Genomic DNA, 230,686 nt, shown 5'->3' on the forward strand with positions numbered 1-230,686 from the left:
TACAAGTTCGAGTAGTTTCGTTCACGGCAATCACTTCCCCGTAGAAATTTATTGTTCCAGATTGCCGGAGACGCTCGTTAAATAATTGTCTTAGGTTATCAATTTCTTTACTCATCTTTTAAACTTTTATCCCGATTTCGACAACTCGACGTGCCCCGTTCGTGCCGAAAGTTGTCTCAACGCTTTCTATATAATAACGCCCGTCTCGTTCCTTGTATTGCTCGTCGTTTATTTCCGCTATCATGGTAGGTGCTGCATACGGGAACAGAAACGTTTGTATTTTCCCCGTGTAACCATCATAACTATGCCTTTTCAATTCTGCTTTAGCTAAAGCCGCTAATTCGTTTTGATCTTTAACATCATAGAAATATAGTTTCTTTTCAGTTCCCTCCTCGTTTCCGGCGGTTGCCTCTACTTTTGTCCCATCCCGGTATATACAAGTAGCCTTAATCTTTAATTTGACGTCTTCGGCTTTTTGAAACTTTAAATCGTCATCCTTAATGACGTTTTCCCGAAGTTTGTATTTTACAGTTTCTCCTTGTACTTTAAAAGGTTCAGAGGCGTATATCTTCCCGGATAAATCGAAGAATATAGATAATCCATAGGCAGTTTTTAACTTGCCTAAGACCCAAGAAACGGGTTTGTTCGGAACCTGAAAACTATCTAGGGTTAAAGTTACGACATGCCCGATTTCTAGCCCGCAAGTTTGTAGAACTTTGGCAAGGGTTGTTTTGCCCGAGAATGTAACACTCTTTTTCCGACACAAGTAAAAAGAGTCCTCGCAGATGATTTCAAGTGGTGTTTTTAAATTTAATTGTTTTACATATCCTTTAAATTCAACGTTATAATTATTATTATACCCGAGTTTAATTAATACGATGTCTCCCGTTTTTATTACCTTTGCCGTTTCTATGGCGGCAACCGGTTTTCCTTGTTGCTTTAACACGGCCGTAACCGGTACTTTAATCGTGGCAGTTGCCCCGAGTTCATGTATCGATCGTTTTATTCGGACGTTGTTTACACCCCCGAAAATCTTTCCTCCTATCTCTATTTTGCTGCAAAACGTGTACATGATCGTTTTATTGTAATGTTAGTTCAAAAGCCCTATCCGTGACTAGTTCAATTTTTACCGCTTGCCCGTCTTCGACACCGGGAGTTGAAGGAAAACTAAAATCTGTTATGACAACCTTGTCCTCGAGATCAAGTAATAAATCGGTAAAAGCGGAGATTAGCTCTATCGTTTCGTTAATATTTATTATATCTCTTAACCGTGTTATTTTTTCTTCCGGGTATTTTCCGTTTTCTCCTTGTATGAAAGCCGCTATTGATATTTTATAGTCTCCCATGCTGATAAGTTCTTTAACAGAACCTTTTCGCCCGGTTAGTGGGGTTTCAATAATATTCTTTTTTCCGGTCACGGATATAACGGCATAGTCCAATTCAAACATGTTATTTTCAGATTGAATAGACGGGTGTTTAAGTGACACGGGCATAAAATACCACCTCCCGAGCGAGTCTTTGGCGTATAAACGAGTACCTTTAACGTATTCTTCACGGGTCGAGGCTTCCGGGCTAAGTTCATATTCTTCTCTTTTTCCAGTTCTGGAAAGAGAGGGGAGGAAAGAACCGGGAAAAGGGAGTCCCCTGTGCCCGATTATACTTGTTAGTAGGTCTGGAATATTGTACTTGTGTCTCATACCTCGTAATTGTCAAAAATGCTTGTTAGAGTTTGTTGTATTTTTTCCTCGATCTCGTTTATACCTTGTTGATCGGTATTTTGAATGTTAATAACGACCTGATCGCAGTATTTATCAAAATAAATGTTCCGGGAATTTCTTGTCTCGTGGAATTTCTCTTCACGTGAAAAAGAACCCGAGATAGACGGGAATTCCGGTGCTAATTTTGAGTTTTCTGTTTTCGTGAAAGTTCCACATAATAAGGCGATACTGGCCACGGAAACAGCGATCTTCGTTATCCCTGATAATGTTGAAGCCATGGCGTTTGAAATACTAGAGACATTTAAATTAATTGATTTCAATAAATTTTCTTTTTCCTCGTAATTCGTGTTGTCAACAAGTGTTTTCCCGGTAGCGGCTTTTGATAATTCAGTCGCTTTATTCATTTTGTTGTCTGTTTTGATACCCTGCAATTTCACGGGGGATAGGCGTTCCGTGATAGCGGCGTATGACGTTGAGCCTTTATAATCCGTGTTAATTTTGTTCAAGTCGATAGTTTTTCCTTTTCCTGTTTTCCCGTTTAATTTCCCGATCAAGTTGTCAAAATTTATAGCGGGTTGTTTACCCGGTATAGAGGGAGAAAAAGTTCCTTCTTTTCCCGGTTTCGTGTCTTTATCTTGCTTTTGCAGGGATAACTCCCATGTTAGAGAATTTTTTGTTTTCTCTGTTAATTCTTTTACCCGTTTTGCCCCGTCAATGATCGCCTGTTTTCGGTTTTCCATGTCCCCGTTAATTTTTTGGATCATCTTTTGATTCTCGTTTGAATTGCCTAAACCGACGGCTTCTTTAAACTTGTACCAGCCTAGTTTGATCGTGTCTAAACCGAGCATGAAACCGTTCGCGAGGGTGTTCCATTGAAATTTGAAAGTTTCAACGAAAAGTTCCCAAATGTTTTTCATGAAATTGACGATAACATCCCATTGTTTGCCCCAACCTTGCACCTTGGAGCAGCAGGCCACGATAGCGGCAATAAGGCCGATCACGAGGGCAACTATCCACGCGAGGGGACAAGCGTAAAGGGCGGCATTCAACGCCCATTGCATTGTTGTCCATCCCCCGGTAGCCACCGCCACGATCCCGTCCCACAAAACTTTTGCTTTCGTTATTAAGATGGCCCGAGCAGTCCATAGCTCGTAAGCGGCAAGAGCTATTGTTAAAGCCCCTAGAGCTGACGTTAATCCCCACGCTAGCGGGTTGCCTTCTTGCAAGTAACCTATCCACCCGGAAAAAAACGAGATTATCCCGTTTATGATAGCACCTATTCTATTTAATATAGTTCCAAGCAAATCAATACCGACGCAAATTACCGGGAGGACAATTTCCCCAACCTGTAAACCGATAGCTTTAAACTGGTTCCATAATTCCGTGGCTTTTTGTACCGGGTTTTTGGAAAATTCCAAAGCCGCTACCGTTTCCCCGGTAGCGTTCGCCGTGGCGTCCATCGCCGTGGATAGTTTTTCGATATCGGCTCCCATGATGGCAAATGCAGATTTCGCTTCTTTATCCACGATCCCAATTTTTTCGAGAAAAGTGGTTTTTTGCTCGTCATTCATCCCGGCCATTACCCCGCCGAGGTCTCTAAAAATAGAGACGATTCCTCGCATTTTGCCTTGTGCATCGAATATTTTTACTCCCGCTTTTGCTAAGTTTTTAGTTATGTCCGTTTTACTCATGGAGGCGAACATGTTAGACATTAACACGGATGCTCTAGCTGCGTCCTGACCTTTTCCCGTCATGTAGGCAAAAATCCCGGCAACATTTTTGTAATTAACCCCGAGGGCATCGGCCCCGGCGATAAGTCCCGGCATGTATTGCGCGAAGTCTTTAAATTCTCCCGCCCCGACACGTTTAGCGGCAAAGAACGTGTCTAAAATTTCCTGAGCCGTGGCGTTTTTTGTCCCGACGATTGAGAGGGTTTGTGCTAGAGCTCCCGTTACCGTGTCCAAGTCAACAAACCCGGCCTTGCTTCCTTTTAGTGAAGCGTTTAGGATTTGCAGGGAAGATTCGACTTCGCCTGTTTGAGAAATAATCTTCTCGAAACCGTTTGGTACAACCGTTATATCCGCTTTGTTCTCCTTGGCGATTTGTTTTAGTTTACTTTTTAAACCGTTTAAACCTTTCTCGTCAAGCTGGGCGGTTATATTTACTTTAGCCATGCCTTCCGAGAAATTCATTGCCTCTTTTCCCGTGAAAGTGAAAGCGGCAGCCCCTAACACGGGAGCGATAATACCTTTAAGCATTCCCCCGACATCGTTTAAATACTTTTTCAGTTTGCCACTTTTCCCGGCATTATCTAACCGGGAAACCTGTTTTTCTAACCCGCTTATTTCCCTGTTATATTGTTTTATTAGTTTTAGATTAGAAGGGTCAATAAGTTCTTTTTCTTGCTTTAAAAGGTCTATCTTTTGTTTAAGGTTAAAGATATTATTTCCAAGATCGGAGGTAGTCTCGTTTAAGGTTTTCGCCTTGTTTGCGAGGGAGTTTAGGCGAGTGATCGTAACCTCGGAGGTTCCGGCAACACGTTTCATCGTGCCGGAAACTTTATCTTGTAAACTGATGATATACTCGTAAGTTGCTGCCATTTTACCCGCCTAAAATTTTGGAAAGTTTTTCAAAATACCTGTTTTCTATCCAGATTGACATGTAGACATATTCGCTCCATTCCTCGTCGGATAGCTCGTCCGGGTTTAGATGAAGATGAGCCCGGATCAGGGCGTTCGCTTCTATTAGCCAACTGTTTTTTCCTAACCCGGCCTCGCTTATAGCTTTTTTAGGGTGGCCTCCTTTATCTCTATAATTTCTGAGAGAACACCAGAAACACCCAAAAATAAAGCATCATCTGTTTTTATTTCCTCGTCGCCGGTAATCCAACAGTTGGTTAAAATTATCTCGTTATATTTTAACGGGTCTTTTTGTCCGACCGTGGCGGCTGCCGATAACACTTTTCGAGTTGGTTTTTTCAAGTAGCAAATTTTATCTTCAATCTTTACCTCGAAAATTTCACCGTGTTTCGCTTTTAATTCTTCAACTTGTTTTCGTGTTAGTTTTTCCATTGTTTAATTCGTTTTTAAAGAGTAATTAAATGGTATTTAAACGGTAGCGGTGACATCGTAATCGATGTCAAGTGCCAGAAACGGTAGCGCGTGTTCTGATTGCGTGTCGCCTTCTTTCATGCCTGCGGGTAGCTCGGAAATAGACACGCAAACAATTTTGTCCGTTGTTATGGCCACGCCATCCATGTAGGAAACAAGAATATCGAAGTCAACATCTAAAATGTCCTTGTATCCTTTTTGCCGGGCAGCCTGATTTAAAGCGATAATTTCACTTTGCATCAAGGTTATTGTTCCCTCGATCTCCCGTTTCCCGTGTTGAATACTTTTTGCGTGACGGCCAGACCCGAATTTAGCTTCTTTCGCTTTTTTTGTTTTGTACTCGATTCCCGTTATTCCAGTAACAGGACGCCCGAATAACGTTACGATAATGTCTCCCCAAGCGTATTCTTTGTTATTAATTCTAACCATGATGTTATTGTTTTATAGCGGGATTGTTAAACCCGAGTGTAACATTAATCTCACGTAAAATGCCGTTTGGCACTATTTTGCACGCTACATTCATGCGAGACGTGGAAAGAATATTCTGATCCGGATCGATGTATGATTCGAAGTCGCTTATTTCTCCCTGCATTTTTGTCGCTATGGCATTGTTTATATTTCCCTCGAAATAGGTACACAAGTACCCCGGTAATTGCCCGGCTTCATCTACTAGTACATTATCCTGTATCTCGTCAATATACGCCGAGTAAGCTAACAAGATTGCTTTATCAATTACGCGCCCCAAATTCAGGTTACTGTAATCATCCGAGAGGGGAGCGGCCATGCAATCGTCATTCAGGTAATATCCATTTTTCCCGGTAAACGTGCGATAAATTATATAACCGGCATCATTTAACGCCTCGAGTGTTCCGGCACATTCTTCCGGGGATTTCCCGTTTGTCAAATAGCCATTAACGGCAATCGCCCCGCTTTTTACTCGGGCAATCGAGTAATTAACAGGAATTGAAGCGGCACGTCCTAAAACTTGTCCTATTGCCGCACTTTCAACCGTGTCAGCCGCCATAACAAAGGCGACACGGTTATAACTTCCCTCGCGTGGTTTGAATAGATTCTCCGTGCTACCCGTCCAAGCGAGAGCCGGGAGTAATACCCGGAACGGGTTTACTTGTTTCGTGTAACTCTCGGCTAATTCCTGTACTGCCGCTGCCGCTGTTACAACATCTTTATCAATTCCGGTTGTTTCCGTGTCAGATACATACTCGGCAGGTGGAATTTTATTTATTCCAACTAGCCGGATTCGTCCCTTGGCATGGTCTATTAATTTTCTTAATGGACTATCCGCTTCACTGCTACATACCTGTGTTAAGGTTGTTGCCTCGGCGACGATAAGCAAGTATAATTCCGCCCCGTCACCCGCTTTAGAGTAAAAAGCCGTTATGTCCTTGTAAACAAGTGGGTTATTTTCCTCGGTTATGCCACGTGTCACGAGGTCTCGAGTGGATGAAAGTTGATAAACTTTGTTTAACTCGGTTTTATCTGGAACTGCTTTACCTGTTAAGATAAGTCCGGCGACCCCGTCGGTAGTTGTTGCACCACGGCCGAGATTACCGTTTTCCAGCATTATATTCACGTCTGATAATCCCATTTTACTTCACTTTAATGGTTTGTAGATTTTCCTCTTTATCGAGGCTTCTTTGATGTAACTCCGCTAGATTCTTGTCTTTTGACAAGAATACCTGCATATCGGATGTAACGTGAAATACTTTCTCTCTCGGGTAAGCTTTTGCGTATTTTTCTACGAGAATCGAGATTCTCGTTTTTGTTTTCCCGGTTTTATTCTTGTCCGTTTGCTCTTTGTTTACCGGAGTGGTAATTTCTCCCGGTTCTATTGTTTCATTCTCTTTCATGTACACGTGTTGTTTTGATTATTCGTATGATGTATGTTAGAATTATTCCCACGACAATAAAAAACAAGTCATTTTTTAAGCGTTGGAAAACGGGTGTTTTTTCTATAATTTGTTTCTCGCTAGCGGTAGAACGGAGCCGGGCAATTTCCCGGTTTTTGCTTTCAACGAGTAATTCTAGGCTGTCACAAGTTGACGTGATATAGACAATGCTGTCCCGGTACTCGATTTTAACGGCTGCTTGTTTATCTTTTTTTTGAAACACCGCCCCGGGTGGTAGTTTCATCACGTCTTTGATAGCGAGGCGGAGGTCTACTTGTGCCGGGGGAACTATCACGGGTTCCCGGGTTATCTCCGTTTTCTCGATCACGCTGTCCGTTAACACTTGCTTGTATTCCTTTAGAACCTTTTTGGCCCCGCAACTCTGCATCAACAGGACAAATAGCGTAATAACGACAAATATTACGCCTCTCGACGGCACGGCGAACAAGCCCGAGTTCCCTGTATAAATTTTTAATGTCATCGCTCTGGTTTTTTAAAGTCGTGGATAGATTCTCGTAAGCCTCGTTTATCGCTTTATCCGATTGAATTTTGCGTTGTCGCTTGTTTACAATCCACGTTATAGCCCCGGCAAGCCCGGAAGGCAGGGCCCATTGTAGAATATCTATCCACATACTTTTTAATTTGTAATTTCTATTTTCCCGAGTAAATTGCCCCGGTGTATTTTCCCCGAATCGGTAAAGCGGTAAATCGCTGTTGATAGCCGATAACGTCACCTCTTTGATCCGGGTCTTTATATTTCACGAAAACATCCATGTTTCCCGAGGCTCGGCAAACTTCCGTGTCACAGTAGCACAGCGATGCTTGCGTGTCATTCTCGCCCTTGGCCGCTCCTAACGCTTTTTTCTGCCCGGTAGTGGTGTCAAAAAACGGCAAACCGCTATACGAGAATAGCGAGAAACTAAACAGTTTACGGGAAGATAAGACTTCCTTGTAAAGTTTCATGTCCTCGGCCATAAGGTCGGCGAGGTGCACGGGGTTTAATACTGCCACGAGCGAGTTCATGTCGACATCTAACGCCCTGAATTTTGCTTCCATTTGCAGGAAGTCTTCAAAACTTACTTTTTTTACCCCGGAGGCGTTAACGGCCCCGTTGCTAGCGATAACGGGAGTAAATTCCCCTTCTTTTGTCGGACACCAGTTATGGGCGGCAAAAGCGGACGTTTTCTTGATGAGTGCATTCCGGTGTGAGCGCACGACACTTTCCATCTTGGAATAGGAACTTTCTTTTTCCTCGATATTCCGCACGATCGTGTTTTTCGTGTCGAACGTGTGCAATAATAATTCCTTCGGGATATCTTCACGTTGTTCCGAGGGAACCGGGAAAACATCGTTGTCGATCAATACCTCGGGATCGACCCCGGCCTCGGCGAGATTCAGTTTATTTGCGTCTACAAATTCGCTCATGTCAACGGATCGGGATAAAAACGATGTGTCCGGGACAAGTCCTTCTTTAATCATTGTGAGCCAGAGCTCTCTTTCAATAGCCATATTTTAGAGTGTTAAAGGTTTATGATTTCTTTTTGATTTGCTCGTACAAATCCGGGGCATCAATTTGCAATTGTTTAAGCCCGGCCATGTCTTTTTTCATCCATTCCAAAAGCGTCCAGTTCTTACGTTCCTCCGGGATCGTTTCTTGCCCCGGGATCGGCTTGACCATCACGGATAAACTTTGTTTTGCCGGTATAGCGTCGATCGTCGCTTTTGTCGTTTCAAAATCAACGAGGGCGAGTTTAACAAAGACATCTTTTTTGTCGGCTGTTATCCGGCCTTCTTTGATCGCGAGGTTTACCATTTCGTTTACTTGTTTTTCTTTTTCGGCTTGCCTCTCGTTTTCTATTATTTGAAGGCTTGCCGTGGTCGTGTCTAGTTTCGCTTTTAAATTAATGATAGCGGCACTAATGGCGACATCGTCCGTGTTTCCCGTGATACCGAGTGCAACGAGAGCCTCGGGTGTTAATTTTGTTTCGTTCATCTTTTCATTTTTAATTATGGAATTTGTTGGTTTAGCGGAAAGAGATAGTTTTATAATGTTTTCGACGTGGCATCTCACGTTATTGTCATTTACAATACAATGATTAGTATCATAAATTTTTAATGTAATAGCACCGGCGTTGGAGGGTACACTGACCGTTGAAGACTCGAATAGCTCCCAATCGGTCACGTAAATATCTTGCTCTCCCGTGGCCGGGTTTTCTCTCCATTCTGCCGCCAGTATAACTATACCGGGAGAGGCTCCACGTAAGTAACCCCGGTCAACTTTACCTTTTATTTTTAACGCTTCCGGGTCACCCTCGTCAAATTCTGGATCGGCAAGAAGTTTAGAACCTTCTACTCGTAAATTAAGCCACTTCCCGGTTAATTGCGCTAAATCGTGATTGTTAAGCATAACCGGGTTTTCGTTAAAACGTTCGAATCTTCCGCCGGCATTTTGCAAGTAAAATCCGTGAGAGTTCTTTTTCGTTTCGTCATTGAATACAAATGTTGCCATTCTTTCCCTTGTTTTTCAGTGCAAAAATGTGGTATTGTGTATTGTTTATCAAAAAGAGTTTCAAGGTATTACACTATTTTTTAACAGGTCATGATGATAGGTTTATTTTGCAAAAAAAAAAGATGGTAAAAGCACCGAAACATAAACTTTACAGCGTGGCTGAAACCCTGTTCATAGAACAGGGGATGACTTGTACCGCTATCGCGGAAAAAATAGGGGTAACGGAGACGACCTTATCGAAATGGCGTAACCTGATGGAGTGGGATATGAAGCGAGATAAAATTTTATCCACTCCCGTTAAAATCCGTGAACTCCTTTTGGAAGAGATGAAATCGGTTGCGGGTGGAGAAAAAGCGAAAATTGACGCTGATGCTCTTTCAAAGATTAACAAGGCTTTAGCCTACTTGGAAGGAAAAGTTTCACTTTCCGTTGTTATTTCCGTGTTTATCGAGTTTGATAACTGGATGGCCGATGTAGATCCGGCCGAGGCCGTGAAATTAACTGCTTATCATAAACAGTTTATAAACTACCGCGCCGAGCGGGATTCATTAAAATAACCGTGCAATGGCAACGATAGATCAGAAATTTCAAAAACAATTAGCCCGGTACGAGGAGCATTGCCGACGGATTAGCAAGGCGACATTTATAAATATAAATGAAAGTGCCGCCGACAGGGTGAGACGTGTTAAAGAGTTAGAGAAAGATTATATTTCTTGGTTTGAATATTACTTTCCTAATTACGCCCGGGTCAAGTGTGCTTGGTTTCATCGACAATTTGCTGATGATATTATAAATAACACGGAGATATACGAGCAGTTAGAAATTTATCGTTCCGGGGCGAAATCGGTTCACGCTGACATGGGAATACCGCTTTATCTCATGTTTACCGGTAGAATTAAATTCATGCTCCTGATCGGTGAAACCGAACGTAAAGCGCAAAAATTATTATCGGCTTGTCAGGCTCAATTACAGTTTAACAAGCGATTGATAAATGATTATGGTTGCAAATTCAAGCTTGGGGACTGGTCTTCTGGGGAGTTCCTTACAACTGATGGAGTGCGTTTCATGGCCTTGGGATTCGGGCAAAACCCCCGGGGTGTTCGGGAGGAAGATCAACGCCCCGATTATATTGTTGTTGATGACGTCGATAACAAACGACACGTTAATAATGACCGTTTGATGAGGGAAGGCGTGGAGTGGATATTCGAGGATTTAATGGGGTGTTTCGATGAAACGGATGGTTCCGTTAAACGTTTCGTTTTCGCTAATAACAATTTTCACAAGAATAGTATCACGAATCGTCTCAAAAGGCAGTTTAAAGTACAAATAAACAAGGCTAGGGAGAACGGGCAAAAACCGAAATTTAAAATACTGAGCGTCTCGGCAGTTAAAGACCTGAATACCTTTGAACCGAACTGGCCGGAGAAGACTTCGGCGGAATACTGGCGTAACAAGTTCGGGAATACCCCTTATCGTTCTTTCATGCGGGAATACATGCACAAGCATATAGAGGACGGTTCTGTTTTCCGGATGGAGGATATGCAATGGAAAAAGATGCTGCCGTTAAGAGATTATGACGCTCTTGTTTTTTATGGTGACCTTTCTTATAAAGCGGCAGCGTGTCACAAGGGAATGATTTTAATAGGTAAGAAAGGACGTGAGTTTCATGTTATACACGTGTTCCTCCGGCAATCCTCCCGGATCGTTTTGGCTCGATGGCTTTATGACTTGTATGAAAGCACGGAACTAAAGGACTGTAAAAAAGTTCGGTACTGGATCGAGGGTTTGTTTTCCATGGACGAGTTCGTGAACGATTTTGACGCCGAGGGCGACGAGAGGGGGTATTATATCCCGGTTAAAGCGGATAAACGCCCGAAAGATAACAAGTACGATCGTATCGAGGCCTCTCAATCTTTTTTCGAACGCCGGAATGTTTATTTCAATATAGACGAGAAAGAATCTGCCGATCAGGTTGAACTAGTAGACCAATACTTAGCTTTTGAAAAAGGAGGTGATGCCCCGGTAGATGGGCCGGATGCCGCCGAGGGTGCGTTTAGCAAGTTAAATGTAGTAACACGGAAACAGAAAGGGAAGTATCGTTCCGGGCATCGTGAAAGTCGCAAGTACTAATTTTAAAATCATTAATATGAGAAACATAAAATACATCGTTATTCATTGTTCAGCGACGGCCCAAACGGCTAACGTTGAAAGTATAAAACGTTACTGGAAAGAAAAATTGAACTGGAAAAGCCCGGGATATCATTACCTGATAAAACCGGACGGGGATATTGTTTGCTTGCTAGACGAGGATAAACCGAGCAACGGGGTAAAAGGTTATAATTCTGTTTCTATAAACGTGTGTTATATTGGTGGTATTGATCAGAGGGAGAAGCCGGTTGATAACCGCACGGGAGAACAGAAAGCCTCTCTTGTATTCTTGCTGGAACAATTAAAGGATAGATATCCACGGGCGACAATCAGGGGCCATCGTGATTTTTCGCCTGATCTTAATGGAAACGGGATAATAGAGCCGGACGAATGGATAAAATTTTGTCCTTGTTTTGACGCCGAGAAAGAATATAAAAACCTGTGATATGTTTATTGAACCCGAGGAATTGAAAACGGCTATCCAAGAATATACACTGGGCCTGATAACGACAGATGATGTTGTTATTCGTTCTGCCATATTAATGTCGATACAGGAAGCGACGAGCTACCTGAACGGGCGTTATGATTGCGTGGCAATTTTTAACGCTACCGGGGAGGATCGTAACGCTTTGGTACTGGAACATTGTAAAAGTATGGCCGTGTGGTATATCATACGGTTATCAAATGCGGACGTACTTTTTGACAAGGCTAAAATTTACTATGATAACGCTATTGACTGGTTTAAACAAGTGGCTGGCGTGGGAACTTCCGGGAAAAGTATAGCGGCAGATTTACCGGTTAAAAGAAAAGATGGCGAGGTCGTGTTAAAGATGCGTTTTGGTAGTAATAGAAAATTCAAACATAGTTTTGAAGATTAAGACCCGTTTAAAACCCGTTTAAACTTCGATATAATGAAAAATAAAAAGTTCAATGATAAAATACCCGTTCTGGGTAAAAATAAGGCTAATTTGGCCTCAAATAGCAAGAATGAAAAAATTCAGGGTAAAAGGGATGGATACGTGCGAAAAATCGTGCCTAAAACAATTTCCCGTGCTCGTGCCGATATTAGCACGTGGAAAACTGCCCTTCGGTCGGCTGATAACGTGGAGAACCCCAAGCGGGCAAAGCTATACAACCTCTATAATGATATTTTACTGGATGCACACCTGACCTCTCAAATAGAATTGAGGATGCAGCACACGTTAGGCGTTCCTTTCGTGTTGAAAAGGGAGGACGGGAAAGAGGCGGAAGAGGAAACAAGACGTTTAAGGTCTGCCCGGTGGGTAACGGAATTAAGCAGGCAAATTTTACAATCAATTTATTGGGGACATTCTCTTGTTGAAATAGAGACGAAGGAAGATAATATTCAGGTTATAGGGTTTCCTGCAAATAACGTGATCCCGGAAAAAGGGATATTATTGTTATCGGAAGATTCAGACCGGGGTATAGAATACAGGAACGTCCGGGAATACGGGACTTGGATTTTGGAATTTGGTAACGATCACGATTACGGGTTATTGAATAAAGCGATCCCGCACGTGTTGTTTAAGCGTTTCGCCCAAAGTTGCTGGAGCGAGTTATGCGAGATATACGGTATTCCTCCCCGGTATATTAAAACAGACACGCAGGACTCGGAGATGCTAGACCGGGCGGAAACGATGCTGCGTGACATGGGATCGGCCGCTTGGTTTATCATAGACAGTACCGAGGAATTTCAATTCGCGAAGGGTGCAGACACGAACGGGGACGTTTATAATAATCTTATATCACTTTGTAACTCGGAAATATCACTTTTGATAACCGGGGCCGTGATCGGACAGGACACGGTGAACGGAAACAGGTCTAAGGAGGAGTCCAGCATGAAATTACTGGATAAACTTGTACAATCCGATAAAAGTATGCTAGAAAGCTACTGGAACGGGGTTGTTATCCCTGCCTTGGTACGAATCGGGATATTACCTGCCGGGCTAAATTTCTGTTTACAACAAGAGGAAGATTTAGAAAAATTGTGGGGGATGACAAGGGATGTTTTGCCGTATAATGATGTTAATCCCGCTTGGATAAAGGAAAAATTCGGGATAGATGTAACCGGTAAAAGAGAATTGCCCGGGAGCACGGGATTAAGTATCGACACGTCCGGTTTTTTCGATTAAGCCCCGGGAGTGTGGCCGGGGCGATTGTTAACCTTTACGCTTTAGCGGGATGTAGTCTATTCACTGATGAAAAAGATAATAAAATAGATTCTTTGATAGAACCTTATTTGGAAGGTATCTACTCGGGAGAATGGAACGAGGATGAGGTACTCGAGAAGGTCTATTTTCATAACGCTAAAGTGTTACTAAACGGGTACGAGAAGGGGTACGGGAAAAAATTCTTTTCCCCGGATTGGACACTAAAGGATAATAACCTGCTTGTAAGAGTTCAAAACAATATATTCGCTTTTTCAGGGGCAAAGTCCTACGCCGAGATGAAGGAACTCCGGGATGCCGTTCACGAGAACGGGAACCGCCTTTCTTTCACGGATTACAAGCGTCGGGCCCGCAAAATTAACGTGGCGTATAATGAAAACTATTTAGAGGCGGAGCGTCAGGTTGTTATAGCTTCCGGCATGCAAGGAAGTAGATGGTTAGAGATAGAGGAAACGGCGAACGAGTACCCGTATTTAGAATATGTAACGGCGAACGATGAACACGTGCGAGAAGAACACCGCCGTCTCCACGGGATCATATTACCGGTAAATGATCCGTTTTGGAATAGTTATTACCCCCCGAATGGTTGGCGTTGCCGTTGTTCAACCCGGAAACGGTCAGAAAGGGAATACGAGCGGAAGAAACAGCGATACGAGAGCCAGAACTGGGAAGCGTTACCAAATTCTTCACAAGCCCAAAAAATCGCCGGGAAAGTTGTTGCTAAACCGTTCAGGCACAACGTTGGGACGACGGAAATATTTGATCGAGACGGACATCCTTACTTCAAGGCGAACCCGAGTGCGAAGGAAATGCAACTCTCTGCGGTTAAACATTACGGGATGAAGCCAGTAAAACAGATTTACATGGATAACCGGAATCTCTCGGTTTACAAGGGGGAAATAAAGAACGAGATTGATTTTATAGACTACTGGAAGGTTCTCGAGTCACATCACGGTAAACCCGGCGAGGGATTCAGGTTGATAGATCAGAAAAATAAAATTTCCGCTTCGTTTGATAACGATTTAAAAGCTAAAATTTTAGATCGTGAAAGGTATTCTTATTTCGATGAAATGATAGAAGTTTTTACCTCACCAGACGAGGTATGGGGAACTTATAATAGTAGCGAGCGATACGGGACAGAGTTTTTTAATGTCTACGTGAAATATTACGAGGATAGACCGATCGTTTTGCTCGTTGATTTAAACGGGCGTGTGGATAGTTTTTACAAGTTAAAGACGGTGGAACAAGTTGAGCAGTTTCGTGCCGGGTTATTAAAACAAAGAAGGTAATAAAACCTCGTGTTGCACCCCCGGCTTTTCAGGCCCCCGCGGTTTCCGGTTTTATTACCTTCTTTTATATCACAATATTACAATAAATAAATTGAAAAACAATGCGAGATATTCAAAAATTTGCATCGGACATGAAAGCTAAAGCGGTAAAATTTAACAGGTTGCCTAGAAAAATCTCGGTTTATATTGCCGGGGCCGCCGAGAAAATGAAGGATGCTAATTTCTCGGCGGGGGGATTTATAACGAATGGTGTAGCCCGGCCAAGATGGAAAAAACGTCGAGTGGAAACCCGGAGATCACGGGGTAAACGGGTTCTTTTCGACACGGGAACGTTACAGAATAGCGTTAAGTCAAAAGCCCTTGCGGATAGAGTCTCTGTCGGGGTCGATTTGACAAAGGTTCCTTACGCTAAAGCGCATAACGAGGGAGGTCGGATTATTCAACACGTGAGACCATTCACGAGGAAAAGGAAACAAGCAACTAACATTAAGACACGTCGAAGAGTCCTAACCGGGGGGCAGCAGGTGAGAGGATTTGTTCGACGAATTAATATGCCTAAACGACAATTTTTAGGTTATTCACCTGACATTATAAAAATAGCGGATAAGGATATTCAAAGAGAGATAAACAAGATTTTAAACACCATTTAAACACGCTTTAAAAACTTATTAAACATGAAAAGTATATTTATAAACATTCTGGAATTATTGAAAACAATACCGGGAATAAGATATACCGGGGAGGATTGGGGACAACTTAATTTTGAACAACCCCCGGTTGATTTCCCTTGTGTTTTGGTAGATTTAGGAGACGCCGAGTTTTCACAAGCGGGTAAACACACGCAGCAAGTTGTCGCGACACTTAACGTGACGATCGCGGATATTCGTTATAACGGGCTATCAACCAAATTACCCGAGAGACAACGGGATCGAGAGTTTGAAATATTCTCGTTAATCAAGAACGTGAACAAGAAACTACACGGGCACGGTGGTGAAACATATTCCCGGTTGTGTCGAGTGAGTTTGAAAAAGTTGGAAAGAGACGATGCTATCAGAGAATTTGTAATGACCTATAAGTTTGCTTACACTGATAACACGGCAGCACAGGATTATCATAAAGTAATGCCCCAAGTACAAATTATTCCTACACATGAGGAATAATTTGTTCCTCAGGAAAAGTGAAAATTTTATCTTCAATTTTTTCTTTATTTGAGTTAGGCTTTTTGATTTTTTTTCTATGAATATTAACTTTATATTCTTGATTAAAAGTCAGATTTTCCATATTATCAATAAGATTTGCTTCAAATGAACCTGTATAAGTAAATCCGTTACTGTCTTTAAATTTGAAAGTTCCAGTTTCACAATTTAATGCAAAAAACCTTCCTAAAATAAGGAAATCTTCTTCACTTGTTGTTGATAACTCTTTAATAACATCTAATGTAAAACGTGCTTGTTGAGGAATGATATTTTTTAATACTTTTTCTTTTTGAAAAGGACTATAGAAACTAACTTCAAATTTAGCATCTTCTTTATATACTGTATCTAAAAAGTCGATATACGCATTCGTGACAAAAGAGCTACTATTATCAATAATATCTTTTAAAATTTCTTGATCATTACTTATATCTAATAGTTTAATGAATTTTTTATTAATTTCGGTTTCATCGGGGGTATTAAATAGATTCCATGTACAAGAAAGTGGACGAAGGTAAATACTGAAAGAAGCTGCTTCTAATATTACGATTTCTGTCCCAATTTTTGTTGTGATTATGTTATTGAATTTTCTTTTTTTGCCACGGTTTTTGCCAAAGAAAGTATCTAATGCAATTTCTCTTCTTAAAGCGTCCGTATGATTTAGAATATCTGTAAAATATTTAGTTTCAACACTTCCATATTTTACTCTTTCTCCTGTATTTAAATGAATATTGATTAGGTCACAATTTTTTTCTTGTCCATAGTGACTTAGTCTTTCTAATGTTTCATTTTTTATTGAATCTAATGAAAATGTATTTATGATAATATTAAGGTCAACGCCATTTTGTGAATTAAAATAAGTATTTTGTTTAGGTAATTTATTGAAAGGTAATTTGTTGACGATCTGTATGTTGTGTATATTATCAAATGTCCCTTCGAAAGAAAAACAAAAATTTCTACTAATAAAGTCAAGGTGTGATAATTGACCTTTTATAAATTGGTTTAAATTTACTTTAGATGTGCGGAATAGGATAAACTGATCAATACCTTCTTCAGTAATGTCAATCCATTCTTGAATCCAAGGATTTCCTGCTTCGTCTTGGAGTACACAAGTTGAAGGGAACTCTTGGAACATTAATATGCCAACAAATTTTAAATTTTCGGCAAAATTAAATTGTTTATCCATTATATATAACTTTTTTTATCTGAAAATCAGATGTTAAGTTTGCTTTTTTATATTCCATGAGATTAAAATGTCCGTTTATTGCTGGTTTATCGCATATACCATGTATTGGATGTAAATTTCCTTCCGCAATACATGAACCTAGAACTTTATATAACATAGGTTTATTATTAATACATTCATTTAATCTCCTTATTGCATTTTCTTCAGTGTTAAACATTGAGATACCCCAATCTGTAGCTTGTTGTACCTTGTAGTCTTTCTTTAAAAGAGGGCGTGGTAGAAAATTACGTTGATCGGTTATATTTTGATGAACCCACCTGTATGCTATTTTTTCTTGTTCTTTGAATGCATCAAAGTTATAATTTAATTTTTTGATTTCCTCTTCATACTTTAGTTTTGATACAATATCTTTATTATTTTCTTTCATGTTCTAAATACGTTAAAAGCAGATGCAAGTAATATAATAAATGTAATTTAACAAAATTTATTGTGAATCTTATTTTAAATTGTAAGTAATTTAGATTATATCTAATTTACATGAAAATATTAAAAATTATTCTTACGAACTTAAATTCTTTATTTTGAAAATTATATACATACTTAAAACAATGAATACTTTTCGTTTTGTAGTTATGGAATTGAATGTATGAAAAATGTAATTGTACTCAGCTTGTCTCATTTGTATTCTGAATTTTGAGATATGAGGTAAAAAAATTAGTTTTCCTAAGAGTAAGATATTGTGTTGGATCAATAATTATTGTTTGCAACAGAAATATTCTTTATTGCCTACTTTTCTGTCTGTGCATATTCTCTTCCTATGTGAATATATATGTACAAAATGGTGGTAGTATTGCAATATGAATAAATAAAGATTACCCAAAAAAATATTTCTAATGATTTTTTTTATTTTTACCATAAAAGTGATATATTTGTTTAATTTTAAAACTAATCTATTATGGGTAATCCTCTAAAATTATATATAATAGGAAATGGATTTGATCTTCATCACGAGATGCCGAGTCGATTTACACAATTTTATGAATGGTTGGGAAGTAAAGATTTTATTTTTGCCGAAGAATTAGATACAAAATATAGTGTTAGAGATAAAGAATGGTGGAAAGATTTTGAAAATAACCTGTCTCAATTAAGTGTTAGTACTGTTTTAAGCAGTCATAGTAATCTTTTTTCAACAAAGGAATATAATGATTTTACTTATAGGCATTTATATAGAATAGAAGATACGATTAAGGATGACTTAGAGAATGATTATGTTAAACTTAGAGGTTATTTTCGAGAATGGATAGTGTCTTTACCGGCAGGGAAGATGAGTTGTAAAATTGATATAGATGAGTCTGATGCGGTTTTCTTGACGTTTAACTATACAGATACATTGCAAAAATTATATAAAATTCCTGATGAGAAAATTCTTCATGTTCATGGTAAGATTCAGGGCGAAGATACAGAACTTATTTTTGGTCATGGAGATAATTATGATAATATTGTATCGAATTCTTCAGACGAAGATGATGATTTTCCAACTATTGAGGCGATTGAAGTTATTTGTCAACATATATATGATCTGCGTAAACCTGTTGAAGAAATAATAAATATAAATAAAGAATTCTTCTTGGATCTTATAAAGATAAATACAATTTATGTCTATGGTTTTTCATTCTCAAATATTGATAAACCATATATAAGAGAGATTGTGAATCATATTGATATATTGAATGTTGACTGGGTTATAAGTTATCATAGTGATATTGATAAGGAAAAAGCACAAGAAATGTTAGAATCATTAAAAATTCCATCTTCAAAATATAAATTTATAGTACTGAAAGAAATGCAACATAAATGGATGAAGGAACTTCCTTTTAAGGATTAATGGGATCGGTAAAATGAATTTTTAATTGTGTATCTTGTTTTGGCTGTGGTTCTTGTACTTTCATGTATTTCAAGTACGTTCGGTAACAGATTCCGAACCGGGGATATATATACTTTTTCCATACCATTTTATAGCACTTGGCGTGGTTTTCTGGTTCGTAATATTGGGCTGTAATTTCTTTTATAAGACGAGCCCTCAAATAATATCCTTTCTTGTTATAAGCCATGTGTAGATTATTTCATTCGGTTTTCTAGCATTAATTCCATAGCCTTTATTAAGGCTCCTAATTCGCTATTAGTGTATTGTAGAATAGGTTTCTTGTATTTACCACGTTGTTTGATAAAACGCCCGAGGCGGGCATTATCGGCAACAACACGCCCGAGACGTGGATGCACACGTACCCATCCAATTTGATAACAAAGAGAAAGAATATACCTGTGGCGATTGTTATTAAAATCAACACGCCCGTAATTCTCGTCCGTGCCGAGATCACTTATAATAATTGCGACCTCGTTCTCCGTTAGGTCAGAGAGTGAGGAAAGACGACGTTGAATGAGGTTCTCGCAAATCTCGTGGCGGATTTCCATTAATCCACGTTTAGATAACGTGGAAAATAATGTTTTGTGCGCTGTTGTCGTGTGGTTCATTTTATTTAGTGTTTAAAGTTTTGTTCCCGGGGGCGGAGTCGAACCGCCCCGGTGACCATCCGGGATTTTTATGCTTCTGTCATTCCGAGTGGGATGCTTTTCCACATCCCGTTTTCATCCTTTATTTCGGCCCGGACGAATGTTTTACTTTGGACTGGTTTGTACGCGGCCTCTATGATCCGAACCCCCTCGATGAAACGGGCATTGCCGGATTTGTCCGCCATCTGTCTCAGTTGCATAACACGCGAGGGTTTTAACGTGCCCTTTTGGTCTTTAGCTAAAAGACGCATTACTGTATCAACAAGAATCCGGCTGTTCTCGTCTCTGGCAAGGCTGGAAATGTATTCTTTCACGATACTGATCCCGGCGTCTACCGTGTCATCGTAATTGTCAATAGTGTTATTTCCTAATGTTATCCGGCGATCACCCGTTACATTCATGAAAGCGTGACTATTTTGACTGTCTTTTACCTTGTAGAGCTCCCGTTTCATGCTTAAAGCAATTGAAAATTCATCGTACACGTGTTTTTTTGCCTCTCCTAGTTGCATACTTAGGTGATCCAGAAGAGGAAACAATTCATCTACTTTATTGCTGACAAGCTCCTTGTATGCTTGTCTGTCATTTTCTTTTTGTCTCTCTATGGCTTTTTCTACCTCGAGGGCTTCTTTCGCTAACTGTGCCCTTTCTTCCGGCGTTAATTCATTTAAATTCATAGCTCGTTGTTTTTATATGGATAAATATCTACTGTTAAAACTTTCTTTACCATCCCCGACCCGTTACACACCTTGCAAGGTTCGGTTTCATACTCGTTGTCTCGATTTTTACCGGTGTAAACCTCTTTTTTGCCCGTGCCGCCACAATTCCGGCAGATGTCAATTTTCACGCTTCTCCACACGGAAGTGGCACTCTCTTTTCTTAAAATTTCATAACTCATAATTTTGCATTTAATTGATTAATAACCCGTATTTATTAAAAAACTTTTCGGCCCATTTGCCACTCATGCCCCAAATAAACACCCCGTTAATTTTCATGAAAGTGTTTTGTTTTACCCGGTCATACTCCATGTAAACTTCCTCGATCCCGTTTACTCCTATTTGAAACCGGGTTACGCTTATAATATCTTTTGTTATAACCTTTTTCATATCGTTTCTGTTAATAGTTTCATTGCGAAGCGGGAGGGAAACGAGGTATTATCAAGTTTCTCTAACGTGTAGTCTTTGTACAATTCAACGACTTGTTTCGTGTTCCATACAGAAGGATGTTTTTCGAGGGTAGAAGTAAAATCTATGTTTCTAATATTTATTTGTTGACGTACCCAATTCCAATACTTTTTATTAGATTTTAAAACATTAGCCTTATTTTCCGGGTAACGGTTTTCTGCCGCTTTGCAGCCGATCTCCAGTATAATCATGTTATACTCGTAATCGCTTAGTCCTAGAATCTTTTTTATTTCCATGATGATAATTTAAACAACGTTCAAATGGCGGTTAAACGCTCGTATTCTCGCTTGTATAATTCTAAGTCAATTTCACGTCCTTCTATCTCTGCCGAACGTTGTAGACTAACGAGGGTATCGTTTAAATCCCTGTAATTTGTAACCGTTTTGCAAATGCGATTAATAACGTATTGATTTATTACCCCGACTTCTTTGCACATGTTAGAAATCTCGTTACTGTCAATATCCCCTAAAAACGTGGTTTTATTCCCGGCTAAAAATCGGGAGTAAATTTGAGGGGCGATCCCTTTTTCCGTGTCACTCATGTTTTTAATCCGTCTGTACCAGTTTGGGGTTCCCAGAACCATGAAAGCGCACATTCCCTTTAAGTTATCATACAAGGCTTTAACTCGGCCCCAAGCGGCAAGTTTCAGGTTCTCTGCCTCGTCAAAAATTAAAATTGGTTTCGTGTCATACTCGTACATCATTTTCAACTTCGTTTCAATAGCCCGACGAATACGACTTTGTGACATATCGTCTGAAACGGAAACCCCGATCTCGACAGCGATAAATCGGATGAAGTCTCGCAGGTTAAAGTCATTAGCACAAGTTATTATATAAGTACTGGCCGGGTATTTATCTCGCATTTTCTGAATAGCGTACGTTTTACCGCTTCCAGTTGCCCCGATAACGGATTTTACAGTAGCTCCTGTTTTGGCCTCTATAAAATCATTCTCGATATCCAAGTATTGTTCCGTTTCAAATGTTTTCCAGTACTTGTTATCCAACTCGTAACCTACAAATTTCGCTATTCGGTTGAAATACACGTCTTTTATTATTGTATTGTTAAAGACGTATTTCCCGTTTGCCATCCCGGATATCATAGCGTCTATATAGGCGATGTTTACCTTGGCATCCTTCGCTAATTTGTTTCGGCTATAAGTTTTACTATCTCCTGTCGTGTCCATGTGAGCGACGTAGTCAAGCATTCTGCTCACGATAACACCTTTTTGTTCGTCTGTTAATTTCATGATTGTATGTATTTAATTTATAATTCTTTATTCAATTTATCCCGGCGAGATTTTAGATACTCTTTTCGTGATTGTTTGGGGTATGTCTGGGTAGCTGATTCTTCCCGTTTCACTGAACTTTCGTTATACATATCGGCCTCGGCGGCGGCGAGCACGTCTTTGTTAAAGAACTTGTGACCAAGTTTCATGATTTCCTCGGATTCCATTAACGAGGCGGCTATCTCGTGTCTTTCTTTTGCCCGTTTTTGTTGTTCCTTTTTGATATTTAACCGCTTGTTGATCTCTTTCTTTTCGTCTTCCTTGTAATCCTGAACAGCGTACGCTATTCGATCTTTTTCAATAGCCCATGCCACGAAGCGGCGGGATTTGTCGGCCTCTTCCTTGTAGAGAGCGACACGGGAGCGATTAAGCGGGTCGAAGCGGATATAAAACTTTTGCCTGATATACTTGCAGGCAAATTCTTTATCAGGAGTATATCTTTCCGGGATCACGTCGTTTTTAAAATCAAACTCGTATCCTTCTGCAACCTCGTATACTCTTTTTATCTTGTTCTCTACCCATGATATTCCCTCTTTAGCGTAAACGCACTTTTTCTCGTTCCATTCCCAAAACATGTTTATCCAATCCAAGGCAACGACCTGTTGAGTGTTTGGATTTTGACTGTCAAAATATTTTTGTTTTGGTGTTTTTCCGTCCTTCCCCGGGGTGTTGTTTGCGACATGGAAGAACCATTCCTGTAATTCAATGGTCTCTTTCTTGTTTTTTAAAAACTTGGTTTTATCGAGATACGCGATGTAATCCTCGTTGATTTGATTGTTTATGTTTTTCGATTTTATATTCATCCCGGTAAAGCCGTCAGCGTATCTCATGTGCTGATCCTGCAAGTTCTTGAAACAACGCTCTATTATTTTACTCTGCCCGTTGTTCGGCATGGCCGGGAAATGTAAAGTTGTCAATCGTTTGAAATAGTTGTTCGACCCGTCGTTATCATACTGCATTTGGAATGGCAAACAGTACCCGGAACGAACTACCGCCATGCGGAAGGCACGTTGCACGCTTCCCATGTTGTCGGATTCTTCCGATATGTCCCACCCGAGCCAGTAGCCGGAATGAGCATCCACGATGGCGTAAACGTTTAGTTTTGCAGACTTGCCGCCCGGGGTTATGTAGAAAAGATTCACTTTCGTGCCGTCACCGCACCATACAGCATCCCGCGTGCTTGGTTTAAACCGTAATATCGTGTAACTAAACAGGTTTTTCCATGCCTGAACCCCGTGGCGAGCTAAATACCAAACTTGCATAACTTCCGGGATATTTAGATTGTATTTCACGCATGATTCTGAAATTATAGCGGGTTTCCCTTCTTTTAGCGTCCAGCCGTTTTGCAACACGATATCATTGTATAGTTTCGCTACCCGGGTGTAGTCTGGTTTATGAGGATCACTATACAAATCAATAAGAATTTGCAAGCGTTCATCATCAACTTTCCGGGAAGAAGTATTTCCGAATTTGCCGGAAACAAGTGCCAGAATGCCGTTTTCCTCGTATTCTTGTAGTCGTCTCTGGCAGGCGTTGTAGTTCTTTGGTAACTTGGCCCCGTTTGGAAACTCTATGGTCGGGCTATTGGCTATCGCTATGCTGATAGAGCGAAACTCCTTTATACTTTTTACGTTAAGCTGCTTTAGTATTTTGTTATTGTACCTGTAAACATCTTTACGCATTAACCGGAACCAGCGAGATTGATATAACAATAAACAGATGTAATCATCGTTTAGCTTTGTTCGTTTTTCTGGGCTTATTTCACCACTCATGACGTCTACTTTTTCCCGGGTAATGACGAAATTTGTTAATTCTTCTTTTTCATCTTGGCTAACCGGTGGGAGTAGGTCTCTAATCGTGTTGAATTTTAGCCATTCTTCAATATCTAACCCGTTACAAAGTTCTTTTTTGATTAATTCCTTGTATTTGTCTTTTAGACTATCGTAGTGGATATATACTGTATTACCCATTTTATGGTGGGGCCAGCAGTTTACTAGGCCCTGGCGGTGACGTAATAAACCATCTAAAATAGTTCTTTTAGATACATTACACCTTTCCAGTTCCGGAACAGTAACACAGATAATATTTTCACTTATACAAGGCATAATCTTTTATTTTTTAGTTCCTGCCGGGGAATCGAACCCCGGGAAAACCGTTCAGGAAAAATGATTACATTTGTGTATCCAATAACTAAAATGTAAACATCATGAGTGAATTTTGGGACAAAGTGCGGGATGCGCATGATATTGAATGTCCGGTTTGTGGAAAAAGACCATCATTCCGGATCACGGGACAATCTTCTTATGAAACGTTTTATCCTTGTGGACATGAAGAACTTGAAAGGCTTCTTGAAGAACGAGAGAATACTATTCTCGTGGATCAGCCGTCCGTTAGAATCAAACCGTTTGCAGGATGTGGTAAGCCAACCCTTACAATAAAGAAGGGTAAAGACTGATTCGTCAGGTAGGGTTTGTCCATAATTTATCAAATCCTGCTTGCTGAAATTTTTTAATTGGACGTCTATAAATTGTCGTCCAATTTTTTTATATGCGTGTTTTGTGTTGAATGTCATATTTCTGTTACTTAAGCGTTAATGAAATTCTCTCGTATTTTAATTAATTCTTCTGCGGCTTCTTTCACAACTTGTTTTAGGGTACGTCTTCCTTTCAGTTGCGCTCTGATTGTATTTTCCGTGTAACGACCTTTTAACTTTGTGGCTATTAGTTCATAGTCTTTGGGTCTTAATTTTTCGCGTATTTCTTGTAATTCCATTTTTATTTGTAGATTTGTTTCATTAATTCGATACAAATGTATTACAGTGTTCTGTAATTTCAAAATATTAATACAATATTCTGTAAAATATTTTTTTATGAACGATGTTACTGTTAGATTTATAGAGGTTTATAACTATCTGTTGTCGACTAAAGTTATTGCTGGTCCAAAGGATTTTGCAGAACAAATTGAGGTGAGTACTTCTATGATTACTGAAATTATAAAGGGGCGAAGTAATGTTGGTGTAAAGGCAATACAGAATACTGTAAATATATTTGGTGTTTCTCCCTTTTATTTGTTTTCTGGCAGGGGTGAAATGATATGTAAAGAAAATGCGTATCTGAATGCGTATCCAGATGCGTATCTAACGGAAAAGAAGTCCGATCAGGTAGTAAAAAAAAATGCATACCCAAATGCATACCCGGATGCATACCTATTGGAAAAAAAATCCAATCCATCTTCTGAAAAAAATATTACCGAAAGTATTACTAAGGGTATTACCGAGGGTGAGACGTTGTTGGGAAAAAGTATTAGTGAAAGTATTAGTTTGCCTGTAAAAGATGGTCAGGTAAATGGTCAGGTTGAAGAAAAATTATCACATGGAGACGAGAAGGATGAAACTTTGATAACGAGGAGGAATGAGAGAAAAAATGCGTGTCCGGTAGGGTGTAGTTCTAGTATAATTCAAATTCCGATAGTTGATATTGCTGTTGCGGCAGGGACGGGATATTATAATCTGGATAATATAGAGGTGATTGATACTATTTCGTTGCCTGAATCAATGATTAAAACCGGAGTTCAATATCTTTGTGTAAGAGTGAAAGGGGAAAGTATGGCTCCGACATTATTAGATAGTTCGTTTCTTGTTATTCGATTATTAACCCGTGCAGAATGGGAATATTTGCCTGATGAGCAGATATATGTAGTCTCTGATGTGGAAGGAAAATCATATGTAAAGCGTGTGAAAAACCGATTAAAAAAAGGATTTATAGTTTGTATGTCAGATAATCCGGATAAAGCCTATTATCCAAATTTTAATTTACGAAACGATGAGATAAATACGATTTGGCATGCAGAATGGTATATTTCGGCCAAGATGCCAAATATACATCAATCCTATTATAATAAGGTGTCGGAACTCGAAGATGATATTGCGGATATAAAGAATGAATTAGGAATGATTCGTCGTCAGCTTGGAGCGGGTAATTGATTGTTTTTTCGGTGGAGAAAAATTATCACCTAAATTATCACCTAAATGGTGACATTGGTATTGCTTATTAGAAAAGCAAGAAATAAAATCATTGTGTTTAAAGTCTGTTTAATCACTATTTATAAGGTATTTAATTGCTGTTTAAATTATAGGTTTTTATAGTCAGGTTTAAATTATTATTCCTGTAATTTTAATCAAAATCATAGTAAATTACACTTTTCGATTTGTCGGCTACTTTTCATAAAAACGCTGAAACCTTTAGTTGTAGCGGGCTTTGGCGTGATTTTCTTCAAAAACCCATTTATACACTTTTCGATTTGCCCCTTATATATATAAATGCGTTGATTACAAGTAGATTTTAGCTGTTTGAATAAAAATATTGAAAAAAGTGGTTCAAAGTGGTTTAAAGTGGGGAATATTTTCATAACTTTACATCATAAATTAGAAAAACTATATGTTGTCATTTATAGGGGATTATACATGCAAACCGGATAACAAGGGACGGGTCGTTGTACCGTCGGCGTTTCGCAAAGGGGCGGCTGCCGCGGGGGAGAGTTTTTTTGTTCTGCGTCGTAATATTTTCGAAAAATGTATTGATCTTTATCCGAAGGGGGAATGGTTGAATTTGATTGATGATTTACGAAATCGGATTAGTTCGTTTGATCAAGAGGAGTCTCGTTTTAAGAGGGAATTTTTCCGGGGAGTTTTGGAGGTCGAGCTGGATGGAAACGGTCGAATTTTAATTCCCAGGAAGATGTTGGATAGTATTGAGGTAGTGGGGGATATCGTGATGGTAGGACAGGATTCAAAAATAGAGATATGGGATAAAATAAACTACGAAGAAAGTGCTATGGATACGGAGGATTTTGTAAATTTGACGACCCGGGTTTTTGGAAAGCAGGAAAAATAAACGTGCCGCATGGCTTGCGATTTCCGGGTTCGGAAGTGATTGTGAATCATAAATTAGAAGTTATGGAATATCATGTACCTGTATTATTGGACGAGTCGGTGGCGGGATTGGATATTGATCCTGACGGCGTTTATTTGGATTTGACTTTTGGAGGAGGAGGTCATTCGAGAGAGATTCTGAAACGTCTATCCGAGGGGTGTTTGATAGGATTTGATCAGGATTCTGATGCATTGGAAAATGTGCCGAAGGATGATCGGTTTATTTTCGTAAATCATAACTTCCGTTATTTACGCAACTTCTTGCGTTATTGCGGTTTTGAACACGCTGACGGCATACTGGCGGATTTGGGTGTTTCTTCGCATGAATTTGACGAAGCGGAGCGGGGGTTTTCTTTTCGTTTTGATGCGACGTTGGATATGCGTATGAATAGAAGAAACCGATTGAAAGCTGCCGACGTGTTGAATACTTATACCGAAGAGTCTTTGATACACCTCTTCCGGGATTACGGTGAAGTGGAGAACGCCCGGCGTTTGGTAAGTTTGATCGTAAAAGGGCGTGAAGAAAAGGAAATCGCTCGTTCGGATGAATTTTTGCAGGTTATAGCTCCATGCGTTCCTAAATTGAAAGAGAAAAAGTATTTGGCTCAGGTTTTCCAGGCTTTGCGTATCGAGGTCAATGGAGAATTGGAAGCTTTGGAAGATATGTTGCAACAGGCCGAGATGGCGTTGCGTCCCGGGGGACGTTTGGTAATTATTACTTATCATTCGCTGGAAGATCGTATCGTGAAGAATTTTTTGAAGTCCGGAAATTTTGAGGGAAAAGTCGAAAAGGATTTTTATGGTCGGGTTAAAAAGAGTTTTGAGTTGGTGAATCGAAAAGTGATCGTGCCGACGGAGGAAGAAGTCGATCGCAACCCGAGAGCCCGGAGTGCCAAGTTAAGGATTGCAGAGAAGTTGTAGTATGAGGTGGTTTAAGAAAAAAAAATATAAAGATTTTGTTTCTCCTTCGGAAGAGAAGAAAGAGGTATTGGGAGAGTCCATGAAAGAACTTTTGGATGGGCGTATTTTGGCAGATACAGTGTTGCGGAAAAATATTCTATTCATTCTTTTTTTGACGGTTTTGGGGATATTGTATATTGCGAACGGGTATAACACGGAAAAATTGTATATGAAGAAGGTGAAGTTGGAAAAGGAGCTGAGTGAATTACGATTCGAGTCGATAACAACAGCATCGGAATTGATGAAAATCAGTACGCAATCGGAGGTGATAAAACAGATTCGTAAAGAGGGATTGAATTTGGTGGAGAGTAAGGAACCGCCGACAAAGATATACGAAAATTAACGGGTGTCGATAGGGATATGTCAATAAAGCATGAGTTAGCCGGACGTTTGGGGTTTGTGTACATCTGCGTGATGGGGATAGCCGCATTGATTGTGGTAAAGGCTTTGCATGTCCAGATTTGGGAGGGAGAGAAATGGCGGAGTAAATCCCGAGATGTTTCCGTGAAAGACTTTGTTGTCGCTCCCAACCGGGGAGATATTTGTGCGGCGGACGGAAGAGTATTGGCCAGTTCGATTCCCTATTATTCACTGCGTTTCGATTGTAAGGCTGTTCCGGATGATATTTTTAAAAAGAAGATAGACAGTTTAGCCTTAAAGTTATCCCGTTTTTTTAAGGATGCGCCTGCCGTGGAATACAGAAGTAAGTTGTGGAAGGGGAAATACGGTGCTAAACCGAATCAATATCTGTTGATCAATCGGCGAAAGGTCTCTTATAATGAGTTGAAAGAGTTGAAGACGTTTCCTATTTTTCGGGAAAAAGGGAGTAGAAGCGGACTGATTCCGGAGCGGGAAAACGTGCGTTTGCAACCTCATGGAAATTTGGCTGTTCGAACCATTGGTTATTTAAATGAGGGTAACGACGGGACGTTTGAAGGACGCGTCGGCCTGGAGGAGGCTTACGAGAATGAATTGAAGGGAGAATTGGGACGTAGTATACGGCAAATGATGTCCGGACGATGGGTTTCGGTAACCGTTGAAGATCCCGTGGATGGAAATGATGTGATTACTACAATAGATGTTGATTTTCAAGATATTGTGCAGAATGCGTTGGATCGGCAGATGGAGCTTTACGATGCGGATGCCGGGACTGCTATCCTGATGGAAGTAAAAACGGGAGATATTAAGGCTATTGCCAATCTGACCAAAACATCTAAAGGGTATAGGGAAATGTTGAATAATGCAATCGGGGATGCCGCAGAACCGGGTTCCGTGTTTAAGGCGGCGGTTATGATGGCCATATTGGAGGATGGGTATGTACACCCGGAGGATACAATTGATTTGGGTGACGGATGTTATACTTATTATGGAAAAACATTGCGGGAGTCGAATGGTAAGTCGGTTGGCAAGATAACCGTGAAGCAGATATTTGAACGTTCCTCTAACGGAATTTCGAGGTTGGTATATGAAAATTACAAGAATCAACCCGAAAAATTTATTAACCGTCTTTACGCGATGCAATTGAATAAAAAGGTGGGGATTGAATTATTGGGAGAGGGAGAACCTTATATTAAATATCCGACGGATAAGGATTGGAGCGGTATCTCTTTGCCGTGGATGAGTATCGGTTATGAAGTGAAACTGACCCCTTTACAGGTGTTGGCATTTTATAATGCCATCGCGAATGATGGAAAAAGAATGAAGCCCCGATTGGTCAAGGAGATACGTAACCGGGGAGATGTTGTTAAACGGTTTGCTACGGAAGTGATGGATCGACATATTTGCAGCGATAAAACTTTGTCTGCCTTACGGGATATGATGGAGGGGGTCGTGGAAAATGGAACGGCGAAAAACTTGAGTCGCGCTCCGTATAAAATTGCGGGAAAAACCGGGACGGCAAGGGTTGCCGATCGTTCCAAAGGATATGGAGTAAGAAAATACCGGGCCAGCTTTGTCGGATACTTCCCGGCGGATGATCCTCTTTATTCTTGTATCGTGGTGGTGGAAAATCCATCGTTATCCAAAGGATATTACGGGAATGTCGTTTCCGGAAATGTGTTTCGCGAAATCGCAGATAAGGTATACGCTAAGGCTTCTTTGGAGTTTGAGGAGTCGGAAGATGTTCCGGAGGAGTTTGTACTGCCCATCAGTAAAAACGGATTGAAATCGGATTTTTTGAGTATATACGATGAGTTCGGATTTCACGTGGACGACGAACCTGCCGAAGAGTCGAGATGGGTCATGACGACCCGGAATGATGAGGGTTTTGTACTGAAACCCAGAAGTATTTCCGAAACTTTGGTACCTAACGTGAAAGGTATGGGGTTAAGGGATGCTTTATATATTTTGGAGAATAGCGGTTTGAAAGTGGGGGTAAGCGGTTCGGGAACCGTAAACAAACAATCGTTACAACCGGGTAACCGGGTGCAACGGGGTAGTTATGTCAATATAGAACTAAAATAAAAGAGATGAAATTAGGAGATCTATTGGATGGAGTAGCCTGTTTGTCCGTGGAAGGGGATTTGAACGTAGATGTTCATGCTATTCATTTCGACTCCAGAAAGGTGGATAGGAATGATCTTTTTGTGGCTCAGCGAGGAGTGAATGTCGACGGGCATGTGTTTATCGATAAAGCTGTTGCCGCTGGTGCCGGAGTTATTGTTTGCGAGCAATTACCGGAGAGTTTGTCAAGTCATGTAACTTATGTAGTAACGGAGGATTCTTCTGATGCTTTAGGACGGATGGCTGCTAATTATTACGGTAATCCTTCGGAAAAGATGAAGCTGGTAGGAGTGACCGGTACCAACGGAAAAACGACAACGGCTACCTTGTTGTATGAATTGATTCGTCTTTTAGGAGGGAAGGCCGGGCTTTTGTCTACCGTCTGTAATTATATCGGAGATGAAAAGGTAGCGGCTACGCACACAACGCCCGATGCTTTGGAAATTAACGCGTTGATGCGGAAGATGGTGGATGCCGGGTGTGAGTATTGTTTTATGGAAGTGAGTTCGCATGCTATTGATCAGAAACGAATCAGCGGTTTGGATTTTGACGGGGCAATCTTTTCGAATATAACGCACGATCATTTGGACTACCATAAAACGTTCAAAGCGTATATAGAAGCTAAAAAGGCCTTTTTCGACGGATTGTCTTCACGGGCTTTCGCTTTGACTAATTTGGACGATAAGAACGGGACGGTCATGTTGCAGAATACCGTTGCCCGGAAATATACCTATTCGTGTAGAAGAATGGCTGATTTTAATGCAAAGGTCATCGAACGGCATTTGGACGGGACGTTGCTAACATTGAACGGCCGGGAGGTATGGACTAAATTTACGGGGGATTTTAACGCGTATAATTTGTTGGCAGTCTATTCTTCTGCTTGTCTCTTGGGATTGGAAAATGAGGAGATTTTGCAGGCCATGAGTTTGTTGGTTCCGGTATCGGGGCGTTTTGAGACCGTGTTGTCTTCGACGGGGATCATGGCGATAGTGGATTACGCTCATACGCCGGATGCGTTAGAGAATGTGTTGTCAACGATACAGGATCTGAAGGGGAAAAATAATCAGGTTATTACCGTTGTCGGGGCAGGGGGGGACCGGGATCGTACCAAACGGCCGGAAATGGCTGAGGTCGCTTGCCGGTTGAGCGATAAAGTGATATTGACTTCGGATAACCCGCGGAGCGAGGAGCCTTCGGCTATTATTGAAGAGATGCGTGCCGGAATACCCCGGCATGAAGAGGTAAAGGTCTTGGCTATTTCGGATCGGAAAGAAGCTATCCGTACGGCTTTGATGTTGGCCCGAAAAGGAGATCTGGTGCTGGTAGCCGGAAAGGGACACGAGAATTATCAGGAGATAAAAGGGGTGAAATACCACTTTGACGATAAAGAAATTATTCAAGAAATATTTAATCGATAACCATGTTTTATCACATTTTTGATTATTTGGAGCAGTTAAATTTTCCGGGAGCGGGCATGTTTCATTACATTACTTTTCGTTCTGCCTGTGCGATTATCTTATCGTTGCTTATAGCCACGGTAGTCGGAAAACGTATTATACGTATGTTGCAGCGTCAACAAGTCGGAGAAGAGATCCGGGATTTGGGATTAGAGGGACAGATGCAGAAAAAAGGCACTCCGACGATGGGAGGAGTTATTATTCTGCTGGCTATTTTGCTTCCGGTTATTCTTTTTGCCCGCTTGGATAATGTTTATATTCAATTGATGATTATTTCAACGATCTGGTTGGGGTTAATCGGTTTCTTGGATGATTATATCAAAGTTTTCCGGAAACATAAGGAGGGGCTGAAAGGACGTTTTAAGGTAATTGGCCAGGTAGGATTAGGATTAATCGTGGGATTAACTCTTTATCTGAATGACGGTGTCGTGATTCGTGAAAAGGTCTCTTTTTCGGAAGTCGGCGAGTTGGTAAGTACGGTAGACGAAGGTTTTTCTACCAAAGATTCGGTTAAAGCATTGGCAAAAGATGTTAAATCGACTAAAACGACCATTCCGTTTTTTAAAAATAACGAGTTCGATTACGCCTGGTTCGGAGTATTTGCGGGCAAATATGCAGAGGAGGTGGGATGGATTGTCTTTATTGTCATTACCATTTTAATAGTGACGGCCGTGTCGAACGGTGCTAATCTGACAGATGGACTGGACGGTCTGGCGACGGGCACGTCGGCTATTGTCGGGGCCACCTTGGGAATATTGGCTTACGTGTCGGGTAATATGGTATATGCTGATTATTTGAATATTATGTATATTCCGCATTCCGGAGAACTGGTGGTTTTTATCGCTGCATTTATTGGTGCTACGATCGGTTTTTTATGGTACAACTCTTTTCCCGCCCAAGTGTTTATGGGGGATACGGGTAGTTTATCATTAGGTGGAATCATTGCCGTGTTTGCCATTATTATTCATAAGGAGTTATTGATCCCTATTCTATGTGGGATTTTCTTGATGGAGAATCTTTCTGTCGTTATGCAGGTAAGTTATTTTAAATACACGAAAAAGAGATACGGAGAGGGACGTCGCGTATTTTTGATGTCTCCGTTACATCATCATTTTCAGAAGAAAGGTATCCCGGAACCTAAAATCGTTACCCGGTTCTGGATCGTGGGGATTGCTTTGGCCGTGTTAACTATTGTGACGTTGAAAATAAGATAATGTGGAAGTCATGGAAACAAAATTAATCGTATTGGGAGGCGGAGAGAGCGGTGTCGGTGCTGCCTTGTTAGGGAAAAAGTTGGGATATAGGGTTTTTCTTTCCGACAAAGGAAAATTGGCGGATAAGTATAAAGATATATTGGAAAAAGAAGCGATCCCTTTTGAGGAGGGGCGTCATACGGAAGAGTTGATTTTTGCGGCGGATTTGATTGTGAAGAGTCCTGGTATCCCGGATCATATTCCTATCATTCAGAATATTAGAAAGAAAGGAATCGAGATTATCTCGGAAATCGAGTTTGCCGGCCGTCACAGTGATGCAAAGATGTATTGTATTACGGGAAGTAACGGAAAAACGACGACGACCTTATTGTTGTATCATATCCTCAAACGGGCGGGAATGGATGTCGGGTTGGCTGGTAACGTGGGAAACAGTTTAGCTGCACAAGTGGCGGAAAATCGACATGAAATATACGTGGTCGAACTGTCGAGCTTCCAGTTGGACGGGATGTATCGTTTTAAATGCGATACGGCGATATTGACCAATATTACTCCGGATCACTTGGATCGGTATGATTATAAATTCGAAAATTATGTCGGCTCGAAATTTCGGATTGTAAATAATATGAAGCCGTCGGATCTGTTTATATACGGATCTGATTGTGACGTTGTCCGGGAACGGGTGGAAAAAGGGAAAATAGAACCCGAGGCGGTTGGATTCACTTATACTTCCGATTCCCGTTTAAATGCTTATGTAGAAGACGATGCGATTGTCGCTCGCCTGGAAAACCGGGTGTTTCGAATAGAGAAACGGGCTGTTACGATACAGGGGCGTCATAACGTGTATAACGCGATGGCTGCAATATTGGCCGCGATGAAAGCCGGAGTGAGCGACGAGAGTTTAAGAAAAGGGTTAACCACTTTCCCTCAAGTGGAACACCGTTTGGAAACGGTGGCGGTAGTCGGTGGAGTGACTTATATTAACGACTCGAAGGCTACCAATGTGGATTCTGCCTGGTATGCCTTGGATAGCATGCATGCTCCGGTCATTTGGATTGCAGGAGGGACGGACAAAGGAAATGATTACAGCGTGTTGAACGATTTAGTGAAAGAGAAGGTGAAGTTGTTGATTTGTATGGGGGTGGATAATAAAAAATTGATAGATAGTTTCTCCGGTATATGTGAGATCGTGGATACGCATTCGTTGGACGAGACGATTGCCGTGGCTTACAGCAGGGCTGTTGCCGGGGATGTCGTTTTGCTTTCTCCTTGTTGTGCCAGTTTTGATTTGTTTAAAAATTACGAGCATAGGGGAGAATTGTTTAAAGAGAAAGTAAAAGCCCTAAAGTGATCTATATAAAACGATATGAACTGGTTTGATTTAAGGAAAAAACTCTCTTTTAAAGGTGATAGGATACTTTGGTATGTTATTATCGGTTTGATGCTTGCTTCCGTTATGGTCGTTTATTCTTCGACGGGTAGTTTGGCTTATCGTGTCCGTAGCGGTAATACCAGTTATTTCCTGATCAAACAGGTTATTTTGATGTCGGGGTGTTTGGTGGTCATTCTGACCTTACAATCCATTCATTACAAGTATTTTCTTTCTTTTGCAAAGATTGTTCTGGGGATGTCGTTCATTTTTTTGTTATGGGCTAAGTTTGCCGGGACAACTTTGAATGATGCCGGTCGTTGGGTGACTATTCCGGGAATAGGTTTTACCTTTCAGCCTTCGGAAATGGCAAAATTGGGGGTTATCATGTATTGCGCCAGGGTCATCGCTTTTTATCAGAATGAGCGTTGCTGTGACGATGAAGCATTGAAGAAGATTTTGTTTGTCGCGGGACCAGTCATTTTTCTGATCTTTTTGGACAACTTCTCGACCTCGTTGTTGATGGGCTTAGTCTGTTTGGCCATGTTGTTTGTCGGTAGATTGAGGTTAAAACTGATAGCGATGTCGGTCGGGGCTCTTGTGGCGACAATAGTGGTGCTGTTGGTATTGGCTTTCACCGTGCCCAAGGTGGCAGAAATCGGCCGTATCGCTACCGTGAAAAGCCGTATCGTGAATTTTTTTAATCCGGAATCGGTTAATAGCGATGACTCTTATCAGTCGGATCAAGCGAAAATTGCCGTTGCAAAAGGGGGATTGGTCGGTTTGGGACCGGGGAATAGCGTACAGCGTAATTTCTTGCCTCATCCGTATTCGGATTTCATTTTTGCTATTATTATCGAGGAATACGGTTTATTGGGAGCGGGGGTCGTTATGCTTTTGTACCTGATCATCCTGTATCGGATCGGGGTGATCGTGCGTCGGTGTACCCGGACATTTCCCGCTATTTTAGTAACGGGTTTGGGACTTAGCATTGTGTTTCAGGCGCTTGTTAATATGGGAGTATGCGTAGGCTTAATGCCCGTTACCGGGCAACCTTTGCCTTTAATGAGTATGGGAGGAACATCTCTTATCTTTACGAGTGCGGCTTTTGGTATGATTTTAAGCGTGAGCCATACGTTTTCGGAGGAGGGAGAGCGGGAAGAGCGCGAGAAACAAAGAATAAAAAGTGAGAAACTGAGAAAAAGAGCAAAAGATATAGAGGAGGATATTGAAGAGGAGTACGGGGAACGGGAGCCTGTTTATCAGAATGAATAGAAATAGAAGTTTAAATTGGATTTTGAGATGGTAAAAAAAGTAATCGTGAGCGGAGGAGGAACGGGAGGGCATATATTTCCGGCACTTTCTATTGCAAATGCGCTGAAACGTTTGGATGACAAGATTGAGATTCTGTTTGTCGGGGCAGAAGGGAAGATGGAAATGGAAAAGGTTCCGGAAGCGGGATATAAAATTGTAGGTTTACCGGTACGCGGCTTACAAAGACGGCTGACTTTCGAAAACGTGAAGGTTTTGTTGAATCTTTGGAAGAGTTTGCGCAAGGCAAAAAAGATAATTGAAGAGTTCGAACCGGATGTCGTTGTCGGTGTCGGGGGATATGCCAGTGGCCCTATCGGGCGGGTCGCTGCCAATGCCGGAATCCCTTTGGTATTGCAAGAGCAAAATTCCTATGCCGGAGTTACGAATAAGATTTTGGCCAAAAAGGCGAAGAAAATATGTGTCGCTTATGAAGGGATGGAGCGTTTTTTTGAAAAAGACAAGATTATATTTACGGGAAATCCGGTACGTAAGGATCTGTTGAAAGCGTCCGAAGAACGGGACGAGGGGATAACGTTCTATGGTTTGGATGCTTTCCGGACAACGATTCTTGTTACCGGCGGCAGTTTGGGTGCCGGCAGTATCAATAAGGCTGTGGTGAAACATTTAAAAGAGATTTCCGATTGGAAAAACGTACAGGTGTTGTGGCAATGCGGCGGATATTATTACGAAACATTGAAACAACAATTAGGAGAGCAATGGCCAGCCAATGTAAAATTGTTACCCTTTTTGAAACGGATGGATCTGGCTTATGCTTGTGCCGATCTGGTAGTGGCGCGTGCCGGGGCCGGAACGATATCCGAGTTGTGTTTACTGGGAAAGGCTGTCGTATTGGTGCCTTCTCCTAATGTCGCAGAAGATCACCAGACCAAAAATGCTATGGCTTTGGTGAATAAAGAGGCTGCAGTCATGATAAAGGATGCGGAAGTCGAGGATAGCCTGGGAAATGTTTTGTATGATTTGTTGAATCAGGAGGAGCGGAGAAGAGAGTTATCTTCCAATATATTGAAATTAGCCGTGAAAGACTCGGACGAGATCATAGCCAAAGAAATTATAAAATTGTTTTAATTCGAGCGTATGAAAAACGTTTATTTTGTAGGAATCGGAGGAATCGGAATGAGTGCATTAGCCCGTTATTTTAAGGCTATGGGCTATGCGGTTGCAGGTTACGATAAGACACCTTCACCCTTGACCCGAAAAATGGGTGAGGAGGAGGGATTTTCCATTACCTATACGGACGATGTTCGGGAAATAACCTCTTTATTCAAAGATAAAAAGAGTACGTTAGTGGTGTTTACTCCAGCGGTTCCCGAAGAGAATCGAATACTTTCTTATTTCCGAGACAACGGTTACTCTCTGCATAAACGGGCAGAAGTTTTGGGTTTGATATCGAAAGATAAAAAAGCATTGTGCATAGCCGGAACTCATGGGAAAACGACGACGACGACGATGGTGGCTTTTTTGTTAAATCATTCTCACGTGGGGTGCAATGCTTTTTTAGGAGGAATATCTGCTAATTTCGGAACGAATTTGCTGATCGACAGAAATTCGGATTATGTGGTTATTGAAGCGGATGAATTTGATCGCTCGTTTTTGCACCTTCATCCGGAGGTTGCTGTTATTACAGCGATGGATGCGGATCATTTGGATATATATGGAACGCATGAGAAGCTGTTGGAGGCTTTTGAGGCTTTTGCCCTCCAGACGAAGGGTCCTCTGTTTTTAAGAAAAGGGCTGACCTTGCAACGAGCGGTGACCGGTTTTTATGCGGCAGGAGAAAAAACGGATTATTACGCGGATCGTTTGCGGGTGGAAAACGGTAGTTATGTGTTTGATTACGTGTTTCCGGAAGGAGTAATAGAAGAGCTGAGACTTTGTTTTCCGGGACGGGTGAATGTTGAAAATGCAACGGCTGCTATTGCGGTGGCTTTGCAGGCGGGTGTAACCCCGGACGAGATTCGGATGGCTTTGCCTCTTTTTAAAGGGGTTGCCCGGCGTTTTGACGTGCACGTGAAAAATCGGGATATGATCTATATCGATGATTATGCCCACCATCCGAAGGAGATAGAGGCCGCTCTCTCTTCTATCCGGGAAATGTGGCCGGATAAGCGATTGACGGTTGCCTTTCAGCCTCATCTCTATTCTCGTACGAATGACTTTTATCCTGATTTCGCCCGTGGCTTAAGCTTAGCCGATGAGGTGATTTTGTTGGATATCTATCCGGCGCGGGAAGAGCCGATTCCGGGTGTGACCTCGGCTTTGATTGCGGACCGGGTAACCGTACCCGTAAAGAGGGTTACCAAAGAAGATTTTCCGGAATACGTGAGAGAGAACGTGAAAGAAGGAGTATTCGTGACAATGGGGGCGGGCGATATCGATCGTTTTATACCGATTTTTACGAAAATCTTTAACGATAGGAAAAAATCGACGTATAGTGTTTAGTTTATAAAGAGAAATGTAGCATGAAACGTATCGTACCTTACATAATATTTATCATATTGCTTGCATACCTGATAATTGTGTTTACCTTTGCAGCGACAAAAATGGGGGAGGTAACATGTAGAGGGGTACGGGTTACTGTCAAAGATACCACGATGAATGTGTTCGTCGGTGAAGAGGATATCTTGAAAATGATAAAGAATGGGTATGGAGGAATTCTGAATCAGGGTATTAAGGCAGTAAATAAAGATAGTTTGGAAAGAATACTTGTCAGAAATCCGATGATAAAATCGGTTCAGGTTTACTACAGTTTAGATGGTTATTTTCATGTGGGTATAGAACAACGTGAACCTGTTTTAAGAGTATTGACAGGTGAGGGTTATTACGTTGATGCGGACGGAAAAGTGATGCCGTTGTCTTCTAAGTTTACTTCCAGGGTTATTGTTGCTACTGGTAACATTACTAAAAAATTTGCTTGCGAAAAATTATGTCCTTTCGTGAAAAAACTGAGGGATCATTCATTTTGGAATGCTTACATAGAACAGATTGTGGTACTTCAAAATGAAGATATTATAATGATACCCAAAGTAGGTGATTTTAAAATTATCCTCGGAAAAGTGGATGATTGCGAGGAGAGAATGGACAAGTTGATGCTTTTTTTAAAGCAAGGAATTGCCAAAAAAGGGTGGAATCGCTATAAAGAGGTAAATTTAAAATTTAAAGATCAGGTGGTTTGTGTTAGAAAATAAAATAAAAGGATATGGGATACGTAGCTTCTTTGGATATGGGGTCGGAGACCATGGTGATGGCTTTGGCAGAGAAAACCGGGGATGATTGTCGTCTTGTAGGTGTCATGAGTGTTGCGTCTCAAGGCATAAAACGGGGAAAGATAATTGATAAACTCAGGGCCAAAGCTTGCATACAGCAATTGTTGGATGGATTCGAAAGCGAACATTCCGTGCATATTGATTCTTTGAACATTGCGCTTTCGGGGAGTTGGGTGAAGGTATTGGAGGATAGGGAAAGTTTAAAATATGCCAAGTCGCAGGGGGTGACCCAGCATGATTTGATTGAGTTGGAAAAGAGGTGTAGGAATACTTTGGAGAATGGGAACGAGGTCGTTGTGGATGTCGTTCCGATGGCTTATTTTATAGATAAGGAGGTCGTAAACGATCCGGTCGGATGTTCGGCCCGTCGTTTGGACGTACGTTATCAGGTTTTCATTCTATCGAAGGAGATGTTAGAGGAGTTGAAAATATTATTCTCGAGTATAGGTGTCGAACATTTGGAAATTTATTCGGTCGTTCGGGCCGTGACGAGTGCTTTGGTGACCAAGCCGGGAGAGAATCAGAATTTTGCCCTTGTCGATTTAGGAGCCGAAAGTACGAAGATCGTTGTATTCCAGAATGGAATGGTTTTGTTTTATTCGGAATTGCCGTTAGGATGCCGTACGATCGAATCGGATTTGAATGTGGCTTTTTCTATTCGGGATCTCGAAAAGGCTAAAAAATTAAAACATGAATACGGAATGGCTCTTCGGGCCGAATGCAAGAATCGAAAAGTTATTATTCCCGAAACAAAATATTGTATAGAGAGTCATAATTTGGCTTATGTGGAACAGTGTCGTTTGGAAGAGATTTTAGAAGGGGCCATATTCCAAATGCAGCAGAGCGGTTGTTACGAAGATCTCGATGAAGGAGTCTTGTTGACCGGAGGTGGAAGCCGTGTTGTCGGTGTGGATACCTTATTGTCGAAATTGTCGGGTCATAGCGTGGGAGTAGCCCGGGCCGTAAATGTGTCGTCGGAAAAAGGTGTTTTATTGAAGACACCGGAGTATTTAACGGCATTGGGTTTGCTGCGATGCGAGCGGAAAGAACAGAAAAAGTCCGGAAGTCGGATGAAGAGGTGGTTCGGAGAACTTTTTAATGATTAACGAATTAATGGTTTCAGTTATGTTTAGTGAAGGTACTTTGCTGGAGTTAAATGCCCCGATACAGGAGGAGTCGATCATCAAGGTGTTCGGAGTGGGAGGAGGCGGGAGTAATGCCGTGAATCACATGTGCAGACAAGGAATTCGAGGTGTCGAATTTGTTATTTGTAACACGGATATTCAGGCCTTGCGGATTAGTCCTGTCAAGAACCGGATACAGATCGGAAAGGAGTTGACGGAAGGCCGGGGAGCCGGAAGTTTGCCGGAACGCGGACGCCAGTCGGCGGAAGAGAGCTTGGATTACATAAAGACGATTCTCGAGCGTAATACAAAGATGATTTTTATTACTGCCGGCATGGGAGGAGGTACCGGAACGGGAGCGGCTCCCATTATTGCCAGACAGGCCAAAGAATTAGGGATATTGACCATTGGAATCGTTACGATACCTTTTAATTTTGAAGGAAAAAGGAGGGTTGAACAGGCTATGGCCGGGGTGGATGAATTGGTAGAATACGTGGACGCCTTACTGATTATCTGTAATGAGAAATTACGCGATATGTATGGGGATTTGAAGTTGTCCAAAGCTTTTGAAATGGCTGATAATGTTTTGACTATTGCGGCTAAGAGCATAGCTGAAATCATCACGCTAAAAGGTTTTGTTAATGTCGATTTTGCTGATGTGGAAGTGGTTATGAGAAATAGCGGGGTAGCGTTGATGGGGGCCGGGGAGGCGGAAGGTGAAAATCGGGCATTGGATGCCGTCAAAATGGCTTTGGAATCTCCTTTATTGAATAGTAATGATATACGGGGAGCCTCCAATATATTGTTGAATATGTTATACGGGAACAAGGAGATCACGATGGATGAGATCACTTTGATAACCGATTATTTGAAAGAGTTGGTCGGTTACGATGTAAATGTAATTTGGGGAGCCGGAAAGGATGATTCGTTAGGAGACGAATTACGGGTGGCTGTTATAGCTACCGGTTTTAATGGTGTTCCTGTGGATACGAAGTGTTCGCCTATCTCTTTTAAGGTAGAGGAGATAGAAGACCTTGAGTTGAAGGTGGTAGATCCGAAGAAGTTGGAGGAAGAAGAGCGACAGCGTAAGCAGAAGCAGGAGGAGAACCGGCTTCGGCGTTTGCAGCGGGAACGACAACGAAAAGAGATGGAAGCTATAGAAAAAGAGGAGGAGAAAGATTTCGAGGAAGAAATTCGGGAAAAACAGCATCCGGATCGAAACCGGAAACGGGGAATAAACGAGGTTCCGGATGTGGACAGTTGGTTTAAACGTAAACTCGGAACAATGTTTAGTGAAGATATGAGTAGAGATACTGAATTGTAATAGCGGATGATCATGGTAGATGGATTGATAAATTTTAACCAGAACGAAATTTCCCCTACGATTATTAAGGTAATCGGAGTAGGTGGCGGAGGCGGTAATGCCGTCGAATACATGCATAAACAAGGGATTTGCGATGTAGATTTCGTGTTGTGTAATACCGATTATCAGATATTGGAACATAGTCAGGTTCCCATAAAGATTCAGTTGGGCAGAGCTTTGACGGAAGGCCGTGGGGCTGGAAACCGTCCGGAAGTGGGAGAGGCTGCTGCCAATGAAAGTTTTAAGGAGATAGAGGAGTTATTGCGAAACAGCACGAAAATGGTGTTCATTACGGCAGCTATGGGGGGTGGTACCGGAACGGGAGCAGCTCCGGTAATTGCCAAGGTTGCCAAGGAGATGGGGATTCTTACCGTGGGGATCGTGACCATCCCTTCCCGTTTTGAGGGTCCGAAACGTTTGGAGCAAGCAAGGGAAGGGGTACGGAGGCTGAAGGGCTATGTGGATTCGTTAATCATTATCGATAATGAAAAGATTCAGCGGATTTATGGTTCGCAAACCTTGTCTACAGCCTTTGCCAAGGCTAATGATGTATTGAATACGGCCGTAAAGGGTATAGCGGAAATCATCACTTTGCCGGGGTATATAAACGTGGATTTTGCCGATGTGAGAACTGTTATGACCGATAGCGGTATCGCTATCATGGGGGCGGCAAAGGCTTCGGGAGAAGACCGGGCCAAAAGGGTTATTGTCGATGCTTTAAACAGCCCTTTGTTGAATAAGAGTGATGTTTTGGGAGCCAGTAATATCTTGTTGAATATTACTTCCGGTACGGATGAAATTACAATGGATGAGATGAGCGAGATAACATCCTATATTATTAAGGAAGTAGGAGATAATGCCGCTGTCATTTGGGGGGTCGGTACGGATGAATCCTTGGGAGATTCCATATCCGTAACGATAATTGCCACCGGTTTTTCTACCAATGATGTGGAAAATACCTTTACCGCACCTATCAAAGGAGGGATACCCGTAACAATGTCGGAAACGGAAGAAGATCCGGAACGGATAAAGAAAATAAAGGATGGGGTGAAGGATTACGTGCAGGTCATCTTGAAGGAATCGGATGTGATTTTACAACCGGACCTGCCGCAAGAGAAGATAAAAGAATTGGAAACGACTCCGGCGTATACCCGGAGACAAATAAAAATAGATAGAGTATGATGCGGAAAAATAATCGTAATTTGTTGTTTGTGGTTGGAGATTATGGACAAAGGATTACAAGTGGCATCATGGAATTAATTTAATTACATTAATGGAAAAATTTAGAGAATTAGGTTTAGACGGGGAAATTCTTAAGGGAGTTGCAGATTTAGGTTTTGAAACACCGAGTCCTGTACAAGAGAAGACGATCCCTGTAATTTTGGGCGAAGAAAATGACTTGGTAGTTTTAGCCCAGACTGGAACGGGGAAAACAGCAGCATTCGGATTGCCTTTATTGCAAAAAATCGAACCGGAATGGAAAAGCACCCAGGTTCTGGTTTTGAGTCCTACGCGAGAATTATGTGTGCAGATCGGAAATGATTTAAAGAACTACTCCAAATATCGCAAGGATATTCGAATCGCATGCGTTTACGGGGGTACGGATATCCGCAGGCAGATCAAAGAGATTGAACGGGGCGTTCATGTTATCGTGGCTACACCGGGAAGGTTGGTAGACTTGTTAAAACGGAAGGTTGTAGATATCGAATCCGTGGTTGCCGTAGTTTTGGATGAGGCGGACGAGATGTTGAATATGGGCTTTCAGGAAGACCTGAATTTTATTCTGGAGGAGACTCCTAAGGATAAGAACACTTATCTGTTTTCGGCGACAATGCCGAAGGAGGTAGAACGGATTGCTAAAAATTATTTGGTCAATCCGAAAGAGATAGCCGTAGGAAAGAAAAATCAGGGAGCTGATACGGTCTCGCATCACTATTATATGGTGAGAGCGAAGGATTGTTATGAAACATTACGTCGGGTAATCGATTGTGCTCCTGATATGTATGCCATTATTTTTACGCGGACTAAAAATGATGCAAGTGAGATAGCCAAACATTTACAGCGGGACGGGATCGATTGCGATGCATTGCACGGGGACCTGAGTCAGGCCCAACGTGATAACGTGATGTCCGCTTTTCGTTCCAAAAGACTGAAAGTGTTAGTCGCTACGGATGTGGCTGCCAGGGGATTGGACGTGGATTGTCTGACCCATGTTATTAATTACAATTTGCCCGATGATGTCGAAAGTTATACCCACCGGAGCGGTAGAACGGGGCGTGCGGGAAAAGAGGGTATCTCCATTGCTATCATTCACTCCAAGGAGAAGGGTAAGTTGCGTCGTATCGAAAACATGTTGAAGAAAACGTTCGTTTATCAACAGGTTCCCGGGGGAGATCAGATTTGTAAAGCTCAATTAGCCTATTACGCCGATCAGATACTTGCGGCAGAGCAACAGGATAACCTGGAGAATTTCGAGCAGACCGTGTTTGATAAATTTGCCGATTATACGAAGGAGGAGTTGATTCAGCATTTGGTCTCTTTCGAGTTCGGTAAATTGTTGAAGAAGTATAAAAATACGGAGGATCTTAACTTGACGGAAAAAGAGCGTAGTGAACGTGGCGGACGGGAAGGAAGAGGCGAACGCCGGGGACGTGGCGGTGACACTGTCTTTAGTGCTTTTTCGTTGAATATTGGTCGGGAAGACGGATTAACTCCTAAAGATCTGATGGCCTTGATTAATAAGCATTCGCGTCGTAGAGGAGTGGAAGTAGGAGGAATCCGGATTTACGATACGGATACGAAGTTTGAAATCGACGAGGAGAGTGCCGCGGATTTCGCTTCGGATTTCAGTAGGGCGATATTCAATGGAATTCCTTTAACCATCAGAGCGATATCCAATCGCGGTCAAAGTAGCCGTGGAAGAGGTGGTGATAGGGATAGAGGGGGAAGCCGGGGTGGCCGTAGCGGAAGATCAGGAAGAGATCGTTTTGAACGTAGGGATAGCGGAAAACGTGAGAAGGAGGTAGAGGGGAAACGGAGAGGGAAACCGGGAAGTAATCCGAAGAAACCGAGGAATTTCAGACGTTCTTCCGCGGGAAATTAATAAAAACAAGCGTTTTTGTTTTATATAGAAAAAGAGAGAGCTGGAAATTTATTTTATGGACAGCTCTTTTTTTTGTATTTTTGAAAGTCTAAAATAAAAGATTATGGAAGTATATAACGCAAAATTTGTAATGAGTAATACGGAGGTGGATAAATGCCCCGTTCCTGATAAGCATGAATATGCTTTTATCGGTCGATCTAATGTGGGAAAATCTTCTTTAATCAATATGCTTACAAACCATAGTAAGTTGGCCAAAACTTCCGGTACTCCCGGAAAAACACAGTTGATCAATCATTTTCTGATTAATAATGAATGGTACTTGGTCGATCTACCGGGATACGGTTACGCGAAAGCTGCAAAATCGGTGCGGAACAAATTTGAACCTATGATTAAAAACTATATTCTGAAACGGGAAAATATGGTTTGTCTGTTTGTTTTGATCGACAGTCGTCATGAACCTCAAAAGATTGATTTGGAGTTTATGGCTTGGTTGGGAGAGAATGGGGTTCCTTTTGTTATGGTATTTACGAAGGCCGATAAATTAAACGTAACCCGCCAGAAAACTTGCATAGAGGAATACGGAAAAATCATGTCCGAACAATGGGAGAGTCTGCCTAAGGCTTTTTTGACTTCGTCGGAAAAGGGGATCGGTCGCATGGAAATTTTGGATTACATCGAAGAATTGAATAAAACGGTAGAGTTGGAATAAAGAGATGATGGAACCTATAGGGCTATATCAGCTGAATAATTTGGTGAAACAGACTTTGAAGGAGAGTTTCACCGAGGGGATATTGATTGTGGCGGAAATTGCTGATATCAAAGAGAATCGTTCGGGACATTGTTACATCGAGTTGGTGGAGAAACGGGAAGAGGATGATGCGATTGTCGCCACGGCCAGGGCGACGATTTGGGCATTCACGTATCGCTTGTTAAAACCTTATTTTGAAACGACCACGGGAAAATCTTTACAACGGGGAATGAAAGTGTTGGTTCGTGTGGAGGTCGTGTTTCATGAAGTTTATGGCTATTCTTTGAACATTCGCGATATAGATCCTACCTTTACCATAGGAGATGTGGAGCGGAAACGAAAAGAGATACTGGATCGCTTGGAACAGGAAGGAGTTATCCGTATGAACCGGGAATTGGAACTCTCTCCCTTACCTAAAGTTATTGCCGTCATATCTTCTCCGACAGCCGCCGGATATGGAGATTTCGTAGATCAGTTGCATCGGAATCCTTTCGGTTATGCTTTCCATACAAAGTTATTCCCGGCAGTGATGCAGGGAGAAAATACGACAGCGTCTGTGATTGCGGCTTTGGAACGGGTATATGAATACGACTCTTTGTTCGATGTGGTCGTGATTATTCGGGGAGGAGGTTCTCAAACCGATTTGGGGAGTTTTGATTCTTACGAATTGGCGGCAAACGTGGCTCAGTTCCCGCTACCTGTTATTGCCGGAATCGGTCACGAACGGGATGAGACAATTGTAGATAGGGTCGCTTTTAAGAGCGTGAAAACTCCGACGGCAGCAGCAGCCTTTTTGATTGAGCAGTTTCAGGCAAGGGAAGCTGGAATAGAAGATTTGCGGGAACGATGGAGGATGAATGTAAATCGACGGTTGGCCGAGGAGAAAAATAGACAATACGTATTGGTCTCCAATTTCAGGCAGTTTACCCGTGCTCTTTTGGATAACCGGAAGAATAGCCTGGTATTTCAATTACAAAAGGCAGAACATCGTTCTAAGTTGTTTATCCGGAATCAACTGGGCGGATTCGAGCAATGGAAAACGCGTGCGGAAGGAAAGGTGCGGTTGAGTTTAGGGCGTCAGACCATGTTGCTGGAGAATTACGGTAGGCAGTTGGAACAACGAGTGAGCAATTGCTTTTCTTATCAAAACCATCGTTTGGAGATGGCAGAGGCCCAAACGAGGTATATGAATCCGAAAAATGTATTGAAACGCGGGTTTTCGATTACCCGGATAAATGGAAAATCAGTGAGAGACATTACCGGTTTACAAGCGGGAGATGTGATCGAGACGGAATTGTATCATGGTAAAATAACGAGCGAAATAAAAAACAGAAAAGAAGAGTATGGAAGAGAAATTGAACTATAAAATGGCAATGGCCGAGATTGAAAGTATTGTCAGTAAGTTGGAAGATAATAAATTAGATATAGATGAATTGGGGGAGAAGGTGAAGCGGGTTTCCCAACTGATTGCTTTTTGTAAAGCTAAGTTGCACGAGACGGAGGAGGAGGTAGAGAATATTTTGAAATCAATGGAAGTTTGAATTTTGGGGGATGCCGAAACGGATTTTATATACTTTATTATTTTGCGGGCTGATCGTTTTTCCGCTTTCGGCTCAGGTCGATAGTGCATTGCAAAAATTACTCTCTACACCCGGTTTAAAGCATGCTGCTATCGGAATATCTGTAAAGCGGGTGGGTGATCAAAAAATCATAAGTGCATATCGTTCGGAAACAGCCTTAATACCTGCCTCTGTGACAAAGTTGTTCTGTACGGCTCTGAGTTTGCAAAAGGTGGGTCCGGCCTATACTTTTTCTACCCCCGTCACCTATACGGGAGAGATAACGAATGGGATTCTGAAAGGAAATATTGTGATTGAGGCGGGAGGAGATCCTTGTTTGGATTCCCGTTACTTCCCTGCCCGACGTTTTATGGATACGCTTATTCAAGCTATAAAGGTATTGGGGATCTATCGGATAGAGGGAACTGTTGTCGTTCGTGAAAAGGCTCGGGTGGAAATTCCGGGGTCTTGGTTATGGGAAGATATCGCCAATTATTACGGGGCACTTTATCATTCTTTTAATTACCGGGACAATTTATATACTGTTACGTTGAAACCGGAAAGAACTGCGGGAATGGCAAAAATTATTTCTGTAGTTCCTTCGATAAATGTGGAATTTGTAAATCGGGTAACGGTTTCCGATCTGAAAAAGGAGGAGGTCTGGATTTATGGCGGTCCTTACACGGAGAAACTATTGTTAAAAGGAAATATCACCGCGAAATCTTCTTCCTTTGAAGTGAAGGGAGCCATGCATCACCCTGCTGAAACCGTTTGTGATGAGTTGAAGAGACGGTTGAGACGACAGGGAATAGCAATAAGCGATACGTCCGTATCCGGAGATTCAGTACATCCTCTGCATACTTTTATCTCTCCGACCGTAGAAGAGATTGTTTTTTACACGAATAAGAGGAGCATAAATTTATTTGCGGAAGCTTTAGGTAAGTTGGTCAGTCCTGACCGTTTCGGACAGGAGGTGAAGGAGCGTTTGGCGGGAATGGCGATTGATACGGCCGGAATCATTTTAAAAGATGCTTCCGGGCTCTCTATGCAAAATGCTGTTCCCGCGGAAGTGTTTACCGATCTTTTGTTGTGGAGCCGTCTGCATTTGGGAAAGTCTTTCTGGGCTTCTTTGCCTGAAGGGGGAGTGGACGGCGGACTGGTTGTTTATGCCGATCATCCTGTTTTGCGGAATAATCTGCGGGCAAAAACCGGTTCCTTTACCGGAGTGCGTACCCTTTCCGGATTTTTGACAACAAGAAACGGACAGGAACTGGCTTTTACCATACTGATCAATCATTATACCTGTACTTCGAAAGAGCTGCAGGAGGCCGTTCGGAATTTTTTGGTGGATACGAGCAAAGGTTTGGAGTAATCCGATTTAATATTTACTTTTGTTTATCATGGTTTTTACTCTGTGATGAAGTGTTATGTCTATAAATCCGGAACAGATTCTTCAAGGTGTTAATGAGAAAGACGTGAAGGCATGGAAAAGTGTCTATGTCTCTTATTATGCGGCTTTATGTGCCTACGTGAACCGGTTGATTAAAGATGTTGTCGTTTCAGAAGATTTGGTGCAGGACGTGTTGTGTAACGTTTGGCGATCGGATAGAAAGTTTGAACAGGTGGGCGATTTTACTTTTTATCTGTACCGGGCCGTTTATAATCAGGCCATGATGCATATTCGAAGTTTGAAGTGTAAAGAACAGCATTTACGGCAAATGTTACGGGAATGCCAGGAAGAATTTTCAGAGGAGGTTTTTGCCGATACGGTACGCGAGGAATTGCTGAGGCAATTGTATCGTTATATTAATGAGTTGCCTGAAGACAGGCGGAAAATTATTTTACTCAGTATTAAGGGATTCTCCGGGCAAGAGATCGCTGACCAGTTGGGGATCACGATACACACGGTGAAAACTCAAAAAAACAGGAGTTTTAAATTTTTGCGGGAAAAATTGAAAGATTCCGTTTTTCTTATTCTGCTAACCTATTATGTGTAAGATAATACCGGGCGTTTTTCTAAAATATTGGTAAAAAATCATCTTTTTTGTCATACCAAAAGTCGGTACGTGCATTTTCTATATAAAATGGAGATAGAAAAATGGACGATAAATTTCAGCGGGTTGTTTTTTTGTTTCGGAAAGCCTTTTCCGGGGAATTGACTGTAAAAGAACGGGAAGAGTTCGATAAGTTGATGGAAAATCCTTTTTTATATCGGGTATATACGGATATATCCGACGATGTTTACGTGGAAGAGGAGTTGGCAAAGTATGGGTTGTATTCGCCGGAAAAAGCTTTCCGGAAATTCGAGCAACGGCAAATAAAGAGATTAATGTTGCGAAAACGGTTGTTGCGCTGTTCCGTTGCTGCAACTGTCTTCATATTGTTGGGAATCGGGACAGGGCTATGGTTAAATAGGCAGGAGGAAAAACAACTACGGTATGCTGAAAATACGGTTATCCGACCGGGAATAGCCAAGGCCTATTTGAAATTGGGAGAGAAGCGGGCGAATGAGATCGTGTTGGATAAAGAGGGAAAAATAGAGGAACGGGGAGGCACGAAAATCCAGTATGAAGCCGGGAAATTAACTTATGTTTCATTGGATACGATTACGGATGCAATCGAATACGATGAATTGATCGTACCCGCGGGAGCGGAATGCTACGTGGCGTTGGAAGATGGTTCTTGTATTTGGATTAACGCGGAGAGTAAACTGAAATACCCCGTTCGTTTCGGAGAGGGTAAACGGGAAATATATATAGAAGGAGAGGCTTATTTTGACATAAAGAAAGATAAACGGCCTTTTATCGTGCATTCTAAGTTGGGAGATGTGAGGGTCTTGGGTACCGCATTCGGGATTACTGCTTATCCGGAAGAGAAGATGATGACGACATTGGTTCGCGGAAAAGTGGCTTATATCGGACATGGGGATTCACTCGCGATTGAGCCGGGCGAGCAGGTAATGGCTTCTCCAACGGGAGAGGTGGCATGTCGGAAAGTGAATGTAGACGAGTATGTAGGATGGAAAGACGGTTTGTACGTGTTTAAAGATCGGAAATTGGAAGGTATTATGAAAACGTTGCAGAGATGGTATGATGTGACTGTTTTTTATCAATCGCATCATTTGAAAGAGGTGCGTTTTACGGGTAATCTCAAACGATACGATACGATAAATTCTTTTCTCCAATTACTGGAAGGTACGGGTGAGTTGAAATATAGAATAAGTGGAAATACGGTGATTCTGTATCAATAAAAAAACACGGATACCAGACGTAGGAAATTTGTTATCCGTGTTAGAGTATATTAATAACTAATATGTTGCAAAAGTATGGAAAAAGTACCATTGTTAAGGTTAACATGCCTTATTAAGTGTAAAAAAAAGACTTGGATGATTATGAAACTAAGTGCTGTCTTTCTGTTCTTGTTTAGTTTGAATCTTTCTGCTGGGGTATATTCCCAGACTAAAGTGTCTTTGAAGTTGGAACAAGCGACGTTGGAGGAGTTCATTTCGGCAGTGAAGAATCAGACAGGTATGCAATTCCTTTATAATTCGGTTGTCGTGAAAGGGGAAGAAAAGATTTCTCTCGATATTACGAACGAAGAAGTAAAGGCCGTGTTGGATAAGGTTTTGCCTTCTTTTAAATTGGAATACAAAATCATCAATGATGTGGTTGTATTGAAGCGTAAAGGGGAGAAAGGCTGGATCTCGGACGAGAATAAAGAGGTTATCAAGGGGAAGGTTGTCGATACGAAAGGACTCCCCTTACCCGGCGTGACCATCCGTCTGAAAGGAACCACTTTGGGAACGGCAACGGATACGAAGGGGTTATTTACCTTGGAATTTACGGGTAAAGTGGATACCATCGTCGTTTCTTTTATCGGGATGAAGACACAGTATGTGAAATTGGAGAAAAATAAAAAAGAGTATCTGATTAAGATGGAAGAAGATATTCAAACAATGGAGGAGGTGGTCGTCACGACAGGTTATCAAAAGTTCAGTAAGCGGGAGTTGGCCAGTTCTATTGTCACGTTGAAAGCTGAAGATGTGGTGGTTGCCGGTGCTATGACGATCGACCAGATGTTGCAGGGGAAGGTAGCGGGAATGTCGGTGACCTTGACTTCGGGAGAGCCGAGTGCAACGCCGAAAATCCGTATACGCGGTACTTCGACAATCAACGGAACGAAGGCTCCGATTTGGGTTGTCGACGGTGTTATTCAGGAAAGTGCTTTGCCTTTTAACGTGTCCGATATCAATGGTCCTGATGCCGAATATTTGATCGGAAACGGGATTGCCGGATTGAATCCGCAGGATATTGAAAGTATAAACGTGTTGAAGGACGCTTCGGCTACCGCTATTTATGGTGTTCAGGCTGCCAATGGTGTGATCGCTATTACCACGAAGGCGGGAAAAAGCGGAAAGCCATCCGTTAATTTCAATGCGAATTATTCTGTCAATCAAAGGCCTTCTTATCGTCGGTTAAATTTAATGAATTCACAAGAAAGAGTACGGTTATCCCAGGAAATCCTTGCTGACGGGTTAGAGTATTATAATGTACCCCGGCGGATGGGCTATGAAGGATTGGTGATGGATCTGTATGATAAGAAGATTACTCCTCAGGAATTCGAAAAACAGGCTAAAGTACTGGAAACCCGTAATACCGATTGGTTTGATATTCTGTTCCGTAATTCCCTGTATCAGGATTACAGTTTAAGTATTGCCGGAGGTGGAGAGCATGGACGGTATTATGTTTCGTTGGGTTATAACAATAGTAAAGGGGCAGCTATCGGTTCCGATAGTGAACGGTACACGGCCATGTTGAAAATCACGAGCGATATCGCTCCTTGGTTGCGTACGACATTTAAGATGTCCGGTTCCGTATCGGACAATAATGGCTTTTATCAAGTTAACCCGCAAGATTATGCTTACCATGCTTCCAGAGTACTTTCTCCGTATAACGAAGACGGAAGTTTATGCTATTATAACCGGGGAACCACGGAAAAACCGAGATCCTACAATGTACTGAACGAGTTGGCTGAAACCGGTTCGAAAGGACATTCGGAGGAGTTGAAGCTGCAATTGAATTTGGATATTGATTTATATAAGGGTTTGAAGTACAGGGGACTTTTTGCTTTTGCCACCTCGAATGCACGAACGGAGAGTATCGCTACCGAGCGTTCTTATTATATTGCCGATATCCGTGGATATGATTTGGGTTTCTTCCCTCCTTTGAGCCGGGAAGAGGAAAAATCGAAATTGCCCTACGGGGGAGAATTGTCTTATGGCTACACGAATGGACATACGATTCTGGTGCAGAACGGATTGGAATATAAGCGTGTTTTTAATAATAAACATGTTTTTCGGGGATTGTTTATTCAGGAAATCACGATGAAAGAGTATAAAGGACATTCGGCTATCGTGTACGGGTATGATAATGAAGGCGGTGATCGGGTGACTTGGCCGAATTTGGATAACGATAAGATTCGGGAACTGGTAGGGAGAAATGCGCCGGCCGTGATTACGGACCGGGAAACACGAATTGCTTCTTTTATAGGTTCTGTCGATTACTCTTATGAGAATCGTTATATTTTTAATGCCAACATTCGTTCCGACGGTTCTAATAAATTCGGAACAAACCCGAAATATCGTTTTTTGCCTGTATGGTCTGTATCCGGAAGATGGAACGTGAACGAGGAGCAATTTATGAAAAATGTTGAATGGGTGGATTACTTGGCATTAAGGGCTTCTTACGGTGTTCAGGGAAATATTGGAGACAATTCTTCTCCGGACTTGATTATACAATTGCAGGGGCGTCAGGATCTGACTCAATTGAGATATGCTACCCTAAAACAGTTACCGAATCCCGATCTGCGATGGGAAAAAACAAAATCGGTTAACGTGGGGTTGGAATTCGGATTGGGAGGAAGGTTCTCGGCCACGTTGGAGTATTACAACAAGAGAAGCGAGGATCTGTTGATGAATAAAGAAGTCTCAATGGCTACCGGACGTAATTATCTGACGATTAATTCCGGAATTATGGAGAATAGAGGTTTCGAGGGAGCTATATCCGTGGATATCGTTAAACATAGAGGTTTGCAATGGACCTTTAGAGCCAATGCAGCTCATAACGAAAATAAAATTATAAAATCTCAATATCCCGAGGCGACGGAAAAGGAGATGGGAAAAGATATGATCAAAGGTAACATTACCACGGAGGGAACAGCTATCGGAACATTTTATTCGATTGATTTTGTGCGATTAAGCGAGGAAAACGGGTATCCGTTATTTTTAGATAAAGAGGGCAACGAATCTTATAGCGTGGATTATGATAATGCCACCTTCGTGAGATCGGGTAATTTCAATCCGGACGTAACAGGAGGTTTTGATACCTATGTTTCCTATAAAGGTTTTAATTTGTCCTTGGGATTTTCGTTCCAATTGGGAGGTAAAGCCCGTTTGCCCAAGATGTACGGGGATAAAAAAGCTGTATTTGATCCCGCGGAAAACGTGACGAAAGAAATTGCTAATCGTTGGAAGAAACAGGGAGATGAAGCGGTTACTAATATTCCAGCCCTATTTAATTACCGGTCGGATGTGGGGTATACGTTTCAAGAATTTTATGACTTGAGTGATATCCGGGTAGCCAAAACCGATTTTTTAAGATTCCGTTTATTAGCCCTGAGCTATACGTTGCCTTCCGACTTCGTGAAGAAGATGCATCTGCGTGGGATGACGCTGCGTTTTCAGGCAAATAATATAGCCGTTTGGGCTCCGAAGGAGTGGCATAATTTGGATCCGGAAACACCGACAGCGAATATTCCGATATTACCGAGTTATAGTTTGGGGTTAAACCTGACTTTTTAAACCGTCGTTTTTTGATAGCATGCGGAAACGAAGGAACCTGAAATCGGATGGAAGGTAGTAAAAGTGTAATGAATTGATAATGAAAATAAATACTTTTTGAAAGATTAGATTTATTGAAGTATCGCAAAATGATGAAATTATGAGAAATAAAATAGTATTTACAGGGATAGTGCTTCTCTATATGTTGTCCGGATGCGACAGTTTTCTCGAGTATTCGGATAAGGACGTGGTGATTCCGGAGACGGTGGAACAGTACCGGCAATTGTTGATCGGAGAGGGGTACCCGGAAAACTTTCAGGGTGATGCCGATTATATAAAACTGATGGATGACGATATGGAGATATGGGTCGGAAATAAAAACAAGGACCAAACTTCCGATGTTGCCAAGTATAAAGGTGTTTTCACCTGGCAGCGGGATTTGGAAGAAGAGATGAGTAAGACCGACGGGGCTTATCCGGCCCGGTATAAGAATATATTGGGTTGTAATCTGATTATTAACGATATGGAGAAGATGAAAGGGGGACAGGAAGATATCAACCTGTTGGTAGCTCAGGCCTTGGTCTTACGGGCCTATAATTATTTCTGCCTGGTAAATTGGTATGCGAAACCTTATAATAAAGAGACGGTAAACACAGATCCGGGTGTTTGTATATGGTTGGAAACCAAGCCTTCGCTGGATCGTCTTTACCGGAAGCCGATAGCCGAGGTATACCGATTGATTAACGATGATATGGCAAGAGCGTTGGAGTTATTTGGTAAGGCTTCCGCACCGGATAACAAGTTTGAGGTTTCGTACGAGGCGGCTTTGATTCTGGCTTCCCGGATTGCCTTGTTCCAAGAGGATTGGGCCGGGGTGAAGAAATACGGAGAAGAGTTGTTGAAATTGTCTTCCAAGTTATACGATTTGACGGCTGGAGATATCACTTTTGGAGAATCTTCTTTCTCTTTTATCAGCCCGACCAAGAATCCGGAAGTTCTGTTTAATTTCGGCAGCGTATCGACTTCCTATAAGTATATATATAGTATTGCCGGGGCTAATGCGGGTCCTTTCTTCCAGGTATCCCAGTTTGCCGACGACGCTTTGTTGAAGTTGTACGATGTGAATAAGGATTTGAGAATGAAGGCATTCTTTAACGTGGCGAAATATCAGTACGAGCCGATTAAGTATGTCCGTACTCCTTCTCAAGGAAAGGGGGAAGCCTGGAGGGTGGCTGAGGTATATTTGAATTTGGCGGAGGCATACGTGTTGGATAAACAGGAACCGAACATGAAACGGGCCGTAGAGTTGTTGAACGAGTTGAGGCGCAACCGCATTCAGGATTACGAGGATAAGCAGGAGGGTGATTATACATCGGTTGCATTGTTGGAAGATATCAGGGTTGAACGGCGCAAAGAGTTGTGTTTTGAAGAGACTCATCGTTGGTGGGATTTAAGGCGTCAGGGAATGCCCGAGTTGAAACACGTCCTGATCAGTAACGGCGGTTTGGAGGAAACCTTCGTTCTGGAAAAAGGAGATGCCGGTTACGTGTTGGAAATCCCTCGTAAAGAACGTGAATATAACACGGCGATACAATTGAATAATCGTCCTGAAAGAAAATCTGTTGAAAGTAAAATGTAATAGCGATGAAAAAGATTATATACCTGTTGATGGCGTTTATGGCGTGCTACGCTTGTTCGGAAGACAATATAAAGCCCGAATTGGATTTTAACGTGGAGCCGGAACTTTCAAATGCGACCCCGTTGGATAAAAAGATTGCCGATTTCTATAAAAAGTATGACACCTATATTGCTTATTCCTACACGAGTGCGGAAATAAATTGGAATTGGGATTCCTATTATAACTATGTTTATTCTTTTCCGGAAAATACCGATTATGCAGAGAAGTTACTGGATTTTGTACAGGAGAAGGTGTTGGTGAAGTACTCGGATGAGATGTTGAAAGAGTTTTTACCATACCGCATTTATTTGACAGACACCTTATGGGAAACGAAGAATAAGAAGACACAACGTTACGGTCTTATAGGAGTGAATAGCTACATCTGGGGAGGTGCGGGATCGAAGTCTTTCCCGGCAAAGACGAAGTTGAAAGCGGCCATGCAGGAATTGCACGAATGTGTGGCGAGCGGTTTGATTGCCAAAACCACGGTGTTGCCCGAGGAGTTTTACTCGGTGAGTACTTACGAGGCGGAAGTCATAACCAACGATAAATTGATGTGGGAACGGGGATATATTTGGCGCAATAGTAGGTTGCAACCCACGAAAGAGCAGGATTTTTATAAATACGTGGGCTGGTTTGCCGGAACCACGAAAGAAGAGGCCACGGCTTTATGTGACCAGTACCCGCTGATCAAGAAAAAATACGCTTATCTGGTTCAATATTTCAAGGATAACTTCGATATCGATTTGGAAGCTTTCCATTGGAAAAACTAAGACTTTTTTGAATCAGAAAGTTTTAAGTTACAGAAAAGAAGTTTGTAGTAAGTTAGAACAGAAAAAACAGAAGATTTGAGTGCTTATCGATCTTCTGTTTTTTCTATAACCCACAAGGACGGGTACAATGTGCTATAATTTTGGAATTAATATTTTTATTGACGATTCCGAGTGAACCAATAGAGTTTTAACTCTATTGGTTGTCATAATTCGGATTTGTAGCTTTGAGATGACCCAAGCCGTCCGTATCTCGAACGATTTTTAGCGTATCTGCTTTATACAAGATATAATAATTCCGTTTATTATCTTCCATGATCGCATACATTTCCGTTTCCAATCTTGTATTTTCTCGTTCCCATGTCCGAATGATATAGTTATAAATATTTTCAGAAACTTTGATTTGTGTCCCGTTTTTTAAATTCCAGATTAATCGGTTGTTTTTCACTTTAAGATGTCTTTTCATGCGTTCGAGAGCCTGGAGGTATATCTTCTGATAAGTTTGGCGTGTGGTGTTGTTTTGTAAATCTCCTTTGAAACTCAGAAATGTGGAATCTTTATAACATACTTCCTCTTCGTTCCAGAGCTTTAGTTTCGGATAAGAAGAACTTAACGTAATCTGATCGGAATCGGATATCTCTGTTTTATTTTGGTCTTTCGTATAATTCGGATCGGTTAATTTTAGGTTAGATAGATCACCCTTTATCCTTCCCACGGTATCTCTTTTATATAGAATTCGATAGTATCGATCTTTGCTTTCCATGATCACAAAATCTCCGGTCTCCAATCTTTTATTTTGTTTTTTCCATAGTCGGGTAATAAAATCGTATATATTTTCGGAAATTTTGATCTCTGCTCCGTTCCTGACATTCCAGGTCAACCGATTGTTTTCCACTTTTAGGTGTCCTTTTAGCCGTTCAAATGCCGGTAGGTATATATTCTGATGATTCGATAGGAGAGTATCGTTGTCCAAATTACCCTTGAAACCTAAAAATACAGAATCTTTATAACATATTTCCTCCCCGTTCCAAAGTTTTAACTTCGGACAGGAACAACTCATCTGGATAATGACGAATGTACTAATAAATAATAGAGGTATTGTTTTCATTGTATTTGATTTTAATTAATGAAATCCATAACGGATTACTCTTTCGTAATTCATTAGAGATACAATGGTTCCACCAAATATGTTTCTGACTTTTTGAAAATGTTCACCAGGATAAACGTCATCATCTTTATACCCGATTATATTATGTTCACATCTTAATCCTCTCGGGCCATAATAAAAACAAGCGTTTTCACAGAAATAGGTCCACCGAATATTATTGGTTTTTCCAACATGAGAATGACTAGGCCTAAAAACGTCATAATCTAAAAGATTTTCAATATATTCCGATAAATAACGATCTGTTGCTGCATATTTATATAATTGATATAAAGTTATTGCGTTATGTCCATGAGCTCCTGGAATAATAAATTGACCTGTTTTTGCTTTGGGATATTCTGGTTCTATTTTAGCTATTACACAAAAACCATATTCTGTTGCTTTAAGGATATAATCTCCGCTTTCTAATCTTTTATTTTGGCCTTTCCAGAGCCAAGTAATGAAGTCGTATATATTTTCTGAGATTTTAATTTCTACCCCATTTTCAAAATCCCAAGTATAACGATTATCTTTAATTTTTAAATGGCGTTGCATTCGTTCAAATGCCGGAAGATAAATTTCTAGATTATTTAAAAGTATGCTGTCGACACGTAAATTGCCTTCGAAACCTAAAAAGGCGGAATCACGGTATATTTCCCGAAGAGAAAACTCTTGTTCGGGAGTAAAATCCATTTTCTCACATCCGAGGAGAAAAGTGAAAATGCTTAATAGCATTAATCCGATTCTTTGATAATATTTTTTTGTTTTCATGATATTGTTGTTTAGATTTATAAATGTGAAATTTGTATTATTATTCTATATATCCTTTTATGGTAAGCTTGATCATGGGGTGTTCGGGATCGTTGGTGAATAATCTGATAGTTCGATATTGTAATCCGGTATGTCCCATACTTACAAATGTTGCATTTAATGTAGTTGTTTGACCAGGATAAACGATACGTTGTTGCAGAGTTGAATTAATACAGCTACAATCTGTCTCCACTTTCCGAATAATTAAATTTCTCTCTCCAGTATTTTTGATTATAAAGGAGACCGGAATTTTTTTATTTCTGTTAGTATTATTAAAATTGAATGTGTCGTTATATATCTCTATTATAGGTGGATGTAGTTTTTCTTCTAAAGAAATCGAATCGAAATTCTCTAAAATATATGCTTGCATCTTAAGAGGGACAAATAGTATTTCTTTATTGATCATGACATGTAATCCCTTCTCGTAACTACCTAATAAATTTGTATCGCAGGGTGTAAATGTAACAACTAAGGTATCACTTGAATGTGGAGAAAGAACTGTTTCGGTTGTTATATAGTTTAAAGAATCGCTTTTGAATTTTGTCACTTGAAATTCAGATAAATCTGTATATATTCTGAAAGAGACTTTTTGAGAAGTAGGGTTGTATACCTTTATGGTTTGTTTGTATTCTTTTTTCAAATGTATTTCACCCCATTTAATGTTTATCTTATCGAAAAGCAATTTGTCTATCCTCTCAGTGCATTCTCCGTATTTTTTGGAAGAACAAGAGATAAGATATAAAAAAATCAATATAAATAGGATTAATTTCATTTTGTATTGGTGTTTTGTTTTTCAATAAAGATGTAATATTGATAAATATATGAAAATATTGTATTAATTCAAAATATTATGAGATAATATTGAATAAATAACCCGAAGGCACGGGTACAATTTGCTATTACAACTATGTTTATTCTTTTCCGGCAAAGACGAAGTTGAAAGCGGCCATGCAGGAATTGCACGAATGTGTGGCGAGCGGTTTGATTGCCAAAACCACGAAAGAAGAGGCCACGGCTTTATGTGACCAGTACCCGCTGATCAAGAAAAAATACGCTTATCTGGTTCAATATTTCAAGGATAACTTCGATATCGATTTGGAAGCTTTCCATTGGAAAGACTAAAGCAATCTTAGATTGAAATAATATCGCGCTTTCGTTTAGCGTTGAATGAATATGCTAAACCCGGGCGTGATATTTTTTGCCTGCCCTATTGAGGTATCGATCGGAATCGTAGGTTGCCGGAGCGGAAAGTGCAGGAGTTGTTGAATAAAAAATTAAAGGGAAAAGTAAATGGAATTTTCTGTGCGCGAACGGAAAAAAATGAAGCAATATCCGGATGTCGGTAAACGGTGGTTTGTCCGGGTTAAGGGAGTGAGGTGTATGTTATTCGACGTTTGTGAAAAAGCACATTGCGCCTGTCTCTGAGGGTTATTTTAGAGGGACTATTTCGCCGAGGACGGGGATATAGATGTTTACTTTGTGTTTTTGAGCTTCTTCTGCGAAAACTTTAGGCGGGTCGCTTAGCGGTTCGTCGGATAGGTCAAAAGTGCCGTAATGCATGGGAATGGTTGTTTTGGCTCCCATTTCCGTGGCTGCTTTGATAGAGTCGTGGGGGGAGATGTGGTTGGGTTGCATAAACCAACGGGGTTTATAGGCTCCGATTCCCAACAAGGCATAGTCCGGAGAACCGAATAGTTCCTTGATTTCGGAAAAGTGTTTGGCATATCCCGTGTCTCCGCTATAATATAGTGAAAGTCCGTTTTTTTCTAACATAAAAGCTCCCCATAGGCGTTGTCCTCCGTCAGCGAAGGAGCGTTTGCCCCAATGTTGGGCAGGGAGAAAGGTAATTTTAAGACCGTTGTCTTCTATTTGTTGATACCATCCGGCTTCGATAACCTGAATGGAAGGGAACCAGGATCGGAGAAGTTCTCCCACACCCAAACCGCAAAAAACCTTCATCCGGGAATTATTGGAAAACAGAAGAGCGATGCTTTTTTTATCCAAGTGGTCGAAATGATCGTGACTTAACAGCAGGTAATCGATCTCTTTCAAGATTCGGGGGTTAACCGGTAGGTTGCTTCGTCTGCGAACAAAAGGAATATGACCGAAAACGGGATCGAAGAGCAATTTTTTGCCTCCGAATTGCATGAAAAACGAGTTGTGTCCCAGCCAAACCAAAGCATCTCCTTTTATGTTTTCCAAAGAGTGAAGAAATCTTATTTCGGGATTCCACTTTTCTCTTCGTTTTTCTTTCCTCTGTGGATTAGGAGAGAGTCTCCACTTTAAAACACTACCTATTCCGTGTTTTACATGGTGTTGCTGGTTGATAAATTTTCCTTTGACGACGGGATTTCCTTTCCATTCTTGCCTAATAGTGGTTAATGCTTCATTCTGACGAAAAGAGATAGGTTGACTCATAGTTCCATTCCGATATTCTGTTACAAAGATACGTTTATCGAGAAAAATAGAAGGAAATTTTCTGCTAAAAAATCTATTGGCAATGTTATGGTTATGTTAATTTGGTAATAAAAAGTAATGAAAGGAGATGTAAAAGCGAAGAGTACGATGATGTATGGGGAAGATAGGGTAAAAGCACGTGGACCGTGCTTCCTCTTCGTTTTTTTTATACCTTTGCAGATGTAAAAGTGGTAAATATGTTTTTGGAAAGTGCTAATCGGGCAGGATGGATAGAGGTAATATGCGGATCAATGTTTTCGGGGAAGACAGAGGAGTTGATCCGTCGATTGAAGCGGGCTAAGTTTGCGAACCAACGGGTAGAGATTTTTAAACCCCAGCTGGATGTCCGTTACTCTGTAGAAGATGTCGTGTCGCACGATGCTAACACAATTCGGTCCACACCTGTAGACTCTTCCGGTAATATTCTTTTGTTGACGGGAGATGTGGATGTGGTTGGAATCGATGAGGCACAGTTTTTTGATGTTAATATCGTGTCCGTATGCAAGGAGTTGGCGGATCATGGCATTAGGGTGATCGTTGCCGGATTGGATATGGATTTTCAAGGTAATCCTTTCGGACCTATGCCTCAACTGATGGCTATTGCTGAATATGTAACAAAAGTACATGCCATATGTGTCCGGTGTGGAAATTTGGCCAATCATTCCCATCGATTGACACCGAATGATAGCTTGGTGATGTTGGGAGAACAAGATACTTATGAGCCCATTTGTCGGCATTGCTTTAATAAGAGCATGGAAAAGGAGAAAGAATGAAGGGGTAAATTACGATCGGGATTATTTTTTTCATATAACCGTGATATAATTAAATAATTGTATATATTTGAAAGAAAGATACAAATCGTGTGTGATGTTTTTATTTATTAATCTTAATCTGTGAAATGATGGAAATAATCAGAAGAATTACTGTTTTTGGCGTACTCCGAGAGGGTGTCGGTATCGGTTTGAAGAATACGTTATCCTTAATTGCTGCCGTATTTTTGTGGATTTTGACCATTTGGATCCCCTATTTGAATGTGGGAACGACCATCGCTATCATGACCATTCCTGTCGCTTTGAGCAAAGGAGAGATGATCTCTCCCCTTTTTATTTTTGAGGCCAAATACCGGAAATACATGGGCGAATTCTTTACCTTGATCGGCTTGATGTCGCTTGCCATCATCCCGGCTCTCTTTTTTGTTGTTATTCCGGGAATTGTTATTTCCATCGGTTGGTCTCTTGCCGTTTATATCTTATTAGACAAGGGGGTTGCTCCGGGAGAGGCGATGATACGTAGTAATCAGGCAACTTATGGTTATAAATGGACCATATTTGGTATTCATTTTGTTTTGGGACTTGCGTTTTATATACTTCTTGTTGTTTTTGCTTTTATTCCTTTTATAGGAGGAATCTTGGTATTTATTCTTTTTTTGATCTATATGGTGACTTTATTGGGATGTATTGCGGTTATATATAGAAATTTGATCGTGTGACTGGTTGTGACTCGTAGCTCCCCGGTAGAAAAGGTAAGAACCGAGGAAAAAGAGAGAATCGGGTAGCAAGTTGATCTAAGTTACGAATTTTTAGTAAAGTAGGGTGAGGATAAGTTTATCTTCACCCTACTTTACTATTTTTTGCTTTATAAATTGAGATTAAAGTCATGTGCGGGGTATACATGTCCGAATAAATTTGTTAATTTTGGGGAGTTTTATGAGGGATAGGAATCGGAGTATTCCTGAGTTTCTGAGGGGCAGAGATTCTTATCGATGATTGTATCTGTAATTAAGATTTTTTTACCTGAGTGGCATAAAAACAATTTTCTTATTGTTTTGTTTTGGTATGGTGTTTGTCTATACCCTGTACCGTGGAAGAGAAAATTTAATTATATAAAATATAATATATGAAAATGCAGAGATTAATAATTATTTTTTCCCGACAAGTTATTTGGATGATGTTGGGAATCACTTTTTTTGCTTGTAATAATAAACAGCAATCAGGCCAGCAAGCCGTACCGGATTATGCCGTAATGACGGTAGAGCCTGAGGATGTCGTGTTGACCTCTTCTTATCCGGCGACTATCCGGGGACGGCAAGATGTTGAGATTCGTCCGAATGTCAGCGGATTTATTACGAAATTATGCGTAGACGAGGGAGCAAATGTACGAAAAGGGCAAACGTTGTTTATTATCGATCCCGTGCAGTATGAGGAAGCGGTAAATGTAGCTCGTGCTGCCGTGAGTGTGGCTGAGGCGGGCGTAGCTACAGCTCAGTTGACAGCCGATAATAAACGGGAGTTGGCCAATAAAAATATTATCAGTAACTATGATTACCGGATGGCGGAAAACGCCTTAGTTTCGCAAAAAGCAGCGTTGGCACAGGCGGAGGCACAATTAGTCAACGCGGAAAAAAATCTTTCATATACGAGTGTGGTAAGTCCCGTCGATGGGGTTATGGGGAGCATCCCTTTTCGGGTGGGAGCTTTGGTTAGTCCTACATCGGCTACACCTTTGACGACGGTATCGGATATTTCGGAGATGTATGTTTATTTTTCAATGACGGAGAAAGAGTTGTTAGATCTGATTCGGCAAGGCGGTTCATCTAAGGAAATTTTAGAACGGATGCCATTGGTTTCTTTGAGTTTGGCTGACGGTTCGCTTTATTCCGAGCAAGGAAGAATAGAAACCATTAGCGGGGTAATAGATCAGACTACAGGTGCCGTGAGCGTACGTGCGGCCTTTCGTAATCCCCGGCATTTGTTGAGAAGCGGAGGAACGGGTTCTGTGGTTATTCCTTCGACTTTGAAGAATGCACTTGTTATTCCTCAAAAAGCAACTTATGAGATTCAAGATAAAAGGTTCGTGTATGTTTTGCAGGAGGATGCTAAGTTGAAGAATACGGAGATAGAAGTATTTAAATTGAATGATGGAAAAAACTTTGTTGTAACTTCCGGTTTAAAGCCCGGTGATAAAATTGTAGCAGAGGGGGTTGGAACACTGAGAGACGGCATGCAAATCAAACCGATTACTTTGGAAGAATCGGCTGCGAAGTTGAAAGCTATGACTCGACCGAAACAAAATTAGGGTGTTAAGATTAATCTGTAATAAACAAAAAGATGAAGTTAGATAAATTTATAAACCGCCCTGTGCTTTCGACGGTTATTTCCATTTTAATCGTTATACTGGGAGGATTAGGTTTGGTATCTTTGCCGGTTTCACAGTATCCTGATATTGCTCCTCCGACCATTCGGGTAAATACCTCCTATACCGGTGCGAATGCTCAGACCGTATTGAATAGTGTTATTGCTCCTTTGGAAGAACAAATCAACGGAGTGGAAGATATGATGTATATGACCTCTACAGCAACGAATACCGGAGATGCTTCGATTGAGGTCTATTTTAAGCAAGGAACGAATCCGGACATGGCTGCCGTAAATGTTCAGAACCGTGTTACCAAAGCTCAAGGATTCCTGCCTTCCGAGGTTACGAAGGTCGGTGTCGTCACGCAAAAGCGTCAGACCAGTATGTTGTTGGGTTTTGCTTTTTATAGTTCCGATGATAAGTACGACAATGAATTTCTGGAAAACTATATGAATATCAATGTTATTCCGGAGATTAAGCGTATTCCCGGCGTGGGTGACGCCATGGTGATGGGTACGGATTACTCTATGCGTATCTGGTTGAAGCCGGAGGTGATGGCTCAATATAAGTTAATGCCTGCCGATATCTCTGCGGCTTTGGCGGAGCAAAATATAGAGGCTGCACCCGGACAATTCGGAGAGCAAGGAGACCAGTCCTTCCAATATGTAATGAGATACAAGGGACGTTTGCAAACCGCGGAAGAATTCGGGGACATTGTTATACGCGCCACTTCCAACGGGGAAATTTTAAGATTGAAAGACGTCGCTAATATCGAATTGGGACGTTTGACGTATGGTTTTAATAATAATGTAAACGGGCATCCGGGGGTAACTGCTATTATTTTCCAAACGGCGGGTTCTAATGCTACGACTATTATCAACGATATAAAGGACTATTTGGATAGGATTGATAATACACTTCCTCCCGGAGTGAAGGTGGAAGTATTATTGGATGCCAATGATTTCTTGTTCGCTTCCATTCGTGAGGTGCTCAAGACGTTGATAGAGGCTTTCGTGTTGGTATTCCTCGTGGTATATGTTTTCTTGCAGGATTTTCGTTCGACGTTGATTCCCGCTATTGCCATTCCCGTGGCCTTGCTCGGAACTTTCTTTGGACTTTATTTGATAGGATTCAGTGTTAATCTTTTGACTTTGTGTGCTTTACTTTTGGCTATCGCTATTGTGGTGGATGATGCCATCGTGGTGGTAGAGGGTGTGCATGCCAAATTGGATCAGGGATATAAATCCGCCCGTTTAGCTTCTATTGACGCTATGAGTGAACTGGGCGGAGCTATTGTATCGATTACCTTGGTTATGATGTCCGTGTTTATTCCGGTGAGCTTTATGACAGGAACTTCCGGTACTTTTTATCGTCAATTTGGTTTAACAATGGCGATAGCGATCGGATTGTCTGCCGTCAATGCCTTGACGTTGAGTCCGGCTTTGTGTGCCATATTTTTAAAGCCGCATGACAAGGACGGAAAAAAGAGAAAGATCTCTTTGGTGGATCGTTTTCATTTAGCTTTTAACGCGGCTTATGATATGACCTTGAAAAAGTACGAAAAAGGAGTGAAATTTTTCATTCATCGGAATGTATTGTCGTTTGGAGCGGTTATCGCATCAGTCGTTTTGTTGATCTTTTTGATGAATATTACTCCGACTGGATTGGTTCCGAATGAAGATACCGGTACGATATTTGCCGTTGTAGATATGGCTCCTGGTACGGCACAAGAGAGGACTTTGTATGCCATGCAACAGGTCGATAGTCTGATTGCCGTTAATCCAGCCGTAAAAGGACGGACACAGGTTACCGGTTATAGCTTTTTGGCAGGACAAGGTAATTCTTACGGGACATTCATTATAAAATTGAAAGATTGGAACGAGCGTACCAAAGGACAGGATATCAATACGCTTATCGGGACGCTTTATATGCAAGCGAAAGCGACAGTAAAGGATGCGCGGGTTCTTCTATTTGCTCCTCCTATGATTCCCGGATATAGTGTTACAAACGGTTTTGAGTTTAACTTGCAGGATAAAACAGGTGGAGATTTGAATACGTTCTATTCCGTGGCACAGGATTTTCTGGCTAAGTTGGTAGAACGACCTGAAATTGCAACGGCACAGACCTCTTTTAATCCGACGTTTCCCCAGTACATGATAGATATAGATGCGGCTAAGTGTAAACAGGCCGGTATTAGTCCGAACGATATTTTAGTAACTTTGCAGGGGTATTACGGAGGTATTTATGCTTCGAATTTTAATCGTTTCGGGAAATTATATCGAGTTATGATCCAGGCCGACCCGAAATACCGTATCAATCCGGAATCCTTGCAGGGAGTGAAGGTGCGCAACGGTAACGAGATGGCTCCGATTACTCAGTTCATGACCTTAAACAAGGTATATGGTCCGGATAATATCAAACGGTTCAATATGTTTACCTCTATGAGCGTGAACGGAGCTCCTGCTGATGGATACAGTTCAGGACAGGCTATTAAGGCTATTGAAGAGGTTGCGGCCCAGGTACTTCCCACGGGATACGGATACGAGTTTTCCGGTATGACACGGGAGGAACAAAATAGTAGTAGCGGTACTACGGCTATGATCTTTATCTTGTGTTTCGTATTCGTATACCTGTTGCTAAGTGCACAGTACGAGAGTTATATATTGCCCTTGGTCGTTTTGCTTTCTGTGCCGTCCGGTCTGATGGGCAGCTTTATTTTTGCTCATATGATGGGGGTAGAAAATAATATTTACATGCAGATTGCGTTGATCATGTTGATCGGTCTGTTGGCTAAGAATGCCATCCTGATCACGGAATTTGCGCTTGATCGTCGTAAAACCGGAATGAGTATCGTGGATGCGGCTATATCCGGGGCTTCGGCTCGTTTACGTCCTATTTTGATGACCTCTTTAGCCATGGTGATCGGATTGTTGCCGTTGATGTTTGCACATGGAGTAGGAGCTAACGGAAACAGTACGTTAGGTACGGGGGCGATCGGCGGTATGTTTATCGGTATGATTTTCCAGGTATTTATCGTACCTGCTTTATTTGTGGCTTTTGAATATTTGCAGGAGAAAATCAAGCCGATAGAGTGGCATGATTTGGATAACACGGAAATTGAATCTGAAATAGAACAATATACGAAATAGTGAAATAAAATGAAAATACAGATCATAATCTATCCGTTATGTATTGCGGCTCTTTTAAGTAGTTGTAACATATATAAAAAGTATACTCGTCCCGAAGTGGATACTCGAGGGTTATACCGGGATCCGGTTGCGGTTAACGATACTTTGGTATCCGATACGACGAATATGGGGAATTTACCGTGGGATCAGGTTTTTACTGATCCTCAATTACAAACTCTTATCCGTATGGGATTGGAGAGAAATGCGGATTTACAAACGGCCATGCTGAGAGTGAAAGAAGCGGAGGCGAGTTTGATGACTTCCCGTTTGGCTTATTTTCCCTCTTTGGGTTTATCTCCGCAGGGAGGAGTGAGCAGTTTCGATAAGAATTGCGGTAACTGGACGTGGTCGTTACCGGTGACTGCAAGTTGGGAAATTGATCTTTTCGGAAAAATGTTAAACACGAAGCGTGCGGCTAAGGCGGCCCTTATGCAAAGCGAAGCCTATAAACAAGCGGTACGGACTCAGGTTATAGCAGCCGTAGCTAATTATTATTACATGTTGCTTATGCTTGATAAGCAATTGGCGATCACGGAGGAGACTGCTGTCTTATGGAGGAAGAATACGGAGACCATGAAAGCCTTGAAGGAGGCTGCCGTCGTTAATGAGGCGGGAATTGTTCAAAGTGAAGCTAATTATTATATGATCCTTGCTTCCATTGCGGATTTAAAGAATCAAATCCGAGAAACAGAGAATTCATTGTCTCTCTTATTGCGGCAGGCTCCTCAGCGTATAGAACGGGGGAAAATAGATGATCAGCAGTTACCGGCTTTGTTGAATGCCGGAGTCCCTATTCAGCTTTTGTCCAATCGTCCTGACGTAAAAGCTGCCGAGATGGCCCTTGCGGGTACTTATTATAATCTTAACGAAGCTCGTTCCGCTTTTTATCCTCAACTATCCATCAGCGGAACGTTGGGATGGACGAATCAGGCGGGAAGTGTCATCGTGAATCCGGGGAAAATGATAGCTTCTGCAATAGGTTCGCTTACACAACCCCTGTTTTACCGGGGAGCTAATGTTGCTCGTTTAAGAATAGCCAAGGCTCAACAGGAAGAGGCGAAGCTTAGTTTCGAACAGGCCTTATTGAACGCGGGGGGTGAGGTGAGCGATGCCCTTAATTTATACGCGACGGCTGAACAAAAAATGGCTCATCGAAGCAAGCAGATCTTATCTCTTGAGAAATCAGTGGAATATACACAAGAATTACTGACGTTCGGTACTTCGACCTATTTGGAAGTGTTAACCGCTCTGCAATCGTTATTGAACGCTCAACTTTCGGAGGTTTCCGATCAGTTTCAACGTATGCAGGCAGTCGTGAATCTTTATCATGCTTTAGGCGGAGGAAGAACAAACTAACTTAAAATACAATATTATGATTAGTCCATTAGCTTATGTCGATCCGCGTGCGAAAATCGGGAATGATGTTACCATACACCCGTTTGCATACATAGATAAAGATGTTGAGATCGGTGACGGTTGTACCGTTATGCCTTATGTCAGCATTTTAAGCGGAACCCGAATGGGGACGAATAACACCGTGTATCAGGGAGCTATTATCGGCGCCACCCCTCAGGATTTTAAATTTAAAGGGGATGATACGATTTTGAAAATAGGAAATAATAATACGATTCGGGAAAAGGTGATCATCAATAGAGGAACTTACCCGACGGATTGTACGATCGTCGGAGATGGCAATTTTCTTTTGGAAGGTGTGCATCTGGCTCATGATACTCATATCGGGAATAATTGTATTTTAGGAAACGGCACGAAAACGGCTGGAAATTGTATTGTAGACGATTGTGCGATATTGGGTAGCGGGGTTATTATAAAGCACGGGTGTCATATCGGAAGTTGGAGCCTTGTACGGGACGGATGTCGTGCCAATAAGGATGTGCCACCTTTTATCGTAGCGGCTCATAATCCGATTACCTATTACGGTATCAATGCCATTCTTTTGGCGAGAGAGGGTAAATTGTCGGAGGCTACCATCGATGATATCGCTAAAGCTTATCGTCAGATATACCAATGTGGGACCAGTCTTGAAAATGCTTTGAATCAAATACGAAGAATGATAACGATCGGTCCGGAAATACAGTACATATTGGATTTTATAGAGCAATCTTCGAAAGGTATTATAGGGGTTACCCTATAATGCAACGGATGAATTTTTATGTTGTTGCAACTCTTTAGCATTTTCGGTGCGTTAGGAGTTGCAACGACAGATTTTTCTTTACGGGAATACCTATACGATTTCTATCAGAACCATAACGTGCGGATCTCCGTTTGGGTACGGAAAAGGGCATGGAAAGGGGATGTAGAAGAAGATAGGCGGTAATAAAAATCCCACGGTAATGAAAATTACCGTGGGATTTTAAATGGTGAAACTTTATTTAAGTTTTATTTTACCTCCTCGAAGTCTACATCAGTCACTTCCTGATCTTTTCCACCGTTATTCGGGGCTTGTTGTTCCGTGTGAGGAGCACCTTGCTGTCCTTGCGCTCCGGCTTGTTGTTGAGCATTGTACATCTCTTGGGATGCAGCCTGGAATACGTTGTTCAATTCATCTATGGAAGAGTTGATTGCAGCTATATCCTGTGCTTTGTGCGCATCTTTCAGTTTTTGTAAAGCAGCCTCGATCGGTTGTTTTTTATCAGCGGGTAGCTTATCGCCAAACTCTTTCAATTGTTTTTCGGTTTGGAAGATCATACTATCGGCTTTATTGATGGTATCGATACGTTCTTTCTCTTTTTTGTCCGCTTCTGCATTGGCAGCAGCTTCATCTTTCATTTTCTTAATGTCGCTTTCGGACAGGCCGGAGGATGCTTCTATACGGATAGATTGTTCTTTTCCGGTAGCTTTATCCTTGGCGGATACCTTTAATATACCGTTGGCATCGATATCGAAACTAACTTCGATTTGAGGTATTCCGCGCGGGGCTGGTGGTAGTCCGTCCAGGTGGAAACGGCCGATGGTTTTGTTGTCTTTAGCCATAGCACGTTCTCCTTGCAATACATGAATCTCTACTGACGGTTGGTTATCGGCTGCCGTGGAGAATACCTCCGATTTTTTAGTCGGGATCGTGGTATTGGCTTCGATCAATTTAGTCATTACTCCACCTAAGGTTTCGATACCTAATGAAAGCGGGGTTACGTCCAGCAATAACACGTCTTTAACCTCTCCGGTTAATACACCTCCCTGAATTGCCGCACCTACGGCAACGACCTCGTCCGGATTCACTCCTTTGGACGGAGCTTTACCGAAAAATTCTTCAACTTTTTTCTGTACGGCTGGTATACGGGTCGAACCTCCTACCAGGATTACTTCGCTGATATCGGATGCTGTCATGTTGGCATTTTTCAATGCTCTACGGCAGGGGTCGATGGTCGCTTGGATCAAATGGTCTGTCAATTGTTCGAATTGAGCTCTTGTTAGGGTTCTTACCAAGTGCTTTGGAATTCCGTCAACCGGGAATATATACGGCAAATTGATTTCCGTTGAAGTCGAACTTGATAATTCAATTTTTGCCTTTTCTGCGGCTTCTTTTAGACGTTGGTGTGCCATCGGGTCTTTTCGGATGTCAACGCCCTCGTCTTTCTTGAACTCATCGGCCAACCAGTTGATGATGACATCATCGAAATCGTCGCCACCCAAGTGAGTGTCGCCGTCGGTTGATTTCACTTCAAACACGCCGTCCCCCAATTCCAGGATAGAGATATCAAAGGTACCGCCTCCCAAATCGAAAACGGCAATCTTCATATCCTTATCTTGTTTATCCAAGCCGTAAGCCAAGGCGGCAGCCGTCGGTTCGTTAATGATACGTCTCACGTTCAATCCGGCAATCTCTCCGGCTTCTTTCGTGGCTTGACGTTGAGCGTCATTAAAGTAGGCCGGTACGGTAATAACGGCTTCATTTACTTCCTGACCTAAATAGTCTTCTGCCGTTTTCTTCATTTTTTGAAGAATCATGGCTGAAATCTCTTGCGGGGAGTATTTGCGGTCGCCGATTTCAACACGCGGCGTGTTGTTGTCGCCTCTTACCACTTTATACGTGACACGTTGAATCTCTTTTTCTACCTGATCATAGGTTTCACCCATAAAACGTTTGATAGAATATATCGTTTTCGTCGGGTTTGTGATTGCCTGACGTTTTGCAGGATCTCCAACTTTTCTCTCTCCGTTGTCAACAAACGCTACAATAGAGGGAGTCGTTCTTCTGCCTTCACTATTAGGTATTACCACCGGTTCGTTACCTTCCATCACTGCAACGCAGGAGTTTGTGGTTCCTAAGTCTATACCAATTATCTTTCCCATAATTATAATATTATTTAATGTTATTATTTCGTATTTGGTTTATCGTATCATCACTTTGAATAGTTTCAAAGAACATCTATCTTTTATCAAACGTTGTGCCATCTTCTAAAAGTCACTATTTTTCATAAAATTGTTTTCTTAATTCTATTTTGCATGTCATATTTCCTGACATATCGTCACATTAAAAACTCGAACCGAGACATTTTGTTCCTGATTTTACCAAAATTTTGACACGATTCGGCGATCCTGTTTTTGTTATTCATCATATAACCGGAAAAAATAGAAAAAAGTGGTATTTATACCCTATTTTAAAGTATTGAAATGCTTTAATTTTGTACACGGAAAGAAATGTACTAATTCATGGGTAAAAAACTATGACACGTTATCAACTGGAATCATCATGTTGCGGAACAACGTTCGAGGACAAACAATGGGAGTTGGATTGTCCGCATAAAGACGGAGCTGCTTTAATTTTTGCTAATTACGCGAAGAATCAATTGGAGGTGAGGAGTGATCTGCCGGGTATCTATAAATACGCTAATTGGTTACCGATTTGTCGGACTTTGGATGGTTCCGGAGCTCCGGTGACCTATCGGAGCGAAGGGTTGGCCGAATACTTGGGGTTATCGAATCTTTATATTACGTTTAACGGTTACTGGCCGGAAAAAGGAGCACAGATGAATACCGGTTCTTTTAAAGAGTGTGAGGCTTATGCTGTTTGCGCTCGAACGAATCGGAACGGGGGAAAGGTGATGGTGGTGGCTTCTGCCGGAAATACGGCTCGTGCTTTCGGTCGAGTGTGTTCCGACAACCATATCCCTTTGCTTTTGTGTGTACCTGAGGATAATTTGGATGCTATTTGGGCGGATAAACCGTGGAATAATTGTGTTAAATTGATCTGCACGGAATCGGGAAGTGATTATTTCGATTCAATACGCCTCTCTAATATTGTTTGTGAGTTGGAGGATTTTTATCCGGAAGGGGGAGCTAAGAATGTTGCTCGTCGCGACGGTATGGGAACTACCGTACTCTCTGCCGTGTTGGAAATCGGTAGGATTCCCGATTACTATTTTCAAGCGGTAGGTAGTGGAACCGGTGCTATCGCTGCTTGGGAAGCGAACAAAAGATTTATAAGAGACGGTCGTTTCGGAAAAAATCTGATGAAGTTGATGGTTTCCCAGAATATTCCGTTCACTCCCATATATGATGCTTGGAGGGCGGACTCCCGGGAGATGTTACCTTTGGATGAAAACGTTGCTCGCGGACAGGTGGAAGAGATGTGTGCCAAGGTACTTTCCAACAGGAAGCCCCCTTACTCTTTGAAGGGTGGTTTATATGATGCTTTAAAAGCGACAGGCGGAGATGTATTGTTGGCATCCAATGAAGAAGCTTTTGAGGCAAAAGCCATTTTTGAGAAATTGGAAGGGATAGATATAGAACCTGCGGCCGCGGTGGCTACGGCAACTTTAATTCAAGCCGTGCGTGACAAGAGAGTGGAGAATGAAGCTGTCATTATGTTGAATATTACGGGAGGAGGAATCGGACGTTACAAGCAGGAGCATGCGCTTGTTTTGCAAAAGCCGGATATTGTTTTCCCGATTGACGCGAATGCTTCCGATGTAAAAAAGAGAGTATCCGAATTGCTGTTTTAAAGGAGTAAGATATTGTCTGTAAATATATTGAAAGATATTCAAAAGAGGCCTTTTTTGAATATCTTTTTTTTATAATTTTGAAAATCATAAAACACATAGAAGGAACAAGTAGAAATATAAGATATGAATCGGGTACAAGTTGACGATTGGAGGAGAAAGGTGAGAGAGATCGTTCGTAATGTTAAGAATTTATCGGATCTTGATTATCATTATGCCGTGTTGAGACGAGATCGTCAACATCGATTTATTATCGTGGAGGTGTTACAAAAATCTTTATCCGTATTGATCGTTTCCATCAATCGTTTTTTGAAGGATGCTTGTAACGTTTCGGCTTCTGCGCTGACTTTTTATTCCATCCTTTCTTTCATTCCAATTGTTGCTCTGGCTTTTGCGATAGCCAAGGGGTTCGGGGTAGGGACTTCGTTGGAAGAGTTGATCAAAGGACAGTTTTCCAATAACGAGAGTCTGGCTTCCACGATAGTGGAGTATGCCAACAGTGCTCTTGCCAATGCCAAAGGTGGGGTCGTTACGGGTTTTGGAATTGTTATCCTTCTCTGGTCCGTTATCAAGGTACTGAACAGTACAGAGCTGACTATGAATCGGATCTGGGGAATTCGTAAAGGGCGAAGTATACGTCGGATGTTTACGGATTACCTGTCGATTATTTTTATTGTTCCGATACTGATTATCTTAATCAGTAGTTTGAATGTTTTTATGGGAACCGATTTGAAATCGGAATTTCCTGTTTTAGGAGATTACCTGTTGCGTTTGTTCAAGTTTTTACCTTATCTGTTGGTATGGATGTTATTTATATTTTTGTACATGTTTATGCCTGCGGCGCCTGTAAAATTCAAACATGCTTTTATTGCCGGAATGGTTGCCGGGACTGTTTACCAGATAGTGCAATGGTTTTACATCCGTTTTCAGATAGGAGTGACTTCTTATAATGCCATATACGGAAGTTTGGCTGCTTTGCCCTTACTGCTGGTGTGGTTACAGTTAAGCTGGTGTGTTGTCCTGTGGGGAACGGAATTGTGTTATATTTTGAGGAATCGGCATTTTATGTATAAAAACGAGTTGATCGGGGATACGGGTTGGATGGAGACGATGGAACATGCCATCCGGGTCGTAAAATACGTGGCTAAAGTATACGTGAACAACGAGGGAGGTCCCAGTTTGACGATGATTAACAAAGAGATGAAGATGAACACCGGAAAATTGAGATTAGTGCTGGAGGAGTTGATAGATCGCCATATACTTGTGGTAGCCAAAGAGGATGACGATTACTATTACTACCCCGCTTCTGATTTCCACAGGCTTTCCGTGGCGGAAATCATCCTGAACCTTTCGAGGGTAGAGGAGAGTAAAGATCGGGAGTGGAAAGAACAGTTTTCGAAAGCGATACGTGCAGAGTTCACGGCGAATAAATTAGCATGAATTTGTGTATGTGATAAAATTTGTATATATTGTCGGTCAAATATATATTCAGATATGAGGAAAAAAGTCGAATTAGAGTATCTTTTCTCATCATCGGTAAAGGTTTTATTCTCTCGTCTCAGTACCGCTGCTGGATTATCCGAGTGGTTTTCTGATGATGTGAAATATAAAGGTGATCTCTTTACATTTGTGTGGGATGGTGTTGAAAGACAAGCTAAGTTGGTGGACATGAAGAAAAATGTGTTTGTAAGGTTTGCGTGGGAGGATGCGGAAGAGCCTGATGAATACCTCGAGTTTTCGCTTCATGTGGAGCCTCTGACAGAAGAAGTGGCTTTGATTATTACTGATTTTGTGGATAGTGATGAGGAAGCGGATGAAGTTGAGTTATGGAATAAACAGATTGAAATGCTCCATCGCACGATTGGGGCTTGACAGGTGATAAAAGGAAAAATAGAAAAGTAGTGGGGATGGACGGTTATTTTTTTATCTTTGTGAATCTTTTAAGGGGCGTATCGGATAGAAAAATGAATGAATCAAAATAAGGTGCCTAAGATGAAGAAGCTACACCTGTTCGTGTTAAAAAGTTTTATTGGTCCGTTTGTGGCCACCTTTTTCATCAGTATGTTCGTACTGATCATGCAATTTTTATGGCGGTATATCGATGATCTTGTGGGAAAAGGATTAGAGTGGAGTGTTATTGCTCACTTGTTGTTTTACGTTTCTATGACATTGGTACCTATGGGATTGCCGTTGGCTGTTTTGTTAGCCTCTATTATGACTTTCGGGAGTTTAGGTGAAAATTACGAGTTGACGGCCTTAAAAGCTGCAGGAATTTCTTTGTACCGGATCATGCAGCCTTTGATCGTATTGATCGTTATCTTAACCGTAGCGGCTTTTTTCTTTTCGAATAATGTGTTGCCTTACGCTAACTTGAAAGCGGGGAGTCTTCTGTATGATATAAAACGCCAGAAACCGGAATTGTCCTTGAAAGAGGGGGTATTTATAAACGATATCGAGAATTATAGTATCAAGGTGGATAAGATAGATAAGGAGACGGGAATGATGTATAACATGATGATTTATAATCATACCGGTTTAGCTAAAAATTACGAGGTGACCATTGCCGATTCCGGACGCATGGAGGCGAGTCCCGACGGAAGCTATATGGAGGTGGAGCTTTTCCATGGCAATACAAGTACAGATGAGGGGTTGAAGTCGAATAACCGGGCTACATTTCCTTTTCGGCGTGTAGACTTTGATAAACAGTATTTTTCTATTCCTTTGTCAGGGAATGAATTTTCGCGGACAAATGAAGATAACTTCAGAGGTGGATACAATATGTTGAGTATCAAACAACTCGAGGTAGCGATAGATTCGTTGCAAACGGGGTTGAAATCCCGTAAGGAGATGGATGCCGACCGGATGTTGTCTACTAATTATATAAAACAACGGGTAAGAAGCGCCAAGCGGGACAGTGTTTTGCGCGAGGAAACGGAAGGTAAGATACAGGACCTGGATAGTTTATATGCCTCTTTCGACGCGAAAGAACAGAAAAGAATGTTGGAGGAAGCTTTGGGGTTCGCTCGCGCTGCTAAACAATTTCATTGGAACGATTTGAGTTATCTTTCCTCCCGGGAAGAGACGATTCGGAGACATCAGATCGAATGGCATAGAAAATTTACTCTTTCATTTGCCTGTTTTATCTTTTTTTTCATAGGAGCTCCATTGGGAGGAATTATCCGTAAAGGGGGATTAGGTATGCCGGTTGTAGTCTCTATTTTTTTGTTTATTGTCTATTATATTATTTGGATGATGGGTGAAAGGGCGGCCAGAGAAGGAGTATTGGAGCCTTGGCAAGGGATGTGGATCTCTTCTTTGGTGCTTTTGCCGTTAGGTGCGTTCCTGACCTATACGGCCATGACCGATTCTGCAGTAATGAGCACGGAAGCCTATGCGAATTTTGTAAAGAAAATCGTGGGATTTTTTAAAAAGAAGAAAAATGCATAAGTTGAGAATTGTGTATATGGGAACTCCTGAATTTGCGGTTCTTCCCTTGCAAAGATTAATGGAAGCAGGACATCAGATCGTCGGGGTCGTAACCAATCCGGATAAACCGGCGGGACGGGGACAAAAACTTCAGGAATCGGCTGTAAAGAAATATGCCGTGGCTCATCGTTTGCCTGTATTGCAACCGGAACGTTTTCGGGACCCCTCTTTTTTAGAGCAACTGCGGAGTTTGCGGGCCGATTTGCAGTTTGTGGTAGCCTTTAAGATGTTGCCTGAGATCGTATGGAATATGCCTCCATTCGGAACCGTGAATTTGCATGCCTCCTTGTTGCCGGATTACCGTGGAGCTGCTCCTATCAATTGGGCTATAATGAACGGAGAACATGATAGCGGGGTATCTACTTTTTTGTTGAAACACGAGGTTGATACGGGAAATATCATTTTTCAGCAGAAAGTGAAAATCGGTGAGGAAATGACGGCCGGGGAGTTACACGATTGTCTAATGGAGGTAGGTGCGGATTTGCTTTTAAAGACCGCTGAGGCCATAGCTGAAGGGTGTTATCCTTTAACGGATCAGACGACGTTGTTGCAGGGACGGGAACCCAAACAAGCTCCGAAGATTTTTAAGGAGGATATGAAAATAAATTGGTCCTGGAGTGTGGAACGGATTTATAATCATATACGGGGACTCTCTCCTTTTCCTGCAGCGTGGACAGAATTACGCCATAAGGTTACGGGTGAGGTCATATCGGTAAAATTATTTAAAGCGGAACGGAAATTACTGGAACATACTTTTCCGGTAACTCTCGATACGGATGGTAAAGATTTTATCCGGATCTATGTGAAGGGGGGGTATATCGAAGTGAAAGAGTTGCAGCTTTCCGGGAAGAAACGAATGACGACCGAAGCATTCTTGAGGGGATTTCGTATGGCGGATTATCTGTTATAAATCAGATCGGTAGAACCGGGTCGGTGTGACAATGAGACGAATAATGGAAAGCCGGAAGTTGTGGATACTTATTGTAGTGATAGGAGGAGCGTTTGTCGCCTTTTGGTGTTCGTTTTTACCGGATCCGTTGTTTACGGTTCCTTATTCCACTGTGGTCTTAGATCGGGAAGGAGAAGTGATGGGAATTACCGTTGCGGACGACGGCCAATACCGGATACGGGGAAAGAGTAGCATTTCCGAAAAATACGTAACAGCCCTGTTGAGTTTTGAAGATAACTGTTTTTTGTCGCATCGGGGCGTCGATCCCTTTGCAATTGCTCGGGCTTTGTGGTTGAATATAAAAAACGGTTCTATCGTGAGCGGAGGGAGTACTTTAACCATGCAGGTTGTCCGTTTGGCTCGTCGTAATCCTCCTCGTACGATTCCTGAAAAGATAATTGAGATGTTGTTGGCCGTTCGGTTAGAACAGAGTTACACGAAATGGGAAATATTGAATTTATACGCGGCACATGCACCTTTCGGAAGTAATATCGTGGGATTGGAAGCTGCGGCTTTGAAATACTTTAATCGCAAACCAAACGAGTTAAGCTGGGCTGAGGCCTGTTTGTTAGCCGTACTGCCCAATGCTCCGGCTTTAATATTTCCCGGGAAGAATATGCCTCTTTTGAAGAAGAAAAGAGACGATTTATTACGTAGATTATACCGGAAGGGAAAGCTCGATTGGGAGGATCTGGAGTTGGCGATAGCAGAACCTTTGCCTGAAAAAATATATAACACGGAATGTATTGTTCCTCATGTATTGACAAAAGCTTATAAATACCGTAGGGGAGAAGTAAGTCGAACGACAATCGATGCAGGATTGCAAGGTCGGGTAAACGAGATTGTTAAACGGCATATCGATATTTTGAAGCACAATCATATTTACAATGCAGCGGTGTTGGTGGGGCATATACCTTCGGGAGAGGTCAGGGCTTACGTGGGGAATAGTCCCAAGGTAAGAGAAAACGGCGGTAATCAGGTGGATATCATTACTTCCAACCGGAGTTCCGGAAGTATATTGAAGCCGGCTTTATACGCGTTAATGCAGTATTCCGGTGATATTTTGCCAAAAACTTTATTGTCGGACATCCCTTCCCGCTTTGGAGGGTATGTACCCTCTAATTTTAACAAAGAATTTCAGGGAGTCGTGCCCGCCGATCAGGCTTTGGCCATGTCTTTGAATATACCCTTCGTGCGTTTGCTTCGAAGGTATGGGGTCGAACATTTTTATGATAACCTGAAACGAATGGGTATCACGACATTGTATCGGGAGCCGGATCATTACGGCTTAAGTCTGATCTTGGGAGGAGCTGAGTGCTCTTTATGGGATATATGCAATTTGTACGGGGGAATGGCTTCTATCCTGCATCATTATAATACGGATGATGGTAGCTATTATACCGGCGAGTTTGCTCGATTGCATTTGTGGTCGGATAGACCTTCGGTACAGAAAGAGGGAAGGTGTGAGGTCTTGAATGCTGCTTCTGTCTGGTTGACATTTCAGGCGTTGCAGAACGTGGAAAGACCGGATATGGAGGTGGGTTGGAAAAATTTTGCTTCGTCGATGGCATTATCTTGGAAAACAGGTACCAGTTTCGGTTTTCGCGATGCCTGGGCGGTAGGCGTGACGCCGGATTATGTTGTCGGGGTTTGGGTAGGGAATGCTGACGGAGAAGGTCGTGCCGGTTTGATCGGGGTGCGAACTGCAGCTCCCGTTCTATTCGAGGTTGCAGCCTTATTGCGGAGTTCAGCCCGGTTTTATAAACCGCAGGAGGAGATGATGCCTGTTGTTACGTGTCGTAAAAGCGGTTACCGGGCATCCGATGTATGTCCGGAAGTTGATACCGTGTGGATCAACGAAAACGGAATGAAAACCGTCCTGTGTCCATACCATCGATTGATTCATTTAGATCGGACGGGGACTTTTCGGGTTGATGCTGATTGTGAACCCGTGCACCGAATGAAAACGGTACCCTGGTTCGTACTTTCTCCGGCTCAGGAGTGGTATTACTCCCAGACTCATGCGGATTATCTCCGGATGCCTCCCAAGCGAGGAGATTGTAAGTCGGAGGATGAAGTGATGGAGATGATCTACCCGCAAAGAGGGTTAAGGGTTTTTATTCCTAAGGATTTGGGAGGAAAATCCTTAGGGGTCGTTTTCGAGATCGCTCACCGGGAACCTTCGATGAAAGTGTATTGGCACATCGATGACGAATACGTTGGAATGACTCGTAACCGACACCAGATAGAAATTAATGTAACTTCCGGTTATCATGTCCTATATTTGGTCGATGCGATTGGAAATACTTTGCGTCAACCTTTTTATGTCGTAAAAGGTGACGAAAATTTATGATATTGTAAAAAATAAAACGGGCTATGTCGAGAAAAAGGGGCCCGTTTTATTTTACGGGGATTCTATTATTTCCTGTTTACATCCCTGGAATTTGCCTGAGCGGTAGGCATAATCAAGATGTCGTTTAGGCATACATGAGCGGGGCGCGTGACCGCGAATACGATTGTATCCGCTATATCCTCTCCTGTCAGAGGGGTCATCCCGTTGTATACGTTTTGAGCTGCCTTTTCGTCTCCTTTGTAACGTACGATGGAAAACTCCGTTTCAACCATTCCCGGTGCTATATTGGTTACTTTGATGTTGTGTTTTAGCATGTCGGTCCGCATTGCTTTAGACAAAGCGTCTACGGCATGCTTGGTAGCACAATATACATTCCCTCCGGGGTATACTTCTTTCCCCGCTACAGAGGCTAAGTTTACAATATGTCCTTTTTGATTCTTTATCATAAGGGGTGCAATTTCACGGGTAACATAAAGCAGACCTTTTATATTCGTATCGATCATTCTTTCCCAATCCTCCACCAAACCGTCTTGAATAGGACTGGTCCCTACGGCAAGTCCGGCGTTGTTCACGAGTACATCTATATTTTTCCATGCTTCCGGTAAAGAGGAAATGGCTTGTTTTACTTCCATCTGATTCCGGACATCAAGATGGAGCGATATTATTTGAACACCTTTCTTTTGCAATTCTTTTTCCAAAGCGTGTAAACGATCGCTTCTCCGTCCGGTAATAATAAGATCGAAACCTGTTTCTGCTAATTTTACGGCGGTTGCTTTTCCAATCCCGGAAGTGGCTCCGGTGATTAATGCTATTTTATTCATGATATATTGTATATATTTGTTTTAATTATGCGAAGGTATGATTTTTTTAAAGTTTTGTGAAAGTTTCTCGTTATAAAATATTTATTTTCGTGTCTTCGCTATTTGGGTTATTTATAAGATAATTTATGTATAAAGAGGTAGAATTGAGGGTAACACCGGAAGAGGCTTGTGACAAGGAAAAGATACTCTATTGGTTGGTGAGAGCGTTGCATGTGGAGCGTGTACGGATTAAGCATACCGAGGTGATTAAAAAGTCTATCGATGCGCGACAAAGGAGAGTGATGATGCAGTTAAAGCTGGGGGTCTTTATCGATGAAGTGGAGCAGCGTGAACGCCAGTTTATACCGATGTACAAGGACGTGTCGAAAGCTCGTCCTGTCGTTGTGGTGGGAGCCGGCCCCGCCGGTCTTTTTGCTGCCTTGAGGTTGATTGAAAAAGGTTTGCGTCCGATCGTGTTGGAGAGAGGAAAAAGTGTGGAAGAACGGAAGAAGGATTTGAATCAGCTTTATAAGACCGGATCGGTAAATATGGATTCTAACTATGGATTTGGAGAAGGGGGAGCCGGTACCTTTTCGGATGGTAAATTATTCACTCGTTCCAAGAAACGGGGAAATGTGAATCGTATATTGGAGATTTTAGTATATCATGGTGCTTCTGAGTCTATATTGATTGATGCTCATCCTCATATCGGGACGGATAAACTACCCGGAGTAATTGTTAATATTCGTAAAACCATAGAACGATACGGCGGAGAAGTGCGTTTTAATAGCCGTGTAAAGGATATTTTGATCGAGGAGAATAAGATGAAGGGGGTTTTGGTTGACGAGGGTGAGGTATTGGCAGACCGGGTTATTTTGGCAACGGGACATTCCGCTCGGGATGTGTATCGCATGTTGCAGGCTCGTTCTGTTTTAATGCTCACCAAAGAATTTGCCGTCGGACTTCGTTTGGAACATCCTCAAGAGGTCATAGACCGGATTCAATATCATAATCCTGCCGGTCGCGGTGATTTTTTGCCGGCTGCAGAGTATAGTTTCGTGACTAATATCGACGGTCGAGGAGTTTACTCTTTTTGTATGTGTCCTGGCGGTGTTGTTGTTCCCGCTTGTACGGGACCCGAACAACAGGTAGTGAACGGAATGTCTTCTTCGGGCCGAAATACGGCTTGGGCGAACTCTGCTATTGTCACTTCCATTGGGGAAGAAGAGTTGAAAGAGTTGCGGTATACCGGCCTTTTTGGAGGTATGGAGTTTCAGAGCGATTTAGAATATCGTGCTTGGGAAGAGGGAGGGGGAAAATTAGTAGCTCCCGCCCAGCGGTTGACTCACTTTATGACGAATAAAGAGAGTGTTTCGTTTCCTAAATCTTCTTATAAACCCGGATTACGGCCAACTTTATTCAGGGAATGGCTTCCTTCACCGGTATATCGACGTTTGCTTGCCGGTTTGGAACAGTTCGGGCGAAAATCCCGGGGATTTATTCATGAAGATGCCCTTCTTTTGGGTGTTGAAACCAGAACATCGGCTCCGGTCAGAATTCCCAGATTGCCTGGACGGATGGTCCATCCGGAGATTGAAGGTCTTTATCCTTGCGGAGAGGGGGCGGGGTATGCCGGGGGAATCGTATCTGCAGCTATGGACGGGGAGGGATGTGTAGATACATTTGCTCTCTAAATAGAGCGATTTTAGTATATATTAACAGGTTAACACTAAAAGTCTTTTGTTTTTTTATCAGAAAATTTGTATTCCTGCGGAAATTACCTACATTTGTCAAAACATAAAGATTATATTATTATTCTAATCCTAAAATTTTTTGTTATGAACAAAGCTCAGTTAATAGATGCGATTGCAGTAAAAGCAGGTTTAAGTAAAGCAGATTCCAAAAAAGCTTTGGAAGCTTTTGTCGAAACAGTTGGTCAATCTTTGAAAAATGACGAAAAGGTTGCGTTAGTAGGTTTCGGTTCATTCTCTGTATCGGAGAGAAGTGCCCGGAGTGGAAGAAATCCTCAAACTGGTAAAACAATTCAGATTCCTGCAAAGAAAGTGGTAAGATTTAAAGCTGGTGCAGAATTGGCAGAAAGCTTATAATTATTGAGAACCATAAAAAGAAGGGTGTTGGATTCAGCACCCTTTTTTTGTTTTAGAGTGGAAAAATATATGCATACGGTCAAAGAACAAGTAGAGTATTTAAGTCGGTTTGTGACAGATTACCGGAACGATTTGTTCCGGCGTTTGAGCATGGAGCGTACGAGTTACCTGACAGTCGTTTTGGAAGATTTGTATCAGCAGCATAATTGTAGTGCCGTTTTACGTTCGTGTGATTGTTTTGGCGTTCAAAATATTCATGTGATTGAAAATGAGAATAAATTTGAGGATAATTCCGAGATTTCCATGGGGGCTATGGAGTGGTTGACCTTGCATCGTTACCGTAATACAGGGGATAACACGATGTCGGCTATCCGGGCATTGAGAGAGCAAGGTTATCGGATCGTGGCTACGACGCCTCATGAAAAAGATCAGTTGATTGATGATATGGATCTGCATAAAGGGAAAATGGCTTTTTTCTTCGGAACGGAATTGACGGGTTTATCTGATAAGGTGTTGGCTGAAGCGGATGAGTTTGTGAAGGTTCCTATTTACGGTTTTACGGAAAGTTATAACGTTAGCGTATGTGCGGCGTTACTGATGTACAGTGTCGTGCAAAGGCTTAGAAAGAGTGATATCGAATGGCGTATGTCGGAAGAGGAACGTTGCCGGGTTTTGTTTACTTGGTATAAACATGCTGTTAAAGCTTCCGCTCAAATATTGGAACGTTTTAATTCTTAATAATCTATAGTGGAGTATGCCAACAAAAAACAGAGATGAGCGTATATTTGTAATTCATTATTAAGTAAGGTAGCATGAAAGCATTTGAGTTTTTTTCCGAGCAATTTGACGATATAAAGATACTACGTTATGAGGTCCCTGCTTTTGAGACATTACCTCTGAAAGAAAAATTATTTGTCTATTACTTGAGTCGGGCAGCCATTGCCGGGCGTGATATATTGTGGGATCAGAATAATAAATACAATCTTAGGATTCGAAAAGTATTAGAGAAAATATTAACGGAGTACAAGGGAGATCGATCTTGCGAGGAGTACCGGTCTTTTGTGATCTATGCCAAAAAAGTTTTTTTTGCCAATGGTATTCACCATCACTATTCCATGGAGAAGTTTACTCCTCCTTTCTCCGAATGCTATTTCCGGTTATTGTTGAAAGATGTCGGATTGGAAAATGAATTTCAGGGATTGCAGCGAATTATTTTCGATTCCGCGTACATGTCTAAACGGGTTGTGTTGGACGAAGGAAAGGATTTGATTCAGGCGTCGGCTAATCATTATTACGAAGGGGTGACCCAGAGAGAGGTCGAACATTTTTACGGAGCTATGAAAGGCTCGGAGAAACATCCGGTGAGTTACGGCTTGAATTCGACGTTAGTAAAAAACAGTAAGGGGGAGCTGGAAGAAGAAGTTTGGTATGTGAATGGAAAATACGGGGAAATTATCGGACGTATTGTGAAATATTTGCAGAAAGCTTTAGCGTATGTCGGTAACGAGCAGCAGCATAAGGTCGTTGAAAAACTGATTGAATTTTACCGGACGGGAGATTTGGCTACTTTTGACGTTTATTCCATCGAATGGTTGAAAGAACATCGGGCTCGAATAGATTTTATCAACGGTTTTATCGAGGTTTATGGAGATCCGTTGGCCTATAAAGCGAGTTGGGAGTCTGTTGTGCAAATCGTGGACGAGGAGGCGTGCGAACGTACGCGTAAATTGGCCGAACATGCCCTTTGGTTTGAACAACATGCGCCTATTGACGACCGTTTCAAAAAAACAGAGGTTTCTGGAATAACAGCTCGGGTAATGCAGGTGGCCATGTTAGGAGGGGATTGTCATCCGGCTACCCCTATCGGGATTAATCTGCCGAATGCCGAGTGGATTCGCGAACGGTACGGCAGTAAATCCGTCACGTTGGATAATATTACTTATGCTTATCATATGGCTTCTTTGGGATCCGGAGTGGTGGATGAGTTTACCTGTTCCGACGAGGAAAAAATGTTGGCTAAGGAATACGGTTATCAGGGGAGTAACGTGCATACGGACCTGCACGAATGTTTAGGACACGGTTCCGGTAAGATGTTACCGGGAGTCGGACAGGAGGCTTTGAAAAATTACTATTCAACGATAGAGGAGACACGAGCTGATTTATTCGCTCTTTATTATATTATGGATCCCCAATTGGTAGAGTTGGGAATTATTCCTTCCTTGGAGGTGGCTAAAAGCGAGTATTGCAGTTACATTCGTAACGGCTTGCTCGTACAATTGACCCGGGTAAAGTTAGGGAGTAATTTGGAAGAGTCGCATATGCGTAATCGTCAGTTGATTGCTTCGTGGGTGTACGAACAAGGAAAAGCGGATGGGGTGATTGAAAAAATAAAAAAGGAAGGGAAGACTTATTTTGTGATCCGGGATTTCGATGCTTTGCGCGTTTTGTTCGGGAAGTTGTTGGCGGAGATACAGCGGGTAAAATCGGAAGGTGATTACGAGGGGGCTAAATATCTCGTGGAGAGGTACGGGGTTGTCATTGACCGGGATTTGCATCGGGAGGTTTTGGAGCGTTATCAGAAATTGAATGTGGCTCCTTATGCAGGTTTTATCAATCCGGAATACACGTTGGTGGAGGAAGAGGGAAAGATCACGGATGTAACTGTTGATTACCCGGACGATTTTCTGTCACAGATGTTGAGATACGGTATGGACAACGAAAAAGCGCTGTCCTGAGAAGTAAGAGACAGCGCTTCGATAGAAAGGTTTGAAAGGTTTGGGTGTTTAATCGGTAACTTTATTTTTGAACGTAATAGTTGCGTAAGAAGTCGATATTTTAATTTTGGCTCTCGGATTTGATGTTCTTCCGATATATCCTGTAGTCTGTAGGGGATAGGGATTTTGGGAATTATGGCTCCGAGCGGCATGATTTATTTCTAACCCGTTTAGAACGATATTTCCGTAAGGTGCCGAGAGGTCGATTTTTGTATTGTGTTTTTGATTGATGCCCAGAGTCACCTTGGAATGCATCGCATCGATGTCTATGGATGAGAAGTTGGGAGAAATCGTATCGATCGAAACCGTACAATACTGCAATCTGGTACCTTCGAATTTTTGCTCGAGTTGTCGAATGTCGATGCTCGTCCATAGGGTACTGAAACCGAAATTTACGGTGTTGACTCTTCCCAGTTTTAATTGACTGTATTTCGTTGATATTACTTGAAGATTGTTAATTATATTTGAAAATAGAGAAGTATAGTAACCGGTTAATTTAAGATCGGGTAATTGGTCAATGCGAGCTTCACCTCTTTTCATGTTCAGCTCCATACTTCCGGATTTCAGAATCTGTATAATTCCGAAGTTTATAGTGATTTTATTGTTATCTCCTTCCAGACGGTGGGCGTATATGTTCCCGTGCTCAAGTTCGATCTCTATGGGCTTTGAAACATAATCCAATTGTATATTCCCGTATTTATTTTTTAGATGAAGGTAGGTCGATGTGGGAACGTTGACCAGATAATGTACGGTGGTGCTGCTCCCTTTGCTGTTCTCGCTCGGACTGGTCGCGAAAGTTGTTGTAGCGAAGATCTTATCATCGGATTGTTCGAGTTTTACACTGGTCCGCTTGAGCATCTCTTCTGCCGTTTTTTGATTCTTGCCCCTACAGATGATTTGTATGGCAAATTCCACCTCATCTTTATCCCATTCCTGGATGGCAAGAGTGCCGTATTTGTTATCGATTTGCAGATGGGTTTCTCCGGTTGTTTTGAATCGTTTTTCAATCGTTCGTTTTTCAACCCTGTCCCTGGCATTTACGGTGCCGATGAAGAATAACAGTATAAAGCCTGTCAGTAAAATAGATTTTGTTTTCATAATGATAGCGGTTAATATTTAATTGGGTTCATGACTTTTGCAAGAATCTCTTGTATGGATTGTAATGATTTTATATGCAAGTTATAGCATTGAACGATTTGTGCAATGTGTTCCTCGTGTGACATCAGCGTGACCTCTTTTTCCAGTTTGTCGGATTCTTTCTTCATTTTCTGGATGTCCTCTAACAAACGTTGGCGTTCGGATTCGTCCATATCGCTTGCTTGTTGTTCGATTTTTTCAATCTCTTCTTCCAGTTGTTGACAATAATAAGCTGCAACTTCCGCAATGGATTCCTGAGAATCATCGATAGGCTGGAGGAAATAAAAATGATGCGCTAAAAAAAACAATATCATGCCGGCAGCAACCGTACTTACGGTTATCCATCTGGTGCGGAGTTTTCTTTTGCATTTCCGGTGAAGCTCCAAACGTTGTTCAAAACGTTCGAAATGCCCGGGAGTAGGCAAGGCTCCGTCGCAATTTTCTTTAAGTTTTTTAATTTGTTCATCCAACGAATGACTCATAGTAATGATTCTTTTTAATTAATTCGATTAATTTCTGTTTCGCTCTGACAAATTGAGAGCGGACCGTGGAAGGAGAGAGTTCCAATTGATTTGCAATCTCGTTGTAATCGAAACCTTCGATAAGATGCAAATTAAGTATCATCCGGTATCCCTGGGGAAGTTGTTGCATCACCCGGTGGATAACCTCTAATTGTAACTCTGTCTCTCCCTTGTTTTCCTCTTCCTCTTCGCAACAATCTGTTGTTTCCGTTATCTCCACAAACCGGATTTTTCGTTTCCGGCATAAATCGATAGCATGATTGATCGCGATTCTTTTGAGGATTCTTTCCATATTTTCTGCTTCTCCTTCGTAATTTTCTATTTTGTCGAGAACCTTTAAGAAGGTCTCTTGCATGACTTCCTCCGACTCTTGAGGATTTCTCAAGATACGAAGACAACTGTTATAAACACTTTTATAGAACAGTGAATAAAATTCCAGTTGGGCCCGTTTTTCCCGTTTTCGACAGCGTTGTAATATTGTTTTGTAATCGCTCATATCGTGCTCTTCTGTCTATATGACGTCAAATAGAAAAATTTGCTGCATCGAAATGGAATTTTTTTGTAAAAAAAATCTGTGCTTTCTTAGAAAGCACAGATTTGTAAATATTAAATATCTTACTATTAATGTCTTGCACGAGATTTGATAATTTCAAAAAAATCAGAAGCTTTTAGAGAAGCACCTCCGATTAATCCTCCGTCTACATCGGGTTGGGAAAAAATCTCGTCTGCATTTTTAGGATTGCAACTTCCTCCGTAAAGGATAGAGGTTTCGTCGGCAATGCTTTCCCCGTATTTCTCTTTGATAACGGAGCGAATGAAGGCATGCATCTCCTGAGCTTGATCCGGAGACGCCGTCTTACCGGTTCCGATCGCCCATACCGGCTCGTATGCTATAACTACATGCGAGAATTGTTCGGGGGTGAGATTGAATAACCCTTCGGTTAATTGCTGTTTCACGATCTCGAAATGTTTGTTACTTTCTCTCTCTTCGAGTACTTCTCCGACACAGAAAATAATATTCAATTTGCTATCTAAGGCTTGAGCTACTTTTTTTACCAATACGGGACTGGTTTCACCGTAATAAGATCTTCTTTCGGAATGTCCCAAAATGACATGTTTGGCTCCTGTCGAAGCAATCATGTCGGCAGATATTTCACCCGTGTATGCTCCGGCTTTTTCCGTGGCGCAGTTTTGAGCTGAAACCGAAATACTGGGTTCTGTCAGATTATTGGCTACCTTTGCCAGATGAATGAAAGGAGTACCTAAAATGACAGTTACACCTTCTGCGCCCTCTTTGAAACGTACATAGTCGTTTACCTCTCTTGCCAATTCGATACCTTCGGCAAAGGTTTTGTTCATTTTCCAGTTGCCTGCTACGATTTTCTTTCTCATATCTTTAATTTAATATTTTGAAATGTGTATGATCTGCCTTTTTTCTTTTTTTTCCGAGAAATAGGAAATACATTACAAAGAAAAGAAGGATTAAGGAGTAAACCAAATATTTAGACTTTAATTCTTGTTGTTTGTAGACACAGAATGCTGTCAGATCCTTATTTTTTAATTCATCGGTTTGGGGAATATCATTTTTTGACCATTTACCTAAAATGGTTCCTTTGTTCAATAAAATAAGGCCCGGATTGGAACGGATCATGGTCTTTAACTGGATCTCGTCGGCCGTACAAAAGTCGTAGGGAACCTTATAACGGTTCTTGTAGGTTCGGACTTCTTCTTGAGAGGAGGAGGTCAATCCGTAGAAGCGGTAGCCTTGCTCCCGGGCATACCGGGCCAATTCGTTAATTGCCTCCTGGTGTTTTGCGGAACTCAGGTTGATGTTGTGGTGGACAGCTAAAAAGGTATAGTTATTGTTTTGCAGAACTTCTTCTGTAATCTCTCCTAAATCGGGATGATCGATAAGCAGGTCGTGAATGGGAGGAGTGTATCCTTTTTTTACCAAACGTTCGGAAGAGCTATGGTATTCCCAGGTAAGGGTGTCTTGCCACGGATAATTTTGTTCCGTAAACGGTTTGATCTCGCCTGTTTGTTTATTTTTGTATTTCAGAATAACTTCGTATTGATCCGGTTCTGTTCCTTCCGGTAACAGCATACCTTCCGCTATGTTTTTTCCGACGGCGTAAGGACGGAAATCCAATATGGGAAGATACAAGTAACAATGCAATGAAAGAAAGAGCATCATTCCTCCTGATAACAAAAGGAGAGAGAGTTGCTTAAACCAGTGAAGCGAAGAGTGAAATCGTTTTCTATTTAGAAATAGTGTGAGGGTTAAAAGGAGGAGAATGGTATTTTTCCAAAATGTTGCCCAATTGCTTAACACGATCGCATCTCCGAAACAACCACAGTCGCTGACCGGGTTTGTTAAGGCCAGAACGAGAGTTAGCGGGGTGAATATTCCCATGAAGATAAGGGCTCCTTTTATAGCCCATCGCGTGCATGCGTTGAATAGTAATGCCGTACCCACTAAAAATTCTGCGAGAGATAATACGAAGGAGAGAAAAAGAGAGCATGTGCTTGCCCACCCGATTCCAAAAGCATTGAAATAGTCCGTGAATTTGTACATCGATCCTAAAGGATCGATACCTTTTACAAATCCGGAATAGATAAATACAATTCCAACGATGATTCTGCAACAGTTTCGAATAATTTTCATATCTCTTTTTCAACAACAAGGCGAATCAGACCGAATACGGCATAGTTGATCATGTCGTAATAGTTCGCATCTATTCCTTCCGAGATAATGGTATTTCCTTGATGATCCTCAATTTGTTTCGTACGGTTTATTTTCATCAGGATCAAATCGGTATAGGAACTGATACGCATTGCTCTCCAGGCTTCATCGTAATCATGGTTTTTGTCTAACATTAATGCTTTCGCCTTTTGGAAATAGGCTTGATAAAGCCGGAGTATCTCTTCCTGAGAGGTACGATTCCCCGGACCTAACTCCAGCTGAATAAGTCCCATGATAGCATAGTTTATAATACCAATGAATTCGGGAACGATACCCTCGTTTACTTTCGAGATTCCTTTTTGCTCGATACTGCGAATTCGGTTGGCCTTAATATATATTTGATCCGTGATGGATGTCGGTCTGAGAATTCTCCAGGCTGTTCCATAGTCTTGCATTTTTTTTACAAAAATATCTTGACAGGTATCTATCACTCTATCATATTGTTGGGCTGTATCCGGCATCTTCGTTCTATTTTTTAAATTATGATATTAAAAAAACTAATTGTTATTTTGATGTGTAAAAATAGGGACAATAGTTGAAAGTTGAAAACGGAAAGCTGAAAATTAGCATGAGTATGAAAAAATTAATTGAAATCGGCGATCGGAAGTTGAATTTGGCAGAACCTGTGGTAATGGGGATTTTGAACGTAACTCCCGATTCTTTTTATGACGGAGGAAAATACCTTAGCGAAGTACGGGTGATCGAGCGGATAAATACGATTGTGGAGGAGGGAGCGTCGATTATTGATGTGGGAGCTTATTCCACTCGCCCGGGAGCTGCTTTCGTAGATGAGAAGGAAGAGTTGTCTCGATTGAGTTTTGCCGTAGAACTGATTCGTAAGTATCATCCGGAACTTCCTGTTTCTATTGATACTTTTCGGGCGAATGTGGCTAAAGAGATCTTTCATTGCCTTGGGCCGGTCATCGTGAATGATATTTCCGGAGGTACGATGGATGATCGTATGTTTGAGGCGATAGCGGAGATGAATGTACCTTATGTTTTGATGCATATTCAGGGAACGCCTCAAGACATGCAAAAAAATCCTCATTATGAGGATGTCGTTCGGGAGGTTTATGATTTTCTGGCCGGGCGAATTAAGCGATTGAATGATTTGGGATTTGACAAGATTATAGTGGATCAGGGATTTGGTTTCGGAAAAACGGTAGCTCACAATTATCAATTGATGGATAAGATGGAGATCTTTTTGGAGTTGGGATATCCCTTGTTGGTGGGCGTTTCCCGTAAGTCTATGATATGTCGCCTATTGGACGTTACGCCCCAAGAAGCTTTGAACGGAACGACTGTATTGAATACCGTCTCTCTTTTAAAGGGAGCGAACATCTTACGTGTACATGATGTCCGGGAAGCGGTGGAGGCTATTCGTATCGTTGACGCAATGCATTTTCGATCAATAGAATAGATCGATTTTCGTATTTTCTCGTAAATGAAGATTCCTGATTTCCCGAGTTGAAGAATGAAATATTATTTTTTAAACTCCTTGAATAGGGGATGAATAACTTCCCATAATACAATCCCGGCAGAAACGGAGATGTTGAATGAATGTTTGGTTCCGAATTGAGGAATTTCCAAGCACAGGTCGGAGAGATTTACCACATTTTGTTGGACGCCTTTTACCTCGTTCCCGAATATGAAAGCATATTTTCGTGTTTTTTCAATGGCATAATCTTCCAATGAGAGGCTGTTTTCTGTTTGCTCTACGGTAACAATCGTAAAACCTTCCGTTTTTAATTTTCGAATCGCTTCTATGGTCTCCTCGAAATATTCCCATGCCACGCTTTCTTCCGCTCCTAAGGCTGTTTTATGAATTTCGCGGTGGGGAGGGGTAGCGGTAATGCCGCAAAGATATATCTTTTCCAATCGGAAAGCATCGGAAGTTCGGAATACCGATCCTATATTGTTTAAACTGCGTATATTATCCAAAACCACCACGATAGGAAGTTTTTCAGCTTTTTTATATTCTTCCGGAGAGAGTCGATTCAACTCTTCATTTAATCGTTTTCGGTATTCCATAGGCTTGTATTTAGCGGTTTTCAACAATTTCTCCCATAAGGGTAGCGGAAGTACATTCTTTTACCCTGACCTGTACCAAATCTCCAATTTTAGCTCCGTTATCGGGAAATACGATCACTTTATTCTGGCTGCTTCGTCCGAATAATTCGTCTGCCTTCTTCTTGGAGGTCCCTTCGACCAGAACTTCGAATATTTTTCCTATATCTTTCCGGTTACTGATGAGAGAAAGATGGGTCTGTATATCGATAAGTTCCTGTAGACGACGTCCTTTAGTCGCTTCATCCACGTTGTCCGGCATATGTTTCGATGCCAAAGTGCCGGGGCGTTCTGAATATTTGAACATGTAGGCAAGATCGAATTCCACCTCTTGCATAAGGCTAAGAGTCTCGCGGTAATCCTCTTCACTTTCATCATGGAAACCAACGAAAACATCCGTCGATATCCCGCATTGGGGAATGATCTCACGGATTGCCCGGATGCGGTCGAGGTACCATTCTCTCGTGTATTTCCGGTTCATATTTTTCAGGACGGCATTGCTTCCTGATTGAACGGGAAGATGGATGTGTTTGCAAATATTGTCATAAGACGCAATGGCGCGTAATATTTCGTCACTCATGTCTTTCGGGTGAGAAGTGGCGAATCGGATACGCATATCGGGTACCGCGGTAGCGACTTTCGCCAATAATGTCGGAAAATCAACTTCGATACGCTCTCCTTTCCAAAGGTATGAATTGACGTTTTGACCTAACAGGGTAACTTCCTTGTATCCTTTGGCATGCAAATCAAGAACTTCATTCAAGATACTGTGCGGACTTCGGCTTCTTTCGCGGCCGCGGGTATAAGGAACGATACAGTATGTACAGAAGTTGTTGCATCCGCGCATGATGGATACGAATCCTGATATGGCTGTTTCGTCAATCCGGGAAGGACAGATATCTTTATAGGTTTCTGTTGCGGATAGATGGATATTAATGGCTTTTTCCCCTTTCTCCGCTTGCTCGATTAAAAGGGGAAGATCCATATAAGCATCCGGGCCGACAACGATGTTTACATTTTTTTCCTGCTCAAAAAGAGCTTCACCGAGACGTTCCGCCATACAACCCATGATACCCACCAGTACGTTCGGATTTTTTTTCTTAATTTCAGAAAACCCTTGTACGCGACCCCGTACCCGTTGTTCCGCATTTTCCCGAACGGAACAGGTGTTTACTAATATTACATCGGCTTCGTTTCTATCACTTGTATGTTGGAGACCTTTACTTTTCAGTATGGCTGCTACTACTTCACTATCCGCTACATTCATCTGACACCCATAGGTCTCGATATAAAATTTTTTTGCTTTCATTTACTCTTGCGTTTGAGGGGCAAAAATAATAAAAAAGGATGTAGTCCCGAGGAAAAAGAGCGTTATAATTAGGGTTTATTCAGATAAAAATCGGTCGAAAATAAAATATCGACCGATTTGCTGTTTCAGAATCGTACTCCGACGGTTAACCGAAATTGGTTATCCTGGTATTTTGTTTGTATGACGGGGGATTCTATGGATTTGTAAGCGTAAAAAAGACTTTGTTCTTTTGAATATTTACGCATGTAGGCTAAGTCCACGTATAAAGAGTTGAAATTAAGTCCCAAACCACCGGAAACGGTTTGTACGTTATTTTTTTCATTTAATTCTCCTTTTTTATAAGGGGAGGCCGTGTAGGAATAACCTCCTCGCAAACTCAATACGCTGGAAACTCTGAATTCTGCTCCGGCCCTGAGATTATTGGTATTTCGATATACTTCCTTGATCATATCGTTAGCTCCCGGGATATAATCGCCGTTTATATCTTCTGTGCCGTAGTAATTCGTTCCGTCTCCGCCGCTCAATTTAGCCGAGCTGTAATCCACGAATTCGTAATCCACGCTGAGGATAGCCCGCTGGCCGAGTACGGTAGCGATGCTTGCGATAAAACGCCACGGCGTTTTCAGATTATAATCGAAAGAGGTGTTGGCATGATTTCCCCATTGGGTCTCTTTTTCTCCTGCCGGTGGTTCTATAAATTGTGAATAAGCCCCATTCGTAACCTTGTCTGTCAAGCTGTAATAGGTGGGAGTATGTATGGCCAGACCTAACCGAAGTTGGGGGATCGGCCGATAGATTGCCCCGACTTTGAAGTTTATGCCTACTCCGCTGGTCGTGTAATCCTGTACGAAGTCGAACCACATGAGTTTGGAATCTATCTCTTTCCCCTCGACGATCTCCGTGTAGGTGGAATAATGCTTGTAATGGATGTTTTGTATACCAAGGGTTGCTCCGAGGTAGAGTTTGTCGTCGTAGTTAGCCCCTACGGATAGTGCGTATTCTCCTTGAAATCCCCTTTCCCGGATGTAGTTCGATTGCCTCATACTGTCCCCTGCTACAATGGGAATTTCGTATTGGTTCTTGCTTTCCGGCTGCAATTTGATCAGGTAGGCATCGTAGGCTAAACTGGTGGTAAATTCGTTCAGTGAGTTTCTGTCGTTTCCGTTTGCTTCCATCAGCCATACGTCCAATAACGAATTTTTATCATTGATGTATCCTCCCTGGTAAATGTTTCGGTTGAAATTATTCAGATTGGTATAGTTGAAGGCGAAATTTATGTTTTTCCACTTTTCATGTATGGGATGAAAGGCGATAACAAATCCTAAATTACCGATGAGGTAAGGATTTTTTTCCATATTTCTGTTGCCCGATTTGGAGTGAGTGAAATCGAGAACAGAGGTGAAACTGATTTCCGAATTACGGAAAACTCCGATTCCTCCGGGGTTCATCGTCGCAACGGAGAGATCTCCTCCTAAGGCTCCGAACGCTCCTCCCATGGCGGTGACTCTGGCACTTCCAAAAGGGAATATTCTGGAATATCGCAGAGCATCCGCTTCGGTTTGAGCCCTAAGGCCCGACGTGCAGAGCAATAACACGATGGTATAATATAACGCTTTCATATGATACTTTTTGTCAAATTATTTTCTACGTCCGGTTTCTTTATGTTCTCTCGTGCCCGTATAGCCACCGCTTCTTGTCGTGGAACTCTTTCCGTAGGAGTTGCTGTTACTTCTTGAATAACCGCTCTCGTGCCCGGAATTAGACGAAGAGGAGCCTTGATTGCGTGATCCCCAACTCTGGTTGTCGTTTCTGCCGTACGAAGAGTAACGACTACCGCGGGAGTAGGTATTGTAGCTTCGGGCATTTCGATTGTTCGTGTAATGTGTTCTCGTCGCGTAATTCGGTTTGAGATTCGGTTTGGTGGTGTGCCCCCAATGAGGGCGTCCTCCCGGATAATACGGATACCAGTAGCCGTAATTCCAGTGATTATGCCGGTACCATGGATCATGCCTCCATCCCGGATAATATCCGTATCCCCAGTAAGAGGAGTGATTCCATCCCCAAGGATTATACCAGCTGTTCCATCCCCAGTTGTTTCCCCAGGATGAGTAACCGAAACCGAAATTCCAACGGGAATTCCATCGGTCCATGGCAAAACGGTCAAAGCGCGGATCGTTCCATATAACGGTCCACATGAAATCCGGGTAAGTTCCGAAATGTAATTTAGAGTATAGCTCGATGTTGGTATTGGAAGGAAACCACCAATAGCGATTATTGACCGTATAAACATTCCAATCCGAATCGAATGACAGCCTCATGGCGATCTCGTGGGCATTGCTGAAAATAGCGAATCCTTCCGGGTATCGGTTCATGATCCGAACACATTCATCCAAATCGCGTTGATTTCCTTTAAAGCCTCCTATCCAGTATCCCTGGGACTCTTCGTCGATGAGAATAGGGGTGGTACTTTGGGCCTGAGCTTCTTCTACCTGTTTTTGTGTAGCGTAGCGAGCCATCCCGATAGCCTTTGCTCTCGGATTTACTTTTCCACTATTGGCTTCCGCTTGTTCTTTTGCCAGTACGGCCGGATCTATCTCTTTGGATTTATGTTGTTCTTCCGCGGGATATAAAGAGAGCGTACTCCCCGTTTTCCTTTCTATCTCCTGTACCAAAAGCGATTGTTTGCCGGGTACGTAATAGATGTCGTCTTCGGAGACACGAGCGAAGTTTCGTGTCGTCGAACAGGCGCTGACTAAAGCGGCCAATGTCAGTATAGATAGTATTGTTTTCATAGTTATTAGATTGACCTGTTTTTTTATCTTATCAAAAAATATACCACACTTTTCCATGGTTCGTAAAGCATAAATCGGTATTAGGTATAAAAATAACCATTACAAATCTGAATTCCTACTTTTTTGTTTAAATTTGCTGCGGTTTTATCAAAAAATAATGAGATGGCTAAGTTTTTAACAACAAGAGAAGAGAATTATTCGCAATGGTATAATGAATTGGTTGTAAAAGCCGGTTTGGCGGAAAATTCGGCAGTTCGAGGATGTATGGTGATCAAACCTTACGGTTATGCCATATGGGAGAAGATGCAGCAACAATTGGATAAGATGTTTAAAGATACGGGACATTATAATGCTTATTTCCCATTATTGATTCCCAAGTCTTTTTTTTCAAAAGAGGCTGATCATGTGGAGGGGTTTGCGAAAGAGTGTGCAGTTGTAACTCATTATCGTTTAAAGAACGATCCGGACGGGAATGGCATTGTCGTTGATCCGGATGCGAAATTGGAGGAAGAATTTATTATTCGGCCCACTTCAGAGACCATTATATGGAATACTTATAAGAATTGGATTCAATCCTACAGGGATCTTCCGATTTTGTGTAATCAATGGGCTAACGTGATGCGTTGGGAGATGAGGACCCGTATGTTTTTGCGTACGGCTGAGTTTTTGTGGCAGGAAGGTCATACGGCTCACGCGACGAAAGAGGAAGCCATGGAGGAAGCGGATAAGATGGTTCGGGTATATGCCGAATTTGCGGAAAAATGGATGGCTGTACCCGTAATTATGGGACACAAGAGCGAAACGGAGCGTTTCGCGGGAGCTTTGGATACCTTGACTATCGAAGCCTTGATGCAAGACGGTAAGGCCTTGCAAGCAGGGACATCCCATTTTCTGGGGCAAAATTTTGCGAAAGCTTTTGATGTGACATTTGCTTCAAAAGAGGGTAAACAGGAGTATGTTTGGGCTACTTCGTGGGGAGTTTCCACTCGCTTGATGGGTGCTTTGATTATGTGTCATTCGGATGATAACGGATTGGTACTGCCTCCGAGATTAGCTCCTTTACAGGTAGTTATTGTCCCGATATACAAGGGGAAGGAGGGGCTTGAAAAGATCAGGGAGAAAGTTGACGGAATAATAGACACGCTTCAACACTTGGGTATCAGTGTAAAATTTGACGATCGTGATACGCAAAAACCGGGATGGAAATTTGCCGATTACGAGTTGAAAGGAGTTCCGGTACGTTTAGCTATGGGAGAGAGGGATTTGGAAAACGGTACCATTGAAATAGCCCGTCGCGATACGCTGACGAAAGAGACTCTACCTTTGGAGGGAATAGAACAATATATTATCAGGTTGTTGGATGATATTCAAGAAAACGTGTATAAGAAAGCCTTGAATTTCCGGAGTAAAATGATCACGAAGGTAGATTCGTACGAGGAGTTCAAAACGCTTTTGGATAAGAAGGGAGGATTTTTCCTTTGTCATTGGGATGGAACTCCAGAAACGGAGGCCCGCATTAAGGAAGAAACGAAAGCGACGATACGTTGTATTCCCTTCGATGCTGAAGAAGAAGAGGGAAAATGTATGGTGACGGGAAAACCTTCTCATCGTAGAGTATTAATTGCAAGAGCTTATTAATTTTAATATAGAAGATTCTGTGATTAGGTAATGAGTGATCGTGCGGTTTTTATCGCGATAACCGAATCTTTTAATCGAAAACCTCTGAATCATAAATTGAATATATGTTGCCAGTTGTCGAGCGTTTTATTAAATACGCAAAAATACATACCCAATCTGACCGGGAAACCGGATTGAATCCCAGCACACCGGGGCAATTAGAATTTGCCTATCTTCTTTGTGATGAGATGAGGGAGATCGGTATGGAGAATGTATCGGTAGATGAGAATGGCTATGTGATGGGATTTGTTCCTTCTAATATAGAGAAGGAGAGTGTTTCTATTGGATTTATTGCCCATATGGATACGAGTCCGGATATGAGTGGCAAACATGTGAAACCGCAGATCATAGAGAAATATACTGGCGTGGATATCTTATTAAGCAAAGAGAAAGGGTATACTTTATCTCCGGATGATTTTCCGGAACTTATGAATTATGTGGGAAGCGATCTGATCGTGACGGATGGAAACACATTATTGGGGGCAGACGATAAGGCCGGTATAGCCGAGATTTTAACGGCTATGGAATACCTGATTCAACACCCGGAAGTAAAACACGGGACCATTGCCGTCTGTTTTACTCCGGATGAGGAGATCGGCGAGGGGCCCGATCATTTCGATTTGAAGAAATTCGGGGCAAAGTTCGCGTATACTTTGGACGGAGGGGAGGTAGGTGAGTTGGAGTATGAAAATTTCAATGCCGCGATGGTTAGGTTGGTTTTTAAGGGAAGGAATTTTCATCCCGGATATGCCAAAAATAAGATGGTCAATTCAATGAAAGTCGCTTATGAATTCATATCCAGTTTGCCCAAACGGGAAGTTCCGGAGTTGACATCGGGTTACGAGGGCTTTTTCCATCTTTATTCTATAAAAGGGACAGTGGAAGAGACGACGGTAGAGATTTTGATACGTGACTTTGACCGGGAAAATTTCGAATGGAGAAAAGGGGTGATAGAGAATGGCGTGCGTGATTTCTCCCGGAAATATGAATTACCGATTTTATTGGAGTTAAAAGATCAATACGCGAATATGCGGGAAAAACTGGAACCGCTTCACTATATTGTGGATATTGCCAAACAGGCCATGAATGAGTTGGAAATAAAGCCCTTGATTGTCCCTATTCGGGGAGGTACAAACGGTTCACGCTTGTCTTTCATGGGACTGCCGACTCCGAATCTTTCCAATGGAGCACATAATTCGCATGGGCGTTACGAGTATATTCCCGTTTCATCCATGATAAAAGTGGTAAATCTACTTGTTCGGATATCGGAACTTTGTACAAAAATTTGAAATTGATATGGCTGATGTGGAAATTATTAGAGATAAATCTCTATAATTTCCACATTATTCATAACTGTTTGTCCTGTTTTTTCGTTTCACATGGAAATGATTACTTTTGTAAAAAAATAAATACTTGTAATTACGAATAATAAAAAATTAGAAAATGGTAAAAGGATATGTATTTTTGATTTTCCTATTGCTTATAGGAGGGTCTTCGCATGCGGCGGAGGGACCTGTTCGTGACTCTTCCTGGAAGAATGCCGGTTTTTTTGGACTAAAGATGACACAGGTCAGTTTAAGTAATTGGGCCGCCGGAGGTGAGTCTGCATTAGCTTTCGATGCCCAGCTCACGTATAGTGCCGATTATAAAAAAGATCGGAATTTATGGCAAAATCGGTTGGAGTTGGGATACGGATTAACCAAAAACGATGGGAAAAGTGCCAGGAAAACCAATGATAAAATCTATTTGGCTTCAACCTATGGTTATCAGTTATATAAGTCTTTGTATTGGAGTATGTTGCTGAATTTTAATACCCAATTTGCCAAAGGATATGATTACTCCAACGAGGATGCAAGTTTTATTTCTAAATTTATGGCTCCTGCTTATATCGTGATCGGTACCGGTTTGACGTGGACTCCCAAATCTTATTTTACGGCCACGCTGACTCCGGTTTCATGGAGAGGAACTGTTGTTGCCGATTCCCGTTTGTCCGATGAAGGGGCTTTCGGTGTAAAGGAGGGAAAGCATCTTTTATCGGAATTCGGTGCTAATTTAAGGGCTGAGGTAACTTATGAATTTTGGGAGAATATGAAAATATATTCCCGTTTGGAGTTGTTTTCCGATTATTTAAGAAAGCCGCAAAATGTGGATGTACGTTGGGAGGTTCAATTGAATATGACCGTCAATAAATGGATTTCAGCTACAATTTCTACCAATATGTTGTATGACGATGACGTGAAGGTTGCTCAAAAAGACGGAACCGCGGGCCCTCGTTTGCAATTTAAGGAGGTTTTGGGAGTCGGTTTGCAATTTAGTTTTTGATTACGGGGAGCGTGATTTTATTATACTCATGAATAAAAAACGAGACCTTCAAAAGGTCTCGTTTTTTAATCGTGAATCAAATAACAGTCGTATTCGTAAACTTTTTTATCGAAATCGATAGTTGTCACAATTTTTATGCTTACAGGGCGGTTGGCAATCCTGCCCGGTTCCCATCGGGTATCTTTAGATGATAAACCGTTATTAGAGAAGCGAAGAGCGGAGGATAAGTCGTTTTTTTCCTCCAAGAGGGTAAAATGCCCGTTTTTATCGATGACAAAACTCAATTCGAGTTTTCCGTGAATACTGTCGTTTTTAGGTGAATAGAGGGTGGTGGCTACCTCGTAAATGTAATTGGAAATAGTGGCTCCTTTCCCCGGATTGTTTCGAGAGATACTCTTGTAGTATAGTGGGTTTTTATCTAATTTTACGGGACTTCCTTTTAAATCGAAGATAAGGGAAGTTCTGATACGGGTGTCTACTTTGCGTTTGTCATGGTATCCGGCGTTCCACTTCGGAGATAGGGTTAATACTCTGGCTACTTCTTCTTCAAGGAGCGGGTAATTTGTTTCCTCTATATCTATATCGCCTATTTTCCCGTTGCTCTTTACCGTAAATGTGACTTCTATTTTGTGATATATCCCTGAAGAATCATTGAATATGAAAAGATTATACGGGGATGCTCCTTCTGAAGGTTTACCTTGGAAAAATAGTTCTCTGTGGGTAATTTGATTGACTATCCATTTGGAGAAGGGAATGTTTTGCTCGGTCTTTAATGACGGTTTGACGTCTACTTCTTTGTAGGAAAACAGATTGTTTTTGGAAAAATCCTGTGAAAAAAGAGGATAGGTAAAACTTGTTATAAACACAAACGAGGTAGTTAGTAACCATTTGAACAACGTGTTGCTTCGTGCCATATTTGTCTTGTTTTATTTAATAATAACCATATAAACCACATGGTTATAATAATTGAATCTCTCTATTCGAAATATAAAAGCCAAGTACAATCGAAAAAACTGTTTTCGGATAATTGCCGGGCGTTTTCTATATCTTACAAATATAGTTAACATTTTGTGAATGGTATGTCGAATTGTCGTGAAAATTTCGGAAATACGATACCGGATTTGAATAAAAAAGCGAGGTCGGAAAACCTCGCTTTATTTTATGTGGAAAAAAAATTAATTTTCTTTTTGTTTGGCAGCGGCCTCGGCAGCGGCTAATTGTTCCTCTGATTCGCGGGTTACTTTTTCGAGACGTCCCATGATAGAGAAGATAAAGATTGCAGAGAGAGCACAACAACCGATAAGAATACCCCAAAGAGCGACTAAGCTTACTTTTTCCCAGAAATATCCGATGATACCTACTAAGTAATTACCGATAGCAGTGGCGGCAAACCACCCTCCCTGCATTAAACCTTTGTACTTTGGAGGAGCGACTTTCGACACGAAAGAGATACCCATCGGGCTTAAAAACAGCTCGGCACAAGTTAAAACAAGGTATGTATTGATCAACCAGTAGGGAGAAACCATATCGCTTTCCGACATCGGGTTGGCTTGTAGATCGGCAGGAGCCGTTAATCCGAACGAACCGAACATGAGTACTAAGAAACCTAATGCCGCGATGATCATACCGATTCCGATTTTTCGCGGGGCAGACGGTTCTTTTTTCTTGCTGTTTAACCAGCTGAACAGGCCCACGAACACGGGTGTCAATATGATGATGAACATCGGGTTGAATTGCTGGAAGATTTGCGGAGTGATCGGTGTTTCGACACCGGCAAATTTTGTTTGGTAAACGAAATAGAGTACTAAAATAAACACGACGGACATGATTCCTCCGATGGGTTTCACTTTTTTCTCTCCGGTAATAACCATGAATAGTCCGTAGAATAATAATATGATAGGTACTAAACCGTAAAGAGAGAACAGAAGACTGGAGTAACCGGTTACATGAGAAACCGTGTAATCACGAGCAAAGAGTGTCATGGTCAAACCGTTCTGGTGGAATGACATCCAGAAGAAAATAACCACGGCGAAAACCAATCCTAAAGCAATCAAACGTTCTTTGGTTTGTTTGGGGGTCAGTTCTATGACAACAGCGTCTTTAGCTCCTTTACCCTGCGCTTTTTCTTTTTCGGTAGCATCTGCAGATTTATAAAATTTACGGAAGCCTAAAAATATGGCTAACGATACGATCAAACTGATACAAGCCACACCGAAACCGTAGTTATAGGATTGGCATAGCACGTCGATGTAGTTTTGAGCAAAAGCCTTTAATCCGTCTAAGCTGCTAATGGTTTGCCCCTGAGATGCAGCGAAGTTAACCAATTCGGTATATCCGGCAGAAGCCTGATTAATGGTTCCGTCGATTAACTGATGTGCTAATGCCGGAATTTTCCCTGAATATTCCAGACCGGATTTTCCCATGATGGAGTTCGTGATGGCCTCGGCCATACTGGGAGCGAAAAAAGCACCGATGTTAATGCACATGTAAAAAATACTGAACGCTAAATCCCGGTTTTTGCTGTATTTGGGCGAATCGTAGAGATTACCCACCAGAACTTGTAAGTTCCCCTTAAAGAATCCGGTACCGAGAGCTATAAGGCCTAACGATACGAACATACTGGCCAGACCGCTTCCGAATGCGAGTAAAGCATAACCGAAAAACATGATGACTGTACCGAGTGTAATCGTTTTACCGTAGCCTAAATATTTATCGGCGATAAATCCTCCGAATACGGGTAAAAAATAAACAGCAGCGAGGAAGCCACCGAAAACTTGTCCTGTGGCTGCAGATGTCCAACCATAGCGAGCTTGAAGATACAATGTAAAGATAGCCAACATGGTGTAGTAACCGAAGCGTTCTCCCATATTAGCAAACGCCAATACAAATAATCCTCTTGGATGATCTTTTAACATACAACGTTATTTTAAAATTAATATTATAGTTTGCTGTCGCAAAGATATAAAAAAAGCGAGGCTTTCACCTCGCTTTTGAAATATTATGCTTTATTTATTTTGCGACTCTTTCAAGCCATTTCACCATAGAAAGCATGACAATCATGGAAGCTGCGGTTGCGCAAACAAATACTAACCAACAAGCCCAGATGGGTACGGAGGTATAAAGGAGTCCTCCGATGAATAACAGTGAGTTTCCTACAGCCGTGGCCGCTAACCAACAACCTTGCATTAAGCCTTGTAAATGCGGAGGTGCTACTTTGGAAACGAAAGACAATCCGAGAGGAGAGATGAATAACTCTGCAACGGTAAGGATGAAATAGAGTCCCACCATGATCCAAGGAGTAACGCGAATGGCACTGATTTGCGCTTCCGTCATCGTGCTTAAGGTCTCTTTTGCCGGTAACACGAAAGAGAAGATCATTAGGAAAATGTAGGCAAGTGCTGCGATTCCCATACCGATAGCGATTTTCATCGGGGTGGAGGGCTCCCTTCTTTGTCTCTTCAAATATCCGAATAACCACATGATCAGCGGTGTTAAGGTTACCACGAAGAAAGGATTCACGCATTGGAATATTTCGGCTCCTTTGATTCTGGTGAATCCCAAGTTGATATCGATGACGCTCAAATCCACGTAATCGCGGGCGAAATACGTCAGGGAGTAACCGTTTTGATGGAACGAGAGCCAGAAAAAGATAACGACGCCGAATACGGCGAACAGGGCGTATATGCGTTGTCTGATCTCTTGCGCATTCATGGTAATCTCTTCCCTGCTTATTTGGGGAGCGCCTTTGACGTTCGATACGGCTTTTTTGGCAGGATCCGGGAATTTTTGTTTGTTGACGATGTAGATCACCAGTGAGATCAACATGGCCACGATTGCAGCCATAAAGGCATATTGGAAACCGCGGTTGAAAACATCCAGATAGCTGTTTACAAAGGTGGGTAGATCTGACATGGAACCGCTCAGGTAAGCGGTATTGGCATACTCCGTCAAACGGGTTAAAGATTCCGCGGGCATGGAACTACCTTGTTCGAGGTATTGGTGGCATAATTCCGGTAGGCCGGCATTGTAATCGAAGTTATTCACTTTCAACCACCAGTTTCTGACGCCGATTGCGATCCAAGGAGCGAAAAATCCTCCGATATTGATAAACATATAAAATATCTGGAAACCGGAATCCCTTTTATCGGAATACTCTTTGTTGTCGTACATCTGACCGACTAAAGCCTGTAAATTTCCTTTGAATAAACCGTTACCGAAAGCAATAACCAAAAGTCCAACGCAGGTAATTGTTAGATAAAGTCCCATACTTGGAACGGGAGTCGGGGTCGGTATGGCTATGATCAGATAGCCGACGGCCATCAGAATCAAACCGATAAGTATTGTACCTTTATAATTTTTTGTTTTATCGGCAATGACTCCTCCGACTAATGCCAGTAGATAAATAGAAGCATAAAAAGCCGAGTAGACATATCCGGTTGTGGTCTCGGATAGACCGAATTTTGCAGAGATGAACAACGTAAGAATTGCCATCATAATGTAAAAACCAAAGCGTTCTCCCATATTAGCAAGGGCAGCCGCCAATAGTCCTTTGGGGTGTTTTTTAAACATAATTTTGATATTTATAAATTAATAATGATTTAACTTTGTTCGCACTCCAACCTCGCAAATATAGGATAATTTTTTATCTTTAAAACACGAAAACGTTTGAACTTGGAACCTATGAAAAAGTATAATAAGATTTTTAAAACATCTGATTTAAAAGAAATTGATAGATATACCGTTGAGCATGAGCCGATAAGTTCGTCTCTATTAATGAAGAGAGCGGCTGAAGCTATTGCCTGTCGGCTTTTGAAAATTTTTCCGAATAATTCTATTTTTAACATAGTTTCAGGAGTCGGGAATAATGGAGGAGACGGTTTTGCCCTTGCCGGAATCTTATTGGAAAAAGGGTACGAGGTTGTGGTGTATCACGTGTGGACGGGAGCGTGTTTGTCCGCTGATTGCAAGAAGTATCGGGAAGATTATCTGGCTCGTTCCGGAAGTTGTGTCGATGTTCGGGAGATTTCCGACTTCGATGCGGAATCCGTGGAGGGAATATGGATCGATGCTTTGTTCGGAGCCGGATTGAGTCGTCCGGTAACAGGATGGTGTGCCGGAGTGATAGATAGGATAAATCGCTCCGTTTTGCCCGTTGTTGCGGTGGATATTCCTTCCGGTTTATTGGGAGAGGATAACGCGAAAAATACCGGAAGTATAATGGAAGCCGATTACACGCTTACTTTTCAGTTTCCCAAATTGTCTTTTATGTTCCCCGAAAATTATCGTTATGTGGGAGATTTTGAAGTTTTGAACATAGGTTTGCATCCGGAAATATTACGGGATCTGTTTTCTTCTTATTTTTATTTGACGCCGGATGTACTTGCTGCCCGTTTGCCGAAAGTCGGAAAGTTCACTCATAAAGGGGAGATGGGGCATGCCTTGTTGATAGCCGGGTCTTATGGGATGATGGGAGCTGCGATACTGGCAGCCGAAGGGGCTTTGCATTCGGGAGTTGGCTTGCTGACCCTTCATCTCCCTCGTTCTTTGAAGAAAATAGTACATCTTGCCGTACCGGAGGTTTTGATCGAAGAAGATGTGAATGAAAATTGCTTTTCCCGTATTTCCGATTGGTCAAAATACCGGGTCGTGGGTATCGGGCCGGGAATAGGAACGTCGACGGAGACAGCTTTCGGGTTGGAGTGTTTGTTGAAAGATTGGAAAGGAAGAATGGTACTGGATGCGGATGCCTTGAATTTGCTTGCCGCTGATACCCGTTTATTGAAATTATTACCCGAAAGTGCGGTTTTGACACCCCATCCCAAAGAATTTGAAAGATTAGCAGGAAAAAGTGAAAATGATTTTGATAGATTAAATAAATTGAGCATTTTTGCAGAAAAATACGATGTATATGTTGTATTAAAAGGTGCTCATTCTGTGGTAGCTACACCGGAGGGGGAATGTTATTTTAACATGAGTGGGAATCCGGGAATGGCCAAGGGCGGAGCGGGAGATGTTTTGACGGGGATTATTACAGGACTGTTGGCAAGCGGTATGCCTGTACCGGATGCGGTATTAACGGGAGTTTTTGTTCATGGAATGGCTGGCGATTTGGCGAGAGAGGAGATGGGAGTACGCGGTATGAAATCCGGAGATATTATTGCTTTTCTTGGAAAAGCATGGAGAAAATTGGAAACGTTGGTTTAATGGGTAGGCAAAGAGTGTGTAAGGATTCTTTTTAAAATAATTAGGAAAAAGATCATGAAAAAGATTTGTTTTATATGGGTATTGATCGGATGTCTCTCCTTGTCGGTTTTAGGACAGAAGAAGAGAGAGTTGTCCACCCCGGTTTCGGTGAGTTATATGCTTCCTAAAATAAGCTTTAAAGTGGAAGTAACCATGGAACGCGTGAAATTAATACCGGGTCCTTTCCGTCAGTATGCCGAACAGCAGTTGGGGATCGGACCGGATATAAATGCGGCGGGGGAAGAGTGGGAACTTAAGGATATACGTATTATTCCCCAGGCTCTCCCCGATACTAAAAATATCTATTCAGTGACAACCACGGGAGAGTACGCCGGAATTTGTTTAAACTTGACGCCGGAAGGTTTTTTGTCCGGGGTGAACGGTAACCAGAATAATGCGGATGCGGAAAAAGAGGCGTTTTATATCGTACCTAAAGATAATAAGGAGCAGAAGATTGATTACGTTCGTTTCGGGGTACGTTCTACTTTGAAAGAGGTATTGGATTCTAATTTTTCCATGATAGAGGTCGAGGGGGAGATGCGTCGGGTATGGGACCCGATTGAACGGTACGTGTTGAAAGAGGAGAAGGATTATGTAAAGGAGATCACGGACGAAATTTTTAATATCCGTAAAAAAAGATTGGATTTATTGTCCGGTGTAAGTAGCTCCGGGCCTGCTACTCGGGAAGCATTGAGGGAATTGGACGCTTTGGAAAAAGATTACCTGAGTCTTTTTATGGGTAAAAAGGTGAAAGAGCGGGTGAAACGAGAGTTTGTCTATGTTCCGCAAAAAGAGGATGAATCGGTAACGCTCTTCCGTTTTTCGAAAACAAGCGGTATTACCGCTAAAAATAACGTATCAGCCGAACCCTATGTGATTGAAGTGAAGAATGTAATTTTACCTCCGAAAGAGAACGATTCTGCACATAAACCGGTAATTGGGGTGACTTATCGGGTTCCGGCCGTTGCCGATTTGGTTTTAACTTGTGGCAATAAAAGTGTGATAACGGAACGGTGTGTTATTCCTCAATTAGGGTATACGAAGATATTTCCTTTGGATGTGATCAATAACGAGGGAATAAGTATAGACTTTTATCCCCGGTACGGTTCGTTAAAGAGCGTGAAGAAGAACCGATAATAAGGAATTGAAATATGGCTGAGTCAACTGGAGAGAAGGGGTTTCTTGGAAAATTTTTAATGTGGCGTGTGCGTAATATCAAGGAGAAGCAATTTATCGTGATATTAAGTATATTAGTCGGGATTGTGACGGGGCTTGCGGGAGTTTTGTTGAAAAATATGGTACATTATACGCATGTGTTTTTCACGGAGAGAATGCAGGTCGATAGCGGAAGTCTCCTTTTTTTTATATATCCTTTTATCGGTATATTGTTGACCACCTTATTCGTGAAATATTTTGTCAAAGAGGATATCAGTCATGGGGTAACTAAGGTCTTGTATGCCATATCCCGGAGGAATAGTATGATTAAACCTCATAATAACTATTCTTCGATGATTGCCAGTACGCTGACCATCGGTTTCGGAGGTTCGGTGGGAACGGAGGCCACGATTGTTTTAACGGGAGCTTCCATCGGTTCTAACTTAGCCCGTCTCTTCCGTATGAACTACAAGGTCATGACGTTGATGATCGGATGCGGTGCGGCGGGAGCCATCGCGGGAATTTTTAAAGCTCCCATTGCCGGTATCGTTTTCACGATGGAGGTGTTGATGTTGGATTTGACGATGGCTTCGCTCGTCCCTTTGATGTTTACGGCTATTACTTCTTACGTGATCGCTTTCTTTTTTATGGGTGACGGTTTTCTGTTTTCTTACCAGATTACGGATAAGTTCGCCATGGGGAATTTTCCTTATTACGTGTTATTGGGAGTATGTACGGGACTTCTTTCCGTCTATTTTATCCGGATGAATCTCCGGGTGGAACATTTTCTGAATAAGATCAAACACCCGTTTAAGAAGATGGCTATCGGAGGTGCGTTGTTGGGTGTTATTATTTTTATTTTTCCTCCTTTATACGGTGAGGGATATACAGCCTTGGATACGATGATGGGAGGGCAGCCGGATAAGTTGTTGAATAATACTTATTTCTTCGATTTTAGGGACAAGATATGGATACTGCCGCTTTTTGTTATCGGTATGGTGTTTATAAAAGTTATAGCCACGGCATTGACTAATGGTAGCGGCGGTGTCGGCGGTGTTTTTGCTCCGAGTCTGTTTACGGGAGGGGTTGCGGGTTACTTGTTGGCCATGTTGATCAATTTGAGCGGTATTCGCGAGGTGCCGGAGAGTCATTTCGTTTTGGCAGGCATGGCCGGGGTGATGTCCGGAGTAATGAATGCCCCCTTGACAGCCATGTTCCTGATCGCTGAAATATCGGGCGGTTACGCATTACTTCTGCCTTTGATGTTGACATCGGTTATGGCTTATCTGACGAGCCGGGGAATGGAGCCTTATTCGATCTATGCCCGTCGGTTGGCGATGCAGGGCGATCTGTTGACTCATAATAAAGACAAGGCCGTTCTGACGCTGATGAAATTGAATAAAGTGGTGGAAACGGATTTCAAAACCATCGGGATCGATTCGACCTTGGGCGATTTGGTTAAAATTGTTTCCAAATCGAGTCGTAATCTCTTTCCCGTGTTGGATAACGACGGTCATTTATTGGGAATCGTTTTGTTGGATGATATCCGTAAAATAATGTTCAATCAGGAAATGTATTCCAAAACCTATGTCCGAGATTTTATGATAGCTCCTTCTGTCGTTATAGATATAGAAGATTCGATGGAAAAAGTGATGAAGAAATTTGAAGAGTCGGGTGCCTGGAATCTGCCTGTTATTCAGGATCATAAATACTTGGGATTCGTGTCGAAGGCAAAGATATTCAATACTTATCGTAAAGTGTTGATCCATTTCTCGGATGATGAGTAGCGAAAATAGGAAACTTTAGTGCTATTGGGTTAGGAATAAGGAGTATATTATTTATATCTATTATAAATAATCTCTTATTCCACGAATAGAGTTGTATTTTTAGAAATAAAACATATATTCGCGGCAAAATATAGAATTTACTCTAAAACGATATATCATGTATTGGACACTGGAACTTGCCTCTAAATTGGAAGATGCACCTTGGCCTGCATCAAAAGATGAGTTGATAGACTATGCCATTCGTTCAGGGGCGCCTATGGAAGTTATTGAGAATCTTCAGGATATTGAAGACGACGAAGAGATATTCGAAAGTATCGAGGATATTTGGCCGGATTATCCGAGTAAAGATGATTTCTTCTTTAATGAAGATGAGTATTAGGTGCTTATATATAAGTTAACTTATTATATATCAATGCGATGAACAATAATGATTGTTTGTCGCGTTGGTGTTTTATAGGTTTACATGGTGCGGTTTGTTTGTCTGAATGGCGATTTTTAACGAGGAAAATGGGATTTGTTTGTCTGAAGATTATTATCTTCACCTCAGATAGCCTCAGATAGCGTGGTTTATTTGTCTAAATGACCGTGTGTGCAATGTAACTTATTGATATATAGATGTGAAAAACTTCTTCAACGAGGATGAGTATTGACGTTGTAATGTAAAAAATAAAAAAGCTATCAGGAACGATAGCTTTTTTATGTGCATATTCGAATCGTTCATGCTGTCATTTGATCTTAATTTTTCTGTTGCAAACGCGTAACATTGCCGCTCTACTTTTGTGACGAACAAAAAAATAAACCATGAACAAATTATTATCATTTAAAAAACATGTATTTGCTAAAACATGTGCCGTTTTGTGTGCGTTAACGATGCCCGTAATGATGTCTTGTCAAGATGATGATACTCCGACTGGACCGGTTAATACAAAGACTTCTTTTACCATTGCGGTGATTCCGGATGCTCAAAACATGACGGACTTTAAGCATCAGAAGGCAAAGGGATTTGCATTGGACTGCTCGGAATTATTTATCCAACAAATGCAATATATCGCGGATCATTCGGAAGCAAAAGGCGGAGATATCGTGTTTGCTATTTCAGTAGGCGATATGTGGCAACATCAAACACTCGATATGGATCCGGAACATGCGGCAAGAGGATTTAAAGCCATTTTCAATCCCTATTTTTCGACAGAGATAGAGGTTTCTCCGGAAGCTGTATTTAACGTGGAGTTACCGACTGCAAGAAAGGGATTGGATCTATTACATAAGGTTTCTATTCCTTTCGGTGCGGTTCCGGGAAACCATGATTACGATGCCATGTGGAGTGATTCGAAATGGATCCCCGTGAGCGATCCTTCTCAAATATTGGGAAGTCTGCCGGAATATATCGGTATGTTGCATATCGGCGGTTTGTCCAATTTCAATGCTGTTCTGGGCTGTCATACAAAGTATTTTGCACAAAAGGATTGGTATCTCGATTCGTACAACGGGGGAGCAAATTCCGTGCAAATGATTTGTGCCGGTGGGTATACATTCATTCACCTTGGTTTGGAAATGTCCCCCTCGAATGAAGTGCTTACTTGGGCTCAAGCCGTTCTTGACAAATACAAAGGTTACCCGACCATCTTAACCACTCACGATTACCTCGATACCAAAGGACAACGTAAAGCCAACCCGATTGTCGATTTGAAGTTGGCAGATTCGGATCACCATAATAATGCCGAAGAGTTATGGAGCAAATTTATATCGAAAAATGCTCAAATCTTTATGGTACTTTGCGGACACGAGCATGGACAAAACAGGAGAACGGATAAGAACGACAAGGGTGGAGAAGTATATCAACTCTTGGCCGACTACCAGGAAAGAGGTGAAGTGGGGGTAGAGCACGGACAGCCCTTGAATCCTTATTTCAATACCCCGTACGGAATAGGCGACGGATGGCTTCGTAGACTTGAATTCGAGATGGGAGGTGATGTTCCGACCGTACACGTGAGAACTTATTCTACCTATTACAAGAAATTCTCTACCGAAATACCGGATTATGCCGCTCGCTACAAATCGATAGAGCATAAAGGTGAGAATATCAGTGATGCGGAATTTATCGCCATGGACGATTTCGTGATCGAACTGAAAGATTTCAGAACTCGATTCGGCTTCCCTAAATAAATAATAAAACTATTTGTTCTATCGGAAACAAGGAAGTTATGTAACTGCAAACAACAAACTGTATAAGCTTGTTGTTTGCAGTTATCTTATGTATAAAATAGTAGAGAGATAGTATTAATAGCTGTTTATTCAAGTGTATACAAATAGATTCTCAAATTATTCTTCCTTCCTGTAAAAGAGTTTCATTGACTGAGCTTGACTTGCAAATGAAAGAGTAGATAATTCAGCAAAACTTAAATTTGTTCTACCTCCTAGAGGTTCCCCACATTGCACTTCGACTTTTTCAGGATTATCTTTCTTCGCAATAGCTTTTCTCGATTCTGGTCCTGGAGCTCCCGGTCCCATTTTATTTACTACCATTACCCTAAATACATAGCTTTCGTTTTCTTCTAGATCTTTAACTTCAAATTCTTGCTTAACATAATTACCATTGCCATCCTTTTTAACTTCGGGCTTTTCTTTTACTTCTTCCCAGCGTTTTTCTTGAAATTTTCTATATTCAATACGATAGTGTAAAAAGGGTCCTCCTGTCCCCTCGCTTTTTGGTGGTGTGATAATCAAAGTAACCTTGCCATCCCCTATGGCATATGTAAAATTTGATACTAATACGAGGATCAATACAATAAAAAACTTCTTTGTTTTCATAATCTTTTTTTATTTTATCTCTCTAAATATTTATTCGAATATTGATTATTGACATTTTGTAGCAATTTTAAAAATCTTAATATTAGGATTATAATTATAACTTATTACCCTTATCTCGGAGAATGTGATTACTTAACCTTGACCCATTTCACAGCATCCGCATACATGAGTTGGTGTAGCGTAGTACCTTGACCGGATAAGATTATCCTTGCTTTACCTGAGTGAAATTGATATATTCCGAGCGATACCCAACCATGTTTTACGTCCGATAAGGCTACTTCTACTTTTTCCTTCCCCGTGGCGTGGAGAAAATGGTAGCTTTGCACCGATGTCTCTCCTTTTTTCCCCTTACTGAGTTGATTTTTACTTTCTGTGAGGGGATTATAAATAAATAACTCGTACGCCCCGTTTTCCGGTAAATTTACTTCCCACTCGATATCAGAACTTCCCTTTCCTGTTGCTTTTTTTAAGTAAGTTTTGGAAATTTCTCCATATGCATCTTCATCGTCTAACCAATGCCAACGAGTTGCGGAATTCTTCTTGCGTAACTTTTCCACAAATCGGTCATACTCAACAATACGACATCCCGGGTCCTCGTTATCCACGATATATACGCTCGGTTCCGGAGCAAAAGCAAGGGTGTCCGCACCAAAAATTCCATCCACCGGTTCTTTGACGAACCCTTTTTCAGGGAATTTTTCAAGAGTATAATGAGAAGGAAGATTTTGAGACTCATTTGTGTATAACTCGATTGCGCAACGATCGCTATTTCCCTCGATATACATTTTAATTTCTTTACAACTCCCAACCGGTATGAAATAATTGCGTTCTTCCATGCTGGCTACAGGTTTTAGCGAAAGAATTCCATCCCGTTTTCCTTTGTTCCAGACTTTAATACTGAATACGTATCCTGTTTTCCCCTCTAAGGATTCTACATCATCCACCCGTGCATCTCTAAAGTCAAAAGCAGGGAAGCCACGCTCATTATATAATTTTCGGGTTAGGATCGCGAGAGAGAGATTGAACTGCTTTTCGAACTCCTCGCAATATTCTTCATAACTAAAGCTTTGAAAAACATGATTCCGGATAAATTCGGAGTTAAAATGTTTAAATTTATCATGGGAAACAGTACATAAAATGTATTTTAAAAAATAATATCCCCTGGCAAATATTGCATTATCTATATCTATTTTATTGTCCGGATCGTGCGAAACCTCTTTAAGACTCCGATCTTTAAGACATTTAGCTATATAATAAATATCTATTCCATCTTTAAAATTCGTGTTAAAACCGTGTTGCATATAGTGAAACAAAAGATTTATTCCGACAAATTCGGGGGATGAAGAATACACGTTGTAGTGATACTTTTGTTGTAAGTAATAAATATCACTCTCATTTTTTATATTTTTTGTATCGTAAATCCCCGTTATCCGGTTAAAAAACATGTTTCCTAAAGGAATTTCTTGTTTACTTGAAGTAAGGATTTTCATGTACCAGCTTAAAAACCGATCTATCGGGTATTCATCATCGTACCATTTGCTTTTTATATTAAACGTCAATGGGTATAATGCCTCTCTCTCCGGGCGGAATATGATTTCCGGTTGTACCCGCTCGCTATTACTCTTCCAATTCCTACTGAATGTACAAAAATGAATAGGAGTCTCTACCAAATTTAATTTGGTAAAAGCATAGACCTTGTTATTATATCCGAACATGCTGGTCCAACTTTTTACAGCTTCTTCCGGAGTAATCTCCTTGGGAAGAAGGTATTCATGCCCTTTGAATAAAAAGATTTCATACAATACGCTATCCTTACGTATACTCTTTCTGGTATAATCACCAATGCAAAGTGTTAACCCGGGTAAAGCAACTTTATTTACAAAATATGTATTTTCGGTATTCTTTATTTCTTCTCCCTGTGCTATAACCATACCATCAATATTCCCTTTTACCAACAATTTAAAACGAGTGTAATCCTGATCCGACAAGTAGGGTAGATCCACGTGAACAGAAGGTTTACTTGTGGGATACCACATGCTTTCAGGTGTCAGTAAAGTATAGTCCGGTTGAAGGTAAAAATAATTTTGCCCCATGTTATACATGTAATAATGATGCTCTTTTGCGAGAGAATCTATATTGGTAACTTCAGGATAACAAACGGCAGGAGAAATCGAGCCTTTGTAGCTCATCTCGATTTCCCTTGTTTCTCCTGGTTTCATCGCTAACGAAAGAATCAAAACCTGGTATTCCCGGTGAAAATCTAAAGTCACTCCTCCTGAAGTTATCTTTATCACGTTTAAGGAGGGATTCAAATACAAGATGATAGAATCAACTTGTTGATCGTTTATATTGAGCAAATTAAGTTTACTGGATGCCGAGTAGGTATATCCCTCCTGTTTAAACTCTATATCGTGATCTAAAACACTGACCTTAGGAGTGGCTTGGTATTTGACAAATACTTTGTGAATAATCTTTCGTTCCCGGTTATGCCGGATCATGTTACTCGTGTAAATTCCCGAGAGGATAAATCCCAGTATCAATAATCCTATTCCCCATTTGCCAGCCGCGAAATTATTTTTTGAATCGGAAGGTAGCCTATGAACAAAAGAAACACCCAGAACAATCAACCCGCAGCCCGAAACTAAAAAAAAGGACCTTTGTAACAGGTAACTGCCTAAACCTGTAAATCCAGTGATATCGGAGAACGAGTTGGGTAAAGTTATTGCCAATATGTCAAAAACACCATAAAACAATTCACTGCCGAAATTCAGGAAAAACAACAACAATCCGAGTAATATAATACAAGCCAAGGCTGAATTACGAACAATCCCTTTCACGCATATCGTCAATCCAGTGAAAAAGAAAAGTACCGGGCAAGTTAGTGTGATAAAATAAAAAATGTAAGGATAAATGGCAAAAGGAGAATCACTCCCGAACAAGTGAATCAAAATTGCTATTGCTCCCAGAAAAAGAGTGAAACCTAACATTAAAATCAGAAAACCTGTCGTATTACCCCATACTAACTCCACGTTTGAATAAGGACGCGCAGATAGAACAGAATTAGCCCCGTCGTAATGGCTTTCCCGCAAAAAATTTCCCGCAAAAAAAATAATTATAATACTTTGAAGGGAATTTACCAAATAAACGTTTGCGTATGGAATTGCCGAGGGCAATGATATAGCAATCCATTCCGGTTCAAATAAGTTACTTTGTGTGATAACATGAAGAAAAGTTACGATCAACACGCTTAATACGGTGACCATTTTAAAGCCCCACACTCTCGAGAGAGTCCTCATCTCGTAATTTGCAATTAAACCGATATGTCGAAAATTCATCTTTTAATAATACGTGTAACATGGTGATAATTAAAACACTATTACATTATTAAAATTTTTATGCTGTAATCGTGTTGTATATATTTTACAAATATATGACATTAAAACAAAAAAACACGTACTGTAAAAATAAAATACACATAAATTTAAATATATATAGTTAAATATATAATATATATGTTTAACTAATATGATAATTTTATGGAGATAAAATTAGAAAACTTTCGATCGTGATCTTAGAAGGTGTTTTTTGAGTATTTAGATGTATTTTCGGAATCCCGGTAGATTCTCGAGGGTATACTGAGGTTATGGTCACTCGGTATTTCTTTGATGGTAACCCACAGGGACGGGTGCAATGTGCTAACAATTGACAATTGTAGATTTACGATTTCGGATTTTAGATTTGCAATTGGGAGACTCGTTTGAAAATACGTATTTCATTGAGAAATGTCTACTGAATCGTAAATCATAAATCGAAAATTATTCAAGGATGAAGAAGACCTTCACTGTTATTTGTATTTATACCGAGCGTTTCTTTAACATTTGGCTGTACTCGTGGATGAAGTTGGGTGTGAATATCTCCCGATTGAGATTTTGTTCGATCTCTTGCCGGGTCCAATAACGTCCTTCGTCCACTTCGTCGTTGTGAATGTTGGCGGGAGCGTGGGAGGTGGAAATAAATGAAAAGACTAATTCTCGTTCTCTCGAGCTTTCCCAAATATACGAGCCCAAGAAGCGGGCTTTAAACTCTTCGATACCGAGTTCTTCCTGCGTTTCTCTTTTTAGAGCTTCTTCAATTCTTTCTCCAAAAGCGACGTGTCCTCCAACGGCCGAGTCCCACATGCCGGGCAATAATTTTTTTTGCATGCTTCGTTTTTGCAAAAATATATCTCCTTTTTCATTGATCAAGTGGAGGTGAACGACCGGATGCAAGAGCTTACTTCCGGAGTGGCAACTACGTCTTGTCGCTTTACCGATAACTTCTCCTTTCTCGTTGACAAGCGGTAACCACTCGTCGTAGCGGGCTGCCCTTGCAAGTATTTTGTTCTTAACGATTATGGTCAGGAAGAATAGTCCGATCAGTAAATATAGTAAGGGACCACTGATAAAAGCGTATGTCGACTCCGTTGCGAATAAAGCGGCAATAAATACAATAATCGTGTGCGCTCCCACTAGATAAAATAAAAATTTAATCGTACGGCGCATGACATTTTGTTGTTCCGGGGTAATTTGTACGGAACGTCGATAAGAGGCGGGCATGGTTTGCGTGATATCGGCTTTGGAGAAGGCAAAGATACCCAATAAAAGGGTTAGGGCTGCCTCGATAATGGCCGGTTGCAACTTTTCTAAGGAACTTCCTTCAGAGACTACGGACAAAATTCCCAATACAATGAATAGAACGGTATTCCATAAAATGGTTTTATCGATCCGTTTTTCCTTGAATAAAACATACAAAAATTCACCTCCTCCCCATACGATGGCCGCGAGCAGTCCGATCTTAGGGCCGAAGAATTCGTCAGCAATGAAATAAGCGACGATTAAAAGAAAAGAGGGAAGTAGCGATTTGTATGAAGCCATGATCAAATAATTGAAAAAACGGCAGGGAAATCCCTGCCGTGTAGGTTATCGAATCTCAGCGTTAAACTGATGTTTGTAGGCACCGATCAATTTGTTCATGATTTTATCGATCTGTTTATCCGTGAGCGTTTTCTCTTCGTCTAATAAAGTGAAGCTGACAGCGTATGATTTTTTGCCGTTTCCTAATTTTTCACCCTCGTATACATCGAAGAGCGTGACTGATTTCAGTAAAGATTTCTCTGTCCGTAAAGCCAACTCTTTAACCTCTTTAAATCTGACCTGTTTATCCAACAACAGGGCCAAGTCTCGTTTCACCGATGGAAATTTGGGCATGGGGACGAAGGCGATCTTATGGTTTTTCAGGGCTTTTAAAATATTTTCCCACGAGAATTCGGCATAATAGACCTCCTGGTTGACATCGGTTTTTTTCAGAGGCAGTTTGCTAAGTATTCCCATGGAGACGATAGGTTTGTCTCCCATCTTGTAAATCAATCCCTCTTTGAAGATATCTTTGTCGGTCTCTTCCGTTTTCAGATGATCCGGGTGGATTCCCAATCGATTCAGGATCATTTCGCAATACCCTTTCAGGTAGAAAAAGTCGGTTTTTGCCTCTTTGGCGTTCCAATTCAGGTTATTTTTATTTCCGGTCATAAACAAAGCCAACAGGTCTTCTTCTTTGTATTGTTTCAAAGGATTGTCGATCCCCTCTTTTTTATGGAAAGTATATGACTTGCCGAATTCGAATAATTTCAGATTGTTGTTTTTGCGGTTGATGTTGTAGCTTATGTTTTCCAGTCCGCCGAAAAGTAAAGACTGACGCATCGCGTTCAGGTCTGAGCTGAGCGGATTGTACAGCATGACGGTGTGTTCCGGTTGATAAGTTTTCGTTTCTTCGAAATAGCTCGCCTTCGTCAGGGAGTTATTCATCACCTCGTTGAATCCGTTGGCTGCCAATAGATCGGATATCAGATTTTTTAACCGAAAATCGTCCGGTTTTTCCGAATAGCTGAGCGTGGAATTTACCTTTGCGGGAACTTCCACGTTATTGAACCCGTAAATCCTCAGGATATCTTCGATGACGTCGGCTTCTCTTCTCACGTCTACACGGTAAGGAGGAACATTTAACAACACTCCTTCTTCTTCTTCTTTTACGATTTTGATTTCTAACGCCCGCAATATCTTTTTAATTTTTTCATGTTCGATCTTTTTACCGATCAAACGGTCTACGTGGGCGTATTTTATACTTACCTCGAAATCTTTTACCGGTTCGGGATAAATATCGATGATCTCGGAGGTGATTTCACCTCCGGCTACCTCTTTGATCAGTAAGGCGGCTAATTTTAAAGCATAAATCACGATATTGGGATCTGTTCCTCTCTCGTACCGGAAAGAGGCATCCGTATTCAAACCGTGACGACGGGCTGTTTTACGAACGAAAACGGGATCAAAACAGGCGCTTTCCAAAAATACACCGGTAGTAGATTCCGAAATACCGCTTTCCAAACCACCGAAAACTCCGGCGATGCACATGGGTTCTTCCCGGTTACAGATCATCAAGTCGTCTTCATGCAACTCCCTTTCCACTCCGTCTAACGTGATGAATTTAGTACCTTTCGCAACGCTTTTGACAATAACCTCGTCTCCTTTGATTTTAGCCTTGTCGAAAGAGTGAAGTGGTTGTCCCAAACCGAAGAGAATGTAGTTGGTGACATCTACGATGTTATTGATCGGGTGTAAGCCGATCGCTTTCATCCTGTTCTGTAACCATTCCGGAGAAGGTTTTACCGTTACCCCTTCTATGCAAATTCCCGCGTAACGCCGGCAAGCTTCAGGGCGTTCAAGACGTATTGAAATAGAAGAGTCCGTACGGTCTGCCTTAAAGGCGTCCACGGAGGGCAAGGTGCAACGGATCTCTTCCGTTTGTTGCAGGTAGGCTGCCAGATCGCGGGCGACTCCAAGGTGGGAAGCTCCGTCGATTCGGTTGGGCGTGATGTCTATTTCTATCGTGGTATCGCGGTAAATATTAAAATAGTCGGCGGCAGGTATGCCTACGGGGGTATCTTCCGGAAGGACCATAATACCCGCGTGATCCGTGCCGACGCCGATTTCATCTTCGGCGCATATCATACCGTTGGAAGAGATCCCTCTGATTTTTGATTTCTTTATGACAAACTCTTCGTCATCCTTGTACAGGGTTGTACCGACGGTTGCAACGACCACTTTCTGGCCGGCCGCCACGTTTGGGGCCCCGCATACGATTTGTTCCGGTTCTCCATGTCCGAGATCGACCGTGGTCACGTGAAGATGGTCCGAATCCGGATGCGCCTCACACGTCAGTACGTGTCCCACGACTAATCCTTTCAAACCTCCTTTTATCGCTTCGAATTCTTCGTAACCTCCTACTTCCAGGCCGATGCTCGTCAGAATCTTACAAATCTCCTCCGTGTTTCGGTTGATTTTCAAATAGTCTTTCAACCAGTTCAGTGATATATTCATGTTGCCATTTTGTGTTTAAATTATTAAATGCTTGAGTGATCGTATCGGGATCACGAACTCTTTTACGTTAACCGATCTCCAGCATGCGCTGAATGGGTAACCAGGCTTTTTCCCTTAACTCATCCGGGACCCGTACTTCGAACTGCTCTTTTTCCAATGCTTCCCAAACGCTCTCTAAAGTCACTTTCTTCATTTGTCCGCAAATGGTTTTGGGATGGATCGGGATAAACTCTTTTGTCGGGTTATCTTGTTGTAACTTATGTATGGTCTCTAATTCGGTTGCGATGATGAATTGCTGTTTGGGCGATTCTTTCGCGTGCTTGATAATACCTGCCGTGGAGTACATGAATGCCCTCGGATGGTTCAGAATACGATCGTCGGCCGAACAGGAAGATTCCGGATGAATCAATACGTCGGCTTCCGGGTGTCGTTCTAATTTTTCCAACACCATGCCGGCATCGATCTTATCGTGAACACAACAGTCTCCGTCCCAGATTTCCATCTCTCTTCCGGTGACCTTTTGGATATAGGCCCCCAGGTTTTTGTCCGGGACGAAAAGAATCTTTTTATCTTTTGGGAGACTTTGCACGACTTTTAACGCGTTGGATGAAGTACAGCAATAATCCGTATAGGCTTTTACTTCAGCCGTCGTGTTCACGTAACTGACTACCAAGCCGTCGGGATTTGCCTTTTTCCATTGTAGAAGGTCATAACCTGTCACGCTTTCAGCCAAAGAACATCCTGCTCCTTTGGCAGGAATTAATACCTTTTTATCCGGTGAGATGATAGAGGCCGTTTCTGCCATAAAGTGAACTCCGCAGAAAACAATAAGGTCGGCGTCCGTGTTCCCTGCCATGCGGGATAAGCCGAGTGAGTCTCCTAAATAATCGGCAATATCCTGAACTTCGGGCCGGGTATAGTAATGTGCCAGAATAATAGCGTTTTTTTCTGCTTTTAGCTGCTTTATTTTGTCGATGATCTCTGTCGTTGTCATAATTTTTCCTTTTGAGAATCAAAGATAATGAAATTATTTTTGATCGCCGATGATATTCATGCTGATATCCAAAGCCGTTACCGAATGAGTCAGGGCTCCGACACTGATATAATCCACACCTGTTGCGGCCACCTCTTTCAACCGAGGAATGCTCATGTTTCCGGAGGCCTCCGTTTTGGCTCTTCCGGCAATCATTTTTACGGCTTTGGCCATCATCTCGTTGCTCATATTATCGAGCATGATGAGATCGACTCCGCAGTCGATGGCCTGTTGTACTTCCTCTAAGTTGGTCGTTTCCACTTCCAATTTGACACTTAGCGGTAGATTGGCCCGCACCTGTTTTACGGCATTGGGGATTCCTCCCGCTACTTTGATGTGATTGTCTTTCAACATAATCATATCGTATAGTCCCATCCGGTGATTGGTTCCGCCGCCTTGATGAACGGCCATTTTATCCAATACTCTTAGTCCGGGAGCTGTTTTACGGGTATCTAATAATTGGGTGCGTGTTCCGGACAACTCCTTCATGTATCGTGCCGTTGCGGTGGCGATTCCGGACATCCGTTGCAGGATATTCAAAGAGAGACGTTCCCCGCGTAGCAGGGTGCGATAACTGGCTTCAATGCGCAGGATGGTGTCTCCTTTTTTCACGGGAGTACCGTCGCTTACCAACGGCTTCCAAACGATATCTTTTTCAAATCGTTCGAATACCCTTCGGGCTATCTCCAACCCGGAAACAATTCCGTCGGCTTTTGCCTTCATTTCGGCAGCAGCCTTGGAGTGGCTCGGAATAATGGCATTGGTCGTGATATCTCCCGTGGAGATGTCTTCTTCGATGGCGAGATCGATTAATCGTTCAATGAGGCTATCGTTTTGCATATGTTTAGTTATTTCATGTTTAAATTTACGGGAGATTTTTTAATCTCGCGATTCAATTGTTGAATAATGTGACACGCGTAGGTGTGGTCGTTCTGAGCGGGATAGTCTGCCCGGAAGTGACCTCCGCGGCTCTCTTTGCGGTATAAAGCCGATTGTATGATCAATTTGGCAACATAAATCAGATTCTTGCTCACGGTCGAATAGTATTCGTTCTTTTCGAAAGTTTGCGCCGACAGCCGTTCGTCTAAATCGTCGAGTCCTTGTCGTAATCCTGATTCGGTCCGGATAATACCTGCATTTCGGGTCATGATGTCGGCGATCTTGTTTTTTAGTTCCAGGTAAGCATTCTGCTTTTCCGGCAATAATTTAAAATGAGAAGTGACGACCGGGAAGGGGTGTACTCTTTTGTTCATTATCGAATCTTCCACGGCCCGTTTGCCGAATACGAGGCATTCGATCAGGGAGTTGGAAGCCAATCTGTTTGCTCCCATGATTCCCGATGATGCTAATTCTCCACAACAATAGAGATGGGGGATATTCGTACGTCCCGCCACGTCCGTCCTTACTCCTCCGACCGTGTAATGAGCTGCCGGAGCTACGGGTATGCGATCGGTCATGTCTATCCCCAATTCGGTACACTTTTCGAATATGTTCGGAAAACGTCTTTTTATTTTTTGAGGATCCAAATGTTTCAAAGACAGGTACACGTATTCCTGATGATGCTTCTGCATCTGCTCGAATATGGATTGGGCCACGATATCCCGGGGAGCCAGTTCGGCCAATTCATGTTTACCCACCATAAATCTTTCTCCTTGTTGATTGAGCAAATGGGCTCCCTCGCCGCGGACGGCTTCACTTACGAGGTAAGCTTCTCCCGCGGGGGTATATATGGCAGAGGGATGAAATTGAATGAACTCCATGTCGGCAATTTCACATCCGGCGAAATAGGCGAGAGCCAACCCGTCTCCAATCGTCGAGTGGGGATTGGTGGTACGTTTGTAGATGGCAGAGGCTCCTCCGGAGGTTAAAAAGATATTGTCTCCGGTAAAAATTTCCTCCCGGTTCGCGTTGAAATCCCAACAACGTATTCCATAGCATCCGTGTTCATCTATCAGTAAATCGATTGCGGCATGATTGTCGAAAACGGTTACGTTCTGACAATGCTCTACTTTGTCAATGACGAAATTCGTGATCATTTTTCCCGTGGCGTCTCCTCCCGCGTGTAAAATCCGTTTTTGGTGGTGTCCTCCTTCCAAGCCGAGAGCCAAGGTCCCGTTCTCCGTATCGAAATGCATCCCCTCGTCGATAAGTTCCTGTATTCTCCGGGGGCCTTCGTTTACCAGAATATTAACGGCGGGATAGTCACAAAGTCCTCTTCCTGCTGTAATCGTATCCTGAAAATGAAAAGACGGGGCGTCATGTTCGTCTGTTACGGCAGCGATTCCCCCTTGTGCGAAGTATGAATTACTTTCTCTTATATTGGATTTAGTCAATAAGGCTACTTTCCCGTAAAGAGAGGCCCGATAAGCCGTATACAAACCCGCTAAACCACTTCCGACAATGATATAATCGTAACTACACATTTTGATTCATGTAAATTGATGCGAAAGTATTAAATTATTTTGTGTGTAACAAATTAAAATGAGAGCATAATGAAGGAATATCTCCTATTTATTTCAGCGGGCAAAACGGGAACATGATTTATGGAAGAGTGAAGAGTTTTATCGTTTGGATTAATTCGTGAAATCTTCGGGGTTACTTGAGTTAAAATATGTTTCACGTTTGGTAATATTAATTAAATTAATTTAAAAACAAGACAAAAAAGTGTTTCTGACACTTCGGTATGTAACATTTAGAGGGTGAAGTTTCGTATTTTTGTTGTTCGAAAGAATGACGGTAGTCAGACTTTGAAAAAATACAAGTTACTAAAATAAATGAAAGAAGATGAAAAAGACTCTATTTATGCTATTGGTTGCAGTTATGCCTTTGATCGCGACTGCACAGGAAGAAGAAGTGAAAGTAAAAGTGAAGGAGAGAGAACAAGCCCCTTCATGGAGTGGATTTGTTACAAATCGGTTTTGGGATAATTGGTTTATCTCGATAAGTGCCGGTGGGCAGGTTTATTTCGGAGAATTTGATTCCAAAGAGGACTTCGGAAGACGGATTACGCCGACTTTTGATTTTTCAATCGGAAAATGGATTGTTCCCACGTTGGGAGCCCGTGTACAAGCCGGAGGATTTACATTGAGAGGACTGACGAATGACCCGAATAATATTTACGCGAAGGGAGTTTCCAATAAAGGCGAGGGACTTTACAAACAAAAGTGGCAACAGTTCAATATTCACGTGGATGGGTTGTTAAATCTATCTAACTGGATAGGAGGCTATCGTACCGATCGTTTTTATGAGGCCATACCTTTTGCCGGATTCGGTATGATACACGGTTGTCAGTCGGATGGAACGACCGATTTTATGTTTGTTGGCGGTTTGATCAATAAATTCCGTTTATCGGATGCTTTTGATTTTAACGTGGAGATTAAAGGTTCTTTGGTTCCTCAGAAGTTCGACGGTGAGGTCGGCGGTAGCCGGGGAGAAGGAATCCTTGGCGTTTCTGCCGGGTTTACCTATAAGTTTAATCAACGGAAATTCAGAAGAGAGAAAAAGGCTGAAATTATCTCTACCGGAATCTCTCCGGCCGATTTGGCTGCCGTGGAAGCTTTGTTGGCAGAACAGACCGCACGTGCACAACAGTTGCAGGATGCTTTAGCTCAGGAACGTGCAAAAGCAAGACAGGAAGCCGTACAGGTTGCGAAAGAGAGTAAAGCCGCTCCTTTGGCTATTTTCTTTAAAATCAATAAAGCCAATATTACGGCTAAAGAGATGATCAATCTGAAATATTACGCGGAAATTATCAAAGAAAATCCGAATAAGAAATATAAAGTAACGGGTTATGCGGATAAGGCAACCGGAACGCCTGCTTACAACCAGAAGTTAAGTGAAAAGAGAGCCCGTAATGTAGCCGATGCTTTGATTAAGAAGTTCGGAGTAAATCCGAATCAGTTGGAAGTAATCGGTATGGGTGGCGTTGACGGTTTGTACAATGGCGATATCCAATTGAATCGTGTCGCTATTGTCGAATAACACGATTCGTCGGCCACGACTTTGGACAACGTGAAGTATCCGGAAAACATTTGAATGCATGGCTTCTTATAAATGCTTGTACTGAATGTTTTCCGGATATTTATCATTTTGTAGGATATTAAACGGAATATATATTGTTCTTCAGGTAAAAAATCCTACTTTTGCGAATGAATAATTAAAAAACTATGAGATGATTACAAAAAATAAATTTGTGAGCGTAAGCTATGAGTTGAGAACGGAACCGAATGGGGAGATTTTAGAAATGGCTGATGCTGATACTCCATTGGAATTCATTTGTGGGCAAGGTCAAACGTTAGAATATTTCGAGATGAATCTGTTGGATTTGAATACGGGTAATTCTTTTGATTTCAAAATTCCGGTAGCGAATGCCTATGGTGAAGTGAATCAGGATATGATCGTAGACCTTCCTAAAAATATATTTGCAGAAGTTTCACCGGAGGAGTTGACAGTAGGGAATTCTTTACCTATGATGGATAGTTTGGGACGCCATTTGGAAGGTGTTATTGTCGGAGTGGATGACGAGAACGTGAAGATGGATTTTAATCATCCGTTAGCCGGAAAAGATCTCTATTTCAAGGGAAAGGTATTGGCCGTGAGAGATGCGACGGATGAAGAATTGGAAAAACTGCATTCTTCCAAGTGCGGGGGATGTCACGGATGCGGATCCGAGGGAGGATGCGACTCGGGACACTCTTGTAGTGACGGATGTTGTCATTGATCGTTTAGAAGATATCTGAAATGGAGGGAGAATTGGAAACGATTCTCTCTTTTTTTATATTTGAGACCTTAAAACAAATCGTATGGCTGGGAATACAATCGGTAAATTATACACGTTGACTTCCTTCGGGGAGTCTCACGGAAAGGCGATAGGCGGTGTGGTGGACGGATGTCCTGCCGGAGTGCGTCTGTCTGTCGAGGCAATACAACAAGAGTTGGATCGTCGTCGCCCCGGTCAATCGGACCTGACGACAGGACGGAACGAACGGGATCGGTTAGAGATCCTTTCGGGGATTTGGGAAGGGGTCACGACGGGGATGCCTATCGGCTTTTTAGTTCGTAACGAGGATCAGAGAAGTGAGGATTATGATGCGTTGAGAGAGGTGTATCGGCCTTCTCATTCCGATTATACCTGGTTGAAAAAATATGGCGTACGGGATTACCGGGGAGGAGGAAGGGCTTCGGCCCGAGAGCATATAGCCCGGGTGGTCGGGGGGGCTATTGCCCGGCAAGTGCTGGCGTTACAGGGGATCTCTATACAGGGGTATACCTCTCGGATCGGTACGGTATGTGTGGAACAGAATTACCGGGAGTTGGATTTGAACCGGGTAATGGAGAGTGCGGTAGGATGTCCCGATCCTGATGTATCGGAAAAGATGATTCGGCAAATCCGAGAGATGAAGCGGGTAAAAGATTCTGTCGGAGGTATCGTTTCTTGCGTGATACGCGGGGTGCCGGTGGGGGTGGGAGAACCGGTTTTCGATCGTTTGCAGGCTCGCTTGGCTTACTATATGTTGAGTATAAACGCGGCGAAAGGATTTGAATACGGAGAGGGATTTAGGGCAGCTTCTTCCAGGGGAAGCGAGCATAATGATTTTTTCCGGAAGATAGACGGCACGGTTCGCACGAAAACAAATCACGCGGGTGGTATTTTAGGGGGTGTTTCAAACGGAGAAGATATCTATTTTAACGTGGCTTTTAAGCCGGCGGCTACAATTGGAATGAGGCAAGACACGGTTAATACGCGGGGAGAAAATACGGTAATAGAGGCAAAGGGAAGGCATGATCCTTGTGTAGTTCCCCGGGCGATTCCTGTGGTTGAAGCCATGGCCGCGATGGCGGTGCTGGATTTGATGTTGGAAGGCCATTTGTTGATTAATTTTGAAAAATAGTTTGTAAGAGACGGATTCGTTTCGTACTTTTGATTCAAATTTAAATACATATTGTTATGGCAAGTATAAGAAGATTAAAGAAAGATGTCGATTATTTGACTTTTGCAGTTATCGAAGATTGTATGAATTACAATGCCGTGACCGATGAACACGAGGCAGAAGTTGTTGATATAATACAATCGGTTATCGATTATCGGAATCAAATGAGAAATAAAATCAATACCCGGGAGAAATTCGCGGGTAAGAAAGAAAAGCACGCCTATTTTAAAGGGCTTGCTATCGATTTGTTGAAAACGGTAGACGGACATTTTACCCGTTTGAGTGAAACGATTCGAAAGGGGTAAGCAATAAAAAATACATAAACGTGGACGGTTCTCTATGGCGGATTCTCCGCGACAGAGAATCGTTTTCGTGTATATGAAGGGGGGAGGATGAAAGATGAAATAGAGATACCCGGAATCGGAAAAGTCAAAGTGAGACGGGGTTTGCATATTAAGATTTTATCCATAAAGATGGCTCCGGGAAGAGGGGTGTGGGTTAATGTTCCTTATGGGGTGAGCGAAAGGAAGGCCAAGGACTTTGTCGTATCCCAGCAAGAATGGATAAAAGAACATTTTTCGAAATTGAAAGTATATGAGAAGGATACGGGAGTCGGTTTAGGAATAAATACGGAGATAAGAACTAAGTTTCATATCTTGAAAGTACGTTCTTGTAGCGAAAGCGTGCCTTCTTACCGGATGGATGGCGATGAGATCCATCTCTTTGTTCCGGCTCTGACACCTTACGAGCGGATAGCTCCTTATATCGAAAATTTTCTAATCGAAGTATATAGATTGGAAAGTCGTAGGTATTTGCCCGGCAGGGTACGGGAATTGGCCGATCGTTATGGTTTTAAATACGGTAAACTTTCGTTTCGGAACAATATTTCGAACTGGGGAAGCTGTTCTGGAGAAGACAATATCAGTCTTAATATCAAGTTGATGAAATTACCGGACGTGCTGATTGATTATGTTATTTTGCACGAGTTATGCCATACGATAGAGAAGAATCATTCGGACAGGTTTTGGGCGTTGGTAAAACGGGTCTGTCCTGATTATAGCGAATCGAGAAAACAATTACGAAAATACAATACCAGAATATAATTGAATATGACAGATATAATATTCATACAGGATTCCCGAATCGTTATCGGAGAACAAATAGTACATTTACGAAAGTATTTACCTCCGGGGCAGAAGGTAATTGTGATTACTGAGGAGTCCGTTTATTCTATTTATCAAAATGTTTTACGGGATTATGAAGTGATACGGATTAGAGGGGGAGAGGTGCATAAAAGCTGGGAGACGATAGATAGAATTACCGGAGAGTTGATATGTCTGGAAGCGGATCGAAATACCTTTATCGTGGGATTCGGTGGAGGAATTGTCTGTGATATTACCGGTTTTGTGGCCTCTATCTATATGAGAGGATGTCGTTTCGGTTTTGTGCCCACCACTTTGCTTGCACAGGTGGATGCGAGCGTGGGAGGAAAGAACGGGGTAAATTATCACGGTTATAAAAATATACTCGGTGTCTTTAACCAGCCTGAATTTGTTATCTGCGATCCGGAGGTTTTGGATACTTTGGGCGATAGGGAATACGCGGCTGGTTTTTCAGAGATCGTAAAAGCTGCCATGATTGCCGACGCCGGATTATTTTGCTATATGGAAGAACATGTGAAACCGGCATGGCAAAAGGACCGGGCTTGTTTGGACGTTTTGGTGAAGACGGCGGTGAACATTAAAGCTTCGATTGTCGAACGAGATATGAAAGAAGGGGGTGTTCGTCGTCTGTTGAACTTAGGACATACTTTTGCACATGCTTTGGAGAAAAGCGGTATTCCTCTTCACGGGGAGGCAGTCAGTATCGGATTGTGTATGGCGTCTCGGTTGTCTGTTTGTAAAGGGTATATGTCAGAAGAAGAATCCGAGCGGGTGAGGCGTTTATTGGAACTTTTTCATTTGCCTGTTCGAACTTCGATAGCGGTTTCTCAATTGCTGGATGCCATGCGTAAAGATAAAAAGAGGGATAAAGAGCATATCCATTTGATTCTGCCTACCGGGATAGGACAATGTAAGGAGGAGTTTGTCTCTTTTGCCGAGTTGGAAAGTTTGATAGCTCAATTGTAGCACTATGTCTTGTTTTGCTGTAACGGGAAGTCCTATTTTACACAGTAAAAGTCCGGAAGTATTTTATGCGGCTTTTGCTGGAAGAAGTGATTTGGCCTATTTCCGGATGGTGGCGGTTTCAGCCGGGGAGGCTATGCGGTTATTTCGGGAATTGGGATTGTCGGGAATGAATATAACCGCCCCTTTTAAAGCTGTAGAAAATTGGAGAGACGTTTCTCAAACGGAGACGGTAAAGATACTTCAGGCTGGAAATACTTTGTGGCGACAGGGGGAGGGATATGTATTGGCGAATACGGATGTGGATGGAGTGAGCGGAGCTATTGAAGCCCAGGGTATGGATATTGCCGGAGAGAAGTGTTTGGTGATAGGTGCCGGAGGTGCCGGAAGGGCTGCTGCTTATGCTTTACGCGTAAAGGGTGGAGCCGTGGTTATAGCAAATCGAACCTTGGAGAAAGCGAAGGGGGTTGCGGAGATAGTGGGGTGCCGGTATTGCGGATTAGAGGAGTTATCCGGAGAAATGTCGGATGCGAAAATTATAGTGAATACTTTATACGCGGGAATAGAAGTGATAAAGGAGGAGTGGTTACACGAGGGGCAGGTCGTGTTGGATGCCGTTTATCAGGGTTCTTATTTGAAACATCTTTCGTTTAAAAGAGGGGTTACTTATATCGATGGACGTTCTTGGTTGTTGTATCAGGGAATTCCGGCCTATCGGCGTTTTGTCGGTACTGATCCGGATATTGACGGAATGAAAACAGCGTTGAAAAACAATAGAAAGAAGCCCCTGCATATCTCTTTGATCGGTTTTATGGGAGTAGGGAAGACAACGATAGCTCCACTGATTTCCGGTCGATTGAATCTTCCTTATGTGGACGTGGACCAAGAGATAGAGAGGCGGAGCGGTTTGACGATACCATCATTAATAAAGCGATATGGGGAGAGCCGTTTTAGAGAGATAGAATCCGAAGTGTTGATTGAATTGTTGAAAGGGGAGGAAGCTACTGTTATTTCTTGTGGCGGCGGAGCGGTGTTGTGTCCGGAGAACAGATTGCGTTTACGGGAACTCAGTTGGGTTATATGGCTTTACGCCCGGCCTGAAATTTGCGTCGGAAGGATCGAGGTACCGAATCGCCCTTTGCTGGCCCGGTATGCTGATCCGGTAAGGGCTGCCGGTGAGTTGTTTGAATCCCGTAAGTTAAACTACGCGCAGGTCGCGGACCTGTTGGTATCTACTAATGATCGGAATGTAGAAGAGGTAAGTGAGATTATATATGGAGAAATTAGTAACGTGTATTGAGGTAAACGGAGAGATAGCGGTGCCTGCTTCCAAGAGCGTCGCGCAACGGGCAATTATAGCTGCCATGTTGGCTGAAGGGAGTACCTATCTCTGTGATGTTTCGTTGTGTGATGATACGAAGAGGGCTATTGACGTGGCAAAAACATGGGGTGCGGAGGTAAGGGAGATGGGGGCCGATTACCTGATTATCCCGGGAGCAGGAGGCAAGAGGGAGGGCGTATCGACTTTGTTTTGCGGGGAGTCCGGATTATTGACCCGAATGATTGTCCCTGTAGCTGCTTTATTGGACCGGGAGGTGGTAATTATGGGATGCGGTTCTGTCTTGAAGCGCCCGATGCAAATGTTAGTTTCTCCTTTAAGGGAGTTGGGGGTAAATATACGCGCTTGCGCGGGCGGATTACCGATTACTCTTTGCGGTCCTTTACGAGGAGGTGAATGTCGTTTGGACGGAAGCATCAGTTCTCAAATAATCACGGGATTTTTGATGGCGTTACCTTTAGCGGAAAGAGACAGTATCTTATACGTGGAGAATTTGAAAAGCAAGCCCTATATCGATATGACTTTAAGTGTGCTTGAGGCTTTCGGGATAGAGATCGAACGGGAAGATTACCGTTGTTTTAAGATACGGGGAAGGCAAGCATATCGTTCCTGTATCTTTCCTGTGGAAGGGGATTGGAGTGGTGCTTCCTGTTTTTTGGTGGCTGGAGCTTTAGCCGGTAAGGTGAAGATTACCAATTTGAATATCAATTCGACACAGGCCGATCGTCAGATATTGGAGGTGTTGCGTCAAGTAGGAGCGGAGGTTATCGTCGAACCCGGAGAAAAATGGGATAGCGTGACGGTTTCCCACAAAGAGCTGCGGCCTTTCGAATGCGAGGCCACGGATAGTCCGGATCTATTTCCTGCTTTAGTTGCCTTGGCTTCCGGATGTGCGGGGACGAGTCGAATACGAGGGGCTCATCGATTGGTATACAAAGAGAGTAATCGTATCGAGAGTTTACGGGAAGAATTTGCCAAAATGGGCATTCGAATCGAAGTCGACGATGATACGATGTTGATTTCCGGAGGGGTAATAAAGGGGGGAGAAGTATCTTCCCGAAACGATCATCGCGTGGCTATGGCTTTGGCAACGGCAGCATTACGAAGTTACGCACCTGTGATTATTGCCGAGGCAGAAGTCGTATCCAAATCTTATCCTACCTTCTGGTCTGATTTTCTAAAATTGTAATATTTTAGATCAAGGCATTGCTTTGTGTTGTAAATGTTATTATATTGCGTCTAATGATTATCTAAAGATTAGACGCAATGAAGATATATCGTTTTTTTTCTGTTGCATTTTTATTTCTCAATGGTTGTGTTTATAATGAGATTGAACGTACACATTCTACTTTGCGAGGAGATGAATATTGGGAAAAAGTATTGAATATCTCTCATTTACCTCTAATATCAATACTGAATTATCGATATTATAAAAAAGCTAAAGAAGATTTGTTACCTCCTCCTCCAGGTCCCTTATATTAATTTTTTAATTGAAAATGAATGAATAAATATATAATTGTTGTTTGGATTGAAATATTGGTTTTTACGATTTCTTGTAGAGATGAATGCAAAATTCAGACTAAAGTATCATGGAAAGATTCTTTATTTTTGGAAGTAAAGGGGGATATTCGTGATTTATCTTCTTGGTCTGATACGGATATAAATTATTATTTTGCTGCCGAAAAACGTCTGGGTATTCACGAAGATGGGGGACGTTTTGTGTGGGATTCCCGCAGGGGGGGCTGATGTTAATATATCGGAAGAAATTTATGGGAGAATTGTAAAGGAATACAACAAATATAACCGACGATTGGCGACCGGGAAATACAAAATAGAACGGAATATGGCCGTGACGATCGATTCATTACCGGAAGAGGAGGTTGCCGGATTTTATGCTGATTCGGTATTTTTAAGGATTAACGGTGATGTGATGGATAGTCATACGATATGGGACAACGTAGCTATTTATCTTAAAGCATTATATCGTCTGGAAAAACATTTGAGGATAGAAAATAACCGTTTTAAATGGGATGTAAAAGATGGAGCGGAATTAAGAATAACGCAGAATATATTTGACTACGTAATTGATAGATGGGAAGAATGTAATGATCTTTTAGAGACTGGCTGTTATGAGATTGAACGGGAAATGAAGAGTGGTCGGTTTTATGTGGTCCCCAAGTGTATTTATATAACGAGAGAAAAAGCATATACTCCTTTCTTTAGGAAAGCCTCCCGGGAGTAGTGTTAGATTTCGGGAGGCTTTCGTCGTTTTTCGGTTATTTTTTTACCAGATTGTAAGAGGCATGAGCCTGTTGCGTCTGGGAGAGAGCATTTTGTAAATTCGGTTCCTGTGTCAATTGGACTACGAACTGCAGAATGCTCATGTATGATTTGTCGGTTAGGTTTAGTTCGAAATGGGAGGTATAGAAGTCGACGGCTCCCTTGATCTCAAAGGTAACGGTGGGAGAGGCGGCAGCTGTAATCGTCAGTGTGTCTTTTTCGAATGTATAAGGCAATTTCATCGGGAGTTCCACGTCTCCGAAAGTGGCGACCAGCTTAACGGTATCATCGACGAATGTTATTTCGGAGCCCTGTCCGAAGAATGTATAATTGTTGAATACGGTTTCTAATTGCTCCTTGGTCATGGTAGCATTTTCTACCGGAGTAGCAATAGCCACGGCCTGATCTATGTTCCAGCTGCCTTGGAGTAGATCCTTTCGTTCGTTTTTATCATCATCGCTACAAGCGGCTAACCATAAGGATAGTACAATAACGGAACAGGTTAAAAACAGTAGTGTTTCAATCTTTTTCATAATGTGAATTTTAAAATTAAACCTTGATTGACAGAGTAGTATACGAACGGGAGATAAAATGTTTGAAAAAAAGAGTATAATTAAATCGAAAATATATGAAATTGTATCGTTCTGACGCGTGTGGTCGTATCGGAAGGCGAGTTTTTGCCGGAAAGAGTTTGCTAATATGAGATTCGATAATTTGTTTATTGGAAAAATTGATTGCTATTTTGCAAGAGAAAGTTAAAAGGCTAAGTTATGAAAGAAGCATATTGTTATCGATATCCTCGTCCGGCAGTAACGACGGATTGTGTGGTTTTTGGATTTGACGGAGAAAAATTGAACGTATTGCTGATACAGCGGGGCAATGAACCCTTTAAAGGAGCCTGGGCTTTTCCCGGGGGATTTTTAAATATGGACGAAACGGCGGAGACCGGAGCTTTGCGTGAATTGGAGGAGGAGACGGGAATGAAGGGGATTTTTGTAGAACAATTCCATACATTTTCCGCCGTGGAACGGGATCCGAGGGGAAGGACCGTCACCATTGCCTTTTATGCTTTGGTCGACCCTGGAGAATACAGGGTCGAGGGAAATGATGATGCGGCGGCGGCCCGTTGGTATCCGGTTGACGATATGCCGTTTCTGGCTTTCGATCACCGGCAAGTATTCGAAGAAGCGTGTAGGTCGTTGGCGTTGAAAATATATATGCAGACGCGGGGATTAGAGCAAAAAGACGACGGTTTGGCTCATTTTGAGCTGGACCGGATATTCGAGATCCTCCCGCAAGAATATAGATTGTATTTAAAATAGGAATTTATGGAGCGATTGGAAGTAGTTAAAGCCGATATCACGACATTGAACGTGGATGCCATCGTGAATGCGGCAAATCGTACCCTGTTAGGAGGGGGTGGGGTGGATGGTGCTATCCACCGGGCTGCCGGGAAAGAGTTACTCGAAGAGTGCCGGGCGTTGGGCGGTTGTCCGACGGGAGGGGCGAAAATAACCGGAGGTCATCGTTTGAAGGCTCGTCACGTTATCCATACGGTAGGACCGATATACGCGGACGGAAAGCACGGGGAGCCGGAGTTGCTGGCAGCCTGTTACCGGAACAGTCTGAAGGTCGCCGAAGAGAACTGTTTGAAGACGATCGCATTCCCCTCTATCAGTACGGGGGCTTACGGTTATCCGATAGAACGGGCAGCCCCGATCGCTCTTCGGGAGATCCGGGCTTTTTTAACTATGCACCCGCATTTTAAAAAAGTATACGTGGTTTGTTTTAGCCTTTCGGATTACGAACTTTATCGGAAGCTTTTGTCATAGTTTGTTTCACCGGATGGAGATCTGTATCCGGTAAGCGATAAGAATGAGGAATCCGGATATGAGGTTAAATCTGTTGTATGATCTCTAAATTATATTGTTTAATATGACTTTTTCGTATGACGGGTGATTTTGTGGATAGAAAATGCCGGAAAATGGTTTTATTCCTGTAATTTTGTAGAATACAATTTATATAAACTGATGATGATATGCAAGAGATAGTAAAAGGAATACGGGATGTATTAGCAGAGATCAAATATCCCGGAACATCGAAAAATATCGTTGGTCTGGATATGGTACAAAATATGAAGGCGGATGGAGATCGGGTAAGTTTTCGGTTAGTATTTCAGAAATCAAATGATCCGTTTATCAACGCTATAAAAAATAAATGCGAGCAGTTACTGAAAGAGAAGTTAGGATATAATACCGTCGATATAGAGAGTGTTTTCATGCATGATTTGGAAAAACCTCTCTCGTTGGAAAAGGTTAAACATATTATAGCTGTTTCGTCGGGCAAGGGAGGGGTCGGTAAATCGACCGTGGCTACCAATATGGCCGTTGCTTTAGCTAAATTGGGATATAAGGTGGGTTTGGTAGATGCTGATATTTTCGGTCCTTCTGTTCCTAAAATGTTCGGGTGTGAGGATGCTCGCCCCTATATGGTAGAGGTCGGGGGAAAAGAGTTGATAGAGCCGGTTGAGAAGTACGGGGTTAAGTTACTGTCTATCGGATTTTTTGTTGATCCCGACGCGGCTACGGTTTGGCGAGGTCCGATGGCCTCCAATGCATTGAAACAGATGGTAGAAGAGGGGCATTGGGACGAGTTGGATTTCATGTTGATTGACCTTCCGCCGGGAACGAGCGATATCCATTTGACTTTGGTCCAGACGGTGGCTTTAAGCGGTGCCATTGTAGTAAGTACTCCTCAACAAGTGGCATTGGCCGATGCCGTGAAAGGTATCAATATGTTTGAATCTCCCGGAATTTCTGTTCCCGTGTTAGGAATCGTGGAGAATATGTCTTGGTTTACTCCGGCGGAACTGCCAGATAATAAATATTATATTTTCGGAAAGGAAGGGGCTAAATTTTTGGCTGAAAAGAAGGGATTGCGTTTATTGGGGCAAATACCTATCGTGATGAGCATCATGGAGGGTGGAGAGAGTGGGGTACCGGTTGCGGCAGGTGAAAATACGATTACCGGAGAGGCGTTTCTTGATCTGGCTCGTCAGGTGGTTGAGTCCGTGGAAGAAGTCAATTGTACGGCTAAAAGAGTCCGCGTTACGAAAGGATGAATTTTGTCCATAGGGACTTCGACGTTTATTGTAGTATGTCCCTTGTAAAAATGAAATATATGCGTTGGATAATAAACGGGTTGGAGGATTTAACTCGGGTTGCTGCTGCATTTTTAGAGAGAGTAGGGGACCATACGTTGTTTGCCTTATACGGTCCCATGGGAGTAGGTAAAACGACTTTTGTAAAAGCTGTTGCCGACTGTTTGGGAGTGGAAGATGATGTAACCTCGCCTACTTTTGCTATCGTGAATGAATATATTACGGCAGATGAGAAACGGGTGTATCATTTCGATTTTTATCGGGTTAAAAATACGACAGAGGCAATGGATTTTGGCTATGAAGAGTATTTTTATAGTGGAGACCTTTGTTTTGTCGAATGGCCGGAAATGATCGAGCCGCTTTTACCTGAAGATGCGATAATTTGTCGTTTTTCGGAGTTGCCGGACGGACGTCGGGAATTGGTTGTAGAAGGAATGTAATAAATAAATATAACGTACTATGGATAACTCTGGTAAATTATCCGGGGCCACGATTGATAGGGAGTGGTTCGTATTTCAGGAAAAAGAGGTGTTTCAGGAGTGGAAGCGGCAGAAATTTGTGATAGGTCTGCCTAATGAAACGGATCGGGATGAAAATCGGATTTGTTTGACTCCGGAATCTGCCGGGATACTGATAGACGCGGGTCATGCGGTCATAGTGCAAAGAGGGGCAGGTTTTCAGGCGAATTATACGGATCGGGAGTATGCGGATGTGGGGGCTCGTGTTGTCGAGACTCCGGAAGAAGTATATGTTGCCGATATCATTATGAAATCAACGCCTGTAAGTCCGAGAGATGCTGAATATATGCGGGAGCGCCAGGTCATTATGTCTCCCTTGAAGCTCTTTGAACTGCGGAGAGATGCGATCATTGAGATGATGCATAAGAAAGTGACGGCCATCGGCTTCGATATTCTGAAAGACGAGGACGGATTTTATCCGGTGGTACGCATCATGAGCGAAATTTGTGGTGGTGCGGCGATCCTGATTGCCAGCGAATATCTGAGTAATTCCCGGAACGGAAAAGGAATTTTTTTAGGCGGGATTACCGGAATCACACCTACGGAAATTGTTATTTTAGGGGCGGGCACTTTAGGTGAATATGCAGCTCGTACGGCTTTGTCATTAGGTGCTGTCGTGAAAGTTTTCGACCATTCATTGGAACGGTTACGTCGATTAAACGCCTGTTTGGGACAGCGGGTATTTACTTCCGTTTTCCATAAGCCCGTGTTGGATAGAGCTTTGTTGTCCGCAGACGTTGTCATCGGAGCTTTGCGTTATTTTGATGACGATCAAGGGGTTTCTGTTACCGAGGAGCAGGTAAAACTGATGAAACGGGGTGCCGTTATTGTGGATATGTCTATCGATCACGGAGGGTGTTTCGAAACTTCCGGACCGACGACACACGAAAAACCGGTTTACGTGTATAACGGAGTCATTCATTATTGTGTTCCCAACGTGGCTTCACGGGTGGCTCGGACAGCGTCTATTGCTTATAGTAATATATTTACTCCTTTGATGGAAAAGATCTCTTGTAACGGAGGTTTTCGCAATGCAATAAAAACGGATGCGGGGCTCCGACACGGCGTGTATATATATAATGGCTTGTTGACGCGTAAAATCATTGCCGATAAATTCGGTTTAATATCAAGAGATATTGATTTATTATTGGCTGCTTTTTGATATTTATATGTAAAATTATGTAAGTGCGATTGAATAAAAAAACCTTTCCTGGTGAGAATATTTTTTGTATTCCGATCGAGGTGAGTTTCAATCGTGGTTCTTTATTTTAGGGGAGAAAGAGCGATCTGTTTCTTTACTCGTATTTCGTTTCAAAATATTTTCGTAAATCAGATTGGTTTCTAATCTGAATTATTTCTTGATTTACAGTTGATATCTTTTAGGATTGTCCCCATTAAAGGGGAGGGTATATGATTAAAATCCCTAATTGTGGGGATTTTAATGCCTTGTTTTTGCCGTTACTTTTGTTGAAAATTAAAAAAAATAATACATAACACATTGGGAAGAGAGTATGTTTACTGTATTTAATCTATTTATTTAATTATTAACATAAAGTATGAAAAGGTGTGATAAACGAATGGGCGTGTTCAGGTCGCACGGATTCATGGTTATCGTGAATTTGGTGTGTTTGGTTCTGGTCCCGTTAGGGGAAGTTTTTTCGATAGGAATCTCATTGGAAACGGGGAATCCAAAGGGGAAAAAAGTTGTCTTGAAAGGGCGGGTAATGGATAAAGATTCCCTTGATTTACCAGGAGTTACCGTCTTGTTGAAGGGTACGCTATGGGGGGTGATGACGGATAGGAAAGGAAATTTCGAGTTGTCGGTTCCGGAACAGAGAGAGTGGATATTGGTATTCTCTTGTATAGGAATGGAATCTCGGGAAGAGAAGGTTACCGATCCGAAAGTGAATTTGAGTATTCTTATGAAAGAAAAAATCGAACAATTGGACGAGGTGGTTATCACTGGATACGGGGAAACCACGAAGCGGCGATCGACGGGGTCTGTCGGTGTCCTTACAGGAGATGTTTTTGCTAATAAATCCGTGACGAATCTGGATATGTTATTGCAAGGGCAATTGGCAGGGGTGAGTGTTTCGGCGATTTCCGGACGACCGGGAGAATCTGCGAAGATCCGGATTCGGGGAACGAGTACGATTAGCGGTGATGCCGAGCCTTTGTGGGTTATCGACGGGATTCCCTTGCAACAGGATGTACCGGAAATTTCAACGGGAGAGATAAAATCCGGAAGTTTAAACGAAATTCTTACTCACGGAGTCGGGGGGATTAATCCGAATGATATTGAGAACGTGACTGTTCTGAAAGATGCTTCCGCGGCTGCCATATACGGCTCCCGAGCAGCCGGAGGAGTTATTGTCATCACCACGAAGAAAGGGAAGCCGGGAAAGATGCGGGTTAATTACGGTATCAATTTTTCAATCGGATTGAAGCCGCAAAGAGATGCTAACTTGATGAACTCTTCCGAGAAACTTGCTTGGGAGCAGGAGTTATGGGATGAGTTTTCTGCAGAGGCTTACGAGAATAATGCAAAGCATGTTCCCGTTGTCGGAATTGTCGGAATGTTACGGTCCGGCAAGTTAGGGAAGAATAATACTTTCTATGATGACGTGGAAAACTTCGAGCCTATGAGTAAAGCGGAACAGGATGCTTACATCAATGAATTGGGGAGAACAACGACCGATTGGTTTGATGAGATTTTTCGTAATTCATTCTCCATGTCCCATCATCTCTCTTTTTCCGGAGGTGCCGATAATGTTCTTTACTATGTTTCGTTCGGATATAATAAAAATAACGGTTTGGTGAAAGAGACGGATTATGAACGTTATAATTTAAGGGCTACTTTGAATGTGAAACCTACAAAAAGGGTTGAGGCTGGATTGGGAATAGACTTATCCAGGCAAAAATCTCATAGTTCATCCATGGACGTGGATCCTTTTACTTATGCTTATTTTGCAAATCCATACGAAAGACCTTATAACGAGAATGGCAGTTATCGGCCGGATATGACCTATTTCAACTTGGGTGCATTGAGTGATGGTTATGGAGCGGATGTCCCACAATTGCCTACTAACGGATTCAATATTTTGCGGGAGATGCGGGAAACTTCAGGAGACGGAATCAATTCCCGTTCTTCCGTTTGGGCTAATCTGAAGTATAATTTTACGAGTAAGTTATGGTTCGACGGACAGGTTTCTTACGAATACACGAATAATCGGAGTGCGGATATAAAGAATAAAGATACGTATGCTGCTTATAACGACAGATTGTATTTCGATAATAATACGAGCGGAAGTGATTGGACTCCTTACGGATCGATTACTCGTTCCGAATCTAATAGTAACAGTTACGACGTGAAAGGGATGTTCACTTATTCGAATGAGTTTTCGGGCGGACACTATATTAAATTGTTGGGAGGAGCGGAATTACGCGGAAGTAAGAGCGTGTCGACCTATTTTAAACGTTACGGTTATGATGATGTCACCGGTAATGCCACGATGCCCAAACCGTCGAATCCGGATGGAGACGACGTGTCGGAGTTCGCAGACTTAATGGATGATTTGGCCGGAGAAAACACTAACGAAGGTCGTTATGCCTCTTTCTTCGCCTCTGGTGAGTATAATTTTATGGACCGTTACGTGTTTAGTTTGACCTTTCGAACGGACGGCTCTAATAATTTCGGAAGTGATGAACAATTTAATCCGACTTGGTCTGTCGGGGTGTTATGGAATCTGGACCAGGAAAATTTTATGCGATTCGCACGGCCGTACGTGAGCCGATTGACCTTGCGTGGTGCTATGGGATACACGGGGAATGTCGTAAAGGGTGTGAATAAGGAACTGGTTTTAAATTATATGTCTCTTTATTGGGAAGGGATGCGTACAGGGGTGATATCCTCTGCTCCTAATCCTAAGTTGAGATGGGAAAAAACGAGAGATATGAAGTTAGCTTTGGATTTCGGTTTGTTTAATGAACGGATTGCCGGGTTAGTGGAAGGCTATTACCGGGAGAGTACGGATTTGGTATCGAAGGTGGATGTTGTTTCTTCGACGGGCTTTAGCAACCAGTCTTTTAATACCTCGACGGTCGTAAATAAAGGACTCGAGATGACGTTGAACGTGAAGGTGGTTGACGGCCGGGATTTCCGGTTGTCCTTGGGAGGAAACATTTCGATAAACCGTAACAAGCTGACAAAATATGACCGGCAGAGTGAAACATTGATGATGAGTGAAGGTATTTTCGAGGGATATCCTTTGGATGCCGTATTTGGCGGACGATATACAGGCATAGATCCACGCGATGGAGTTTACACGTATGTACTGCGTCCTGATGCACAAATCTACACCGGTACCGATTTACAAAATGTTGATAATTATCGATTTTATTTAGGTACCTCTACGGCTCCATGGACCGGGGGATTCAATTTGCAGGCTTCCTATAAGAATCTTCGTTTAAGTGTAGGAGGAACTATTTCGTCGGGTGCTAAAATTATTGATAAAATTAATTCTCCTGCAAGCTATAACAAGGTGACCTCTTATGTAACGGGAGAAAAACCACAGACGGCTTATAGCGATTTGTATCGTAATCATTTGAATGTGCGGAAAGATATGGTGAACCGTTGGAGCCCGGGACGTACTACAGGGGTAAAATATCCCCGGATCATCGATTATTTGGGCGATCGTTTGTTGTTGGACGAGTATAATGTTCACAAGGATGAGATTACGAATGCTACCTATCTGGAAGATGTCTCGTTCGTGAGAATTCGGAATATTTCGTTGTCTTACTCTTTACCCGTGCAATGGATGCGGAAGATACGGTTTTCGTCGGTGGATCTCTCTTTATCGTTGGAGAATTTTTTCACTTTCACGAATTATTCCGGTATAGACCCGGAGACACCAGGGACAACTTATCCAGTGACGCGTTCTGTGTCGTGGGGAATTAGTGTCGGATTTTAATAGATAAAAAATAAAAACATGAGAAGGATTAATTTATATATTATGGGCTTACTACTTTTGGGAATGATCTCGTGTACAGAGTATTTGGATGTGAAAAAAAAGAGCGAGGTGATTCCCGAAACGGCAGAAGAATTTTCTTCTTTGATACATTATTACTTGCGTAATCTGGATGAAGCGAGTGATTATTACGTGTTCGGGGAATATACGAAGACTTTGTCTTTCGAGAGTTATTCGGATAATTTGGACGGAGATCTGAGTTTGTCTTCCCGGTTACAAATATACGTGGGAGAGGATATTAATTCGATGGCGAGCCGATATAAATATATATACGAGAAGATTCGGGATTGTAACATTATTTTGGGCGAGATGGAAGACAAGTCTTCCGAATTAGGAAAAAAGATTGCGGCTGTGGCATATACTTTACGAGGGATGTGTTACTATAATTTGATGCGGGAGTTTTGTGAACCTTTTGATAAAGCGAAAGCTTCTGGAATGAATGGAGTTCCTCTCGTGGAAACGTTTGATATGGAGGCGAAGCCTGCTCGGGCAACCTTAAGAGAAACATTCGATTTTATCGTAAAGGATCTGAAAACGGCGATCGATATGAACCAAACGGATAAGAAGTACCGCTTGAACGTGAATGTTGCCAAGTTTTATTTAGCCAGAACCTATTTCTGGGCCCAGGAATGGGATTTGGCAATCCCTATCGCCAAAGAGATATTGGAAGCTTATCCTTTGATAAAAGGAGAAGCGTATAAGGAGATGATGAAGAGCGAGGTGGCACAAGTCGGTAATGAACTGTTACGGGCCGGAACTTCAAAGACGAAAGGTTATACGGATTTGAGTTTCGGTTATTCTCAAACTCGTCCTGTCGCTGAAGATTTAATCAATCTGTTTACGGAGAAGGAGAACGATATACGTTATACCCTTTTTTTCACGAATAAATTGTTAAACAATAAGACACTTCGATCTGCTATCCGAAGTGCTGAGATGTGTTTGGTTATTGCCGAGTGCTATGCCCACCTGGGAGATAACGATAATGCGTTACATTACCTGAATCTTTTGCGTGAGAATCGTATTGAGCCTTACATAGCCTACACGATGAGTGATTTACCGACGGTAGATGCATCGGCACGTATACGGATGGATGCTATGGGTAAAGCGTTAACTCCTCTTATGGCAGCTATCCTGAATGAGCGAAGAAAAGAGCTGTACATGGAGAACGGAGACCGTTGGTATGAATTAAAACGAAACGGACGTCCCGAATTTTGGTGGGGAGTTAGCGGTGTAAAATACGAGACATTGAAATTTCTTTATACTTTCCCGATTCCGAAAGCGGATATTGTTTTGAATCCTTCTATTGTTCAGAATCCGGAATACGATAAATATTAATTTAAAACGGCATACAATGAAATATATATTGATACTGATGGTGGCGAGTTTGTCTTTTGCAGCTTGTGGTGACGATGCGGAAGATATGCCCGAGAGACTGAGTGACGTTAGTAATGAATTTGTTTTACCTACTCCTGCCAAATTGACGAATGCGGAGCGGGATGCGATTCTGCTTAAGCGAGAGGTTTATAATGAAATTTATGGTGATTGAACTAAAAACAATACGGGTATATGAGAAAAATATTATTATATAGTTTGATCTTATTCTTGTCTCTACTAAGTTGCAAGAATGATGACAATGATTTGCCGACATTGAGTTTCGGCCGGCCGATTTATATTTTGAAGGCAGAAACCCCGTTGGCTGTGGAGTTGATTGCGTCGACTCCGGCGAAGGAGACGGTTGTGGTTCCTTTTTCCATTTCCGGGACAGCGGTTTTAGATGAGGATTACACGATGGAAATGAAAGAATTTACGCTTCAACTCGGAGAATCGATGGATACGGTATGGATTACGCCGAAAGAGAATGTGACTCCCCAACGAGAGATCCGTTTGGCCTTAATCGGAGCAGAGGGATATGAAGTATGGAATAATCGGGTGACCATGATTCCCGTGGAGATAAGGGATGTATTCAGTTGTTCATTTAGGGCGGCTTCTTACGATTTGAAGGCCGAGAAAGAGATTGCCGTCTCTCTGCAGGTTGGGGGAAACGATTATATGTACAAAAAGACGGAAGTTTATGTTCCTTTCGAAATAGATCCCGTATCGACGGCCGTATTGAACGAACATTATGAGATCGTCGGGGGAAAACAGGAGTTGTATATGGGGGCGATGAAAGCCTATGCAGTTGCGACGTTTCGTTTTTTGAAGAAGGAAGTAGGAAAAGATAAGGTCGTTTTAAGAATAAAGGAAGGGGGACTTATTGAGGCGGGAGGTAATGCTTCCACGACGATAACGGTTAGCGGACCTACTCAATTTAAAGATATAGAAGGAGAGTGGAGGTTTGAGAGTTTCACGGATGAAGCTTTCGTTCGTCGTATGGCAAGCTATGAGGATAAAACGGGAGCGGACTGTGAATATCTTCCTGTGAATAATAATACAACGGATGTGATTCGTTTTTCTGCCGGTCCTGATGGAAATACCCTGAATATCGACGGTGTGACGGGAGATTTAGCTCACTATTTACGGAATTGTTCCGTTGAGATCATGAAAGAGGAATCTACTCGTTTGAACGAGACGGCAACGATGAGTTACGAGGACGTGATGACCGTGAAACTCGGAAAGGTAAACAAAAATTATTCGGCCACGAACGTGAGCGAGGAGGAGGGGATTGTAGGAATGCGTCTCTTGCGTAAAGGGAAAAAACTGGAACTCCGTATTTACGATTATGTCCCGACAGATTTTTTGACAAAGTGTTATTATGGTGCGACGCACCCGGAATATTCGTGGCAAGTTGTCGGAGAGTATCCGATGTCGGATTACTATACCTTGGTATTCCGGTTTGCCAAGGTCGAGTAAAAATTACCGGCGGTTGTCAATATCCGAGTATTGACTTGCAAGAAATAGGACGGACTTATACAAATCCGCCCTATTTTTAATCTTAACCTAAAATTGCATCTATAACGGGGGTGATATCGCTATTTTTAGGTATCTTAATTCCCCGGATTCCGGCAGCCTCGGCAGCTTCGATATCCCTTGTTCCGTCCCCGATTAAAAACGAGGCCGATTTGTCGATATCAAATTCTTCTATGGCCTTTTCAATCATGTAAGGCGAGGGTTTCCGGCATCTGCATATCGAAATGCTGTCGTGGTGGGGGCAGTAATAGATTTTATCAATGCGGGCTCCTGCTTTTGCCAGTTCCGAACACATGTATTCGTGGAGTAGCTCTACCTCTCTCTCCGAGTATTCTCCTTTGGCCACTCCTCCCTGGTTAGTTACTACAATGATTAAATAGCCTGCCTCGTTCAGGCGTCTGATTCCTTTGGCCACTCCCGGATTAAAGATAAAATCTTCTTTTCTGTATATATAGTAATGGCCTTCATCCGAGTTAATGGTTCCATCCCGATCTAAAAATACGGCTTTATTCATGGTCTCTGAAATTAATAATCAATGCATAATTTTGAAAATCAGCTCTTTTAATAGTTCCCCGTCTGAAATGTTACTGTTCCCGACCCCTTTAGACTTCATGTCGTATTCCCGTAACCATGAAATGACATTAGCGCATTTCATGGCGTTGTATTTTTTACTTCCCTCCGTGTAATCTTTTATAAAATAAGGATTGATACCGAGCAATCGGGCCATTTCCTGTTGGTTCGGGGTCGTTTTTTTCTGATAATGAAAGGTCAATAGATCCCTGAAGTATTTAAATAGTGTCGCTATGGTTAATACCAACGGGTTGTTTTTGGGATTTGCCTCAAAATAATTGATAATACGATTCGCTTTTAAATGATCTTGCCGAATAATGGCATTGATCAGTTCAAAGGTATTGTATTCTTTACTGATCCCTGTATGTTCTTCCACCAGATTCTCTTTGATTTCTCCCCCTCCGGGCAGTAGCAGCATGAGTTTATCCAATTCGTTGGCGACTTTACTCAGGTCGTTCCCCAGGCTTTCGGCTAAAATTCCTGCTGCCTTCATGGTGATCATACGTTTTTTTTCTTTACAATAATTGATGATCCAATCCGGAATTTTGTTTTCGTATAGCCTGGCGGATTCGAAATAGACGCAATTTTTAGTATTTCCCAATTTCTTAAAAACTCCTTTTCTCTTATCCGGTTTTTTATTCTTGTATAAGAATACAAGTACGGTCGTTGCCTGAAAATGATCGATGTAAGGGAGGAGATTGTCAAAGTCCCGTATGTTTTGGGCTTCTTTTACGATGACAACCTGACGCGGTGACATCATGGGGAATCGTCTTGCGGTATCGGTGACCGTGGTCATAGAGACGTCATTTCCATAAAAAATGACTTGGTTGAATGCTTTCTCTTCTTCCGAAAGAATATGTTCTTCAACCCATTCGCTAATTTTATCTAAATAATAGGGTTCCTCGCCGCTTAAAAAATAGATTGGAGCATAATTCCCTTTTTTCAAATCCGCTATGATGTCTTCGTATTTCATATTACAAAAGTAGTAATTTTTGGAATGAGGAGTCTATCTTTAAAAGCTAAAAATAAGAGAGGAGGGATTGTTATTTTTATGATGCAAATAGCAAGGGGTGCTTTTATTGATAGAGATCCTTTTCTATGCTCCTTACGATCTCTTCGATCTCCCGGTCTCTGCCGTTGGGCTCGTAATCCGCCTTCAGATTATTGCCGAACAGTAAAGCGATGGATTGCCAGAAATAAGCGTTTACACTACCTCTGTACTCTTTTATATGGTGGAATGAGGTATTTTGAGTTTCCCGGTAAATTAGGCGTATCAGGATTCTACCTTGTGTGACGGTAAGTTTCATCAAGGGTTGTTTAAAGGTTTTCATTAACTGTTTGTACTCTTCTTTTATTACTCTTTTTTTCTCTTTTTCGGAGTGGATGGTTTTTAGTTTTTGTTCTATTTCATTGATTTTCCGAGCCGCGATCTTGGCGTACGGGAGCGCTTTCTGAACGTTGTAGACCGTCCGATTGTATTTTTGATGTTGCCTTTCGTAGTAATTGTGATTTCTTTTTCTGACGATTACCGATACTTCGGGTAGTTGTATATGGGGCAGTGTGTCGTTTTGGATGATGATAACCGGTAATACCTTGCTTTGTCCGGAAGTAAGGCTGTTCATAAATAAAGATAGCAGCAATATGAAGAATATTTTGTACATTGTATTATCTTTGCGTAGATACATAGGTATACAAATTTAATGGTTATATTTGATTAATTAAAGCGAATATCGTGGAAGAACAATTTCAAGATCTGTTTAGGATACGACACAATAGTGATCGGGTGGAGATCGGAAAGGTTTTAATTGCAGAGCCTTTTTTGCAGGGAAACTATTTTAATCGTTCCGTGGTCTATATCGTTGAACACGATGAAACGGGAAGCGTGGGCTTTGTGTTGAATAAGCCGTTACCGTATACCACTTCCCAATTGGTAAAAGGTTTGGAAGGGATTGAGTTACCGGTGTACTTAGGTGGACCCGTGGAACGAAATCAATTGTATTATATTCACCGGAAAAGCGGTTTGACCGGAGCTTTGATGATAAGGGAGGGAATCTATTGGGGAGGAAATTTTCGACTGCTCGCCGAGTGGTTGAAATCGGGGAAAATGACGTCGGGTGACGTGCGTTTTTTTGCCGGTTACAGCGGTTGGAACGGAAAACAACTGCAAGGGGAGTTGGAAGAAAACTCCTGGATGGTCGGGGACATAGAAACGGAGATTTTGTTTCAGTTGCCGAACCCTCAATTGTGGGAACAATCCATGGGAAGTTTGGGAGGGAGGTATAAGATTTGGGCTAATTTTCCGGAAGATCCTATTATGAACTGAGCGTCAGATGATAAAGTGAAATCGTCCGATGAATAAATAGAAAATGATAAAAGCAGGCCGTTCTATCGCTGTCCTGAAAAGGAGAGAGGAAAGTCCGGGCAACATAGGGCATCGTGCTTCCTAACGGGAAGATATCCGAAAGGATATAGTAATGTAACAGAAAAAAACCGTTCCCTCCGTGGAATAAGGGTGAAAAGGCGGGGTAAGAGCCCACCGGTATTCCGGGTAACCGGAGTAGCCGTACATCTCACGAGTTGCAAGACCATGTACACTAACGCTTAGGCCGGCCCGGCTGATGTTAGGGGGTAGGTCGCTTGAGCTGTGGAGAGATCTGCAGACTAGATAAATGATGGAAACCGCAAGGTACGGAACCCGGCTTACAGGCCTGCTTTTTTTATTGAAGATTGAGAATGGATTACAGGGAACATTCGGAGGATCGTATCGATAGAAAGCATTGTAATTTGAAATTTAAAATCGTAAATCTAAAATGGGTATAAGGTGAAATCAATTCGAGAAATATTCAGGATAGGGTATGGTCCCTCTTCCAGTCACACGATGGGGCCGGGACGTGCTGCCTTGTATTTTAAAGAGAAAAATCCGGAGGCCGATTTATACAGGGTAACTTTATTCGGTAGCTTGGCTCTTACCGGACGCGGGCATGGAACGGACAGTGCCATTCAACGAATGATCGATGATCCGGAAAAAACCGAGATTATTTGGGAGCCGGAGAAAACGCTTCCCCATCATCCGAACGGAATGCTGTTCGAGGCTTTCGTGTGTGGGGGGCTTACGGATTCATGGGAAGTGTATAGTGTGGGAGGGGGAACCTTGTGGGATGAAAAGGGGACTTTTAAAGAAGAAGAGGTTTATCCGGATACTAAAATGACGGATATTTTGAACTGGTGTAAAGCGGAAGGTCGTTCTTTCGTGGAGTACGTGGAGCTGCATGAGGGACCTGAAATATTCGATTATTTAGCGGAAGTTTGGGAGGTGATGATTGGGGCGATTCACAATGGGTTGGAGAATGAAGGCGTGTTACCGGGAAATCTGCGGTTGGCGCGGAAAGCTTGTTCTTATCATATTCGGGCACAGCAATCGGCGGGAACTTTACGACACATGGGAATGGTTTTTGCCGCTGCATTGGCTGTTGCGGAGGAGAATGCAGGCGGCGGGCGTATCGTGACGGCACCCACTTGCGGATCTGCAGGAGTCGTTCCTGCGGTTCTTTACTTTTTAAAGCATGATCAGAATATTAGTGACCGTCGGATCATTAAAGGGTTGGCAACGGCCGGATTAATCGGTAATATCGTAAAAACGAACGGTTCGATATCGGGAGCGGAAGTCGGCTGCCAGGGCGAATTGGGTACGGCTTGTGCCATGGCTGCAGGTGCAGCCGCACAAATATTGGGCGGAACACCCATGCAAGTAGAGTATGCTGCAGAGATGGGATTTGAACATAACTTGGGATTGACTTGTGATCCGGTAGGGGGATACGTGCAGATTCCTTGTATAGAGCGGAATGCTTTTATTTCTCAAAAAGCCAGGGAGTGCGCTATTTACGCTTTGTTTTCCGACGGCCGTCATAAGGTCTCCTTCGACGATGTCGTGGAAACCATGATGCAAACCGGATGTGATATGCAAGCTAAATACCGGGAAACGAGTTTGGGTGGCTTGGCTCGTATCTATCGGGCTCCCATACGGAAGTAAGTTTATTCGTTAAATTTGAAACTAAATCGGGTAATAGACGTTAGTTTGTCAGATACTATTGCGAAGTTTGAAATAAGTTAGACGATATGGATAGAGTAAGATTAAAAATATTAGGATTATCATATAGTATGTCTCAGTCAGGGGCTTACGCATTAGTCCTTTCCGATCTAAATGATACGTATCGGATTCCGATCATCATTGGGATTTCCGAAGCTCAATCTATAGCGATACAATTGGAACATCTCCAGACGCAACGCCCGCTTACTCATGATTTGGTCAAACGGTTAACGGATGGGTTGAACGTGAGTTTGGAAGAGGTTTTTATTTATCGTTGGGAAGCCGGAATATTCTATTCGGAGTTGCTTTTCAGGCAAGAGGAAAAAGAGTTGCGTATTGATGCGCGTACTTCGGATGCCGTGGCCTTGGCTTTAAGATACGGTTGTCCGATATACACGACTCCCGAAGTGGTGGAAAAGACCTCTATCTCTGTTCCGGAGAAGGAGATGCAGGAGCAGGAGGTTAAAGCAAACGACCTGGAACCTGCGATCACAGAATCTAACCAGGAGCTGTCGGTTGAGGAGTTGACCCGTTTGATGGAAGAGGCTGTAAAAAATGAAGATTACGAAAATGCCTCTCGTTTCAGGGATATGCTAAAAGCGAAAAATTCAGATTAATTTAATATGCTTACTATGAATCGCATCGAATTTGATTACGCTAAAGTTTTGAATTTTGTAACGGAAAGGGAGATTGATGTTCAACGCCAGAAAGCAGTTTTATCCTTGGAAGGAGTGATGAAAGGTACTTGTAAAGGAAACGATTTTTTAGGCTGGCTTACTCTTCCGTCACAAATTTCAGATGACGAACTGAGAAAGATAAACGATTGTGCCCGAAATCTGAAATCACGTGCAGAAGTCGTAGTCGTAATCGGAATAGGAGGATCTTATCTTGGTGCAAAGGCCGTTATCGAGGCTATGTCCGGGAGTTTTGACAGTTGCAAGCAGGTGGTTTTTGCCGGTCATAACTTGAGTGAAGATTACCTGTATGAACTTCAACGGTATTTGGCTGATAAGAGTTTTGGACTTTGTGTAATATCGAAGTCGGGAACGACGACGGAACCCGCTATTGCATTCCGTTTATTGAAAGAAATGTTGGAAAAACAGGTAGGACAGGAGGAAGCCCGTAAACGGGTCGTGGCGATTACGGATGAGAAAAAAGGTGCATTGAGAGCATTGGCAGATCGGGAAGGGTATGCTACTTTTGTTATTCCGGACAACGTGGGAGGCCGTTTTTCGGTACTTACACCGGTAGGTTTGTTACCGATCGCTATGGCTGGATTTGATATCGAGGCTTTGGTTAAAGGAGCTGGCGATATGCAAAACTACGCCTTGGGCGAGGGGCGTAAGATCGTGATGGATTACGCTTCCGTGAGGAATGCTCTCTACGAGAAGGGGTATACGACGGAGATAACGGTAAATTATAATCCTAAACTGCATTTCGTGGGAGAGTGGTGGAAGCAATTGTTCGGCGAGAGCGAGGGGAAAGAGCATAAAGGTATTTTTCCAACCAGTGTGGATTTTTCTACGGATCTTCACTCTATGGGACAATATATACAGGATGGAAGGCGTAATTTGTTTGAAACCGTACTTTCCATTGAGAAAACGAAATACGAGGTACAAATACCCCGTGATGCGTCGGATTTGGATAAATTGAATTATTTGGCCGGTAAACGGGTGGATGAAGTGAATAAGATGGCCGAATTGGGAACCCGTTTGGCCCATGTCGACGGGGGTGTTCCTAATATGCAGATCAGGATTCCCGAGTTGACGGAATACTATTTGGGACAACTGTTTTATTTTTATGAACTGGCATGCGGTATATCTGGCGGGATTCTGGGAGTAAACACCTTCGATCAACCGGGGGTGGAAGCCTATAAGAATAATATGTTTGCTCTTTTGGGAAAACCGGGGTACAAGTAGAATCTGTTTTTAAAAGATAGGAAACGAGATTCGTTTACGAATCTCGTTTTTATGTAACAGGATGATCCTGTCGGAATGACTTGTTTCGCCAGAATCTCCTGTTCGATTGGGGCTCGGAATAACTTTATGACCGGATCTGAATCAGCTATATATCATGTTCTCGATATCCTCATCTACCGTGGTAATCGAACCGATACCGAACGTATCGGTTAATGTCCGGGTAACCCGGGGGGATAGAAAGGCAGGCAGGGTGGGGCCTATATGGATCTTTTTTACCCCTAAACTAAGCAGGGCGAGTAAGACGATAACCGCTTTTTGTTCATACCAGGCGATGTTATAGACGATAGGTAATTCATTGATATCTTGAAGTTTGAAAATTTCTTTTAATTTTAGGGCGATAATCGCCAAAGAATAGCTGTCGTTACATTGTCCGGCATCGAGAACACGGGGAATGCCGTTGATCTCTCCTAACTGTAATTTATTATAGCGGTATTTGGCGCATCCTGCCGTGAGGATGATCGTGTCTTTCGGTAGGGCTTGTGCAAATTCGGTGTAATAATTACGGTTCGACATCCTGCCGTCACAACCGGCCATAACGACAAATTTGCGGATGGAACCGTTTTTTACTGCTTCCACGATCTTGTCGGCTACCTGTAATACCTGATGATGCGCGAATCCTCCGGTGATAGTACCCTTTTCGATTTCCAGTGGTGCGGAACATGCCCGGGCTTTCCGTATCATTTCGGAAAAGTCTTTATGACCGTTTTCGTCGGTTTCGATGTGCTTGCAGCCCGGATATCCTGATGCGTTCGTGGTAAACATCTTCTCTTTGTAGGAGGCGGAAACCAAGGGTGGCACGATGCAGTTGGTCGTGAAAAGGATAGGGCCGCGAAACGATTCAAACTCTTCTCGTTGACGCCACCAAGCGTTACCGTAGTTTCCCGCGAAATGTTTGTATTTTTTAAATGCCGGATAATAATGTGCCGGTAGCATCTCTCCGTGGGTATAAATGTCTATTCCGCTTCCTTCTGTTTGTTCCAATAACTCTTCCATGTCTTTCAGGTCGTGTCCGCTGATTAAAATACCGGGATTTTTACGGACACCGAGATTCACTTCTGTTATTTCGGGATGGCCGAAACGTTCGGTGTTTGCCTTATCCAAAAGAGCCATTCCTTTTACCCCGAATTCTCCTGTTTGAATAACGAGAGCGGTTAGCATTTCTACGGATAGTTTCCGGACAGTTATATCCGCGAGGGTTTCTTGAATGAAACGATGGATGGATTCATCATCGAATCCCAAACGTATGGTATGCGCTAAATAGGCTGCCATTCCTTTTATGCCGTAAATGATAAGTTCTTTCAAGGAGCGGACATCCTCGTTTTTTTCATTCAGTATGCCGGCCTCTTTTTCCTTTAGGAAAAAAGTATCGGTTGTTCCTTCCCAGTAAACCTCTTCTATTTCCGGAAGATCGACTCTTTTTTCTATGGCAAGCGATATCAACCGCCTTTTTATTTGTAGTCCCTTTTCGATTCGCTTGATGAGGCTTTGTCGATCGAAGTTGGCGTTGGTAATGGTAGAGAAAAGGGCGTCGATGACAAATTTATTTACCTGTTGATCTCCTTTTGTTAGGTGTTTTCGTAGTTCGTTATGTACGATCGATATGCCTTTTACGACAAACAGCAGTAAATCCATCGTATTGGCTGTTTCACTATCTTTACCGCAAATCCCGCGAAGGGTACAGCCTGTGCCGTGAGCCGTTTCCTGACATTGAAAACAAAACATTGTATTTTTCATAGTTTTAAGGTATTATTATGTAATTATAAATTATAACCATCGGGTTTTTCGTATCTCTCCGTGGATACCGACCCTGATAAGTTTTAAAGGAATTTTCCTTTCGGCTTTTCCTCTTGCTGCTTCGCATACGCGTAGTAATCCGCTACAGCAAGGAACCTCCATGATCATGACGGTTAAGGTGCTGATACCTCCCTGATCTATGATGGCTTTGATTTTATCTGTGTAAATTCCGGCTTTGTCGTCTAATTTGGGACAGGCGATGGCTAACCGTTTTTCTTTTAGGAATAGGTTGTGGAAGTTGCCTAAGGCGTAAGCGGTACAATCTGCGGCGACCAATAGGTCCGCGTCCAGGAAAAAGGGTGCGGTCGGCGGTAATAGGTGCAATTGTATCGGCCATTGTCGCAGTTCTCCCTTCTCGACCTCTTTCTCGGCGATAGTGGAGGAGGTTCTGGGTGCCAGACATCGAGTTTTTGACCCGGGACAGGAAAAGGTAGGAGAGGAAGAGACGGAACGAATAGGAATATCGCGAATACCTTGTTGGCGGAGTTCCTCGTGTGCTTCCCGTAAAAATTCGACTTGTTTGTGATCGGAAAGATGTTGCAAGTGAACCTTGATTACCTTTTTCCCTTTGGGAATCAGTCTTTTTATAACAGCTTTCTCGTCGTATTTCTCAGCTTCCCGTTCTTCTTGAATAATGGCTCCTCGAGGACAATCTCCGATGCAAGCACCCAATCCGTCACAATACAGTTCGCTGATAAGGGTGGCTTTCCCGTCGATCAGCTGCAGGGCTCCTTCGTGACAACCTTTTACACATAGACCGCATCCGTTGCAGAGAGCTTCATTGATTTTGATAATAGTACGTTTCATCCTTTTTGTTTTTTTATGTTACAAAGATCGTTTCTTGCAAGAAGGATAATTGTCACATTTGTTACAAAAGAGAATTTTCAGGTCGAATTTTCTTTTTTATCTGTCGGAAATTCTAAATTTGCATAAATGAAGAGTTTATGGAGATAGAGAAATTACTGACCAGTCCTGTTTTCCGGAATTTTCCAGAAGAACGTTTGACAGAGTTCTTGCGTTCTACCCCTGCTGTTTTACGCGTTTATCCCCCGAATGATTTTGTTGCTCTGCAAAACTCTTTGTGTCATTCACTTTATTTATTGTACGAGGGGAAGGTACGTACTCATATGGTAAACGGGGAAGGCAAACAGGTGACGATAGAGGATATAGAGGCTCCCCGTCTGTTGGCCCCGGCTTTTATTTTTGCCACGGATAACAGGTTTCCCGTGAATATTTTAACCGTCACCCCTTGTGAAGTATTGATTATTAATAGGGAAGAGTTTGTCGGCTTAATGCAGAAAGAACCTGTTGTTATGCAAAATTTTTTGCGGATTATCTCCGATCGTAGTATATTTCTGAGTCGGAAGTTGAATTCGTTTGCCTTACGGAATTTGAAAGGACGTTTGGCTGCTTATTTATTAGAACGGGAGGGGCGACACAGTCAACAGGAGATTGCTGACGTATTAGGGGTGGCTCGCCCTTCTTTGGCTCGTGTGCTTGCCGAATTGATCGAGGAGGGAGGGATTAAAATGGATAAGCGAGTCATCAGGATCGTCGATCGCGAATTGTTGAATCGATACAGGTAAAAAATGAATTTGGCTCTAAAGATTCAGTTTTGTAAAATTCATGTTCAGTAAATCAATCAAAAGAAGCTTGCCGGATAGGACCTCCGGTTTGCCCAGGATGATTTTTATGACCTCATTGGCTTGGAGGGTTCCGATGACTCCCGGAAGAGTTCCCATTACCCCAAGAGGTTGGGTGAAGTGTTGAATGTTGTTGTGGTAAGGGTATAGTTTCCGGTAAGAGGGACCATCTTGATAGTGAAAAACAGAGAGCTGTCCGGAAAATTCGCATATGCTTCCGTAAACCATGGGCTTCTTTTGTATATTGCATACCTCGTCGATAAGATAACGGGTCGTCAGGTTGTCTGTTGCGTCTACGACTATATCGTAATGGGAAATGATCTCGGAAGCATTTTCAACAACAAGACGTGCTTCGTAAAGCGTGAAACGACAGAAAGGATTCAATTTCTCCAATTTTTGTTCGGCAATAGCTGCTTTAGGCATGTCGACGCATGTCGAATCGTAAAGAATCTGTCGCTGCAGGTTCGACTCGGATATTCGATCGTTATCGATGATTCCGATATGTCCTATACCGGCCGCGGTGAGATAAAGAAGAACGGGGGAGCCCAGTCCTCCGGCTCCCACGATCAGGACGTTGGCTTGTTTCATCTTTTCTTGTCCTTCCGCTCCTATTTCAGATAGGATAACTTGGCGATTGTACCGCTCTTTTTCTTGCTCTGTTAACATAATAGCTCTAAATATATGATGCAAAAATAAAAAACTGCTGAAAAATTTGGAAATATAATCAAAAGATCATCCGGTTTGTTTTTTGAAGTGAATACCACATCTATTTATCCGCGTTGACGTGGTATTTCACAAATCGATTGACAGTACACACGGATACTTTGTATTGTTTGGCTATCTTCTTATAAGATATGCTATTGTCCATCATTTCAATGATTTTAGCTTTGTTTTCTATCAATAATTTTAATTGCGGGCTACTTCCTATCGGACGTCCTAATTTTTTGCCTTCCGCTTTGCGAACGGCGAGAGCTTCTTTGGTTCGAATGGAGATTAGGTTACGCTCGATTTCAGCCACTAAACCGAAAGCAAACCCTAATATTTTGCTGTTCAGGTTATTTTCGAATGTATATCCTTCTTTCGTACTGTGTAAGATGATTTTACGTTGTATGCACGTGTTGATGATATTCATAATATCGATTAACGTCCTGCTTAGTCTGGAGACTTCGGTGACAATCAGGCAATCTCCTTCCTGCAGAGAGCTAAGAATATCTCCTAATTTCCGATCACTGCTGTTTACTTTACCGCTAATGATGTCATTATACCATTTGTTTATGGTCAATCCTCGGTTATGCGCAAATCGCTTGATTTCCTCTTGTTGATTCTCAAGATGTTGTCTGTTTGTACTTACTCGTAAATATGCAACTACCATAATTAAATTGATAAAATTTGAATTATTAAAAGAGCAAACGTACGAAAAAGGAAAGGAATATGAGCATATTGTGTGGGCATAAGCAAGAAAAGAACTGTTTATTTTACTGAAATAAATTGAAATAGTAAACTGGTTTATTTTATTTGCGGGTAAATTGAACTAATTTTGTAATATAACGTAATGAAGAAATAGCAACGATGAAGAGAAGAATTGTGATTCTTGTATTGATATTGGCAAACTATATGGTTATGGCACAAAAAAGAGAATTGACCGAAGCGGAAAAACAGGTAATAATTCATAAAGGAACAGAATTACCTTTCACGGGCAAATATTATGATTTTAAAGAAAAAGGAACCTATGCGTGCAAACAATGCGGGGCTTCATTGTACCGTTCGGAAGATAAATTTGATTCCCGGTGCGGATGGCCCAGCTTCGATGACGAAATTAAAGGAGCGATAAAAAGGGTTACGGATGCGGACGGAAGACGGACAGAGATTTTGTGTGCCGGATGTGGTGCGCATTTGGGACATGTATTTGTGGGGGAAGGTTTTACTTCTAAAAATACCCGGCACTGTGTAAATTCGATCTCTATGGAATTTATTCCTGATCGGGAGCTGAAAACCGATACGGCCATTTTTGCGGGAGGATGTTTCTGGGGGGTGGAATATTTTATGCAGAAAGCTCCCGGAGTTTTGACCGTAGAATCAGGGTATATAGGGGGTGAAACGGATCATCCTACTTATGAAGATGTTTGCCGGAAAAACACGGGACATGCAGAGGCTGTCAGAGTGGTTTTCGATGCTTCCCAAACGACCTATGAGGCGTTAGCGAAACTTTTTTTCGAAATCCATGATCCTACCCAGTTGGATCGTCAGGGGCCCGATAGGGGAGAACAATATCGTTCCGAAATATTTTATATGAATCCTCAACAAAAAGAGGTTGCCGAGAAATTGATCGAACAGCTGAAAACGAAAGGTTATCCGGTCGTAACACTGGTTTCACCCGCCGCAACTTTTTGGCCAGCCGAGGATTATCATCAAAATTACTATAACCGGAAAGGTTCTCTTCCTTATTGTCATGGGTATACCAAGCGATTTTAGATAGGAGGAGCACTTTCCATGCCTGCAAAATCTGCGGGAGGGAAGCCTAATCCGTTAATCATGGAATCGTTTTGATTCCAAATGCTACGATTTGTGATCATCGATTGTCGGTTGTCGTTATATTTTGTCATGTAATTTTAATCGTTTATGTTATGGAAATAATACATGATACGGAGAATCGTACGGTTAAGACGGTTGTGGACGGCCGTGTGGCTTATGTCACCTATGTGATAGAAAACGGGGAGTTGGATGTCAGACATACGATAGTTCCTTCGGAAATCGGGGGAAGGGGTATAGCCGCGGCTTTGGTTAAATATATTTATGATTATGCCGCAAAGCATGATTTGCGGCCGGTTGCGACCTGTTCTTACGCGGTAGCCTGGTTGCGAAGACATCCGGAATATGACGGTAAAATAGGAAGAGACTACGCGGGAACCGGTAGTTGCCCCGTCAATTGACAAAAGGAGTGAAATTCTTTTCTATTCGCGCGACTTAAAAATGGAAGAATAATCCGTGTTAATTGGTGTTTTTATGAACATATGTTCATAAAAAGAATTATCTTTGTTCCAAAATAAAGTTATGTCAAGACCGAAACGTAGCCGAGTGATAAAGAATCCTCCTTTGATGGAAGGTTTCAAGCCTTTTGGATTGCCCATGACGGATCTGGATCCGGAAGTTTTGCTGTTTGAGGAATATGAGGCTCTCCGGTTAAGCGATTATGAACTTTTACCTCAGGAAAAGGCGGCATTACAAATGGGCGTATCCCGGCCTACCTATACACGTATATACGAGAAAGCCCGGCGGACAATAGCAACTGCCTTGGTGGAGGGAAAAGTTATTTTTATAGAGGGTGGGGATTACCACATCGATTATTATTGGTATCGATGTGATACTTGTCGGAAAATTATGGTAGAAAAAGAGCCTGTAACCTGTTGTCGTTTTTGCCGGTCGAATAAGTTACGGGCATTAAATAAGCCGGAGGCTTCTTTATGTAGCGATGCCTATTGTATTTGTGTGCATTGCGGAACAAGGCTCCCTCATGTTAAGGGACAGCCTTGCCGGGAGACAAAATGCCCTTCCTGTGACGGGAAAATGATACGGGAAAACGGGCCTCATCATAAACTTATTTTAAAAACAGAAAAAGAAAAAAATCATGAAAATTGCAATTCCGACGAGAGCCAATATGGTGGATGACCATTTTGGACATTGTGAGTATTACACCATTTTTACGGTGAATGAAGAAAAGAATATTATGAAAACGGAGACGCTTGCTGCTCCGCAAGGATGCGGTTGTAAATCGAATATTGCCTCCGTGTTAAGAGAGAAAGGAGTAACCGTGATGTTGGCAGGCAACATGGGGGACGGAGCTTTAAATGTACTGAATAATCAAGGTATTAAAGTTTTCCGCGGTTGTAAAGGGGATGTCCGTATTTTGGCCGACTCTTATTTGAAAGGTTTTGTTCTCGATTCTGGAATAGGGTGTCATCACCACGAGGGAGAAGAACATAAATGCGGTCTGTGATTGGATGATTCTGCGATTGGGTGATTCGATCTTGTTAATCTCCTAATCGCGGCATCTCTTGTTTTTTCGTTTTTTGATCGATGACTTGTGGTATATGCTTATTTTATAGATTATATTTAGGAAACCAATGGAATTCTTTTTAACTTTGAATGCCTAATCTCAGTCCGATTGTGTGCATGAAACAAGGTTGGATTTATAGTTTGTTTTCTCTCTTTTTTTGCTTACTTCTCTTAGAAGAAGGTGTAAGCGGGTACGATTATGACCTAAAGATCGGAACGGAAAAAACGGTATGCTATGAAGCGACGGGGACGATTGGAATTCCTACGATTTCGGGCATATTGCAGGGAATGCATATAAATGGTGCAGAGTTAGGGGAACAGGGTGATTCAAGCCCTTCTTTTTTTAGAAACGGGATAGTTGTCAATACGGGAAGCCAGACAAAAAAATCCTTCGCTACCAAATTTCTTTTTTATCTTTCGATACGCGGTCGACAACGCGGTTATCTGCTCTTTTTGCAGAAATTGATTATTTAGTTTATGCTGATGGCGTAATTATTTTTGATAAAACAAGAATAATATGCGGTGATATTTGTTGTGATACTAAATAATAAAATGTAAAAAGAATGGAAGAATATAAATTCATAAAAGATCAAATTATATCTCTTACGCAAGGAAAGGTCGTAAAGAAAAATGAGGGCTATATGATACCTCTGTTATTAATCGTAATCGGCATCATAGCATTGGTTGCCATTCATTATTTGTCTCAAAGAATGCAGCGTTCTCCTTTTTTAATGTTTGCTTCCGTACTCTCTTTTAGTGTGGTATGCGGAGGAGTATTTATTTTCGTACAAACCAAGGCAAAATATATTTATACCGTATCTAAGGGGGTGTTTTTAATAAAGAAAGTGGTACTTGTTCGGGAAGGGATGGAACAGTATTTCCAATGGTTGAAGGAGAGAAGCTTTTATAAACTTTTAGATTATGAGGCAAGGGAAAATAGTGATGTTTTTTTAGAGGTTTGGGTAGATCAGACTTTGACCATTGCTTTTGTGCAATTGATGGTTGAACGTAACCGCATTCCCTTTCCGGTATCTGAAGTATACCAACTTTCTGAAGCGGAGGTGGCTGAGAATTGTGAGTTATTTTACAAATGACTGGTTCAACAAGTAAATCGAGGCGAGTTTCGATTTACTCGTTGAACGATAGGGTTATTCGGATAAAAGAGGAGAGTTCAGTTTCACTAATATTTTATCGATCCTGGCCCCGTCCATATCCACGATTTCCAAATCGAAACATAGCCAGGATAACTGTTCCCCTGTTTTAGGTACGTGTTCCAGAATTTTTAAAATTAGCCCGCTTACCGTGTTGTAATAATGGTTGGGATATAACTCTTCCATGTCGAAATAAGCCAGAAAATCGTAGAAAGAACATTGACCGTCTATCAGGTATGACCCGTCGTTCCTACGGATGATATCCGGTTCTTCTCCTATTTCGGGCACGTCCCCGATAAGAGCAGTCAGAATGTCTTTCAAGGTGAAAATCCCCTCGATGCTTCCGAATTCATCCGTGACCAGTCCGTATTTCAGGTGTTCTGTTTTCAGATGTTCCAAAGCATTGTAAACACTTTGATTTTTAGGGAAATATTGAGCCGGACGGATGATTTTTTCTAAATTGAAATCCGGTAAATCAATCTTTCCGAACAGGTCTTTCAAATAGACGACACCGATGATGTTGTCTAATTTTGAATCGGCTACGGGGTAAATATTATAAAGATGCTTATTTACGATATTCCGGATTTGATCGTTGGATTCGGTAATATCTAGCCAGACCAAATCACTGCGGTGAGTCATGATGGAACCGATGTTCCGGTCTCCGAGGTTGAAAACCCGTTCCACGATGTCTTGCTCTACTTCCTGAACCTCCCCGTCGTCCTTTCCTTCTTTAATAATAGCCTTTATCTCTTCTTCCGTTACTTTCCCGTCCTTGGATTCTTTTAGTCCCAGGATTTTCGTTACCAGTATTGTGCTGGCGGATAGTAACCACACGAAAGGAGAGGCTATTTTAGAGAGAAAAGTCATGACGGGAGCCACGATCTTGGCTACTTTTTCTGCGGCATTCATGCCGATGCGTTTAGGAACCAGCTCTCCTAAGATTAAGGTAAGATAAGTCACTATGACCACGATGATTCCTTTGGAAACTGTCAGGGCGTGAGCATCGAGGGGCGTTATCCGGGAGAGGAGTAAAGCAAAATCGTTGGCTAACGTCTCCCCGGAGTAAAGACCGGTAAGGATTCCTATTAAGGTGATGCCTATTTGGATCGTGGATAGGAAACGATCCGGTTCCTGAGCTAATTCTAAGGCTGTTTTTGCCGATTTATTTCCTTGTTTCGCTTCTGTCTCCAAACGGGTTTTACGTGCGGATACCATCGCAATTTCGGACATTGACAGTATACCGTTCAATAATATCAAGGCTAATATAATGATGATTTCCATTTTAATTGTAATATTAAAAAATAGATTTTAATCTTGTTGTAGAGATGTTATTCCGTATTTGACATACCAACTATTCATGTATTATGAGATTCATTTTAATGTAATGTTTTTTCTTTTATTCGTTTTATAGCTCTGAATAGTTCGCCGATCCATAGAACGAAAGAGGTTGAGAGAGTAATCCATATCCATTCGTTCCAGCTTAGGGGAACGGTTCTGAACACGCTTCCACCCCAGTTGACGACTAATATTTGTCCGATAACAATAGCCAATCCCACAATAAGAAAACCCTCGCTTTTAAATAATCCTTTAAAGGCGGAGTTGTTTGTTCCAAAGGTTTTGGCGTTAAACATATTCCAGAACTGAAGCATTACGAATACCGTAAAGAATAGAGTCAGATTTCGTAGACCTTCCGGGGTATTGGCGTCTATGCCTCCGGCGTAGTTTGACAGGAAGTACAAAAGTCCCAATAGGATGATAACAAATATAAAGCCTGTTCCTAAAATCAACGTTCTCATTTGAGGAACGATGATGAAGGCGTTCGAATCTCTCGGTTTTCTTTTCATCACTTCCGGATTGGGAGGAAGTGAGGCTAAAGCTCCTGCAGCAAAAGTGTCCATGATCAAGTTTACCCATAACATTTGGGTGACGGTAAGTGGCAATTCGGAACCTAATAGAGATCCGAGTAACACGATGATTAAAGCGGCCACGTTAATGGTTAACTGAAAAAGGATGAAACGTTGTATGTTTTGATACACGGAACGTCCCCACATAACGGCTGTTGCGATACTGCTGAACGAGTCATCCAACAGCGTAATGTCGCTGGCCTCTTTAGCAACGGAAGTACCGCTACCCATGGAGAGGCCCACATGTGCGTGGTTCAGGGCGGGAGCATCATTCGTTCCGTCTCCGGTAACGGCCACGACAGCCCCTTTTTGCTGTAACAACTGTACCAAACGTTGCTTATCTGTCGGACGGGCGCGGGACATGATTTTTAAGTCCAGAACGCGTTCCAATGCTTCTTTATCGGATAATTGAGCAAATTCGCTGCCGGTAATGTGATTCCGTTCGGTATCTTGATTTGTCCATAGACCGATTTGTGAACCGATCTCTTTTGCTGTACCGGGAGTGTCTCCCGTCACCATTTTGACTTTGATGCCAGCCTCGGAACAACGTTTTACAGCTTCGGGAACTTCTTCCCGTATGGGATCCGATATGGCAACGATGCCTAAAAAAGTTAATTCCGTATGGTACAGACGTCCTTCATGGAAATGGGAGTCGTTATCGTCGATAATCTGGTAAGCGAAACCTAAAGTACGCATCGCCTGTTTTTGATATTCGGATAATTGCGTATTTACTGTCGTTTGGAGATCTGCCGTTGATTTCAGACCACCGGTTGTTTGTACGTTTTTGCAATGAGAGTAAACAATTTCCGGAGCTCCTTTTACATACAATACACGTTTCCCGATCAGGGGGGATTCCACGAGTGTTGCCATGTATTTACGTTCTGTCGAAAAGGTCAATTGATCGATAATGCGAACGTTTTCTCTTAGTACGGAATAGTCGGTGTTTCGTTGGTTTAGCCAAAGTAAAAGAGCCGCTTCGGTAGGATTTCCCAGTGTTTTTATTTTTCCCGGTTCGGATAAATCGAGAAAAGCCGTTGTGTTGGCGGCAATACCCTCGAAAATAAGCCGTGTTATTTCATTATCGCCGGTCTTCTGTTCTTCCAAACCGTAAAAATTAGTTTGGTAAACAGTCATTTGGTTTTGAGTCAAAGTACCTGTTTTATCCGTGCAAATAACCGTGGTTGCGCCCATGGTTTCACAGGCATGCATTTTTCTTACCAAATTGTTTGATTTTAACATTTTACGCATACTTAATGCCAAGCTGAGGGTAACGCTCATCGGTAGGCCTTCGGGAACAGTTACGACAATCAGCGTGACGGAAGCCATAAAGGCCGAGAGTATTTTTTTACCTACGGTCAGAGATACCCATGCATATGGATCCCATGGTTTTACCCCGAATAATAATCCGACACCCAACATGATAACCAAAGCAGCCAAAGCGTACAGTATCCATCGTCCCCAGCTCCCTTTTTCGACGGATGCGGGCATCTCTTTTTTTATTCCCCGTAATTCGTACACATCATATATGACAGGTATCCATACTTTAGCTAACATGATGACAGCCGTGATTATAACGGCTCCGATCAGCCCCAGTTGTCCTAAAGAAGGGGCAGGAAACGCCGGATTGAAGAAAAGCCCTTTTATGAAAAGAATCGTAAAGGTCACGATTGCACCGCAAAAACCGACGATACCGATAAATTTTGCCAATACCTCTAACTGTTTGTCCAAAGGAGTCAGCTCTTCGCTTTTTTCTGTAGATCTTTCGGCGACTTTACCGAACTCCGTCAGGTCTCCCACGGCAGTCACTTCCATGATACCATGTCCGTCAGCTACCGTTGTGCCGCGCATAACGTGATCGGTAGGGTAGGTAGCTTCCCGGTCGAATTCTTCTTCTATTACACTTTTGGCAGTAATGGGCTCACCCGTTAGACTGGATTCATTTACTTGTAAAGAAACGGCCTCCAGTAAGATTCCGTCCGCGGGGATTTCTTCTCCTTGTTCTAGGATAACAATATCTCCCACGACGATCTCTTTTTTCGGAACCTCCCGAACATTATTATTCCGGAAGACTTTGACTAACGTATCGTCGTTTATCTGATTCAAAACATCGAATTTTTTGTTGGCATCCCAAACAAACCAGGTCGCAACTCCCGTTGCCAGTAATACGGCTGCTGCAATGCCGATGGTTTCTGCGATTTCGATGACATCTTCCGATAGGTACATGGCTATGGCAATGCCTCCGGACAGAAAAACGGCTATCAATAAAATACGTATGACAGGGTCTTTAAAATTATCGATGAATATTTGCCACAGGGATTCCCTTTTGGGAGGTGTTAATATGTTTGCCCCGTGTTTTCGGCGACTTTCTATCACCTGTGCGTCGGTTAAACCTGTATAATGTTTTTTTGATTCCATGCTGCTTATTTATTTTTTTTGTTACGAATACCACGTATAATTAAAAATCCCAAAAAGACGATTCCTACGATTGAGGTTATTATACTTAATTCGATAAAATAGTGTTGCAATAACTCCTGTTGTGAATATAAAAAATAACCTGCCAAAGCGAGAATAGTGTTCCAGACACAGCTTCCGAGGAAGGTGTAAATAATGAAACTTTTTAAGGGCATTCTTACAAGACCTGCCGGAATGGAAATAAAACTTCTGACTCCCGGAGTCAACCGCCCTATAAATGTCGAACTGTTGCCATATTTGAGAAAGTATTGTTCTGATTTTTCTATTTTTTCTTTTGAAATCATGCACCATTTACCGTATTTGGTAGAGGCAAAGGTATAAATAAAATTTCGACCTAATGTGCAGGCAAGAAGGTAATTCAACAGAGCTCCTAAAACGGCCCCTATGCTTCCCGTCAAAATGATTCCGATCAGGTTCAATTCTCCGTTTGCGGCTTTCCATGCTGCAGGAGGGATGATCAATTCGGCAGGAAACGGGAGTATGGAACTTTCAATAGTCATACACATAATGATGCTCCAATAGTTTATATTTTGAAGATACCAATCGAGAATGGTCTGAAGTCCATCTGTCATAAATCATTTATTTCGCTTATTATTTATGTTCAACATCACTCGTAAAAAGAGGGAACTCTTGTTAGACGATGAGTTTTTTCAGCGAATAAATATAAAATCCGTTTATATAACGGGACGTGAGCACATGGATATAATTTTCTCTTTTGAAGGACAGACGTTCGAGAAAAGAGAAAACTTTGGATTGGATGATAGTTTCCCGGTTTATTGATTTAAAATGAGAAGTTTTATACCAACCGATTCTTCGGTTGGTGGAACTCTTTAGACCTGCTTTTGACGTGATTCCGTGTTGTTCTGAATAAGGATGAATAGTAGTGGATTCGGAGTCCAACGAGGAGAGTTGTTCCAAGTCGAACAATTCGTCCATTTTATTTTTTGAACCCTCAAAAGAGTCCGAAAAAATATCGGACACTGAAAAAGATAGAATAAAAATCAGGTATAAAAATATAAATTTTCCCATTGCTTTCGTAAAATTCCGATCTCAAAAGTAATATATTATTTCGGATTGCTGCATAGCTTTTTATTTTATCAAATGAACTTTATGTTAATTTTAATTTTATTAGAAGGGATTGGGAAAGGAGGAGAACTTCAAGTGTTAAATAGGGCTTAAATGATTTTTGAAAATAAGTATAGGGAATGGGTAATTTATCCCTACCTTTGTGAAAGGCAAACGTAATTGTCGTTCGCGTAAATAAGGATTATTATGACAGTAAAATTGATATTGAGTTGTATTGTCGCTCTTTTGGCTTTGGTTAATCCTGTCCAGAAAGTTTTGATCGTTACGACCTTGCAGGAGCGGTTTTCTCCTAAAGAATTACGATATATCTCCATCAAGTCAACGATTACGGCGGCCATGATCTTGATTTTTTTCCTGTTTTTAGGAGAGATAACGTTTAGTTATGTGTTTCGGGTAGAGCTGTACTCTTTTCAGATTACCTGCGGTGCCGTGTTGATGTATAACGGTTTATCCGGTCTGTTGAAGGGATTTTTCCTGAAAGTCGATGAAAATATAAAAATTGCCGACCTGACAACGGTCCCGATCGCTATTCCTATGATCGCTGGTCCAGCTACGATTACGGCTGCTGTAACCTTTCCCGTGCAATACGGTAGGGAGATCACCATTATTGCCATCCTTCTTGCTTTGGGAGTAAATCTGTTTTTTATGCTGGAAGCTCGACGGATAGGGAATTTTTTGATAAAATATAATTTTATGAATCCTTTGATCCGGATTATCGGCTTAATTGTGGCAACAATCGGTCTACAGATGATTTTTGATGGTATTACTCTTTTTATCAAAGGATTGTCCTCTTGATTTATTTTTTTAGAACAGAGATAAGTAGCGTCATATTTACGCGAAACTCATTCTCCGTTTCCGGAATGACTTTTTTACATATTTCTTCGAACGATTCTATGTGGTGGAATACCAATGAACTGATTACAATATCAATGCAATCGTAGGAAGAATCTATTCCTAAAGCATACGCGGCTCCATAACTATTCTTCGAATGGAAAAAGAATGAAATCATATAAGGTGTGTTTCTTTTTTGAAAGAAATAGAGCTTATTGTTATATCAAAATAGATGCATGATGATCGTTATTATTCTAAAATAATATAAATATTGGCTTAATTATTTGCAATCAAATTATTGATTACGTATTTTTACATTCATTGATGTGGTGAATTTATTTTGTTTGTTATTTATTCCATGTTTGGAAAATAAATTTTTTATGATATTGATAATAAGCCTGTTGTGTCGTTTTGAGATAAATTGTTTTCCGTTTCGACGTATGTGTCTATCCAACCGGGTCGAGAGGAGAATAGGTCCGTGTGGATCAAGATTGCTTTTCTCGAAATGAAAAAGTTATGAACAGAAGTAAATGTATAATTAAAAATAAAGGTGTTATGAGCAAGCAAATCGTTATGGTGTTGGTGAATAAAAATTGGGAAATAGAACCGGTATTGAGTGCATTGACAAACCCTAAGTTACGTCCTATTACTCTTCCTTTTCCAGAGTATATCGATACTCCCAAGGATGGCGATAATAAGATGGATACGCCTCGGGCTATTTTTCGTTTATCACCCGATAAACGGAATTGTACTGAAATTTCCATTTGGTGTATTGAGGATCTGATGTCTCCGGAAGTAAATAGTTCCAGTTCCGAGGAAAAATATCGGGTTTTACCGTCCGTTATTGCCAAATGTAATCCCCAACTGGTTATTAGCGTGAGTACAGCCAATTATCCGGTAGAGGAAGGATCGAGATTTTCGGCAAACGGATCGGTATATTTGGGAACGAACTTTTTTATTCATAACGGTCATCCGGATAATCCGGAAAGTAACTTGCAGACTCCTTACGAGGGACAATTACTTACCGGGCACATAAGCTCCGCTTTACTCGATACCATTAATCGGGAATGCGGACCTGCCGCCGTGAAAAAGTTTATCACGCCTTCCAATGCTCCGGCAACTTGGGGATTTACCTGTGAAATATTGCCCGGCTTCTCTGCTGTAAGTTCTATTAATATAACGGATTACCAGGAATACGATAATCAAGATAAGATAGCTAAGCAACATTTCGAGGCGATCGCTCCATTGGGTTACGAATTGAAGTCTATCGAGACAACTCATGGTATAGTCAGGGTTTCTACGGAGTGTCCGGTCATTTTTCTTTCACCGATAACCGATCGTTTGGGACATTTCGATGAAGATGTGAGTGATACTCAGAACTATGCGGTTGCTTTTAATGGCGGTTTGGCCTTGGGAGAAATTTTTTGCGTATTGAATCGTTTCAATGGATTGTTGTGATATGTTGATAGAAGCGGGAATTCAATTGTTACGGGAGAGAGGGGCTAATCTCGTTTTTGTAGGAGGCTACAAAGAATACTATCCCAAGTATGGGTTTATACCTCAGGCTGCTCGCTCGGGTTATTCGGCTCTATAATTTACAATGTCGTTGGTCCAGGGCTCTTCCGGTCGCTATGTCATTCGGCCTTTCATGCCCGTTAGAGTGCGATTGGGAGGCATAATCCGTAATTATGGTAATATTATCCGTGATTTTTTGTTGGCGATATATTTTTTGTCAAAAGAAATATTTCTTACCTTTACGACATGGTAAAAACTTTGCATAAATCGGATTTGGTGTCGTAAACAATCTGCACTTTCTGTACAGATTGTCCTTTCGTTGCTCTCGGATAACCTTTTCGAGGGTCATTTCTATTATATATAATTTCAGTTTTTAATTTGCGTACAATGATGAAAGCATGGTTATGTTTTTGCTTGTATGCTACATACATACAGATAATGAGTAACGAAAATAAAATACTTGGAAACAACTCCGGTGACCTCATGTTCGGTCAGGCGAACTCATTTGTTCCCTCCTCGCTCAATCAGTCTATTCATGCGTTCGACTATAATTTGATCTGTGATTATTTTTTAAATACAGAACGTCAAGGACCCGGAAGTCCTGAAATAACTCTTAAAGCATTGAGTTTTATAGATAACCTTACCGATGAATCCCTTGTTGCGGACATCGGTTGCGGTACGGGCGGACAGACAATGATACTTGCCGGGGCTGTTCAGGGGCAAATTACCGGGTTGGATTTGTGTCCCGATTTCATCCGTATCTTCAATCGGAATGCCGGTAGATTGGGGTTGCAAAATCGAGTGAAAGGAATTGTCGGCTCCATGTCTAATCTTCCTTTCGGAAAGGAAGAATTGGACCTGATCTGGTCAGAAGGAGCGATTTATCATATCGGCTTTGAACGGGGATTGAATGAATGGCGAGAGTTTCTTAAGCCAGGAGGATATATTGCCGTTTCGGAAGTATCATGGTTCACCGAGAAACGTCCGTCGGAAATCGGTGATTTTTGGATGGAGGCTTATCCGGAGATAGATACGATTCCCCGTAAAATAGCCCAGATTCAGAAAGCCGGTTATATCCCTGTTGCCAGCTTTGTCCTGCCGGAAAATTGCTGGACGGAACATTATTACATTCCGCAGATTTCTGTTCGGGAATTATTCTTAAAAAAATATGCCGGCAATAAGGCCGCCGAAGGATTTGTTGCTTTTGAACGTTACGAGGAGGGGCTGTACTACCGGTATAAGGAGTTTTACGGTTATGTATTTTTCATTGCAAAAAAGATCGGGTTATGACTGATTTAAATGCTTATGGTTGGAACGATAAGTTAAACCGACTGAAACAAGAACCTACGCGTAGAGCTCTTACTCCTGGTCGTGTGACCGTCGTGCACCGCACGTGTTACGAGATTATTTCCGAAAATGGGCTGTTTCGATGCGAACTGACGGGAAGCATGGCGCTTCTCTGCTTCGGAGCATGAAAAGCGTAAAAAGGATAAATCCTTTTCAAAACTCGTGGATGAAGTGAAGAAACGGAAAGGGAATTTCTGATTTCGATTTTATGGCGGAGGTATTCTTCTCGAATACCTCCGCATTATATTTACGAGAACGATCAAATGATTATCTATTATACGGAAAAACACGATGACAAGTAAACGGATGATATCGTAAGCGTATCTTATTATAAAAAAAACTCTAAGTCGTTATTTTAACTAACTTAGAGTTTTTTCGCGGTGCGGACGGGACTCGAACCCGCGACCCCATGCGTGACAGGCATGTATTCTAACCAGCTGAACTACCACACCAAAATTTTAAAGAGCAGTTTTGTATTGCGGGTGCAAATATAATGCTTGTTTTTGATTCTACCAAAATGGAGTCTCTTTTTTCTCGTTTGTATAGAAAAACTCACGAACGGTATGACTTGAAAATAATTATTCCGCTAATTATTTTTGCCAGCGCTTAAGAGTCGGAAAGTATTTTTTCATCTCCAGAATAGCTTCTTCCCGGGTATAATTTAGTCCGCTTCCGGCATTGAATTCATCCACGTAGTCGGCACACTCTTCGATCATTTCTTCCATAGTGATATTTTTGGTAAAATGACCTTCTTGAAAACAGTAGCAGCAATATTCTCTGTTTTTACTCTCGTCCTGATTGGTCCCGTAATCACTCTCCGCGTTCATGGGCATCCCGCAGCTTTGGCACATTTGCATTGTCATTGTTCCTTCATTTTTAATCGGTTCTTTTTACAAATATAGAATTCTTTTTAAAATAGTGGGATGCTGTTTTATGAAATGTTTATATTTGTTGGGAATAATACAGGAACTGATGGTTAGGAAATACGGTCGAGAGCCTTATCGGGTAGTCGTTGTCCACGGGGGACCTGGAGCATTGGGAGATGTCGCCGCGATAGCCCGTAATTTATCGTCAAGTGTGGGAGTGCTTGAACCTATTCAGTCTAAATATACCGTTGACGGGTTGATAAAAGAATTAAAAGAACAGGTCGAGACCTATACCAACGAACCTCTTTCTTTTATAGGGCATTCATGGGGGGCGTGGCTTGCTTTGTTATATGCCGTTCGCTATCCGGGAAAGGTTAAACAATTGATACTGATCGGGTGTGCCCCTTTTGAGGAGGAGTATGTCTCTTTGATATCCGAACGTCGGAAAAAAAGACTTTCCGAAGAGGAGGGCACGTATTGGGATTTGCTTGTCGGTAAGTTGGAACGAGGATGCAATCGGGACGACGTTCTGGTGGAGTTGGAGAGATTAGTTGTAAAAAGCGATCATTACCGGTTCCGGGAATCTGAAGAGGACAAACGTGATATTCTGCCGGTCGATGCTAAGATGTATTCTTCCGTTTGGCGGGAAGCGGAGAAAATACGGAAAGACGGAAGATGGAAGAATTTATTGTCTTGTATTCGATGCCCTGTATATGTGATTCATGGGGAGATGGATCCGCATCCGTTGGAAGGCGTGACCGAGCCTTTGTTCCGGGCAAATATAAAATTTCGGAAAATCGTATTACCTCGATGCGGTCATTCGCCTTTTAAGGAAGAAGAGGTAGGCGAATCTTTTTATAACTTATTGAAGTCTATTGTACTATAATACTGAAGATGATGTTACGATGACAACTAAAAAGGCAAATGCAAAGGGTAGACGTTTTAAAGGAGTATCATTGTGGAATGAAAACCTGGTTTGGTGGTGAACTTTTTATTAAATAGTTCTTTAGCTGGCATAAGTATGGAAGTTTTTCTTACTTTTGCCTATCGAATGATGACAAAGTTCAATCTATGAAATGGCAACTGTGCAGATAGTTACGCCCGGAATGTAAAGAATCTGATCTTTAACGTGTTTCTTTCCTTCGAAAGAGGCTAATTTCATTATATATCTTATAAACGGTTGTGATGTATCGAATCGATGCATCGGCTATGCTATTAAAATTGAACGATGAATTATACTTATAAACAAATCTGGCTCATCAACTATCCGGTGATGGTGAGCCTGCTCATGGAGCAACTTATCAATTTGACGGATTCTGTTTTTTTAGGACATGTAGGAAAGGTAGAATTGGGAGCTTCTGCTTTAGCAGGCATGTATTTATACATCGATTTATATGCTTGGGTTCGGCTTTAGTCTTGGCTTGCAGGTTATGATCGCCAGGCAGCACGGGGAAGGGATTTACGATAAGATCGGTAAAACTTTTTATCAGGGCATATCGTTTTTATTCCTGCTTGCCGTTTTTATTTGGGGCCTTTCCGTTTTTTATTCTCCCGTGATATTGCGGAGGTTGATAACTTCCGATAATGTCTACACGGCAGTCATACAGTACGTGAATTGGCGAAATTGCAGTTTTTTATTTGCTTTTCCTTTATTGGGGATTCGATCCTTTTTTATGGGAATTATCCGTACGGAAATTCTTACGAGAAATTCGATCCTTATGATTTTTTGTAACGTGATATTCAATTATATGTTCATATTCGGTAAAATGGGTTTTCCGGCATATGGAATTGCCGGAGCCGCGATGGCTTCTTCTCTGGCGGAGGGTGTAGCCTTGTCGAGTTTGGGCATATACATGTATTTGCGTGCGGATAAGAAAAAATACGGATTGAAGTTTGGTTTTGAACTTGGCTTAATGAACCGGTTATTTAAACTTTCGGTTTGGACTATGGTCCGCTCCTTTTTTTGTGTTGCTCCCTGGTTTTTATTTTTTATTGCGATCGAACATTTGGGAGAGACTGATTTGGCGGCGGCTAATGTCGTAAGGAGCGTCTCCATGCTGTTTTTCGTGATCGTGAACTCTTTCGCTACTACAAATATTTCATTGGTAAGTAGTTTATGCGGGGCGAAAGAAAAAGAGAAGATCGCTATTGTTTGCAAAAGGGTTATGCTATTGGCTTACGTGACGGGATTGCCTTTGATTTTGATGACCTTTGTTTTTTCTGAAAAACTTTTGCAATTTTTCACGGAGGAAATCTCGGTTATCCGGGTTGCTTTTTATCCTTTGCTTGTGATGTTGTCAACCTATCTTCTTTCAGTACCGGCATATGTCTATTGTAATGCCGTGATCGGCCTGGGAAAGACGAGATTGGCATTTGTTTTTCAACTGACGACTATTGCCGTTTATTTTATCTATTTGTTTTTATTGGCGGGCAGTAAATCTTTCCCTTTAGCCGTTTATTGGACTGCGGAACAAGTGTATGTTGTTTGTTTGTTCCTCTTTTCGTTTGCATATATAAGAAAGGGGAAATGGGGATAAGGAATGGATTATCGGTTTCCAGACGGATTACCATTCGATCTCCGGTAAATGGTGGCTTTTGAAGTAACGGTTGGCCTTACTGAAATGCTTGCACCCGAAAAAGCCTCTGTCTGCGGATAGCGGCGAGGGATGTGAGGCCGTGAGTACACAATGCCGGCTCCTGTCGATAAAGGCTCCTTTTTTTTGAGCATAGGCCCCCCATAGCATAAAAACGACATGTTCCTTTTCGTCGTTGATATGCCTGATTACGGCGTCGGTAAATTCTTCCCATCCTTTTCCTTGATGTGAACCTGCCTGATGGGCCCTGACCGTGAGTATGGCATTGATCAGCAATACTCCTTGTTCGGTCCATCTTTCCAATCTTCCGGAGGTAGGCATCGGTTTACCCAGATCGTTTTCAATCTCTTTGAAAATGTTGATCAGGGAGGGAGGGTAGGGGACACCATCGAGGACAGAGAAACATAATCCGTAGTACTGTCCCGGTTCATGGTAAGGATCTTGCCCGATGATGACGACCTTCACTTTGTCAAACGGACAGGTATTGAAGGCGTGGAAAATAAATTTTCCCGGCGGGAAGATCGTGTATTTGGCATACTCCTCTTTTACGAAGCGGGTTAACTTCTCGAAATAGGGCTTCTCGAATTCTGTCTGTAGGCGTTGACGCCAGCTCTCTTCTATTTTTACGTTCATAACGGATCGTTTGTCATGTTCTCTCCTGAAGCTTCGGGAGAATTAACTGTTAGCAAAGATAAATAACAAATCATAATAAAGAAAAGATTATGGAAAAGAACAGATGCGAAGTTTGTTTTCAATAGAATTGGAGCCGATTTTCTGAAAACGGAGTGAAAAAGTTATGATTATCCTTTTTTTTCGTTTACTTTGTAAAAGTGCGGTTAGGTAAATGAAAAGTCGCCTGGAAAGGTGCAAGTTATTGTTGTATAAAGTCAGTTGGTTGTAATTTTAATGGAGACAGTTATGAATACCTATAAAGAAAAAATGGCACATCTGATTTCATTGATCGTACGGATCAAACGTTTTTCGTTTGAGGAATTGGAGATAATGCTTGAGATCAGTCAGGTACAGAAAATATTGAACATGCCGGAAGTAAAAAATCGGGATTGGGAAAATGAACCTTTCGAGAATCGGGAAGTATTTATAACTTTCTTGGATACCTATATCGATATTTACCAAAGGGCCCTTGAAACTCTAAAAAAGAAAAGTGGCATTGATATTTGAGCTTTGTATGCTCTTTCGTTTAAATGCTCTTGGGGGGTATGGTTTGTAATAGAGTGTTACTCCTGAAATGACAGAAGAATTTGCCATATTGAAATTATACAGAGAAGTAGGGAAACCCCTACTTTTCTATTTTAAGGCGGAAACCAACAACGGTATCAGGCTGCATAATGTGTTCTCCGTCTGGGCCGTGTATAATTTACCATCTATGGCATAAGGTTCATTCGTGGCTTTGCCTCCTTTTATCGCTGATTGAACGAAAGGATGTGCCGCAACCGTTCGTCCCTTTGTTATTCCGGCGATATCAAACAGTAAACCGCCTACGCAATGACCTGCGATTAATTTTCCGGCTTCGCCGAACTCTTTGATAACGGCAAGCATATCCTGATTGTAGTTTTTAGAAATATTCTCAGCGAATGTGGGCATGGCATCACCACAGGAAAAAACCAATGCTTCATAATCTCCGGAATGTCCTTTCAGATCGGCAATTACGCCGTCAGTTACCAAGGTAAGGCCTGAATTTGTTTTGATTGTTTTCGATTCGGCCACGGCATAAACCGTGAAGGGGATTTTGTTTTCAAAAAATGCTTCCAGGTATTGAAATAATCCGTAACCGTTTACCGGATTTACTGCCATAACGGCGACTCTCTTTTCCATGATTTTAATTTTTTAAACGAGATATTAGTTATTATTCGTAAGTTTATTACTTTTGTAAAGCAAATGTAGGTATGTAATTTGAAATAAACAAGAACGAACGGTTTTGTAATGTACTTACCTGTAAGTAACTAATATTCATTATTACGTTTTTATGGACGAAAAAAAATTAAAAAATTTTCATTCTACTGGGAATTGTCCGGTCAGGGATATCCTTTGTCGTTTTGGGGATAAATGGTCCGTATTGGTGCTGATAACTTTGCAGGCTAACGGTACGATGCGTTTCAACGAGATTCAAAAGACGATAGACGATATCTCTCAACGAATGTTGTCCGTTACCTTGCGGACGCTTGAACAAGACGGACTGATTCGAAGAAAGGTTTACGCGGAAGTACCTCCTCGCGTCGAATATAGTCTGACCCCGGTGGGAGTCAGCCTTATACCTCATATCAATGCTTTGGTGGACTGGGCCATACTAAATATGTCCCGGATATTGGAAAAAAGAAAATAATGAAAAGGTTTAGTGATTCTGTGATTAAAAGATTCTGTGATTCGGAAAAACAATCACCTAATCACAGAATCTTTTAATCTACAATCTACATTTGTCAATTGTCAATCATTCCACGGGAATATAAATTTCCGTTAATAGGTCTTCCGGTGCAGTGCGGGAAGGATCGTTCAAGTAACGTTCGGCACTCGCTTCATCTCGGAGTGTACACTCCATTTCCGGCAGATATTTTCCGTAAATCGTATCGTACACGGCTTGCAGATTACTATATGGGCCTTTGTAAAGAAAGGTCGCATATCGTCCCGCGGGAAGCTGTTTAGAACCGATATCTCCTTTGGGAATAGCGGCAACGGGTAATACCATACAAACATCCGTCCGTAATTTTTTTACCGGGGTAACTTTCGGGTCGTCGTGATAAATACAGAGTGGGGAGGGATCGTTTGCCGGTAAGTTGTGTTCTTCGGCGAATTGGAACAAGCGGAACCAGGTACCGCAATAATCGTTTAGTTTATAGTCTCCGAACAGGCGAATATAGATTACATTTCGAGCGGGAAGCTCTCTGATCTCTTTTTGCAGTTCCAAGTCCGGTCTGATCATGGCTGGTTTCATAATGACAAAATTTTTATTGTTTCGATATTCAATAGGTGAAATACCGTAAAATTGTTTGAATACTTTAGATAAAGAAGAGGGAGTGGAATACCCGATGCGATAAGCTATATCGGTTACCGGTAAATCGGAGTACCGTAATAAGCGAGCGGCTGCTTCGGTTCGTGTCCGGACGATGAACGTTCCGATGGGTTCGCCCAAGAAAGCTGTCATGATGCGGTGAAAATAGAAAGAGGAGAAATGTGAAATTTTGGCCAATGATTTCACATCGATCTCTTCGCCGAGATGTAGATTGATATAATCTATAACGGTATTCACTCATTTTTGATACTCTTCCCGTGTCGTTTTCTTTTGTTTCATCATTCAATCCGTATTTCACGTTACAAATATACGTTTCTCCCCTTGCTCTCACTTGTCCGTTCTTGCTAAAATGCTTTTCTTGGAAAAAATAGGAGATAAATGCAGAAAATCGATGTAAAAATAGTAGGTTTGAAAACGTTCGTTCATATGAAGAATCAAAGATTTATTTTCGCAATTAGGGTTGAATTGTATGCTTCATATAACAAATTCCCTTGTCAAAATCAAAAATGGCAATTACATCTTGGAAAAATTTTAATCCGATATCACCCTCTGTCGTAAAATGCGGTAAAGCCTTTGTTATAGCGATTACTGGACTTTTGAAATCTATTCCCAGCAAGCGGCATTCTTCTGGGACGAATGCTTTGGCTATTACTTCCCCTTTACGATTATACGCTTTCTGTAATTTTATATTAGGATTTGCTGTTAACCATTCTTGAACAACTTTATTCTGAGCAAGCAAGAATAAGAATGATGCATTACCTAAATCCATGTTGTAATTTCCCTTTAGTAAAATAGTGTTACCGTCTTTGTTAACGGTAAGTTCTGTTTGAACAGCAGGCATATTCAGATAGGTATCGGAATTCATCGTAATTTTTTTCCATCCTTTTTTAGAAATATTCTTCTTCGGTAATACCTCTAATTGGCGATTATTTAAATCCAATTTTATAATCCGTCGTTTCCTTTTCTTGTTATAAAGATTCTGTACTGGAATTGCAACTTGATATTCGCGAGAATAATTAGACAATATGAAAATCTCTCCCTTGTACATCACATCAGAACTGATTAAAATATTTCCCTTTGCCGTGTAAGCTATATGACATGCTTTGCCGCCTAAATTCATTCTTTGCCTTTTATCGCATGGTATAAGCTCAAGATTGAACTTGTCGATATTGTCAAAGATAAAAGCTGAATCGATTAACATTACATGAATACCTGATTCAAGTAGCGCGGTAGCTTGTAACTCGTTATCCAATTTTATGGGAAAGGTGTAATGCTCGCTTTTCGTTTTTGACAACTCAAATCTGTATTCTTGCGAAGAGATTTTACCGGTAAACGAAAAAAGGGCTATAAAAACAATGAATATGGCTTTCATAATTGGTCTATCAATTAAATTTTATTATATATTGGAAACAAAGTTATAAAATTTATCATTATGAGAAACTTTTTCGGGGTATTTGGTTGGCAGATTGGTTGTTTTATCTTTTCGAATTGCTCTTGGAACTATGGCCCTACTGAAGTGCGATTGATAGTAACGGTGAACCGTTTATTCGTGTTTCGTGTAATTTGAATGGCTTGGTCCTCCACTGTAAACCATCGTTTAGACTCGTCGAAGAAAAGTTTACTGTTGAAATCGAAAAGTTTGTCTTGTCGTGTTCTTTGGCGAATAGGAACAAGCGGAGCTCGGTACTGCAATGATCGGGTCGCGGCGGTTCGTGTCTTGATAAAATGTTTTTTCTCGGAAAGAAAATAGGTGATAGGTTAGGGTTATTAACATAAATATTGTAAGTTTGAAAATGTAAAATGTTCATGAATATGAAGAATCAAAGATTTAATATTGCCGTTCTAATCGATGGAGATAATGCACAGGCAAAGTTGATTAAGGAGGTATTGCAGGAGGTATCCAAGTATGGCAAGGCTACCATACGGAGAATATACGGGGATTGGACTCAAGCTCAGATGAATAGTTGGAAAGATATTGTTAACGAATACTCGATCAATCCGGTTCAGAAATTTTCGTATACAACGGGTAAAAATTCAACGGACAGTTCGTTGATCATCGATGCTATGGATATCCTTCATGCCAAAAATTGCGATGGGTTTTGTATCGTATCGAGCGATAGCGATTATACCGGTTTAGCGAAGAGGATTAGGGAGGAAGGACTTTTTGTTATGGGTATCGGAGAGAGAAAAACTCCTGTTGCTTTCGTGCAATCCTGTGAAATATTTACTTTCTGTGAAAACTTGATTAAAGAAGAGGTAAAAATGGCGGAGGCGGAACAAAAACCCAAAGCGACTAAAAGAAATACTCCCAAAAGTTCGGTACAGGAGGAGCCGCCCGTTAAGGAAAGGAATACGAGGGAGAGCTTGCCCAGGGATATTATCGATAAAGCCTTTGAAATTTCGACCAATGAGGACGAGGAGGCCTATATCGCGAATGTCGGAATGAATTTACGAAAAATCGATCCGAGCTTTGACCCCAGGACATACGGTTTTTCAAATCTGACGAAACTGATGGAAAGTATTAAAAAATACAAGGTGATAAAGAATATCGTCAACGGATTGAATCATCCGCTGGTAAGATTAAAGGATAATTCGAAATAAGGTATTGTGAAAACGGTTGTATTCATTCTTGACTTGCTATCGTTTAAGGATAAGATTCGGAGATGATCGGTAGAGGAAATTCGGTCTTTAGCCGGATCTTTTTAGTTTTATTTGACAACATCGATGCTTTCTTTTAAGGTAGATGTCGGTTTACGTTTGATGTACAGTAATTTTTCCATATCGGGAAATAGGGAGGTATCCTTTAATTCAAACATTAACCATTTTCCGTCATGGTACGTTTTAGTTTCCTCGTATACTTTTTGTACTTCTGTGGAATAGGACTCTTTATCAAATTCAAATTTAGTCCGTTCTTCTTTGCCTAAAATGATCATAAAACCCAAGTTGTTTTCTTTGGCATATAAAGCACATAACGTTTTTCCGCCTTTGCGGTATTTGTATTCGTATTTCCAGGCTTTGCCCCCGTGATTCCAAATCCTTTCCGTCTCGTATTTTTCTTCGATCAGCCGACAAAGCTCGCGCCATACCTGATACAGCGGCTTGCCTATCGTGTGGATTAATTCTTCGGAAGTGGGTTGTTGAAAAGTTTTCATTTGCTCTCTTTTTTGTTGTTTACAATAGATACAGTCGCTATAATGTATTGTTTTAGGTTTACCGCAATTCGGACAGGTGTGCAGTCGAGCCTGTCGGATCAGGAAGTTTTCTTCCCCGTGTTCCTGTATGAATACAAGATTTTCAAGCAAGCTCGTGTTGTAATCCGTACGGTAACGGGAATCGAGTGTTTGTAATCGTTTACACGGAAAACGCGCACATTCGAAACAGTACGATTGCTTTTTGTCACAATTCCAGATTACGCAATTGGTCTTTCTACTCCTGCATCCGGTACATCTTTTTTTATAATCCTGATAGGAGTGGCATAATTCACAATTCATCCCGCAAGGAGCAATGGTCTCTTTCATTATGGAATTATTATAAACGTTATAGAATAAGAGTTTGCCTAAGATATATAAAAAACGAATGATGGTCGAATTTTCGATTATTATTTAAGTAATAACAACGAGTGTGCTTTATTGTTTGGTCGTTTGACGTATTTATCTTTATTACGGACGTGATTCTTACTGCCGCAGTAAGTAGGAAAAGAGGAGACACGATTATAAGCTTCTGCCTTAGTGCCGGAGGTATCGGGTTAGGCGTTCTTCATAACTGCGGAGATACATCCTTTTAAGTCGGTCGTCAAGAAACGAGCGTTCCGTCAATTGAATCACTTCGTCTTTATGGATAGCGAATGGGGTAGTGATCTTATCGATTTGTTTTTCGGTCAATCCGATTTTTGCGCCGAAAAAACGAAAATCCTTTATGCAAGGATGTCCGGTTCGAGTGTAGATATCGCTCCATTCGGTTTGGGGGAGTAATCCATCGTTTAGGGCAAAATCGGTGTCGTCGATATGCAGTTGTGTGTTAAGTAAGTCGTATGCGGGAGTAAGAATATAATCTCCGTCGATGGTCTGTTGCACGGAAAAATTTTTTAAATGTGCATCACCGTTGGCAAAGAGATAATTAAACACGATCAACTGAAAAAAAAGTCCTATCTCTACTTGCCAAGCCGGAAGCAAATCACGAATCTTTATAGCGATATCATTATAAGAACCTTGATACTTAAATGCTTTACCGGAATTTTCTTCCGTACGGCCGAGGATGGAGGAGAAATCTTCTTGTTTGATTTTTGACCCGTCGGGAGTAATGTCGAAACGTTTGGTAATATAGGCGGGATGTCCGTCGGCAAAAAAGATCAACCCGTTTTCGGCCGTTGGAATCTTGTATACCTGTCGGGCGATTTGCATGGTCAAATGTTCGTTGGCCGGCATCATAGTTCTATACCGGAGGCTTTTGTCCGATGGAATTGGTTTGAGGATGTAAGTGCCCTGAGCACCTTCCGGGGTGAGTATAACACGTCCGTTTTCTACTATAGTGCTCAGCTTTTCTTGGGCTCCCGAGAGGGAAGAGTGACCGACATTATTAGCAATAAGCGGAGCAGTCGTATCGTTATCGTATTCAAAGCCCAACAGGTGACTGACCCGCTTTCCGTTGAATAGCCTATTGATTGCGGTACTACTATAGGTTGAGTAACCTTCAGCAAGCGTTCCCGGGCAATTATTTATTACCACCTCTTTCATGGTTATTGCTCTTTTATTTCCTTAATGGTCACGGCCCCGATCGTATCGGTATGAGCCGTCTTTATCAGACGTGTAAAATAATCTTTTTCGTCTATTTTCAATAGGCGATTTTGAATAGTCTCGTTTGCACCTTCAGCTAATAAGTTGAAAAAGAATGAAAATAGGTATTGGCTATGGTATGTTTCCTCCGTTTTTGGTAATGTTAAGCTAATGGCAGTATACGAGGGATTGAGTAGATAATCGTGGTCGTATTTGAAAAGGTAGGTATAATCGTCTTGTTCCGTCAGTATTCCGGCGAAAACGTTATTGACATATACTTGTGCTTGTCTCATGATTATACGATTTTCTTAATGACGGCGGTTATCTCAAGTCCCAGTGCGGCAGCTACTTTTTGTAATGTGGCAAATGACGGGTTGCCTTTACCCTGTTCGATGCTTACAATGGTACGGGGACTAATACCCGTGATGTCTGCCAAATCCTGTTGAGTTACTTTCAACAGAGTTCTTCTTTCTCGTAAAATTTTAAATATATCCATAGTGCAATATATTACATATTTTGTGCGAAGATACGAAAATAATATTTGAAAACAAACAAAATGCGCAATATGTTGCGCATTTTGTTTGTGATAGTTAAAAACAAAGATTTTTGCACTATTTTAGGCAAATCTCTTGACTCGTACCTAAGGGTAGGGGTTATCTTTGCATCGTAAACAAATGCGCGGGAGTTTATGAAAAGTAAAATGAAGTTTAAAATCGGAGAGTTTTCCAAGCTTTGTCAGGTCACGGTTAAAACGCTTCGTCACTACGAGGAGGTAGGATTGCTTATTCCTTTTGAGGTGGACGAATGGACGGGGTATCGCTACTATGATATCGGTCAGCTTAGACAAATGACGAGAATCGTTTATCTTAAACGATTAGGATTTAGTCTTGAAGAGATTGCCGAACTGTTTGACGACGGTAAGATATATCCTGATCCCGAGTCGATAAAGACTAAAATCGAACATTGTGAAAATGAGATCGAATGTTTGCAGTGGCGACAAATGGAGCTTGCGAAGCTAGAAAGTACTCTCCGGCAAGAAGAAAACGTTATGAAAAAAGTATTTGAAAAATCATTGCCCGCGCGAGTGTTTGCGACACACCGTCGCAGGATAGAGTCTTATCAGGAGTTGTTCTATCTATGTCCGAACATTATCGGTCCGGAAATGTATCGTTTGGGATGCGTGTGTCCGGCCCCGGAATATTGCTTTACGGTAGAATACAACGAGGAATATGGTGTGGACATCGATATCGAATATTTCGAGGCCGTATCGGAACGTGGAATAAATTCGGAATTAATCACGTTTAAAGAGCTTCCCGGAGTCCCTGCTGCTCTTTGTATCAATCATTTCGGGGCATACGAGAGAATGCCCGAGACCTTTACCGAATTATATGCTTATGCGGAGGCAAATGGCCATGAGGTGATCGATAGACCCCGTTTTTGTTATATCGACGGTATCTGGAACAAAGAGACGGTGGGCGAGTGGCTGACAGAGATCCAATTACCCGTGAATCGATAGTTGCAAGGGAAAAGATCACTCGTAAAAATCTCTACTGTTTTTTACGAGTGATTATCCGTTCCGCGACTTTTTCTTTTATGTATAGAGAAATACCATGATTATATTCAGGTCTTATTATAGCTTCGGGGAAGCGGGAATGAGTTCACTCTGTTTTCCGTAGTAAGTAAGTGATAATTTATGCATTGCTCTCGTTACGGCCACGTAAAGCATATTTCTTTCTATTTCCGAGTGATAATTCACACGGTCCGCCTGAGGAACGATGACCTCGTCGAATTCCAGTCCTTTCGCCATATGAGCCGAAGTAACGATTATACCTTTCACGAAAGCAGAACTTTGATGGGATAGAAAGTAAATATCATCGGTATGGACCTGGAGGTTTTCCATCATCTCTTTTGCCTGTAATTCCGTTTTACAGATAATACCGAGTGATTTATACCCGGATATTCTAAAAGAGGAGATCAAATCGACTATGCCGGAAATTTGATCTTCCATGTTTTGAAATTGAAGGACATCAGGTTGTTTTCCGTGTCGTTCGACGGGCTGTAATTCTCCATTCGTTTGAATTTTCTGGGCAAAATTCGTGATTTCAAAAGTCGATCGGTAACTTTTGCAGAGTTTCATGACTTCTCCTTTCGCGAATGCCTTCATGATCGTGTCGGCAGTGGACGAACCGTAAGGATTGACGGATTGATTCGCATCTCCCAGAATAGTTTTCCGGCAGGGGTAGAGCTTTTGAATGACCCTGTACTGTATCGGGGCATAATCTTGCATTTCGTCGATTAAAAGATGTTTGACCCTGTGCCGAGGGGTATTCCCGGACAAGGCGATGTGCAAGTAGGCCAAAGGAGCTAAATCCGTGTATTCTAATTGGCGGTTTTTACCTGCCTTAAGCATTTCCGGCTTCCCGATCCATTTGAAAAAGTCCTTGTAAACCTGGAGGTCGTTGTTTCCGGCAAACATCTTCTTTATCTCCTTTTTTAATCGATTTTTCTCGGCGGCGGTAATTTTGAAGTTGTATTGGATGTATATTCTTTCTATTATATAATCGGTCATGGCTTCAAAACGCTGGCGTATAGGGAAACGGTTGAAACGTTTGAATTGTTCTTCGATAAATTCGGCGGGAACCGTGATCTGTTCGGTCAGCTTGACCTCTTTTGCTTGAAAATAGCGATTTTCCAGGTAAAGAATAAACCGATCGAGTTGTGCGATGAAATCGAACGAGGCTTTGTAGCGTATCCGTTCGATAAAATCCTGATCTGCCCCCTCGAGTAGTTCTGTTATCTGTTCAAAGTAATTTTGGTATTTGTATTTGTTATCCAGCACACCGGAAAGGATCTGTTCCATGCCGATTTCAGGTACGTTCTCTTCTCCGAGTTCGGGTAGTACGTTGGAGATGTAATCGGTAAAAACTTTGTTTGGCGAGATGATCAGTATCTCTTTGGACGAGATGTTTCCTTTCAGGGTGTAAAGCAAATAAGCGATACGATGCAATGCAATAGATGTTTTACCCGATCCGGCGACTCCCTGAATGATGAGTACATCCGCCTCGTTGTTTCGGATAATCCGGTTTTGCTCCCGCTGGATGGTCGTAACGATATGCTTCATTTTGTCGTTGGCATTGGCACTTAGTTCTCGTTGTAAAATATCATCATGAACAGTCAGGGAACTTTCGATCATATATTCCATCCTGCCGTTGCGTACACGGTATTGACGTTTTAGTGAGATATTTCCGCTTACTTTACCGGCAGGAGAGGAATAAACGGCTTCTCCTAACTCGTGATCGTAAAATAGGCTTGCAATAGGAGCTCTCCAGTCGTAGATTAAATTCATTCTTTTATCGGGATCGTAGAATGTGTGTATTCCGATATAAATGGGGGTAATCCTATTACCGTTCTTTTTTTCTGTAAAGTCTATTCGTCCGAAATAAGGGATATCCAACATTTTAACCAACCGTTTGCGTTTGTCAATAATGTTTTCTCCCAAAGCAAAATGATTTAAGATACTTTCTCTCATGGAACGAATCTCGTGTGGATCGATATCTTTATTGGACCATAGGTACTCCTTGTATTCCTGTAACGTATCAACCTGTTCTTTAACCGATCTGTCCGTATTATTTGTCATGGCCGCGATAAGGTCTATGATCTGTTGTAAATACTTTTTTTCCTGTTCTTCTGTTTTATTGAATACCATAAAGTTTTTACTATTGTATTGAAATGTTTTGAAAGGGAGACAAAGTTAGTTCGGTCCGATCGGGTATTAAATAGCTATTTATAGCTATATTTTGGCTCTTTTTTCTATTTTTGTCACTTGTTCGAATAAAGAAAGATGGATCTCCTCGATATTGCAAAACAAAATCAGCAGAAGGCTTGGGAAATCGTAAAAGCCACTCGTGTTATTCCGATATGGGAGAGTATCGGTGCGCGAGTCAATTTGGTAGGTTCTTTGAGAATGGGATTGCTGATAAAGCACCGGGATATCGATTTTCACATCTATTCTTCGCCATTGGTTTTGTCCGACAGTTTTAAAGCCATGTCACAATTGGCAGAAAATATCTCTATTCAAAGAATAGAGTGTGTCAACCTGTTACATACCGTAGAGTCTTGCGTGGAGTGGCATGCCTGGTATCGGGATGCCGAGGGTGAACTTTGGCAGATTGATATGATCCATATCCAGAAAGGCTCTCGGTATGACGGTTATTTCGAACGAGTTGCCGAACGTGTTTCCGCCGTGTTGACCGATCGGGCCAGGCGGACGATCTTGCAATTAAAATACGAAACGCCTGAAACGGAAAATATTATGGGAGTGGAGTATTATCAGGCTGTTCTACAATATGGGGTGAAAAATTATGCAGAATTTGAGCGATGGAGAAAGTCACACCCTGTCACGGGCGTCGTGGAATGGATGCCATAAATAAGTAATCCGGTATCGTGTATTCCATTATTAATGAAGTAAGCCTAATTCGATACCCGCGTTAATAGCCTCAATAGAGTGTTGTACTCCCAGTTTCCGGAGTAAATTTTGGCGGTGGATATGCACCGTGTGGATGCTGATATGGAGTTTATTCGCGATCTCTTTGCTTTGCGATCCTTTTTGGATCAGTCGTAATATTTCCGTTTCCCTTTGGGTCAAATGTACGGAGGGTGTCGATAAAGCGGAGGGAGAAAACATCTCTCCGTTTTTAAGATCGAATACGGTGCAGTCTACCTGATCGAATTTTTTCTGGTCGGGATCGATGTCCATACAACCTACTATAAGCCAGGCTTTTCCGTTACGGTCTTGTTCCAAAACCTGATGTTTACTGACCACCCGTATGTATTTTTGTTTCGCGTTACGTACCCGAAACCCGTATACGTTGCAATAGTTGTTTCTTTGTTCGATGGGCAAACTGTAAATAAATTTCCCCAATAAGACCTGTAACGTTTTTAACCGTGTCAAATCGTCGGGATGGATGCGTGATTCCAGGTAGTCGCCTTGTCTCTCTATGGTTGTGATCTTATGACTGTCGTACCCTAACAGATCGACAAAATTAGAGGATGCAAAAGCGTATCTGCATTTGAATACATCGACGACAAAGGTACAGTTTCGGTTAAATTTTGACATCTGGCTGAGAATATTTTTATCCTTTTCCCAAATGCTGTAATCGATATCCGAGGCTGATAAATGTTGTTTTGCCCATAGCTCTTCTCTGGTCGTATCGGTTGATCTCGTATGGCTGAAATCATATTTTTTTATACTCATTTCCGACGGCTGCTTTTATAAAAACAAAAGTATAAGAAAAAGTTTAGTATTGATAATCGAATAACGTTTTTGAGGGTTTGCGCCATTCAATACAAATTTGTATCTTGTAAACGATTTCTCAAGGCGAAGATAACTGTATTCGGCATAAGTTTCTTACATATGAAGATTATATTTTTGTCCCGAGGATGTTACTTTAAGCCGCGTTTCTTCAAAAAGTCGTTTTTATACAATGGAATGATAGAGTATGTGGTTAATTTATTTTTCAAATGAATAAGACAATTGAAATGAAAACATTGAAAGAACAGGCGGCAGAAATGTTGAAGCGATGCGAAACGGTTGTTGTTGCATCCGTAAATAAAGGGGGATTCCCTCGTCCCGTTCCCATGAGCAAAATACATTCGGAAGGATACGCGGAGGTGTGGATGGCTACCGGGAAAGATTCATTGAAGACACGAGATTTTGCCGGAAATCCGAAAGCCGGTTTATGTTTTTCCGGAAACGGGAATAGTGTCGTCCTGACAGGGATCGTCGAGATTATTACCGATAAGGTCTCTTTGGAGAAATTTTGGCAAGATTGGTTTATAGGGCATTTCACGGGAGGAGTAACGGACCCGAATTATGTTCTGTTGAAATTTACCGGGCATCACGCTACGTTTTGGATAGATGGCAAGTTTGTACATCGGAAGATTTGAATATGTTGTATTTTGATGATGATGAAACAACTGATAGCCTGTTGCGGATTGGATTGCGAAAGTTGCGAGGCCCGCATCGCCACGGTCAGGAATGACAATGAGTTGAGAGAAAGGACGGCTCGGAAATGGAGCGTAATGAATAATGCCCCGGAAATTACGGCAGCGACGATCAACTGTACGGGATGCCGTTCCGTCGGGGTGAAATTTGCCTATTGCAGCGATTATTGTGAAATCCGTAAATGTGTATCTGAAAAAGGATTCGGTACTTGCGGCGACTGTAAGGAATTGGAACATTGCCGAATAGTCGGAGCTGTTTTCCGGCATAACCCCGCTGCAAAAGAAAATCTCCTGTCTTCGACAACGGCCTGAAACCTCGCTGAAAAATAGATTGTTTCTTTTAGGGTTTCCCCGTCTATACCTGACAGGTATTGAAGCATGCCGAATCGAATAGCTGACTTTTTAATTCCAGAAAATCAGCTGTCTATTTTGTTTTTATTATGCTGTAAATAGAATGCATTTCAGAAATAAGGCGAAATATTTTGCTGAATCAGAATTACTTCTTGTTTTTGTGAACTGAACATTGAAAATAATCCAATGAATAGTTTTCGAAACAGTGATTTGATTTTATCGGTTTTTAGCGACGCTCGAGCCGTGTTCTCACTGAAGGGTATTACTATGCTTATCGGGAGAGCGATTTTAAGAAGTTAAACGAACGGTTGAATTACTATGTTCGTGAGGGAAAGTTACTCTATAGCTAAAATCGTCAATCTACAATAGAAAAGAGAATCACTTTCGTGACTCTCTTTACTGTGGTGCCACCAGGAATTTGATTTTATCCTAAATGGCTTAATATCTTTGCTTTAAGAATAAGCTGATAACGCAATCTCCACCTTTTGCTCCACCAAATTGCAACTACATTCTGCACAGTTTTGCGTGGTTAGATTCCCTATTTGATTGCAAAGGTAGTGCTTTATTTTGGATTACAAGGGATAAAGTGTATGTTTTTCTCCACCTTGGTTCAAGAACCCTAATTCTTTCAATTTTTAGTTCCTAGTATTGGCTGTTTTAACTTTATCCATAAACATAACATAGGAGCATCTTTGAATTTAGTTAAACATATATCTGCGTCATTCAACATTAAAATCCTATTCCATGCGTCAGATTTCAACTGGGGTAGTTCTACTATTTCATTGAATAAAGTAAAACTAGCCCCCGTATCGTTAAATACTTTAGCAATCCTATTAACTATTATTTCAATCTCTTTTACAAGAATTGGCTGGTTCAGATTATTATTCTTGTGAAGTATAATAACGGCCTCATCGCTAGATGTTCGCTCTATCATACAATTGAAATATCCGAAATACTTATTTGACGTATTCAAATAAGTTAAAGTATGTTCTGGTGTAGTTTCTATTTTTGATACTTGCCTTGTAATGTAATCGTCAATGATTTCGTCAAAATATTCACGGGCAGATTTTTGGTTATTATTAATTGCCTCTTCAAATTTTTCGATGAACTCATCTATTGAATACACCTTTGTACCAAAATTGTAAAGCTTATATAATGTTTTACTTTTGAGACGTAGTCCTTCATCGTCACTGACTATACAATCACAATAGGAACCGAAAAAACTATGACAGCAATCTGCTTGCATGTTTTGAAACTTGACTTTCTTTCGAGTTTCTTTATTCACTCCAAACAAGTCAAGTAACATATAGGACATATAATAGGCTGTTGCTGAATCTGAAGAAGATAAGCCAGTTTGATCCAAAACTGCTTTAATTGTCTCTATAAATGACAATCCTAGTGGTGACGATACTAATTGCTCATTGAATATCTCTTCTCCGTCAGTTTTGATTTCTTTTGGATTGTAATTTGCAATTGTTTTATCTCTTACCTGTTTATAAGTTTCCTTGTTCTCGTAAAAATTGTATGCTATAAAGTTTATCAATAATTTAAATATTGGAATATCTACTTGTAATTCATTAGATAAAATTGGAGCACGTTTTGTCAACCAGTCAAATTCTAGTTCACCCTTTAAATCTTTAATGCTAATATCAACAATATTGTTTATTGCATTTCGCTGTTCTACTGTTATTTGTGAGAAATCAAAATTCTCAAGCCAAGAGAAATCTCCAACTTTTCCAATTGTTTTAAATGCATCATGCGGAGATTGTTTCATAACTTCTTGTTTAGAAGCTTCATAGATTAATCTATTCCCGTCAACAATAGTCTGTATAAACTCCATCTCAGCATACTTAATATCTGTTTTGTCGTCTTGCAAATCAAACAAATGTGCATTTGAATAGAAGAAGATAAACTCATCTTTGTGAGACAATATTTTCTCGCGTAAAAGAGCGTACTTCTCTTCCCTTGCATTAAATAGGTGGCTGAAGACTTGCTTGTCTAGATATATTGTAACCATAGGCAGATATATGAACAAAACATAATTATTTATTGCCCTCTAGTGTCTTTTTTAATGCTAGACCTTTTGCTGTAAGGCGATATTTTTGTAATTTACTTTGTTTTTCATTGGGTAAAGTAAACTCTATATAACCTTCATCAAGAGCCGGTTTAATGTAATTCTTGCGAAATTTCCCCCTATCTTTTTTCCCTAACATAGATTGTAACATATCTCTACCAATTTCGCCATCAATGCAAATAACAAGAGCCTTAATAGCTTCAGATGTGTTCATCACATCATGAGCACCATCATGAGCACCATCATAGGCACCATCATAGGCACCATCATGAGTATTTTCATGGTTCTTCTCCTCTTCACTTGCTCTCCAAATGACTACCCTAAAATCTTCCTCCTGATAGAATTCCGGTGTCTTCAAGCCATAATCACGACATTTATTGATAATGTCTTCTGTACCTGTTCCAACTTTCTCGATATAGCCATTCCAATACATTGGGTCTGCAAGTAGAGGATTAGTAGGCAATGACTTATGGGGACCATGAAGTTTTTGCACAGTTAGTCCGTAAGGTAATGTTCCAGGATTCCACACCTCTAATCTGTTACGGAACAGCATAATCTGTACACTCGCATTGCTGGTATAATCTCTATGACAAATGGCATTCACAATAGCCTCTTTTACCGCATCTATCGGGAGTTCAGGTCTTGTTGGGACATCTGCCTTATCACCTTCCGAACGAGTTCCTACCCAATTATCAATGCGGCTCATCACAAAACTTGTTGCCTGATCCACCAATTCAAACACATCGCCTCGATAAATCTGGTATGCAGGCATTGGTTTCTCTACTACATTACCATAGAACTGCACACACTTAACCTCGGAAGTAATGAAATACTTCTGTGGCTTCTTGCCGAATAATAAAATAGCAGCATTAGATAATCGACCTTGCTCATCTATCAAATCCAAATGAGTTAGCAACTTCTCCGGAGGAGTCTCCACCGACAGAGGAAAATTTCTCTTATTGCGAGCCATGTGAATAAAATTCCTCATCTTGTTCTCATCAAGGTCGCTTAGTGTCGCGTTGTTGTCATACGATGCATCAAATGGCCGCCAACGGATATACTCCTTCTCTTCCAAATATCTTATCAGCGATGCATAAACAGAAGTCCTAAGACCGTTAATATCCACAAAAGTCTTACGCACAATATCACGTTCAACCTTTCTTATCAATGCGGTTTCTTTGGGGTGCCTGTTCTCTTCACCGATGCTCTTTATATAGATGAGCCTACTTTTATGCAGCTGGGCTGCCAAATCATATTCACGTTCGGTTGGCGAAACACCTTCTGCATCTTCATATCCATACAGATTGCCATACAGTCCAAGATAAATATCACATTGTTCCACCTCTTTCAAGTAAACATGACTTGTAGGATACTCATTTGCCGGTACCTCCTCAAAGATAAATGGCTCAAAGAATTTTCCTAACAGAACATCTGTCCGGATATAATGACAAAGCATTGCACGCTCTTCTGCAAACTCACTCTGTACACTGCTTATAAATATTTTTATTCGTTTCATAATTGATATTCTATAAAATAACCTTTGGCTTTTATAACACGAGGTTAGCTCATAACCAATAATCTTCTATTGTATTTTCACAAGGAAATAATACTTTTCAATAAGAAGTTTTATATGGCTTATATTAACTTTTAAATTATTAGTCAAATGATTCTGGTTCATCTTCTTCATCTGATGTTGTTATCGCATCAAATGTTAAAAATATTTCTAAAAATGCAGTTTCCTTGTAGAAATGGTTGGGGTTATCTATCAGTTTATCTTCCATAAAATGAAAGCCCCAGTTTGCATATTCCTCCATTGTTTGCATCATCGCATCTACGGCTTTTCTAGCAGTAACAAGATTTTTATCTAATGCAATAAAATCAAAATCTGTTTTAGCCACCAATGCAGTGAATATAAATTCTCTTAGTTTTGGATATGCATTTCTCCCTTTTACAGAATCTATATTACCCCAATATTGTATGGGCTGACCAAAGGACTTGATTTTAGTACTATCATCAATTAATTTTCTTCTTTGATTGTAGTATAGACCAATAAAAAATGCCACAATAAAAATTTCATAACCAGCACCAAAAAGTTTGCCTTTGGCATCACCTAATCTAGTGACTCCTTTTCCGTAATCACTGAAAATTTTAATAACAGAGTCTTCGTAACGCTTATCCCAATTAGGGTTGCGTCTTGCCCATAAATCGTATAATTTCTCTGTAGCCATATTACTTAATTTTAGTAGTCAATGTTCTAATTGTAGATAAATCTTCCTCATCATATCCAGATTGTTTTTGAATACGATATACAGAGCATGACAACTGATTAATCTTGTCAAAATCCAATTTCCTTTCTCCTTTTTCTCTATCGAACAAGAGAAGGTCTTTCGTAAATATAATACATTGCTTATCTATATTATCAATGATATTATAGAATACATCCTCTTTAAACTCTCCAAATGAAGAAGTTGGTGCATCAAATATCAAAGGATAATCCTCGTCTCGTTTCAATGTGGTTATGTTTGAAATTGCAAACAAAACAGACATGTACATTGTAGTTTTCTGAGCTCCGCCAGGATTGGTTATGAGTGTATTATTTGAACTGTATAAATTGATTCTAGCAGAACCATCAGCAGTCTTTACAATTCTAATTATTCCTCTGAAATCTTCAGCATTTAGTTTTTTAAGATACAAGTTTGCCTGCGTTTCGAGCATAAGTAAAAACTCTTCTACATTCCTTTTTTTAGCAGCCTCAAATGCTTTCATTATTTTATCAAGAGCTATATGTACTCGTTGATAAACACGAACAATACCATTAGAAGGAGCAATTTTGTTTTGCTCTTCTTTTAGTTCAGCTCTGCGCTGTTCTAATGTTTCTAATTTATGTTGCAAGTCTAAAAGGTCAAGAGAGGCTCGTTTACTACTATCAGACAAGCCCTTGAAATCTCTAAAACTTTTATCTAGCATCTCTTCTGTTAAATCAGGAGTTTGAATTAGAAGTTGCATTTTTGCATCCTCTGCTTCACTTAAATCCCTTGTTGCTTTTTCTAACTCTACCTTCCTGTTTTGTACAAATGAAAGCCTATCAGCGATTACAGTAGATAATTCTGAAATTTCCTTTTCAGCATCACCACTTAATTGAATACTTCGGGTATGGAGTTCGTTTATATATGAATTTTCAAATAATGGTTTCTCTTGAACTTCAGATTTATCAGTCAATTCTGTTTCTTTTCTTATATGCTCAAGATATTCATTAAGTTTGCCAACCATAAAGTTGTAGGCATCACTACCTTTTACCGCAGGACGACCGCACACTTTACATATCTCATCGTCTATCATCTCTTGCATGGTCTCTTTGTCTGGAAGATTCCAAGGGAGAGGAGTCGCATCATTAGCTAATTTCTGAATCTCTTTTATTGCCTCTTTTTTGCCTTTTTCTATTGCTATTCTTTCGTCTTCTGCTTTTTGCAATTTGCGCTTCTCTTTACTTAATGCTGAAACTTTCCTTTGGTATTCACTCAAAACAGAAGGGAATGCTATTAAAATCCACATATCATCTAAAAGCAATGCATTATAATCCAAATCAACATAAGTTTTTAACCTACGCTGTTCTGCTTTTTTTTGCTCTATTCTTGCTTTAATATCTTGAAGATTCTCACAAGCGTCTTGATTTTCTTCTAATACTCGCATTCTGGTTTCATAATCTGATACAGCCTTTTCTTTTGAAGCAATTTCCCTTCTCGTATCAGATATGTCACTTTGTATTCTACTTAGTTCATATTCTATACGCTTAATCGTTTCTTCTTGTTTTTTATCCTTACGTAATTCTTTGGTTACCAAACCATCTGATTGTTGTTCAAAGAATTCTGTCATCTCAACAAGATTATCAAACTGCTTAATGCCAGAAAAAGTATCAACAAGAGTTTTAAGGGCTGAGTTGTTATCAAATACATTTAACTCACGCTCTCCCTTAAATAAACAATATCGACGAATAACGGTATCAAAGCAAGATTCTAATAGATGTTGTCCATTTCGATTTTGTCTTTCAGAGCCTATGGTAGCGTAACCGATGAATGAAAAGTCTCGAGTAATTATTGCTCCATCGTTCCTCTTTTCAAAAAGAAATTTTTTACAAATTTCTTTTTCACCATCATGCTCAAACAACATTGTTACAGAAACCTCATCAACATCACCAACTTCAAGCTCCATCTTTCTCATTTCTGAAATATTACTTTCGCTTTTATTGGTTTTGCTGGTGTCAAACAACCATTCAAGTGCCTCAAAAAAAGTCGTTTTGCCATCTCCATTATCTCCGATAACAAGAGTTAATCCATCTGATAATTCAAATTGATTTTCTCCATAATAACTACGGAAATTCTTAATGATTATTTTATTTAGTTTCATAATTTCTGTATCAAATAATTTGAAACTTGATTGTATATTTCTTTTTGCGTATATCTGCTTTCGTTTCCATCAATTATCATTGCAACGGCTCTAATAATTGCATTTTCTGAATCAAGAGAATCAGATATCGTTTCTATTCCTGTGGGTGTATACTCACCCAACTCCGAAAGTTTTTGATCCGCTAATACGGCTTGAAGAATTTTATCTCCATTTGTGAAATGGGTAGTCATAGTGGTTAATTATATAATGATATTTGATATTGTTCTAATATGTCATCTAATACATTTAGAGTGTCATTGCAATTTTCTGATAAAACAGCAAAATCTCGTACCCTTCTTATCTCAGCAGCCACCAAAGATTTTTCAATATCTCGGCAACTCTCATCAGAATTATTCTCAGGGATAACGACCAGGTCATGAATAATTGCAAATCGTTTATCCTTATGTGTTCTGAGAACGCGACCTCTACGTTGAATAAATTGTCTTGGGTTTCCCGTACTTGCACAGAATATAGCCAATTCACTTCTTGGGACATCCACTCCCTCATCTAAACATTTCATAGATGTCAAAACATCTATTGAGCCACTTGCAAAATCTTTCAGCATAATATCTCTGTCTGTTGATTCAGAAGTAAATTGCCTTACAACAATATGAGAATCTATATCTCTAACTATTGAAGTATATTCCTTAATCAAATGTACTGTATCTTCATCATCTTTAATAGTATCAGAATTGTCAAATACATCTGCTGTAAAATCATCTGGTTTATTACCTTCAGGAACATAAACCAATGTGTATTTAAGAGTACCTTTTGCTTTTATGCGTTCTTGTAAAATATCTCGAAATACATCTTTTTTATTTCTTGCTTTATGGATTATTTGTTTACGCTTAAGCAATAATCTTTTAAGTATTTCTTTACTATCCTCATCTTCTCTATTGATGATTTTTGCTATCTTATGTGATAATTCTACATATTCAGCCATCTCATCATCTGTCAATTTCACTAAATGAGGGTAATAATAGTATTTACATAAAGCACCTTTCTGTATCGCCTCCTCCATTGAATACTCAAAAGTATATGAGCCGTTACAGCCAAAGAAATCCATTAAGCGTGCATTACCTTCTTCATCAAACTGCCTTTCTGGGGTAGCAGATAATCCAATTCTTCGTAAATATTTTACATCTTGTAAACGTCTTGCTATACGACCACTTCCCATATTGTGAGCCTCATCAGCTATCAATAGTAGTTTGTTTTTAGGAAACTGATTTAGAACAATGAAATTATCAGGTCTTATGAAAGAAGTATATGTAGATATAATAACATATGATTGCTTATTATCTGGATAAGACAATTCCAACATTCTTATATTTGCCAATGATGTTTGCCAACCATGGTATTTAGAACACACTTTAACAACATTGTCAAATTGAAATTTAGCACACTCTTTTTCCCATTGTTCAACCAGCGTGATCGTTGGAACAAGAATTAGTGCTTTGTAGTATCTAAATTTTTTGTATATCTCAAGCAGACAATTAAGTGAAGTTATTGTCTTTCCTGTACCTGTTGCCATTGTAAATAACCCCTTCTGCTTATTATTCTTCCATTTTTCAAAAGCCTCCATCTGATAATCCCTTGGCCCTGATGGGTATGGGAAAGATGGAGCAAGTGAAGATACATGAGAATTATTGCGTTCCTTCTTGCTATTAATTTTCTCTATTATGGCCTCCACTCGATCTTTCGCTTTATCTAATGCCTGTCTAATTGAGTTGGATATCTCACCATTAGAGTATTGATTTAATATTTCATACTCGGTTTCAAGCAACTCTGTTAGGGTTTTATCTCCAGCCACATTAGTAATTTGAGTTTTAATATCTTCAACTGAAATGTAAGATACGGTATTATCTTGTTCTGTTATAATTCCTTCAAATTCGTTTTGTATGGCATTAATCTTTGCTGTTTCTATATTGCCATCCCAATCACACGAAACGGTTAGGCTTTCAATATTATCTACTAATGCAGTTCTTGAAAAGTTACAAGAGCCATCAAACCCAACAGTATTTAACCCATCGTAAAATATGCCAGATTTGGTGTGTGATATGCCTATCCCATTCTTGGGAGAAATTATTTTGATATCAATTCTATTATTACGAATTAGCCACGATATACAGTCAAAGAAATGTTTATCTCTCTCCGATAGGGTTTCATATATACATTCTATGTCTGTTACATCAAAATATGGTATATCATCTTTTGTGTTAACTCCTTTTGCAATAGCATCTTTGTCGTTTTCTGTCAATATATCATTAATAACAAGTCTCATTTTGCCACCATTGTATAAGAAGGTTGCAAAACCATTAGCAAGAATGCTAATAGCTGACGAGGAAAAGAACCCAAGCATTAAATCAAATTGCGTGGAATTGCATAAGCAGTCTAAGAAGAAACCAATAGGTTCCCACTCTGTACGCGACTTATAACGTCGATGATTTGGCCATATAATGTCTGTCTTTAGCATAAATTATATCAATGTTGGTACAAAATGTCTACTTAGATCTTTATCTATGAGATTATATTGACAATTAGAAAACTTGCACCAATGATGCGCTATAGATAATATGTATGGTTTCCAAATCGCACATTGTGAATGTTCAAGTGCTGTTTTATACATAGAGTTACTCTTTATTTTTTTATATACCTTTTTTTCTAAAAAATTCGAAAGTATAAAATCAATCCCTAAAAAGAAATCCATCGGCATATATGGCAGACGTGGGGATGTTAATAATAAAACATTCCCTGTTTCTTCTTCTTTTAAGCTATGCCCTCCATATGTAAAATGAAACCATGGATGTATTACATCTGCATTGTCAGATGTGTCATAGTCTAAATGAAATGAAGAGTAGAATTTATTTTCATCAACACCCTCTCCAATAAAGGTTATATTGAATAAATATTCTATAATATTATTATTAATATCTGTTTCATTTGTTTTAGAAAATTTAAACTTGACATCTAGGATTATATATAAATCACAGATGCTGCTAGGGATAGTATTGCGCGGAGGCTTAAAAGGCCCCAGTTTAAGTTTTTGAATATGATAAAGTTTGCCATTTTTAATTTTACCAACCTGATTAATAATAGGAGTTGTATTTGAGCACAATTTCTCTGATTTTAAAATATTAGCCCAATTCATCAACTCGGTTTGAATATTTCGTATCATACTATTTTTCTTTTTTATACATCTTAATGAGCTTTTCAAAATATTCTTTTTCTACTTCTGCAATATCTCCCCAATAGAGTTTGTTCTTTCGTTTTAATGCAGCGTCAATGGAAACACATAAGGGTTCTTGCCATGGATATAAGTTTTCTTGCCCGTCTAAAATCAAGGCATCTATCGTATCAATTGGTGCATGATATCCTTGACAAACAGTCCAAAATTCATCACTTGTAGATTTGTTTATTCTTTCTGCGAAATTTAATCCAGACAATCCTGTTGTCTGTTTAATTATTTCAACTCTATTTCTTGCAGAAAGTGAACGCCAGTTTTCTGTGGTTATAGACTCAAACCATTTTTCAACTAACGGCATCCACCATCGTTGCCAACCTTCACTGAATACTCCTATGTATTTTGTGTTACTTATTCTTTCCGATAAAGTGCTCCAATCTTCTGATAAGTTTTTATCAATTCCCATTCTAGCTGCCAATACCTCCTCATCAATGAGCAAACCTTGTCTGTTGATTAATTCTCTTAAAATAAACATCGCTCGAACATGAATCGGTAATTTCATATTCCTGTGTAATTCGGAGATAAATCTACTGTCGATTAGTTCTATATCTATGCCGAGGATATTTGCAATTTGTTCTTCTTCTATTAATATTTTATAACCATATGCTAATGCATATAGTTGTAAAGAGTATTGTTCAAAAACATCAGATGAGACATCTTTATTTATACATATGTCAAATAAATCAAATCCCGTAGATTCTAGTAGGGTATCCAATTTATCTTGTGCAGAAAATAGAACAATAGGAAAACTTTTTATATCATTCCCTTTTTGTCTTGTTCTAATTTCCTGAGCTAATGATGTCCCTCTAAAATATGCTCGCTCATTTTTTTCATTTGGAAGATCATTCAATTCTAAGTCTAAAATTAGTCCATCAATATTATTACTAATCTCACTAATGTACTTTATTTGTTCTTCCCAACTTCCTCTGTGTTGTTGTGTTTCAATTGTCAATTCTGTGGAAATAAATCCAGAGATTTTATCCTTGGATTTATCTATTGCATCATCATCAATATATATGTAATTCATAATTGTCAATTATTATTTTTTGGAATTAATATTTCAAAGCAAGTACTATAGCCATTTGCTGGTTCTACCACTTTAATACTACCATTATAACTTAAGATGATATCTTTAACAATTTTCAATCCCAGACCAGTTCCAATAAGCTGTTCATTTTGTGGTGCATTAAAACTAGCGGGTGTTGAAGTAGAATAAAACGCATTAAAAACCCGATTCTTATTCTTTTCGGGAATTCCATCCCCATTATCATTAAATCTGATAAATATATTAGTCCCTTTTATACCAACTTCAATTAATATCTGTCCGTTTGCATGCGAACGCTTAATAGCTTTTCTAGAGTTTGAATATAGATTAAATAAAATAGATGACCATTCTGATTTATGCATTGGTAATGTATAAGTGTCAAAGTCGTATTCTTCAACCTCAAAAGCAATTTTGTTAGTTATTAAATCATTTTTAATAGTATTCCTAAAGAGATCAACCATCTCCAACATATCAATAGGTTCTTTGATCCTAGTTGTGTTCTGAGAAATCGTAGCACTAAAAAAACGTGTATAACTAAATAAATCATTAAAATTTTGTTTTAACGAATCTAATATTTTTAATCCAGTAGATGGTATGCCCAAGTTTTTCAATTGGTGAATTAAACCTTGAATTGACGGTTGAAATTGCTTTATTTCGTGAGTAAATTCACCTATAGTCAATCCTAAACCAGCAAGAACTCGCAACATACCTGTTTCTTCAATCAATTTATTGATACGTTTGATTATCTCTTTTTTTTCTAAATAGTTTTCATTTAGTTCCTCATCACTGTTATCTGTGGAGAACAATTTCACAAGTGTATCTACGAGTTCTTTTTCAGTCTTTTCTTCATTTATCGTCTTTTGTGTGTAGTCATCTTCATTTGACTCTATTTTAAATTGAGTAATTTTTTCAGCTATTCTATTCCTGGCAATCGACAGTGCCTTATGAATATAATCAGTTAATTGTCTAAATGCATTATTCTCAATTAATCCCTCACGACTAGCAGTTTCTTCAAAAGTTTTTCCGTCAGGATCTGAGATTTCTACAAATCCAAATAAGTTTTTATTGCTAAGGGGAACATTTACAGTACCTGATTCACTAGACCATCTTCGATCTATTTGTGTCCAATCATCGGTAACCTCTCCATACGGCAGGACTCTAAATCCGTTCCTGTACAAGCGTACACCACTTGCTGTCTTAGACAGTTCTCCTATTTTATTTAATTCTGTGCTAGAAACTTTCCCCCTATAATATTGCGGACGATTATAAATAAAATAATATACTTTAAAATAAACATCTGAAAGTTCCGAATAGGCAGGATGTTCTGTTGAATAATTTATTATAATTGAATCATCTAAATTTAGACTTTCGCTAACAACAGTTAGATGTGCCATATGATTCTCGTCAATATGACCTTCTAAAATTGCTAACGATTTGTCAAAAATAGAAATCTGTTCATCATTTATAATTGTAGATTCGCCATATATAGACTGCTTGAATATTGCCTGAAATAAATTTTCGTCTTTTCTTGCAAAATTCTGTTGCATACTTTTATTTGAAAGATAATCTGGTTGGAATAAATCCATTACATACCTATATACTCTATTTATTGATGCCTTGGTCCATTTTTCTCTCAAATTATTAATAATTAGAGTTGTGCCTTCAACTTGTTCCTTTTCAATAACTTCTAAAGGAAACTTGATTGAGGTAATATCATAATCTGCTACATATTTATCCCAATCTATTGTTAGCTTTAGAGCTGAACTATCATTTTTTGTTTGTGTGATAACCGTCAGTTTGGTTCCTAATCTTTGAGTTGAGAACCGACCAATACCTTTTCTGCCAGCTTTCCTCCTATGATACTTTGATGAAATAGGATTATGAACTTTATCTGTAGATGAGATTCTTAGAAACCCATTAATTAGTTGAGCCTTAGTCATTCCAAGACCATTATCTTTAATTATAAGAGCTCCCCCAGTATCTTCTGTATTTATAAAATCAACTTCTACAATGGTAGCATCTGCATCATATGAATTTTTTATTAGTTCCGATACGGCCGTTTCTGCTCTGCCGACCAATTCAAAACCAAGACGCTGTATCAAACCTGCATCAATTGTAAATCCGATATTTGTTATCTCATTATCCATATTAATTATATAAAACAGTTAGCACAAGGTATTTCATCGTCATCATCGAACATATCTACAAGCAGGCCGCTCTTATATTTACTTTTTAGTGACGCTTGCTTTTTGATGTGGTCCAGTTTTATCTGTCGAACACGCTCTGGACGACTTAACTCGGCAAGGGTTTCACCTTGAATCCAAGTATATCCATCCTTCTCATACTCCATAGATTTCTTGTAAAGTTCAGGATGCTGTTCTAATAGCCATATCCACTCAATGCGCTGTTGGAAGAAGCAAAAGTAACATCCCGAACGACTACGGCAATAAGTGCCTTTTTCGCCATCAACTTCAAATTCTATGGGATTATAGTATTCAGGGACAGGCACTCCATTGTTTTCCAATATATTAAAAATATCTTCCTTTATTTTAATTTCATCATTGTCAATCAAAGGAAATTCTTTCAATTTACCAACAGGATAGTCCGTAGTTTTCAAAAATTCAAAGACAACACGGTTGAATGTCTTAATACTCAAATCCAAAAGAGCATTAAGTTTACGACTGTAGTAAAAAGATTTATTTATAGCAGTTGATGCAATCTCAACGGCCTCTTCTCTTATATCTTCGGGCGCCCATTCTTTATACAAATCCGAAATTTGTTGAAGATTGTCGTTATGCAGGACCTTATGAATTACATCAATACTCCATATATTCTTGCGGAATGGGAATACTGCCTGTATGTTAGGCTTGGTAGAAACATACCCTTCACGATCCTCATCGCCCCTAATGCCCACATACGAAACGGCATAGTCTTCTCCAACAAAGTTCTCAAACTCCGATAATTTCATCTTTTGAGTACACCAACGTGCTTGTGGAGAAGGTAGATACCCTCCTGTTACCTTTAAAAAGTGATCAAATGGAGTTGGCTCTGGACTACCTTTCGCTGCTTTGAGCTTCTTTATATTGCCTAACATTGACTCCAAATTAGCAATCAGTTTATCTGTCTCTTCCAACTCGCAGCCAGTGTCAGAGTTGTAATACTCCATCGGAAGCTGTGGATACAAATTTCGCAAATATATAGCCAATGCAGCACTATCTTTGCCACCTGAGATTCCTAATACATGCCTTACCTTAGTCATTGCCGATTCTTTTTTTAATTATATTCAACAAAGCATAAGCGTCAATGTCATTATTACCTGAAAGCATTTTAGTAATCTGTTCCTCTAGACGCTTGGCTTCAGTTACTTTGCTGTCGGTTAAATGTATCACTTGTGGCGACATAGCACCATCTTTTGAGATCATCTCAACTCGAATAAAGTTCTCACAATTGTCGAGATCTCTCTTACTCAGATCGATGAATTTATCTAACTCCTTGAATACATGAATAAGATTTTCAATCAAGTATTCCTCCTCCTCGTCAAGTAGGTTTTCTAACTGCTTATCCAAAATGACATAAGCTAACGATTGGATCCAAGTAACTCTGTCCGTTGATGGGGCAAGCACTCGATTTAGAACTACCTTCTGTCTATCAGTGAGCAGATAGGTTTTCACACACGAATACCTATTCTCCAACTCGACTTTATATTTGCTAAATTCAGGAGAGTTTAGTTGCAACGCTTCCACCAGAGCAGATTCTATTCGCTTTATCAGTGCGGCATAACAACCTCTTAAATCACGAATTGCCTTTTGAAGCAGGTCTACATAACTCTTCAGAATATCTGCATTATTTACAAGCCCAGTGTCCTTAAAGCCCAATGCGTGTGGCAAATCATCAAAGAAGGTCTTCTCAGGATCTTTGGCATTAGACAATACATACCTAAACTGTAATGTAGTTTTAGGTAGCCTTCTTGTGTGTTTGGTATATGGGTTAAGTTTCTTATAGAACACAATGAATGGCTTGATTGTCTCCAATAAGTTGTCTGTCGTAAATTCATCATCCTGCGACATGCTTAACGCCTCTCTGTATCTGTTAAATAGATCCAGTTTAATACCTTCGACATTAAATGCTTTAACTTGGAAACCACCTGGCGCTTTCTGTAAAATATCTAAAACGTCTCGATTGATTTTAGGAATATATACACCTTTGTCGTTATAAAGCGAGTAGTCATTCCTCTTAATAATAAGATATGTTGGCAACCACAAATCTATGACACCCTGCTTTAATTTGAATGGGCGAGTTTTGAGTATCGCTATCAGTTCAGACAACTTACGAGGTTTCTCCTTGCAACTATCCATAAATGCTTCACAGGCATTCCATAATGGCATAAAAGTTTCATCTTCGGGTGCCATTAATTCATAAGCCCCTAAATAACGCCTATGTATGCCCGTATTTTGCAACAAAGTAAGATAAATTGTCTTCTCGGGAGGAAATTTTGTATCGTCAAATTTCAAATCTTTTTCATTTGCGTTCTCCAAAAGACTCATTAGGTAATTTACACGAGCCAATGACATTGCACCACTTGGCTTGTGCTTATTCACCATTTCGTTTTTGAATGTAGGCGTAAAAGCATAGACCTCATTACATATCTCCGATAAGAACTTATTAAAGGCGGTTTTAGATGAAATGTTTTGCACTTCACCTTTCCATACCCACACAACATTGTCGGTATAATCATAAAGCGTATTAAGAACACTCGAATTCAGAAGATTGCGCTCGTGGTGGAGCAATGCTTTAATTTCGCGTTGTGCTACATTGTCCGTACTATCTACATAGTTCTGCACATAAATCAGTTTGTCAATATCCCAAATGTGATTGACGATATCTTCTGTGTTTTTGAAATATGCATATAGAATAGCCTCCTCAACATCTTTGGTTTCGGCACATAACTTTTCTACTGATAAATCCTCATTAAAGATTAGATTAATAAAACCATCTATCTCATTTTGTGGTTGTCTATTAATCGAGGTATCAGATATTATATACTCAAAATAGCGAGGAGTGCCCGTTCTAAAGTATGAGGCATTGGCAAATTCTCTCGGAAGATTAAAATTTGATGATAATTTGTCTATGATATCCTTTGAACGAGGAACAATTCCTGCAGCAGAAAGCAGTTCTCCTTCAATATTAACATCGGTACCCTCAAACAAGACATATTGAGACTTATAGTTAGCATAACGAATGATTTTGTGCTTTGTTAACAAGTTAATGACAGCCTCAGGTTCTTCAATGTTAAGTGCGTATTTTGCATATAGTGACAATTCCTCTTTGGTACAACTTACACCAGCATTTCCAAATAGATTCATCATCCCAATAGTCTTTACCAACTTAGTAGCGTCTGTCACAAACCCAGATTCAAATAACCCTTCGATACGCTCTAAACCGACTCTTATACCTGCCCACGAGGAGGAGTCTGCATTCACTTCCGATAGGTAAGAGTGGAAGTTGTATAATGCATAGTCGTACACATCGGCCAAACTATAGGTGCGATACTCGCCTTCCTTGAAGGCGTGCAATGAATTGTCTCCAGTGGATTCAAGAAACGAGAAAAGTGTTCGCTCATTTTGACCATAACGTTGAATAGACAAAGTTAAAGCCTGAGCTGCAAAAAGGTCCAATGGATAAAGACTCAATGCAGTATTATATTCAATTGTATCACTTGCAAACTTTGTTTTTTGCGCTAATTTATAAATTTCCTCAAAACCTTTGTTTAGGTGTTTTCGAGGCGACTTCTCAATTCTCTTAGATGCCACATAAAGCAGTTGTTCAACAGGTTCATTGAACACAATCTCCTTAAAACGTCCTTTAACCTTATTCCACTCCTGGCGTTGAACCACTGTTAATGAGTGAGCATATGAATTGAAGTTTTGGTGTAGCGTAGTTAGCAATACTGCATTGCGTTTTTCGCTATTCATAAACTCCGTAAATTGCTGAAATAGGTAGAGCTCTTTTTCGGGATTATTTTTTGCAGCATACTCCAACAATTTACCAAACTCGTCAATCACGATAAATACAAACTCATCTTTGCTTTCGGCCCTTGCAAAGAATTTGTCCAAATCTTTAAAAAGATTTCCTGACGAGTTCTTTGCAAACATATGTGTTGTTAAAAGATTGCTTAATGAAGTATAATCACCTACGATTTTAACGAAATTAAAGCGGCTATACCCATTGAATTGACCTCTGTTTGAAACAATTATATTCGAACCTTTAAGACTATCCTCTAAAGCTAATATGAAATTCGACTTACCTGTACCATACGAACCTATTATATTGAACGAGTGAACACCTGCATTAAAGGCATCAACAATGTTTCCTACAACACTCAGAGCATTTGGAGTTACTATATAGCGTTGAGCATCGAAACCATTCTGCTCTATGTTTATAGATGGAATATATTTCATTTTACCTCGCTCCATAATAATTTTCTAAAACTTGTTCTTTTGTAATTCTCCCTTTTACTTGCAACTCTTTTATGCCTGCCACATCTGAGAACACAAGCACTCCAGAATATTCGGTACACAAGCGTTTTACAATATCTAACAAATCATTATTAGTCAAGCAGAAGATTAATGCAAGGTCGTTCATCGCATCAGAGGAGAATGATATACTCTTCTCTTCGGTTATAGTTAGTAATGCGTATAGGAATATTTGTGTAGGTACAATACTCCTTGTGGCATAATTGAAAGTATACTGATTGTCCTCCATTTCCAAAATTAGGTTTAGAGGAGCAAGCAATGTATTTGATTCTTCAACACTGATATTTGATGTTCGGCAATAGTTGTGAAATAACACACCAATATCTCGTTTTACCGTATTTTCATTATACAGGTTTCGACAATTAGCCTCATCGAAACAACGATGTTTGATGAAATTCTGTAATTTCGCTTTGTCGAGCATATTTCTCTGCTGGTGATAGTCTACAAAAGTGGTTTTATATGCAGTAGCATAGTTGTTGCAGATAATATTGAAATGCATTAACCACAAACTACCCATATCTTCAAAATATGGATCATATCCATTATTCGCAAGTAATAGTCTTGCTATCTGTGTCACCTCTCCATTATCGTCAATCAGCCCAAATGCCTTCATCCAGAATCTGATTGCCGACACCATATTTTTTCCAACGCCCAACACTACAACAGCATTTTCATTGTTGAAATTATTGTTACCTTGGACAAAATCATATCCACGTTTAAGCCAATGAGACTTACACGCAAAAGATTCATGTCCAGAGAATATAGGTTTTGCCATAAATGTAATATTCCAGTTATTCGTTTACTAGTTCTTTTATCTCAACACCCAATAATTTGGATATGCTGACAATTACATCCAGTGGAGGTTGAGTAATATTTGAACACCATTTAGACACAGTTGATGGATCTTTTCCCAACTGTTCTGCTAACCATTTCCCAGTCTTATTTTGTTCTACAAGAACGATTTTCAACCGATTTACTTTCTTCATTGTAATCTTAGCTAATTGATTTTTTGCAAAGATATTGAAAATAAATCAATGCACCATCTGTAAAAAGTAGATTTTCTTTAGTCTTTCTTCTCGGAAACTATGTAGGGCCTTAATTGCTGTCCAAAAAACTTTTTCAGATTGGACTTATGTATTTACAAATATTGCAGGTGGAAAAAGTATTATGAATTAAATTCATTTAATTTCATGGGCTTAAATTGTATTTAAGCGAACTACCTATTTAGTTGGAAAGAGTCGGTAATCCGTCTTTAACTGACGGATTACACGATTCTGAATTACCAGATAATAGATTGTTCCCTCTTTGCCTTCGGTAGTCGAGGAACGAAATTTTACCTTGATACTTGCCATAGGCTCATGGTTTTGATTTCTTGTTTGGGTTATCCTTTGGCTGCTCCTGCTTATCCTTGATAGACTTGGCTTTGCTTTCCTGTTCCTTTGCAGCTTGCTCTTTTAAGCGTGCTTGCTCGGCAAGGGCGGCTTGCTTGCGGACTGCTTCTTCATATCTTTCTACATCCTCACGCATTTGCTCTATCGTTTGATTATCCCGGTTTAGTTCAAAGATGTCCTCCAATGTGGTTATCTGCTTAGGCGAGGCTTCGCCTTTCATCTTGATGTAGCGGTATTTGAGAGCGTCATCATCTCTTTGGATATTAGGTCTTGACAAGTGATAAATAGCCGATGCCCCTGCTGCCAAAAGGATGACAATCATTGATAGGAGAATCCAAGATTTTTTGGTGTAAAATTCAAACGAATGTCGTTTTTCGTTTATATTGTGCTTTACCTTAATCTCGTCCATCTTATCGGTGGCAACTGCAAGCAGTTGTTTTACATCCTCAAAATCGGGTGTCTCCTGCTGGCTGGTGCGATTATATATCCCGACTTTGGAGGGTAAGATGCCGATAGGTGGTTTTGAGTGCCCGAATTTATTTCGGGTGCCTCAAAACACAACTTGCTATGTTCGCTTGAACATAAATTTTCAGTGCTTGAAAATTATCCTATCGCAGTCTAGATTTTACTTAAATTTCAGGATTGGTGCGTTGGTTATAACACTTGTTGGTTACTTGTTTATAACCAATAAGCAAATCAAGCAATAAGGGATGAGTGCAATCAATAGTGATTATAACAAGTCATGCAATCACTCAATTTTACACTCAGTCTGGCTTACATTCATGCAATCCTGCAGTAGGTCAATCTCTCATTCAACAATTGGAATTGCTATTTACTTTCACGAAATACTGCTAATTATGCAATGCAACGACAGATGGTGACACGTTATGCCCGATTTGCAGAAGGTGTTATTTTTTGTTTTTACTTAGCATTCGAAAAGCCACGAATAAGCGAGAACAATGGAAATATATTTGCATTGCCGAGCGAAAGTGGGTTCGTGGAACAAAGTGAATGTTTAATGTAAAATAAAATAGTTATGGAGATTATTAGCATAGAGAAAAAGACCTTTGAGGAACTTATGTTTCGCCTCGGGCAGTTCGTTAAACGAATGGATAGTATCAATCGTCGGCGTAGTGGCAGGCGTATGAGCGATTGGATGGATAATCAGGATGTCTGCCAGGTTTTGAAAATATCTCCTCGCACATTGCAGATGCTTAGGGATAGTGGACGATTGCCACATTCAAAAATAAATAATCGCCATCTATTATCGTCCCGGGGATGTGGAGCAACTTATTGCTGACAGTAATAATGTTTAACCTATAAATTAATGCCTATGAGTAATGAAGTTATCACACACAATCACGAGTTGGTACGAGGTATATTTTCGGAACTTGACCGTATAGCCAACGATACCGCAACAATGGCAGATGAAAATCAACCACTATTAAGCGGAGAACACTATTTGACCGATAGGGAGTTGTCGCAACGCTTGAAAATCAGTCGCCGAATCTTGCAGGATTATCGGAATAACGGGATATTGCCATACCTGCAACTCGGAGGGAAAATCCTCTATCGGGAGAGTGAAATTGAGCAGGTATTGCAAAGCTGCTACCGCGGAAAGTTTTAGATTACACCCGAACGGGTATAAACAGGAAGAAGTCCCTCAAAGACCTAAATTTATGCAGAGTTGGGAGCGAGCGGCCTTTGTTCCCAATTCTGTTTTCTCATAATAATAGCGACTCAATGTATTTGAAAGTATTTTGATTTTTCTTTTGACCTTGATTTATGCGTCGTAGGTCGCTTCGCTTGCTTCGTCCCAAAACCATTCTCAACTCGGACGGTGATACCGGAGAGTTTTTTCGGGTAAAAAATTATCGAAGAGAATTTTTTGCTCGAAAACCCTTGGGCTTGAACTTGCAGGTATTACCCTCCGAGTTAACTTTATAATGGGGCGAAAGCAAGTGAAGCGACCGCAGACTTCTAAACTAAATTTACAATTGCACTTTTTACATTCATCATATCTTTGAGAATAGAACTGTCAAGCACTTTGGCATAATGCTGGGTCATCTTGATATTAGAGTGACCGAGCATTTTGGCAATATTTTCTATGCTCACTCCATTGGCCAAACACACACTCGTCGCGTACGAATGGCGGGCTGTGTGAGTCGTTAAGTGTTTTTGAATTCCGCAAAGATCGGCAATCTCTTTCAGATAACTGTTCATTTTCTGGTTGCAGGGTACAGGGAGCAGCACTCCTTTCTTAATGTAAGTGGGGTGGCTGGCATATTTATTAAGTATAGCCAATGGTATATCCAACAAAGGTATGTTGCACATATTATTTGTTTTCTGTCTTGATTTGCGAATCCAATAGTGACCGTTATTATCTTGCACAATATGTTCTGCCGACAACTGTTGCACATCTATAAAAGCCAATCCGGTGAAAGCGGCGAAAATAAAAACATCGCGTACCAATGCAATACGTTCCAAATCGAAATCCTTTTGGTAGATGCTAATTAGTTCGTCCATCGTCAGGAACTCACGAACAACCTCTTTCTCCTGAAATTTGATTCCCGCAAATGGATTTTTCTCAATCCATTCGTTTGCCAATGCCAGATTGATAATCTTCTTAAAGCATTTCATATATCGGATAACCGTATTCTGCTGGCACGCCTTTTCCGTCTTTAAGTAAAATTCAAAAGAGCGTACCAATTCACCATTAATTGATGAAATTGGAATATCCTCTTCTCCGTGTTTGATTCGGATAAGTTCCTGCAGATAGCGTTTGCAACTCTCATAACGGCGGACAGTGATAAGGGCATAGTCCTTGCCGACCAAAGCACGGCACTGGTCGTTGTGTTCTTGGAAGGTTTCGATAATCATGCGTGGCTTTTCCACCTCTTTGCCTATTCCATAGAACATTTGTTGCATTATGCGAGCATTGATAGGTTTGCCCTCTGCCTCCAATTCGTTAAAGATGTGGTGTAGTTTGATTCGGCTCTCTTCGATGTAACGGTTCAGTTCACACGCCTGCCTTCCTTTCCCTCGGGCACACTCTTTGGCTTGATTCCATGATGCAGGGTCGATACTCTTGCGTATGTTTGTCTCCACACGCTGACCATTTACTGTAATTCTCATACAAACGGAAGCCTCTCCGTTTTTCAACAACTTGGCTTTCTTGATAAAGAAAAGCACACTGAATGAATTTCTTCTTTGCATAATCCTACTGTTTTTTTTGTTAGCAAAAGTAGGAATCGAACTGCGTTTATTGCTATGCAAAATATTGTGAATCAGTGAAAAAGAACCCAATTAGGAGGAGATAATTGGAACACCTTTTCTGCTCCTCCTCTTGCTCCACTGAAAGAGGTAATATTTTGCTCTTTTTTGCCAAATGAGTGGAAATAAAAAATCCCGATTCTGTTTGAGAATCAGGATTTTACGTTGTTTTGCTTTTCTTTACTGTGGTGCCACCAGGAATCGAACCGGGGACACAAGGATTTTCAGTCCTTTGCTCTACCGACTGAGCTATGGCACCCTTTTTCATTGCGGGTGCAAATATAGAGGTTTTATTTGAATTTGCAAGGGTGTTTTAAGAAAATTTCATTCTGGGTCTAAGGTAGCGGGTGTAGATTGTCAGATAGATCATCCAGATTATGATGAACAGTGTCGAAGGTAGAACAGCCGGAGTCAGAAAGAACCAGCTGATCAGTCCGATGATAAGGAACCCTAAGTAAATCAATAGGTAGTCGCCAATTAACGGGGGAGTGTGTTTCCGGGCTATAAAAAAGGCTGCAATCAGGTTGAGGGGGTTCGCCCATAGGATATTGAAGTTCGGGAATGTGGTAGGATGTTTCGTGAAAAAGCCTAAAAAAATGATCAGGCATCCGATTAATCCGGTTACCGCGAAAAAGAGTACGGACAAGCTTCCGAGGAGGCGAGTTCTTCTGGCTTTTTGGTAGATGAAAATCAATACTCCCATGCCGATGAAAAAGACGAAGAAAGGAGATAGAAACCAAGGGGTCGAATGATCCTGTTCCGGTGCCCGGTAAAGGATTTCTATCGGTTGGGCCAAAGGGGTTCCGTCGGGATAATATGCCGAGTCGAGGGCATACATCAGGTAGTCGGGCAGAAACATCTGCTCCCGGTTCGTGGCGTCGGCATTGGCCGGGGAACCGAGGATGGTATGGATTCCCCATTGGGTCCAGGGCGAACGTTGCAGGTATTCGTCCAAAAGATTCCAGAAACTTTTGTCTTGTTCCCGTGTTTTCCACGTGATCTCGTTGTCCAAACTTTTTTCAATGATATCCCGGACCCGGGTAGAACAATTGTCATACAGGAAATTATACAGGTAAGAGCGGTTTTGCGGCTCGTAATTTTCTAACAGAAGATTCATCAACTCTTGTTTCTGGATGGAATCGAGGTTAAGGGTTTGAGAATAGATGCTTCTTTTCTGTTTGTCGTATGCACTAAGGAAACCGTAAGGTCCGTAATAGTTGCTGATGGAAAGTTGATAGGGAAGTAATCCCCGGGCGAATTTCAGATAGAAACCCTGGGTATCGAAGTCGAATGTCCCGTAGTTGAACACGACGTCGATCCGGTTGGTTGGATCTGTTACCCGTATACCCGTATGTCCGAACAGGGAGTAGAGTTCATTTCCCGGGGCACAGGTCAATATGCTGATGGTAGCCTTTTCGGAGAGCGTGATTTTCTCTGCTGAAGCTGTGGCCGGAAAGGAAAAACATAGGATCAACCATAAGGTCCGATAGAGTGTCAGGATATTTTTCATAAAGTCTTGTTTAGCGTTTTAAAAGATCGGGGTACTCGATGTCACAAAGGAAAAGAGCGTTTCCCGGAACGGATGTTCCGGCATTTCCCCTGTTCCGGGATTCGATGATCCGGCGAAATTGTTCCGGTGTAATTTTATGTTGTCCTACTTGCAATAAAGTACCGACAATGGCACGTACCATATTGCGAAGAAAACGGTCGGCTTTTATGGTAAATACCAATTGACCGTTCTCTTCTTTCCAATGAGCTTCCATGATTCGGCAATGATTGGTCTTCACGTCTGTATGGAGTTTCGAAAAACTGGTAAAATCCTCGTATTCGAACAGTATCCGGCAAGCTTCGTTCATGCGGTCTATATCCGGTAAAGGACGAATGCGAAACGTGAACGGGTAGGTAAAAGGATCTTTTACCTTGTCGATATAATATTTGTAAGTACGGGAGAGGGCGGAGAAGCGGGCATGAGCCTCCTCTTTTACCGGATAAATTCGTTTGATGGCAATGTTTTTATTTAGAAAACGGTTCAATTTGTCGGTAAGAACCGATACCTCTTCGATCGGGGTACGACTGTCGAAGTGTGCCACGAAAAAAGAGGCGTGTACTCCGGTATCCGTTCTTCCGGCTCCAGTAACGTTAACCTCTTGTCCGAGAAGGAGAGAGAGGGCCCGGTTTAAATCTTCCTGGACAGAAGGGGCGTTCGGTTGTATTTGCCAGCCGTTGTACTCTCTCCCGTTGTAAGCTAATTCAATAAAATACCTGCACATACTCAGCTCCTGTTTTTGGATTTGTGTTTCAAAAGTAGTACAAATCCCTGAAATAATCCGAATGCCTTTTATATTTTGTCGATAGTCGATAACAAATTATGATCTTTTTACGCTATATTTGTGAATTCATAGTTCGTTTGGAATGTATAATTGAAATGAGATGAGCGATATTAGTGAGCATTTGAAGCAGGTGTTGAATAGTTTACCTTCGCGGGTGAAATTGATCGCGGTTTCCAAAACAAAACCGGTAGAAGCGATCGAAGAGGCTTATAAAGTAGGCCAAAGGGTATTCGGAGAAAACCGGGTGCAGGAGTTAGTCGAGAAGTACGAGGCGCTTCCCAAAGATATAGAGTGGCATTTGATCGGTCATTTGCAGACCAATAAAGTGAAGTACGTGGCTCCTTTCGTTGCCATGATTCATGGAGTGGAGAGTTTGAGGTTACTGGATACGATCAATAAGGAGGGAGAGAAGAACGGACGGGTGATTCCCTGTTTATTGCAGTTCCACATCGCGGAAGAGGAGACTAAATTCGGTTTGGATGAGGCGGAGGCTAAAGAGTTGTTGGAGAGTGAAAACTATGGCCGGATGAAGAATGTACATATCGTGGGTGTGATGGGAATGGCTACTTTCACGGAGGACAGGAAACAGATTCGGAAAGAGTTTCATCATTTGAAAACGATTTTCGATGATTTGAAACAAAACTATTTCTCCCATGATCCGGCATTTAAAGAGTTGTCCATGGGAATGTCCGGGGACTATCCGATTGCCGTGGAAGAGGGAAGTACCATGGTCAGAGTAGGGAGTTCCATTTTCGGGTATCGGAATTGAAAGAAGTAACATACATTATTAATTAAATATTGTTCATATGGCAAATTTAAAGACGAAATACATGGGGTTGGATTTGGTAAGCCCTATTGTCGCCGGTAGTTGCGGTTTGACCTCGGATATAGAAAAAATGGTAGAGATGGAAAAAGCGGGTGTCGGAGCTGTCGTTTTGAAGTCGATTTTTGAGGAGCAAATCAACGAGGAGAGCGTGGGAATATTTAAGTCCGGTTACGGTATGGGAGATGCCTATCCTGAAGCGGAAGATTATATTAAAGCCTATATTCGTTCCAATACGATTCAAAAGTATGTAGAGTTGGTCCGTACGGCTAAAAGTCGTTTGACCATTCCGGTAATAGCGAGTGTCAATTGTTTTAGCGGGGGAGAGTGGGTTACTTTTGCCCATCAATTAGAGTTGGCCGGTGCGGATGCCTTGGAATTGAATGTCTTTATTTTGCCTGTCAACGAGTTTACGGAGAGTGCCGAGGTAGAAAATATTTATTTCGATATAGTGAAATCCATTAAGAAACAGATAAAAATTCCGGTATCGGTGAAGATCAGTCATTATTTTACTAATCTGTCGGCTTTCGTGGATAAGCTAAAGGCTTACGGTGCGAATGCCGTAACGATGTTCAATCGTTTTTACGAACCGGATATCAATATAAACACGATGACGATGGGGGCGGCTTCCGTATTCAGTACGGCGAACGAGCTGAGAACGACTTTAAGATGGACCGGAATCTTGGCCGGGAAAGATAAACAATTGGAGATTTCGGCTTCCACGGGAGTGCATAGCGGAGAAGCTGTGGTTAAAATGTTACTGGCCGGGGCTACTACCGTACAACTTTGTTCCGTGCTTTACGAAAAAGGCCTTCCGGTGATCGGGGAGATCAATCAATTCGTATCGGAATGGATGGAATCCAAAGGTTTCCATTCGGTAGAGGAGTACAGGGGACAGCTATCTTATTCCTCCATAGAGAATCCGGATTTATACGAGCGGGCTCAATTCATGAAATACTTTAGCAACAAGCAGTATTGAGATGAAAAGGATCTGCTGGATCGTGTTTTGTTGTATCTGCATGGCTTGCAGTAAGTATGACGGGGTACCTGAAAAATATCACGCTTTGTTGGACGAGGCTTTGGCGAAGGCCGATTCGAACCGGAGCGAATTGGCTTGGGCATTGAAGCAAGCTTCCCCGGAGACGAAGGAGGGAGTGGCGTTTTTGATCGCGTATATGCCGAAACGGGATCTACTCTCCATGAAAGGAAAATTCCTTTTGGATAATGCGGAGTTAGCTTATAAGGCAAAGAATCGTTTCGAGTGGGCGAAGAGCGTACCTGATTCTATTTTTTTGAACGAAGTGTTGCCTTATGCCTGCTTGAACGAGGAACGCGATGATTGGCGTTCCGATTTTTACAACCGTTTTACTCCGTACGTGGAGAATTGTAAGACTTTGAAAGAGGCCGTATGGGCTGTTAATAAACATATACGGGATGAGGTGAGGGTCGATTACAATACGAACCGGGAAAAGCCGGACCAGAGTCCTTCCGAATCCATGCGCCAGGGAATGGCTTCCTGCAGCGGTTTGTCGATCTTGTTGACAGATGCTTTTCGTGCGGTCGGTATCCCTTCCCGTATTGCCGGAACTCCCAATTGGCATGATAATCGCGGAAATCATAACTGGTGCGAAGTATGGGTAGACGGAGAGTGGTTCTTCACCGAATACTATCCGAACGAGTTAAATCGTTCATGGTTTTTGGCCGACGCGGGTAAAGCCGATCCGAATGATCGGGAACATGCTATTTATGCTTCTTCATTTATGCCGACCGGAGAGAGTTTTCCTCTGGTGTGGGATGAATCGATCAGTTATGTTCCGGCATGGAATGTGACACAACGTTATCTCGATATTTACAAGGATGTCGTTCAAAAGCAATTGTCGGCCGGAAGTCACGTGACGATGCGGGTAATGTTCTTTAAGGACGATCGCTGTATGCAAAATTCGGACAATCGGCTAGCGATGAATATCGATATTTTTTGCGGAGCGGATCAGGTGGGGGGAGGTCGTACGGCAGGTCCTACCCAAGACATGAACGATGTGTTGGAATTTATTGTCGAAAAAAATAAAAAATATACCCTGAAATATTGGGATGAAGCTGGGAAAGGCTACGAGAAGCTAGTCGAGGTGAAGGATGAGCCTGTGGAGGTGAAACTGTACGAGAAAAAACAGTAGGATTCTGTGATTTAGTGATTAGGTGATTAAGAGATTAAAAGAATCACCCAATCATTATATCACCTAATCACTAAATCTTTTTATAGGATATTTCCCTTGGAGTCCACCACGACTTGAATCTCTTCTTTCCCTTTTTCCAGTTCAAAAAGATAAACGTTCGTGCCGTTTGCTCTCTCTTCGTAATCGATATCATCTATAAGATAATCGGCATAGCGGGAACGGATCAGGGTTAATATATCAGCCGGTACTTCATTTTCCCGAATATCCCAGGTCGTGAGTTGCCATTTGTTGTCTTTGGCCGCGAATATTACCTCTTTTTTCCGATTGTTATCCCATATTTCTACTTCGATAAAACCGAGCTCGATTTCCATATCGATGATAGATGCGTTATCGTAGGTTTGATTGATAAAGTTTTTTATCTCTTCGGGGAGGGAGGTCGGCAGGTAATTATCGGAATCGTTATCCGGTACGGCTTTGAACAGGTTCCCGTCTTCCGTGTAATAGAGATCCATCTCCTGATTTCCTTGTTCTACCTCTATTACGTAAATGGTTTCCATGTCTGCTCTTTCCACTTTATCCACATCTTCTTTTCTCCACTGGGCATATTCGCTGGCGTTGAAACTTGTCTTCACTGCTTCCGGTAAACTCTCAAACGGGATATCGCTTTCGGTCATGTACCATATTCCGGATGAATTGATCCATGTTTCGGTTTTGATTCCGTTATTACGGAATTCGGCGACATTGTAATTGTTTTTTATCTCCCATTCGACGTATTGAGCATTGGGGTATTTAGAGTTGAACGTACTGATAACTTTTTCATTCGGCCGGTAGTTGTTATCATCATCCTTGTCACAACTCGTGGCGGTTAATGTTGTAGCCAACAATAGAATTAAAATAATGAATCTTGTTTTCATAATGTTATTTTTAATGATTTGCTTATTATTTATTTGCTTATTTAATCATCGAAACGCAGAAACTTTTCATTTTTGTCGAATTTCAGTTCCGCTCCGTTGAGTAATTGGATTTCGTAACCTTTATCCTCTTTTTTTATGGAAACGATTGTTTGGTCTTTAAAATTTGTTTTTACATACTGGTAAATTTTTTTCGGAATGATATCGACAGGAACGGGTTGTCTTTGACAATCCACCTCCGTCCATCTTCCTTTGTAATCGAATTCCAGGTCGAAACCATCCGTTAAAATAACTTCGTATTTTTTCCATAACCAGATTCCGTCCTCTTCTTCCATGTGCGAAATATCGGACCGGGGGAAATGCTTCTTTATGAAATTTCGAACTTTTACCGGCAGAGCATTCGTGTCGTTTACTATTTTGTCATTGTAAGCATAGGTTCCGGTAAACCATAGGATACAGATGAGAAATGCAATAATTTTTTTCATATCTTTTGCTTTTAATTTTGATACAAAAAAACAATTGAATTTGGGAAAGATTTGGGAAAAACGTGTTTTTCCAATTTTTTTTTGGATAAACGGTCATTTATTGTTTCAACTATAATTTTAGCGAGGCCATTGTAACTTGAAATGGTGTTTACCGTCGTATCGATACGAAACTTGAATACGGTAAAGGGTTGCGATAGATTTAATAATGGATAACCCTAATCCTGTGGATCCTGTTTTTTTACGCCCGGAATAAAACCGCGTGAAAATTTTTTCCCGGTCTAAAGGTCCGTCCGCATCTTCATTGGTGAACCGTATGCTGTTATCGGTTATGGAGATTATTATCTCACTTTTTTCGGGAGAGTGCAGAAAGGCGTTTTTTAGCAAATTGGTGATGAGTGTGGTGGCTAATGATTCGTTCATGGGACGGATTAGTTCAGCCTCTTCGTTTACGTTTGTCCGGATAAATTTATTCGCGTAGATTTCGGAAAAATCTTCTATTATATCTTGAATCAAGGTGTTGAAACGGACCTCTTTCTCTTCATGAAATTGCCCGTTTTCGATACGTGAAAGTAATAAAAGCGATTTATTCAATTTTACACTTCGTCCGATATTCTTTTGTATCTCCTCTATTTCTTGCAGCATCTCTTCATTGCCTTCTGTTTTTTCTGCCAACATCTCTAATTTGTTCTGACATATGGCCAATGGGGTTTGTAGCTCATGAGAGGCATTTTCAATGAATTGTCTTTGTTGTGCATAGAGTTCTTCGTTTCGGCGAGTCATCTTTTCGATGGTAGTGTTCAGTTGTTTGAACTCTTTGATTTTAGTCTGATTGTCTAAAGGTTTGCAGTTCATTCCCAGGGTGAAGGTATCCAACCACTTCAATAATTTGTGGAGAGGGCGTAGGCTCTTGCGAAAAACGATCTCCGTAACGATAAGGATCGTAATCAATAGAGAGACGTATAGAATAATGATCCATTGAATCATGGCTTCGATCATGTCGTCCTGCTCCAAAGTCGAGATCATGATTGTCAGTTCATAATAACGGTTGTCTTTGGATTTGAAAGAAGTTTTGAGAACCCTTACCGGATCGTCTTCGAGTTCTACTTCGTAAAAGCGAGTCGAATTGAAATAGTGCTCCTTGTAGTTTTTAGCCTCTTTCGGGGATATTTCCCGAATGGAATAATGAGTCATCACGTCCTTATGCTCGCCGGTTACGACTCCGTTTCGAAGGGATTGTTTAATGATCAGTTCCTTTGTGTTTTCGAGGGTATCGTCTGTTTCATCCATGATTTCGTCTAAAATATTCAGATAGAACAGGTAAGCCCATACGGAAAGGATTACAATCAATAGGACAGAAAGGCGAGCGAGCGTGTGGTGAAGTAATTTCATAGTTCTTCCGGGTGAGTGATTAGTTTGTAACCGAATCCATAAATAGCTTTTATTTCGGGTATCGCTCCGGCATGTTTCATTTTCTTGCGTAGGTTTTTCACCTGTGAATAGATAAAATCCAAACTGTCTGCCTGATCGATACGATCGCCCCATACGGATTCGGCTAAGGTGGTCTTGTTGATCAACCGATCGGGGTTGGTCACGAAATAGTAGAGCAGATCGAACTCTTTCCGGTTTAAAGTCAGCTCCGAACCGTTGACCTGAACGGTATGCTGATCGGGGTACACGTTTAAATTTGCCAGTTCTATGCCTATATTCCCGTCTTGTTGATTGCGACGGATGACCGATTTAACTCGCGCATTGAGTTCTGCCAGATGAAAAGGTTTGGCTAAATAGTCGTCGGCTCCGAGATCCAATCCGGTAACTTTGTCTTCTATGGAATCCTTGGCCGATATGATAATAACGCTTTCTCTTTTCTTGTTTTTCTTTAGCTCTTCGAGTAAAGTAAGTCCGTTTCCATCCGGCAGCATGATATCTAACAATATGCAGTCGTAATCGTAATCATTGATTTTTAATAATGCGGAATGGAAATCCGGAGCCTGTTCCACGACAAAACGCTCTTTTTCCAACGATTTTGTCATGACTTCCCGTAAATTCTCTTCGTCTTCAATAATTAAGATTTTCATGGTATCCGATATATTATTTGAACAAAAATAGTGAAATATTCTGGAAAGAAACTGGAAGGGAAGAGGTGTAAATCAAAAAAGATTCTGTGAGTATGACGAATAATCATTCAATTATTACATCACTTAATCACAGAATCCTCGAATCACCGGGTCCCCTAATCGGATGAGTCTATTTTACGATTTCGTAATCAATACCTTGAAGGTAGTAGATGGAGTAAAAATCTTTATTGTTTTTTTTCATCCATTCCCGCATCTGGGTAATGTTGTTGTTTTCTGAGTCGCAGTGTTCTCCCTCTTCCTCTCTTTCCTTGATCTTTTTTTCCCAATTGTCGATGTATTCCTGAGAGAGACGTTGTTCTTTCACCATACCGGTAACCCGTATTTCAGAGCCGACCAACTCTTTGTTAAAGCCTTTGATATTACCGGAGGCTTCTACCCGGAGGGTCGTTTCTCCGCTCGGATTGGTAATGAAGCAACGGCGTCCGGAGTTACTACAAGTATGTTTTACCTTTCCCTGTAGAATAATGGTGTCGTTTACTTTTTGTTCCGCAACTTGCAGCAGACTATCTACATTTAAGCTCTTTTTTTGTACGATTGCCGTCTCTTTTTTTGTTTTCTGATTCTCTTTGCAGGATGTTAGAGAATAAAACAGTGTTCCTGCCAAAATTAGAATAGTGATTGTTTTTACCATATAGATTATTTTTAAAGTGAATATTATTCTTTTTCGTAATTCAATACTACGGTAGCTATGAATCCGGCGATTCCCGTGACGAGAACGATACCAGCATATCCGTATTTTTGTTTGGACGTTTGTTTTCGGTATCCGATCAAGACCAAAACAGCCAAGATCAGATTTAATCCTAATGATTTAAAATTGTATGATGAGACACGGGGATAAATATAGGCTGAATCGCTTTGTTGAAACTGAATGGTGAACGGAAAGAGGTAGGAATGAATCTTATCCCAGGTAGATAGGATGGCCGGACGGAAAAGATGGTCTACCTGTTCCATTGTCTGGTTTCTTAAGGCGTATACGGATTCTCCTTCCTTCGTCTCTTTCGCTACATTCCAATAGAGGGGATTGGCCATGATGGATATCCGGTCTTGTTGCGGGTTCACGCCCTCCAGAATTTTAACCAATCGATACTGATCTGTTGAAAGGTAATAGAAATTGTGGTTTGTGTCGAACAGGAATCCGTACATACTTCGATTTTCCACGTCGATTGGAAGCATAGCCAGCACCTGTATGGAGTCTCCTGCTTTGGTGTCCTTTACAAAAGGTTTTCCGTTTACCATTTTGATATGAAAGAGCTGGTTTTGATCATCCAGTACGAAGTAGCCTTCATCGTAATTTTTTCGATTATTCGGAATCCCGCTTACCCAACGGGCAGGAAATACGAAACCGTTTTTTTCGAGGGCTTGCTGGAAATAATCCGATTTCTCTTTGTTTACCCGGTTGCTCTTGATATCAATGAATTCTATCCTGTTTTTCAGGCGGAACATATCATCCGGATTCTCGATATTTACCTTGCCGGAAAAGGATTCGAACATAGGATACAAGGCGATGACCGGGGTATGGATATCTTTAGGTCTGTACCGGAAGAAAAAGGTATTCCGGGAAATCGTGGGTATGTCGACGGCCACCCCTTCGATGGAGTCGGGTAATGTCTTATCCATGGCTAATTGCCGATAGTAGAAGAGCGGAAGAACCCTGTCGAACTCTTTGTCCGAGTAAGTGTTCCCGTCCGTGTCCCGTCTTCTTACCTGATCGTTTTCCATATCAAGAAAACAGAATTTATGAATGACGGAACTATAATAGGTAAACGGATAGCGGGAGACAGAATCGGTTGCTATCTGGAATAGAGCGGGAATGATCCATGATAGAAGAACGATACATAGTCCGATATAAATGAGTTTTATTTTCATGTCGTGTTATTGGTATTTTATTGTAAACCGGTTTTAAAACGCCTGATCGAAATCCGAGGGAGAAAAGATAGGATAACCAGACTCCCTGTTAGGAGAGGAAACAGATACAAATAGGCCCAGGGGCTCTCTTCTATAAGAAACAGAGAGAGCAGTAACAAACCGATAATCGTATTTCCTAAACGTCTTTCCCATGTGGGCTCAAGAATGATCCAGGCTGTCAGCAGGTAGGCGGCAAATCCGCCCAGGATTTGCGGTAAAATGGTCCCGAACCATGCCCATACGATCTCTTCCGGAAAATGAAAGGATAATCCCGACAAAAACAAAAAATAGGGAATGAGAAACAGGATGAATAATGTACTTAGGCCGTATCCTAACATGACAAAAAGTATCCGGTTTTCACTTAAAGGCAGATGCAGGGTCAGTTTCAAACGTTTTTTTACCATTTCCGGAATGTATTGGGCTAAACCGACCGTGATACCTGCCAATAAAGGAAAGTATCTCAATTGATTCAATAAAACTACGTTTTTAACGATGAAAACTTCCCACAGGTGAGCCATTCCCACGTTTCGGACAGCACTGTTCAGCCGTAGGGTAATATATCCCATGGCCAGCATAAAGACCGTTAATAAAAGAAATAATACCCAACGGGTTTTTATCCATTCTTTGAAAAGTAGAGCTTTATTCATGTTTTTTTTATTCATATTTTCCTGTTAAACCGATAAAGGCATCTTCTAAGGAGAGTACATCTTCCGTTAAGTTGTGAATTGTCCCTCCGTCCGATTCTAAAATATTTCGTACTTCTTCGGCAGATTCGAAAGAGTAGGTTTCCCAATGGTCCACGATAAATTCCGTATGCCATAAGGAGGGGTGATAGGGAGGGAGTATCTCTTTTTCGAGTACGAACCGAAAACGGTGAAAGCCTTGCAAAATCTCTTTCGTACTTTTGTGAATCAGTAGTTTACCGTAGTCTAAGATCATGCAATCGTCGATCAGCATCTCCATATCCTGGATGATATGGGAAGTCAGAAATATAGTTTTGTCTCCGCGGGAAGCAAATTCTTTCAGGTACTCCACGAACAGGCGACGGTATCCCGGGTCCAATCCCATGGAGAAATCGTCTAAGATCAACAATTCAGGGTCTTGGGCAAATAGAAGTCCCAGGGCGACCTGCGAGCGTTGTCCGCATGACATATGATTTATTTTTTGATGGGGAACCACTTTTAATAAATGCATCAATTCGTAGAAAGCCTCCTGTTTCCAATGGGGGAAAAAGGCCCTATAATATTTTTCGATCTGTTCGATCGTAAAATAGGAGTGCAGGATATGTCCTTCCAATAACAATCCTATTTTAGCTTTTGTGGCAGGAGTAATTTGTTTCATATCCTCTCCGAGCAGGAAACACTCTCCCGATCGGGGTTTCAGGTAACCGTTCAAAATATTTATAATCGTTGTTTTTCCCGTGCCGTTTTTCCCCAAGAGACCGAGAACCTTTCCTTTTTCGACTTCGAAATTTAAGTTCCGATAGATTAATTTTTCTCCGTAATAATGTGTAATATTTTTACATTCAATAACTTTTTCCATGTATAATACTTTAAAAAGTGAGTCCTCCCTTTATCTGTACACCATCGTTGTGGATGGAATTAGCGTGGAAGTGCTTGCTGTATTGCAGGGAAATAAATATACCTTTATCTCCGGCAATGGGATGATCCCAACGTATGGAGGTCGAACCGTTTTTTCCATTACCTGACAGATTGGAATAGTTGATTTGTAGTGGGTAAAGCATTTTTTGTTTTTCTTCAATCTCCGTCTGTTGCAGATCGGAGTTATAGGTGTAGTTGTATTCTCCTTCCAAATGAAATTGGAAGATGGATTTTTTGTATATGGCAGATAACCGGAATTCCACTCCTCCCGAGAGGAGACAGAGTTTCATCAAGCGATGCGGATCCGCGTATTTTATCTCCGTGTTATTCATCCCCAAACGGGGTAAGATAAACCATTGGTAACGCTTGCTTTGAGAAAGTTTGCCGTATGTCGCTTCCAGTGCTGCGTGATAGTTTTGGAGGGTGAATTGTTTGGCTTCTCCGATTTGAGGATAGATATTACTGGCTGCATCTCCGAATAGGTTCTCGATTCCTTTTTTCGATAATAGCTTCCCTTGGAGTTTGACTCCCCATTCCCGGTATTCCCGTTTGAATCGGTATCCTATTTCGATTGCTGCTTTGTTTTCGTTCAGCTGATTGAGAGGTAGTTCATTCAGGTCCGAGATGATTTTCTCGAAGGTAAAATAATCGTAGGAAGTCGTGATAAAGATTCCTTGTTTCGTTTTAGGAAATAGAGATAGACTGATCCCGTATCCCCAGCCCTTATAGTAAGAATTGGTATTGTTGCCCGAGAAACGGTTGTAATCCATACCTAAACCACTGGCGTGTAATATTTTAATGCCTCCTAATTCACTAAAAAACTTGATGAGGTTTGTTTGCTTGTACTTTCTTGCATGTAGTGCAAATCCCCCCGAATAATGGGATTTTGTTTTAAAAGTAATACCCGCGGAAACGTTCAGGTCCGAAGTCGTGTTTTTCGGTCGCGGATCTACCCGACGAAACTCCATCAGTGCCCGATAATCGGCATAGATTCCCCATGTTATTTTTCGAGTTTCTTGGGCATAGCCTCCCGCAAAGAAATATTCTTCGTAATTGAGATTTCCTCCTAATGTATCGGCTGAAATATAAGGATATACAATGTCCAGATCAGAACTCTCGTTGTAAGTGATTTCTTTTTTCTCACCGGTATAGAAATGAGCATCCCCCCATACCTTGCTGTTCTTTTTTAAGGAGAGATAAGAGGAGGCGTTAAAGATGAAGCTTTCATCTCCATTCCCCTTTTGAAGTATAAGCGGTTTATTGGCTTTTTCGTGTTTCCATCCTAAACTGAGTTCAGAAAAGGTTATATTCCTGAAATAATAATTTATGGCCGGATTACGATATATTTGTGATACAAAGTCCTCTCCGGGAGAATAATATATTCGAATACGTTCCGTTTGGGGAATAGAATCCTCTGCCCATCCTGTAAGATAGCAAGTGAGTAAGATTAGAATAAAACTTAAACGAGAGCTCATGTTTATCTGTTAATTCTTTTTTAATGTCGGTGTAGCTTTGGCTTCGAAATCGTTGGTCGAATTATTCGTATCCTTTAGAATCTTTCTTCCGTCCGAGGTTGTGCTTAGCGTTTTTCGTTTGATACTTTTTCCGTATCTGTCATTATCGTTTTTGATTTCGGCACAATAGGTCCATCCCATATCTAAATTCGGAGCCGTGACATTCCATACGTATTGGGACACGTTACTTACGTTAACGGCGTCGATGATCCATTCGTTCGGAATTTTATAGGCGCTGTTACTCATGGGATAGGTTCCACTGGGCAATACCATTGTATAGTTGTAATCATATTTATAATCCTTCAGGAAAGTCTCCTTCTCTACTCCCAATCGACCGATGGCATATGCTTTTAGACCTTGCTTATGCATGGTCCAGATCGTTTTCGAGATGCAGTAGATCTTTTCCATATTCGGTACAGGAGTATCCACGTCGTTTGTACCCTCGTCAAACCATTCGAAATCGGCATTACTCAGATCGAATGAATTGGGGTTCGTTTGTGAATGATTTTTACCGATATCGCAGATCAGAACCGATTCTCCGGGATTTACAGGATGTTCGTTTCCACTTCCCGGAATTTTATAAACTGCCGTAACTGCAAAATGAGTGGACATGATATCCGGATCGTATTCGTATTTCGTTGAGGTCAGGAAAGCTGATTCCAGGATAACCAGACCGTCGGCATAGAGAATAGTATCGGAATTATTATAGATCTTGATGTATTGATCTCCGTCGTATACATCTCCTTCCGGTGTGATATTTCCGACAAAAAATACCTCTTCTATCACGAAGTTTGCTTTTTCGTTGTGGAGAAATAGAGGAAGAATTGTTTGGTTCGTTTCCCCGGTAATGTGAACCGATTCTTTGTAGCCTTTTACCGTGCCTTCCGTTACTTTCTGATCCAACGTATATTGGATTTTACCCTCGACGGAAACGGTATATAGGCCTTCCGATAATGAAAGGGTGACTTTATTATCGGTAAATTCGGTTGCTGTTGTAGTACGGTTCGTATTTATGTTTTTAAAGGTAGCACTTAGATTTGATAATTCGGTGTCTTTCAGATCTGTTGGTGCTTGTAGTGTTAACGTGTAAGTGGTTACTACATTTTTGATGTTGTCTTTCTCGCATCCCGTGATGATTAAGGTGATGAGAGTAAAAAGGTAAATTAATTTGTTTGTCATCGTATTTGTTTTTGTTTTATTTACTGTTTCATGTTGAGTGTTCTAACTATAAAGTTGACCTTGCAGGTTAAAATCTTTACATTTTTTTTGCCCATAACGTTATAATTGATTTTTTATTCTATTTGAAACAATATTAGTTGTAGTCTAATAATGGCGTATTTTTCAATTCTGATTGACTTACAATTGTAGCCTGAAGTGAGTTGTAAAGATCCCTTATACCGTAAGTGTCTAAAATAATAGGTTTACTTCGGTCTCTTTTATTGAGTATTTTCATCGAGGAATCTGAATTATTGAAAGTCTCAATTCCATTTTTGTCGCAAGAAAAGCATAAAAAAAGAATAACGGTTAAGTAAATAAGCGTTTGTTTCATAATACTTTATTTAAAGTTTGATATTTAATTCCATTCCGAAATAAGGAGAAACATTTCGACGTACTTTAATTCCGTTAGAGGTATAATCCGGTGTATAGTCCAACATCTTGTTCACGAAAAGGGCTAACCTGACTTTTTCCTTGAAAGTCTTGGTCGCTTTGAAATTGACGTGAAAGTAGAGCGGTTCCGTCTGTTTTTTCCACAATATATCGTTATAGTTGACAATTAGCCACTGACGTTCGGCGTGAGTTTTGTCCGCTTCGGTATAGTCATGTTCAACTCCTTGTATATCGACGTATTTTACGGGGATTCCGTTTTGTTTCATATTCCGTTGATTAGAAAACCACATACATTGTACGGAGGTGGCAAAACTGAGTCCCAACGAGGGTAGATAGGTGTCGAAAGTAAAATTGGTATTCAGTTGTTGTTTGTTATATCCGCTGTCGTCTTTATAGAGTCCGACGTAGGGAAGTTCTTTTCCCCCGAGGATTATCGACGGTTTGCTGTATATGGGCTGGCTATTTCGGTAGATGGATTTGAACCAGGCTCCGTTTATCGTTATTTTGGTTTGGATAAAAGGGATTCGTTGAGAAGAGTATTGAAACTCGATACCCTCTTTGCGTATGGTACTTCCGTTGGTTGTAATATTGTAAGATGATATAACGGTATCAAGTATGTAGCTTACTTTATTCAAATCCGGGGGCCCTTGTAACTGGGACGCATCGACCGAATTGTTGTCGTATTTTTTATATTCGAACGTACGAAACCGGGATGAATTCCGGAAACCTGAATTTAATTGTTCGTGAAAATAGGTGACGGATAATAAATGTTGTCGGTAGGAGAGGTCTGTACGTAATTCTATCTTTTTATTTCGGGCCGGTTTCAGTTCATAATTCGTGGGATCTATTTTATAAGTCCGGATGTTTATTCGTCTGAAACTTTCGTTCGTGTGGTAATAGTTGAATTGAATGAAGTCTCTGTATATCAGGTTCGGGTACAGATCTGTCAGTACCGGTACTTTGGTGTGCCATCCGATTCCTCCCGCTATTTGGATTTTTAAAGCCTCTTCTTTGACAAAGAAAAAGGGGAGGCTCCATAAAATATTGATTCTCGGATCCCAGTACACTTTGCCGTGCATTTTATAGGTACTTTTCAAGTTTAACGAAGAGAGGGAGCGAATACCGGCCGAGATCGTAAAATCATGTTTTTTAAAGGGTATGTAAAGAACGTCCTCGATAAAAAATGAAAGTTCATGTCCGGCGGGGATATCTTTGTACGGGCGGGGTCTTGAGCTCATCGAAGGGTAGAGAGGTTGTGCAAGATCATAAACTTGTCCCCGACCCAGATTTTTGTCCATGCTCCATTCGCTCCCGGCTTTTATGTTATGCGTAACCCGGTAAGTGGAAAGTTGAAAATTACCCGTTACTTTGGCGTACGCGTTTATCGGTTGTCCGTCTACCAGTAAACGGGCCGTATATTGATAGGGAAGAAATACCCCGTCGTATTCGCCTTCTTCGTCGTGGATGGGGATAGGAGTATCCCGGTTTAAAGAGACGAATTTGGTTTGCTTGATTTGGTCTTTCTGATAGCTCACGGCTGTTAGCAGGGAAAATGAACGGAGAAAAAGGTTTCTTTTCGTTTTCCATTCTATCTGATTGGAGACAGCCATGCGATTATAGGTGGATTTATACCGGTCCACTTTCTGATAACTGATGTCCGGATCGCTTTTTTGGTTATCGAAAGATCCCCCGTAGTCCAAGTTTAAGTTATAATTGACTTCCTGGGAGGTGTTTTTCCATTGTTTATAGATTCGCAAGGAGGTGGTAAATCTCTTGTAGTTTTCCAGGTTATTCCGGGGATCGGGTTTGGCATTCAGGTAATCGATTCCTATATTGAAATTCCAATTATTGGGGGTGGAAAGACCTTTTCCGACATAAAACAGCTTACTGCTCGGATCCGCTTTAAAACGGGCTTCCCAAGGGGTATTTCCCGATTTACGTGTTATTTTGATCAGTCCGCTGGTCAGGTCTCCGTATTCTACGGAGGGAATACCCCGTATGACTTGCACCGTTTCAATATCGTCAGTAGGAATGGTTCGCATATCGACGCCTTTCCCGGTGATGTTGAGATTGTAACTCTTTTCGCCTTGGGAGCTTCCTGCCACGTATTGCATATTGGCATCCGTGCTTATGGGAACCCCGTCGATCATAAAAGAAGTTCCCAACGAAGAGGTATTATATTGTTCGGAAGAAATGCCTACTTCCCTGAGTCCGATTAGATTTATTTTTCCCAGGGAAGGATCTTGGGACATATGTCCGGGTATCAATGACAGAATATCCGAGAAACTGGAAGGTTGTAACAGTTCCATGGCTTTGCGATCTATCCGGGAAGAACTTGTCAATCCCCTCGATTCGGAAGCCGTGACTATGATATCTTTTAATTGCGTTGCGGTGGGAGTCAGGAAGAGGGTCAGGGATGTGTCTCTGTCCAGCACAAGAGAAAGGACCAGCTTTTGATAACCTATGAACGAGATGTGAAGCTGGTATTCTCCTTGTGGGATGTTTTTTAACCGGGACATACCTTTGGTATCCGTTATCGTGGAGAATTGTCTTTTACGAATTGAGTCCTGAAGGGATACCGTGGCAAATTCCAATTTTTCGTTTGTCCGCGCATCTGTTACCGTCAGTTGCAAACTAAACTCACCACTGTCTTTTTGTGCGAAAGACAGCAGTGAGAAAAAATGTACATGCAGAAGTAACAAAAACACCTTAATAAACCATAATCTATGAATCATCCTATGTACTACTTTTAGTATGGACAAAAATAGACCGGATCTAAAAGGCAGGCAATCGCTATTTGTGGGGATTATGATAGGTACGAATCCCTATTTATTGGGATAAAAAATATTCCGGAAGATATGTTGTCATCCCCCGGAATACATGAAAGGTTTTTTACTAAAGTCAGTAGTATTTGAATTTATCGTTTAGGTATATTTGAAATAACTTCGCCATTTGCCGCATTGAGCGTGAGCTTGATTTCATTATTCCCTTTTTCCAGCTCGAATATATAAACTTCAGAACCGTTATTTCTCTGTTGAAAGTAGATGTCGTCTATCCGGTAATCTTTATAACCCACTTTTTGCAGGGTATTCATGACAGATGCCGGGACGCTGTTTTTACGAACCTCCCAGGTTGTGGTTTGCCATTGATCCTGAACATTGAACACTACCTCTTTTTTTATGTTGCTGTCAAATATTTCCACCTCGAGCATGCCTTTTTCCCGGTCTATTTCAACGATCGTCGCTTGAGGATATTTTTGTTGAATAAAGGTTAAAACAGCTTGAGGGAGAGTATCCGGTAAATGCTCCTTCATGCTGTGGGACATTCTCTTCAAAAGTATTCCGTTTTCAGTATAATAAAGATCGATCTCTTCTTCTCCTTTTTCAATTTCCAAGATATAGATTGTCTCCATGCCCGCTCTTTCGATCTTTTTTACATCCTCTGTTTTCCAGGTAGCGTATTCGCTTGTAACAAAATTGGTTTTGATTATTTCCGGCAATAAGTTATAAGCAAGTTCGCTTTGGGTCATTTGCCATTCTCCTTCTTGAGTAAACCAGGCTTCGGTCTCTATATTCCCTAAGTTAAACTCGGCGATATAGTAGTTGTATTTCGTTTCCCATTCCACGTGTCTGGCATCGGGATATTTTGCATTAAATGCTTTAACTATTTTCGGGTCAGGTACACGGTGTTTATCGTATGTGGTATTTGCCGCGGCTATCATGGTAGCCATAAAAACGATTATAAGCGATAATGTTGTTTTCATATTTTTTTCTGTTTATGTTTTTATATGTTTTACTGTAATGGTTGTAAAAAGTTGCTTTTTCTGCTTTTTTTAAGAAGGATTAATTCATCGTGATGGGAACAAGGCATGCGGATTTACCCCGAACATTTTTCGGTTTTGCTTTTTTGACCTTCAACAATCAATTGGATTGCTTTTGTTCTTCGAGACATAAATTATATTTTTGTCTCGTTAATAACGAATGGTTGTATGAAAAGAGAGATTCATTTTATTCCTTCTGCTGAGGTTTGTTCGAAGGAGATTCGTGTTGAATTGGAAGATGATAGAATTACTCGCGTGTGTTTTACTGGAGGATGCCACGGAAACACACAGGGAATAGCTGCTTTGTTGTGCGGAATGCAGAGGGAGGAAGCTATTCGGAGGTTGCGGGGAATATGTTGTAAGCAGAAAACGACATCCTGTCCGGATCAATTGGCAAAGGCTTTGCAGGAGATAAATCCGGTAAATGGTATTTAACAGTTTTAAGATATATCCAAGAAATAATTTGGATAAATAAAAATATTGTTATATATTTACTGGAAAGAAAGGAGCGGAGCGAGAGATGGATATTTGATATACTTAATTCGAAAAGACTATGAAATTAAAAGGAAATCAAATGTTTATCGTGATCTTTTTGCTGATCGTCATTACGGGTATCGTTGTTTACACTTGGATGGGATGGGCCGAGATGGTTTGCGGGTTCTGTCACGCGGTACGGGAAGTTTTGGCATCCGGTAAAATGATTGGTTTATAACATCGAAGTGAAGAGAGACTTCTACCGGATAAATCGGGTTGAGGAGTTAAACAGGAAAAAGTTCATCGCGTTTCCTGAAAAATAATAATTATGATCTCCTTTTTTTCATGTTCTGTTTTATTGACTTAAACGGTTTTCTGAACAGTAAATTTTAGTTGGCCTGTTTTTTGTTTGGATAATTTTATATATTTGCAACGCTTATTCATGTGTTTATTGCATAAGTAATTGATATTCAGAATAATAAACCAAACAAATTATTAAAAAATGAAAAAATCAGTATTGATGTTGATGGTAGCGGTTATGTTGTGTGGTACAGTAAACGCTCAAAGTTTGTTTAAGTCAAGAGTGGAAGGTGTTACAGGAACTGAATTCTATTTCGGACCGAAATTCGGCTTTAATCTGTCTAATGTCCATAATTCTGAAATGGATAATAAATTCAGTTTTCATGTAGGAGCGTTCGCGGAGTTTAAATTCAATGACTTTTTCGGTTTACAACCCGAGTTATTGTACTCCAGGCAAGGAGCTCGCGATAAGGTTGAGGGAGTAAAAATAAAATCAAGATTAAATTATTTGAATATCCCGGTGTTAGCAAAATTCTACGTGTTGGAAGCTCTCAGTATCGATTGCGGTCCTCAATTGGATCTCGTGTTGAACGGAAAGTATGTGGCTAAGCAAGGAGGAACTACCGTGAAAGAGAAAATCCGGAAATTAAATACGGTCGGACTGACCTTTGCTCTCGGAGCTACTTACCATTTCGATATGGGATTGATGGTATCGGCCCGTTATAATTTAGGGTTGAGCAACGCGATAGATAAAGATACGTTTGGAGATAACAACCAGAATAGATTGTTTCAACTCTCTGCCGGTTGGAGATTTTAATCGAGAACGAGATAAACAGGAAAACCGATCCGTCGAGATCGGTTTTTTTATTGCCTCAGATTTCTTCGGGTCAATATTTCCGAAGAGTGCAAATACAAGGGAAGATACTCTTTTCTATTGGCCCGGGAGGGGCATATGTCTATGCCTCCGCGACGAGTATATAAACAACTGACGGAAAGTATTTCCGGATGAAACAGGTCCCACAGGCGTTTATAGGTCATCTCGCATATCTCTTCGTGAAAATGATTCTCGTTTCGTAAAGAGACGATGTATTTCAACAGGGAAACGGGAGAGGGCAGTTGTTGCGCCTTTATCCAGACGTACAAGGTTCCCCAGTCCGGTTGTTTGGTAATCTTACAGTTGCTTCTTAACAGATCGCTATATACTTTTATCTCTCCTCCGGGTTGGATCGCCTGTCGAAGCGAGGCTGGAGCCTCGTTGTATTCCGTAAACTCTGTCTCCTGATTTAACGGAATTTTTTCCAGTAAAGTATAACCTTCAAAATCAAACGGTATACAATCAGGAAATTTTTCATGAAAACAGACTTGAACGGAGGTGTTCAACAATTCTTGCAGATCGGATTGAACCGTTTGAGTAAATAACCTGATCCCCTCGGAAACGGTCTCTCCCAAACGAGCCATATTAAAGGAGTTCAAGTAGAGCTTCAGGGACTTGCTCTCCACCAATTTTTTGCTGGTAGAAGGGTATACGATTTTAAGCACACCACAAACGGGAAGTCCTTTTCGGGTGATGAAACCTGCTTCATAAGCATGCCAAGTATCGTAACCGCAAAAAAGTTCTTCCGGTTGACGAATGTCATACATTTCCCGGTTTAAGCTACGAGGAACGGGGACGAGTATCGACGGACAGTAATCCGTGGGATAAGCGACCTGTTGCCCCAGCACTTTGGCTTCAATTTCCATGATCAGAAATTTTGCATGTTGTATAGTTTGGCGTATACGCCGTTTAGGGCGAGCAATTCTTCATGGCGTCCCCGCTCTACGATCTCTCCCTCGTGGAATACGCAGATCAGATCTGCATTTCTGATCGTGGAGAGCCTGTGGGCAATAACAATAGATGTTCTGTTTTTCATCAGGTTATCTAACGCATCCTGAACCAATTTCTCCGATTCCGTGTCTAAAGCCGAAGTCGCTTCGTCCAGAATCATGATCGGAGGATTTTTCAGAACGGCTCGCGCAATGCTTAACCGTTGCCGTTGACCTCCGCTTAGTTTACATCCCCGGTCCCCGATTACGGTTTGATAACCTTGCTCGGTTTGTAAGATGAAATCGTGAGCATTGGCTATACGGGCGGCGTTTTCTATCTCTTCTTGCGTAGCCTGTTCCACCCCGAAAGCGATATTATTGTATATCGTATCGTTAAACAGAATAGGGTCTTGGTTGACATTTCCCATTAATTCCCTCAGGTTGTGAAACGTCAGATCGCGAATATCGATGCCGTCGATAGTTATGGCTCCGTTATTGACATCATAGAATCGGGGCAATAAATCCACGAATGTACTTTTCCCCGAACCGGATTGACCGACGAGGGCAACCGTTTTGCCTTTGGGGATGCAGACATTGATATTTTTCAGTACCTGTTTGCTATCATTGTAAGAAAAATGGACTTGTTTGTATTCTATACTCGTTTGGAACTCTTCCAGCCGTTGCGGTTCTGCCGGTTCTTGAATAGAGGGTTGAGTGTCCAGGATCATATCGATTCGGTCCATGGCGGCCAAACCTTTTTGTACGCTGTAATAGGCGTTCGTTAAATTTTTAGCCGGATTTATGATGGAGTAG

General features: G+C 41.2%; 215 protein-coding genes, 2 tRNA genes, 1 other RNA gene and 4 pseudogenes (2 of these 222 only partly in view). 116 read left to right on the forward strand and 106 right to left on the reverse strand.

The window, feature by feature from the left end; all coding sequences use genetic code 11:
• The 11 genes from NVS78_RS06765 to NVS78_RS06815 all read right to left on the reverse strand — a co-directional run.
• Positions 1-115: the 5' end (the start) of a hypothetical protein gene (locus NVS78_RS06765; protein ID WP_110688321.1), read on the reverse strand. Its footprint begins 425 nt before the window's first position; 115 of the gene's 540 nt are visible here — the first part of the coding sequence; its start codon is at positions 113-115; its stop codon lies off the left edge, out of view.
• 3 nt (positions 116-118) lie between these two features.
• Positions 119-1,072 (reverse strand): hypothetical protein, encoded by a 954-nt coding sequence (locus NVS78_RS06770; RefSeq protein WP_110688322.1) that lies wholly within the window; start codon positions 1,070-1,072, stop codon positions 119-121.
• Positions 1,073-1,079: 7 nt separating this feature from the next.
• Positions 1,080-1,697, reverse strand: a complete 618-nt coding sequence (locus NVS78_RS06775; protein WP_286358509.1) for a DUF6046 domain-containing protein — start codon at positions 1,695-1,697, stop codon at positions 1,080-1,082.
• Positions 1,694-4,318, reverse strand: a complete 2,625-nt coding sequence (locus tag NVS78_RS06780) for a phage tail tape measure protein (protein WP_286358510.1) — start codon at positions 4,316-4,318, stop codon at positions 1,694-1,696. The genes NVS78_RS06775 and NVS78_RS06780 overlap by 4 nt, the downstream gene beginning before the upstream one ends.
• Positions 4,319-4,495: 177 nt before the next feature.
• Entirely contained in the window at positions 4,496-4,789 is a 294-nt protein-coding gene (locus tag NVS78_RS06785; RefSeq protein WP_110688325.1) for a hypothetical protein, read from the reverse strand.
• 36 nt (positions 4,790-4,825) lie between these two features.
• Complete coding sequence (locus NVS78_RS06790) at positions 4,826-5,257, reverse strand: hypothetical protein (protein WP_237143264.1); 432 nt, start codon at positions 5,255-5,257, stop codon at positions 4,826-4,828.
• A gap of 4 nt (positions 5,258-5,261) precedes the next feature.
• Positions 5,262-6,434 carry a DUF2586 family protein gene (locus tag NVS78_RS06795; protein ID WP_110688327.1) on the reverse strand — a complete coding sequence of 391 codons (1,173 nt, stop codon included), beginning with the start codon at positions 6,432-6,434 and terminating at the stop codon, positions 5,262-5,264.
• 1 nt (position 6,435) lies between these two features.
• A complete protein-coding gene (locus NVS78_RS06800) occupies positions 6,436-6,696 on the reverse strand; it encodes a hypothetical protein (RefSeq protein ID WP_286358511.1) in 261 nt (86 codons plus the stop codon).
• A gap of 242 nt (positions 6,697-6,938) precedes the next feature.
• Positions 6,939-7,367: a hypothetical protein gene (locus NVS78_RS06805; RefSeq protein ID WP_286358512.1), complete on the reverse strand. Its 429-nt coding sequence runs from the start codon at positions 7,365-7,367 to the stop codon at positions 6,939-6,941.
• 19 nt (positions 7,368-7,386) lie between these two features.
• Positions 7,387-8,244, reverse strand: a complete 858-nt coding sequence (locus NVS78_RS06810) for a hypothetical protein (protein WP_286358513.1) — start codon at positions 8,242-8,244, stop codon at positions 7,387-7,389.
• 19 nt (positions 8,245-8,263) lie between these two features.
• Positions 8,264-9,244, reverse strand: coding sequence for an HK97 family phage prohead protease (locus tag NVS78_RS06815; protein ID WP_286358514.1), 981 nt, complete (start codon positions 9,242-9,244; stop codon positions 8,264-8,266).
• Between the two features lie 122 nt (positions 9,245-9,366).
• Between NVS78_RS06815 and NVS78_RS06820 the strand changes: the two genes are divergently transcribed.
• From NVS78_RS06820 to NVS78_RS06855, 8 genes are all read left to right on the forward strand, one after another.
• Positions 9,367-9,801 carry a helix-turn-helix domain-containing protein gene (locus NVS78_RS06820; RefSeq protein WP_110688332.1) on the forward strand — a complete coding sequence of 145 codons (435 nt, stop codon included), beginning with the start codon at positions 9,367-9,369 and terminating at the stop codon, positions 9,799-9,801.
• 7 nt (positions 9,802-9,808) lie between these two features.
• Positions 9,809-11,374: a hypothetical protein gene (locus NVS78_RS06825; protein ID WP_286358515.1), complete on the forward strand. Its 1,566-nt coding sequence runs from the start codon at positions 9,809-9,811 to the stop codon at positions 11,372-11,374.
• A gap of 16 nt (positions 11,375-11,390) precedes the next feature.
• Complete coding sequence (locus tag NVS78_RS06830) at positions 11,391-11,837, forward strand: N-acetylmuramoyl-L-alanine amidase (protein ID WP_286358516.1); 447 nt, start codon at positions 11,391-11,393, stop codon at positions 11,835-11,837.
• Position 11,838: 1 nt separating this feature from the next.
• The gene (locus NVS78_RS06835) at positions 11,839-12,270 is read left to right on the forward strand and encodes a DUF1320 domain-containing protein (RefSeq protein WP_286358517.1); all 432 of its coding nucleotides are present in this window, start codon (positions 11,839-11,841) and stop codon (positions 12,268-12,270) included.
• A 33-nt stretch (positions 12,271-12,303) separates the two neighbouring features.
• Positions 12,304-13,545, forward strand: a complete 1,242-nt coding sequence (locus tag NVS78_RS06840; protein ID WP_286358518.1) for a phage portal protein family protein — start codon at positions 12,304-12,306, stop codon at positions 13,543-13,545.
• Positions 13,546-13,556: 11 nt separating this feature from the next.
• Positions 13,557-14,870 (forward strand): phage head morphogenesis protein, encoded by a 1,314-nt coding sequence (locus NVS78_RS06845; RefSeq protein ID WP_286358519.1) that lies wholly within the window; start codon positions 13,557-13,559, stop codon positions 14,868-14,870.
• A gap of 131 nt (positions 14,871-15,001) precedes the next feature.
• A complete protein-coding gene (locus NVS78_RS06850; RefSeq protein ID WP_286358520.1) occupies positions 15,002-15,520 on the forward strand; it encodes a phage virion morphogenesis family protein in 519 nt (172 codons plus the stop codon).
• A gap of 24 nt (positions 15,521-15,544) precedes the next feature.
• Positions 15,545-16,030 carry a hypothetical protein gene (locus NVS78_RS06855; RefSeq protein WP_286358521.1) on the forward strand — a complete coding sequence of 162 codons (486 nt, stop codon included), beginning with the start codon at positions 15,545-15,547 and terminating at the stop codon, positions 16,028-16,030.
• Here the strand turns inward: NVS78_RS06855 and NVS78_RS06860 are convergent.
• Both NVS78_RS06860 and NVS78_RS06865 read right to left on the reverse strand, forming a co-directional pair.
• A complete protein-coding gene (locus NVS78_RS06860; RefSeq protein WP_286358522.1) occupies positions 16,014-17,249 on the reverse strand; it encodes a hypothetical protein in 1,236 nt (411 codons plus the stop codon). The two genes, NVS78_RS06855 and NVS78_RS06860, sit on opposite strands and share 17 nt — an antisense overlap.
• On the reverse strand, positions 17,242-17,676 hold the full coding sequence (locus NVS78_RS06865) for a hypothetical protein (protein WP_286358523.1): 435 nt from the start codon (positions 17,674-17,676) through the stop codon (positions 17,242-17,244). The genes NVS78_RS06860 and NVS78_RS06865 overlap by 8 nt, the downstream gene beginning before the upstream one ends.
• A gap of 528 nt (positions 17,677-18,204) precedes the next feature.
• Between NVS78_RS06865 and NVS78_RS06870 the strand changes: the two genes are divergently transcribed.
• A complete protein-coding gene (locus tag NVS78_RS06870; protein WP_286358524.1) occupies positions 18,205-19,134 on the forward strand; it encodes a bacteriophage abortive infection AbiH family protein in 930 nt (309 codons plus the stop codon).
• Positions 19,135-19,367: 233 nt separating this feature from the next.
• Here NVS78_RS06870 and NVS78_RS06875 read toward each other — a convergent pair whose 3' ends face one another.
• From NVS78_RS06875 to NVS78_RS06905, 7 genes are all read right to left on the reverse strand, one after another.
• The gene (locus tag NVS78_RS06875) at positions 19,368-19,721 is read right to left on the reverse strand and encodes a hypothetical protein (protein WP_286358525.1); all 354 of its coding nucleotides are present in this window, start codon (positions 19,719-19,721) and stop codon (positions 19,368-19,370) included.
• A gap of 128 nt (positions 19,722-19,849) precedes the next feature.
• On the reverse strand, positions 19,850-20,494 hold the full coding sequence (locus tag NVS78_RS06880) for a DUF3164 family protein (protein WP_286358526.1): 645 nt from the start codon (positions 20,492-20,494) through the stop codon (positions 19,850-19,852).
• Positions 20,491-20,715 carry a molecular chaperone DnaJ gene (locus NVS78_RS06885; RefSeq protein ID WP_110688350.1) on the reverse strand — a complete coding sequence of 75 codons (225 nt, stop codon included), beginning with the start codon at positions 20,713-20,715 and terminating at the stop codon, positions 20,491-20,493. Before NVS78_RS06885 ends, NVS78_RS06880 begins: the two co-directional genes overlap by 4 nt.
• A gap of 10 nt (positions 20,716-20,725) precedes the next feature.
• Entirely contained in the window at positions 20,726-20,923 is a 198-nt protein-coding gene (locus NVS78_RS06890) for a hypothetical protein (RefSeq protein WP_110688351.1), read from the reverse strand.
• On the reverse strand, positions 20,920-21,237 hold the full coding sequence (locus NVS78_RS06895; RefSeq protein WP_286358527.1) for a hypothetical protein: 318 nt from the start codon (positions 21,235-21,237) through the stop codon (positions 20,920-20,922). The genes NVS78_RS06890 and NVS78_RS06895 overlap by 4 nt, the downstream gene beginning before the upstream one ends.
• Before the next feature lie 20 nt (positions 21,238-21,257).
• Positions 21,258-22,247: an AAA family ATPase gene (locus tag NVS78_RS06900; RefSeq protein ID WP_286358528.1), complete on the reverse strand. Its 990-nt coding sequence runs from the start codon at positions 22,245-22,247 to the stop codon at positions 21,258-21,260.
• A gap of 17 nt (positions 22,248-22,264) precedes the next feature.
• A complete protein-coding gene (locus tag NVS78_RS06905; protein WP_286358529.1) occupies positions 22,265-24,391 on the reverse strand; it encodes a hypothetical protein in 2,127 nt (708 codons plus the stop codon).
• Positions 24,392-24,492: 101 nt separating this feature from the next.
• On the opposite strand from NVS78_RS06905, the gene NVS78_RS06910 reads away from it, so the two are divergent.
• Entirely contained in the window at positions 24,493-24,741 is a 249-nt protein-coding gene (locus NVS78_RS06910; RefSeq protein ID WP_286358530.1) for a hypothetical protein, read from the forward strand.
• Between the two features lie 128 nt (positions 24,742-24,869).
• On the opposite strand, the gene NVS78_RS06915 is transcribed toward NVS78_RS06910, so the two are convergent.
• Positions 24,870-25,058, reverse strand: a complete 189-nt coding sequence (locus NVS78_RS06915; protein ID WP_286358531.1) for a hypothetical protein — start codon at positions 25,056-25,058, stop codon at positions 24,870-24,872.
• A gap of 97 nt (positions 25,059-25,155) precedes the next feature.
• Between NVS78_RS06915 and NVS78_RS06920 the strand changes: the two genes are divergently transcribed.
• From NVS78_RS06920 to NVS78_RS07040, 25 genes are all read left to right on the forward strand, one after another.
• Entirely contained in the window at positions 25,156-26,268 is a 1,113-nt protein-coding gene (locus NVS78_RS06920; RefSeq protein ID WP_286358532.1) for an XRE family transcriptional regulator, read from the forward strand.
• Between the two features lie 454 nt (positions 26,269-26,722).
• Positions 26,723-27,178, forward strand: coding sequence for a division/cell wall cluster transcriptional repressor MraZ (locus NVS78_RS06925; RefSeq protein WP_286358533.1), 456 nt, complete (start codon positions 26,723-26,725; stop codon positions 27,176-27,178).
• A 62-nt stretch (positions 27,179-27,240) separates the two neighbouring features.
• Positions 27,241-28,137, forward strand: coding sequence for a 16S rRNA (cytosine(1402)-N(4))-methyltransferase RsmH (rsmH, locus tag NVS78_RS06930; RefSeq protein WP_286358534.1), 897 nt, complete (start codon positions 27,241-27,243; stop codon positions 28,135-28,137).
• 1 nt (position 28,138) lies between these two features.
• On the forward strand, positions 28,139-28,519 hold the full coding sequence (locus NVS78_RS06935; protein WP_286358535.1) for an FtsL-like putative cell division protein: 381 nt from the start codon (positions 28,139-28,141) through the stop codon (positions 28,517-28,519).
• Between the two features lie 17 nt (positions 28,520-28,536).
• A complete protein-coding gene (locus NVS78_RS06940; protein ID WP_286358536.1) occupies positions 28,537-30,639 on the forward strand; it encodes a penicillin-binding protein in 2,103 nt (700 codons plus the stop codon).
• A gap of 5 nt (positions 30,640-30,644) precedes the next feature.
• A complete protein-coding gene (locus NVS78_RS06945; RefSeq protein ID WP_286358537.1) occupies positions 30,645-32,096 on the forward strand; it encodes a UDP-N-acetylmuramoyl-L-alanyl-D-glutamate--2,6-diaminopimelate ligase in 1,452 nt (483 codons plus the stop codon).
• A 2-nt stretch (positions 32,097-32,098) separates the two neighbouring features.
• On the forward strand, positions 32,099-33,349 hold the full coding sequence (gene mraY / locus NVS78_RS06950) for a phospho-N-acetylmuramoyl-pentapeptide-transferase (protein ID WP_286358538.1): 1,251 nt from the start codon (positions 32,099-32,101) through the stop codon (positions 33,347-33,349).
• 10 nt (positions 33,350-33,359) lie between these two features.
• Positions 33,360-34,697 carry a UDP-N-acetylmuramoyl-L-alanine--D-glutamate ligase gene (gene murD, locus NVS78_RS06955; RefSeq protein WP_286358539.1) on the forward strand — a complete coding sequence of 446 codons (1,338 nt, stop codon included), beginning with the start codon at positions 33,360-33,362 and terminating at the stop codon, positions 34,695-34,697.
• 15 nt (positions 34,698-34,712) lie between these two features.
• Positions 34,713-35,990, forward strand: coding sequence for an FtsW/RodA/SpoVE family cell cycle protein (locus NVS78_RS06960; protein ID WP_286358540.1), 1,278 nt, complete (start codon positions 34,713-34,715; stop codon positions 35,988-35,990).
• Between the two features lie 27 nt (positions 35,991-36,017).
• Complete coding sequence (gene murG / locus NVS78_RS06965) at positions 36,018-37,115, forward strand: undecaprenyldiphospho-muramoylpentapeptide beta-N-acetylglucosaminyltransferase (protein ID WP_286358541.1); 1,098 nt, start codon at positions 36,018-36,020, stop codon at positions 37,113-37,115.
• A 9-nt stretch (positions 37,116-37,124) separates the two neighbouring features.
• Positions 37,125-38,489: a UDP-N-acetylmuramate--L-alanine ligase gene (gene murC, locus NVS78_RS06970; RefSeq protein WP_286358542.1), complete on the forward strand. Its 1,365-nt coding sequence runs from the start codon at positions 37,125-37,127 to the stop codon at positions 38,487-38,489.
• A 20-nt stretch (positions 38,490-38,509) separates the two neighbouring features.
• A complete protein-coding gene (locus tag NVS78_RS06975) occupies positions 38,510-39,235 on the forward strand; it encodes a cell division protein FtsQ/DivIB (protein WP_286358543.1) in 726 nt (241 codons plus the stop codon).
• 11 nt (positions 39,236-39,246) lie between these two features.
• Entirely contained in the window at positions 39,247-40,419 is a 1,173-nt protein-coding gene (gene ftsA, locus NVS78_RS06980) for a cell division protein FtsA (RefSeq protein ID WP_286358544.1), read from the forward strand.
• A gap of 19 nt (positions 40,420-40,438) precedes the next feature.
• On the forward strand, positions 40,439-41,761 hold the full coding sequence (ftsZ, locus tag NVS78_RS06985) for a cell division protein FtsZ (RefSeq protein ID WP_286358545.1): 1,323 nt from the start codon (positions 40,439-40,441) through the stop codon (positions 41,759-41,761).
• A gap of 12 nt (positions 41,762-41,773) precedes the next feature.
• Positions 41,774-42,982 carry a cell division protein FtsZ gene (gene ftsZ, locus NVS78_RS06990; RefSeq protein ID WP_286358546.1) on the forward strand — a complete coding sequence of 403 codons (1,209 nt, stop codon included), beginning with the start codon at positions 41,774-41,776 and terminating at the stop codon, positions 42,980-42,982.
• Positions 42,983-43,073: 91 nt separating this feature from the next.
• Positions 43,074-44,903, forward strand: coding sequence for a DEAD/DEAH box helicase (locus NVS78_RS06995; protein ID WP_286358547.1), 1,830 nt, complete (start codon positions 43,074-43,076; stop codon positions 44,901-44,903).
• Between the two features lie 103 nt (positions 44,904-45,006).
• A complete protein-coding gene (yihA, locus tag NVS78_RS07000) occupies positions 45,007-45,612 on the forward strand; it encodes a ribosome biogenesis GTP-binding protein YihA/YsxC (protein ID WP_041503976.1) in 606 nt (201 codons plus the stop codon).
• A gap of 4 nt (positions 45,613-45,616) precedes the next feature.
• Positions 45,617-47,017, forward strand: a complete 1,401-nt coding sequence (xseA, locus tag NVS78_RS07005) for an exodeoxyribonuclease VII large subunit (RefSeq protein ID WP_286358548.1) — start codon at positions 45,617-45,619, stop codon at positions 47,015-47,017.
• Complete coding sequence (xseB, locus tag NVS78_RS07010; RefSeq protein WP_041503975.1) at positions 46,995-47,192, forward strand: exodeoxyribonuclease VII small subunit; 198 nt, start codon at positions 46,995-46,997, stop codon at positions 47,190-47,192. The genes xseA and xseB overlap by 23 nt, the downstream gene beginning before the upstream one ends.
• Before the next feature lie 10 nt (positions 47,193-47,202).
• The gene (gene dacB / locus NVS78_RS07015; RefSeq protein ID WP_286358549.1) at positions 47,203-48,582 is read left to right on the forward strand and encodes a D-alanyl-D-alanine carboxypeptidase/D-alanyl-D-alanine endopeptidase; all 1,380 of its coding nucleotides are present in this window, start codon (positions 47,203-47,205) and stop codon (positions 48,580-48,582) included.
• Between the two features lie 55 nt (positions 48,583-48,637).
• Positions 48,638-49,207, forward strand: coding sequence for an RNA polymerase sigma-70 factor (locus tag NVS78_RS07020; RefSeq protein WP_286358550.1), 570 nt, complete (start codon positions 48,638-48,640; stop codon positions 49,205-49,207).
• Between the two features lie 101 nt (positions 49,208-49,308).
• The gene (locus NVS78_RS07025) at positions 49,309-50,460 is read left to right on the forward strand and encodes a FecR family protein (protein ID WP_286358551.1); all 1,152 of its coding nucleotides are present in this window, start codon (positions 49,309-49,311) and stop codon (positions 50,458-50,460) included.
• A gap of 135 nt (positions 50,461-50,595) precedes the next feature.
• Entirely contained in the window at positions 50,596-54,069 is a 3,474-nt protein-coding gene (locus tag NVS78_RS07030; RefSeq protein ID WP_286358552.1) for a SusC/RagA family TonB-linked outer membrane protein, read from the forward strand.
• A gap of 139 nt (positions 54,070-54,208) precedes the next feature.
• Entirely contained in the window at positions 54,209-55,687 is a 1,479-nt protein-coding gene (locus NVS78_RS07035) for a RagB/SusD family nutrient uptake outer membrane protein (protein WP_286358553.1), read from the forward strand.
• Positions 55,688-55,692: 5 nt separating this feature from the next.
• Positions 55,693-56,499 carry a putative zinc-binding metallopeptidase gene (locus NVS78_RS07040; protein ID WP_286358554.1) on the forward strand — a complete coding sequence of 269 codons (807 nt, stop codon included), beginning with the start codon at positions 55,693-55,695 and terminating at the stop codon, positions 56,497-56,499.
• A 193-nt stretch (positions 56,500-56,692) separates the two neighbouring features.
• Here NVS78_RS07040 and NVS78_RS07045 read toward each other — a convergent pair whose 3' ends face one another.
• From NVS78_RS07045 to NVS78_RS07055, 3 genes are read right to left on the reverse strand one after another with little or no spacing between them, the layout of a single operon-like run.
• Entirely contained in the window at positions 56,693-57,604 is a 912-nt protein-coding gene (locus NVS78_RS07045) for a hypothetical protein (RefSeq protein ID WP_286358555.1), read from the reverse strand.
• Between the two features lie 15 nt (positions 57,605-57,619).
• Complete coding sequence (locus NVS78_RS07050) at positions 57,620-58,411, reverse strand: hypothetical protein (protein WP_286358556.1); 792 nt, start codon at positions 58,409-58,411, stop codon at positions 57,620-57,622.
• 40 nt (positions 58,412-58,451) lie between these two features.
• A complete protein-coding gene (locus tag NVS78_RS07055; RefSeq protein WP_286358557.1) occupies positions 58,452-59,222 on the reverse strand; it encodes a DUF1573 domain-containing protein in 771 nt (256 codons plus the stop codon).
• 176 nt (positions 59,223-59,398) lie between these two features.
• On the opposite strand from NVS78_RS07055, the gene NVS78_RS07060 reads away from it, so the two are divergent.
• Both NVS78_RS07060 and NVS78_RS07065 read left to right on the forward strand, forming a co-directional pair.
• Entirely contained in the window at positions 59,399-59,572 is a 174-nt protein-coding gene (locus NVS78_RS07060) for a putative zinc-binding metallopeptidase (RefSeq protein WP_286358558.1), read from the forward strand.
• Positions 59,573-59,740: 168 nt separating this feature from the next.
• Positions 59,741-59,875: a hypothetical protein gene (locus NVS78_RS07065; protein WP_286358559.1), complete on the forward strand. Its 135-nt coding sequence runs from the start codon at positions 59,741-59,743 to the stop codon at positions 59,873-59,875.
• A 3-nt stretch (positions 59,876-59,878) separates the two neighbouring features.
• Here the strand turns inward: NVS78_RS07065 and NVS78_RS07070 are convergent, their stop codons facing one another.
• The gene (locus NVS78_RS07070; RefSeq protein ID WP_286358560.1) at positions 59,879-60,868 is read right to left on the reverse strand and encodes an MBL fold metallo-hydrolase; all 990 of its coding nucleotides are present in this window, start codon (positions 60,866-60,868) and stop codon (positions 59,879-59,881) included.
• Between the two features lie 236 nt (positions 60,869-61,104).
• Here NVS78_RS07070 and NVS78_RS07075 point away from each other — a divergent pair, with 236 nt between their 5' ends.
• The 7 genes from NVS78_RS07075 (at position 61,105) to NVS78_RS07105 (ending at position 69,562) form a co-directional block, all read left to right on the forward strand.
• On the forward strand, positions 61,105-61,680 hold the full coding sequence (locus tag NVS78_RS07075) for a thymidine kinase (RefSeq protein WP_286358561.1): 576 nt from the start codon (positions 61,105-61,107) through the stop codon (positions 61,678-61,680).
• A 128-nt stretch (positions 61,681-61,808) separates the two neighbouring features.
• The gene (locus NVS78_RS07080; protein ID WP_286358562.1) at positions 61,809-62,396 is read left to right on the forward strand and encodes a hypothetical protein; all 588 of its coding nucleotides are present in this window, start codon (positions 61,809-61,811) and stop codon (positions 62,394-62,396) included.
• Positions 62,397-62,854: 458 nt separating this feature from the next.
• Complete coding sequence (locus tag NVS78_RS07085) at positions 62,855-63,982, forward strand: efflux RND transporter periplasmic adaptor subunit (protein ID WP_286358986.1); 1,128 nt, start codon at positions 62,855-62,857, stop codon at positions 63,980-63,982.
• A gap of 32 nt (positions 63,983-64,014) precedes the next feature.
• Positions 64,015-67,188 carry an efflux RND transporter permease subunit gene (locus NVS78_RS07090; RefSeq protein ID WP_286358563.1) on the forward strand — a complete coding sequence of 1,058 codons (3,174 nt, stop codon included), beginning with the start codon at positions 64,015-64,017 and terminating at the stop codon, positions 67,186-67,188.
• A gap of 9 nt (positions 67,189-67,197) precedes the next feature.
• On the forward strand, positions 67,198-68,583 hold the full coding sequence (locus NVS78_RS07095) for a TolC family protein (RefSeq protein ID WP_286358564.1): 1,386 nt from the start codon (positions 67,198-67,200) through the stop codon (positions 68,581-68,583).
• Positions 68,584-68,599: 16 nt separating this feature from the next.
• Entirely contained in the window at positions 68,600-69,379 is a 780-nt protein-coding gene (lpxA, locus tag NVS78_RS07100) for an acyl-ACP--UDP-N-acetylglucosamine O-acyltransferase (RefSeq protein WP_286358565.1), read from the forward strand.
• An 18-nt stretch (positions 69,380-69,397) separates the two neighbouring features.
• Positions 69,398-69,562 (forward strand): hypothetical protein, encoded by a 165-nt coding sequence (locus tag NVS78_RS07105; protein ID WP_286358566.1) that lies wholly within the window; start codon positions 69,398-69,400, stop codon positions 69,560-69,562.
• A 62-nt stretch (positions 69,563-69,624) separates the two neighbouring features.
• Here NVS78_RS07105 and dnaK read toward each other — a convergent pair whose 3' ends face one another.
• Complete coding sequence (dnaK, locus tag NVS78_RS07110; protein ID WP_041504098.1) at positions 69,625-71,538, reverse strand: molecular chaperone DnaK; 1,914 nt, start codon at positions 71,536-71,538, stop codon at positions 69,625-69,627.
• Between the two features lie 374 nt (positions 71,539-71,912).
• Between dnaK and NVS78_RS07115 the strand changes: the two genes are divergently transcribed.
• The 6 genes from NVS78_RS07115 to pbpC all read left to right on the forward strand — a co-directional run bounded on the left by NVS78_RS07115 (position 71,913) and on the right by pbpC (position 79,975).
• Entirely contained in the window at positions 71,913-73,190 is a 1,278-nt protein-coding gene (locus tag NVS78_RS07115; protein ID WP_286358567.1) for a cysteate synthase, read from the forward strand.
• A 123-nt stretch (positions 73,191-73,313) separates the two neighbouring features.
• Positions 73,314-74,627 (forward strand): YihY/virulence factor BrkB family protein, encoded by a 1,314-nt coding sequence (locus tag NVS78_RS07120; protein ID WP_286358568.1) that lies wholly within the window; start codon positions 73,314-73,316, stop codon positions 74,625-74,627.
• Positions 74,628-74,681: 54 nt separating this feature from the next.
• A complete protein-coding gene (locus NVS78_RS07125) occupies positions 74,682-75,059 on the forward strand; it encodes an START-like domain-containing protein (protein WP_286358569.1) in 378 nt (125 codons plus the stop codon).
• 120 nt (positions 75,060-75,179) lie between these two features.
• Positions 75,180-76,634 carry an LptF/LptG family permease gene (locus tag NVS78_RS07130; RefSeq protein ID WP_286358570.1) on the forward strand — a complete coding sequence of 485 codons (1,455 nt, stop codon included), beginning with the start codon at positions 75,180-75,182 and terminating at the stop codon, positions 76,632-76,634.
• On the forward strand, positions 76,627-77,583 hold the full coding sequence (gene fmt / locus NVS78_RS07135) for a methionyl-tRNA formyltransferase (protein WP_286358571.1): 957 nt from the start codon (positions 76,627-76,629) through the stop codon (positions 77,581-77,583). The genes NVS78_RS07130 and fmt overlap by 8 nt, the downstream gene beginning before the upstream one ends.
• 31 nt (positions 77,584-77,614) lie before the next feature.
• Positions 77,615-79,975: a penicillin-binding protein 1C gene (gene pbpC, locus NVS78_RS07140; protein ID WP_286358987.1), complete on the forward strand. Its 2,361-nt coding sequence runs from the start codon at positions 77,615-77,617 to the stop codon at positions 79,973-79,975.
• 65 nt (positions 79,976-80,040) lie between these two features.
• Here the strand turns inward: pbpC and NVS78_RS07145 are convergent, their stop codons facing one another.
• Positions 80,041-80,796, reverse strand: a complete 756-nt coding sequence (locus NVS78_RS07145; protein WP_286358572.1) for an SDR family NAD(P)-dependent oxidoreductase — start codon at positions 80,794-80,796, stop codon at positions 80,041-80,043.
• Between the two features lie 125 nt (positions 80,797-80,921).
• Between NVS78_RS07145 and NVS78_RS07150 the strand changes: the two genes are divergently transcribed.
• The 4 genes from NVS78_RS07150 to NVS78_RS07165 all read left to right on the forward strand — a co-directional run bounded on the left by NVS78_RS07150 (position 80,922) and on the right by NVS78_RS07165 (position 85,618).
• Positions 80,922-82,469: an NAD(P)/FAD-dependent oxidoreductase gene (locus tag NVS78_RS07150; protein ID WP_286358573.1), complete on the forward strand. Its 1,548-nt coding sequence runs from the start codon at positions 80,922-80,924 to the stop codon at positions 82,467-82,469.
• 144 nt (positions 82,470-82,613) lie between these two features.
• Complete coding sequence (locus NVS78_RS07155; RefSeq protein ID WP_041503955.1) at positions 82,614-82,883, forward strand: HU family DNA-binding protein; 270 nt, start codon at positions 82,614-82,616, stop codon at positions 82,881-82,883.
• 69 nt (positions 82,884-82,952) lie between these two features.
• Positions 82,953-83,621, forward strand: coding sequence for a TrmH family RNA methyltransferase (locus NVS78_RS07160; RefSeq protein WP_286358574.1), 669 nt, complete (start codon positions 82,953-82,955; stop codon positions 83,619-83,621).
• 74 nt (positions 83,622-83,695) lie between these two features.
• On the forward strand, positions 83,696-85,618 hold the full coding sequence (locus tag NVS78_RS07165) for a dipeptidyl peptidase 3 (RefSeq protein ID WP_286358575.1): 1,923 nt from the start codon (positions 83,696-83,698) through the stop codon (positions 85,616-85,618).
• 48 nt (positions 85,619-85,666) lie between these two features.
• Here NVS78_RS07165 and NVS78_RS07170 read toward each other — a convergent pair whose 3' ends face one another.
• From NVS78_RS07170 to NVS78_RS07195, 6 genes are all read right to left on the reverse strand, one after another.
• Entirely contained in the window at positions 85,667-86,755 is a 1,089-nt protein-coding gene (locus NVS78_RS07170) for a hypothetical protein (protein WP_286358576.1), read from the reverse strand.
• Positions 86,756-86,766: 11 nt separating this feature from the next.
• Positions 86,767-87,276 (reverse strand): hypothetical protein, encoded by a 510-nt coding sequence (locus tag NVS78_RS07175; RefSeq protein WP_286358577.1) that lies wholly within the window; start codon positions 87,274-87,276, stop codon positions 86,767-86,769.
• Positions 87,257-87,811 (reverse strand): RNA polymerase sigma factor, encoded by a 555-nt coding sequence (locus tag NVS78_RS07180; protein ID WP_286358578.1) that lies wholly within the window; start codon positions 87,809-87,811, stop codon positions 87,257-87,259. Before NVS78_RS07180 ends, NVS78_RS07175 begins: the two co-directional genes overlap by 20 nt.
• Positions 87,812-87,936: 125 nt before the next feature.
• Entirely contained in the window at positions 87,937-88,707 is a 771-nt protein-coding gene (gene tpiA / locus NVS78_RS07185) for a triose-phosphate isomerase (protein ID WP_286358579.1), read from the reverse strand.
• Between the two features lie 4 nt (positions 88,708-88,711).
• Complete coding sequence (locus NVS78_RS07190; protein WP_286358580.1) at positions 88,712-89,980, reverse strand: BT_3928 family protein; 1,269 nt, start codon at positions 89,978-89,980, stop codon at positions 88,712-88,714.
• On the reverse strand, positions 89,977-90,519 hold the full coding sequence (locus NVS78_RS07195) for a DUF1599 domain-containing protein (protein ID WP_286358581.1): 543 nt from the start codon (positions 90,517-90,519) through the stop codon (positions 89,977-89,979). The genes NVS78_RS07190 and NVS78_RS07195 overlap by 4 nt, the downstream gene beginning before the upstream one ends.
• Before the next feature lie 113 nt (positions 90,520-90,632).
• Here NVS78_RS07195 and folP point away from each other — a divergent pair, with 113 nt between their 5' ends.
• Positions 90,633-91,478, forward strand: a complete 846-nt coding sequence (gene folP / locus NVS78_RS07200) for a dihydropteroate synthase (protein ID WP_286358582.1) — start codon at positions 90,633-90,635, stop codon at positions 91,476-91,478.
• A 62-nt stretch (positions 91,479-91,540) separates the two neighbouring features.
• Here the strand turns inward: folP and NVS78_RS07205 are convergent, their stop codons facing one another.
• The 4 genes from NVS78_RS07205 to NVS78_RS07220 form a co-directional block, all read right to left on the reverse strand.
• A complete protein-coding gene (locus NVS78_RS07205) occupies positions 91,541-92,089 on the reverse strand; it encodes an RNA methyltransferase (RefSeq protein WP_286358583.1) in 549 nt (182 codons plus the stop codon).
• Positions 92,090-92,099: 10 nt separating this feature from the next.
• Positions 92,100-93,434, reverse strand: coding sequence for a tRNA (N6-isopentenyl adenosine(37)-C2)-methylthiotransferase MiaB (gene miaB / locus NVS78_RS07210; protein WP_286358584.1), 1,335 nt, complete (start codon positions 93,432-93,434; stop codon positions 92,100-92,102).
• 125 nt (positions 93,435-93,559) lie between these two features.
• Positions 93,560-95,053 carry an OmpP1/FadL family transporter gene (locus tag NVS78_RS07215; RefSeq protein ID WP_286358585.1) on the reverse strand — a complete coding sequence of 498 codons (1,494 nt, stop codon included), beginning with the start codon at positions 95,051-95,053 and terminating at the stop codon, positions 93,560-93,562.
• An 18-nt stretch (positions 95,054-95,071) separates the two neighbouring features.
• Positions 95,072-96,226: a hypothetical protein gene (locus NVS78_RS07220; protein ID WP_286358586.1), complete on the reverse strand. Its 1,155-nt coding sequence runs from the start codon at positions 96,224-96,226 to the stop codon at positions 95,072-95,074.
• 162 nt (positions 96,227-96,388) lie between these two features.
• Between NVS78_RS07220 and proS the strand changes: the two genes are divergently transcribed.
• The 3 genes from proS (at position 96,389) to NVS78_RS07235 (ending at position 100,225) form a co-directional block, all read left to right on the forward strand.
• Positions 96,389-97,864 carry a proline--tRNA ligase gene (gene proS, locus NVS78_RS07225; RefSeq protein WP_286358587.1) on the forward strand — a complete coding sequence of 492 codons (1,476 nt, stop codon included), beginning with the start codon at positions 96,389-96,391 and terminating at the stop codon, positions 97,862-97,864.
• Positions 97,865-97,968: 104 nt separating this feature from the next.
• The gene (gene pepT, locus NVS78_RS07230) at positions 97,969-99,192 is read left to right on the forward strand and encodes a peptidase T (RefSeq protein ID WP_434802125.1); all 1,224 of its coding nucleotides are present in this window, start codon (positions 97,969-97,971) and stop codon (positions 99,190-99,192) included.
• 154 nt (positions 99,193-99,346) lie between these two features.
• Positions 99,347-100,225, forward strand: coding sequence for a DUF3078 domain-containing protein (locus tag NVS78_RS07235; RefSeq protein ID WP_286358588.1), 879 nt, complete (start codon positions 99,347-99,349; stop codon positions 100,223-100,225).
• A 65-nt stretch (positions 100,226-100,290) separates the two neighbouring features.
• On the opposite strand, the gene NVS78_RS07240 is transcribed toward NVS78_RS07235, so the two are convergent.
• The 3 genes from NVS78_RS07240 to NVS78_RS07250 form a co-directional block, all read right to left on the reverse strand.
• The gene (locus NVS78_RS07240; protein ID WP_286358589.1) at positions 100,291-101,139 is read right to left on the reverse strand and encodes an energy transducer TonB; all 849 of its coding nucleotides are present in this window, start codon (positions 101,137-101,139) and stop codon (positions 100,291-100,293) included.
• 261 nt (positions 101,140-101,400) lie between these two features.
• Positions 101,401-103,140, reverse strand: coding sequence for a peptide MFS transporter (locus NVS78_RS07245; RefSeq protein ID WP_041503937.1), 1,740 nt, complete (start codon positions 103,138-103,140; stop codon positions 101,401-101,403).
• 94 nt (positions 103,141-103,234) lie between these two features.
• Positions 103,235-104,794 (reverse strand): peptide MFS transporter, encoded by a 1,560-nt coding sequence (locus NVS78_RS07250; RefSeq protein ID WP_286358590.1) that lies wholly within the window; start codon positions 104,792-104,794, stop codon positions 103,235-103,237.
• Positions 104,795-104,905: 111 nt separating this feature from the next.
• Here NVS78_RS07250 and NVS78_RS07255 point away from each other — a divergent pair, with 111 nt between their 5' ends.
• From NVS78_RS07255 to NVS78_RS07275, 5 genes are all read left to right on the forward strand, one after another.
• Positions 104,906-106,429 (forward strand): NAD(P)H-hydrate dehydratase, encoded by a 1,524-nt coding sequence (locus NVS78_RS07255; RefSeq protein WP_286358591.1) that lies wholly within the window; start codon positions 104,906-104,908, stop codon positions 106,427-106,429.
• A 54-nt stretch (positions 106,430-106,483) separates the two neighbouring features.
• Positions 106,484-107,605, forward strand: coding sequence for a DUF4831 family protein (locus NVS78_RS07260; protein ID WP_286358592.1), 1,122 nt, complete (start codon positions 106,484-106,486; stop codon positions 107,603-107,605).
• Positions 107,606-107,619: 14 nt separating this feature from the next.
• The gene (locus tag NVS78_RS07265) at positions 107,620-109,410 is read left to right on the forward strand and encodes a chloride channel protein (protein ID WP_286358593.1); all 1,791 of its coding nucleotides are present in this window, start codon (positions 107,620-107,622) and stop codon (positions 109,408-109,410) included.
• A 157-nt stretch (positions 109,411-109,567) separates the two neighbouring features.
• Positions 109,568-109,789, forward strand: a complete 222-nt coding sequence (locus NVS78_RS07270) for a DUF2795 domain-containing protein (RefSeq protein WP_009135471.1) — start codon at positions 109,568-109,570, stop codon at positions 109,787-109,789.
• Positions 109,790-110,211: 422 nt separating this feature from the next.
• Positions 110,212-111,576, forward strand: a complete 1,365-nt coding sequence (locus NVS78_RS07275) for a metallophosphoesterase family protein (protein WP_286358594.1) — start codon at positions 110,212-110,214, stop codon at positions 111,574-111,576.
• Between the two features lie 156 nt (positions 111,577-111,732).
• On the opposite strand, the gene NVS78_RS07280 is transcribed toward NVS78_RS07275, so the two are convergent.
• From NVS78_RS07280 to nadB, 7 genes are all read right to left on the reverse strand, one after another.
• Entirely contained in the window at positions 111,733-112,221 is a 489-nt protein-coding gene (locus tag NVS78_RS07280) for a fibronectin type III domain-containing protein (RefSeq protein ID WP_286358595.1), read from the reverse strand.
• 128 nt (positions 112,222-112,349) lie between these two features.
• Positions 112,350-115,556: a golvesin C-terminal-like domain-containing protein gene (locus tag NVS78_RS07285; RefSeq protein ID WP_286358596.1), complete on the reverse strand. Its 3,207-nt coding sequence runs from the start codon at positions 115,554-115,556 to the stop codon at positions 112,350-112,352.
• Between the two features lie 519 nt (positions 115,557-116,075).
• The gene (locus NVS78_RS14185) at positions 116,076-116,597 is read right to left on the reverse strand and encodes an NUDIX hydrolase (protein ID WP_353620728.1); all 522 of its coding nucleotides are present in this window, start codon (positions 116,595-116,597) and stop codon (positions 116,076-116,078) included.
• Positions 116,598-117,179: 582 nt separating this feature from the next.
• Complete coding sequence (gene pheT, locus NVS78_RS07295; RefSeq protein ID WP_286358598.1) at positions 117,180-119,630, reverse strand: phenylalanine--tRNA ligase subunit beta; 2,451 nt, start codon at positions 119,628-119,630, stop codon at positions 117,180-117,182.
• Positions 119,631-119,697: 67 nt separating this feature from the next.
• Positions 119,698-120,624: a quinolinate synthase NadA gene (gene nadA, locus NVS78_RS07300; protein ID WP_286358599.1), complete on the reverse strand. Its 927-nt coding sequence runs from the start codon at positions 120,622-120,624 to the stop codon at positions 119,698-119,700.
• A 33-nt stretch (positions 120,625-120,657) separates the two neighbouring features.
• Entirely contained in the window at positions 120,658-121,503 is an 846-nt protein-coding gene (gene nadC / locus NVS78_RS07305) for a carboxylating nicotinate-nucleotide diphosphorylase (RefSeq protein WP_286358600.1), read from the reverse strand.
• A gap of 8 nt (positions 121,504-121,511) precedes the next feature.
• Complete coding sequence (gene nadB, locus NVS78_RS07310) at positions 121,512-123,086, reverse strand: L-aspartate oxidase (RefSeq protein WP_286358601.1); 1,575 nt, start codon at positions 123,084-123,086, stop codon at positions 121,512-121,514.
• 361 nt (positions 123,087-123,447) lie between these two features.
• On the opposite strand from nadB, the gene NVS78_RS07315 reads away from it, so the two are divergent.
• The 10 genes from NVS78_RS07315 (at position 123,448) to NVS78_RS07360 (ending at position 132,300) form a co-directional block, all read left to right on the forward strand.
• Positions 123,448-124,644 carry an OmpA family protein gene (locus NVS78_RS07315; RefSeq protein ID WP_286358602.1) on the forward strand — a complete coding sequence of 399 codons (1,197 nt, stop codon included), beginning with the start codon at positions 123,448-123,450 and terminating at the stop codon, positions 124,642-124,644.
• Between the two features lie 190 nt (positions 124,645-124,834).
• Positions 124,835-125,383, forward strand: a complete 549-nt coding sequence (locus NVS78_RS07320; RefSeq protein WP_041503917.1) for an FKBP-type peptidyl-prolyl cis-trans isomerase — start codon at positions 124,835-124,837, stop codon at positions 125,381-125,383.
• Between the two features lie 82 nt (positions 125,384-125,465).
• Complete coding sequence (gene aroC, locus NVS78_RS07325; RefSeq protein ID WP_286358603.1) at positions 125,466-126,554, forward strand: chorismate synthase; 1,089 nt, start codon at positions 125,466-125,468, stop codon at positions 126,552-126,554.
• A gap of 56 nt (positions 126,555-126,610) precedes the next feature.
• Positions 126,611-126,898 carry a hypothetical protein gene (locus NVS78_RS07330; protein ID WP_041503915.1) on the forward strand — a complete coding sequence of 96 codons (288 nt, stop codon included), beginning with the start codon at positions 126,611-126,613 and terminating at the stop codon, positions 126,896-126,898.
• Between the two features lie 87 nt (positions 126,899-126,985).
• Positions 126,986-127,696: a M48 family metallopeptidase gene (locus NVS78_RS07335; protein WP_286358604.1), complete on the forward strand. Its 711-nt coding sequence runs from the start codon at positions 126,986-126,988 to the stop codon at positions 127,694-127,696.
• 6 nt (positions 127,697-127,702) lie between these two features.
• Positions 127,703-128,722 carry a 3-dehydroquinate synthase gene (aroB, locus tag NVS78_RS07340; protein WP_286358605.1) on the forward strand — a complete coding sequence of 340 codons (1,020 nt, stop codon included), beginning with the start codon at positions 127,703-127,705 and terminating at the stop codon, positions 128,720-128,722.
• Between the two features lie 4 nt (positions 128,723-128,726).
• The gene (locus NVS78_RS07345; protein ID WP_286358606.1) at positions 128,727-130,019 is read left to right on the forward strand and encodes a shikimate kinase; all 1,293 of its coding nucleotides are present in this window, start codon (positions 128,727-128,729) and stop codon (positions 130,017-130,019) included.
• Positions 129,994-131,247: a 3-phosphoshikimate 1-carboxyvinyltransferase gene (gene aroA, locus NVS78_RS07350; RefSeq protein ID WP_286358607.1), complete on the forward strand. Its 1,254-nt coding sequence runs from the start codon at positions 129,994-129,996 to the stop codon at positions 131,245-131,247. The genes NVS78_RS07345 and aroA overlap by 26 nt, the downstream gene beginning before the upstream one ends.
• 311 nt (positions 131,248-131,558) lie before the next feature.
• Entirely contained in the window at positions 131,559-131,804 is a 246-nt protein-coding gene (locus tag NVS78_RS07355) for a hypothetical protein (protein WP_286358608.1), read from the forward strand.
• Positions 131,805-131,901: 97 nt separating this feature from the next.
• A complete protein-coding gene (locus NVS78_RS07360) occupies positions 131,902-132,300 on the forward strand; it encodes a hypothetical protein (protein WP_286358609.1) in 399 nt (132 codons plus the stop codon).
• A 34-nt stretch (positions 132,301-132,334) separates the two neighbouring features.
• Here NVS78_RS07360 and NVS78_RS07365 read toward each other — a convergent pair whose 3' ends face one another.
• Entirely contained in the window at positions 132,335-132,871 is a 537-nt protein-coding gene (locus NVS78_RS07365) for a hypothetical protein (RefSeq protein WP_286358610.1), read from the reverse strand.
• A gap of 237 nt (positions 132,872-133,108) precedes the next feature.
• Between NVS78_RS07365 and NVS78_RS07370 the strand changes: the two genes are divergently transcribed.
• The 9 genes from NVS78_RS07370 to NVS78_RS07410 all read left to right on the forward strand — a co-directional run bounded on the left by NVS78_RS07370 (position 133,109) and on the right by NVS78_RS07410 (position 143,893).
• Positions 133,109-133,660, forward strand: a complete 552-nt coding sequence (locus tag NVS78_RS07370) for an NUDIX domain-containing protein (RefSeq protein WP_286358611.1) — start codon at positions 133,109-133,111, stop codon at positions 133,658-133,660.
• 6 nt (positions 133,661-133,666) lie between these two features.
• Positions 133,667-134,170: an O-acetyl-ADP-ribose deacetylase gene (locus tag NVS78_RS07375; protein ID WP_286358612.1), complete on the forward strand. Its 504-nt coding sequence runs from the start codon at positions 133,667-133,669 to the stop codon at positions 134,168-134,170.
• 206 nt (positions 134,171-134,376) lie between these two features.
• Complete coding sequence (locus NVS78_RS07380; RefSeq protein WP_286358613.1) at positions 134,377-135,459, forward strand: Mrp/NBP35 family ATP-binding protein; 1,083 nt, start codon at positions 134,377-134,379, stop codon at positions 135,457-135,459.
• 59 nt (positions 135,460-135,518) lie between these two features.
• A complete protein-coding gene (gene tsaE / locus NVS78_RS07385) occupies positions 135,519-135,938 on the forward strand; it encodes a tRNA (adenosine(37)-N6)-threonylcarbamoyltransferase complex ATPase subunit type 1 TsaE (RefSeq protein WP_286358614.1) in 420 nt (139 codons plus the stop codon).
• A gap of 19 nt (positions 135,939-135,957) precedes the next feature.
• The gene (locus NVS78_RS07390; RefSeq protein ID WP_286358615.1) at positions 135,958-137,178 is read left to right on the forward strand and encodes an alanine dehydrogenase; all 1,221 of its coding nucleotides are present in this window, start codon (positions 135,958-135,960) and stop codon (positions 137,176-137,178) included.
• Positions 137,179-137,572: 394 nt separating this feature from the next.
• A complete protein-coding gene (locus tag NVS78_RS07395) occupies positions 137,573-140,986 on the forward strand; it encodes a SusC/RagA family TonB-linked outer membrane protein (protein WP_286358616.1) in 3,414 nt (1,137 codons plus the stop codon).
• Between the two features lie 18 nt (positions 140,987-141,004).
• A complete protein-coding gene (locus NVS78_RS07400; RefSeq protein ID WP_286358617.1) occupies positions 141,005-142,378 on the forward strand; it encodes a RagB/SusD family nutrient uptake outer membrane protein in 1,374 nt (457 codons plus the stop codon).
• Positions 142,379-142,394: 16 nt separating this feature from the next.
• Positions 142,395-142,589 carry a hypothetical protein gene (locus tag NVS78_RS07405; RefSeq protein WP_286358618.1) on the forward strand — a complete coding sequence of 65 codons (195 nt, stop codon included), beginning with the start codon at positions 142,395-142,397 and terminating at the stop codon, positions 142,587-142,589.
• Between the two features lie 20 nt (positions 142,590-142,609).
• Positions 142,610-143,893: a hypothetical protein gene (locus tag NVS78_RS07410; RefSeq protein ID WP_286358619.1), complete on the forward strand. Its 1,284-nt coding sequence runs from the start codon at positions 142,610-142,612 to the stop codon at positions 143,891-143,893.
• Positions 143,894-143,975: 82 nt separating this feature from the next.
• Here NVS78_RS07410 and NVS78_RS07415 read toward each other — a convergent pair whose 3' ends face one another.
• The 3 genes from NVS78_RS07415 to NVS78_RS07425 all read right to left on the reverse strand — a co-directional run bounded on the left by NVS78_RS07415 (position 143,976) and on the right by NVS78_RS07425 (position 146,181).
• Positions 143,976-144,464 carry a D-glycero-alpha-D-manno-heptose-1,7-bisphosphate 7-phosphatase gene (locus tag NVS78_RS07415; RefSeq protein WP_286358620.1) on the reverse strand — a complete coding sequence of 163 codons (489 nt, stop codon included), beginning with the start codon at positions 144,462-144,464 and terminating at the stop codon, positions 143,976-143,978.
• 18 nt (positions 144,465-144,482) lie between these two features.
• A complete protein-coding gene (holA, locus tag NVS78_RS07420; protein WP_286358621.1) occupies positions 144,483-145,493 on the reverse strand; it encodes a DNA polymerase III subunit delta in 1,011 nt (336 codons plus the stop codon).
• Positions 145,494-145,596: 103 nt separating this feature from the next.
• A complete protein-coding gene (locus NVS78_RS07425; RefSeq protein ID WP_286358622.1) occupies positions 145,597-146,181 on the reverse strand; it encodes a DUF4294 domain-containing protein in 585 nt (194 codons plus the stop codon).
• 71 nt (positions 146,182-146,252) lie between these two features.
• Between NVS78_RS07425 and NVS78_RS07430 the strand changes: the two genes are divergently transcribed.
• From NVS78_RS07430 to NVS78_RS07450, 5 genes are all read left to right on the forward strand, one after another.
• The gene (locus NVS78_RS07430) at positions 146,253-146,843 is read left to right on the forward strand and encodes a YqgE/AlgH family protein (protein WP_286358623.1); all 591 of its coding nucleotides are present in this window, start codon (positions 146,253-146,255) and stop codon (positions 146,841-146,843) included.
• Between the two features lie 49 nt (positions 146,844-146,892).
• An RNA gene (gene rnpB / locus NVS78_RS07435) (RNase P RNA component class A) lies at positions 146,893-147,239 on the forward strand.
• Between the two features lie 102 nt (positions 147,240-147,341).
• Positions 147,342-148,550: an L-serine ammonia-lyase gene (locus NVS78_RS07440; RefSeq protein ID WP_286358624.1), complete on the forward strand. Its 1,209-nt coding sequence runs from the start codon at positions 147,342-147,344 to the stop codon at positions 148,548-148,550.
• An 86-nt stretch (positions 148,551-148,636) separates the two neighbouring features.
• Positions 148,637-149,224, forward strand: coding sequence for a bifunctional nuclease family protein (locus tag NVS78_RS07445; protein WP_041503895.1), 588 nt, complete (start codon positions 148,637-148,639; stop codon positions 149,222-149,224).
• A gap of 15 nt (positions 149,225-149,239) precedes the next feature.
• A complete protein-coding gene (locus tag NVS78_RS07450) occupies positions 149,240-150,526 on the forward strand; it encodes a glucose-6-phosphate isomerase (protein WP_286358625.1) in 1,287 nt (428 codons plus the stop codon).
• Between the two features lie 141 nt (positions 150,527-150,667).
• Here NVS78_RS07450 and hcp read toward each other — a convergent pair whose 3' ends face one another.
• Both hcp and NVS78_RS07460 read right to left on the reverse strand, forming a co-directional pair.
• On the reverse strand, positions 150,668-152,320 hold the full coding sequence (gene hcp / locus NVS78_RS07455) for a hydroxylamine reductase (protein ID WP_286358626.1): 1,653 nt from the start codon (positions 152,318-152,320) through the stop codon (positions 150,668-150,670).
• Between the two features lie 30 nt (positions 152,321-152,350).
• A complete protein-coding gene (locus tag NVS78_RS07460; protein ID WP_286358627.1) occupies positions 152,351-153,187 on the reverse strand; it encodes an ATP-binding protein in 837 nt (278 codons plus the stop codon).
• 137 nt (positions 153,188-153,324) lie between these two features.
• Between NVS78_RS07460 and NVS78_RS07465 the strand changes: the two genes are divergently transcribed.
• On the forward strand, positions 153,325-153,966 hold the full coding sequence (locus tag NVS78_RS07465) for a Crp/Fnr family transcriptional regulator (protein WP_286358628.1): 642 nt from the start codon (positions 153,325-153,327) through the stop codon (positions 153,964-153,966).
• Between the two features lie 15 nt (positions 153,967-153,981).
• Here NVS78_RS07465 and NVS78_RS07470 read toward each other — a convergent pair whose 3' ends face one another.
• Positions 153,982-154,689: a HesA/MoeB/ThiF family protein gene (locus tag NVS78_RS07470; protein WP_286358629.1), complete on the reverse strand. Its 708-nt coding sequence runs from the start codon at positions 154,687-154,689 to the stop codon at positions 153,982-153,984.
• Between the two features lie 100 nt (positions 154,690-154,789).
• Positions 154,790-155,395, reverse strand: a complete 606-nt coding sequence (locus tag NVS78_RS07475; RefSeq protein WP_041503889.1) for a recombinase family protein — start codon at positions 155,393-155,395, stop codon at positions 154,790-154,792.
• Positions 155,396-155,637: 242 nt separating this feature from the next.
• On the opposite strand from NVS78_RS07475, the gene NVS78_RS07480 reads away from it, so the two are divergent.
• Complete coding sequence (locus tag NVS78_RS07480; protein ID WP_434802133.1) at positions 155,638-156,495, forward strand: bifunctional methionine sulfoxide reductase B/A protein; 858 nt, start codon at positions 155,638-155,640, stop codon at positions 156,493-156,495.
• Here the strand turns inward: NVS78_RS07480 and NVS78_RS07485 are convergent.
• A complete protein-coding gene (locus tag NVS78_RS07485; RefSeq protein WP_286358631.1) occupies positions 156,492-156,626 on the reverse strand; it encodes a hypothetical protein in 135 nt (44 codons plus the stop codon). The two genes, NVS78_RS07480 and NVS78_RS07485, sit on opposite strands and share 4 nt — an antisense overlap.
• 21 nt (positions 156,627-156,647) lie before the next feature.
• Between NVS78_RS07485 and NVS78_RS07490 the strand changes: the two genes are divergently transcribed.
• The 5 genes from NVS78_RS07490 (at position 156,648) to NVS78_RS07510 (ending at position 159,170) form a co-directional block, all read left to right on the forward strand.
• A complete protein-coding gene (locus tag NVS78_RS07490; protein ID WP_286358632.1) occupies positions 156,648-156,953 on the forward strand; it encodes a GNAT family N-acetyltransferase in 306 nt (101 codons plus the stop codon).
• A 121-nt stretch (positions 156,954-157,074) separates the two neighbouring features.
• Positions 157,075-157,689 carry a DUF134 domain-containing protein gene (locus NVS78_RS07495; protein ID WP_286358633.1) on the forward strand — a complete coding sequence of 205 codons (615 nt, stop codon included), beginning with the start codon at positions 157,075-157,077 and terminating at the stop codon, positions 157,687-157,689.
• A complete protein-coding gene (locus NVS78_RS07500; protein ID WP_286358634.1) occupies positions 157,649-158,017 on the forward strand; it encodes a NifB/NifX family molybdenum-iron cluster-binding protein in 369 nt (122 codons plus the stop codon). Before NVS78_RS07495 ends, NVS78_RS07500 begins: the two co-directional genes overlap by 41 nt.
• Before the next feature lie 176 nt (positions 158,018-158,193).
• On the forward strand, positions 158,194-158,550 hold the full coding sequence (locus NVS78_RS07505) for a hypothetical protein (RefSeq protein ID WP_286358635.1): 357 nt from the start codon (positions 158,194-158,196) through the stop codon (positions 158,548-158,550).
• A gap of 89 nt (positions 158,551-158,639) precedes the next feature.
• Positions 158,640-159,170: a hypothetical protein gene (locus NVS78_RS07510; RefSeq protein WP_286358636.1), complete on the forward strand. Its 531-nt coding sequence runs from the start codon at positions 158,640-158,642 to the stop codon at positions 159,168-159,170.
• A gap of 54 nt (positions 159,171-159,224) precedes the next feature.
• On the opposite strand, the gene NVS78_RS07515 is transcribed toward NVS78_RS07510, so the two are convergent.
• From NVS78_RS07515 to NVS78_RS07530, 4 genes are all read right to left on the reverse strand, one after another.
• Positions 159,225-160,508 carry a hemolysin family protein gene (locus NVS78_RS07515; RefSeq protein ID WP_286358637.1) on the reverse strand — a complete coding sequence of 428 codons (1,284 nt, stop codon included), beginning with the start codon at positions 160,506-160,508 and terminating at the stop codon, positions 159,225-159,227.
• Positions 160,509-160,603: 95 nt separating this feature from the next.
• Positions 160,604-163,546: a calcium-translocating P-type ATPase, PMCA-type gene (locus tag NVS78_RS07520; protein WP_286358638.1), complete on the reverse strand. Its 2,943-nt coding sequence runs from the start codon at positions 163,544-163,546 to the stop codon at positions 160,604-160,606.
• Between the two features lie 5 nt (positions 163,547-163,551).
• Positions 163,552-164,175, reverse strand: coding sequence for a DedA family protein (locus NVS78_RS07525; RefSeq protein WP_286358639.1), 624 nt, complete (start codon positions 164,173-164,175; stop codon positions 163,552-163,554).
• Positions 164,176-164,236: 61 nt separating this feature from the next.
• The gene (locus NVS78_RS07530; protein WP_286358640.1) at positions 164,237-164,539 is read right to left on the reverse strand and encodes a hypothetical protein; all 303 of its coding nucleotides are present in this window, start codon (positions 164,537-164,539) and stop codon (positions 164,237-164,239) included.
• 336 nt (positions 164,540-164,875) lie between these two features.
• On the opposite strand from NVS78_RS07530, the gene NVS78_RS07535 reads away from it, so the two are divergent.
• Entirely contained in the window at positions 164,876-165,484 is a 609-nt protein-coding gene (locus NVS78_RS07535; RefSeq protein WP_041503880.1) for a MarC family protein, read from the forward strand.
• A 1-nt stretch (position 165,485) separates the two neighbouring features.
• Here NVS78_RS07535 and NVS78_RS07540 read toward each other — a convergent pair whose 3' ends face one another.
• Entirely contained in the window at positions 165,486-165,698 is a 213-nt protein-coding gene (locus NVS78_RS07540) for a hypothetical protein (protein ID WP_286358641.1), read from the reverse strand.
• Between the two features lie 377 nt (positions 165,699-166,075).
• Here NVS78_RS07540 and NVS78_RS07545 point away from each other — a divergent pair, with 377 nt between their 5' ends.
• The 4 genes and pseudogenes from NVS78_RS07545 to NVS78_RS07560 all read left to right on the forward strand — a co-directional run.
• Positions 166,076-166,978 carry a hypothetical protein gene (locus tag NVS78_RS07545; RefSeq protein WP_286358642.1) on the forward strand — a complete coding sequence of 301 codons (903 nt, stop codon included), beginning with the start codon at positions 166,076-166,078 and terminating at the stop codon, positions 166,976-166,978.
• Position 166,979: 1 nt separating this feature from the next.
• Positions 166,980-167,114 (forward strand): GNAT family N-acetyltransferase, encoded by a 135-nt coding sequence (locus NVS78_RS07550; RefSeq protein ID WP_286358643.1) that lies wholly within the window; start codon positions 166,980-166,982, stop codon positions 167,112-167,114.
• A 404-nt stretch (positions 167,115-167,518) separates the two neighbouring features.
• On the forward strand, positions 167,519-168,325 hold the full coding sequence (locus tag NVS78_RS07555; protein WP_434802134.1) for a class I SAM-dependent methyltransferase: 807 nt from the start codon (positions 167,519-167,521) through the stop codon (positions 168,323-168,325).
• Positions 168,322-168,486 (forward strand): annotated as a pseudogene (locus NVS78_RS07560) (ribosome small subunit-dependent GTPase A); the annotation flags it as partial. The gene NVS78_RS07555 and the pseudogene NVS78_RS07560, both read left to right, overlap by 4 nt.
• A 274-nt stretch (positions 168,487-168,760) precedes the next feature.
• Here NVS78_RS07560 and NVS78_RS07565 read toward each other — a convergent pair.
• Positions 168,761-168,834 (reverse strand) — tRNA-Asp (locus tag NVS78_RS07565).
• A 138-nt stretch (positions 168,835-168,972) separates the two neighbouring features.
• Positions 168,973-169,245 (reverse strand): zinc ribbon domain-containing protein, encoded by a 273-nt coding sequence (locus NVS78_RS07570; RefSeq protein WP_286358645.1) that lies wholly within the window; start codon positions 169,243-169,245, stop codon positions 168,973-168,975.
• Positions 169,246-169,315: 70 nt separating this feature from the next.
• On the opposite strand from NVS78_RS07570, the gene NVS78_RS07575 reads away from it, so the two are divergent.
• Both NVS78_RS07575 and NVS78_RS07580 read left to right on the forward strand, forming a co-directional pair.
• The gene (locus NVS78_RS07575; protein WP_286358646.1) at positions 169,316-170,134 is read left to right on the forward strand and encodes an alpha/beta fold hydrolase; all 819 of its coding nucleotides are present in this window, start codon (positions 169,316-169,318) and stop codon (positions 170,132-170,134) included.
• Between the two features lie 342 nt (positions 170,135-170,476).
• Positions 170,477-171,785, forward strand: a pseudogene (locus NVS78_RS07580) (MATE family efflux transporter).
• A gap of 27 nt (positions 171,786-171,812) precedes the next feature.
• Here NVS78_RS07580 and ung read toward each other — a convergent pair.
• Positions 171,813-172,475 carry a uracil-DNA glycosylase gene (gene ung, locus NVS78_RS07585; protein WP_286358647.1) on the reverse strand — a complete coding sequence of 221 codons (663 nt, stop codon included), beginning with the start codon at positions 172,473-172,475 and terminating at the stop codon, positions 171,813-171,815.
• A 285-nt stretch (positions 172,476-172,760) separates the two neighbouring features.
• Here ung and NVS78_RS07590 point away from each other — a divergent pair, with 285 nt between their 5' ends.
• Entirely contained in the window at positions 172,761-173,021 is a 261-nt protein-coding gene (locus tag NVS78_RS07590) for a hypothetical protein (RefSeq protein WP_286358648.1), read from the forward strand.
• 126 nt (positions 173,022-173,147) lie between these two features.
• Here NVS78_RS07590 and NVS78_RS07595 read toward each other — a convergent pair whose 3' ends face one another.
• A complete protein-coding gene (locus NVS78_RS07595) occupies positions 173,148-173,675 on the reverse strand; it encodes a DJ-1/PfpI family protein (protein ID WP_286358649.1) in 528 nt (175 codons plus the stop codon).
• Positions 173,676-173,826: 151 nt separating this feature from the next.
• Between NVS78_RS07595 and NVS78_RS07600 the strand changes: the two genes are divergently transcribed.
• The gene (locus tag NVS78_RS07600) at positions 173,827-174,183 is read left to right on the forward strand and encodes a winged helix-turn-helix transcriptional regulator (RefSeq protein ID WP_286358650.1); all 357 of its coding nucleotides are present in this window, start codon (positions 173,827-173,829) and stop codon (positions 174,181-174,183) included.
• Between the two features lie 105 nt (positions 174,184-174,288).
• On the opposite strand, the gene NVS78_RS07605 is transcribed toward NVS78_RS07600, so the two are convergent.
• Positions 174,289-175,104, reverse strand: coding sequence for an AraC family transcriptional regulator (locus tag NVS78_RS07605; protein WP_286358651.1), 816 nt, complete (start codon positions 175,102-175,104; stop codon positions 174,289-174,291).
• Positions 175,105-175,321: 217 nt separating this feature from the next.
• Positions 175,322-176,239 (reverse strand): hypothetical protein, encoded by a 918-nt coding sequence (locus tag NVS78_RS07610; protein ID WP_286358652.1) that lies wholly within the window; start codon positions 176,237-176,239, stop codon positions 175,322-175,324.
• 440 nt (positions 176,240-176,679) lie between these two features.
• Here NVS78_RS07610 and NVS78_RS07615 point away from each other — a divergent pair, with 440 nt between their 5' ends.
• Entirely contained in the window at positions 176,680-177,468 is a 789-nt protein-coding gene (locus tag NVS78_RS07615; protein ID WP_286358653.1) for an NYN domain-containing protein, read from the forward strand.
• Between the two features lie 107 nt (positions 177,469-177,575).
• Here NVS78_RS07615 and NVS78_RS07620 read toward each other — a convergent pair whose 3' ends face one another.
• The 4 genes from NVS78_RS07620 to NVS78_RS07635 all read right to left on the reverse strand — a co-directional run bounded on the left by NVS78_RS07620 (position 177,576) and on the right by NVS78_RS07635 (position 180,135).
• Entirely contained in the window at positions 177,576-178,019 is a 444-nt protein-coding gene (locus tag NVS78_RS07620; protein WP_286358989.1) for a DUF3788 domain-containing protein, read from the reverse strand.
• Positions 178,020-178,592: 573 nt separating this feature from the next.
• Positions 178,593-179,600 (reverse strand): type II toxin-antitoxin system HipA family toxin, encoded by a 1,008-nt coding sequence (locus tag NVS78_RS07625; protein WP_286358654.1) that lies wholly within the window; start codon positions 179,598-179,600, stop codon positions 178,593-178,595.
• Between the two features lie 2 nt (positions 179,601-179,602).
• Entirely contained in the window at positions 179,603-179,935 is a 333-nt protein-coding gene (locus tag NVS78_RS07630; protein WP_434802135.1) for a HipA N-terminal domain-containing protein, read from the reverse strand.
• Positions 179,935-180,135, reverse strand: a complete 201-nt coding sequence (locus NVS78_RS07635) for a helix-turn-helix domain-containing protein (protein WP_286358656.1) — start codon at positions 180,133-180,135, stop codon at positions 179,935-179,937. The genes NVS78_RS07630 and NVS78_RS07635 overlap by 1 nt, the downstream gene beginning before the upstream one ends.
• 192 nt (positions 180,136-180,327) lie before the next feature.
• Between NVS78_RS07635 and NVS78_RS07640 the strand changes: the two genes are divergently transcribed.
• Entirely contained in the window at positions 180,328-181,155 is an 828-nt protein-coding gene (locus NVS78_RS07640) for a MerR family transcriptional regulator (protein ID WP_286358657.1), read from the forward strand.
• A 114-nt stretch (positions 181,156-181,269) separates the two neighbouring features.
• Here the strand turns inward: NVS78_RS07640 and NVS78_RS07645 are convergent, their stop codons facing one another.
• Positions 181,270-183,345: a HelD family protein gene (locus tag NVS78_RS07645; RefSeq protein WP_286358658.1), complete on the reverse strand. Its 2,076-nt coding sequence runs from the start codon at positions 183,343-183,345 to the stop codon at positions 181,270-181,272.
• A 135-nt stretch (positions 183,346-183,480) separates the two neighbouring features.
• Here NVS78_RS07645 and NVS78_RS07650 point away from each other — a divergent pair, with 135 nt between their 5' ends.
• Positions 183,481-184,065, forward strand: coding sequence for a phosphoglycerate mutase family protein (locus tag NVS78_RS07650; protein ID WP_286358659.1), 585 nt, complete (start codon positions 183,481-183,483; stop codon positions 184,063-184,065).
• 30 nt (positions 184,066-184,095) lie between these two features.
• Here the strand turns inward: NVS78_RS07650 and NVS78_RS07655 are convergent, their stop codons facing one another.
• On the reverse strand, positions 184,096-184,893 hold the full coding sequence (locus NVS78_RS07655; protein ID WP_286358660.1) for a LuxR C-terminal-related transcriptional regulator: 798 nt from the start codon (positions 184,891-184,893) through the stop codon (positions 184,096-184,098).
• A gap of 284 nt (positions 184,894-185,177) precedes the next feature.
• On the opposite strand from NVS78_RS07655, the gene NVS78_RS07660 reads away from it, so the two are divergent.
• Positions 185,178-185,585, forward strand: coding sequence for a pyridoxamine 5'-phosphate oxidase family protein (locus NVS78_RS07660; RefSeq protein WP_286358990.1), 408 nt, complete (start codon positions 185,178-185,180; stop codon positions 185,583-185,585).
• Positions 185,586-185,606: 21 nt separating this feature from the next.
• Positions 185,607-185,954, forward strand: a complete 348-nt coding sequence (locus NVS78_RS07665) for a DUF3795 domain-containing protein (RefSeq protein ID WP_286358661.1) — start codon at positions 185,607-185,609, stop codon at positions 185,952-185,954.
• A 667-nt stretch (positions 185,955-186,621) separates the two neighbouring features.
• On the opposite strand, the gene NVS78_RS07670 is transcribed toward NVS78_RS07665, so the two are convergent.
• The 15 genes and pseudogenes from NVS78_RS07670 to NVS78_RS07740 form a co-directional block, all read right to left on the reverse strand.
• Positions 186,622-188,010 carry a hypothetical protein gene (locus tag NVS78_RS07670; RefSeq protein ID WP_286358662.1) on the reverse strand — a complete coding sequence of 463 codons (1,389 nt, stop codon included), beginning with the start codon at positions 188,008-188,010 and terminating at the stop codon, positions 186,622-186,624.
• Positions 188,011-188,035: 25 nt separating this feature from the next.
• Positions 188,036-189,583, reverse strand: a complete 1,548-nt coding sequence (locus NVS78_RS07675; protein WP_286358663.1) for a DUF4062 domain-containing protein — start codon at positions 189,581-189,583, stop codon at positions 188,036-188,038.
• A 139-nt stretch (positions 189,584-189,722) separates the two neighbouring features.
• Positions 189,723-190,295: a glycoside hydrolase family 15 gene (locus tag NVS78_RS07680; protein ID WP_286358664.1), complete on the reverse strand. Its 573-nt coding sequence runs from the start codon at positions 190,293-190,295 to the stop codon at positions 189,723-189,725.
• Position 190,296: 1 nt separating this feature from the next.
• Entirely contained in the window at positions 190,297-192,471 is a 2,175-nt protein-coding gene (locus NVS78_RS07685; protein ID WP_286358665.1) for an AAA family ATPase, read from the reverse strand.
• The gene (locus NVS78_RS07690; RefSeq protein WP_286358666.1) at positions 192,468-192,701 is read right to left on the reverse strand and encodes a hypothetical protein; all 234 of its coding nucleotides are present in this window, start codon (positions 192,699-192,701) and stop codon (positions 192,468-192,470) included. The genes NVS78_RS07685 and NVS78_RS07690 overlap by 4 nt, the downstream gene beginning before the upstream one ends.
• Before the next feature lie 5 nt (positions 192,702-192,706).
• Complete coding sequence (locus tag NVS78_RS07695; protein ID WP_286358667.1) at positions 192,707-194,983, reverse strand: DEAD/DEAH box helicase family protein; 2,277 nt, start codon at positions 194,981-194,983, stop codon at positions 192,707-192,709.
• 3 nt (positions 194,984-194,986) lie between these two features.
• Positions 194,987-195,685 carry a hypothetical protein gene (locus NVS78_RS07700; RefSeq protein WP_286358668.1) on the reverse strand — a complete coding sequence of 233 codons (699 nt, stop codon included), beginning with the start codon at positions 195,683-195,685 and terminating at the stop codon, positions 194,987-194,989.
• A 1-nt stretch (position 195,686) separates the two neighbouring features.
• Entirely contained in the window at positions 195,687-196,778 is a 1,092-nt protein-coding gene (locus NVS78_RS07705; protein ID WP_286358669.1) for a hypothetical protein, read from the reverse strand.
• Positions 196,779-196,783: 5 nt separating this feature from the next.
• Positions 196,784-198,943 (reverse strand): sensor histidine kinase, encoded by a 2,160-nt coding sequence (locus NVS78_RS07710; protein WP_286358670.1) that lies wholly within the window; start codon positions 198,941-198,943, stop codon positions 196,784-196,786.
• 5 nt (positions 198,944-198,948) lie between these two features.
• The gene (locus NVS78_RS07715) at positions 198,949-200,055 is read right to left on the reverse strand and encodes an adenine nucleotide alpha hydrolase family protein (RefSeq protein ID WP_286358671.1); all 1,107 of its coding nucleotides are present in this window, start codon (positions 200,053-200,055) and stop codon (positions 198,949-198,951) included.
• Positions 200,048-203,269, reverse strand: a complete 3,222-nt coding sequence (locus NVS78_RS07720; protein WP_286358672.1) for a hypothetical protein — start codon at positions 203,267-203,269, stop codon at positions 200,048-200,050. The genes NVS78_RS07715 and NVS78_RS07720 overlap by 8 nt, the downstream gene beginning before the upstream one ends.
• On the reverse strand, positions 203,256-204,104 hold the full coding sequence (locus NVS78_RS07725) for a DUF4007 family protein (protein ID WP_286358673.1): 849 nt from the start codon (positions 204,102-204,104) through the stop codon (positions 203,256-203,258). Before NVS78_RS07725 ends, NVS78_RS07720 begins: the two co-directional genes overlap by 14 nt.
• A 16-nt stretch (positions 204,105-204,120) precedes the next feature.
• Entirely contained in the window at positions 204,121-204,315 is a 195-nt protein-coding gene (locus NVS78_RS07730) for a helix-turn-helix domain-containing protein (protein ID WP_286358674.1), read from the reverse strand.
• 237 nt (positions 204,316-204,552) lie between these two features.
• Positions 204,553-204,681: pseudogene (locus NVS78_RS07735) on the reverse strand (site-specific integrase); the annotation flags it as partial.
• A gap of 4 nt (positions 204,682-204,685) precedes the next feature.
• Complete coding sequence (locus NVS78_RS07740; RefSeq protein ID WP_286358675.1) at positions 204,686-205,129, reverse strand: hypothetical protein; 444 nt, start codon at positions 205,127-205,129, stop codon at positions 204,686-204,688.
• A gap of 627 nt (positions 205,130-205,756) precedes the next feature.
• Between NVS78_RS07740 and NVS78_RS07745 the strand changes: the two are divergent.
• Together NVS78_RS07745 and NVS78_RS07750 are read left to right on the forward strand one after the other, a co-directional pair.
• A pseudogene (locus NVS78_RS07745) lies at positions 205,757-206,036 on the forward strand (helix-turn-helix domain-containing protein).
• Between the two features lie 17 nt (positions 206,037-206,053).
• Positions 206,054-206,347 carry a helix-turn-helix domain-containing protein gene (locus NVS78_RS07750; RefSeq protein ID WP_286358676.1) on the forward strand — a complete coding sequence of 98 codons (294 nt, stop codon included), beginning with the start codon at positions 206,054-206,056 and terminating at the stop codon, positions 206,345-206,347.
• A 353-nt stretch (positions 206,348-206,700) separates the two neighbouring features.
• Here NVS78_RS07750 and NVS78_RS07755 read toward each other — a convergent pair whose 3' ends face one another.
• The 4 genes from NVS78_RS07755 to truA form a co-directional block, all read right to left on the reverse strand.
• Positions 206,701-207,936 (reverse strand): site-specific integrase, encoded by a 1,236-nt coding sequence (locus tag NVS78_RS07755; protein ID WP_286358677.1) that lies wholly within the window; start codon positions 207,934-207,936, stop codon positions 206,701-206,703.
• A gap of 243 nt (positions 207,937-208,179) precedes the next feature.
• A tRNA-Phe gene (locus tag NVS78_RS07760) sits at positions 208,180-208,252 on the reverse strand.
• 54 nt (positions 208,253-208,306) lie between these two features.
• Entirely contained in the window at positions 208,307-209,503 is a 1,197-nt protein-coding gene (locus NVS78_RS07765; protein WP_286358678.1) for an Lnb N-terminal periplasmic domain-containing protein, read from the reverse strand.
• 10 nt (positions 209,504-209,513) lie between these two features.
• On the reverse strand, positions 209,514-210,263 hold the full coding sequence (truA, locus tag NVS78_RS07770; protein WP_286358679.1) for a tRNA pseudouridine(38-40) synthase TruA: 750 nt from the start codon (positions 210,261-210,263) through the stop codon (positions 209,514-209,516).
• A 160-nt stretch (positions 210,264-210,423) separates the two neighbouring features.
• Between truA and NVS78_RS07775 the strand changes: the two genes are divergently transcribed.
• The 3 genes from NVS78_RS07775 to NVS78_RS07785 are packed head-to-tail and all read left to right on the forward strand — an operon-like array spanning position 210,424 to position 213,317.
• Positions 210,424-211,092 carry a YggS family pyridoxal phosphate-dependent enzyme gene (locus tag NVS78_RS07775; RefSeq protein WP_286358680.1) on the forward strand — a complete coding sequence of 223 codons (669 nt, stop codon included), beginning with the start codon at positions 210,424-210,426 and terminating at the stop codon, positions 211,090-211,092.
• Between the two features lie 37 nt (positions 211,093-211,129).
• Positions 211,130-212,125 (forward strand): dihydroorotate dehydrogenase-like protein, encoded by a 996-nt coding sequence (locus tag NVS78_RS07780; RefSeq protein WP_041503855.1) that lies wholly within the window; start codon positions 211,130-211,132, stop codon positions 212,123-212,125.
• Between the two features lies 1 nt (position 212,126).
• Positions 212,127-213,317, forward strand: a complete 1,191-nt coding sequence (locus NVS78_RS07785; protein ID WP_286358681.1) for a transglutaminase-like domain-containing protein — start codon at positions 212,127-212,129, stop codon at positions 213,315-213,317.
• Positions 213,318-213,397: 80 nt separating this feature from the next.
• On the opposite strand, the gene NVS78_RS07790 is transcribed toward NVS78_RS07785, so the two are convergent.
• From NVS78_RS07790 to NVS78_RS07845, 12 genes are all read right to left on the reverse strand, one after another.
• A complete protein-coding gene (locus NVS78_RS07790; RefSeq protein WP_286358682.1) occupies positions 213,398-214,231 on the reverse strand; it encodes a PepSY-like domain-containing protein in 834 nt (277 codons plus the stop codon).
• A 41-nt stretch (positions 214,232-214,272) separates the two neighbouring features.
• Positions 214,273-214,713, reverse strand: a complete 441-nt coding sequence (locus tag NVS78_RS07795; RefSeq protein WP_286358683.1) for a PepSY-like domain-containing protein — start codon at positions 214,711-214,713, stop codon at positions 214,273-214,275.
• 117 nt (positions 214,714-214,830) lie between these two features.
• On the reverse strand, positions 214,831-216,102 hold the full coding sequence (locus tag NVS78_RS07800) for a sensor histidine kinase (protein ID WP_286358684.1): 1,272 nt from the start codon (positions 216,100-216,102) through the stop codon (positions 214,831-214,833).
• Positions 216,099-216,788: a response regulator transcription factor gene (locus NVS78_RS07805; RefSeq protein WP_286358685.1), complete on the reverse strand. Its 690-nt coding sequence runs from the start codon at positions 216,786-216,788 to the stop codon at positions 216,099-216,101. Before NVS78_RS07805 ends, NVS78_RS07800 begins: the two co-directional genes overlap by 4 nt.
• Positions 216,789-216,957: 169 nt before the next feature.
• Positions 216,958-217,479: a hypothetical protein gene (locus NVS78_RS07810; protein ID WP_286358686.1), complete on the reverse strand. Its 522-nt coding sequence runs from the start codon at positions 217,477-217,479 to the stop codon at positions 216,958-216,960.
• A gap of 23 nt (positions 217,480-217,502) precedes the next feature.
• Positions 217,503-218,714: a DUF4857 domain-containing protein gene (locus NVS78_RS07815; RefSeq protein WP_286358687.1), complete on the reverse strand. Its 1,212-nt coding sequence runs from the start codon at positions 218,712-218,714 to the stop codon at positions 217,503-217,505.
• A gap of 17 nt (positions 218,715-218,731) precedes the next feature.
• Positions 218,732-219,415 carry a hypothetical protein gene (locus NVS78_RS07820; protein WP_286358688.1) on the reverse strand — a complete coding sequence of 228 codons (684 nt, stop codon included), beginning with the start codon at positions 219,413-219,415 and terminating at the stop codon, positions 218,732-218,734.
• Positions 219,408-220,295 carry an ABC transporter ATP-binding protein gene (locus tag NVS78_RS07825; protein ID WP_286358689.1) on the reverse strand — a complete coding sequence of 296 codons (888 nt, stop codon included), beginning with the start codon at positions 220,293-220,295 and terminating at the stop codon, positions 219,408-219,410. The genes NVS78_RS07820 and NVS78_RS07825 overlap by 8 nt, the downstream gene beginning before the upstream one ends.
• 10 nt (positions 220,296-220,305) lie before the next feature.
• The gene (locus NVS78_RS07830) at positions 220,306-221,829 is read right to left on the reverse strand and encodes a DUF6850 family outer membrane beta-barrel protein (RefSeq protein WP_286358690.1); all 1,524 of its coding nucleotides are present in this window, start codon (positions 221,827-221,829) and stop codon (positions 220,306-220,308) included.
• Positions 221,830-221,838: 9 nt separating this feature from the next.
• The gene (locus NVS78_RS07835; RefSeq protein ID WP_286358691.1) at positions 221,839-223,047 is read right to left on the reverse strand and encodes a DUF4876 domain-containing protein; all 1,209 of its coding nucleotides are present in this window, start codon (positions 223,045-223,047) and stop codon (positions 221,839-221,841) included.
• 380 nt (positions 223,048-223,427) lie between these two features.
• Positions 223,428-226,211: a TonB-dependent receptor gene (locus NVS78_RS07840; protein ID WP_286358692.1), complete on the reverse strand. Its 2,784-nt coding sequence runs from the start codon at positions 226,209-226,211 to the stop codon at positions 223,428-223,430.
• Positions 226,212-226,393: 182 nt separating this feature from the next.
• Positions 226,394-227,239, reverse strand: coding sequence for a PepSY-like domain-containing protein (locus tag NVS78_RS07845; protein ID WP_286358693.1), 846 nt, complete (start codon positions 227,237-227,239; stop codon positions 226,394-226,396).
• A 225-nt stretch (positions 227,240-227,464) separates the two neighbouring features.
• Between NVS78_RS07845 and NVS78_RS07850 the strand changes: the two genes are divergently transcribed.
• From NVS78_RS07850 to NVS78_RS07860, 3 genes are all read left to right on the forward strand, one after another.
• Positions 227,465-227,731, forward strand: coding sequence for a TIGR03905 family TSCPD domain-containing protein (locus NVS78_RS07850; protein WP_286358694.1), 267 nt, complete (start codon positions 227,465-227,467; stop codon positions 227,729-227,731).
• Positions 227,732-227,849: 118 nt separating this feature from the next.
• Positions 227,850-228,008, forward strand: a complete 159-nt coding sequence (locus NVS78_RS07855) for a hypothetical protein (RefSeq protein WP_154665525.1) — start codon at positions 227,850-227,852, stop codon at positions 228,006-228,008.
• Positions 228,009-228,272: 264 nt separating this feature from the next.
• A complete protein-coding gene (locus tag NVS78_RS07860) occupies positions 228,273-228,887 on the forward strand; it encodes a porin family protein (RefSeq protein ID WP_286358695.1) in 615 nt (204 codons plus the stop codon).
• 47 nt (positions 228,888-228,934) lie between these two features.
• On the opposite strand, the gene NVS78_RS07865 is transcribed toward NVS78_RS07860, so the two are convergent.
• Positions 228,935-229,810, reverse strand: coding sequence for an NADPH-dependent 7-cyano-7-deazaguanine reductase QueF (locus NVS78_RS07865; protein WP_286358696.1), 876 nt, complete (start codon positions 229,808-229,810; stop codon positions 228,935-228,937).
• A 2-nt stretch (positions 229,811-229,812) separates the two neighbouring features.
• A protein-coding gene (locus tag NVS78_RS07870) for an ABC transporter ATP-binding protein (RefSeq protein WP_286358697.1) crosses the window boundary here: on the reverse strand, positions 229,813-230,686 show its end. It continues 950 nt past the right edge of the window; 874 of the gene's 1,824 nt are visible here — the last part of the coding sequence; its start codon lies beyond the right edge, outside the window; it ends in the stop codon at positions 229,813-229,815.

The sequence above is a fragment of the Gabonibacter chumensis genome, assembly GCF_024741215.1.
In the GTDB taxonomy this organism is placed as follows: Bacteria; Bacteroidota; Bacteroidia; order Bacteroidales; family Marinifilaceae; genus Gabonibacter; species Gabonibacter massiliensis.

What these genes read in the sequence shown, in the direction of transcription:
- NVS78_RS06770 (WP_110688322.1), bottom strand. Translation starts at nt 1,072, where the DNA reads ATGTACACGTTTTGCAGCAAAATAGAGATAGGAGGAAAGATTTTCGGG.
- NVS78_RS06775 (WP_286358509.1), bottom strand. Translation starts at nt 1,697, where the DNA reads ATGAGACACAAGTACAATATTCCAGACCTACTAACAAGTATAATCGGG.
- NVS78_RS06780 (WP_286358510.1), bottom strand. Translation starts at nt 4,318, where the DNA reads ATGGCAGCAACTTACGAGTATATCATCAGTTTACAAGATAAAGTTTCC.
- NVS78_RS06785 (WP_110688325.1), bottom strand. Translation starts at nt 4,789, where the DNA reads ATGGAAAAACTAACACGAAAACAAGTTGAAGAATTAAAAGCGAAACAC.
- NVS78_RS06790 (WP_237143264.1), bottom strand. Translation starts at nt 5,257, where the DNA reads ATGGTTAGAATTAATAACAAAGAATACGCTTGGGGAGACATTATCGTA.
- NVS78_RS06795 (WP_110688327.1), bottom strand. Translation starts at nt 6,434, where the DNA reads ATGGGATTATCAGACGTGAATATAATGCTGGAAAACGGTAATCTCGGC.
- NVS78_RS06800 (WP_286358511.1), bottom strand. Translation starts at nt 6,696, where the DNA reads ATGAAAGAGAATGAAACAATAGAACCGGGAGAAATTACCACTCCGGTA.
- NVS78_RS06805 (WP_286358512.1), bottom strand. Translation starts at nt 7,367, where the DNA reads ATGTGGATAGATATTCTACAATGGGCCCTGCCTTCCGGGCTTGCCGGG.
- NVS78_RS06810 (WP_286358513.1), bottom strand. Translation starts at nt 8,244, where the DNA reads ATGGCTATTGAAAGAGAGCTCTGGCTCACAATGATTAAAGAAGGACTT.
- NVS78_RS06815 (WP_286358514.1), bottom strand. Translation starts at nt 9,244, where the DNA reads ATGGCAACATTTGTATTCAATGACGAAACGAAAAAGAACTCTCACGGA.
- NVS78_RS06820 (WP_110688332.1), top strand. Translation starts at nt 9,367, where the DNA reads ATGGTAAAAGCACCGAAACATAAACTTTACAGCGTGGCTGAAACCCTG.
- NVS78_RS06825 (WP_286358515.1), top strand. Translation starts at nt 9,809, where the DNA reads ATGGCAACGATAGATCAGAAATTTCAAAAACAATTAGCCCGGTACGAG.
- NVS78_RS06830 (WP_286358516.1), top strand. Translation starts at nt 11,391, where the DNA reads ATGAGAAACATAAAATACATCGTTATTCATTGTTCAGCGACGGCCCAA.
- NVS78_RS06835 (WP_286358517.1), top strand. Translation starts at nt 11,839, where the DNA reads ATGTTTATTGAACCCGAGGAATTGAAAACGGCTATCCAAGAATATACA.
- NVS78_RS06840 (WP_286358518.1), top strand. Translation starts at nt 12,304, where the DNA reads ATGAAAAATAAAAAGTTCAATGATAAAATACCCGTTCTGGGTAAAAAT.
- NVS78_RS06850 (WP_286358520.1), top strand. Translation starts at nt 15,002, where the DNA reads ATGAAAGCTAAAGCGGTAAAATTTAACAGGTTGCCTAGAAAAATCTCG.
- NVS78_RS06855 (WP_286358521.1), top strand. Translation starts at nt 15,545, where the DNA reads ATGAAAAGTATATTTATAAACATTCTGGAATTATTGAAAACAATACCG.
- NVS78_RS06860 (WP_286358522.1), bottom strand. Translation starts at nt 17,249, where the DNA reads ATGGATAAACAATTTAATTTTGCCGAAAATTTAAAATTTGTTGGCATA.
- NVS78_RS06865 (WP_286358523.1), bottom strand. Translation starts at nt 17,676, where the DNA reads ATGAAAGAAAATAATAAAGATATTGTATCAAAACTAAAGTATGAAGAG.
- NVS78_RS06870 (WP_286358524.1), top strand. Translation starts at nt 18,205, where the DNA reads ATGGGTAATCCTCTAAAATTATATATAATAGGAAATGGATTTGATCTT.
- NVS78_RS06875 (WP_286358525.1), bottom strand. Translation starts at nt 19,721, where the DNA reads ATGGAAATCCGCCACGAGATTTGCGAGAACCTCATTCAACGTCGTCTT.
- NVS78_RS06880 (WP_286358526.1), bottom strand. Translation starts at nt 20,494, where the DNA reads ATGAATTTAAATGAATTAACGCCGGAAGAAAGGGCACAGTTAGCGAAA.
- NVS78_RS06885 (WP_110688350.1), bottom strand. Translation starts at nt 20,715, where the DNA reads ATGAGTTATGAAATTTTAAGAAAAGAGAGTGCCACTTCCGTGTGGAGA.
- NVS78_RS06890 (WP_110688351.1), bottom strand. Translation starts at nt 20,923, where the DNA reads ATGAAAAAGGTTATAACAAAAGATATTATAAGCGTAACCCGGTTTCAA.
- NVS78_RS06895 (WP_286358527.1), bottom strand. Translation starts at nt 21,237, where the DNA reads ATGGAAATAAAAAAGATTCTAGGACTAAGCGATTACGAGTATAACATG.
- NVS78_RS06900 (WP_286358528.1), bottom strand. Translation starts at nt 22,247, where the DNA reads ATGAAATTAACAGACGAACAAAAAGGTGTTATCGTGAGCAGAATGCTT.
- NVS78_RS06905 (WP_286358529.1), bottom strand. Translation starts at nt 24,391, where the DNA reads ATGCCTTGTATAAGTGAAAATATTATCTGTGTTACTGTTCCGGAACTG.
- NVS78_RS06910 (WP_286358530.1), top strand. Translation starts at nt 24,493, where the DNA reads ATGAGTGAATTTTGGGACAAAGTGCGGGATGCGCATGATATTGAATGT.
- NVS78_RS06915 (WP_286358531.1), bottom strand. Translation starts at nt 25,058, where the DNA reads ATGGAATTACAAGAAATACGCGAAAAATTAAGACCCAAAGACTATGAA.
- NVS78_RS06920 (WP_286358532.1), top strand. Translation starts at nt 25,156, where the DNA reads ATGAACGATGTTACTGTTAGATTTATAGAGGTTTATAACTATCTGTTG.
- NVS78_RS06925 (WP_286358533.1), top strand. Translation starts at nt 26,723, where the DNA reads ATGTTGTCATTTATAGGGGATTATACATGCAAACCGGATAACAAGGGA.
- rsmH (WP_286358534.1), top strand. Translation starts at nt 27,241, where the DNA reads ATGGAATATCATGTACCTGTATTATTGGACGAGTCGGTGGCGGGATTG.
- NVS78_RS06935 (WP_286358535.1), top strand. Translation starts at nt 28,139, where the DNA reads ATGAGGTGGTTTAAGAAAAAAAAATATAAAGATTTTGTTTCTCCTTCG.
- NVS78_RS06940 (WP_286358536.1), top strand. Translation starts at nt 28,537, where the DNA reads ATGTCAATAAAGCATGAGTTAGCCGGACGTTTGGGGTTTGTGTACATC.
- NVS78_RS06945 (WP_286358537.1), top strand. Translation starts at nt 30,645, where the DNA reads ATGAAATTAGGAGATCTATTGGATGGAGTAGCCTGTTTGTCCGTGGAA.
- mraY (WP_286358538.1), top strand. Translation starts at nt 32,099, where the DNA reads ATGTTTTATCACATTTTTGATTATTTGGAGCAGTTAAATTTTCCGGGA.
- murD (WP_286358539.1), top strand. Translation starts at nt 33,360, where the DNA reads ATGGAAACAAAATTAATCGTATTGGGAGGCGGAGAGAGCGGTGTCGGT.
- NVS78_RS06960 (WP_286358540.1), top strand. Translation starts at nt 34,713, where the DNA reads ATGAACTGGTTTGATTTAAGGAAAAAACTCTCTTTTAAAGGTGATAGG.
- murG (WP_286358541.1), top strand. Translation starts at nt 36,018, where the DNA reads ATGGTAAAAAAAGTAATCGTGAGCGGAGGAGGAACGGGAGGGCATATA.
- murC (WP_286358542.1), top strand. Translation starts at nt 37,125, where the DNA reads ATGAAAAACGTTTATTTTGTAGGAATCGGAGGAATCGGAATGAGTGCA.
- NVS78_RS06975 (WP_286358543.1), top strand. Translation starts at nt 38,510, where the DNA reads ATGAAACGTATCGTACCTTACATAATATTTATCATATTGCTTGCATAC.
- ftsA (WP_286358544.1), top strand. Translation starts at nt 39,247, where the DNA reads ATGGGATACGTAGCTTCTTTGGATATGGGGTCGGAGACCATGGTGATG.
- ftsZ (WP_286358545.1), top strand. Translation starts at nt 40,439, where the DNA reads ATGTTTAGTGAAGGTACTTTGCTGGAGTTAAATGCCCCGATACAGGAG.
- ftsZ (WP_286358546.1), top strand. Translation starts at nt 41,774, where the DNA reads ATGGTAGATGGATTGATAAATTTTAACCAGAACGAAATTTCCCCTACG.
- NVS78_RS06995 (WP_286358547.1), top strand. Translation starts at nt 43,074, where the DNA reads ATGGAAAAATTTAGAGAATTAGGTTTAGACGGGGAAATTCTTAAGGGA.
- yihA (WP_041503976.1), top strand. Translation starts at nt 45,007, where the DNA reads ATGGAAGTATATAACGCAAAATTTGTAATGAGTAATACGGAGGTGGAT.
- xseA (WP_286358548.1), top strand. Translation starts at nt 45,617, where the DNA reads ATGATGGAACCTATAGGGCTATATCAGCTGAATAATTTGGTGAAACAG.
- xseB (WP_041503975.1), top strand. Translation starts at nt 46,995, where the DNA reads ATGGAAGAGAAATTGAACTATAAAATGGCAATGGCCGAGATTGAAAGT.
- dacB (WP_286358549.1), top strand. Translation starts at nt 47,203, where the DNA reads ATGCCGAAACGGATTTTATATACTTTATTATTTTGCGGGCTGATCGTT.
- NVS78_RS07020 (WP_286358550.1), top strand. Translation starts at nt 48,638, where the DNA reads ATGTCTATAAATCCGGAACAGATTCTTCAAGGTGTTAATGAGAAAGAC.
- NVS78_RS07025 (WP_286358551.1), top strand. Translation starts at nt 49,309, where the DNA reads ATGGACGATAAATTTCAGCGGGTTGTTTTTTTGTTTCGGAAAGCCTTT.
- NVS78_RS07030 (WP_286358552.1), top strand. Translation starts at nt 50,596, where the DNA reads ATGATTATGAAACTAAGTGCTGTCTTTCTGTTCTTGTTTAGTTTGAAT.
- NVS78_RS07035 (WP_286358553.1), top strand. Translation starts at nt 54,209, where the DNA reads ATGAGAAATAAAATAGTATTTACAGGGATAGTGCTTCTCTATATGTTG.
- NVS78_RS07040 (WP_286358554.1), top strand. Translation starts at nt 55,693, where the DNA reads ATGAAAAAGATTATATACCTGTTGATGGCGTTTATGGCGTGCTACGCT.
- NVS78_RS07045 (WP_286358555.1), bottom strand. Translation starts at nt 57,604, where the DNA reads ATGAAAACAATACCTCTATTATTTATTAGTACATTCGTCATTATCCAG.
- NVS78_RS07050 (WP_286358556.1), bottom strand. Translation starts at nt 58,411, where the DNA reads ATGAAAACAAAAAAATATTATCAAAGAATCGGATTAATGCTATTAAGC.
- NVS78_RS07055 (WP_286358557.1), bottom strand. Translation starts at nt 59,222, where the DNA reads ATGAAATTAATCCTATTTATATTGATTTTTTTATATCTTATCTCTTGT.
- NVS78_RS07060 (WP_286358558.1), top strand. Translation starts at nt 59,399, where the DNA reads ATGCAGGAATTGCACGAATGTGTGGCGAGCGGTTTGATTGCCAAAACC.
- NVS78_RS07065 (WP_286358559.1), top strand. Translation starts at nt 59,741, where the DNA reads ATGGAATTTTCTGTGCGCGAACGGAAAAAAATGAAGCAATATCCGGAT.
- NVS78_RS07070 (WP_286358560.1), bottom strand. Translation starts at nt 60,868, where the DNA reads ATGAGTCAACCTATCTCTTTTCGTCAGAATGAAGCATTAACCACTATT.
- NVS78_RS07075 (WP_286358561.1), top strand. Translation starts at nt 61,105, where the DNA reads ATGTTTTTGGAAAGTGCTAATCGGGCAGGATGGATAGAGGTAATATGC.
- NVS78_RS07080 (WP_286358562.1), top strand. Translation starts at nt 61,809, where the DNA reads ATGGAAATAATCAGAAGAATTACTGTTTTTGGCGTACTCCGAGAGGGT.
- NVS78_RS07085 (WP_286358986.1), top strand. Translation starts at nt 62,855, where the DNA reads ATGTTGGGAATCACTTTTTTTGCTTGTAATAATAAACAGCAATCAGGC.
- NVS78_RS07090 (WP_286358563.1), top strand. Translation starts at nt 64,015, where the DNA reads ATGAAGTTAGATAAATTTATAAACCGCCCTGTGCTTTCGACGGTTATT.
- NVS78_RS07095 (WP_286358564.1), top strand. Translation starts at nt 67,198, where the DNA reads ATGAAAATACAGATCATAATCTATCCGTTATGTATTGCGGCTCTTTTA.
- lpxA (WP_286358565.1), top strand. Translation starts at nt 68,600, where the DNA reads ATGATTAGTCCATTAGCTTATGTCGATCCGCGTGCGAAAATCGGGAAT.
- NVS78_RS07105 (WP_286358566.1), top strand. Translation starts at nt 69,398, where the DNA reads ATGTTGTTGCAACTCTTTAGCATTTTCGGTGCGTTAGGAGTTGCAACG.
- dnaK (WP_041504098.1), bottom strand. Translation starts at nt 71,538, where the DNA reads ATGGGAAAGATAATTGGTATAGACTTAGGAACCACAAACTCCTGCGTT.
- NVS78_RS07115 (WP_286358567.1), top strand. Translation starts at nt 71,913, where the DNA reads ATGACACGTTATCAACTGGAATCATCATGTTGCGGAACAACGTTCGAG.
- NVS78_RS07120 (WP_286358568.1), top strand. Translation starts at nt 73,314, where the DNA reads ATGAATCGGGTACAAGTTGACGATTGGAGGAGAAAGGTGAGAGAGATC.
- NVS78_RS07125 (WP_286358569.1), top strand. Translation starts at nt 74,682, where the DNA reads ATGAGGAAAAAAGTCGAATTAGAGTATCTTTTCTCATCATCGGTAAAG.
- NVS78_RS07130 (WP_286358570.1), top strand. Translation starts at nt 75,180, where the DNA reads ATGAAGAAGCTACACCTGTTCGTGTTAAAAAGTTTTATTGGTCCGTTT.
- fmt (WP_286358571.1), top strand. Translation starts at nt 76,627, where the DNA reads ATGCATAAGTTGAGAATTGTGTATATGGGAACTCCTGAATTTGCGGTT.
- pbpC (WP_286358987.1), top strand. Translation starts at nt 77,615, where the DNA reads ATGAGACGAATAATGGAAAGCCGGAAGTTGTGGATACTTATTGTAGTG.
- NVS78_RS07145 (WP_286358572.1), bottom strand. Translation starts at nt 80,796, where the DNA reads ATGAATAAAATAGCATTAATCACCGGAGCCACTTCCGGGATTGGAAAA.
- NVS78_RS07150 (WP_286358573.1), top strand. Translation starts at nt 80,922, where the DNA reads ATGTATAAAGAGGTAGAATTGAGGGTAACACCGGAAGAGGCTTGTGAC.
- NVS78_RS07155 (WP_041503955.1), top strand. Translation starts at nt 82,614, where the DNA reads ATGAACAAAGCTCAGTTAATAGATGCGATTGCAGTAAAAGCAGGTTTA.
- NVS78_RS07160 (WP_286358574.1), top strand. Translation starts at nt 82,953, where the DNA reads ATGCATACGGTCAAAGAACAAGTAGAGTATTTAAGTCGGTTTGTGACA.
- NVS78_RS07165 (WP_286358575.1), top strand. Translation starts at nt 83,696, where the DNA reads ATGAAAGCATTTGAGTTTTTTTCCGAGCAATTTGACGATATAAAGATA.
- NVS78_RS07170 (WP_286358576.1), bottom strand. Translation starts at nt 86,755, where the DNA reads ATGAAAACAAAATCTATTTTACTGACAGGCTTTATACTGTTATTCTTC.
- NVS78_RS07175 (WP_286358577.1), bottom strand. Translation starts at nt 87,276, where the DNA reads ATGAGTCATTCGTTGGATGAACAAATTAAAAAACTTAAAGAAAATTGC.
- NVS78_RS07180 (WP_286358578.1), bottom strand. Translation starts at nt 87,811, where the DNA reads ATGAGCGATTACAAAACAATATTACAACGCTGTCGAAAACGGGAAAAA.
- tpiA (WP_286358579.1), bottom strand. Translation starts at nt 88,707, where the DNA reads ATGAGAAAGAAAATCGTAGCAGGCAACTGGAAAATGAACAAAACCTTT.
- NVS78_RS07190 (WP_286358580.1), bottom strand. Translation starts at nt 89,980, where the DNA reads ATGAAAATTATTCGAAACTGTTGCAGAATCATCGTTGGAATTGTATTT.
- NVS78_RS07195 (WP_286358581.1), bottom strand. Translation starts at nt 90,519, where the DNA reads ATGCCGGATACAGCCCAACAATATGATAGAGTGATAGATACCTGTCAA.
- folP (WP_286358582.1), top strand. Translation starts at nt 90,633, where the DNA reads ATGAAAAAATTAATTGAAATCGGCGATCGGAAGTTGAATTTGGCAGAA.
- NVS78_RS07205 (WP_286358583.1), bottom strand. Translation starts at nt 92,089, where the DNA reads ATGGAATACCGAAAACGATTAAATGAAGAGTTGAATCGACTCTCTCCG.
- miaB (WP_286358584.1), bottom strand. Translation starts at nt 93,434, where the DNA reads ATGAAAGCAAAAAAATTTTATATCGAGACCTATGGGTGTCAGATGAAT.
- NVS78_RS07215 (WP_286358585.1), bottom strand. Translation starts at nt 95,053, where the DNA reads ATGAAAGCGTTATATTATACCATCGTGTTATTGCTCTGCACGTCGGGC.
- NVS78_RS07220 (WP_286358586.1), bottom strand. Translation starts at nt 96,226, where the DNA reads ATGAAAACAATACTATCTATACTGACATTGGCCGCTTTAGTCAGCGCC.
- proS (WP_286358587.1), top strand. Translation starts at nt 96,389, where the DNA reads ATGGCTAAGTTTTTAACAACAAGAGAAGAGAATTATTCGCAATGGTAT.
- pepT (WP_434802125.1), top strand. Translation starts at nt 97,969, where the DNA reads ATGTTGCCAGTTGTCGAGCGTTTTATTAAATACGCAAAAATACATACC.
- NVS78_RS07235 (WP_286358588.1), top strand. Translation starts at nt 99,347, where the DNA reads ATGGTAAAAGGATATGTATTTTTGATTTTCCTATTGCTTATAGGAGGG.
- NVS78_RS07240 (WP_286358589.1), bottom strand. Translation starts at nt 101,139, where the DNA reads ATGGCACGAAGCAACACGTTGTTCAAATGGTTACTAACTACCTCGTTT.
- NVS78_RS07245 (WP_041503937.1), bottom strand. Translation starts at nt 103,140, where the DNA reads ATGTTAAAAGATCATCCAAGAGGATTATTTGTATTGGCGTTTGCTAAT.
- NVS78_RS07250 (WP_286358590.1), bottom strand. Translation starts at nt 104,794, where the DNA reads ATGTTTAAAAAACACCCCAAAGGACTATTGGCGGCTGCCCTTGCTAAT.
- NVS78_RS07255 (WP_286358591.1), top strand. Translation starts at nt 104,906, where the DNA reads ATGAAAAAGTATAATAAGATTTTTAAAACATCTGATTTAAAAGAAATT.
- NVS78_RS07260 (WP_286358592.1), top strand. Translation starts at nt 106,484, where the DNA reads ATGAAAAAGATTTGTTTTATATGGGTATTGATCGGATGTCTCTCCTTG.
- NVS78_RS07265 (WP_286358593.1), top strand. Translation starts at nt 107,620, where the DNA reads ATGGCTGAGTCAACTGGAGAGAAGGGGTTTCTTGGAAAATTTTTAATG.
- NVS78_RS07270 (WP_009135471.1), top strand. Translation starts at nt 109,568, where the DNA reads ATGTATTGGACACTGGAACTTGCCTCTAAATTGGAAGATGCACCTTGG.
- NVS78_RS07275 (WP_286358594.1), top strand. Translation starts at nt 110,212, where the DNA reads ATGAACAAATTATTATCATTTAAAAAACATGTATTTGCTAAAACATGT.
- NVS78_RS07280 (WP_286358595.1), bottom strand. Translation starts at nt 112,221, where the DNA reads ATGAAAACAAAGAAGTTTTTTATTGTATTGATCCTCGTATTAGTATCA.
- NVS78_RS07285 (WP_286358596.1), bottom strand. Translation starts at nt 115,556, where the DNA reads ATGAATTTTCGACATATCGGTTTAATTGCAAATTACGAGATGAGGACT.
- pheT (WP_286358598.1), bottom strand. Translation starts at nt 119,630, where the DNA reads ATGAATATATCACTGAACTGGTTGAAAGACTATTTGAAAATCAACCGA.
- nadA (WP_286358599.1), bottom strand. Translation starts at nt 120,624, where the DNA reads ATGACAACGACAGAGATCATCGACAAAATAAAGCAGCTAAAAGCAGAA.
- nadC (WP_286358600.1), bottom strand. Translation starts at nt 121,503, where the DNA reads ATGCAAAACGATAGCCTCATTGAACGATTAATCGATCTCGCCATCGAA.
- nadB (WP_286358601.1), bottom strand. Translation starts at nt 123,086, where the DNA reads ATGTGTAGTTACGATTATATCATTGTCGGAAGTGGTTTAGCGGGTTTG.
- NVS78_RS07315 (WP_286358602.1), top strand. Translation starts at nt 123,448, where the DNA reads ATGAAAAAGACTCTATTTATGCTATTGGTTGCAGTTATGCCTTTGATC.
- NVS78_RS07320 (WP_041503917.1), top strand. Translation starts at nt 124,835, where the DNA reads ATGATTACAAAAAATAAATTTGTGAGCGTAAGCTATGAGTTGAGAACG.
- aroC (WP_286358603.1), top strand. Translation starts at nt 125,466, where the DNA reads ATGGCTGGGAATACAATCGGTAAATTATACACGTTGACTTCCTTCGGG.
- NVS78_RS07330 (WP_041503915.1), top strand. Translation starts at nt 126,611, where the DNA reads ATGGCAAGTATAAGAAGATTAAAGAAAGATGTCGATTATTTGACTTTT.
- NVS78_RS07335 (WP_286358604.1), top strand. Translation starts at nt 126,986, where the DNA reads ATGAAAGATGAAATAGAGATACCCGGAATCGGAAAAGTCAAAGTGAGA.
- aroB (WP_286358605.1), top strand. Translation starts at nt 127,703, where the DNA reads ATGACAGATATAATATTCATACAGGATTCCCGAATCGTTATCGGAGAA.
- NVS78_RS07345 (WP_286358606.1), top strand. Translation starts at nt 128,727, where the DNA reads ATGTCTTGTTTTGCTGTAACGGGAAGTCCTATTTTACACAGTAAAAGT.
- aroA (WP_286358607.1), top strand. Translation starts at nt 129,994, where the DNA reads ATGGAGAAATTAGTAACGTGTATTGAGGTAAACGGAGAGATAGCGGTG.
- NVS78_RS07355 (WP_286358608.1), top strand. Translation starts at nt 131,559, where the DNA reads ATGAATAAATATATAATTGTTGTTTGGATTGAAATATTGGTTTTTACG.
- NVS78_RS07360 (WP_286358609.1), top strand. Translation starts at nt 131,902, where the DNA reads ATGGCCGTGACGATCGATTCATTACCGGAAGAGGAGGTTGCCGGATTT.
- NVS78_RS07365 (WP_286358610.1), bottom strand. Translation starts at nt 132,871, where the DNA reads ATGAAAAAGATTGAAACACTACTGTTTTTAACCTGTTCCGTTATTGTA.
- NVS78_RS07370 (WP_286358611.1), top strand. Translation starts at nt 133,109, where the DNA reads ATGAAAGAAGCATATTGTTATCGATATCCTCGTCCGGCAGTAACGACG.
- NVS78_RS07375 (WP_286358612.1), top strand. Translation starts at nt 133,667, where the DNA reads ATGGAGCGATTGGAAGTAGTTAAAGCCGATATCACGACATTGAACGTG.
- NVS78_RS07380 (WP_286358613.1), top strand. Translation starts at nt 134,377, where the DNA reads ATGCAAGAGATAGTAAAAGGAATACGGGATGTATTAGCAGAGATCAAA.
- tsaE (WP_286358614.1), top strand. Translation starts at nt 135,519, where the DNA reads ATGCGTTGGATAATAAACGGGTTGGAGGATTTAACTCGGGTTGCTGCT.
- NVS78_RS07390 (WP_286358615.1), top strand. Translation starts at nt 135,958, where the DNA reads ATGGATAACTCTGGTAAATTATCCGGGGCCACGATTGATAGGGAGTGG.
- NVS78_RS07395 (WP_286358616.1), top strand. Translation starts at nt 137,573, where the DNA reads ATGAAAAGGTGTGATAAACGAATGGGCGTGTTCAGGTCGCACGGATTC.
- NVS78_RS07400 (WP_286358617.1), top strand. Translation starts at nt 141,005, where the DNA reads ATGAGAAGGATTAATTTATATATTATGGGCTTACTACTTTTGGGAATG.
- NVS78_RS07405 (WP_286358618.1), top strand. Translation starts at nt 142,395, where the DNA reads ATGAAATATATATTGATACTGATGGTGGCGAGTTTGTCTTTTGCAGCT.
- NVS78_RS07410 (WP_286358619.1), top strand. Translation starts at nt 142,610, where the DNA reads ATGAGAAAAATATTATTATATAGTTTGATCTTATTCTTGTCTCTACTA.
- NVS78_RS07415 (WP_286358620.1), bottom strand. Translation starts at nt 144,464, where the DNA reads ATGAATAAAGCCGTATTTTTAGATCGGGATGGAACCATTAACTCGGAT.
- holA (WP_286358621.1), bottom strand. Translation starts at nt 145,493, where the DNA reads ATGAAATACGAAGACATCATAGCGGATTTGAAAAAAGGGAATTATGCT.
- NVS78_RS07425 (WP_286358622.1), bottom strand. Translation starts at nt 146,181, where the DNA reads ATGTACAAAATATTCTTCATATTGCTGCTATCTTTATTTATGAACAGC.
- NVS78_RS07445 (WP_041503895.1), top strand. Translation starts at nt 148,637, where the DNA reads ATGGATAGAGTAAGATTAAAAATATTAGGATTATCATATAGTATGTCT.
- NVS78_RS07450 (WP_286358625.1), top strand. Translation starts at nt 149,240, where the DNA reads ATGAATCGCATCGAATTTGATTACGCTAAAGTTTTGAATTTTGTAACG.
- hcp (WP_286358626.1), bottom strand. Translation starts at nt 152,320, where the DNA reads ATGAAAAATACAATGTTTTGTTTTCAATGTCAGGAAACGGCTCACGGC.
- NVS78_RS07460 (WP_286358627.1), bottom strand. Translation starts at nt 153,187, where the DNA reads ATGAAACGTACTATTATCAAAATCAATGAAGCTCTCTGCAACGGATGC.
- NVS78_RS07465 (WP_286358628.1), top strand. Translation starts at nt 153,325, where the DNA reads ATGGAGATAGAGAAATTACTGACCAGTCCTGTTTTCCGGAATTTTCCA.
- NVS78_RS07470 (WP_286358629.1), bottom strand. Translation starts at nt 154,689, where the DNA reads ATGTTAACAGAGCAAGAAAAAGAGCGGTACAATCGCCAAGTTATCCTA.
- NVS78_RS07475 (WP_041503889.1), bottom strand. Translation starts at nt 155,395, where the DNA reads ATGGTAGTTGCATATTTACGAGTAAGTACAAACAGACAACATCTTGAG.
- NVS78_RS07480 (WP_434802133.1), top strand. Translation starts at nt 155,638, where the DNA reads ATGGTTATGGCACAAAAAAGAGAATTGACCGAAGCGGAAAAACAGGTA.
- NVS78_RS07485 (WP_286358631.1), bottom strand. Translation starts at nt 156,626, where the DNA reads ATGACAAAATATAACGACAACCGACAATCGATGATCACAAATCGTAGC.
- NVS78_RS07490 (WP_286358632.1), top strand. Translation starts at nt 156,648, where the DNA reads ATGGAAATAATACATGATACGGAGAATCGTACGGTTAAGACGGTTGTG.
- NVS78_RS07495 (WP_286358633.1), top strand. Translation starts at nt 157,075, where the DNA reads ATGTCAAGACCGAAACGTAGCCGAGTGATAAAGAATCCTCCTTTGATG.
- NVS78_RS07500 (WP_286358634.1), top strand. Translation starts at nt 157,649, where the DNA reads ATGAAAATTGCAATTCCGACGAGAGCCAATATGGTGGATGACCATTTT.
- NVS78_RS07505 (WP_286358635.1), top strand. Translation starts at nt 158,194, where the DNA reads ATGAAACAAGGTTGGATTTATAGTTTGTTTTCTCTCTTTTTTTGCTTA.
- NVS78_RS07510 (WP_286358636.1), top strand. Translation starts at nt 158,640, where the DNA reads ATGGAAGAATATAAATTCATAAAAGATCAAATTATATCTCTTACGCAA.
- NVS78_RS07515 (WP_286358637.1), bottom strand. Translation starts at nt 160,508, where the DNA reads ATGGAAATCATCATTATATTAGCCTTGATATTATTGAACGGTATACTG.
- NVS78_RS07520 (WP_286358638.1), bottom strand. Translation starts at nt 163,546, where the DNA reads ATGGAATCAAAAAAACATTATACAGGTTTAACCGACGCACAGGTGATA.
- NVS78_RS07525 (WP_286358639.1), bottom strand. Translation starts at nt 164,175, where the DNA reads ATGACAGATGGACTTCAGACCATTCTCGATTGGTATCTTCAAAATATA.
- NVS78_RS07530 (WP_286358640.1), bottom strand. Translation starts at nt 164,539, where the DNA reads ATGGACGAATTGTTCGACTTGGAACAACTCTCCTCGTTGGACTCCGAA.
- NVS78_RS07535 (WP_041503880.1), top strand. Translation starts at nt 164,876, where the DNA reads ATGACAGTAAAATTGATATTGAGTTGTATTGTCGCTCTTTTGGCTTTG.
- NVS78_RS07540 (WP_286358641.1), bottom strand. Translation starts at nt 165,698, where the DNA reads ATGATTTCATTCTTTTTCCATTCGAAGAATAGTTATGGAGCCGCGTAT.
- NVS78_RS07545 (WP_286358642.1), top strand. Translation starts at nt 166,076, where the DNA reads ATGAGCAAGCAAATCGTTATGGTGTTGGTGAATAAAAATTGGGAAATA.
- NVS78_RS07550 (WP_286358643.1), top strand. Translation starts at nt 166,980, where the DNA reads ATGTTGATAGAAGCGGGAATTCAATTGTTACGGGAGAGAGGGGCTAAT.
- NVS78_RS07555 (WP_434802134.1), top strand. Translation starts at nt 167,519, where the DNA reads ATGTTCGGTCAGGCGAACTCATTTGTTCCCTCCTCGCTCAATCAGTCT.
- NVS78_RS07570 (WP_286358645.1), bottom strand. Translation starts at nt 169,245, where the DNA reads ATGACAATGCAAATGTGCCAAAGCTGCGGGATGCCCATGAACGCGGAG.
- NVS78_RS07575 (WP_286358646.1), top strand. Translation starts at nt 169,316, where the DNA reads ATGAAATGTTTATATTTGTTGGGAATAATACAGGAACTGATGGTTAGG.
- ung (WP_286358647.1), bottom strand. Translation starts at nt 172,475, where the DNA reads ATGAACGTAAAAATAGAAGAGAGCTGGCGTCAACGCCTACAGACAGAA.
- NVS78_RS07590 (WP_286358648.1), top strand. Translation starts at nt 172,761, where the DNA reads ATGAATACCTATAAAGAAAAAATGGCACATCTGATTTCATTGATCGTA.
- NVS78_RS07595 (WP_286358649.1), bottom strand. Translation starts at nt 173,675, where the DNA reads ATGGAAAAGAGAGTCGCCGTTATGGCAGTAAATCCGGTAAACGGTTAC.
- NVS78_RS07600 (WP_286358650.1), top strand. Translation starts at nt 173,827, where the DNA reads ATGGACGAAAAAAAATTAAAAAATTTTCATTCTACTGGGAATTGTCCG.
- NVS78_RS07610 (WP_286358652.1), bottom strand. Translation starts at nt 176,239, where the DNA reads ATGAAAGCCATATTCATTGTTTTTATAGCCCTTTTTTCGTTTACCGGT.
- NVS78_RS07615 (WP_286358653.1), top strand. Translation starts at nt 176,680, where the DNA reads ATGAAGAATCAAAGATTTAATATTGCCGTTCTAATCGATGGAGATAAT.
- NVS78_RS07620 (WP_286358989.1), bottom strand. Translation starts at nt 178,019, where the DNA reads ATGAAAACTTTTCAACAACCCACTTCCGAAGAATTAATCCACACGATA.
- NVS78_RS07625 (WP_286358654.1), bottom strand. Translation starts at nt 179,600, where the DNA reads ATGAAAGAGGTGGTAATAAATAATTGCCCGGGAACGCTTGCTGAAGGT.
- NVS78_RS07635 (WP_286358656.1), bottom strand. Translation starts at nt 180,135, where the DNA reads ATGGATATATTTAAAATTTTACGAGAAAGAAGAACTCTGTTGAAAGTA.
- NVS78_RS07640 (WP_286358657.1), top strand. Translation starts at nt 180,328, where the DNA reads ATGAAAAGTAAAATGAAGTTTAAAATCGGAGAGTTTTCCAAGCTTTGT.
- NVS78_RS07645 (WP_286358658.1), bottom strand. Translation starts at nt 183,345, where the DNA reads ATGGTATTCAATAAAACAGAAGAACAGGAAAAAAAGTATTTACAACAG.
- NVS78_RS07650 (WP_286358659.1), top strand. Translation starts at nt 183,481, where the DNA reads ATGGATCTCCTCGATATTGCAAAACAAAATCAGCAGAAGGCTTGGGAA.
- NVS78_RS07655 (WP_286358660.1), bottom strand. Translation starts at nt 184,893, where the DNA reads ATGAGTATAAAAAAATATGATTTCAGCCATACGAGATCAACCGATACG.
- NVS78_RS07660 (WP_286358990.1), top strand. Translation starts at nt 185,178, where the DNA reads ATGAAAACATTGAAAGAACAGGCGGCAGAAATGTTGAAGCGATGCGAA.
- NVS78_RS07665 (WP_286358661.1), top strand. Translation starts at nt 185,607, where the DNA reads ATGAAACAACTGATAGCCTGTTGCGGATTGGATTGCGAAAGTTGCGAG.
- NVS78_RS07670 (WP_286358662.1), bottom strand. Translation starts at nt 188,010, where the DNA reads ATGGTTACAATATATCTAGACAAGCAAGTCTTCAGCCACCTATTTAAT.
- NVS78_RS07675 (WP_286358663.1), bottom strand. Translation starts at nt 189,583, where the DNA reads ATGAAACGAATAAAAATATTTATAAGCAGTGTACAGAGTGAGTTTGCA.
- NVS78_RS07680 (WP_286358664.1), bottom strand. Translation starts at nt 190,295, where the DNA reads ATGGCTACAGAGAAATTATACGATTTATGGGCAAGACGCAACCCTAAT.
- NVS78_RS07685 (WP_286358665.1), bottom strand. Translation starts at nt 192,471, where the DNA reads ATGAAACTAAATAAAATAATCATTAAGAATTTCCGTAGTTATTATGGA.
- NVS78_RS07690 (WP_286358666.1), bottom strand. Translation starts at nt 192,701, where the DNA reads ATGACTACCCATTTCACAAATGGAGATAAAATTCTTCAAGCCGTATTA.
- NVS78_RS07695 (WP_286358667.1), bottom strand. Translation starts at nt 194,983, where the DNA reads ATGCTAAAGACAGACATTATATGGCCAAATCATCGACGTTATAAGTCG.
- NVS78_RS07700 (WP_286358668.1), bottom strand. Translation starts at nt 195,685, where the DNA reads ATGATACGAAATATTCAAACCGAGTTGATGAATTGGGCTAATATTTTA.
- NVS78_RS07705 (WP_286358669.1), bottom strand. Translation starts at nt 196,778, where the DNA reads ATGAATTACATATATATTGATGATGATGCAATAGATAAATCCAAGGAT.
- NVS78_RS07710 (WP_286358670.1), bottom strand. Translation starts at nt 198,943, where the DNA reads ATGGATAATGAGATAACAAATATCGGATTTACAATTGATGCAGGTTTG.
- NVS78_RS07715 (WP_286358671.1), bottom strand. Translation starts at nt 200,055, where the DNA reads ATGACTAAGGTAAGGCATGTATTAGGAATCTCAGGTGGCAAAGATAGT.
- NVS78_RS07720 (WP_286358672.1), bottom strand. Translation starts at nt 203,269, where the DNA reads ATGGAGCGAGGTAAAATGAAATATATTCCATCTATAAACATAGAGCAG.
- NVS78_RS07725 (WP_286358673.1), bottom strand. Translation starts at nt 204,104, where the DNA reads ATGGCAAAACCTATATTCTCTGGACATGAATCTTTTGCGTGTAAGTCT.
- NVS78_RS07730 (WP_286358674.1), bottom strand. Translation starts at nt 204,315, where the DNA reads ATGAAGAAAGTAAATCGGTTGAAAATCGTTCTTGTAGAACAAAATAAG.
- NVS78_RS07740 (WP_286358675.1), bottom strand. Translation starts at nt 205,129, where the DNA reads ATGGACGAGATTAAGGTAAAGCACAATATAAACGAAAAACGACATTCG.
- NVS78_RS07750 (WP_286358676.1), top strand. Translation starts at nt 206,054, where the DNA reads ATGAGTAATGAAGTTATCACACACAATCACGAGTTGGTACGAGGTATA.
- NVS78_RS07755 (WP_286358677.1), bottom strand. Translation starts at nt 207,936, where the DNA reads ATGCAAAGAAGAAATTCATTCAGTGTGCTTTTCTTTATCAAGAAAGCC.
- NVS78_RS07765 (WP_286358678.1), bottom strand. Translation starts at nt 209,503, where the DNA reads ATGAAAAATATCCTGACACTCTATCGGACCTTATGGTTGATCCTATGT.
- truA (WP_286358679.1), bottom strand. Translation starts at nt 210,263, where the DNA reads ATGTGCAGGTATTTTATTGAATTAGCTTACAACGGGAGAGAGTACAAC.
- NVS78_RS07775 (WP_286358680.1), top strand. Translation starts at nt 210,424, where the DNA reads ATGAGCGATATTAGTGAGCATTTGAAGCAGGTGTTGAATAGTTTACCT.
- NVS78_RS07780 (WP_041503855.1), top strand. Translation starts at nt 211,130, where the DNA reads ATGGCAAATTTAAAGACGAAATACATGGGGTTGGATTTGGTAAGCCCT.
- NVS78_RS07785 (WP_286358681.1), top strand. Translation starts at nt 212,127, where the DNA reads ATGAAAAGGATCTGCTGGATCGTGTTTTGTTGTATCTGCATGGCTTGC.
- NVS78_RS07790 (WP_286358682.1), bottom strand. Translation starts at nt 214,231, where the DNA reads ATGAAAACAAGATTCATTATTTTAATTCTATTGTTGGCTACAACATTA.
- NVS78_RS07795 (WP_286358683.1), bottom strand. Translation starts at nt 214,713, where the DNA reads ATGAAAAAAATTATTGCATTTCTCATCTGTATCCTATGGTTTACCGGA.
- NVS78_RS07800 (WP_286358684.1), bottom strand. Translation starts at nt 216,102, where the DNA reads ATGAAATTACTTCACCACACGCTCGCTCGCCTTTCTGTCCTATTGATT.
- NVS78_RS07805 (WP_286358685.1), bottom strand. Translation starts at nt 216,788, where the DNA reads ATGAAAATCTTAATTATTGAAGACGAAGAGAATTTACGGGAAGTCATG.
- NVS78_RS07810 (WP_286358686.1), bottom strand. Translation starts at nt 217,479, where the DNA reads ATGGTAAAAACAATCACTATTCTAATTTTGGCAGGAACACTGTTTTAT.
- NVS78_RS07815 (WP_286358687.1), bottom strand. Translation starts at nt 218,714, where the DNA reads ATGAAAATAAAACTCATTTATATCGGACTATGTATCGTTCTTCTATCA.
- NVS78_RS07820 (WP_286358688.1), bottom strand. Translation starts at nt 219,415, where the DNA reads ATGAATAAAAAAAACATGAATAAAGCTCTACTTTTCAAAGAATGGATA.
- NVS78_RS07825 (WP_286358689.1), bottom strand. Translation starts at nt 220,295, where the DNA reads ATGGAAAAAGTTATTGAATGTAAAAATATTACACATTATTACGGAGAA.
- NVS78_RS07830 (WP_286358690.1), bottom strand. Translation starts at nt 221,829, where the DNA reads ATGAGCTCTCGTTTAAGTTTTATTCTAATCTTACTCACTTGCTATCTT.
- NVS78_RS07835 (WP_286358691.1), bottom strand. Translation starts at nt 223,047, where the DNA reads ATGACAAACAAATTAATTTACCTTTTTACTCTCATCACCTTAATCATC.
- NVS78_RS07840 (WP_286358692.1), bottom strand. Translation starts at nt 226,211, where the DNA reads ATGATTCATAGATTATGGTTTATTAAGGTGTTTTTGTTACTTCTGCAT.
- NVS78_RS07845 (WP_286358693.1), bottom strand. Translation starts at nt 227,239, where the DNA reads ATGAAAACAACATTATCGCTTATAATCGTTTTTATGGCTACCATGATA.
- NVS78_RS07850 (WP_286358694.1), top strand. Translation starts at nt 227,465, where the DNA reads ATGAAAAGAGAGATTCATTTTATTCCTTCTGCTGAGGTTTGTTCGAAG.
- NVS78_RS07855 (WP_154665525.1), top strand. Translation starts at nt 227,850, where the DNA reads ATGAAATTAAAAGGAAATCAAATGTTTATCGTGATCTTTTTGCTGATC.
- NVS78_RS07860 (WP_286358695.1), top strand. Translation starts at nt 228,273, where the DNA reads ATGAAAAAATCAGTATTGATGTTGATGGTAGCGGTTATGTTGTGTGGT.
- NVS78_RS07865 (WP_286358696.1), bottom strand. Translation starts at nt 229,810, where the DNA reads ATGGAAATTGAAGCCAAAGTGCTGGGGCAACAGGTCGCTTATCCCACG.